Consider the following 229,168-nt stretch of genomic DNA (forward strand, 5'->3'; position numbering starts at 1 on the left):
TGGTGACGTTGATTTCGGTGAGGTTCTCGCCGATGACGTCCAGTCCCACGAACAGCAGGCCTTTTTCGCGCAGGGTCGGGCCAACCTGGGCGGCAATCCAGCGGTCCTTGTCCGATAGAGGGCGGGCTTCGCCACGACCACCGGCCGCCAGGTTGCCACGGGTCTCGCCGGCGGCCGGGATGCGCGCCAGGCAGTAGTCCACCGGCTCGCCGTCAATCATCAGGATGCGCTTGTCGCCGTCCTTGATCGCCGGCAGATAGGCCTGGCCCATGATCTGCTGGGTGCCCAGGGCGGTCAGGGTTTCCAGGATCACCGACAGGTTCGGGTCGCCGGCGCGGTGGCGGAAGATCGAGGTGCCGCCCATGCCGTCCAGCGGCTTGAGGATCACATCACCATGCTTGGCAGCGAACTCGCGCAGCACATCGGCGCGGCGGCTGACCACGGTCGGTGGTGTGCACTGTGGGAACAGGGTGGCGAACAGCTTTTCGTTGCAGTCGCGCAGGCTCTGCGGCTTGTTGACGATCAGCACGCCGGCGCGCTCGGCCTGCTCCAGCAGGTAGGTGGAGTAGACGAATTCCATGTCGAACGGCGGGTCCTTGCGCATCAGGATCACGTCCAGGTCGCTCAGTGGGCTGTCGATTTCGTCTTGCAGCTCGAACCACTTCTCAGGGTTGGCAAACACCTGCAGCGGGCGCATGCGTGCGCGGGCCTCGCCGTCACCCTGGTAAAGATCGCGCTGCTCCATATAGAACAAGGTCCAGCCGCGGGCCTGGGCGGCCAGGAGCATGGCCAGCGAGCTGTCCTTTTTATAGGAAATGCTGGCGATAGGGTCCATGACAATGCCGACGCGAACGCTCATGGGGGATTTCCTCTAGCAAATTAGGGCGCATAAAAGTGGCGTCAGAGTGGCGCTGCGGCTGTTGTGGGTCAAGGAAAAACCACCTGGCCGGTTGCTCGATAGATTGCGCCCGGAGACTGTGCTAAAAAGACTGCCACGGCGCAGCAGCCCTTGAATTCCAAGGCTTGCGGCGCTCATCCTGTGCAACATCAGGCAGTACACACCGAAAACCGATTCGCTGTGGCGATGGCAGAGCAGATATGGAACAGCATTCCAACGCCTTGAGAGTGATGGTGATCGACGATTCGAAGACGATCCGCCGCACCGCCGAGACCTTGTTGAAGAACACGGGGTGCGATGTCATCACGGCCATCGACGGTTTCGATGCCCTGGCCCGGATTGTGGATCATCACCCGCACATTATTTTTGTCGACATCATGATGCCGCGCCTGGATGGCTATCAGACCTGCGCGCTGGTGAAGAACAACCCGGCGTTCAAGTCGATCCCGGTGATCATGCTGTCGTCCAAGGACGGCTTGTTCGACAAGGCCAAGGGGCGCATCGTGGGTGTCGATCAGTTTTTGACCAAGCCTTTCAGCAAGGAAGAACTGCTGGGCGCGATCAAGGCCTACGTGCCAGGGTTCGCCGTAGTAGAACAAGCACACTGACGCCGCCTCACAAGGGCCGGCGTCCACCTATGTAGTGGGGAAAACCATGGCACGTGTTCTGATCGTCGACGATTCGCCGACTGAAATGTACAAACTGACCGGCATGCTGGAAAAGCATGGCCATCAGGTCCTCAAGGCTGAAAACGGTGCGGATGGCGTGGCCCTGGCCCGCCAGGAAAAACCCGACGCCGTCCTGATGGACATCGTGATGCCGGGCCTCAATGGCTTCCAGGCCACCCGCCAGCTGTCCAAGGAGCCGGAAACCAACGGCATCCCGATCATCATCATCACCACCAAGGACCAGGAAACCGACAAGATCTGGGGCGCACGCCAGGGCGCCAAGGACTACCTGACCAAACCGGTGGATGAAGAAACCCTGATCGCCACCCTGAACAAGGTGCTGGCCGGCTGACGGTTCGCCATCATGACCGAGTCGCAAACCGCCTTTGAGCTGCTGCTGGACATCGACCGCCGCTGTCGCCTGTTGGCCGCCGACCTGCCGTCCCAGGAAACCCGTCTGCAACGCTGGAGCGGGATCGGCTTTCGCCTGGGGCAGCACTGGTATGTGGCGCCCATGGGCGAAGTTGCCGAAGTCCTGCATGAACCGCGCTGCACGCTGATGCCCGGGGTCAAGGCCTGGGTCAAGGGTGTGGCTAACCTGCGTGGGCGCTTGTTGCCGGTGATGGACCTGGGCGGGTTCCTCGGCCTCGAGCTGTCCAAGGCACGCAAACAGCGGCGCGTACTGGTGGTGGAATTCAACGATTTGTTTGTCGGGCTGCTGGTGGACGAGGTGGTGGGAATGCAGCATTTCGCACAAGACGCACTGCTGGCGAGTGCCGCCCCCGGCGCGCCGTTTATCCAGGGACGTTTCGAGGGCAGCCCGCAGTGGCAGGTCTTCAGCCCCTTCGCCCTGGCCCAGGCCCCAGGCTTCATGGATGTTGCCGCATGACCACCGTTACCCCGCCAAAACCTCAGGCCGCGTCGCGCAGTCGTTCCCAGATCATTGTGCTGTTCATTGCACTGATCGTGTTCATCATGTTGCTGTTTGCCAACTTTGCGTACCTCAACACCCAGTCCACCTATGACAAGCAGTACATCGGCCACGCCGGTGAGTTGCGCGTGCTGTCCCAGCGCATTGCCAAGAACGCCACCGAAGCCGCCGCCGGCAAGGCTGCTGCGTTCAAGTTGCTGGGCGATGCGCGCAACGACTTCGCCCAGCGCTGGGGCTACCTGAAAAAAGGTGATCCGGAAACCGGCCTGCCGGCTGCGCCCAGTGCGGTACGTGCCGAAATGCGTGCGGTGCAGACCGACTGGGAAGCGCTGCTGAAAAACACCGACGCGATTCTCGCCAGTGAGCAGACCGTGCTGTCCTTGCACCAGGTTGCGGCGACCCTGGCGGAAACCGTTCCGCAGTTGCAGGTGGAGTCGGAAAAGGTCGTCGACATCCTCCTGCAACGCGGTGCCCCGGCCAGCCAGGTCGCCCTGGCCCAGCGCCAGTCGTTGCTGGCCGAGCGGATCCTGGGGGCGGTGAACACCGTACTGGCCGGCGACGAAACCGCCGTGCAGGCCGCCGACGCCTTTGGCCGCGATGCCAACCGTTTCGGCCAGGTGCTCAACGGCATGCTCCAGGGCAACCCCGGCCTGCGCATCACCCAGGTCGAAGACCGCGATGCCCGCGCGCGGCTGGCGGAAATCGCCGAGCTGTTCGAGTTTGTCTCCGGCTCGGTGGATGAAATTCTCGAAACCTCGCCGCAACTGTTCCAGGTGCGCGCTTCGGCGAGCAACATCTTCAACCTGTCACAAACCCTGCTCGATGAAGCCTCGCACCTGGCCACCGGTTTCGAAAACCTGGCCAGTGGCCGCAGTTTCGACACCATCGGCGGCTATGTACTGGGCCTGCTGGCGCTGACCTCGATCATCCTGATCGGCCTGGTGATGGTGCGCGAGACCAACCGCCAACTGCATGAAACCGCCGAGAAGAACGAGCGCAACCAGAACGCGATCATGCGCCTGCTGGATGAAATCGAAGACCTGGCCGACGGCGACCTCACCGTGACGGCCTCGGTGACCGAAGACTTCACCGGCACCATCGCCGACTCCATCAACTATTCCGTCGACCAGCTGCGCGATCTGGTTGCTACCATCAACCTCACCGCCGGGCAAGTCGCCGGTGCGGTGCAGGACACCCAGGCCACTGCCATGCACCTGGCCCAGGCCTCGGAGCACCAGGCCCAGCAGATCGCCGAAGCGTCCACGGCGATCAACCAGATGGCCCAGTCCATCGACCAGGTGTCAGCCAACGCCGCCGAATCGTCGGCGGTGGCGGAGCGCTCGGTGGAAATTGCCAACAAGGGCAACGAGGTGGTGCACAACACCATCCACGGCATGGACAACATTCGCGAACAGATCCAGGACACCGCCAAGCGCATCAAGCGCCTGGGCGAGTCGTCCCAGGAAATTGGCGATATCGTCAGCCTGATCGACGATATTGCCGAGCAGACCAACATCCTCGCCCTCAACGCAGCGATCCAGGCGAGCATGGCCGGGGACGCCGGGCGCGGCTTTGCAGTGGTGGCCGATGAAGTGCAACGCCTGGCCGAGCGTTCGTCGGCGGCGACGCGGCAGATTGAAACCCTGGTGCGGGCGATCCAGGCCGACACCAACGAAGCGGTCATTTCCATGGAGCAGACCACCACCGAAGTGGTGCGCGGCGCACGGTTGGCCCAGGATGCCGGGGTGGCGCTGGAAGAGATCGAAGGCGTGTCGAAAACCCTCGCAGCGTTGATCCAGAGCATCTCCAACGCGGCGCAGCAGCAGACGAGTTCGGCGGGGCAGATCTCCCTGACCATGAACGTGATCCAGCAGATCACCACCCAGACCTCTTCGGGCTCCACGGCCACCGCAGAAAGCATCGGCAACCTGGCGAAAATGGCCAGCCAGCTGCGCCGGTCGGTGTCGGGGTTCACCTTGCCAGCGGCTAAACAGGCTGATGATTGAAATGCAGTACACATGTGGGAGGGGGCTTGCCCCCGATAGCAGTGGGTCAGTCACCCAATCTTTGACTGATGCACCGCCATCGGAGGCAAGCCCCCTCCCACATGTGATCTCTATCTGTCTTGATATCTCGCACCACCAGCAACCCATGAATTCCAAGCGGAGCAGTTATGGTTGATCGGCACGACTACGTGGCCCTCGAATGGGTCAAGGGCGACATTGCCGAAACCCTGAAACAGGCCCGTTCGGCGCTCGATGCGTACGTCGAAACCTCAGACGGCGATGCCATCGGCGAGTGCCTGGCGTGTGTCCATCAAGTGCATGGCGCGCTGCAAATGGTCGAGTTCTATGGCGCAGCCCTGCTGGCCGAGGAAATCGAAGAGCTGGCGCAGGCCCTGCAAGCCGACCGCGTGAGCCAGCGCGACGAAAGCATCCGCCTGCTGCAACAGGCCCTCAACCAATTGCCGCTGTACCTGGACCGTGTGCACAGCGCCCGCCGCGACTTGCCGCTGGTGGTGTTGCCATTGCTCAACGACCTGCGCAGCGCGCGTGGTGAAAGCCTGCTGTCGGAGACCAGCCTGTTCAGCCCGCAACTGCTGACCATCGCGCCGCTGCCTGATGAGGCCCTGGCCCAACGTGCCGTGCCCGACCTGAAAGAACAACTGCGCCAGTGGCACCAACTGCTGCAACAGGCCTTGGCCGGGTTGCTGCGCGAAGACCATGGCCCCAGCAACCTGGAAGACATGGCGCGGGTGTTCGCGCGCCTCGAAGCCTTGTGCCAGGGCGCGCCGTTGTTGCCATTGTGGCAAGTCACCTCGGCGCTGGTCGAAGGCATGCTCACCGGCGTGATCGCCAACAGTCCGGCGCTGCGCAGCCTGCTCAAGGCCAGCGACAGACAGCTCAAGCGCCTGCTGGCCCAGGGCATCGGCGGGATCAATCAGGCAGCGCCGGATGAACTGCTCAAAAGCCTGTTGTTTTACGTCGCCAAGGTCACTCGGCCGACGCCGCGCATGCAAAGCCTCAAGGAACGCTACGGCCTGGATGAGGCCTTGCCCGACAGCGCGGTGGTCGACGCCGAGCGCGCGCGCCTGGCCGGGCCGGACCGCAACGCCATGGGCTCGGTGCTGGGCGCGTTGTGCGAAGAGCTGGTGCGGGTCAAGGAGCGCCTCGACTTGTTCGTACGCAGCGACCGCCAGCACACCAGCGACCTGGATGCGCTGCTCGCACCGCTGCGGCAGATCGCCGACACCCTGGCGGTGCTGGGTTTCGGCCAGCCGCGCAAGGTCATCATCGATCAACTCGCCGTGGTACTGAGCCTGGCCCAAGGCCAGCGCGAGCCTAACGACGCTGTGCTGATGGACGTCGCCGGCGCCTTGCTCTACGTCGAAGCCACACTGGCCGGCATGGTCGGCACCGTCGAGCCGGAAAGCCGCGAAGAAAGCCGCCTGCCCACCACCGATCTGACCCAGATCCACCAATTGGTGATCCGCGAATCCTGCCAGTGCCTCAAGCAAGCCAAGGAACTGGTGATCGACTGCATTGAAGCCGACTGGGATCGCCAGCGCCTGGAGTCCCTACCCGAGCTGCTGAGCCAGGTGCGTGGCGCCCTGGCGATGATCCCTTTGCCCCGTGCGGCGAGCCTGATGCGCGGATGCACGGATTACGTCGACGAACAGTTGATGGGCAGTGATGCGCCACCGTCCGAGATGCAATTGGCGCATTTCGCCGACGTGATCAGCAGCCTGGAGTATTACCTCGAGCGCATGCTCCAGGACCCCGATGCCGCAGGTGAGCGCGTGCTGGAGTTGGCCACTCAAGGCTTGGCGGCGCTGGGTTACCTGCCCGTCGAGAAACCCTGGCGCCAGGCGTTGGTTGCACCCGATGCCACACTGCCGGCCGAGCTTGCGCCGAGCCAATCGCAGTACGACGCCCTGGCCAGTCCGACGTCGCGCCTCAACCCGCCGGCCCTGCAACGCCCCGGCAGCCTGTTGCCGCCGCCCGCCGACGAGGAGCCCATCGACGACGAACTGCGCGAAGTTTTCCTCGAAGAGACCGACGAAGTCCTCGAGGTGCTGCACCGTCATCTGCCCAACAGCGTGGACAAAACCGCCCAGGGCGAAATGCGCCGCGCTTTCCACACCCTCAAGGGCAGCGGCCGCATGGTGCGCGCCCTGGTCTTGGCCGAGCTGGCCTGGGCCGTGGAAAACCTGCTCAACCGTGTGCTGGAGCGCAGCGTGGTGCTCGGCCCCGAGGTGCAGCAGGTGCTGGATGAAGCGGTGGCCCTGTTGCCGGAATTGATTGCTGACTTTGCCATCGACGGCCAGCGCCAACGTGATGAAGTCGACGCCCTGGCCGCCCGCGCGCACGCCTTGGCCAGCGGTACACAAGTAGCGGCCGCCGAACCCCATGACCCGATGTTGCTGGAGATTTTCCGCAACGAAGCCCAGAGCCACCTGGACAGCCTCAACCACTTCCTGCAACAGGCCGCCGAGCATGTGCCGCTGCAAGTCAGCGATGAGCTGCAACGCGCCCTGCACACCCTCAAGGGCAGCGCCTACATGGCCGGCGTGCTGCCTATCGCCGAACTGGCGCGCCCGCTGGACCACCTGACCCGCGAGTACAAGGCCCACCGTCTGCCGCTGGACCTGGATGAAGTGGAGTTGCTGCTGGAAGCCGAAGGTCTGTTCCAGCGTGGGCTGCGCGACCTGGACAGTGATCCCTTGGCGCCGATCAACGGTGCAGAGGGCCTGATCAAGCGCACCCAAAGCCTGTTGGATCAGCAGCTTGAAGCGCTGCTCGACGTGCGCATCAAGCGCGATCCGCAGCTGATCGCCAACTTTCTGGCCCAAGGCATGGACATCCTGCTCGACGCCGAAAGCCTGCTGCGCCGCTGGCAGCAGCACCCCGGCGAGCGCCAGGAGCTGACTGCGCTGCTGGATGAACTGACCACCCTGGGCGAGGGAGCGCATGATGCGGATCTGCACGCCATCGACGAACTCTGCGAAGCCCTGCTCGACCTCTATGGCGCGGTGGAGGAGAGCAGCCTGGCGGTGAGCGAGCGGTTCTTCCACGAGGCCGAGCAGGCCCATGAAGCGCTGATCAGCATGCTTGACCAACTGGCCGCCGGCCAGGAAATCAGCCCGGCGCCGGCCCGTGTCGAGGCCTTGCGCGAGTTGCTCGATGAAGCCCTCGACCCGTCCGCCACCGGCTTGATCAAACGCGATGGCAGCCAAGTGCTGAGCATTGCCGAACTGGGCGCCGCCACCCAGCAGTTGGATCACGAAATCACGATGGACGACGAGATCGTCGAGATCTTTCTTGAAGAAGCCGTGGACATCCTCGACAGCGCCGGCCAGTCGCTCAAGCGCTGGTTGCTGGAACCTGACAACGCCGCGCCGTTGTCGTCGTTGCAGCGCGACCTGCACACCCTCAAGGGCGGTGCACGCATGGCCGAGATCGGCCCGATTGGCGACCTGGCCCATGAGTTGGAATGCCTGTACGAAGGGTTGGTGGACCGTCGCTACAGTTACTCCACCGAGCTCTCCCAGGTGCTGATGGCCAGCCATGAGCATCTGGCCTTGCAGCTTGAAGAGCTCCAGCATCACCAACCCTTGAGTGACAACGCCGAGTTGATCGCCAAGGTGCGGGCGTTGCGCCAAGGCAACGCGCCTGCCGCATCCGCCGCTGCGCCAGCAGCGTCGGGCGCCGACCCGGAATTGCTGGATATCTTCCTCGAAGAGGCGGCCGACATTCTCGACAGTTCCAGTGCAGCGCTGTCGCGCTGGCAGGCCGAGCCCGGCAACCGCCAGGAAGTGGAAACCCTGTTGCGCGACCTGCACACCCTCAAGGGCGGCGCGCGCATGGTCGAGATCACCCCCATTGGCGACCTGGCTCACGAACTGGAATTCCTCTACGAAGGCCTGTCTGCCGGCTTGCTCGCGCCGTCGTCTGAGCTGTTCGCGTTGCTGCAGGGCTGCCACGACCGCCTGGCGCAGATGATCGATGCCGTGGCGGACGGCTTGCCGGTCGGCTCGGTGGACAAGCTCATCGAGCGCATCAAAAGCCTGGTGCACCCAAACCAGGAGCCGGTGACGCCGGTGGCGTTGCCCGCAGGCAAGGCGGAGGCCGTGGTGGACCCGGCTGCCGACATGGTGAAGATCTCCGCCGAGCTGCTGGATGATCTGGTCAACCTGGCCGGTGAAACGTCGATTTTCCGTGGCCGTATCGAGCAGCAGGTCAACGACGCACGCATCGTCCTCACGGAAGTGGAAACCACTCTCTCACGCATGCGCGACCAGCTGCGGCGTCTCGACACCGAAACCCAGGGCCGCCTCCTCAGCCGCCAGCAGGCCGAGGCCGAGCGCCTGGGCTACGAAGAATTCGACCCGCTGGAGATGGACCGCCATTCGCAGTTGCAGCAACTGTCCCGTGCGCTGTCCGAATCGGCCTCCGACCTGCTCGACCTCAAGGACACCCTTGAACGCCGCAACGAGGACGCTCATGGCCTGTTGCAACAACAGGCACGCATCAATACCGAGTTGCAGGAAGGCCTGATGCGCACGCGCATGGTGCCGTTCGAACGCATGCTGCCACGCCTCAAGCGCATCGTTCGGCAGGTGGCGGGCGAGTTGGGCAAGGACGTGGAATTCATCGTCGGCAACGCCGAAGGCGAGATGGACCGCAATGTGCTGGAACGCATGGCGGCGCCCCTGGAACACATGTTGCGCAATGCCGTCGACCACGGCCTGGAGTCCCGCGATGCGCGACTGCTGGCCGGTAAGCCGGAGAAAGGCCGCATCACCCTGGACCTGACCCACGAAGGCGGCGATATCGTCTTCGATATGCGCGACGATGGCGCCGGCGTGCCGCTGGAAGCCGTGCGGCGCAAGGCGATCAAGCGTGGCCTGCTCGGGGCGCATCAAGAGATGAGCGACCGCGACGTGTTGCAGTTCATCCTGCAGCCGGGGTTCTCCACGGCTGAAAAGATCACGCAGATTTCCGGGCGCGGCGTGGGCATGGACGTGGTGCATGAAGAGGTTCGCCAGCTCGGCGGCTCGATGGTCATTGACTCGACCCCGGGCGAGGGTGTGCATTTCCGCATTCGTTTGCCGTTCACTGTATCGGTCAACCGTGCACTCATGGTGCAGTGCGCGGACGATCAATACGCGATCCCGCTCAACACCATCGAGGGCCTGGTGCGGGTGCTGCCCCATGAACTGGCCGGGCATTACCAGCAAGACCCGCCGTATTATGAATACGCCGGCCAGCGTTACGAACTGTTCTACCTGGGCGACCTGCTGCACACCGTCAGCCGCCCCAAACTGCTGGGCCAGTATCAACCGGTGCCGGTACTGCTGGTGCAGTGCAATGAACGGCACGTGGCCATCCATGTGGACGCCATGGCCGGCACGCGGGAGATTGTGGTCAAGGGCCTGGGGCCGCAGTTTGCCGGTGTGCAGGGCTTGTCTGGCGCGACGATCCTGGGCGATGGTCGCGTGGTGCTGATCATTGACCTGCTGGCGCATATCCGTGCGCGGCAACCCGCGCTGCCGGCCCAGCCGGTCGACGCGCCACTGATCCTCAACGACCCGCTGAAAAAGCGCCCGTTGCTGGTGCTGGTGGTGGATGACTCGGTTACCGTGCGCAAGGTCACCAGCCGCCTGCTGGAGCGCAACGGCATGAACGTGCTCACCGCGAAAGACGGCATCGACGCGCTGGCAGTGCTGGAAGAACATACACCGGACCTGATGCTGCTCGACATCGAAATGCCGCGCATGGACGGCTTCGAAGTCGCCACCCAAGTGCGCAACGACCCCCGGCTGATGCGCCTGCCGATCATCATGATCACCTCGCGCACCGGCCAGAAACACCGCGACCGCGCCATGGCCATCGGCGTCAACGACTACCTCGGCAAGCCGTACCAGGAATCGGTGCTGCTCGAAAGCATCGCCTACTGGAGCAAGTCCCATGCTTGACCACCGCACCAGCCAACTCACCGGCCTGCTGCTGCCCCTGGCCGATCGCCACCTGGTGCTGCCCAACGTCGCCATCGCCGAGCTGATCGACTTCCAGCGCGGCGAACCGGCCAGCGACGCGCCGCCGTGGTACTTGCGACAAGTGACCTGGCGCGACCGGCAGATCCCGCTGATCAGCTTCGAAGCGGTGTGCGGTGAAGCCAGTGTGACCGGCGAACGCTCGCGGATCGTGGTGCTGAATGCGCTGGGTGGGCGGCCGACGTTGAAGTTTATTGCGCTGGTGATCCAGGGGATTCCACGGTCGTACAAGCTCGACAGTGAGTTGAGCTACGTGGATGTGCCGCTGTGCCCGCTGGAGCTGGCGGCGGTGCAGGTGGGCGAGCATGTGGCTAAGGTGCCGGATTTGCTTGGGCTGGAGGCACTGCTGGTAGAGTCCGGCCTGGCCTGATCCCTCATTCTCAATCCCAGTGAATATCAAAATGTGGGAGGGGGCTTGCCCCCGATGGCTGACTGTCAGTTGATACTTCTATACCTGACCCACCGCAATCGGGGGCAAGCTCTGTCTTACATTTGATCCTCTGTGTTTGACAGGCCGTCGCGACCCAAACCGCCCAAAAATGTCGGAACTGAATGTTATTTGTGTAAGTAATTTCTTTAACTGGATTGGGCCGGTTTTCTGGCCTGAGTGGGATGCCAGGTTCGGCGCTTCCCTTTGCCAGTAAGGACACGCAAATGGCTGTGCCGTTAATGCCTCCCGGTGTTTCCAATGTTTGAAAATATGGCGATTGCCAAGTGCAAGCGCATCCATCTCAGGCCGGGTTCGGCGTTTGCCTATTCTTGGTTTTATTCGCAGGTCAGAGCTGCAGGGCCGTGGAACTACAAGAAGCAAGGGCGTCAATACGAGGCTTTTGGTAATTTCAATTACGGTGCCACGGGCACGGTGTTAGGCATTCCCGATCATGTGTTACTGCGGGCTGCAGGAGTTGCTCAAACCATCGCCAAAACCACCCTGCCGGATTTTGGCTCATGGTGGGGAGATGATCCTTTTGGTGATGACCCGCGAGATCAATATTGGATAAGGAGAGGTATCGAGTATGCGATTTCACAAGGCTACTGAAGGCCTCATACCGATCCTGCGTAACTGCCTGCTGGTGGGCTGCCTGATTTATATCGCAGGCAGTTGGTTACTATCACCCGGAACACCGGATTTGGACGAAGTGGTGTTGAAGCATTCCTTGGGCAACGGCTCCTCGATCTATGGCGCGCGGGATGGCCAAGGCGGTGCAACGGTGGGCTTTTCATACCGCTACTACGTGCATAGGAACTTGAGTAACGATCGGGAAATACTCACCACATTGGTGTCGGCGCATCCTTTTCTGAAAACCAAGGAACCCAATGTTCAAGTGAGTGAGCATGAGGGCGTGCTTACATTGGATATTCAGGGGCGAGTGTACGAGTACAACAGCTATGCCCTCGAAGGTCTTGGCCCGATCAAGGTGGTGATGGGGCTGTGATGGACTGGGCTTCGGATTTTTCCTGCAAGATTTTGGGCTGTGCATGAACTTGTCGGGCGCGGACAGCGCGCCTAGTCTTCGTCCCGTCATCGCAAAAAACGGTGACACGGACGTGCAAGTCCGGTTACATGTCGGCGCACAAACGCCCATAGCCATTCAACGGGCGTTTTTTATGCCTGCTGTACTCGTTATGGCGGCTGTGCGTGGGAGATCCCTCGGGGTCTGCCGGGGTCCGATATGCCCGGTCTTGCACACCTGCGCACAGCTGCCACCTTAATTCGCGTGCAAGCGGAAGAGGGCAGTCTCCATCACATATCGGAGTTGTAGATCATGATCAAACCCACCCCCAATCCGCCCCTCTTCACCGTAAACCCTCACCAAGACACCGAAACCCTGCTGGTCAACGCCAGCGAAACCCTGTCTTCCCTCAACGCACTCACTTGCAACCTCGCCTTCGACCTGGACACCTCCCAGCGCGCAATCATGCTCGGCATCCAGCAAATGGCGGAGTTGGGGCAATTGCTGGTGGATCGTGCCCTGGAACAGATTTCCCCTTATCCAGCCGCTTAAAACTTGATCGTTCCCAAAAAGGGACCTATCGTTCCCTTTTTGGGACTCTTTGGCCGCTGCCATGCAAACCTTGCCGCTCAGCACCGCGCTCTTCACCGCTACCCAGCAAAAAGTGCTGGGTCTACTTTTCGGCAAGCCCGACCAAAGCTTCTTTACCAATGAAATTGCACGCTGGGCCCAGGTTGGCAAGGGTAGCCTTACGCGTGAACTGGAACGTTTGCAGTTGGCAGGCATCTTGAGTATGACGCGCCAGGGCAACCAGACCCATTACCAAGCAAATCCTCAATGCCCGATCTACTCGGAATTGTTAGCCATCGTGCGCAAGACCCTGAGCCTGGACGAGCCCTTGCGTAATGCACTGGCATCTTTCGCCGAGCAGATAACCTGGGCCTTTGTCTACGGTTCCATCGCCAAGGGCGAAGCACACTCATCCAGTGACATAGATCTCATGTTGATCGGCGAAAGCCTCAACTACAGTGAAGTCATGGAGCAGCTCATGCCGCTGGAAGAGCAGCTGGGCCGCACCATCAACCCGACGCTTTACACCCCTGAAGACTGGATCGGCAAATGGAATGCGGGGAACAGTTTTGTGCAGCGGGTCGTGCAGCAGGACAAGATCAATCTGATTGGGGGCAACCCCCTGGAATCCACGGATGGACAGCAAGGTAAACCTGGAGAATCTGCAACGTAGCGGCGGTTTGAAGGCTGAGCCGCCGGATCGCAAAGAGTGTGATGGGCTGATGCGTTCAGCCAGGGATCGGCTGAGGGATGCCGGCAACCCACAGTTATCATTCGCCAGTCGTTTCGACCTGGCTTACAACGCGGCTCATGCTATCGCCCTCACGGCCTTGCGCTTGCAGGGGTATCGCTCGGACAAACGCTATCTGGTGTTTCAATGCCTGGTTCACACCACAGGTGCCGGCAAGGTGCAGGTGAGGTTGTTGGCGCTGTGTCATGAGCGTCGGAACCTGGCGGAGTACGAAGGGTATATGGATGAGGACGAGCCGCTCTTAGCCCAGTTGATTGACAGCACGACCACGTTGCAGGGAAACGTGGAGGGCCTGTTGGCTGGATATCAGTGGGCATGACTCGATCAAAAATGTAGGAGAGGCGTCCTGGTGAATTGTGACGGGGTGCGGATCACTTGTTCCTTTCCCATCGTAAAGATCCCCACCCCACTGCCGATAGCCAAGGAAGTTTTTCGACAGAAGTATCGACGCAATGTGGCTTTTGGATGGGTTTGCCTGGCTGTACGACCTCAACCGGTTTACCGGCACGCTTCTGATGTGGTTTGGCGTGCTGGTGCTCACGGCAGCGGTGACCATGAACGTGCAGTCCAATCGTGGGAAGCTGTGGGGGTTCATGATTACCACCGCAGGCGCGGTGTTTATCCTGGTGTACCTCGAAAGCCTCAAGCTGGTCGGCGCCGATAAGGCTATCAAAGGCGTGGTGAGCAACTTTGTGGTCATGACCCTGGGCGGTCTTGGCTCGGGCCTGCTGGCGGTGGCGATAACCCAAGGACCCACCCCTGAAGAAGACAAACAGGCTCGAGGGTTTATCCGTGATCGTCTGCTGGACGCGCTTGAATACGCCTTTGTGTACGTCGCGATTTGCGCGTTCACCGTGTTCGCGGTGTGCTTGCCACTCAACCTGCTGGGCTGGCCTCCCGTCGACGAGCACGACTTGCTGAGCCTGCTGATGGTGTGCCTGGGTGCCCTGCTGGGTTACGCGATAACCTCCCGTCCCAATCGCTTGAGAAACTGGGAGCAACTGGGCGGCTGTGCGCTGGTGGCGCTGCTCTTGCTGCTGTCGCCGGTTTACGCCCAGGCGCTGTCGGGCCTGTGGGAGTGGAGTTGGGCGGCTGTGTTGGGGCTGCACGGTTTTGCCGCGTTGGCGTTGTTAAGAACCATATGGTTCCACCGCAGCGAATGGCAAAGCACCTGAACGCTCGTGTTCATTGAGCCATCATTAATCCAGGCGTAACAGTCCAGCGCTCAGCTTGATTGATGGCCCCCTCAATCACTCCTAAGGTAAGCCCCACGACAGCAAACCCGTGGAGCGACCATGACAACAACAATCACCCCCGACTCACGCTGGACGCGGCGGCGCGACGAGAAGCAGCGGCGGCTCGGGCTGGTCAGGCAATACGCAGACGGTGCGGTGCTGCCCAGCGACAGGATCGTCGAGGCGCTTGAGGCGCTGATCCTCCCCGGCGACCGCGTGGTGCTGGAAGGCAACAACCAGAAACAGGCTGATTTCCTCTCGCGCTCCCTGGCCAAGGCCGACCCGGCCAAGCTCCACGATTTGCACATGATCATGCCCAGTGTCGGCCGCTCCGAGCACCTGGACCTGTTTGAAAAAGGCATCGCCCGCAAGCTGGACTTTTCCTTCGCCGGCACCCAATCCCTGCGCATCAGCCAGTTGCTCGAAGACGGCCTGCTGGAAATCGGCGCGATCCACACCTACATCGAACTCTATGCGCGGCTGGTGGTGGACCTGATCCCCAACGTGGTGCTCTCCGCCGGTTTCATGGCCGACCGCGCCGGCAACATCTACACCGGCGCCAGCACCGAAGACACTCCGGCGCTGATCGAGCCAGCTGCGTTCAGCGATGGCATCGTCATCGTGCAAGTCAACCAGTTGGTGGACGACGTTACCGACTTGCCCCGCGTCGACATCCCCGCGAGCTGGGTGGACTTTGTGGTGGTGGCCGACAAGCCGTTCTATATCGAGCCACTGTTTACCCGCGATCCCCGCCACATCAAGCCGGTGCATGTGTTGATGGCGATGATGGCGATCCGTGGCATCTACGAAAAACACAACGTGCAGTCCCTCAACCACGGCATCGGTTTCAACACCGCCGCCATCGAGCTGATCCTGCCGACCTACGGCGAATCCCTCGGCCTCAAGGGCAAGATCTGCCGCAACTGGACCCTCAACCCGCACCCCACGCTGATCCCCGCCATCGAAAGCGGCTGGGTGGAAAGCGTGCATTGCTTTGGCACCGAACTGGGCATGGAAAACTACATCGCCGCCCGCCCGGATGTGTTCTTCACCGGTCGCGACGGCTCGATGCGTTCCAACCGCATGTTCTGCCAGCTCGCCGGCCAATACGCGGTGGACCTGTTTATCGGCGCCACCCTGCAAGTCGACGGCGACGGCCATTCCTCCACCGTGACCCGTGGCCGACTCGCCGGTTTTGGTGGTGCGCCGAACATGGGCCATGACCCACGCGGTCGCCGCCATGGCACACCCGCATGGCTGGACATGCGCCACGACGATGCGCCCGAAGCCTTGCTGGAGCGCGGCAAAAAACTCGTGGTGCAAATGGTCGAGACCTTCCAGGAAGGCGGCAAACCCACCTTCGTCGACACCCTCGACGCCGTGGAAGTCGCACGCAAAAGCGGCATGCCCCTGGCGCCGATCATGATCTACGGTGATGACGTCACCCACCTGCTCACCGAAGAAGGCATCGCGTACCTGTACAAGGCGCGCTCCCTCGAAGAGCGCCAGGCGATGATCGCCGCTGTCGCGGGCGTCACGGCCATCGGCATGCGTCACAACCCCAAGGACACCGCACGCATGCGCCGCGAAGGCCTGATCGCCTTGCCCGAAGACCTGGGGATTCGCCGCACCGACGCCACCCGCGAGTTGTTGGCCGCCAAGAGTGTCGCCGACCTGGTGGACTGGTCTGGCGGCCTGTACAACCCGCCCGCCAAATTCAGGAGCTGGTAAATGCGCGCCCTCAAACTGCATGAACTCAGCCTTGCGGATCGCCTGGCTGACATGGCCGTCGATGCGCTGATCGATGAAGCCGACCTGTCGCCCAAACCCGCCCTGGTGGATAGGCGTGGCAACGGCGCCCATAGCGATTTGCACTTGGGCCTGATGCACGCTTCGGCGTTGTCGCTGTGGCCGATGTTCAAGGAAATGGCCGAGGCCGCGATTGAGATCGGTGAAGTCGGTTTGCCCCTGCGTGAAGCCCTCGGGCGTCTTGGCCGTGACGGTGAGCAGGCAATGCTGACCACCACCAACGGCGTGAACACCCATCGTGGCGCGATCTGGGCACTCGGGTTGCTCACCGCCGCCGCCGCGCTGCAACCACGCGCCGTGACGCTGACTGCCGCCAGACTGGCCCTGCTCCACGACCGTTTCGCCCCACAACCCATGAGCCATGGTGCCCAGGTTGCCCAACGCTACGGCGCACGCGGTGCCCGTGAAGAAGCGCAGCTCGGCTTCCCGTCCGTGGTGCAACGTGGCCTGCCGCAACTGCGTAAAAGCCGCCTGCACCATGCCGGTGAACAGAACGCTCGCCTGGACGCCTTGCTCGCGATCATGACCGAGCTGGCCGACACTTGCGTGCTCTACCGCGCCGGCACCGAAGGCCTTCAGGCCATGCAGCACGGTGCCCAAGCCGTGCTGGACGCTGGCGGCAGCGCAACCCTGGCCGGTCGCCGCCAACTGCATGAGCTGGACCAGCAACTGCTGGCCCTGAATGCCTCCCCCGGCGGCGCCGCCGACCTGTTGGCCGCCTGCCTGTTTATCGACCGCCTCGACGGAGCGTTGTGATGGAAACCTTATCCTTTGAATTCCCCGCCGGGCAGCCGCCAAAAGGCCGTGCGCTGGTGGGTTGCGTCGGCTCGGGCGACCTGGAAGTGCTGCTGGAACCGGGCACGCCGGGCACCCTGACCATCCAGGTGCAGACTTCGGTGAACGGCGCCGAACAACGCTGGCAACATCTGTTCGAGAGGATGTTCCAGGAGCAGACGCCACCGGCCTTGAACATCGATATTCACGACTTCGGTGCCACCCCTGGCGTGGTGCGCCTGCGCCTGGAGCAGGGTTTCGAGGAGGTCGGCCATGACTGACTTGCTCGCCAGACACAGCTTCGTCGAGCTGGGCGCTCGGCAGCGCGCCAAGGCTTTGCTGGACGTTGGCTCTTACCGCGAATTGATCGACCCGTTCCAGCGTGTCATGTCGCCGTGGCTCAGCCGCCAGGGTGTGGTGCCCCAGGCCGATGACGGTGTGGTGATCGCCAAGGGCAGCCTCGGCGGGAAACCGGTGGTGATTGCCGCCATCGAAGGCAACTTCCAGGGCGGCAGCCTTGGCGAAGTGGGCGGTGCGAAAATCGCCGGCGCATTGGAACTGGCGGCCGAAGACAATCGCAAGGGCATCCCGACCCGCGCTGTGTTGTTGCTGGAGACTGGTGGCGTGCGCTTGCAGGAGGCCAACCTGGGCCTGGCGGCGATTGCGGATATCCATGCGGCGATTGTCGACCTGCGTCAGTACCAGCCGGTGATCGGCGTGGTGGCGGGCAGTGTCGGTTGCTTTGGCGGCATGTCCATCGCGGCCGGGTTGTGCAGTTACCTGGTGGTCACTCGAGAAGCACGCCTTGGCTTGAATGGCCCGCAAGTGATCGAACAGGAAGCGGGGCTTGAAGAGTACGACTCCCGCGACCGGCCCTTCATCTGGAGCCTTACCGGCGGCGAGCAACGCTTCAACAGTGGCTTGGCCGACCGTTACGTGGCGGACGATGTGGCCGAGATTCAACAGACTGTGAGTGCGCTGCTGCAACAAGGCCTGCCCGCCCGACAACGCAGCCGCCAATCCGAATATTACCTGGCGCGCCTGGCCGAACTGGACGCTACGCCGCAGATCGACCCGGCGACGGTGCGCGCGCTGTATCAAGGAGAACGCTCATGAGAGGTTTGCAGTGGTTCAACGTATTGAGCGCCGGCGCCACGCCTGTCGAGGGTTTGCCGAACTCCGTGAAAGTGGCCGACGGCCTGCTGGGCGAACAAGCCGTACGCTTTATCGCCGTGGTCACCGACGCCCAAAACCGTTTCCCCCGCGCACGCAATGGCGAAGTCGGTTTGCTGGAAGGTTGGGGGTTGGCGAAGGCTGTCGATGAAGCCATCGCCCGTGGCGACAAGCGCCCAATCATCGCCATTGTCGACGTGCCCAGCCAAGCCTACGGCCGGCGCGAAGAAGCCCTCGGCATCCACCAGGCGCTGGCGGCCGCCGCCGACAGCTACGCTCGCGCACGGCTGGCCGGGCACCCGGTGATCGCGCTGCTGGTGGGCAAGGCCATGTCCGGCGCGTTCCTCGCCCACGGTTACCAGGCCAACCGCCTGATCGCCCTGCGCGACCCCGGCGTGATGGTGCACGCCATGGGCAAGGCTTCGGCGGCGCGGGTGACCCTGCGCAGCGTTGAAGAGCTGGAAGCCCTGGCCGCCAGCGTGCCGCCGATGGCCTATGACATTGACAGCTATGCCAGCCTCGGTCTGTTGTGGGAGACCTTGACGGTCAGCCAGGTCGAACAGCCTACGGCGCAGGATGTTGCGCGGGTCAACGACTGCTTGGTAAGTGCGATCAAGGATGTCGGCAACACCGACTTGAGCAGCCGCCTCGGCGCTGCCAACCGCGCCGCCTCCAGCCACGTGCGCCAACTGCTGCGGGAGCAATGGTGAACGCCCACGACCTGCTCTGGGGCATGACCCCGGCGCATCTGCCCGCTGACGCGCCGGCGTGGGCGAAGGATGCGGTTGGCACGGTAGTCGTGCGTCGCGCCATCGTCGCGCCTGGCTTTGTCGCGGTGGGCGTGCGTGGGGGGTTGCGCGAGCAGCGGTTTGCCGCGTTGATGCCGAAGGCAGCCGTACAGCGGAGGGTCGCGCCGGAAGCGTTGCGCGATGTGGTGTCGACAAGGGATCTACCGGCATTGCAGGCCCTCGATCAACTGCGGCCCGTGCTGGCGCCATTGAGTTGGGGCGTCACGGGCAGCGCAGGTTTTGAGTTGGCAACGGGCATTGAAGCCCTGCATGCCCAGAGCGACCTGGACCTGATTCTGCGCACGCCCGAGCCGCTGGATCGCAACGATGCACGCGACCTGCTGGCCACTTTGGATGAAGTTACGTGTGCCGTGGACCTGCAACTGCAGACACCTTTCGGCGCCGTCGCCTTGCGCGAATGGGCCGGTCCATCGCGGCGGGTGCTGTTGAAAACCGCCAACGGTGCGCATTTGGTCATTGATCCCTGGCAGGCCGTGGCATGAGCAGCCTTCTGGTGTTCCCAGGGCAGGGCGCCCAGCGCCCGGGCATGCTCCAGGCGGTGCCGGCGGACGTGCTGGAGCAGGCCAGCGATGCCTTGGGTGAAGACGTTCGCACCTTGGATTCGGCCGAGGCCCTGGCCAGTACCCGCGCTGTACAACTCTGCCTGCTGATCGCCGGCGTCGCCCATGCCCGCCAGCTGCAACACACCCCGGATTACGTTGCAGGCCTGTCCATCGGTGCTTACCCGGCAGCGGTGATCGCTGGTGCCCTGGACTTCAGCGATGCAATCAAGCTGGTCAGCCTGCGCGGTGAGCTGATGCAAAACGCTTATCCACAGGGCTACGGCATGACCGCGATCATCGGCCCCGAGTTATCCACCGTCGAAAACCTGCTGGCCGAAATCCACAGCCCTGAAACCCCGGTGTATCTGGCCAATATCAATGCCGATAATCAGACCGTCATCGCCGGCAGCGACCAGGCCATGAAATGCGTCGCCGACCGCGTCAAGGGCAACGGCATCGCCAAGCGCCTGGCTGTCAGCGTGCCCTCCCATTGCGCATTGTTGGACCAACCGGCACAGGCCCTGGCCCAAGCCTTCGGTACGCTCAAGACGCCGCGCATCACCTACCTGAGCAGCACCCGCGCACGGCCCATTCACACCCCCGAGCAACTGCGCGACGACCTGGCCTTCAACATGTGCCGCGTCGTCGACTGGCGCGGCACCGTGCAAAGCGCCTACGAGCGCGGCGTGCGCCTGCAAATCGAACTGCCACCGGGCGCCGTGCTCACCGGCCTGTCACGCCGGGTGTTTGAACAAGGTACGGTGATCGCCTTTGAGGGCGCACGCCTGGACACCTTGCAGGCCCTGCTGCAAGAGGAGGAGCGCCGCCACCGATAGAGCACTACCCAAGGCTTTCGAAGCACAACAACAACAATTTCGATCGAGCACTTTGAGGACAACAACAATGATTATCTACGGTGTGGCATTACTGGCGATTTGCACGCTCGCGGGCGTGATCATGGGCGACATGCTCGGCGTGTTGCTGGGTGTCAAATCCAACGTGGGCGGGGTGGGGATCGCGATGATCCTGTTGATCTGCGCCCGCCTGTGGATGCAAAAACGTGGCGGCATGACCAAGGACTGCGAAATGGGCGTGGGATTCTGGGGTGCCATGTACATCCCGGTGGTCGTGGCGATGGCTGCGCAACAGAACGTCGTCACCGCCTTGCACGGCGGCCCGGTAGCGGTGCTGGCGGCGATCGGTTCGGTGGTGGTGTGTGGTTGCACGATTGCCCTGATCAGCCGCACGCACAAGGGCGAACCGTTGCCCGATGAAGAGCCGCTGATTGCTCCAGTGGGAGGTCGCTGATATGTGGGATCTCATCGAAAAAGGCCTGGAACACAACGGCCTGATCACCGCGTTTGCCTTCGTGGGTGTGGTCATGTGGCTCTCCGTGGTGCTGTCCAGGCGCCTGACCTTCGGGCGCATTCATGGCTCGGCGATTGCCATCGTTATCGGCCTGGTATTGGCCTGGGTCGGTGGCACGATTACCGGCGGTCAGAAAGGCCTGGCGGACCTGGCGCTGTTCTCCGGCATCGGCCTGATGGGCGGCGCGATGCTGCGCGACTTTGCCATCGTCGCCACGGCGTTCGAGGTGCAAGCCACCGAGGCGCGCAAGGCCGGGATGATTGGCGTGATCGCGCTGCTGCTGGGGACGATCCTGCCGTTCATCGTAGGCGCGAGCATGGCTTGGGCGTTTGGTTATCGCGATGCGATCAGCATGACCACCATTGGCGCAGGGGCTGTGACCTACATCGTCGGCCCGGTGACCGGCGCAGCGATTGGCGCGACCTCGGATGTGATGGCGCTGTCGATTGCCACCGGCTTGATCAAGGCGATCCTGGTCATGGTCGGTACGCCGGTCGCGGCGCGCTGGATGGGCTTGGACAACCCGCGTTCGGCGATGGTGTTTGGTGGGTTGGCCGGCACCGTCAGCGGTGTGACGGCGGGGCTGGCGGCGACGGATCGGCGGCTGGTGCCGTATGGCGCGCTGACGGCGACGTTCCACACCGGGCTGGGCTGCCTGCTTGGGCCTTCGTTGCTGTATTTCATTGTGCGCGGCCTGGTTGGGTAAGGGGTCTATCAGGGCCTCATCGGGGGCAAGCCCCTCCCACATTTGAACTGCGAACACATTCAAGTGTGGGAGGGGGCTTGCCCCCGATGGCTGTGTGTCAGGCTGACACTTGGCGATTGGCATACATCCGACACTCCGCCAACAACGCCAGCAGGTTCGGGTCCCTTTCCTTGGCCTTCAGGAACACCACCCCGATATGCTGCTGCAACCGATACCTGGGTTGCAGCGGTATGAGCTTCACGCGGTTCTCATACACCGCCGCGATCCGTCCCGGCAGCAGCGCATAACCCACGCCCGAGCTGACCATGCTCAGCAGCGTGAAGATATCATTGACCTGCATCGCCACCTTCGGCTCGAACCCAGCCTGCTTGAACACACGGTTGCCATCCTGGTGCGTGGCGAAGCCTTGGGTGAGGGTGATGAAGGTCGCGTCGCGCACGTCGGCGAGGTCGATTTCTTGCTCGCGGTCGAAGGGTGAGTCGGCCGGGGTGGCGAGGAAGATGTCGTCGGAAAACAGCGCGATCTGTTCGCAGTCGGGGTCGTTGGCGTGCTCATCCAGGGAGATGAGGATCGCGTCTACTTCCATGTTCTTGAGCTTGTAGAGCAGGTCGAAGTTTGAACCCAGGATCAGGTCGATATTGAGCTCGCTGCGGCGGATCTTCAGGCCCATGATCAATTGCGGCACGGTCTTCACCGTCAGCGAATACAGCGAGCCCAGTTTGAAGCGTTCGGCGGAGAACCCGGCGGCTTCGCGGGTCAGGCGTACGCTGTCGACCACGTCGGCCACCAGTTTCTGTGCACGCTCTTCCAATACGTAGGCGCTTTCCAGCGGCGTGAGGTTGCGCCCTTCGTGTTTGAACAGCGGGCAGCGCAGGGCGTTTTCCAGGGAGTGGATGGCGCGGTGTACGCTCACATTGCTGGTTTGCAGCTCGGCGGCGGCGCGGGTCAGGTTGCCGGTGCGCATGAACGCCAGGAAGATTTCCAGTTTCTTGAGGGTGAATTCTTCGTCGATCAGCATGGCCGTGGCTCTTGTTCGAATGCCGTCGATTGTGCCCGCAAAACCGTTCGGCGTCGCCGGAACGTCATAAGCCGCTTGCACTCTTATGCGCAAGGCTGGACGCTTGCCAGCCAGTCCTAACGGTTACAGGAGGCCAGTGACAGATGTACCACGGGGAACGATTCAACGCCTGGAGCCATTTGCTCGGTGCAGTCGCGGCGTGTATTGGCGCCGTGTGGATGTTGGTGGTGGCGAGCCTGGACGGCAGCCCCTGGAAGATCGTCAGCGTGGCGATCTATGGCTTTACCTTGATGGTGCTGTACAGCGCGTCCACCGTGTACCACAGCGTGCAGGGGCGGCGAAAAGAGATCATGCAGAAGGTCGATCACTTTTCGATCTACCTGTTGATCGCCGGCAGCTACACGCCATTTTGCCTGGTGACCCTGCGCGGGCCGTGGGGCTGGACGCTGTTCGGGATTGTGTGGGGGCTGGCGGTGATCGGGATTTTGCAGGAGATCAAGCCGCGCTCGGAGGCGCGCATCCTGTCGATCGTGATCTATGCGGTGATGGGCTGGATCGTGCTGGTGGCGGTCAAGCCGTTGCTGGCAGCATTGGGGATCGCCGGGTTTATCTGGCTGGCCTCGGGCGGGGTGTTGTACACCGTCGGCATTATCTTTTTTGCCTTGGAGGATCGCCTGCGGCATTCCCATGGCATCTGGCATTTGTTTGTGATCGGCGGCAGCCTCCTGCATTTTGTGGCGATCATGCATTACGTCTTATAGCCGCTCCAGAAGCTCCCTGGCACGGTGGCCAAAAATCTCCAGCAGATTGGCCAACATATGCGGCGGCGCCTCGTCGGCGCGGGTCAGGGCGTACAGGGTGATTGGCAGCGGCGGGGTCAGGGGGCGGATGCAGGTAGTGGTTGTCGACGCGCCCAGCGCGGTGAAGGGGTCGATCACCGTCAGACCTGCGCCGGATTCCACCATGGCGCGGGCCAGGGAATAGGTTTGCACCGAGATCGTCACCCTGGGCGGTGGGTCGACGTTTTCCAGGTAGCTGTCGAGCTTCGCCGCCAATGGGTCGGCGCTGGAGAGGCCGATCAGCGGTGCGCCTGCCAGGTCAGCCAACGGCAAGGGCTGGCTCAGTTCGGCTGGCGGCCAATAGCCTTTGGACGCCAATGCCACCAGCACACCGCCCGCCAGCACCTGCGTGGTCAACCCCGGATGGCCGGAAAAGTTGAGCGTCAGCGCCAGGTCAATCTCACGCATCAGCAGCTTCTGCACCAGCTCGCGGCTATGGTCGCTGGACAGCTCGCAGGTCATGTCCGGGTAATCGTTTTTCCACTGCAGAATCGCCGGCGGCAGCAGCGACAGCGCCAGCGCCGGGATCGCGCCGATGCGCACACTCTGGCCCGGTTCTCGGCGCAAGGCCTTGGCCAGGCGCCGCACACCCTGCAGGCTATCGGTGACTTTCTCCACTTCGCTTTCCAGCGCCAGGGCTTCCGGGGTGGGCAGCAACTTGCCGCGTACCCGCAGGAAGAGGGGGAAGCCCAACTGCAATTCGGCGTGTTGCAACACTTTGGTCACCGCCGGTTGCGAGACATGCAGCAATTGCGCGGCGGCGCTGACCGAACCGGTCTGGCGAATGGCCTGGAAGATTTCGATATGACGCAAGCGCATGGCAAGTCCATAACCTTTGTTTATAGGTGACCCATCTTTATTCATTGTCGGTGGCCTGTCACCTGCTCTTAGGCTTGAGGCCTCTTGATTCAACGGTGGGCGGCAAAGATGGTGTGCATCATTGGCGGTGGGGTGATTGGTCTGGCCAGCGCATACGCGTTGGTGCGTGCAGGTCATGAGGTGACGGTGATCGATGCACGCGAGACCCTGGGCAGTGAGACCAGCTTCGCCAACGGCGGGCAATTATCCTATCGCTACGTGGCACCCCTGGCCGATGCTGGCGTGCCGCTGCAAGCCATTGGCTGGTTGCTGCGTGGTGACTCGCCGCTGAAGCTGCGCCCGCGCCTCGACCCCCGGCAATGGCGCTGGATGGCGGCGTTCCTGGGTGCCTGCCGTGGCTCGGTGAATAAGCGCAATGCCGCGCACCTGTTGCGCCTGGCCTGCCTGAGCCAGGACACCTTGCAGCAGTGGCGCGAGCACGACCACCTGGACGGTTTCGACTGGCGGCGCAACGGCAAGCTAGTGACCTTTCGCAATGCCAGCTCCTTTGAGCATGCCCGCGGCAAGGTCACCGATATCCTGCAACAGCAGGTGCTGTCGGCCGCTGATTGCGCTCGCCTGGAGCCGGCGCTGGCGGGCGGTGGATTTGTCGGCGGGATCTATACACCCAATGAAGAGGTCGCCGATTGTCATGCCTTCTGCCAGCGATTGGCGGCGCGGCTGGAGGCATCGGGGCGTTGCACCTTCTTGTTGGGGCGCAAGGTCACCGGGATCCGCCATGCCGAGGGCGCGGTGCAGGCCATCGAGATCGATGATGAAGTGATGCCGGTCGAACACCTGGTGCTGGCGGCGGGGTATCGCAGCGCCGAGTTGGGCGTGTCGCTGCCGCTGTACCCGCTCAAGGGCTACAGCCTCAGCGTGCCGATTGGCGCTCGGCACCAGGCGCCGAACGTGAGCATCACCGACTATGACCGCAAGATGGTCTACGCACGTATCGGCGAACAACTGCGGGTCGCCGCCATGGTCGATATCGTCGGTTTCGACGCCCGCCTCGAACCCAAACGCCTGGCGCTGATGAAACGCCAGGCCGTGCAGACGTTTCCGCTGGCGGGGGATTACGCCCACGCAGTGGAATGGGCCGGCATGCGCCCGGCCACCCCGACCGGTGTGCCGCTGATTGGCGCGGGTGTCTACCGCAACCTGTGGCTGAACCTGGGTCACGGCGCACTCGGCTTCACCCTGGCCTGTGGCAGCGGCCAGTTACTGGCCGAGTTGATCGGCCGGCGAACGCCTTCCATTGATATGCAGGGCCTTACGCCTCGCGCTGCGTAAAGACTCACAAACCGAAAACCAACGGAGAATAACAATGAAAAAGATCCTGTTGACCGGCTGCACCCTGGGGCTTTTGCTGGCCGCGCAGGCCCATGCCAATCAAACGCCGCTGGACGGTACGCTGGGCAAGATTGCCGACGCCAAGACCATCACCTTGGGCTATCGCGATGCGTCGGTACCGTTTTCCTACGTGGGGGATAACAGTGGCAAACCCATGGGCTATTCGGTGGAGTTGGCGAACAAGATCGTCGAGCGCATCCAACAGAAAATCGGGGTGGCCAAGCTCACTGTGAAGTACAACCTGGTGACGTCCCAGACCCGTATCCCGCTGGTGCAGAACGGTACCGTCGACCTGGAGTGTGGCTCCACCGGGGTGACCGCCGAGCGCCAGAAGCAAGTAGCGTTCTCCTACGGGTTTATCTATGTGAAGGGGCAGTTGCTCACGGCAAAAGACAGTGGCATCCAAGGCTTTGCGGACCTTGCAGGCAAGAACGTGGTGACCACGGCCGGCACCACCAACGAGCGTTTCCTCAAGAGCTACAACGCCGAGCACAAGGCCAATATGTTCGTGATCAGCGCCAAGGACCATGGCGAAGCCTTCAAGATGCTTGAGACCGGCCGCGCGGCGGCGTTCTACATGGACGACGCGTTGCTCTACGGCGAACGCGCCAAGGCCAAGGACCCGCACAACTGGGTGGTGGTGGGCGAGGAGCAATCGCGGGAAATCTACAGCTGCATGGTGCGCAAGGACGACCCGCAGTTCCTGGCGGTGGTCAACGAGACGCTCGCAGACCTGTACCGCAGCGGCGAGATCAATGGGATTTACCAGCGCTGGTTCGAACAGCCGATTCCACCCAAGGGCCTGAACCTGGAGTTCCCGATGACCAGCGAGTTGAAGGCGATCATTGCCCAGCCGATCAGCGATCCGGTGGAGTAACCCCTAGAAGTCGCCCCACAACTGCTGGGCGACGGCCAGCGCCACCACCGGCGCCGTCTCGGTACGCAACACCCGCGGGCCGAGGCGGGCGGCGTGGTAGCCGGCGCCTTGGGCGGTATCGACTTCATGGTCGGTCAACCCGCCCTCGGGGCCGATCAGAAAGGCCAGGCTGGCAGGCTTTGCATGGCTGATCATCGGCTCGGCCACCGGGTGCAGCACCAGCTTCAACTGCGCCTCGGTCTGCTTCAACCAGTCTGCCAGCAGCAGCGGCGGGTGGATCGCCGGCACCGTCGAACGCCCGCATTGTTCACAGGCGCTGATCGCCACCTGGCGCCAGTGCAGCAAGCGTTTGTCGGCACGCTCGTCCTTGAGGCGTACTTCGCAACGCTCGCTGAAAATCGGCGTAATCGCGTTGACGCCCAGTTCGGTGGCTTTCTGGATCGCCCAGTCCATACGCTCGCCCCGTGACAGGCCCTGGCCGAGGTGGATATGCAGCGGTGATTCGGCCTGGCCTGCGAAGCACTCTGTCAGTTGCACAGTGACGCGTTTCTTGCCGACTTCCAGCAGCGTGCCCAGGAACTCCTGGCCGGAGCCGTCGAACAATTGCACGGCATCGCCTTCGCCCATGCGCAGCACGCGGCTGATGTAGTGCGCCTGGGCTTCGGGCAGTTCGTGGTCGCCGATGCTCAGCGGGGTGTCGGTGAAAAAGCGGGACAGTCTCATTTCTGTTCTCTGAAAAAGGAGTGCGGGCAATCAGCCCGGATCACGGAAGCCTGGGTGGAAGTCTTTTGGCACCGCCACACTGACTGTGCTGTTGGTGGCGATATCGATGCCTTCGCTGGCGACCTCGGCAAGGAAGTCGATCTGCTCCGGGGTAATCACATAGGGCGGCAGGAAGTACACCACACTGCCCAGCGGCCGCAACAGCGCACCGCGCTCCAGGGCGTGCTCGAATACCTTCAAGCCACGGCGTTCCTGCCACGGGTAGGCGGTCTTGGTGGCTTTGTCCTGGACCATCTCGATGGCCAGCACCATGCCGGTCTGGCGTACTTCCGAGACGTGAGGGTGGTCCACCAGGTGCGCAGTGGCAGTGGCCATGCGCTGGGCCAGGGCCTTGTTGTTCTCGATGACGTTGTCTTCTTCAAAGATATCCAGCGTTGCCAGTGCCGCCGCACACGCCAGCGGGTTGCCGGTGTAGCTGTGGGAGTGCAGGAAGGCGCGCAGGGTGGGGTAGTCGTCGTAGAACGCGCTGTACACGTCTTCGGTGGTGACCACGGCTGCCAGCGGTAGGTAGCCGCCGGTGAGCGCCTTGGACAGGCACAGGAAATCCGGGCGGATACCGGCTTGCTCGCAGGCGAACATGCTGCCGGTACGGCCGAAGCCAACAGCGATTTCGTCGTGGATCAGGTGCACGCCGTAACGGTCGCAGGCTTCGCGCAATAGCTTGAGGTAAACCGGGTGGTACATGCGCATGCCACCGGCGCCCTGGATCAGCGGTTCGATAATCACAGCGGCCACGGTGTCGTGGTGCTCGGCGAGGGTCTGTTCCATCACCCGGGCCATCGTGCGCGAGTGGTCTTCCCAGCTCACGCCTTCGGGGCGCAGGTAACAGTCCGGGCTTGGTACTTTGATGGTGTCGAGCAACAGCGCCTTGTAGGTCTCGGTAAACAGCGGCACGTCGCCCACCGACATCGCGGCGATGGTTTCGCCGTGGTAGCTGTTGGTCAGGGTGACGAAGCGCTTCTTGTTCGGCAGGCCGCGGTTGAGCCAATAGTGGAAGCTCATTTTCAGCGCGACTTCGATGCACGACGAGCCGTTGTCGGCATAGAAGCACCGGGTCAGGCCTTCGGGCGTCATCGCCACCAGACGCTCGGACAGCTCGATCACCGGCTGGTGGCTGAAACCGGCGAGGATCACGTGTTCCAGTTGATCGACCTGGTCCTTGATGCGCTGGTTGATGCGCGGGTTGGCGTGGCCGAACACGTTGACCCACCAGGAGCTGACGGCGTCGAGGTAGCGCTTGCCTTCGAAGTCTTCCAGCCATACGCCTTCACCGCGCTTGATCGGGATCAGCGGCAGTTGCTGGTGGTCTTTCATCTGGGTGCAGGGATGCCACAGCACGGCAAGGTCGCGTTGCATCCACTGGTTGTTCAAGCCCATCGGTGATCTCCTCGAAGCGGTCCTGCGGCCGGCGCAGGTGAAACAATCGCGCAAGCCTATGCAATGGGCGGCTGTGTCACAAGCCATTACCGGTGAATTCGCAGTAAACGCGAGACGGTCTGTCACGTTTCTAAGGAATAGTCCTTAATCCATTGTTAACGTACTGTGCATAACCTCTTGATCGTATTTCTCGATATTTCAAAGCGAAATTTTCGGCTTTAATTCGATAGGTAAATCGCTAGTCTTGGGCACAGTTCTTACGGGATTAAGTACATGCAGCTACGCAATTCACCGGCCCGCTATGGTTGGGTCAGCATGGTTTTGCACTGGGGCGTGGCCCTGGTGGTGTTTGGCTTGTTCGCCCTGGGCCTGTGGATGGTCGGCCTCGACTACTACAGCGCCTGGCGCAAAGAAGCGCCGGACCTGCACAAGAGCATTGGCATCACGCTGTTCGCCATCATGCTGGTGCGTATCGTCTGGCGCCTGGTGAGCCCGCCGCCGCCACCGTTGGCCAGTTACAGCCGCATGACCCGTATCGGCGCGGCCTTTGGTCACGCCTTCCTTTATCTCGGGCTGTTTGCCGTGATGATCGCCGGTTACCTGATTTCCACCGCAGACGGTGTCGGTATCCCGGTGTTTGGTCTGTTTGAGATTCCTGCCGTGGTTTCCGGGCTACCGGACCAGGCAGACACCGCCGGCGTGGTGCACTTGTACCTGGCCTGGGTGTTGGTGGTCTTCGCCGGCTTGCACGGCGTGGCTGCATTGAAACACCACTTTATCGATCGTGATGCGACCCTCACGCGAATGCTGGGGCGCAAAGCCTGATGTTCAACCTCGACTCACAAGGAATAGAAAGCATGTTGAAAAAGACCCTCGCTGCTCTGGCAATCGGTACTGCCCTGCTGTCCGCAGGCCAGGTGATGGCTGCTGACTACAAGATCGACAAAGAAGGCCAGCACGCCTTCATCGACTGGAAAATCAGCCACCTGGGCTACAGCTACATTCACGGTACCTTCAAGGACTGGGACGGCACCTTCAGCTGGGATGCCGCCAAGCCAGAGGCCAGCAAAATCGCGGTCGATGTGAAGACCGCCAGCCTGTGGTCCAACCACGCAGAGCGTGACAAGCACATCGCCAGCAAAGACTTCCTGGACGTTGCCAAGTTTGCCGACGCCAAGTTTGTGTCCACCGCAGTCAAGCCCACTGGCGAAAAAACCGCTGACGTAACCGGCGACCTGACCTTACACGGCGTAACCAAGCCTGTGACCTTCAAGGCCACTTTCAACGGTGAAGGCAAGGATCCATGGGGCGGCGAACGTGCCGGCTTCAACGCCAAGACCACCGTCAACCTGAACGACTTCGGTATCAAAGGCCCAGGCCCGTCCTCGCAGACAGTGGACCTGGACATCTCGCTGGAAGGTGTCAAGCAGAAGTAATTTCTGCCTGCACAAAAAAAGCCCCGCATCGAAAGATGCGGGGCTTTTTTATGGGGCTTGTAAAACTCAGCGATTGCGTGTCAGCAGCGCTGGCTTCTCACCACGAGGACGGCCTGGCAACTGATCCAGTTGCTCCGGTGTCGGGAAGCGATCTACTTTCGACTCCTTGTGGATGATCTTCGGCGCCGGGCCACCGCGCGGGTTCTGCACAGCCGGTTCGGACAAGCGAGGCTGGTCGTCACGGGCCGGGCGGCGATTGTTGTTGCGCGAGTCTTCGCGACGGGCCTGGCCGTCACGGGGTGCGCCATTGCGCGGGCCATTGCGCTTGGCAGGCGGCGTACCGGTGGTACCGCCGCTGCTGTTGCGAGGGCCATTCTGACGGCCGCCCTGTGGCTGGCCGCCACGTGGAGCGCCTGCACCCGCGCCCTGCGCCGGAGCACCAGGGCGACGGCCACGGCCTTGGGCCGGTTTGGCCTGGGGCACGTAGTCAACGCGGTTACCGAAGTTATCCACATCGTCGTCGAGGAACTCGTCCGGAGCACGGTCGGCAGCAGCGCGTGGCGGTTGGCTCGGCTGGCGCTGTTCGCGGGCCGGGGTGCCTTCGCGGGGTTTCTGCTCACGGGCCGGGCGTTCGCCACGGCCGCTGGTGGCGGATTTTTCCTTGCCCTTGTCCTTGCCCTTGTCGCGACGACCACCGCCACCCCCGCCGCCGTTCGGGCCATCGCCCTTCGGACCGCGTGGGTTGCGCGGGTTGCGCACGTCCGGGCGCTCGCGCGCTTCTGGCTTTTCGGCCTCCACGGCGCTGGCATCGAAGCCCATCAGGTCGCCATCGGCGATTTTCTGCTTGGTCATGCGCTCGATGCTTTTCAGCAGTTTTTCTTCGTCCGGCGCGACCAGGGAGATGGCCTCGCCCGAACGACCGGCACGGCCGGTACGGCCGATACGGTGTACGTAGTCTTCATCGACGTTCGGCAGCTCGAAGTTGACCACGTGCGGCAGTTGGTCGATATCCAGGCCGCGAGCGGCGATATCGGTGGCCACCAGGATGCGCACCGAGCCGGCCTTGAAATCAGCCAGGGCCTTGGTGCGCGCGTTCTGGCTCTTGTTGCCGTGGATGGCGACGGCGGTGAGGCCGTGCTTGTCCAGGTACTCGGCCAGGCGGTTGGCGCCGTGCTTGGTGCGGGTGAACACCAGCACCTGTTCCCAGGCGCCTGCGGTGATCAGGTGCGCCAGCAGCGCACGCTTGTGGCTGGCGGCCAGGCGGAAGACGCGTTGCTCGATACGCTCGACCGTGGTGTTCGGCGGCGTGACTTCGATGCGCTCCGGGTTGTGCAGCAGCTTGCCGGCCAGGGCGGTGATGTCCTGGGAGAACGTGGCCGAGAACAGCAGGTTCTGGCGTTTGGCTGGCAGGCGGGCGAGGACCTTTTTCACGTCATGGACAAAGCCCATGTCGAGCATGCGATCGGCTTCGTCCAGCACGAGGATTTCCACGTGGGACAAGTCGACGCTGCCTTGGCCGCACAGGTCGAGCAAACGACCGGGGCAGGCCACCAGCACGTCGACGCCACGGGACATGGCCTGAACCTGTGGGTTCATGCCGACGCCGCCGAAGATGCAGGCGCTGACGAACTTCAGGTCGCGGGCATACAGCTTGAAGCTGTCATGCACCTGGGCGGCGAGTTCGCGGGTTGGGGTCAGGACCAGTACGCGCGGTTGGCGTGGGCCGTGACGCTGGGATTTGTCCGGGTGACCGTTGGGGAACAACCGCTCCAGAATCGGGAGGGCGAAACCGCCGGTTTTACCAGTACCTGTCTGAGCCGCAACCATCAGGTCGCGACCTTGCAACACGGCGGGAATGGCCCGCTGTTGCACCGGAGTAGGCTCGGTATAGCCCGCTGCCTCGATGGCGCGGACTAAAGCCTCGGAGAGACCGAGGGAAGCAAAGGACATGAGTAATCCTGTTTTAGTTAGGGCTTGGCCCAAAGGGATAATCTTGCCGGGCGTGAATGGCGCTTAGGGGAGCGCAACCCCGTCCGGTCCTGCTGCGTCTGGCGGGCACTCCACCGGCTCGCGCGGGCTGAAAGCTGCGCTGTAGCGGGGTTGGGTGCCTTTTTCAAGACCTCAGCGGCCGGGCGTGAGCCTGGCGGAAAGGCCGGAGTATAACAGAGCAATCACTGTGCGCTGCTTTCCTGCTGCTCAACGGTGCGTTCAGAGGCCGTAATGGCCTGGATTCCACCATATTTGGCACTCAAGGCGCTATAGGCCGGCTCTTGCTTGAAGCGTTTGAGCTCGGTGGCAAAGCGCTGTACCAGGAGGTCCATGCCTGCGCCACGGCGTACCGCGAGAAATTGCTGCTGGCGACTGACCACGGCCGGCGCCTGGCTGACCTTGCCTTCCAGGCCCAGCGCCTTGATCACATGCTGGCCCACTCGACGGTCGGTGATCACCAGGTCGATGCGTCCCAGCATCAATTTGCCGAAGTTGGCCTCATGGCTCGGTGCCGGTTCACGATTGAACAGGGGGGAGTCGCTGAACGCCGCGCCGTACAGGTAGCCTGGCGACGTGCCGACGGTCAGGCCGCTCAGGTCTTCGAGGTTGTGCACGGGGTGGGGACGCTCATTGGCGTAGAACAGCGTGAACTCCACTTCGGACAACGGCTCACTGGGGTATAGCAGCAAGGCGTCGCGCTCATGGCTGTGGAAAATATCCAAAGCGCCATCGGCATGGCCTTGGTCCAGCATGGCCAGGCAGCGCTTCCAGGGCAGGAACTGCCATTCCACATCTACGCCCAGGCGCTGGAACACAATCACCGTGGTTTCATAATCCAGCCCCCGCATGCTGCCCTGGTCCTCATACACGTAGGGCGCCCAGGGCTCGGTGACAATGCGCAGTTTCTCGCCATAAGCGGCGAGGCTCAGGCAAGTGAAGAGGGCGGCAGTCAACAACTTCAGAATGACGGGCATGCCCTGAGGTTACGACGCTCCCGCACTAAAGAGAAGCTCTGGCACGCGCATCTGCGGGCGGGGCTATTTGCCCGGTGAGGCCATCAAGTGTTCGTAGATCGCTGCCCGCCGCTCGCCGAGGATCAGGCGTACCACGGGGTTGGCAAACCAGTGCTCCAACTGATGAGTGTCGATCGGGCGCTTCTGGCGTTCTTCCAGGTTCTGCCGGGCCTTGTCCCACCAAACCGGGCCACACGCCTGGTCGAACTCGTTCTCATGCTCGTAGCAGCCGTAGAGAATTTCACGGATGAATTGCTGCTGGTGCTTGGGCAGCACCAGCGTGATCAGCTTGTACAGAAGGCGCTGCAGGCGGGGAGGGCGTGGCAGGTGCGAGGACACCTTGCGAGTGTCGGCCAACGCCAGTGCGCTGGTGGGCGCGGCCGCATGCTTGGCGATCCAGGCCTTGACCTTGGCGCGAAACAGCTGCTTGCGACTCCAGTAGTGGTGGATCAGGTCCGGGCATTCGCGCACGTTGACGGTGCGATAGGCGGCGATCGACAGGCAGAACTCTTCGAGGGTGTACGCGCCTTGGGCATAGGGGAACAGTTCGTCCATCAAGGCGATGGAGCGGTCGAGGATGTGCGCATCCTGTTGCGTCAGGCCCATGACCCCGGAGTTGAGCGTCATCATGTCATCGTCGGCCACGCCCATGTCCAGCAGGCGCTGGCGCAAGGCGGTGTAGAGAATGCTCTCGTGGTTGTCGCCGTACTTGCTGTAGAAGGCATTGCACAGCAGGGTGCCGGGTTGCACGCGCTCGAACAGGTCCATCGGTGAGTGATGGAAGAAGGTATCGGTGTCGATCAGCATGGCCACCGGCGATTCTTCCAGCACTTGGCGCAATACCACATGCTTGGTACGGAAGTGATAGCCGTGGGGTTCGCTCCAGCGTTTGCGGGTAGCTTCGTCCAGCGGGCGTACGCGTACCGGCAAAAGGCGATAGGGCTCGGGGTTGTCGCTGAATACCTGGATATCCACGGCGGCTTCCGGGGTTGCCTGCAGGAAAGCCAGCGCACTGGCGATGCTGAACACCGCTTCCTGGTGGTAGGTCTCGGAGCCGAAGACCAGGTAGACCAGTTGTGGGCGGGACGGCGTGGGCACTGTATTCATGGACTGCTGGGTTCCGTGGGCATGTAAAACGACAAAGGCCCTCGTAGACGAGGGCCTTGGCACTGCCGGGCAACCTTCAGCGTGGCAGCTTGAGGTTGTTCCAGATTGCAAGGCTTGGTTCAGCCTGGTTCAGGGTATAGAAGTGCAACCCTGGCGCGCCACCTTGCAACAATTCTTCACACATTGTGCTGATGACCTGTTCGCCGAACGCCTGGATGCTCTTGACGTCGTCGCCATAGGCTTCCAGTTGTTTGCGCACCCAGCGTGGGATCTCGGCGCCGCAGGCATCGGAGAAACGCGCCAGTTTGCTGTAGTTGGTGATCGGCATGATGCCTGGCACGATCGGGATGTTCACGCCCATGGTTCGTACACGCTCGACGAAGTAGAAGTAGCTGTCGGCGTTGAAGAAATACTGGGTGATTGCGCTGTCGGCGCCGGCGTTGGCCTTGCGCACGAAGTTCTGCAGGTCGTCTTCGAAATTGCGTGCTTGTGGATGCATCTCCGGGTAAGCCGCGACTTCGATATGGAAATGGTCGCCGGTTTCTTCACGGATGAAGCTCACTAGGTCATTGGCGTAGCGCAGCTCGCCGCTGGCCATGCCCATGCCGGACGGCAGGTCACCGCGCAGGGCGACGATGCGCTTGATACCAGCAGCTTTGTACTGGGTCAGCAGGCCGCGCAGGTCGGCCTTGCTGTCGCCCACGCATGACAAATGCGGAGCGGCGGGAACTTTGACCTGGCTTTCCAGCTGCAACACGGTGTTGATCGTGCGGTCACGGGTCGAGCCGCCAGCGCCGTAGGTGCAGGAGAAGAAGTCCGGGTTGTAGCTGGCCAACTGCGTGGCAGTCGCCATCAGTTTTTCATGCCCAGCATCGGTCTTGGTCGGGAAGAACTCGAAGCTGTAGCGACGGTCTTGGGACATGGTAATAACCCTTTGAAACTCAGATACCGGAAGTCATGCACCGATTTAATGTGGGAGGGGGCTAGCCCCCGATGAGGGTGTGTCAGTCGACATATCTGTTAACTGGCATTTCGTTATCGGGGGCACGTCGAATCGTCGCAGCGCCCCTCCCACATTAAAGGCCCGCCCTCACAAGGAGAGCGGGTGGTAAGCAAATCAGTAGCGATAAGCGTGCGGCTTGAACGGACCTTCGACGGTCACGCCGATGTAGTCAGCCTGGGTCTTGGTCAGTTGAGTTACCACGCCGCCGAAGCCGCGGACCATTTCCAGGGCCACTTCTTCGTCGAGTTTCTTCGGCAGTACTTCCACGGTCAGGCGCTCGGCTTTCTGGGCAGGCGACAGGTCGGCGTACTTCTGGCCGAACAGGAAGATCTGGGCCAGTACCTGGTTGGCGAACGAGCCATCCATGATGCGGCTTGGGTGGCCAGTGGCGTTGCCCAAGTTAACCAGGCGGCCTTCAGCCAGCAGGATCAGGTAGTCGTCGTTCTGTGGGTCGAAATCACCCGCGCCGGTACGGTGAACCTTGTGCACCTGAGGCTTCACTTCTTCCCATGCCCAGTTCTTGCGCATGAAAGCGGTGTCGATCTCATTGTCGAAGTGACCGATGTTGCAGACCACGGCACGTTTTTTCAGGGCGGCGAGCATGTTGGCGTCGCAGACATTCACGTTACCGGTGGTGGTGACGATCAGGTCGATCTTGCCCAGCAGGGCCTTGTCGACGCTGGCGGCGGTGCCGTCGTTGACGCCGTCGATGAACGGCGAAACCACTTCAAAACCGTCCATGCAGGCTTGCATGGCGCAGATCGGGTCGACTTCGGAAACCTTGACGATCATGCCTTCCTGACGCAGGGACTGGGACGAACCCTTGCCCACGTCGCCGTAGCCGATCACCAGGGCTTGCTTGCCCGACAGCAGGTGGTCGGTGCCGCGCTTGATGGCATCGTTCAGGCTATGACGGCAGCCGTACTTGTTGTCGTTCTTGCTCTTGGTCACCGAGTCGTTGACGTTGATGGCCGGGATTTTCAGCTCGCCCTTGGCCAGCATGTCCAGCAGGCGGTGCACGCCGGTGGTGGTTTCTTCGGTCACGCCGTGGACGCGGTCGAGGATCTGCGGGTACTTCTTGTGCAGCAGCTCGGTCAGGTCGCCGCCGTCGTCGAGGATCATGTTGGCATCCCAAGGCGCGCCATCTTTGAGGATGGTTTGCTCCAGGCACCACTCGTACTCTTCTTCGGTCTCGCCTTTCCAGGCGAACACCGGGATACCGGCAGCAGCGATTGCGGCAGCGGCCTGGTCTTGAGTCGAGAAGATGTTGCAGGACGACCAGCGCACTTCGGCACCCAGGGCAACCAGGGTTTCGATCAGCACGGCAGTCTGGATAGTCATGTGGATGCAGCCGAGGATCTTCGCGCCCTTGAGCGGCTGCTCAGCGGCGTACTTGCGACGCAGACCCATCAGGGCAGGCATTTCGGATTCGGCGATAAAGGTTTCGCGACGGCCCCAGGCAGCGAGGGACATGTCGGCGACTTTGTAGTCGTTGAAATCTGCAGGCGTGTTGACAGCGCTCATGAAGAGCCTCCATTCGTAGTGTGCGAATGGGCGCCGTTGAGCGTTTAGTATCAGGCCAGGTGGACCAGGCCGGACAACGCCCCATCCGAGCCTGACAGGTTGAACCTGCTGCAGCGCCCCTCGGACAGGTGGCGGGAGAACGGTATCAACCGAAGATAACCGTTTTGAAGCGGGGGCGATTATAGCCGTGTGCGCCAGACTTCCCAAGCCTTTCTGTCGGCCATATGAAGATCGCTCATGGGGTTGATAGGCAATGGCGCGTAGAGCTTGGGGCGGGCGTCTGCCATGATGTTGCCCATCATTGGGCAACACGCTTTGGAGTGAACATGAACTTCCACACCCGCAAATGGGTAAAACCCGAAGACCTCAACCCCAACGGCACCCTGTTCGGCGGCAGCCTGCTGCGCTGGATCGACGAAGAAGCGGCCATCTACGCCATTGTTCAACTGGGCAACCAACGCGTCGTCACCAAGTACATCTCCGAAATCAACTTCGTCAGTGCCTCGCGCCAGGGCGACATCATCGAACTGGGCATCACCGCCACTGCGTTCGGTCGCACCTCCATCACCCTGACCTGTGAAGTGCGCAACAAGATCACCCGCAGTAGCATTCTTACCGTGGAAAAAATGGTTTTCGTCAACCTTGGTGAAGATGGCCTGCCAGCGCCTCATGGCCGCACTGAGATCAGGTATGTGAAGGATCAGTTCAAGGACGACATTCCTCCACTGTAATCGCGGCCCGGGTCGATTTGCTTTACCAAATCATTCCGGATGGACCTGTCCCGGCTCTCGCGTCACTCAGGATGACATCCTGTAGAGAATGGCGCGTATGAATATGAAAGTGTCCAGCTCGCATTTCACTGCTCAGTCTCAGCCGCCGGAGAATGTAGAAAAGAATATAAAGACATCGCTGGTCAAAGACGTGGGCGAGCGCAAAGTGAGCCTTGAGCGATTCAGCGATGGCCGGGTGGAAGTGGTTTCGTCACCGCCGCCGCTTACGCATCTGGTATTGAGTGGGGGTGGGGCCAAGGGCATTGCTTTCCCGGGCATGGCCCAGGCACTTGAAAACCACAAAGCACTGGCGGGCGTCAAAGTGATCTCCGCGTCCTCCGTGGGCGCGATTTCTGCTGTGTTGCTGGCCAGTGGCATGGATGCCAGGACCTTTGAAAACCTGTCGAACAGACTCAACCTGCCTGAATTGCTGAACAGCAAGAATTCTTTTATGGCAAAGCTACAGAATGCCAGTACTGAAATTGGAAAACTGGCAGGGCGCTTGCCAGGTACGGCGGGAAATATCGCGCAGTTATTGTTCACCCTGATACCGCGCCTGCAAACCGAAGCGCAGGCCCTGAAAGACCTGATCGGCAATGAGGCGCGCAAGTCGCTGCTGGCGAAGGTCGCCGGGACCCGGCGGGTAGACCGGCCCGCTGGCGTCATGAAGATTGCAGACCGGCTCAGTGCCGGGAAAGGACCGACGTTTCGCGACATTGAGGTGTTGAGTCGTCACATTGCTGCGGTCAAGCAGCTCAACATCACGGGAACCGGTCTGTTCGATGGCCGACCGCAGTTGGTGGTGTTCAATGCGAGCACCACACCGGACATGGACATTGCCCAGGTGGCTCTTATATCTGGCTCATTACCTGGGTTGTTCAAAAGCCCGATAGAGCGGGGCCATGCCTTTCAGGAGCACGCTGAGCAAACGGCATTTCTGGATGGTGGACTGCTGGTCAACACGCCGTCTTCTGCGGTGATTGATCCGCCTTTTCCAGAAAGCCCTCTGAGCAAGAGCGAGTCACTGGTCGTCAGGTTCGAGTCCGAAAACCCGGAGCCTGCCAAGGCAGGCAGCGTTGTGAGCGGCTTGCTCGATAGGATCATTGGTGTCCCGCATGCGGCTGCCTGGGGGTATCAGGAAGACAAGCTCAAGGCACAAGCGGATCAGACCGTCGTATTACCGCTGAAATCAGAAAAGGGCGACTTCCGTGGCGTGTTCGGTGGCACGGTCAATTTCACCATGACCGACGATCAGAAGAAGCATCTGCAAACGTCGGCGCGTACGGCGGTAAGTGCGCACCTGGAAAAGCGTGCGGCGTTGCGTGAGCGTTACCAATTCCAGTCATTGGACGACGCGGTGTTGGCCATGGACGACAAAATGCTGGCGAGCGTTGAGAGTTATCTGGAGAAGGATCCCGCCGCCAAGGATGTGCTGATGTTTCGCAAGAGCGCACAGCAAGCAATGCAGGAACTGGAGGCCGCCATTACCGAAGCCAATCAGGCCAGTGACAAGCTGACGGTGACTCCCAGGTTGGCGGCTGCGTTGCGTAACCTGGATGCGCTGGCACGTCGTCCCGAGCGTGTCGAGTGGTTGGGACGGCGTCTCAACGCAGCCGGAAGGCCTAATTTTCAGCAGCTTCTGCAAGTGATGAACAGACAGCCTCCTGGCAACGAAGTGGCGATGTCGAAGGTCATGACGAACGCGGTTGTGCAGATGAACAGGCGTGATCTGGCGGTAAAGGCCGAAAATTTCACGCGGGAAGTCATTTACCCGTCGCTCTATCGGCCTGGCCAGCCGCAGGCCAATATCGAATTGCTGCGGCGTGCCGCCCGTGACTTGGCGGATGCCACGACGCCACAGGCGTTCAACAACGTGCGCGACGGCATCGTCAAATACTACAAGGCGCGTAGTAAACCCTGGAGTACCCCGATCCGCTCTACCACTGTAGAAGCCGCCATTGCCTGGCGCATACCAGTTAAATCGTCAGGCCACTGAACAGCCATCGTCGGGCCGTGTCGTAGCTACAGGTACCCCTCGGACTCTGGTAAATCATGGCCACCCAAACAGACGGCAAGACCCCCAACCTGTCGCAGGAAGAGCAGCAGGACGTGGACAAGAACCAGCCGCCTCGCGCGGCGGTGCTGCACGAAATCATCCGCACCCAGGGCGACCAGGAGCTCGAGCGCAGCGTCGCCGCCCTATGGTGGTCGGCGCTGGCTGCCGGCCTGACCATGGGGCTGTCGCTGATGGCCATGGGGCTGCTCAACTCGCGTCTGCCGGAGGGCGAAGCCTTCAAGGTGATCGCCAGCTTCGGTTACTGCGCGGGCTTCCTGGCGGTGATCCTCGCGCGCCAACAGTTGTTCACCGAAAACACCCTGACGGCCGTGCTGCCGGTGATGAGCAAGCCCACCCTGGGCAACGCCGGGCGCCTGCTGCGGTTATGGTCGGTGGTGCTGGTGGGTAACCTGTGCGGCACCTTGCTAGTGGCGTACGTGATGCTGCACCTGCCGATCTTCGATACCAGGACCGACATGGCCTTCCTTGAGATCGGGCGCAAGATCATGGAGAACGACCCCGGCCAGATGTTCGCCAAGGGCATCGTTTCCGGCTGGATGATCGCCACCATGGTATGGATGATCCCGTCCATGGAGAGCGCCAAGATGTGGATCATTATCTTGATCACCTACCTCATGGCATTGGGCGACTTCACTCATATCGTTGTCGGCTCGGCGGAGGTGTCGTACCTGGTGTTTGCCGGCGAGTTGCCGTGGAGTGACTTCTGGCTGGTGTTTGCCGGGCCGACCCTGGCGGGCAATATCATTGGCGGCAGCTTTATCTTTGCGTTGATCAGTCATGCGCAGATTCGCAGCGAAAGCAGCCTGCCGGGCAAAAAAGCTGCGGACCCGAGGCATCCGCAGCGGATCAACAAGGATCAGTGAGTGTCAGGCGCGGCCTGGGGCTCGTCCCGGGTTACGCGCTTGACCAGCTTGCCGATGCTCAAGCCCTGCAACAGGATCGACGACAGCACCACGATGTAGGTGATGCTCAGCAGCAAATCGCGCTCCGGGCCCAGTGGCAAGGCCAATGCCAGCGCCACTGAAACCCCACCGCGCAAACCACCCCAGGTCAGGATGCGGATGGTCCCGCGTGGCACCGTGCGCCAGCGGCGCAGCAACAGAATGGCCGGAGCGACCGTCAGCAGGCGCGACAGCAGGATCGCCACGGCCAGCAGGCTGGCGGCGAACACGTGCAGCCAGTTGAACGGCAACAGCAACAGTTCCATGCCGATCAGTGCAAACAGCAGGGCGTTGAGCATGTCATCGAGCAGCTCCCAGAAGCCGTCGAGGTAGCGACGGGTCATGTCGTTCATTGCCAGCTTGCGCCCCAGGTTGCCGATGATCAGGCCGGCGACCACCATCGCGATCGGTGCCGAGACGTGCAGTTCGGTGGCCATTGCCGAGCCGCCGATGACCAGAGCCAGGGTCAGCATCACTTCGATCTGGTGCTGCTCGATACTCTTGATCATCAGGTAAACGAGGTAGCCGATCAGGCCACCGAACACCACGCCGCCGATGGCCTCATGGGCAAACAGCATGGCGGTAGCGCCCACGGTGGGCGTCTCGCCCAACTGTGCGATCCCCAGCAGTACGGTAAACACCACGACTGCCGTGCCGTCATTGAACAGCGACTCGCCGACGATGGTGGTTTTCAGGGGTTTGGAGGCATTGGCGGTACGCAGTACGCCCAGCACCGCAATCGGGTCGGTGGGGGAAATCAGTGCACCGAACAGCAGGCAGTAGAGGAAGCTCAGATGCCAGCCAAACAAGGCAAAGATGTAATACGCCAGGCTGCCGATCACTACGGTGGCGATCAGCACGCCGAAGGTCGCCAGCAGGCCGATGGGCCAGCGGTAGCTGCGCAGGTCGTTCAGGTTGACGTGCAAGGCGCCGGCGAACAGCAGGAACGAGAGCATCCAGTTCATCAACAAATCGCCGAAGTCGATCTGGCCGATCAGTTGCTGGATGCGTTCCTCAAGACCGGGGTAGCCGAGAAAACTCAAGCCTTGCAGGATCAGTGAAAACACTAGCGCCGTGACCATCACGCCGATGGTGGGTGGCAGGCCGATAAAGCGAAAGTTCACGTAGGTGAGCAGGGTGGTGAGGCAAATGAAGGCGGCGACAAGTTCAAGCATCCGGGGTCCTTGGAAGATGGGGAGAGAGCGTTGATGGGGGATGGACCGCAACAGCGGCACGATGTTGCAGGGGTGGGGACAAATCACCGATAGAACCTTTCCGGACGTGGCGGTTCATAGCGGTGTGTGCGGTTTTACAGGTTTAGTGCTAAAACTCTAATTTCTGTTTAAAACTTAAAACAAAATTAAAAAAGGAATCAGTGATGACGGTGGCCTTCTGGTGTGTGTTGATCGCAATTTTCCTGCCTTATCTGTGTACAGGCGTGGCCAAGTTCAGTGGTGGTAAGTTCGGGCCACGGCAGAACCACGACCCCCGGACGTTCCTGGACACCCTCGAAGGGTTTGCCAAGCGTGCGCATAGTGCGCAGCTCAACAGCTTTGAAGTCACGCCAGCGTTTGCGGCTGCAGTGATCATCGCGCACCTGGCCGGTACGGCCGAATTGGTGACCATCAATGTGCTGGCTGTGCTGTTTATCACCAGCCGCCTGCTGTACATCATCTGTTACCTGGCGGACTGGGCGATGCTGCGTTCGCTGGTGTGGTTTGTGGGGATGGCGTTGATTGCGAGTTTCTTCTTTGTCTCGATCTGACGGTTGAAGCCGATTCCTTGGGTGTGGGCTTGTTGTGGTAAGCGCGCTTGCCACAACAAGCCTGCCCACTGGCAAGCCCGCTCACCCCAATGAACCAAGTTGGACAGACCGCTTTCACGTCCCGCTAGGTGCATCCGGTACATGCGGCAGTGCTGCGCCCTTGGGCCACAGCATCCAGATCTGCCCCTGCTGTTTCATGTTGCCCGCCAATTCTCCCGCTGCGTCGCCGGTGCCCCAGAACAGGTCCGCGCGCACTTCGCCCGTGATCGCACCGCCGGTGTCCTGGGCGGCGACGGGCCTTGTGATAGGTGAACCGTCCGGTTTGGAAGTCGATAGCCACAGCAGGCTGCCCAGTGGAATCACCTTGCGATCCACCGCCACACTGTAGCCTGCGGTCAACGGCACGTTCAGCGAACCGCGCGGGCCTTCGTTACTGTCGGGGCGGGCGCTGAAGAAGACGTAGCTGGGGTTGCTCGCCAGCAGTTCCGGGATGCGCTGCGGGTTGGCCTTGGCCCAGGCGCTGATGGCGCCCATGGTCACATCTTCTTTCTTCAACTGCCCTTGCTCCACCAACCAGCGGCCGATGGGGCGATAGGGGTAGCCATTCTGGTCACCATAACCGACGCGCAGTTGGCGCCCTCCGGCCAGTTGGATCCGGCCTGAGCCCTGGATTTGCAGGAATTGCAGGTCCATCGGGTCAGTCAGCCAGGCAATCGGTTTGGCCGTGGAGCCCTGGCCATTGATGGCGCTGGCGTCGTCGTAGGGCTTGAGTACGCGACCTTCCAGGCGACCGCGCAGGCGTTTGCCCTTGAGTTCGGGGTAGATGCTTTCCAGGTTAACGATGATCAGGTCGTCCGGTACGCCATACACCGGCACATTGGCTTTGGCGGTTTTGGTCAGGCTGCCGGGGTAGACCGGCTCGTAGTAACCGGTGATCAAGCCGTTCGGGGTGTTGTCGGCCGAACGCAGGCCGAACACATCCAGGCGCTCCTTGAGAAACCCGCGCACGGCCACGGCATTGGCGGGCACCGTAGCGGCGGCTGCGCAGGTCGCGCCCCAGATCGGGTCGGCCTTGAGGCGTTGGCAGGCGCTGCGCCAGGATTCGAAACCGGCCAGCAAATCGTTGTCGGATACTGCGGGTAGCGCTTCCCACGGCGCGCTGACATAGGTCGCGACGGCGTGAGGCTTGGAAGTTTCATCTTTGGCTGCTTCTTTACCCGCATCGCAGCCGGCCAGCAGCACGATTATCGGCAGAGCCCACGCCAGGCGGCGGCTCCAGGGTTTCGACATGACATACATACAAACACTTCCTGAAGCGATTGCCCGCGCTGTAACACCTTCGGGCAACCCTTATTATTAATAGGGCTATTGGTCTTTGTGGGTGGGGCGAGGATACTGGCCGCCGTTTCCCGTGACCTCGAAGCCACCATGACTTTTAAACGACTGACTGTTGTACTGCTGGCCTGCCTGGCCCTGTCCGCCTGCGGCGGTGTTGATCCGAATTCGCCGCTGGGCCAGCGCAAGGCAATCTTCAAACAGATGCTCAAGACCGGCGAAGACCTGGGCGGCATGTTGCGCGGGCGCATCCCGTTCGACGGCGCCAAGTTTGCCGAGGGTGCGGTCAAGCTCGACGCCTTGTCCCATGAGCCTTGGAAACATTTCCCAAGCGTGCGCGAAGAAGATAACACCAGCGCCAAGGACGATGTCTGGCAGAAACAGGCGCAATTCCAGCAACTGGCCCGCAACCTTGAAGCGGCCACCGGCGAATTGGTGACCGCCAGCCAGGTGCAGCCCTACAAGGCCAGTAACCTGGGGCCGGCCGTGCAGAAAGTCGAAGATGCCTGCAGCGCCTGCCATAAACAGTTCCGGGACCACTGACCGGTTTTACTGGTCGAGTTCTTCCACCGCGTCCTGCAATTCCTTGCGGGACTCGGCGAGCTTGTCCTTACGCTTGTTGATCTTGTCCGCGTCGCCTTTTTTCATGGCCTTGTCGAGGTCGGCCTGACGGCGGCTGACTTCGTGCTTGGCGTCGAGTACCTTGTTTTCACGCTCCTTCTTCAGGGACGCGTCGGTGCAGTTGGCGGTGACTTCACTCAGGGCTTTTTCCAGGCCGGCTTGTTGCGCGCTGTTGCCGTGGGCCTTGGCTTGTTCGATCTGGGTGCTGATGGCTTGGCGTTTGGCGGCGCAGCCGGTGAGGGGAGCGGCTTGTTCAGCGGCCAGCAACGGTGTGGTCATGAAGCTTGCGACGGTCAGCAAGGCAAAAGGGATTAGAAATTTCATGTGGGGCTCCAAAGTCGCAATCTGATGGCGAGGGGCAGCGGGGTTCAAAACCCGTCTATCCCCGCCATGCGTAATGTTTCAGCCAAGGCCTGTACATGCGGGTCGCGAAAAAAAGCGCTCAATTGCGCTGCGCGGCCCGGGCCGATGCCATCAATGTTCAGCCAGGCCTGGGTGTCTCTGGCGACCAGCGTCTGCCAGTCGCCCTCCAGGTTGTTACGTGCCGCAGGCGGTACACCCAGGGCCTTGAGCCATTGTGCAAAGGGCCGCTGCCGAGCGCTGTGAAGGCTTTCGAGTAGGCGTTCGCGGCTGCGATCACCGAAGCCATCAATGTTAGCAAGCTCTGCCGCGTCCAGGGTTAACCAATCGAGAAAGCCTGCGATTAGACCGGCCTGGATCAATACGTTCCAGGTTTCACGACCTACGTGTGGCAACGCGAGGCCCTGGTTGCCGCTGAGCCAGGTAAGGCGTGCCAGTAATTGTTCCTCGCAATCGGGGTCCAGTTGCCAGCAGCTCAGCGCATGGAATTTGGCAGGGTTGGGCACTGGCAGGTCCACCCTGGTGGTATTGCGCAAAATGACCGCGTCCAACCGAGGAATAACCTGGCCCGCCAGGCTGACCGCGACCTGGTCGCCAGGTCGGATATCCAACGCTTGCCAGCGTACCAATGAGCCGACACTTACCCGGCTGATTTTCCGGTCGTCCAAGCGTACCGGCTCCAGTTCCAGCATAGGGGTGATGCGTCCGGTGCGTCCGACCTTGAACTCAACGTTGCGCACCAGTGCCAACGCCTTGGCCGCTGGGTACTTCCAGGCGACTGCCCAATACGGCGCATTAACCTGCCAGCGTTCGGCGGGTGCGCGCTGCGCCTGGTGCAGCACCACGCCATCGCTGGCGAACGGCAATGGATGGTTGTACCAATAGGTGCGCCAATGCGAGGCATCGGTGATGTTTCGAATGGGATGGCTGTAGCGTTGGCTATCGGTGAAGCCCCAGCGTGCCAGTGTGGCGAGGCGTTCGGTAAATGTCGCCGGCCCTTTCGGCCAAGCCCAGACGAACAGGCCAATGCCTGCGGCGTCGCTGTCGCTCAATTGCTTGCGGTTCATCAACCCGGCTACCTTGCTGCGGGCATTGAGCCCGCCATTTGCCGACTGCACATGGTCGCCGAGGTGCCAATAGAGTTCGCCTTGCAATACGAGATCAATGGGCTCGGGCAACTGCTGGACTATGCCGGGGATTTTGCGCGCTGAGGCAGACCAGTCGTGACCCCTTGCTCCATCGCCGCGGCTGATGACTTGGCTCAGGCGCCCCTTGCGATACACCAGGGTCACCGCCACACCGTCCACCTTCGGTTGAATCCAGACATCCTCGCGGTTGACCAGCCAGGCAGCGACTGCCTGTTCATCCAGCAGTTTCTCCATGCCGGTATGGGCAACGGGATGCGGCCGGGTACCGCGTGCGCTCGCCAGTGGGTTGTCGGGCGTCAAAGGGGTGTCGGGGAAACACTGGCGCCAGTGGGCCAGTCGCTGGCGGGCCTGGTCGTAGAGCTCATCGCTCACAGGGGATTGGCCGAGCCGGTGGTAGCTGTCATCCCACTGGCGGAGTTGTTCGGCCAGGGTGCTGACCTGTGCCCGAGCATCGTCGGGGCAATCTTCGGCCCACAGGCTGAACGATAAAATACTGAGTAAAAGGGCTATCGGTAGGCGCATCATGAGCATCCTTGCTCGAAAAGGGTGCCCAGCCTAATGGAACCCTGCGGCCACAAAAAAGCCCCGACAGCGCGGGGCTTTTTACCGGGTGTTTCTGTTTACTTGAACAGGCCGCCCAGGGCTTTCACCGCGTCAGGTTTATCAGCCTTGGCTTCCTGTGTTTGTTGCTTGGCATCGGCTTTGGCCTGCGCTTCGGAAAGTTTGTCACAGCCTTTGTTGATCTGGTCTTGAGCGGCTTTGAAGGCCTTCACTTTCAAGGTGTCCTTCTGGGCTTCGGCTGCATCGATCCTGGTTTGCAGGTCTGCGGCTTGCTTCTGGCAGTCGCCGGAATTGCCGCCACCGAGCTGCGAGCTCAGGGCACCGCTCAGTGCGCTCAGGTCGGCGGCGTGGACCGGCAGGGCGAACAGGCTGAGCAGAAGGGCGGCAGGGGCGAGCGTGGAGATGCGCATGAAAAACCTCAATGTTCGATTGCCTGCGCGCTTGGAACTCCCGGGCTGGCGCAGGGCAATATCCAAATAAGGTGAGAGGCCCGAGAGGGCGCGGATTCTAGAGGGCCATCATTGGGCCTGCAAGCTTTGGATCCAAAAAGTGTGAGGGGGGTTGCGCAAAGTGCGATGCAATAAAAAGCCCCGCCAGGCGAACCTGGCGGGGCTTTTGTGCACCTTGAGCGTTTACAGGCCGGCGGCGGTACGCAGGTCGTTGGCGCGGTCGGTTTTTTCCCAGGTGAAGGTGGTGAAGGTGTCGTCGCCGACAGTCCTCTGCGCAGGGGTACGGCCGAAGTGGCCGTACGCTGCGGTTTCCTGGTACATCGGGTGCAGCAGGTCGAGCATGGTGGTGATCGCGTAAGGGCGCAGGTCGAAGACCTCACGCACCAGCTTGACGATCTTATCGTCGCTGATCTTGCCGGTGCCGAAGGTATTCAGCGAGATCGACGTAGGCTGGGCCACGCCGATAGCGTAGGAAACCTGGATCTCGCAGCGCTCGGCCAGGCCGGCCGCGACGATATTCTTCGCCACGTAACGACCCGCGTAGGCTGCCGAGCGGTCAACCTTGGACGGGTCTTTACCCGAGAACGCGCCGCCGCCGTGACGGGCCATGCCGCCGTAGCTGTCGACGATGATCTTGCGACCGGTCAGGCCGCAGTCGCCTACCGGGCCACCGATGATGAACTGGCCTGTCGGGTTGATGTGGAACTGGGTGTCCTTGCTCAGCAGTTCGGCCGGCAGCACGTGCTTGACGATCAGCTCCATCACGCCTTCGCGCAGGTCGGCGTAGGACACGTCAGGGTTGTGCTGGGTCGACAGTACAACCGCGTCGATACCCACGACCTTGCCGCCTTCGTAACGGCAGGTCACCTGGGACTTGGCGTCAGGGCGCAGCCACGGCAGCAGGCCGGATTTGCGGGCTTCTGCCTGACGCTGCACAAGCTGGTGCGAGAAGGTGATCGGTGCTGGCATCAACACGTCGGTTTCGTTGCTGGCGTAGCCGAACATCAGGCCCTGGTCGCCGGCGCCCTGGTCTTCCGGCTTGGCGCGGTCTACACCCTGGTTGATGTCCGGGGACTGCTTGCCGATGATGTTCATCACGCCGCAGGTCGCACCGTCGAAGCCGACGTCGGAACTGTTGTAGCCGATGTCGGTGATCACATCACGAACCAGCTGCTCCAGGTCAACCCAGGCGGTGGTGGTCACTTCGCCAGCGATGATCGCTACACCGGTTTTCACCAGGGTCTCGCACGCCACACGGGCGAACTTGTCTTCAGCAATGATGGCGTCCAGCACCGCATCAGAAATCTGGTCGGCGATTTTGTCCGGATGCCCTTCAGACACGGACTCGGAGGTGAAAAGGGAGTATTCGCTCATCTCGATGTTTTCCTGATATTTACCGATGGTGAGTGTCGCCAGCCGGCCGCTGAAAATGGCGGACCTGGATCTGGAAACCATTGCGTAAACCTACATAGAGGCTATCCCCGGGAACGAGTCCCGCAGCGGTGGCCCAACGGGCCAGTTCATCCTGTTCAAAACCCAACCAGAGATCACCGCAGGCCTCCCTGGCCCAATTCTGGTTGTGGCTGCATAAATCCGTAACCAGCAGGCTACCGCCGGGGTGCAGCAGCCCGGCCATTTGCTTGAGGGCCTCGGCGGGGGCGGCGAAATGGTGCAAGACCATATTCAGCACCACGCAGTCGGCCTTGATTGTCGTGCTGCTCAGTGCGTCGGCCAGTTGCAGGCGGACATTGCCCAGCGACTCGCGCTCGCAGAGCTGGCGTGCCAGGTCGAGCATCGCCGGGCTGTTGTCCAGCGCCGTGACCTGGTGAAACCGCCGCGCCAGTTCCGGCAGGAAACCGCCATCGCCCGGTCCGACTTCCAGCGCTGTGGCCTCGTCGCTGAAGCTCAGCTTGTCCAGCAGCGCCAGTACGCTGTCGCGGTATTGAGCCAGGCCAGCGATCAGGTCCTGCTGGGCGCGAAACTTCTCTGCTACCCGCGCGAAAAAGTCCTGGCTGGCGGCGGCGCGCTGCCCGTGGACCTGGCCGATGCGCGATTGCACATCAAACGGCAGGCTCAGGTTGTCCACCTCTTCGAGCAGCGCGGTGTGCAGCTTGCCGCCCAGCAGTTCGGTGTGGGGCAGGGCGCGCCGATAGAAAATCGCATTGCCTTCACGGCGGGTCGCCACCAGCTCGGCCTGGGCCAATACCTTCAGGTGATGGCTCATGCCGGACTGACCGATGGCGAAGATCTGCGCCAGCTCCAGTACGCCAAAGGAGTCGTTGGCCAGTGCGCGCAACACGTTCAGACGCAACGGGTCGCCAGCGGCCTTGCACAAGGCTGCCAGTTCATCGCCGTCGTCGGGGCGCAGTGAGGGCATGGGTATATTCATAAGGCCAGCAGTCTAGTGACGGGTGGGCATCCCCGCAAGGCCAATATCAAAAAGTTTTGATATTGGTCGATAAGTGGCGGTTATAAGCAGTCGCTATAACCTTTAGGCGAAAAGCTTGAAGGGTTCTGCAAGGTATTGACGCCCAAAGCACAGGAAAAACCTCCTCAAGTGACTATCTGTCATTGCCCGCAGGCGGTGGCTGAGGGAAAATGCCGGTCCTTTTTTCCGTTTCTTTTATATTCAAACCTCAGGAGATCAGCGATGCCCAGCCGTCGTGAGCGTGCCAACGCCATTCGTGCCCTCAGCATGGATGCCGTGCAAAAAGCCAACAGCGGCCATCCCGGTGCCCCGATGGGCATGGCGGATATCGCCGAAGTACTTTGGCGTGACTACCTGAAACACAACCCGAGCAACCCGTCGTTCGCCGACCGTGACCGCTTCGTGCTGTCCAACGGCCATGGCTCGATGCTGATCTACTCGCTGCTGCACCTGACCGGCTACGACGTCACCATCGACGACCTCAAGAGCTTCCGCCAGCTGCACAGTCGCACCCCGGGCCACCCGGAATTCGGCTACACCCCAGGCGTCGAGACCACCACCGGTCCCCTGGGCCAAGGCCTGGCCAACGCCGTAGGCTTCGCGCTGGCTGAAAAAGTCCTGGGCGCGCAGTTCAACCGCCCTGGCCACGACATCGTCGACCACCACACCTACGTATTCCTGGGTGATGGCTGCATGATGGAAGGCATTTCCCATGAAGTCGCGTCCCTGGCCGGCACCCTGGGCCTGGGCAAGTTGATTGCCTTCTACGACGACAACGGCATCTCCATCGACGGCGAAGTCGAAGGCTGGTTCACCGACGACACCCCGAAGCGTTTCGAAGCCTATAACTGGCAGGTGATCCGCAATGTCGACGGTCACGATCCGGAAGAGATCAAGACCGCCATCGATACCGCCCGCAAGAGCGCGCAGCCGACCCTGATCTGCTGCAAGACCACCATTGGCTTCGGTTCGCCGAACAAGCAGGGTAAAGAAGACTGCCACGGCGCCCCACTGGGTGACGCGGAAATCGCCCTGACCCGTGAGGCCCTGAAGTGGAACCACGGCCCGTTCGAAATCCCGGCTGACATCTACGCTGAGTGGAACGCCAAGGAAAAAGGCCTGGCCACCGAAGCCGAGTGGGACCAGCGCTTCGCGGCCTACTCCGCCGAGTTCCCTGAGCTGGCCAACGAGCTGGTGCGTCGTCTGGCCGGCGACCTGCCTGCCGACTTCTCGGAAAAAGCCTCGGCCTACATCGCCGAAGTCGCGGCCAAGGGCGAGACCATCGCCAGCCGCAAAGCCAGCCAGAACACCCTGAACGCCTTCGGTCCGTTGCTGCCAGAGATCCTCGGCGGTTCGGCTGACCTGGCCGGTTCCAACCTGACCCTGTGGAAAGGCTGCAAAGGTGTCTCGGCGGAAGACGCCAGCGGCAACTACATGTACTACGGCGTGCGTGAGTTCGGCATGAGCGCCATCATGAACGGCGTGTCGCTGCACGGCGGCCTGGTGCCTTACGGCGCGACCTTCCTGATGTTCATGGAATACGCCCGCAACGCCGTACGCATGGCTGCGCTGATGAAGAAACGCGTGATCCACGTGTACACCCATGACTCCATCGGCCTGGGCGAAGACGGCCCGACGCACCAGCCGGTCGAGCAACTGACCAGCCTGCGTACCACACCGAACCTGGATTGCTGGCGCCCAGCCGACGCGGTGGAATCCGCCGTGGCCTGGAAGCACGCCATCGAGCGCAAGGACGGCCCATCGGCGCTGATCTTCTCGCGTCAGAACTTGCAGCACCAGGTGCGTACCGACGCGCAGATCGCCGACATCAGCCGTGGCGGCTACGTGCTCAAGGACTGCATCGGCGAGCCGGAACTGATCCTGATCTCCACCGGTTCCGAAGTGGGCCTGACCGTGCAGGCGTACGACAAGCTGACCGCCCAGGGCCGCAACGTGCGCGTGGTGTCGATGCCTTGCACCAGCGTGTTCGAAGCCCAGGACGCCGGCTACAAGCAGTCGGTATTGCCGTTGCAGGTCAGCGCGCGTATCGCCATCGAAGCGGCTCACGCCGACTACTGGTACAAGTACGTGGGCCTGGAAGGCCGCGTGATCGGCATGACCACCTACGGTGAGTCGGCGCCGGCGCCAGCGTTGTTCGAAGAGTTCGGCTTCACCCTGGAAAACATCCTGGGCCAGGCTGAAGAGCTGCTGGAAGACTAAGTCAGTCTGCGTTGTCTGTACTGGCGCCATCGCGGGCAAGCCCGCTCCTACATTTGGATCGCGGTCTAATGTGGGAGCGGGCTTGCCCGCGATAGCGATGGTGCTTTCAACACCGAACTCACCTTGATCGAGAACCCCATGCCTCAACCGCGTCCCTACAAAGTTGCACTCAACGGCTACGGCCGCATTGGTCGTTGCGTCTTGCGTGCTCTGTTCGAGCGAGGGGCGGCGGCCGGGTTTGAAATTGTTGCAATCAACGACCTGGCTGACATGGCCAGCATCGAATACCTGACACGCTTTGACTCCACCCACGGCCGCTTCCCCGGCGAAGTGCGGGTCGAGAGCGACTGTCTGCATATTAATGGCACCTGCGTGCAGGTGTTGCGCAGTGCCACCCCCGAAGGCATCGACTGGAAAGCATTGGGCGTCGACCTGGTGCTGGAATGTTCCGGTGTCTACCACACCCGTGCCGACGGCCAGCGTTTTCTCGACGCCGGCGCGCCACGTGTGCTGTTCTCCCAGCCGATGGCCAGCGAGGCGGACGTCGACGCTACCATCGTCTATGGCATCAACCAGGATTGCCTGACCGGCGATGAGCGGCTGGTGTCCAACGCCTCCTGTACCACCAACTGCAGCGTGCCGCTGTTGCGCTTGCTGGATCAGGCGATCGGCCTGGACTATGTGTCGATCACCACGATTCACTCGGCGATGAACGACCAGCCGGTAATCGACGCCTATCACCACGAGGACCTACGCCGTACGCGCTCTGCGTTCCAGTCTGTGATTCCGGTGTCCACCGGCCTGGCCCGTGGGATCGAGCGACTGCTGCCGGAACTTGCCGGGCGAATCCAGGCCAAAGCCGTACGGGTGCCGACGGTGAACGTGTCCTGCCTGGACATCACCATGCAGACCGTCAGTGATACTGACGCGACGGAGGTCAACCGGATCCTGCGCGATGCCGCCACCAGCGGCCCGCTCAAAGGCTTGCTGGCCTACACCGAGTTGCCCCACGCCAGTTGTGATTTCAACCATGACCCGCATTCGGCGATTGTCGATGCCAGCCAGACCCGCGTTTCCGGCCCGAGGCTGGTGAACATCCTGGCCTGGTTCGACAACGAATGGGGTTTTGCCAACCGAATGCTGGATGTTGCGGAACATTATCTGCACATCGCCTCTAAACAACCTCATCAACAGTAATTCAGGAACTGCGACCCATGACCGTGTTGAAGATGACCGACCTCGATCTGCAAGGTAAGCGCGTACTGATCCGCGAAGACCTCAACGTCCCAGTCAAGGACGGTGTAGTCACCAGCGATGCGCGAATCCTGGCTTCGCTGCCGACCATCAAGCTGGCCCTGGAAAAAGGCGCGGCCGTGATGGTCTGCTCCCACCTGGGTCGCCCGACCGAAGGTGAGTTCTCCGCCGAAAACAGCCTCAAGCCTGTGGCCGACTACCTGAGCAAAGCCCTGGGCCGCGACGTGCCGCTGGTGGCTGACTACCTGGGTGGTGTGGACGTGAAGGCCGGCGACATCGTGCTGTTCGAAAACGTGCGCTTCAACAAGGGCGAGAAAAAGAACAGTGATGAACTGGCCCAGCAATATGCGGCACTGTGCGACGTGTTCGTGATGGACGCCTTCGGCACCGCCCACCGCGCCGAAGGTTCCACCCACGGCGTAGCCAAATACGCCAAGGTCGCTGCGGCTGGCCCACTGTTGGCCGCTGAACTGGACGCACTGGGCAAGGCCCTGGGCGCGCCGGCCCAACCTATGGCGGCCATCGTCGCTGGTTCCAAGGTGTCGACCAAGCTGGACGTGCTCAACAGCCTGAGCCAGATCTGCAACCAGCTGATCGTCGGCGGCGGCATTGCCAACACCTTCCTGGCGGCCGCCGGTCACCCGGTAGGCAAGTCCCTCTACGAGCCAGACCTGCTCGACACGGCCCGTGCCATCGCCGCCAAAGTCAGCGTTCCGCTGCCGGTGGACGTGGTAGTGGCCAAGGAATTCGCCGAAAGCGCCGAAGCCACCGTCAAGCTGATCGCTGACGTGGCCGCCGACGACATGATCCTGGATATCGGCCCGCAAACAGCGGCCAACTTCGCTCAATTGCTGAAAGCTTCGCAGACCATCCTGTGGAACGGCCCGGTTGGTGTGTTTGAATTCGACCAGTTCGGCAACGGCACCAAAGTGCTGGCCAACGCCATTGCCGAAAGCTCGGCCTTCTCCATCGCTGGTGGCGGCGACACGTTGGCGGCGATCGATAAATATGGCGTTGCTGAGCAGATCTCCTACATTTCTACCGGTGGCGGTGCGTTCCTCGAATTCGTCGAGGGCAAGGTACTGCCGGCCGTTGAAGTGCTGGAAACCCGAGCCAAAGGCTGAGGCTCGTGATCCGGAAAAGGAGTATTCCCATGATCAAATCGTTGGCATTGGTGATCGCAGCGGGCCTGTTGGCCGGCTGCGGCAGCACGCCGAACGCGAAGTCTGCGGCAGATGAACCTGCCTCCGGGCAGAAAAAGAGCTGCTACCAGGCCGACTGGCAAGCCGAAACCATGCCGGTGATCAACAAGCGCATCGGCAATGAACGGCTGGAGAAATACGACTCCGCGCCCAACGGTCAGGAACAGGGTTGCCCTTGACGGGTCTGATCAACTAACCGACAGCAGCGGCGGCCATGGTCGCCCTGTGAGGATTGGCAATGAAAGGCGTTTTCGCCCTGGCAGCCCTGGCCTTGTTGGCCGGCTGCAGCATGAACATGTTCAACGGCAAGGCCGAAACGGCCGACAAGTGGACCACCTGGACCTGCGACAGCAAGGCCGAGGTCAACTGGCGCTTTGCCAACCCGGCTAAATCCGAGGTGGATGTACGCCTCGGCGGTTCCGACCAGGTCTACCGCCTCAAACAGGACGTTGCCGCCTCGGGCGTACTGTATGCCAACGACCAATTGGCGTTTCACACAAAAGGTGAGGAAGGCCTGGTTTACTGGGTTGCCACCGATGATTTGATTGGGCGCGGCTGCAAAGCGCAGTAAGACCACGATCTCAAGACAAATGAGGTCCAAATGTGGGAGGGGGCTTGCCCCCGATAGCAGTCTGTCAGTGATGAGTCATTTGACTGATCCACCGCGATCGGGGGCAAGCCCCCTCCCACATTAGATTCGGTTCCAAATTGGGTTCTGAGTCAGCAATAACGATTCAGCAAGTCAGGCATGCAAACCCTGACCTGCAATAACTTGAATAGCAGCCGCCGCTACGGCAGGCTTGCACGATTAACGACCCTCGACCGGGAGAGACAACACAATGGCACTTATCAGCATGCGTCAAATGCTGGACCACGCAGCCGAGTTCGGCTACGGCGTCCCAGCCTTTAACGTCAACAACCTTGAGCAGATGCGCGCCATCATGGAAGCCGCTGACAAGACCGACTCCCCCGTGATCGTCCAGGCTTCGGCCGGAGCCCGCAAATACGCCGGCGCGCCGTTCCTGCGTCACCTGATCCTCGCCGCAATCGAAGAATTCCCGCATATCCCGGTGTGCATGCACCAGGACCACGGTACCAGCCCTGACGTGTGCCAGCGCTCCATCCAACTGGGCTTCAGCTCGGTGATGATGGACGGCTCCCTCGGCGAAGACGGCAAGACCCCGACCGACTACGAATACAACGTGCGCGTCACGCAGCAAACCGTAGCCATGGCCCACGCCTGCGGCGTGTCTGTTGAAGGCGAACTGGGCTGCCTGGGTTCCCTGGAAACCGGCATGGCCGGCGAAGAAGACGGCATCGGTGCCGAAGGCGTGCTGGATCACAGCCAAATGCTGACCGATCCGGAAGAAGCCGCCGACTTCGTGAAAAAGACCCAAGTCGACGCCCTGGCCATCGCCATCGGCACCAGCCACGGCGCCTACAAGTTCACCAAGCCACCTACTGGCGACGTGCTGGCCATCGACCGCATCAAGGAAATCCACAAGCGCATCCCCAACACCCACCTGGTGATGCACGGTTCTTCCTCGGTGCCGCAAGAGTGGCTGGCGATCATCAACCAGTACGGCGGTGACATCAAAGAAACCTACGGCGTGCCGGTTGAAGAAATCGTCGAAGGCATCAAGTACGGCGTGCGCAAGGTCAACATCGATACCGACCTGCGTCTGGCGTCCACCGGTGCGATGCGTCGCCTGATGGCCACCAACCCGAGCGAGTTCGACCCACGTAAGTTCTTCGGTGCGACCGTGACCGCGATGCGTGATGTGTGTATCGCTCGCTACGAGGCCTTCGGTACTGCCGGCAATGCTTCGAAGATCAAGCCGATCTCGTTGGAAGCGATGTATCAGCGGTATTTGAAAGGTGAGTTGAACGCTAAGGTGAACTAAGCCAATAGCGCCAAAAAAACCCGCAGAAATGCGGGTTTCTTATAGGTGTAAAGTATTTTCTAAGGGCAGTGAACAGTTTTTCATCGTGGGTAACGCAATAGTTTTTCAGGTATTGGATAAGCCATCTTAGTAATTACTCTAGTTATACAACTGTAAATCTCAGGTTCTGTCCGATCTCCGTATATGTTTGAGATGCATTTTCAAGCTCCCAGTAAACATCATAGACTCCTGGGTTTGGAAGGTAGCAGGGTATTTCCTTCTCAAAATGTTCGCGTTTATTGTTGATGTAAATTTGTAGCAGCGCGGCAGTAAGAGTTATTTGTTCCAGAAACATCGTAGGAAGACCTGCGGACGGCACAGGGTAGCAGTAATAAGTCAGCACATCGCCTATCCTGGTGTTGTTGCTCAAAAAGTGCGACAAGACGAGATACCTGAAGGGCCTGGTGACAACTGGCATGTTTTGGGGCGGCGTCGCAAAAGAACCAGGTGGGGTGGCATTGTATATTTTTGGTTGCGACCCGGCGCCAAACCCCGAGACGGCAGGTTGGTTAATGGTGGCTATCGTTGGCATGTGTTTAACTCCTGAATGGGTACATGAGTCGGACGCACATGATTTTATGAGATGTGCGCTAGGGTGCGCACTGCAAGAAATACTATTTTTTTATGCTGTTTTGCTATAGGGGTAAGACGATCGTCGAAGTTCGTTATATCCAAGTAATCATTCCCCCGCCGTAGCGGGGGATGATTGAAGTAATCTTACTCGTGATCAATATCCAACTTGGCAAACGTCACCCGCGCCCCTTCCTTGCTGTCGCCACTGTTGTCCTGCACATACGCTCCCGCCTTGAAATACAACGGCTTGGCGCCCCACGCCGCGCCGATGCGTTCGTTCCACTCGCCGTCCGCCGCATACACACTGAGCAGCCCAGCCTTGTTGAGGTTGATCACATAGGTGAAGGTTTTTTCCAGCGGCACATTAGATGCCACGGTGATCACCCGGCCTTCATCTTCATCCGGGCGCATGCGCACCTTGGCGACGATGTTGCCGGTCTGGGTCTTCTCCTTGAATTGATACTCCAGCTTGATCAGTGGTTTCTGGCTGTCATAGGCGTGAATCTGCCCGATCACGATTTTGCCGGAGGACGGCACTTGATTGACGGCCAGAGTGGCACGCAGGAAGTTGTCCGCATCCGGATAGGTCCAGTTGCGCAGGCGGCCATCGGCGTAGGTCTCGCGCAATTCACTGCGCGGGTAAATGGCGTTTTCGGTACGGGTGCCGGTGACCGGGGTCCAGAATTGGACGTTGCTGCCTTCGGCCTGGAAATATTGGTCGTTGAAGCCGCTCATCAATCTGGGGGTTTCGATGGTCGCGGGTGGAGAGCCGACAGGGATGCTGAGGTTCCAGGTGGATAGGTCGATCATGGCGTAGGCCTTTTTACAGAGGGGTGTAGGCTATGGCCCTTGGGCCAGACAGGTTCTTTATAGGTGGTGTTAACCGTCTTGTTAAATCATTGCTGGCAACTTATTGGCGCCAAAGGAATGCCAAAAAGCCATGTTTCCCGTGGTTCGTGGCTTGTAGCGATTGACCGTTAGTCGGCTTCCTGAACTTTGGCGCAATGATGGCACTGAGGTTACTTCTGCTTTTTCTGAACCGGGGCTAGAGTGAGGCCTCAGTGTTTGTCCGGGTTTTCTGTCAGAAATGACCGGAGTAGTCCTAAGGAAGAGACGTAGCATGGAATGCGCTCCACACCACGGCGATGGTCATTCGGTTCTTCTTGTGGTCGATGACTACCCAGAGAACCTGCTCAGCATGCGAGCGCTGTTACAGCGTGAAGACTGGCATGTGGTGACCGCCGCGTCCGGTGTGGAAGCCCTCGAGAAGTTGCTCAAGCACGAAGTCGACCTGGTGCTGCTGGATGTGAAGATGCCCGGCATGGACGGCTTCGAGGTGGCGCGCCTGATGCGTGGCAGCCAGCGCACGCGCATGACCCCGATCATTTTCCTCACCGCCAATGCCCAGTCGCCCGCCGCAGTACTCGAAGGCTATGCCAGTGGCGCCATCGATTACCTGTTCAAACCGTTCGACCCGCATATCCTCAAACCCAAGGTCCAGGCGTTGCTGGAGCATCAGCGCAATCGCCGGGCCTTGCAGCGCCTGACTCATGAGCTGGAGTCCGCACGGGCGTTCAATGCCTCGGTGTTGGACAACGCCGCCGAAGGCATTCTGGTGGTGGGCGAGGGCAGTGTGATCGAGTATGCCAACCCGGCCATTTCGCGACTGCTGAACGCTACCATGGCCGAGTTGCGAGGCGAGAGTTTCCTGAGCTTCCTGCAAAAACCCCATGTGCCGGCCTGGCTGGGGTTCGAGATGTACCTCGCTTACCGCCAGGGCCAGACCTGGCGCTTGCACGATGCGATCCTGCGTACCAGCCGCGGCCAGCAGGTGCCGGTGGCGTTGTCGTGTGCGCCGCTGCCGGCCGAACAGAAGGCCATGGTGGTGACCGTGCTGGACATGTCCGAAGTGCGTCACCTGCATCAACAATTGGAGTTCCAGGCAGTCACCGACCCGCTGACCGGGCTGTTGAACCGGCGCGGGTTTTACCAGGCGGCCGAGAACATTTTGCTGCGCAGCGAGCGCAACGAGCAGTCTCTGGTGCTGCTGTACCTGGACCTTGATGGCTTCAAGCGGGTCAATGATTCTCTCGGCCATGACGCCGGCGACCGGGTGCTGCGCTGGGTGTCGGAGCAGTTGCAGGGTTGCCTGCGTTCCTACGACATTCTCGGGCGCATGGGCGGCGATGAGTTCACCGCGCTGCTGGAACTGGAGTTCCCCGAGCAGGCGGCGAAGATTGCGGAAAAACTGATCGAACGGGTGTCTATCTGCCAGCAGGTTGACGGTTTGGATGTGATGCTCGGTGTCAGTATCGGTATCGCCACGTTCCCGGATTGCGGTTCGGACGTTAACGGCCTGTTGCGCGCGGCGGACATCGCCATGTACGAAGCCAAGCGCGCAGGTCGTCAGCAATATCGCTATTACGACCAGGAAATGAACGGCCGCGCCCGTTCGCGCCTGATGCTGGAAGACGGCGTGCGCACGGCGATTCAAAACAAGGAGTTCACCCTGGTGTACCAGCCCCAGGTGGCGTTGGCGGACGGACGTGTGCGCGGCGTGGAAGCGCTACTGCGCTGGCAGCACCCCAGTGTCGGTGATGTGCCGCCCGGTCTGTTTTTGCCGTTGCTGGAAGAAGCCCGGCTGATCAGCCAACTCAGCACCTGGATTTACCAGCAGGTCGGCGGCCAGCTCCAGGCCTGGCACGCCGGCTTGGATGATGAACTGGTGTTGAGCGTGAGCCTGAGCAGCAGTCAGTTCAACATGCCCAACCTGGCGAGCCAACTGCAGCAGGTGCTTGAGCGACATGGGCTGCAGGGGCGGCAACTGGAAGTGGAAATCAGTGAAGACTGCCTGATGAGCAACCTTGAAGAGTCGATCAAGCAGCTCAAGTTGCTGCGCCAGATCGGCGTGCGCACCGCCCTGGATGACTTTGGCTTGGGCAACTGTTCCCTGGCGCATCTGCGCGACCTGGCCTTCGACACCCTCAAGCTCGACCCGCAATTGGTCGCTCGCCTGCCAGGCTCAGCGCGGGATGAGGTGATGGCGCGCAGCATTATCGAGCTGTGCGGGCATTTTGATGTAGTGGTGGTGGCTGAGGGGGTGGAAACCCAGGAGCAGGCCCAATGGCTGAAGGCCAATGGCTGCCCTTTCATTCAGGGGCCGATGGCGGCGCAGCCGTTGGTGGCTGAGGAAGTGGCACACTGGTGCCACGCTCGCCTGCGCTGAATTCGTTACACTGGCGCCTATCCGAATCTGTTGCAGACCCCATGACCGCGCTGAAATACCTCCAGGCCTATCCCGCCGCCCTTCAGGAACAAGTGCGCCAACTGATCGCCAAGGACCAGTTGGGTGCCTACCTGGAGCAACGTTACCCCGAACGCCACGCGGTGCAGAGCGACAAGGCCCTGTACGCCTACGCCCTGGCCTTGAAGCAGGAACATCTGCGCAATGCGCCGGCCATCGACAAGGTGCTGTTCGATAATCGCCTGGACCTGACTCATCGCGCCCTAGGCCTGCACACCACCATCTCGCGGGTACAGGGCGGCAATCTGAAATCGAAGAAAGAGATCCGCATTGCTGCGCTGTTCAAGGAGGCCGCGCCGCAGTTCCTGCGCATGATCGTGGTGCACGAACTGGCACACTTCAAGGAGTCGGACCACAACAAGGCGTTCTACAAACTCTGCGAGTACATGATGCCGGGCTACCATCAGGTGGAATTCGACCTGCGGGTGTACCTCACGTACCGCGACCTGCTGGGCAAACCCTGACCGCACAAGGCAACCGACCATGGATGTGAGCAAGACCAAGAGCAGCTTCTACCGCCGCCTGTACGTGGCCTACCTGATCGACAGCGGCCAGGCCAGCAGCGTCCCGGCCCTGACCGACGCCACCGGCATGCCCCGGCGTACGGCGCAGGACACCATTGCGGCGTTGGCCGACCTGGACATTGTGTGTGAGTTCGAGCAGGAAGACGGTGCCCGCAACCATGCCGGGCACTATCGGATTCGCAGCTGGGGCGCGATTGATCGGCGCTGGATCGAGGCGAACCTCGGCCAGATCAAGCAGGTGCTGGGTTATCCCTAGTCCTTTCGCATGCCGATGTGTGGAATATCATCCTCAAGGTACTCCTCACCTGCCACGACAAAACCATACCGCCCGTAGTACCCCTGCAAATGCGCCTGGGCTGACAGGAATATCGGTGTCTCGGGCCACGTATCGGCAATCTGCTTGAGCGTCTCTTCCATCATCCGATGGCCCAGCCCGGTGCCGCGCGCCACCGGCGCTACGATCACGCGGCCGATCACCACGTCGCCGCCCTGGGATTCCGGGTCCAGCAGGCGCAGGTACGCCACCAGTTGGTCGTCCTGCCACGCCATCAGGTGGTGGGTGTCGCCCGATAAATCCTGCCCATCGAGATCCTGGTACACACATTTCTGCTCGACAACAAACACCTCGTTGCGCAAGCGCAGGATCGCGTAAAGCTGCTCCTTGCCCAGGTCATCGTGGTGTTTGCACACCCATTCAACGGTCATGGCCAGTTCTCTTATCAATGTCTGTTGCGGATAGTAAGCGCAGCGGGCAACGCTGTCTAAATCAACTATTTTTGTGAGTGAAATCAATTTGCCATCATTGAGTGCGTTCGGCGCCGGTTTCTTTGTGTAATCTGAGCTACTGTTAGAACCTCGGGCCGCGCCTGAGCCAAGGCCACCGCCTGCCTGCCAAGGACTTTGAGCATGCCGCGATTCTCTCGTGCCGTTGCTTTGATTGGAGTGTTGCTGCTGGCCCAGCCGGCATTCGCGCAGCGCCTGCGTCTGGTGGCAGATGCCTGGCCGCCTTTTACCGATTCCACCTTGATCAACGGCGGGCTGGCCACCGATATCGTCAGTACCGCCCTGGCCCGTGCGGGTTATGCCAGTGACTTCGAGCAAGTGCCCTGGGCCCGTGCGCTGATGGGGGTGGGCGACGGCCGTTATGACGTGCTGATCAACGCCTGGTACGACGATGCCCGTACGAAACTGGGCCAGTTCTCAGGTGAATACCTGCTCAACCGTGTGCGCTTTATCAAGCGCCGCGACGATCCCATCGAATTCCAGAACCTTGCGCAATTGCACGACTATCCCATCGCCGTGGTGCGTGGCTATGCCTATTCGGCGGCGTTCGATGGGGATGCGCAGTTGCAGAAAGTCCCGGTGCACAACTTCGCCATGGCCGTGCGCATGCTCGCGGCGCAGCGGGTGCGGCTGACGCTGGAGGATGAGTATGTGGCGCGCTATTACCTGTCGCGCGAGTCGGCGCGGGTGCGCAATGCGGTGGAGTTTTTGCCCCAGCCGCTGAGCGAAAACAGCCTGCATATCCTGGTCAGCCTGAAGAACCCGGAGCATGAGCAGATCGTGGCCGGGTTTGATCGGGAGATTGCCAAGATGAAGGCTGACGGTAGCTATGAGCGGTTGATGAAGCAGCACGGTATGTAGCGGGCGCCTCTTGTGGCAAGCCCGCTCGCCACAGGTCAGGCCGCGCTGGTGTCCTTGATCAAATGCGCCGCCAAGGTGCGCAACGGCCCCAGTTGCCGGCAAATCAACGCCAACTGCGTCTGCACCAACCGCTGCCCTTCATCGATCTCATCCGGCATCTGCTCCAGGTCCGCCGCCAGCGCTTCTTCGGCATCGCTCTGGATCGCGATCGGCTGCTTGTTGGCCAACCCCGTGGCGATCTCATCGATGCTCGCCGCCAGGGTCTGGCCGGCGCCATCGATCAGATGCTCACGCACCTCGGCCGGCAATTGGGTTTCACGGTGCGCGCCCAGCCCTGACAAATAACTGAGCAAAGTGTGCGACAACACCAGGAACCGAAAACCCACGTCCGCTTCCTTACGGAAGTGCCCCGGTTCCATCAGCATGTTCGCCAGGGTGGTGGACAGCGCCGCATCGGCGTTGTGCGCGTTGCGTCGGGCCAGGCGGTAGGCCAGGTCGTCGCTCTTGCCTGCGGCGTACTGCTGCATGATCTGGCGCAGGTAGATGCTGTTGCAGGTCAGGGTATTGGCCAGCACTTTGTTCAAGCGGCGACCTTGCCAGTCCGGCAGGAACAGGAACACCGCGAGGCCGGCGATCAGGCTGCCGAGCAAGGTATCGAACAGGCGTGGCAGGAATAGTCCGTAGCCATCGCCGACCTGGTTGAAGCAGAACAACACCATCAAGGTGATGGCGGCGGTGGCCAGGGTGTAGCGGGTGGTGCGGTTGATAAAGAACACCAGGCCGGCAGCAATGGCGAACATCGATTGCACCAGGGGGCTCGGGAACAAGTCGAACAGTGCCCAGGCCACGGTCAGGCCGATGGCCGTGCCGATGATCCGCTGGCCGAGCTTGCGCCGCGTGGCGCCATAGTTCGGCTGGCACACAAACAGCGTGGTGAGGATGATCCAGTAGCCCTGGGACGCGTGGATCGCATGCAGCATGCCGTAGCCGACGGTCAGCGCCAGGGACAGGCGCAACGCGTGGCGGAACAGCAGTGACGTCGGCGTCATCTGCGTGCGCAGGCGCGTCCACATTTCCTTAAGGTTGCGCGGGGCGCGGTCGAGCAGGTTGCTGTCGGTGGCGTCCGCCAGGCTGTCGGGGTTGCTGGCGTCGCCGAGCAGGCGGTCCAGGGTCGACAGGTTGGCCGCCAGGGCGCGCAACGAACGCAGCAGGCCGCGCCAGGCTGGGTTGCTCTGGATGCGCAGGTGCTCCAGGGACGCGTTGAGGTCGCCCAGGGCTTCGGCGAAGCTGTCGTCATAGATGAACGGTTGGCGCATCTGGATCGATTCGGCCAGGGTCTGGCAGGCCTTGCCCTGCTGGCGCAGCAGGCGCTGGCAACGGAAGAGTACGTCGCTGTGGAAGAAGGCCTCGGCCAGGGCGTTGTATGGGTAGTGCGACGAGCTGGCGCGTTCGTGGATGTCCTGGGCCAGGAAGTACAGCTTCAGGTAACGGCTGACTTTCGAACCGGGTCGACCATTGCCCACGCGATGCAGGATGATTTCCTTCGCCGCATTCAGCGCCGCCACCACGCGACCGTTCTGCTGGGCCAGTTCCAGGCGCCGCGCTTCCACGTCCAACTGGCGGATTGGCTCGAACAACGATGACTTGAGCTTGAGGTACCGTCCAAGCTCACGGAACAACCGCGCCAGGCTCTGTTGCACCGGCTGGTTGGAAAACAGCGCCTGCCACAGCACCGACAGCGCGCCATACCAGGCTGCACCGGCCACCAACAGCAGCGGTTCATGCCAGAAATCGCTGACGGCGCCGCCGCGCTGGTCCACGCCGATCATGGTGTATACCGACAGAATCAACGTTGCCGAAGCAATCGCCCCATAGCGCTCGCCCAAGGCGCCGAGCATGGTCAGGCAGAAGGTGGCCAGGGCCAGTGAGACCGCGAAGATCAAGGGATAAGGGAACAGCAACTCTACCGACAGCGCGGCGATGCTGAAACACACCAGCGTCACCGCCAGGGCGTTGAGGCGGCCCTGCCAACTGTCATCGGTCTCGGCCAGGGCGCTGGCGATGATCCCCAGGAACAACGGGATCAGCAGTGCCATTTCATCCTGATACCAGCACAGCGCCATGCTGCCGGTGAGGGCAATGAATACCCGAATGCTGTAGCTGAATTTATCCAGTGCCCACAGGCGCCGCAGGGACTGCTTGAACGAGGTCGATGACATGAAGTCTGGAGTCTTCCGGGACGATGCCGCTAAATTGAGCTATCAAGGACGCCACGGCAAGCGTGGCGATCACATCCAACAGCAAAATTTATTCCATGTGGGAGGGGGCTTGCCCCCGATAGCGGTAGATCAGTCACAGTCGTACTGATTGACACACTGCCATCGGGGGCAAGCCCCTTCCCACATTTGACCGATTACACTCTTCAGGCGTACTGCGCCGCCGCGTAACCCGAAGCCCAGGCCCACTGGAAGTTGAAGCCGCCCAGGTGACCGGTCACATCCAGCACTTCACCGATAAAGTACAGGCCGGGGCTTTTCAGCGATTCCATGGTCTTGGACGACACTTCCCGTGTGTCCACACCACCCAATGTGACTTCCGCCGTGCGATAACCCTCGGTGCCCGCCGGCACCAATTGCCAGTTGCCGAGTTTTTGCGCGATGTCGGCAATTTCGGCATGGGTGTATTGCTTTATCGGCTTGGACACGAACCATGTCTCGGCCAACAGGTTGGCCATCTTCTTGGTGAAGATCTCGCCCAGCAGGGTTTTCAACTCGCTGTTGGGGCGCTCGACTTGTTGCTGTTGCAGCCAGGTGTGAGCGTCGTGGTCGGGCAGCAGGTTGATTTCAACCGTGTCGCCGGATTCCCAGTAAGAAGAAATCTGCAGAATCGCCGGCCCGCTGAGGCCACGGTGGGTAAACAGGATGTTCTCGCGAAAGCTCTGGCCGTTGCAGCTGACCAGGCAATCCACCGACGTCCCCGACAACTCGCCACACAAATCCTTGAGCTGGTCGGTGATGGTGAACGGCACCAGCCCGGCGCGGGTCGGCAGCAGTTCGTGGCCGAACTGTCTGGCTACCTGGTAACCAAAACCGGTCGCGCCCAGGGTCGGGATCGACAGGCCGCCGGTGGCGATTACCAGGGATTCACAGCGCAACTCGCCCAAGGTGGTCTGCAACTGATAGCCGCTGTCCAGCTTGGCAATCTCCTGGACCGACGTGTCCAGGTGCAGGCTCACGCCGACCTGGATGCACTCATCGAGCAGCATGCCGAGGATGTCGCTGGATTTGTTATCGCAGAACAACTGGCCGAGTTTTTTCTCGTGGTACGGCACGCCGTGCTTGGCCACCAGCCCGATGAAGTCCCACTGGGTGTAGCGGGCCAGGGCGGACTTGCAGAAGTGTTCGTTGTGCGACAGGAAGTTGGCCGGCTCGGTGTACAGGTTGGTGAAGTTGCAGCGGCCACCACCGGACATCAGGATCTTCTTGCCGGCCTTGTTCGCATGGTCGACCAACATCACCTTGCGCCCACGCCCGGCGGCGGTCAGCGCGCACATCAAGCCTGCGGCGCCGGCGCCAATGATCACAACTTCGGTCGAGCGCACAGCAATGTCCTCATACAAGTTCTGATTTGGAATACAGTCAAATGTGGGAGGGGGCTTGCCCCCTCCCACATTGGATCTCCATTGAAGCGGAGAGCCCGTTACAGGATGCGCACGCGCAACGAACGGCCTTTGATCTTGCCGTCATTCAAGCGCTGCAAGGCCTGCTTGGCGATCCCGCGTTCCACGGCCACGAAGGCCTGGAAGTCAAAGATCGCGATCTTGCCGACCTGGGCACCCGGGATGCCAGCTTCACCGGTCAACGCGCCGAGGATGTCGCCTGGACGAACCTTGTCTTTACGGCCTGCAGCGATGCACAAGGTGCTCATCTGCGGCAGCAACGGACCACCGCTTTGCGGCTTGAGGTTGTCCAGTTGGTCCCAGTTCAGTGGCGATTTCTGCAACTGCTCGATGGCCTGGGCGCGGTGCGCTTCGGACGGAGCGACCAGGCTGATGGCGATGCCGGTCTCACCGGCGCGACCGGTACGGCCGACGCGGTGGATGTGGATTTCCGAATCGCGGGCCAGTTCGACGTTGATCACCATGTCCAGCGAGTCGATGTCCAGGCCACGGGCTGCAACGTCAGTGGCAACCAGCACCGAGGTGCTGCGGTTGGCGAACATCGCCAGCACCTGGTCGCGGTCGCGCTGTTCCAGGTCGCCATGCAGGCCAACGGCGGAAATGCCCTTGGAGGTCAGGTGATCCACGGTTTCCTGTACTTGCTGCTTGGTGAAGCAGAAGGCCACGCAGGAGGCAGGGCGGAAATGCGCCAGCACCTTGGTCACGGCGTCCATGCGTTCTTCCGGTGAGATCTCGTAGAAACGCTGCTCGATCTGGTCATCGGAGTGGAACGCTTCGGCTTTGACTTGCTGCGGCGCGCGCATGAACTTTGAGGCCAGCTGCTTGATGCTCACCGGGTAGGTGGCGGAGAACAGCAGGGTCTGGCGGCGCGGCGGGGTCTTGCTGATGATGTCTTCGATGGCGTCGTAGAAGCCCATGTCGAGCATGCGGTCGGCTTCATCGAGGATCAGCGTGTTGAGGCCGTCCAGCACCAGCGAACCCTTGCGCAAGTGCTGCTGGATGCGGCCCGGTGTGCCGACGATGACGTGGGCGCCGTGCTCCAGGGAAGCGATCTGCGGGCCGAGGGACACGCCGCCGCACAGGGTCAGCACCTTGATGTTGTCTTCGGCACGGGCCAGGCGGCGGATTTCCTTGGCGACCTGGTCGGCCAGCTCACGGGTCGGGCACATGACCAGGGCCTGGCAGCCGAAGTAGCGCGGGTTGATCGGGTTCAACAGGCCGATGCCGAAGGCGGCGGTCTTGCCGCTGCCGGTCTTGGCCTGGGCAATCAGGTCCAGCCCCTTGAGGATCACCGGCAAGCTTTGCGCCTGGATCTGCGTCATCTCGACATAACCCAGCGAGTCGAGGTTAGCCAGCATGGCGGCGGACAGGGGCAAAGTATTAAAAGCGGTGGCGATGGTAGTCACGGGACTGGCTCTGCAAAACAAAATGTCGCGCAGTGTACCAGTCCCGTGGGAATTTCCCTGCAAGTTCTAGACGAGAAGCCTGTTAATGCTCGATGTCGTGCTCGCGGCTGACTACTCGTTTGCCATCGGTTGGCGACAACTGCAGGAAGATCGCCGCCGCCAGCATCGCCATGATGCCCACTGTCAGAAAGGTCAGTTGGAACGCTCCGAGTACGCTTTCCACCCCATCATTACCTGTTTCGGCGGTGAACCCGCCGAGCAGCGCACCCGCGCAGGCCACGCCGAGGCTGAGGGACAACTGCGCCACCACTGACAGCAAACTGTTGCCGCTGCTGGCCTGGGCGTCGTCGAGGTCGATCAGGGTGACGGTGTTCATCGCGGTAAATTGCAGGGAATTGATCGCCCCGAGTACCGCCAGCATGCACAACAGCAGCGGGTAGGGCGTGTGCTCGCTGACCAGGCCCATGCTCGCCAGCATGATGCCCAGCGCCAGCGTGTTGCCGGTGAGCACGATGCGGTAGCCGAGGCGTTCGATCAGGGGGCGGGCGATGGACTTGGCAAACATCGCCGCCGCCGCCAGGGGCAGCATGCTCATACCGGCTTCGGACGGTGAGTAACCCAGCGCGACCTGCAACAGCAACGGCACCAGAAACGGCAACGCACCGCTGCCCAGCCGCGCAAACAGGTTGCCGAGGATGCCGATAGCAAAGGTGCGGGTCTTGAACAGCACCGGCGAAAACAGTGGGTTGTCGATATGCCCGGCGCGCAGCCAATACGCCGCCAGGCACGCCAGCCCGCCGAACAGCAGCAACATCACCCGCAGGTGCGGCAGGTGCAGTTCGCCCAGGCCTTCCATGGCGATGGTGATCAAAACCATTGCCGCGCCAAACAAGAGGAACCCGACGCCATCAAAGCGCGTGCGTTCGCTGCCGCGCAGATCGGGGATGAGTTTCCACACGGCGTAACAGCCGACCATACCCACCGGCAGGTTGATCAGGAAGATCCAGTGCCAGGTCAGGTATTGCACCATCCAGCCACCCATGGTCGGGCCGAGTAGCGGGCCGAGCAGGCCGGGAATGGTAATGAAGCCCATGATGCGCACCAGTTCGGAGCGGGGGTAAGCACGCAGCACCACCAAGCGGCCGACCGGCAACATCAGCGCGCCGCCCAGGCCCTGGATCACCCGGGCGCCCACCAGCATGGTCAGGCTGCTGGACAAGGCGCACAGCAGCGAACCGATGCTGAACAGCATGATCGCGCCAAAGAAGATTTTCTTGGTGCCGAAGCGGTCGGCGATCCAGCCCGAAGCCGGGATCAGCAAGGCAACGGTGAGCATGTAGGCGATCACCACCCCTTGCATGCGCAGCGGGTTTTCAGCGAGGTCCCGGGCCATGGCCGGCAACGCCGTGTTGAGGATCGTCCCGTCCAGCGACTGCATGAAGAAGGCAATCGCGACCACCCAGGGGAGCCAGCGGGCGGTCTTGGCATCGAGCGGGACGCGATTGGGCATAGAGAACCTTTTTGTTAGCTGGCTATGTGTCGGCGATTATGCGCCAACCGGGGTGCTTTTTCCCACCAGGAAATCCAGCAGTTCACGGTGTACCGCTGCGGCGGCTTCATTGGATTCGAGGTCGAGCAAGTGGCCAGTGTGTTCGGCCACGGCAAAGCTGCTGCGCCCTACGTACTGCTTGAACAATTGCGCTTCGGCGGCGGGGGTGTATTCGTCGAGTGCGCCGTTGAGGAAGTGCACCGGTGTTTCAATCTGCTTGAGTGTCGGCAGGTAGTTGCCGTCGCCCAAGGCCAATACCTGATGGATGTGAAAACGCGCCTGGCGGTATTCGGTGGTGGCCATGCTCGACAAGTGCCGGTGGTTGTTGCGCTTGAGGCGGGGCGACAGGTACTTGCCCACGGTCTCGTTGAGCAAGTGGCCGACCGCGGACTTGTCATCGGCCTCGATCAGCACGCGCACGCGCTCCACATAATCGAGCATGGCCTGGTTGAGGCTGGGCGCCAGGGCCATCACCACCGAGCTTTCGATGGACGGCGGGTTATGGGCCAGGGTCAGCAACGTCGAGATGCCGCCCCAGGAGGCCGACACCAGGTGGTTGACCTGGAAGCGCTCGACCAGGGCGCGCAGCATCTGCACCTCGTCTTCCTTGGTGACCAGGTCCAGTTCGGCGTTGTGTTCCCTGGAATAGCCGGAGAACGGCAGGTCGAACAGCAGCACATTGAAATGCCCGGCCAGGCATTTGCTGGTGCGGGCGAAGGAACGCGTGGTGGACAGCGCGCCGTTGACCATCAGGACGGTCTTTTTTTCCGAATCGTTTCCTAGCTGCTCAACATGAACGTTGTAGTGTTTGAACAGCTTCTCTATGACAAAACTTCCATGGTTCATGTCAACGCTCCAGCTTGCCCTTCCCGGGCAAGGCCATGCTCTCGTGGGTGGGGTGGCGGGGTGCCACTAACCCTTATAACGAGGAATCTGGAGGTGAACAACAGGCCGAATGGCCAAAGTGTGGAGAAGGGAAGCTTCGCTACGGCGCAGGTAAATCCCCTGTAGGAGCCGGCAAGCCGGCGCCTACGAAGGATGGGGTTTACAGGGTGAGGGTCAGGCGTTTGACCAGGGCACCCGGCAACAGGTTGGAAGCGGTGTTGCGCTGGCTGTAGGTGCTGGCCGAGAGCAGCAATTCCCGCTCAGCGGTCAGGGCTTCCAGCTGCGAGCCGAGCAGGTTGTACACGCTGTCATCAAAGCGCATGGTGCTGACCGGTGCCTTGATCTCGCCGTCTTCCACCCAGAACGTGGCGAAGCGTGTCATGCCGGTCAGGCGCGCCGCCGGCAGGTCCGAGTAGTTCAAATACCACAGGTTGCTGATGTACAGCCCGGTGCCCAATTGCTTGAGGATATCGGCCTGGGCCAGGCCGCCGGCGGCCATCTGCAAGGCGCTGGGGGATTCGTCGCTGCTGGCGCCGTTGGTGCTCAGGCCGTATTCGGCGGCGCTGCGCGAGTTGACCAACTGGCCTTCGCCTTTGCCCGCGCTGATCAGTGTCACGTCACTGCGCGGATAGCCTTCGGTGGAAAACGCCTGGCTCAGGGAGCCGCTGATCTGTTCGTCCACGGTCACCAGCGGGCTCAGGGATTGTTCACCGGCATACAGCTTTTGCAGCGAACTGCCTTTGCTGGCAATGGCCTGGGCGGAAAAACCACCCCAGGTGATGAGGCTGATGATCTCTTCCAGCGCCGCCGGGGCGAGGTAGGCGCGGTACTGCCCGGGTGCCAGCTTGTGCAGCGGGCGGCCAAGGAATTCCAGTTGCTCGCGGGCTTGCTGGAAGCGCGCGGCGAACTCGGCGCTGTTCCAGGTGTGCCCGGCATAGCTGGCCTTGACCGCTTCACCATTGGCGTGGAACAGGCTGAAGTCGAAGTTGAAGCTGTTGGCGCGGTGCCAGCCGAACGCGCCGTCCGAGCTGGCAAAGCCACGGCTGATCGGGCCGGCAGCGTAGAAACCGACCAGATCAACACCTTCAGCAGCCTGGCTGATGTCTTCCAACACCCGGGCCAGGTCCGGCAGCGATCGCGTTTGTTCGTTGCTGCTTTGCCAGGCATTGTGGTTGAGCAGCAGGTACGGGTCCTTGGGTAGCAACGGCAAGGTGTCGCGCAGTTGTTGCAGGCCGTCGGCCAGGCGTTGGCGGTCCAGCCCCGCTTCGCCGGACAAGGTGATGCCCAGGTCGGCATGGCGGCCATCGTTGATCAGTTTCAGGGTGAGGCTGGCTTGTTGCACCTGGCCGGCCTGGCGCACCTTGGCGTGGTTGAAGCGTACGAATTCGGAGGCTTCATCCGCATAGCCGAGGTGGAATTGTTCGTTGTCGGTGATGGCCTGCTTGAGCCACTCCACCAGTGCCTTGAAATTGTTCATCAGGCATCTCCCCCAAATACATCGACATCACTGAATACGCAGGCCGGCGACGCATGGCCGACGCGAATCACCTGGTTGGGCTCGCCTTTGCCGCAGTTCGGTGTACCCAGCACCTTGAACGTACTGGCATCGCCGACGGCGCTGAGATTGCGCCAGAAGTTCGCGGAAATGGCCCGGTAGTTGGGGTTTTTCACCACGCCTTTCAACTCGCCATTTTCGATCAGTTGGCCCCATTCGCAGCCGAACTGGAATTTATTGCGCGCATCGTCGATGGACCACGAGCGGTTGGTCGACATCAGGATGCCGTTTTCGATGCCGCCGATCAGTTGCGCGAGGCTCTTGTCGCCTGCTTCGATATTCAAGTTGGCCATGCGATCGATGGGCGCGCGGTTCCAACTGCTGGCCCGGCTGTTGGCCACGCCTGGCATGCCTGCACGGAATTGCGACAGCGCTCCACCGAGGGGCTTGAGCAGCAGCCCCTCACGGATCAGGAATTGCTTGCTGGCTTTGGTGCCTTCGTCATCGTGGCCGTAGCTGGCCAGTTGTTCGGGAATGTCCGGGTCGAAGGTCACGTTCAGCAGCGGGGAGCCGTATTTCAGGTGGCCGAAGTCGCTGGCCTTCACAAAGCTGGTGCCGGCGTAATTGCGCTCGTCGCCGAGGATGCGGTCCAGTTCCAGGGGGTGGCCGATGGATTCGTGGATCTGCAGGATCATCTGGTCGGGCATCAGCAGCAGGTCACGCGGACCGTTGGGCGTGTTCGGCGCGGCCAGCAGTTGCAGGGCCTCATCGGCGATGCGCGGCGCGGCGCCGACCAGGCCGAAGCGGCTGATCACGTCGAACCCGCCTTGCTGGCCGAAGTTGCTGCCGCCGAGGGTGCGGGTCTGGCTGTCATCACCGTCGTAGGCGGTGACGTTGACGCCGGGGAATACAAAGCGCTGGGCCTGGCGCAACTGGGCACCGGCATTGTTCAGGTAGATCTGCTCGACGTGGGTCAGGCCCAGGCTGACTTCCCAGCTCACCAGGCGCTCGTCCTTGGGCACGGAGGCCGACTCGCTGCCGAGCAACTGGTAGCAATCGCTCAGGGACGGGAAGGGCTGTTGAAGCTCGGGCGACAGGTAATCGGCGACGTCACTGGAGACGTGTTGCGCGCGCAGGTCGAGCAAGGCGTGGGGGCTGATCAGGCGGGCTTGTTGTTCGGCACGCTCAAGGGCGGCTTGCAGGCCGGCGAGGGAAATGTCGTTGGTCGCGGCGTAGGCTTCCACACCGTTGAGACGCACGGTGAGCATGGCGCCCTCGTCGTGGCTCAGGTGGGGCGGTTCGGCGACGTTCTTGCGTACGGCCAGGTATTGGCCGGATTCGCGTACGTAGCGCAGCGAGAAGAATTCGGCGCGGGTGCGCAGGGCACTGAAGTGCTGTCTGAGTGTGGCGTGGTGGTCGAACATGGGGCCTTCCTTGTGGGCGGCTCGTCGCGGGCAGGCAGACAGAGTAGCTGATCAAGGAGGGGTTTTGCAGTGACTGGTCGGGCCTCTTCGGGGGCAAGCCCCCTCCCACACTTGATCGGGTTCACACGGTCAAAAATGTGGGAGGGGGCTTGCCCCCGATGGGAATACCGCGGTGTATCCGTTACTGCGCGGTAGGGCCCACTTCACGCAGCGGCTTGCCACGTACCGGCGCGTCGCCTGCCACGTAGTAGTCGGCGGTGCTGCGTGGCAATGGCTTGCGGCCACGGATCTTGTCGGCGATTTTCTCGGCGATCATGATCGTTGGCGCGTTCAGGTTGCCGGTGGTGATGATCGGCATGATCGACGCATCGACTACACGCAGACCCTGCATGCCATGCACGCGGCCTTCGCCATCGACTACTGCCATTTCGTCGGTGCCCATCTTGCACGAGCAGGACGGGTGGAACGCCGTTTCGGCGTGCTCACGGATGAACTTGTCCAATTGCTCATCGGTTTGCACATCGATACCCGGGCTGATTTCGCGGCCACGGTAGGGGTCCAGCGCCGGCTGCTGCATGATTTCACGGGTCAGGCGGATGCCGTCGCGAAATTCCTGCCAGTCCTGCTCGGTGGCCATGTAGTTGAAGAGGATGCTCGGGTAGTCCCGTGGGTTCTTCGACTTCAACTGGATGCGGCCACGGCTCGGCGAGCGCATGGAGCCCATGTGCGCCTGGAAGCCGTGCTCTTTCACACCGTTGCTGCCGTTGTAGTTAATCGCCACCGGCAGGAAGTGGTACTGGATGTTCGGCCATTCGAATTCTTCACGGGTGCGGATGAACCCGCCCGCTTCGAATTGGTTGCTGGCGCCGATGCCGGTACCGTTGAACAGCCACTCGGCACCAATGGCCGGCTGGTTGTACCAGAGCAGCGACGGGTACAGCGACACGGGCTGGGTGCAGGCGTATTGCAGGTACAGCTCAAGGTGGTCCTGCAGGTTTTCACCGACGCCTGGCAGGTCGTGGACCACCGGGATGTCGAGGCTTTCCAGCAGTTTGGCCGGGCCGACACCGGAGCGTTGCAGCAATTGCGGCGAAGCGATTGCGCCGCTGCACACCAGCACTTCCTTACGGGCGCGGGCTTCGACGCGCTCTTCGGCGGCGCCGATCAGGTAACGCACGCCAACCGCACGTTTGCCTTCGAACAACACTTTGTCGGTGAGGGCGTGGGTGACGATGGTCAGTGTGGAACGCTTCTTGGCGGTGTCCAGGTAACCGCGTGCGGTGCTGGCGCGACGGCCTTTAGGCGTGACGGTACGGTCCATCGGGCCGAAGCCTTCCTGCTGGTAGCCGTTCAAGTCTTCGGTACGCGGGTAACCGGCCTGCACGCCGGCTTCGACCATCGCGTGGAACAGTGGGTTGTTGCCAGGCTTGGGCGTGGTCACGCTGACCGGGCCATCGCCGCCGTGCCAGTCGTTGGGGCCGATATCGCGGGTTTCGGCCTTGCGGAAGTACGGCAGGCAGTCGAGGTAGGTCCAGTCTTCCAGGCCCGGCAGCTTCGCCCAGTTGTCGTAGTCCATGGCGTTGCCACGGATGTAGCACATGCCGTTGATCAGCGAGGAACCACCCAGGCCCTTGCCGCGCCCGCATTCCATCCGGCGGCCGTCCATGTGCGGCTCTGGATCGGTTTCGTAGGCCCAGTTGTAGCGGCGGCCTTGCAGTGGGAACGCCAGGGCGGCTGGCATTTGCGTGCGGAAGTCGAAACGGTAGTCGGGACCACCGGCTTCCAGCAGCAGGACGGTGACGCCTTCGTCTTCGGTCAGACGGGTCGCCAGGGTGTTACCGGCGGAGCCGGCACCCACAATGATGTAGTCGTATTCTTGGGACATTGGATGCACCCTCTTTGATGTGTGGTCAGGTCGGGCCTCATCGGGGGCAAGCCCCCTCCCACATTTTTGAATGTATTCGCAAATCAAAGTGTGGGAGGAGGCTTGCCTCCGATGGCGGCCTCAGGCAATACATGGCCCGGGTCTTAGAACACCGAGGCGTAGTCGCCCAGCTCAACCTGTACCGATTTGATGCGGGTGAAGTTGTTCAGCGAGCTGATGCCGTTCTCACGGCCCACACCCGATTGCTTGTAGCCACCGACCGGCATCTTCGCGTCGGATTCGCCCCAGGCGTTGATCCAGCAGATACCCGCTTCCAATTGGTGAATCACGCGGTGAGCGCGGTTCAGGTCTTTGGTCACCAGGCCAGCGGCCAGGCCGAAGTCGGTGTCGTTGGCGCGGCGGATCACTTCTTCTTCGGTCTCGTAGGTGAGGATGCTCATCACTGGGCCGAAGATTTCTTCACGGACGATGGTCATTTCGTCGGTGCAGTCGGTGAACACGGTCGGGGCCACGTAGGCGCCTTTGGCGAAGTCGCCGTCGGTCAGGCGGTCGCCACCGCACAGTACGCGTGCGCCTTCTTCCTTGCCTTTGGCGATGTAGCCCAGCACGCTTTCCATGTGGGCGAAGCTGACCAGCGGGCCGAAGTTGGTGTTGTCGTCCTGCGGGTCGCCGACGCGGATGCGCGCAACACGCTCGACGATCTTGGCTTCGAATGCCGCTTGCAGGTGCTTGGGTACGAACACGCGAGTGCCGTTGGTGCAGACCTGGCCGGAGCTGTAGAAGTTGGCCATCATCGCGATGTCGGCGGCGCGATCCAGGTCGGCGTCTTCGAACACGATCAATGGCGACTTGCCGCCCAGTTCCATGGTCACTTCCTTGAGCGAGGAGCTCGACGCGCTCGCCATGACTTTCTTGCCGGTGTCGGTGCCGCCGGTGAACGAGACTTTCTCGATGCGAGGGTGCTCGGTCAGCCAGGTGCCGACTTCACGGCCGCTGCCGGTCAGCACGTTGAACACGCCCGCCGGAACGCCGGCTTCGGTGTAGATCTCGGCCAGTTTCAGCGTGGTCAGCGAGGTGACTTCGCTTGGCTTGAAGATCATCGCGTTGCCGGCGGCCAGGGCCGGTGCGGATTTCCACAGGGCGATCTGGATCGGGTAGTTCCACGCGCCGATACCGGCAACCACGCCCAGCGGCTCGCGGCGGGTGTAGACGAACGAGGTGTCGCGCAGCGGAATCTGCTCGCCTTCGATGGCCGGCACCAGGCCTGCGTAGTATTCCAGCACGTCGGCGCCAGTGACGATGTCGACGTACTTGGTTTCGGAGAAGGCTTTACCGGTGTCCAGGGTTTCCAGGGCTGCCAGCTCGTCGTTGCGCTCGCGCAGGATGTCGACGGCACGACGCAGGATGCGCGAGCGCTCCATGGCGGTCATCGCGGCCCAGATTTTCTGGCCTTTCTCGGCGCTGACCACGGCACGTTCAACGTCTTCTTTCGTCGCGCGTTGCACTTGGGCGAGAACTTCACCGTTAGCCGGGTTGATGGCTTCGAAGGTGGCATCGCTGCCAGCGTCGCTGTAGCCGCCGTCAATGTAGAGTTTTTGCAGTTCGAAACGGGCCATAAAGTCCTCGCAAGTGCATAAGTGGTTGGCGTTGACTGCCGTACCGTAAGCCGGTGCGGCAGCGTTCAGGGGTTGAGCGTTTATGTGTGCTCTAACTCACCTGCTTGGCCAATTGGAAATCCATGTATTCGTAAGCGATCCGTTGCGCCTGCGCCGTGTCGAAAGCGTCTCCCGACAGGGCGCCGCGCAACCACAAACCGTCGATCAGGGCCGCCAGGCCTCGGGCTGCTTTGCGTGCGTGCGGCAGCGGCAGCACTCGGCGGAACTGGCAGCACAGGTTGGAATACAGACGTTGATCGTTGATCCGCTGCAACCTGTGCAATGACGGGTGGTGCATGCTGGTGGCCCAGAAGGCCAGCCAGGTTTTCATTGCCGGTCCGTTGACCTGGCTGGCGTCGAAGTTGCCCTCGATGATCACCTGAAGGTGCGCCCGTGGGCTGTCGTCCGTCAGCGCCTGCCGGCGCTCATGGACGTTGTCGATCAGCGCGTTCATCAAGTAGCGCATCGTCGCTGCAATAAGGCCGTTCTTGTCCTTGAAGTAGTGACTGATGATGCCGTTCGAGACGCCGGCCAAACGGGCGATCAGCGCAATGCTGGCATCTCCCATTCCGACCTGATCGATGGCCGTCAACGTGGCTTCGATCAACTGCTGGCGGCGTATGGGTTGCATACCGACCTTGGGCATGTAGCACCTCTCCTTAGGCCTGCGGCGGGCGATAAACGTCCGTCGGCTTGATGGCCAGTCTATTTTGTTTTGATTGAACGTTCAATCAACAAAGAATAAGATCTGCGACAAATGGTCGCGTCCTACAGGTATTTCCCACCTGCAGGCGCGACATCCGGCACCTGGTTAAACCCCCGAAACGTCCCTGGGCACTGCGCCCGTGGGGGACAGGGATTTAAGGGGTGTCTTTATAACACCCGTCCGTCGACTGCCGAAAAATCGATGTCCCGGGATAACCGTTGCCTTGTGTTTCTCTCTCGCACTGCCCGGAGCATCTGCGCCATGAGTTCTGCCTCTCTTATAAAAACCCCACCGGAAAAGGTGCGGGTCAACGGTTGGGTGTTCTACACCTCCACCGCGCTGATTCTGTTGTTGACTGCCATTCTGATCATCGCCCCGCAGGAGGCCGGGCGCATGCTCGGTGTTGCCCAGGCGTGGCTTTCGAAAAGCTTCGGCTGGTACTACATGGTGGTCATCGCCGCCTACCTGGTGTTTGTGGTGGGCCTGGCGTTTTCGTCCTACGGCAAGTTGAAACTGGGCAGCAAGGACGACACCCCGGACTTCAGCTACGGCGCCTGGGCCGGCATGTTGTTCTCCTCGGGCATCGGCATCTCGCTGCTGTACTTTGGCGCCTCGGAGCCGCTGGACCATTACTTCAACCCGCCCGAAGGCGCAGCCGCCAGCAATGGCGCCGCACGCCAGGCGCTGCAACTGACCTTCCTGCACTGGGGCCTGCATGGCTGGGCGATCTATGCCCTGGTCGGCCTGGCCGTGGCGTACTTCGCGTATCGCCATAACCAGCCGCTGGCCCTGCGTTCGGCGCTGTACCCGCTGGTGGGCGAGCGTTGGGTGAAAGGCGCGGCCGGCCATGCGGTGGACGGTTTCGGTATGTTCGTGACCCTGCTGGGCCTGGTGACGAACCTGGGGATTGGTTCGATGCAGGTGTCGTCCGGGTTGGAAAACCTGTTCGGCATGCAGCACAGCAACACCAACCTGTTGATCGTGATCATCGTGATGAGCACCGTGGCAACCATTGCTGCCGTGTCGGGCGTGGAGAACGGCATCCGCCGCCTGTCCAACCTCAACATCGTGCTGTTCAGCGGCCTGTTGATCTTTGTGCTGTTGTTCGGCCCGACCCTGCATTTGCTCAACGGCCTGGTGCAGAACACCGGGGACTACCTCAACGGCATCATCCTGAAAACCTTCGACCTCTACGTGTACGAAGGCGACGCCGACAAGACCGAACGCTGGATGGGCCTGTGGACCCTGTTCTACTGGGCGTGGTGGATTTCCTGGGCGCCCTTCGTGGGCATGTTCATCGCGCGGATTTCCCGTGGTCGCACGGTGCGTGAACTGGTGGCCGGCGTGCTGCTGATTCCGCTGGGCTTTACCCTGGCGTGGCTGTCGATCTTCGGTAACTCGGCCCTGGACCTGGTGCTGAACCACGGTGCGGTGGAGTTGGGCAAGACGGCGCTGGAGCAGCCTTCCATGGCCATCTACCAGTTGCTGGAGCATTATCCTGCGTCGAAAATTGTTATCGGCGTGTCGATCTTTGTAGGCTTCGTGCTGTTCCTTACCCCGGCGGATTCGGGCGCGGTGATGATGGCCAACCTGTCGTGCAAAGGTGGCAACGTGGATGAAGATGCGCCGCACTGGCTGCGGATCTTCTGGTCGGCGGTGATCACCCTGGTGACCATCGGCCTGCTGTTTGCCGGCAACTTCGAAGCCATGCAAACCATGGTGGTGCTGGCGGGGCTGCCGTTCTCGGTGGTGCTGATCTTCTTTATGTTCGGCTTGCACAAGGCGATGCGCCAGGACGTGGCCATCGAACAGGAGCAGGCGCAATTGGCCGAGCGTGGTCGCCGTGGTTTCAGCGAGCGTCTGACGGCGCTGGACCTGCAACCGAGCCAAGGCACTGTGCAGCGTTTCATGGACAAGCATGTGACGCCGGCGTTGGAAGAGGCGGCGACGGCGTTGCGTGATCAGGGCTTGGAAGTGCAGACCCTGCTCGGTAAGTCCAAGCGTTGCATCGGTGTGCGCATCGAGATGGAAGAGGGCAACCCGTTTGTCTATGAAGTGAGCCTGGATGCCTACTCGTCGGCGCCGAGCGACCTGCCCGAGGAAGAGCGCACTCGCTACTACCGTGCCGAGGTGTACCTGCACAACGGACCTCAGGAATACGACCTGATGGGCTTCACCCAGGAACAGATCACCCGGGATGTGCTCGATCAGTTTGAAAGCCATCGGCAACTCCTTGGCCGGGTCTATAGCTGATAGTTGAAGATGGGTGGTGTCCTCACTGACACCACCTGTCTACTGTGCAGTGTCAGCCCAGGTTCTTGCCCAGCAGGGCGTGGTACAGCTCACTGTCTCCCAGAATCCCCACCACCTGGTTGTTGTCATGCAACACCAGCTTGTTGCCGGTGTGATAACGAATCTGCAACGCATCGCGCATGCCGATGTTCGAGTCCACCAGTGTCGGCAATCGACCCAAACCTTCCACCGCTTGCCCCGGCGCCCAGTTCTGCAGGTTCATCACCGCGCCGTTCTGGCGGGCGCCCTTGATGGTGTTGCCTTCGGCCAGGTCCAGCCACGAGTCGCCGCCCGGATCGAGGCATACCGAACCGTTCACGCGCTTGCAGTTGTCCAGGGTGCGCATCAGGCTGCGACCGCACAGCACGTTCAGCGGGTTGGTGTGGGCGACGAAGGTACGCACATAGTCGTCCGCCGGGTTCAGCACGATCTCTTCCGGCACGCTGTACTGGATGATCTTGCCGTCTTTCATGATTGCGATACGGCTGCCCAGCTTGAGCGCTTCGTCGAGGTCGTGGCTCACGAACACGATGGTTTTGCTCAGCTTGCGTTGCAGCTCCAGCAACTCGTCCTGCAGGCCTTGCCGGATCAGCGGGTCGAGGGCGGAGAAGGGTTCATCCATCAGCAGGATATCGGCGTCCATCGCCAACGCTCGGGCCAGGCCGACGCGCTGCTGCATGCCGCCGGAGAGTTCGTCCGGCTTCTTGTTGCGCCACTGGGTCAGGCCCACCAGTTCAAGCTTTTCATCCACCAGCTTGCGCCGGTCTTTCTCTGGGCGGCCCTGCATCTCCAGGCCGAAGCTGATGTTTTCGCGCACCGTCAGCCAGGGCATCAGGGCGAACTTCTGGAACACCATGGCGATGCGCTTGGTGCGCATCATTTTCAGCTCGGCGGGCGTGCAGGACGCGATGTCGATCTGGCGACCTTCATGCTCCACGAACAACTGGCCACGGCTCACGGTGTTGAGACCGTTGATGCAGCGCAGCAGGCTCGATTTGCCGGAGCCCGACAGGCCCATCAGCACGCAGATCTCACCTTTCTCGATATCCAGGCTGGCTTTTTCCACGCCGACAATCTGTCCGGTCTTTTTCAGGATCTCGTTACGGCTCATGCCCTGGTCCAGCAGCTTGAGCGCTTCGCGTGGGTCTTTGGAGAAGATCACGTCGACTTTGTCGAATCGGATAATGCTCATGCATCACCCCCTACTTTGGCGTCGGGTTGTTTGCAGATGCGGTCGAGCATGATGGCCAGCAGGACGATCGCCAGGCCCGCTTCAAAGCCCAGGGCGATGTCAGCGGTGTTGAGCGCGTTGACCACCGGCTTGCCGAGGCCGTCGGCGCCCACCAGGGCCGCGATCACCACCATCGACAACGACAGCATGATGCATTGGGTAATGCCGGCGGCAATGCTCGGCATGGCGTGGGGCAGTTCAATGCGCGAGAGCAACTGACGACGCGAGCAGCCAAAGGCCTTGCCGGCGTCCATCAACTCTTGCGGTACATCACGGATACCCAGGTAGGTCAGGCGGATCGGCGCGGCAATCGCGAACACCACCGTGGAAATCAGCCCAGGCACCACACCCAGCCCGAAGAGGGTCAGGGTAGGGATGAGGTAGACGAAGGTCGGTACGGTCTGCATCAGATCGAGCACCGGCCGCATCATGGTGTAGAACAACGGTTTGTGCGCGGCAACAATGCCCAGCGGCACACCGATGACCACGCAGACCAGGGTGGCGAACAGCACCTGCGCCAGGGTCTCCATGGTTTCCTGCCAGTAACCCAGGTTGAGGATCAGCAGGAAGGAGGCGATGACAAAAACAGTCAGTCCCCATTTACGTTGGATAAAGTGAGCCAGCAGCGCAATCAGACCGATCAATGCCAGCGGATTGAACCAGGTCAGCGCAAACGTCACGCCGTGGATCATCGTTTCCAGTGTCGATGCGATTGCGTCGAAATAGTTGGCGCCGTGTTGGGTCAACCATTCGACGAAGGCAGCGATGTACTGGCCTAGTGGGATTTTCTGTTCAGTCAGCATGGTAGTGAATGTCCACATGCGAAGAGGGAAAACATCCCGGGGCAGCGCACCGCCCCGGGGTCAGCGGCATTACTTGGAGAGGTAAGCTTTCACGGCCTCCAGGCCAGGTTTGCCATCAACGGTGGTGACACCGGCGAGCCAGGTGTCGAGTACTTGAGGGTTCTTCTTCAGCCAGGCTTTCGCCGCGGCGTCGGGTTTCATCTTGTCGTCCAGGACATTACCCATCAGGGTGCTTTCCATGTTCAGGGTGAACACCAGGTTCTTCAGCAACTGACCCACGTTGCTGCATTCCTGGGTGTAGCCCTTGCGGGTGTTGGTGTAGATGGTGGCCTGGCCGTAGTTGGGGCCGAAGGAATCATCACCCCCGGTCAGGTACTTCATCTTGAAGCGGGTATTCATCGGGTGCGGTTCCCAGCCGAGGAACACGATGGCCTGGTCGCGCTTGGTGGCGCGTTCGACCTGGGAGAGCATGCCGGCTTCGCTGGACTCGACGACTTTGAAACCGGCGGTTTTCAGGCCGAAGGCGTCTTTGTCGATCAGCGTCTGGATGGTGCGGTTGCCGTCGTTGCCCGGCTCGATGCCGTAGATCTTGCCGCCCAGCTCATCCTTGAATTTGGCGATATCGGCGAAGTCCTTCAGGCCTTTGTTGTACAGCGCTTCCGGGACCGCCAGGGTGTACTTGGCGTTCTCCAGGTTGGCGCGCACGGTTTCCACGGAGCCGGCATCGCGGTACTGCTTGATGTCGTTTTCCATGGTCGGCATCCAGTTGCCGAGGAAGATGTCCATGTTCTTGCCGTCGGCCAGGGACTTGTAGGTCACGGGCACCGAAATCATCGTGGTGCGTGGCTTGTAGCCCAGGCCCTTGAGGACTTCGCTGGTGGCGGCGGTGGTGACGGTGATATCGGTCCAGCCGACATCGGAGAAGTTGACGGTCTGGCATTGTGCCGGTTCTGCAGCGTGCGCCACGACTGGCAGACTCAGCATGGCGGCCAACAACAACGAGGGTGAAGCTTTCATGGGGCTAGACTCCTGTGTTTTTTCTGACGGCGTTCGCCGCGCTTTATAAGTGTTGCGGTTGGAGCGTGCGACAACAGCTCTGGCACGGTGCCTTGCAAACGAGTCGAGACTGATCATGTACCAGTGAAAATCTGACGCCTACAGGGGGCGTCGTATCCAGTACAGGGAGGGTCGTATCCAGTGTCGGTGACGTCGCTTACAGGTTTTTCCCAAGGCAAAACTGCAGTTTTTGCCCATCTGCACCGCTAAAAACGGCCAAAACCGGTGATCGCACAGGCGCGACGCTGGTGAGCATGGGTGCGTCGGTGTGAGACGCCGTGACGGCAAACAAAAGCTTGATGATGCCGCCATCTGGGCGATCTGAGCGTAGCAGCTCGTTGGTGTCCGGCCTGTTCACCTGCGGAGTTCCACGTTAATGGCTATCAGTGTTTTCGACCTGTTCAAGATCGGCATCGGGCCTTCGAGTTCTCATACCGTCGGCCCCATGCGCGCCGCGGCGTTGTTCGTTCAAGGGTTGCGTGAACGTGATCTGTTGGAACAAGTGCGGCGCGTCGACGTTCAGCTGTATGGCTCGCTGTCGGCCACCGGCATCGGCCATGGCAGCGACACCGCGACCATCATGGGCCTGATGGGCGAATGGCCGGACGCCATCGACCCGTCGCAGATCGGCCAACGCATCCACGCCCTGCGCGAGACCGACACCCTGCTGCTCGACGGGCGCTTGCCGGTGCCCTTTGTCTGGGCCAGGGACATGCGCCTGCTCGACGAAAACCTGCCGTTCCATCCCAACGCCATGACCCTGGTGGTGTCGGGTGACAACGGCGAGCTGCACCGCGACACCTACTATTCGGTGGGTGGCGGTTTCGTGGTGGATGAAGCCCAGGCGCAAAGCGGCGTGGCCGATATGGACCGCACCGAATTGCCTTACGACTTTTCCAGCGCGGTGGAGCTGTTGCAGCTGTGCAAGACCCACAACCTGCGCGTGGCCGAGTTGATGATGGCCAACGAGAAGGTCTGGCGCTCTGAAGATGAAATCCGCAGCGGCCTGATGAAACTCTGGCGCGCCATGCAGGATTGCGTGGAACAGGGTCTCAAGCACGAAGGCATCCTGCCCGGCGGCCTCAACGTGCGCCGGCGTGCCGCCAAGTTGCACCGCAGCCTGCAGGAGTTGAACAAGCCCAATGTGATTGGTTCGACCCTGAGTGCCATGGAATGGGTCAACCTGTTCGCCCTGGCGGTGAACGAAGAAAACGCCGCCGGTGGACGCATGGTCACGGCGCCCACCAACGGCGCTGCCGGGATCATCCCGGCGGTGCTGCATTACTTCATGAAATTCAGCGAAGAAGTCACCGAGGCCAATGTGGTCGACTACCTGCTCGGTGCGGCGGCGGTGGGCATTCTGTGCAAGAAGAACGCCTCGATCTCCGGCGCCGAAGTCGGCTGCCAGGGCGAAGTGGGCTCTGCCTGCGCCATGGCCGCCGCCGGGCTGGCCGAGATCCTCGGCGCCACGCCGGAGCAACTGTGCAATGCTGCCGAAATCGGCCTGGAACACAACCTGGGGCTGACCTGCGACCCGGTGGGCGGCTTGGTGCAGGTGCCGTGCATCGAGCGCAACGCAATCGCGGCGGTGAAGGCGATCAACGCGGCGCAAATGGCGCTGCGCGGCGACGGCCAGCACTTTATCTCTCTGGACCGGGTGATCCGCACCATGCGCGATACCGGGGCGGACATGCATGACAAGTACAAAGAGACATCGCGCGGTGGGTTGGCGGTCAGCGCGGTGGAGTGCTGAGACCGCGTTGCCTGCATCGGGGGCAAGCCCCCTCCCACATTTGGATTGGTGAACACAGTCAAAGGTGGGAGGGGGCTCGCCCCCGATAGCAATCATCCAGGCGCCGCTGCGCAAAAAGTGAACACCCCAACCAAAAGCGCCACCTTTTAGCGCGTCGCAAATAGATAAGTAGCTTGCGAACGATTTTCGACCTGACCACTGACCTCCCGCGCTTTGGGTGACAGACTTCTCCCACACCCGCAAAGCGCCTTCCCACAAGTGCTACCGATCTGCTCACACACCTTGCCCGGGCGTGTTCCTACGGCCAATTCCAGCCATAACCGTACGTGCGGCGCGGGCTTATTTAGACGCGTCATGAGGTCGTTTTTAGGAGTTATTGGACGGCCATTCAAATTTAGGCATGGCATTTGCTCTATCAATTCAAAGCCTCTCTCCTCGCCGGATGAAGAGCGCAATAACAAGAGCCTCGCCTGAGGCCATCACCTGCTTTGTGTGAGGAGATACCGCGATGACGTCGTTCAACTCCGGGGCCCAACCCCAGAACCGTGCGCCTCAATCCATCGGCTTTTTGCTGCTGGACAATTTCACGCTGATTTCCCTGGCCTCCGCAGTCGAACCGCTGCGCATGGCCAACCAGCTCTCCGGCCGCGAGCTGTATCGCTGGACGACCTTGAGCGTCGATGGAAACCAGGTGTGGGCCAGCGACGGTCTGCAAATCACTCCCGACGCTTCCATGCACAAAGCGCCCGCCCTGGACACCGTGATCGTGTGCGGGGGTGTGGGTATCCAGCGTACCGTGACCCGTGAACATGTGTCGTGGCTGCAAAGCCAGGCACGCCAATCGCGCCGCTTGGGCGCGGTATGCACTGGCAGTTGGGCCTTGGCTTGCGCCGGTCTGCTCGACGGTTTTGATTGCAGCGTGCATTGGGAATGCCTGGCTTCGATGCAGGAAGCCTTCCCCCGCGTGGCCATGAGCACACGCCTGTTTACCCTCGACCGCAACCGCTTCACCAGCTCGGGCGGCACCGCGCCGCTGGACATGATGCTGCACCTGATCAGCCGCGATCACGGTCGCGAACTGTCGGCCGCCATCTCCGAGATGTTTGTGTACGAACGCATCCGCAACGAGCAAGACCACCAGCGCGTGCCGCTCAAGCACATGCTCGGCACCAACCAGCCGAAGCTTCAGGAAATCGTCGCGCTGATGGAAGCCAACCTGGAAGAACCGATCGACCTGGATGAACTGGCGGTATACGTCGCCGTCTCACGTCGCCAGTTGGAGCGGTTGTTCCAGAAGTACCTGCATTGCTCGCCGTCGCGTTACTACCTCAAGCTGCGCTTGATCCGTGCACGGCAGTTGCTCAAGCAAACGCCGATGTCGATCATCGAAGTGGCGTCGGTGTGCGGGTTTGTGTCCACGCCGCACTTCTCCAAGTGCTACCGCGAATATTTCGGCATTCCGCCACGGGATGAACGCGTCGGCTCCAACACCACCCAACAGGTGGCGATGATGCCAATTCCACAGGCGCTGGTGTTGTCGCCGTTGTCGGGGCCGATGTCGGCGTTGAGTCAGGCGCGCAATGAGTCGACGTTTGCCAGCGTAAGGCTCTAGACCGAGGTTTCTGCATCGGGGGCAAGCCCCCTCCCACATTTGGATGGGTGAACACAGTCAAAGGTGGAAGGGGGCTTGCCCCCGATAGCAATCTATCAGGCGCCAGAGTTCTGCTTGAACTGCACCAGTGCCGGCAACAACTGCTTGTCGATTGCCTGGCGCACGGCCGGCAGAATCGTCGCACTGCCGGTGTACATCTGCTCCACCATGCCCTTGAGCGCCTTGGCCCGTGCCTCGCTTAAGCCGCGTACCGCGCACTCGCAGGCCTGCTCGGCAGTGGCGCCGCTGGACACTTCGAAACCCAGCGAGCGCAGTTGGCCCAGCAGGTCATCCTGGTCAATCAAATCCGCGTGCATCATGACGTTTATCCTGGTGAGGTGAACGGGGTCTGACTGGGATTCTGGTAGCCACCCAAGAGGGCGGCAAGCGCAGATTGTACGAATGCCTCAGATGGCTATGAGCATGTCGTTTTCGGGCCATTTACCGGCGGCGGTAATGGGCACACTGAGTACCAGCAAACAGCTTGAAGGTTTGGTCACCCTCGGGATGTCACGCTCACACAAGGCCCTCTGCCTCGATCCAGTCACGGCTGGATCGGGGTTTTTTTGTGGGGGCGGGCTTGCTCGCGAAGGGCGCGCCAGGGTCTACCGTTGCAACACCAGAATGCGCGAGAGCAACTCATCCCTATCGATATAACACCCTTGAAAATGCCGAGCCCCGGAAGCCGGGTCAAAAGCATGACGCGCATGCAACGTGCGGCGGTTATCGAAGCACCACAGCTCACCGGGGTTCAGGCGCTGCACCACACGAAAGCGATCTTCCCGCGTCATCGCGATAAAGCGCCGATAGGCGCGATACAGCAACGGCATCTGTTCCACACTCGTCTCAAACGGCCCGCGTAGAAAATTGGCCATGCGGATCTCCGCGATATCGCCCAAGGCATCCAGCGCAATGATCGGCGCCAACTGGCGGTAGTCGCTGTGACGGTCCTTGTTGCGAAACTCCACCGGGATGTCGCACAGAGCCAGGAACGCTTCGGGGTCTTCGGTACGCAGGGCGCAGGCGATGGCAAACCCATCGACAAAAATACTTTCGCCACCGTCGGCATCGTTCACCAGGCAATGCAAAAACTGCAGGCCCGGTTGCAGCTCCCGCGTGGGCAAGTCACTGTGCAACGGCAGGTTGAAGGCGGTGTAGGCATTGCTGTCGGCATCGGCCTTGGATTGCACGTTGAACAGCACGCCGAAGTTGCTCTCGCGGATGAATGAAATGCGCTTGGCGACCAGCGCCAGGGCGCCGGGCTCGGTGGGCACGCCGCGGATTTGCGTGAGGCCGCAGTCACGTAGCGCCAGCAGCCACTGCAACAATGCGTGGGGGTCTTGCATGACCGCTGAATAGTCGAACACCGGCAGTTGGAAGCGGCTGTCCCACAGCTGAGGTTTGGGCTTCGCCGCCCAGCGTTCGGCGCGGGACTCATCGTCGTAGGCATGCGCCCGCAGCCAGCCGGGGTCGTACTGGCTGCGGTGGCCGCCGCTCCATTGCACGCTCAACAAGCCTTGATCGATGCGTGCGTCGACAGCGCTGAGGTGCTCGTCCACATCGACAATCTCCAGCACCTGCTCGCGGGTCACGCTGTACACGCATTCCGCGCAGGGGCAGTTGTCCCGCAGCCACTGATGATGAAACGGGCTGACCCGCCCATCGGCCCATTGCACACGAATCTGATCATTTAGCACCCGCACCTGCGCAAGGTCGCAGATCTTCGGGTAGGTACGGAAATCGGCAACAGCGGCGGCGGTTTGCATGGGGTCTCCTTATGGTTTTTTGGGTGGCAGTCCAATCACTCGGCCGAGCAGGGCGGGGCGAGGCAGGTCAGCCTGCTGGGCGCTGATGGCAGTGAGTCTTTCCAACGTGGCATCGGTGAACGGCGCGGCATGCGGACCGGCCAGGTCAACATGCAACAGCATCTGTTCGTTGCCCGCAAGTTCCTTCTCATCCCCCACCAAGTGCAGGCTGTGATAGAGGTGCAGGCGCTTGGCGTCATGGGCGATCAGTTGGGTATGCACCTCCACGTCGGCGCCGAGTTTCACTTCGTGCAGGTAGTTCAGGTGCAGCTCCAGGGTGAACAGCGAATGGCCGCTGGCTTCGCGGTTTTCACTGTTCAGCCCGAGGATGTCCATCAGCGCGTCGGTGGCGTAGCTGAAGATCAGCAGGTAGAACGCGTCGCGCAGATGGCCGTTGTAGTCCACCCAGTCGGGGTGGACCTGGGTGGTGTAAGTGGTGAGTGCGGGCATGTCAGGGGTTCCGTTATTCAGCGAAGGTCATGCCGTGCCTGGCCTTGGTGGTTTTCACCGCTTCCAGCACCGCCAGCAGGCAATCATCACGATAGCGCTCCAGCGCTGAAATGCTGTGCTTGCCCAACTGGTCGCTGGTGCCGTCGACCACGTCGTCGATCAGCTTGTCGGTCAGTTCCGGCGCCGGCAGGTAGGTCCACGGCAATTGCAGTGCCGGGCCGAACTGCGCCATGAAGTGCCGCATGCCGGCATCGCCGCCCGCCAGGGTGTAGGTGAGGAACGTGCCCATGAACGACCAGCGCAGGCCGGCGCCAAAACGGATTGCGTCATCGATCTCGCCGGTGGTCGCCACGCCATCATTGACCAGGTGCAGTGCTTCACGCCACAACGCTTCGAGCAGGCGATCGGCGATGAACCCCGGGACTTCCTTGCGCACATGCAGCGGGCGCATGCCGAGGGATTCATACACCTTGATCGCGGCCTGGATGGCTTCTGGCGCGGTGTTCTTGCCGCCAACCACCTCCACCAGCGGCAACAGGTAAACCGGGTTGAACGGGTGGCCGACCACACAGCGTTCCGGGTGGGTCGAACCTTCGTAGAACTCACTCGGCAACAGGCCCGAGGTGCTTGAACCGATCAACGCATTCGGCTTGGCTGCCGCACTGATCTTGCTGTGCAGGTCCAGCTTCAGCTCCAGGCGTTCCGGGGCGCTTTCCTGGATGAAGTCGGCGTCTTTCACGCATTCTTCAATGGTGGCGACAAAGCGCAGGCGCTCTTGCGACGCACCCGGCGCCAGCCCTTGTTTCTCCAGGGCGCCCCAGGCGTTGGCGACGCGCTTGCGCAGCGCAGCTTCGGCACCGGGTGCCGGGTCCCAGGCGACCACATCCAGGCCATGGGCCAGGGCGCGGGACACCCAGCCGCTGCCGATGACACCGCTGCCGAGGGCGGCGAAGGTTTTGATTTCGGTGATAAAGCTCATGGCAAATTCCTATGGATTTCGGTGGTCCAGTGTGGGAGGGGGCTTGCCCCCGATAGCGGTGTGTCAGTCGATACATTCGGTACTGATGCACCGTAATCGGGGGCAAGCCCCCTCCCACATTTTTTGATTAGCGGCGTTTGGTGAGGCCCATTTTTATGCGTCCTTCGGCGGGGGTCATGACCCGTGCGCCGAGGCGGCTGAGGATTTCACTGGCCCGTTCCACCAACTGACCGTTGGTCGCAAGCACACCCTTGTCCAGCCACAGGTTGTCTTCCAGACCGACCCGCACGTTGCCGCCCAGCAGCACTGCTTGCGCCGCCATCGGCATTTGCATGCGGCCAATCCCAAAGCCGGCCCACACGGCGTCGGCGGGCAGGTTGTCGACCATGGCTTTCATGGTGGTGGTGTCGGCCGGGGCGCCCCACGGGATGCCCAGGCACAGTTGGAACAGCGGGTTGTCGAGCAGGCCTTCCTTGATCATCTGTTTGGCGAACCACAGGTGACCGGTGTCGAAGATCTCCAGCTCGGCCTTTACGCCCAGCTCCTGGATGCGTTTGGCACCCGCCCGCAGTTGGGCCGGGGTGGACACGTAAATGGTGTCGCCATCGCCGAAGTTCAGGGTGCCGCAGTCCAGGGTGCAGATTTCCGGCAGCAGTTCTTCGACGTGGGCCAAGCGGGTCAGCGGGCCGACCAGGTCGGTGTTGGGGCCGAATTCCATCGGGTTCTCGCCGCCACCGATCTCCAGGTCGCCGCCCATGCCGGCAGTGAGGTTGACGATGATGTCGATGTCGGCCTCGCGGATACGCTCCATTACTTCGCGATACAAGGCGACGTCACGGCTGAACTTGCCGGTGTGCGGGTCGCGCACGTGGCAGTGCACAACGGTCGCGCCCGCTTTGGCGGCTTCCACGGCGGCGGCGGCGATTTGTTTGGGGGTGACCGGCACGTGTGGGCTTTTGCTGGTCGTGTCGCCAGCACCGGTGAGTGCGCAGGTGATGATGACGTCGTGGTTCATGAGGCAGGTTCCTTACAAGCGGGCGTAGGGGTGCCGTGCGCAGCCGGGAGTGGCTGCGACACGGTGATTCGAATCAGGTTATTTGCTGGTCAATTGCAGGTTGGCCGCCGCCGGTTTGCCGTCGAAGGTGGTCACACCTTCCAGCCAGCGGGCCTGGTCTTGCGGGTGATCCTTGAGCCATTGCCTGGCGGACTCGATAGGGTCCTTGTGATCCAGCAGCGGCTGCATCATCCGGCTCTCGTCGGCGGCGGTGAAGGTCAGGTTGGTCAGCAGTTTGTGCACGTTGGGGCATTGTTCGGCGTAGTTCGGTGCGGTGACGCTCCACACGGTGGCCATGCCTTCGTTCGGCCCCAGGGCGTCGTCGCTGCCGGTGAGGTAGGTCATGGCGACGTTGACGTTCATCGGGTGCGGCGCCCAGCCGAAGAACACTACGGCTTCCTTGCGGCGCACGGCGCGGTCGACGGCGGCGAGCATGCCGGCTTCACTGGACTCGACCAGCTGGAATTTGCCGAGGCCGAACTGGTTCTTGGCGATCATCGCCTTGATCTGGGTGTTGGCGCCCGAGCCTGGCTCGATGCCGTAGATCTTGCCGCCCAGTTCTTTCTCGAACCTGGCGATGTCGGCAAAGGTTTTCAGGCCTTTGTCTGCCAGGTAGGTAGGCACGGCGAGGGTGGCACGGGCGTCTTCCAGGCTGGGCTTGTCGAGCACCTTGACTTGCTTGGCGTCGACGAACGGCGTGATGGTCTGGGTCATCAGCGGGTTCCAGTAGCCCAGGAACAGGTCCAGGCGCTGGTCGCGGATACCGGCGAAGATGATTTGCTGGGAGGCGCTGGTCTGTTTGGTCTTGTAGCCGAGGCCGTCGAGCAACACTTGGGTCATGGCGCTGGTGGCGATTACGTCGGTCCAGTTCACCACGCCCATGCGCACGTTCTGGCAGGATGCCGCGTCGGCAGCCAGTACGTTCGTGCTCAAGATGGCGCTGGCGCTGAGTGCGAGCACGCAGCGGCTGATCAGTCGGTTCATGGTGGATCCCTCGGCAGGTCGTTATTGTGGGGTCCGGCGTCTTTGTGCGCCGTGGGATCAAATTACGCAGCTTGAGGGCCGACAAAACGCACGGCGGCGACCAGCTCTTGCACTGCAGCGACCTGTGCTCTTGAATGGCTCGTTGAACTGGCGTATCACAGTGAGCACGCTGCCCGTCCTACGAGAGCGCACCATGTCCCAGGATTTCTACTTTCTGCTGATGCCGGGCTTCTCGGCCATCGGCTTTATCTCTGCGCTGGAACCGTTGCGGGTGGCCAACCGCTTTCGTGGCGAGCTTTACCGCTGGCATGTATTGAGTGCCGATGGCGGCGCGGTATTGGCGAGCAATGGCATGTCGGTCAACGCTGACGCCGCGCTGGAACCGTTGAAAAAGGGCGCGACGTTATTGGTGGTGGCGGGCTTCGAGCCGCTGCAGTTCGCCACGCCTGCGCTGGAGCACTGGCTACGGCGCCTTGACCATGATGGCGTGACCCTCGGCGCCATCGACACCGGCGCTTGTGTGCTCGCCGAAGCCGGGCTGCTCGACGGCCACCGCCTCACCCTGCACTGGGAAGCCATCGACGCGTTCAAGGAATCCTATCCGCACCTGATGGTCACCCAGGAACTGTTCGAAATCGACCGCCGTCGCATCACCTGCGCTGGCGGCACCGCTTCCATCGACCTGATGCTCGACTTGATTGCCCAGGCCCACGGCCCCGAACTGGCGATCCAGGTCTCCGAACAATTCGTGCTCGGCCGCATCCGCCCACGCAAAGACCACCAGCGCATGCAGATCGCCACGCGCTACGGCATCAACAACAAGAAACTGGTGCAGGTGATCGGCGAAATGGAGCAACACACCGAGCCGCCGCTGAGCACCTTGGCCCTGGCCGAGGCGATCAAAGTCACCCGGCGCCAGTTGGAGCGGCTGTTCCGCCTGCACTTGAACGACACCCCGAGCAATTTCTACTTAGGCCTGCGCCTGGAAAAAGCCCGACAGCTCTTACGCCAAAGCGGTATGAGCGTGTTGGAGGTAGGTATTGCGTGCGGGTTCGAGTCGCCGTCGTACTTCACCCGCAGTTATCGCGCGCGGTTTGCGAAGTGTCCGAGGGAGGATCGGCGACGGGAGGTGGTGTAATGGCCAATTATAGTAAATTATACTCGCGACTATAATTTATAGTCCTTTCCATAATTGAGTATAAAACCATGTCCAAGCACAGCGGCTTTGTATTCCGCCGCCCCACCCTGGCCAGCAGTATTGCTGACGGCCTGGTGGGCGCCGGCATTCAGGATTTCACCTCTGGCCTGTTTCTCGCGGCGCCGCGTCGTACGGGCAAAAGTACTTTTTTGCGTGAGGATCTGATCCCGGAGTGCCAGCTTCGGGGTTGGCTTACCGTGTATGTCGATCTGTGGGCCGACAAAGAGAAAGATCCCGCGGAGTTGATTGCCAGTGCTATTGCTGCCGCGCTGGTGCCCTATGAAAAGGGCATTCGCAAGCTGGCCAAGCACATTGGAATCGAGAAACTGAGCTTTCTGCGTACCCTGTCCTGGGACTTCAGCAAGCCTCAATTGCCGGTTGGCGCGACGTTGACCCAGGCCTTGGAGTTGCTCCACCGCGCAGCGGAAAAACCTGTCGTCCTGGTGATTGACGAGGCTCAGCACGCTTTGACCAGCGATTCAGGCATCAATGCGATGTTCGCGCTCAAGGCTGCCCGGGATCAGCTCAACCAAGGCCGTGACGAGGACGGCAGCGGTTTGCATCTGGTATTCACCGGCTCCAATCGCGACAAGCTGGCTCACTTGGTACTGGGTAAAAGCCAGCCGTTCTTCGGCTCCAGCATCACGCCGTTCCCGCTGCTGGGTAAAGAGTTCACCCAGGCCTACACCGCGCACCTCAACGCGCACCTGGCCAAGACCAACCAATTCAACGCCGCCGATATTGATGAAGCCTTTGAGCTGGTAGGCCGGCGCCCCGAGATGTTGCGCACGATCATCGGTGAAGTGGCGCTGGAGTTGGGCGAAGCCAGCAACCTCGGCCAGTTGCTGCACAGTCGTGCCGAACTGCTGCGTGCCGGTGTGTGGACCGAATTCGAAAGCGCCTGGAACAACCTCACCATCCCCCAGCGCGCCGTACTGCAAGTGATGGTGGAGCGCTCGCAAAACAACGAACCCTTCGCGCCGTTCACCGACAGCACCGTAACGGCGGTCAGCAAGGCGCTGGAGGACATGGGCAGCGACGTGGTGCCGGGCACCCAGACGATTCAGGCCTGTATCGATGCCCTGCGCGACAAGGAACTGGTGTGGAAGTCGAGCCGGGGAGGGTATGCCCTGGAGGACAAAACCTTCGGCGACTGGCTGCGCAACAAGCGCTGACATGTGGGAGGGGGCTTGCCCCCGATGACAGGCTGTCAGTTGATACAACTTCGGCTGACCCACCGCTATCGGGGGCAAGCCCCCTCCCACAGTAGATTAATGATGTGGCCTATTTCTTCAGCAGCGCCGAACACGCTGCTTTGTACGCTTCATGCTGGTATTTGTTCAGCGTCGCCGGCAGTTCGAAGTTGTGCTTCTTGTTCTGCGCATTAAGGGTCTGCGGCGACAGCAAGGTCACCTCAACCCCGTCCAGCAGCTGGAACACCCCTTCAATCTTGAACGTGGTCGGGCCACCGGCGAACTCGCCTTTCTTGCTGCGCTTCTTGATCGCGATACGCTCGATGGCGTTTTCCTGCACAAATGCCTTTACCTGTGCGGCGAAGGCTTTGACGTTGGCGGCCTCGTCGTCGTCTTCCAGGGCAATTTTCTTGGTCGCCAGGGCGACGTGGGTCAGCGTCTGGTTGTCCAGTGAGGCGACGGCGATGATGGCTTCGCTGCCTTTGATTTCGATGCCGCAAGTCTTCATGAATAGCCTTGGTTCAGAGTAAAAGTGGCGGAGATTGTCGCTTATTCCTGCCCAATCGACTCCAAAAACTCCGACCGCTCATCACTCATCCGCGCCAGGCAGTCGTTCTGTGCGATCGCGTAGGCCTTGGTGCCGGTCACCGCCGGAAAGGTGTCCACCGCGCAATCAGCGTCACGCAATTTTTCCCACTTTTGCTGGGCATCCTTCAGACGAGCGGTAATGTCCGCCAGCTTGGTCTTGTCGCTGCCGTAGGTCGACGCCATGCGTTCGAGCAGGCCCTGGTAGTTATCCTTGAGCAGCTGTTCAGCAGTGGTTTTGTTATAGGTGGCGCATTCCAGGGTTTGCTTGTCGTTTTCGATGCCGTCGCACGGCGTGCTGTCGGTGTCTTCAGCCGCGTGAACGCCGGTTGCGATGAGTGCCAAAGCCAGGAAAATCGATTTCATTGCGCCGTCTCATATCAGTTGATGCCCGAATTCTGGCTCAAGCGTAAGACAAAGAACAGCCGCGAGTCAGACCTCTCTTGGTAGCCTTTGTCGCGGATTGACGCTTTCGGCAATTCCCCTGTCGTTTTTGCACCCGGCTCTGTCGGCCCCTGGGCATATGCTGGCCCCAAAGCGCCGGCAGACGATTCGGCGCATGAATCGCCAATAAGGGGACGCCTGATGAGCCCAGCCGAATTGCACGCCGACAGCATCGTTATCGACGGGCTGATTATTGCCAAGTGGAACCGCGACCTGTTCGAGGACATGCGCAAAGGGGGGCTCACCGCCGCCAACTGCACGGTGTCGGTGTGGGAAGGGTTCCAGGCCACCATCAACAATATCGTGGCCAGCCAGACTTTGATCCGTGAGAACAGCGACCTGGTGATCCCGGTGAAAACCACTGCGGACATCCGCAAAGCCAAGGAACAGGGCAAGACCGGCATCATCTTCGGCTTCCAGAACGCCCATGCCTTCGAAGACCAACTCGGCTACGTCGAGATCTTCAAGCAGCTCGGCGTCGGTGTGGTGCAGATGTGCTACAACACCCAGAACCTGGTCGGCACCGGTTGCTACGAGCGCGACGGCGGCCTGTCGGGCTTCGGTCGCGAGATCGTCGCCGAGATGAACCGTGTCGGCATCATGTGCGACCTGTCCCACGTGGGCTCCAAGACGTCCGAAGAAGTCATCCTCGAATCGAAAAAGCCGGTGTGCTATTCCCACTGCCTGCCGTCGGGCCTTAAAGAACACCCGCGCAACAAGTCCGATGAAGAGCTGAAGTTCATCGCCGATCACGGGGGGTTTGTCGGTGTGACCATGTTCGCGCCGTTCCTGGCCAAGGGCATCGATTCGACCATCGACGACTACGCCGAAGCCATCGAATACACCATGAACATCGTCGGTGAAGACGCCATCGGCATTGGCACCGACTTCACCCAGGGCCATGGCCAGGATTTCTTCGAAATGCTGACCCATGACAAGGGCTACGCCCGCCGCCTGACCAACTTCGGCAAGATCATCAACCCGCTGGGCATCCGCACCGTGGGCGAGTTCCCCAACCTCACCGAGACCCTGCTCAAGCGCGGCCACCCTGAGCGCGTGGTGCGCAAGATCATGGGCGAGAACTGGGTCAACGTCCTCAAGGACGTCTGGGGCGAATAAGCCACCGCTAACGCATCTTCTCCCCGGCCATCCGCGCCGGGGCACTACACAAGAATTTTCTGGAGTTAAGTTTCCATGGCCAAGATCGCCCCGCAATTGCCTATCGAAGTCGACAGCGAAACCGGTGTCTGGACCTCCGACGCCCTGCCGATGCTGTACGTGCCACGCCATTTCTTCGTCAACAACCACATGGGCATCGAAGAAGTGCTGGGCGCCGAGGCCTATGCCGAGATCCTCTACAAGGCCGGCTACAAATCCGCCTGGCACTGGTGCGAGAAAGAAGCCGAATGCCACGGCCTGGAAGGCGTCGCGGTGTTCGAGCACTACATGAAGCGTCTGTCGCAACGTGGCTGGGGCCTGTTCAAGATCCAGGACATCGACCTCGACAAAGGCACCGCCAGCGTCAAGCTCGAACACTCGGCGTTTGTCTACGTGTACGGCAAGGTCGGGCGCAAGGTCGACTACATGTTCACCGGCTGGTTTGCCGGTGCCATGGACCAGATTCTTGAGGCCCGAGGCAGCAAGATCCGCACTGTGGCCGAACAAGTCTACGGAGGCTCCGAAGAGGGCCACGATGACGGCCTGTTCACCGTCAAGCCGTTGTAAGCCGAGGACCGTGCCATGGCTTTCGAAGCAATGTTCCAGCCGATCCAGATCGGCAAGCTGACCATCCGCAACCGCGTGCTCAGTACCGCCCACGCCGAGGTGTATGCCACCGATGGCGGGATGACCACTGACCGCTATGTGAAGTATTACGAAGAGAAAGCCAAGGGCGGTATCGGCCTGGCAATCTGCGGCGGTTCCTCGGTGGTGGCCATCGACAGCCCGCAGGAATGGTGGAGCTCGGTGAACCTGTCCACCGACCGCATCATCCCGCACTTCCAGAACCTGGCCGACGCCATGCACAAGCATGGCGCCAAGATCATGATCCAGATTACCCACATGGGCCGCCGCTCGCGTTGGGACGGCTTCAACTGGCCGACGCTCATGTCGCCGTCTGGCGTGCGTGAGCCGGTGCACCGCGCCACCTGCAAGACTATCGAACCGGAAGAAATCTGGCGTGTGATCGGCAACTACGCCCAGGCCGCACGCCGCGCCAAGGCCGGTGGCCTGGACGGGGTGGAATTGTCCGCCGTGCACCAGCACATGATCGATCAGTTCTGGAGCCCGCGGGTCAACAAGCGGACCGACGAGTGGGGCGGCACGTTTGAAGGGCGCATGAAGTTCGGCCTGGAAGTGCTGAAGGCCGTGCGTGCCGAGGTGGGTGACGACTTCTGCGTGGGCATGCGCCTGTGCGGTGACGAGTTCCACCCGGATGGTTTGTCCCACGAGGACATGAAGCAGATCGCCAAGTATTACGACGACACCGGCATGCTCGATTTCATCGGCGTGGTGGGTTCGGGTTGCGATACCCACAACACCCTGGCCAACGTTATCCCCAATATGAGTTATCCACCGGAGCCGTTTTTGCACCTGGCCGCAGGTATCAAGGAGGTGGTCAAGGTCCCGGTGCTGCACGCGCAGAACATCAAGGATCCGAACCAGGCCACGCGCATCCTGGAAGGCGGTTATGTGGACATGGTCGGCATGACCCGCGCGCACATTGCCGACCCGCACCTGATCGCCAAGATCAAGATGGGCCAGATCGACCAGATCAAGCAATGCGTCGGCGCCAACTATTGCATCGACCGCCAGTACCAGGGCCTGGATGTGTTGTGCATCCAGAACGCCGCGACGTCCCGTGAATACATGGGCGTGCCGCATATCATCGAGAAGTCCACCGGGCCGAAACGCAAAGTGGTGGTGGTGGGTGCCGGCCCGGCCGGGATGGAAGCTGCACGCGTGGCCGCCGAACGTGGCCATGATGTGACGCTGCTGGAGAAGAAAGAATTTATCGGTGGGCAGATCACCACCGCTTCGAAAGCGCCGCAGCGTGACCAGATTGCGGGTATCACCCGCTGGTTCCAACTGGAGCTGGCACGCTTGAAAGTCGACCTGCGTCTTGGCGTGGCGGCGGATGCCGACACCATCCTGGACCTGCGTCCGGACGTGGTGGTGCTGGCGGTGGGTGGGCATCCGAATGTGGAGCAGAACGAGCACTGGGGCGCCGCCGAAGGTTTGGTGGTGAGCAGTTGGGATGTGCTCGACGGCAAGGTAGCACCGGGCAAGAACGTGCTGGTGTACGACACCATCTGCGAATTCACCGGCATGTCGGTGGCGGATTTCCTCGCGGACAAAGGCAGCCAGGTCGAGATCGTCACCGACGACATCAAGCCGGGCGTGGCCATCGGCGGTACGTCGTTCCCGACCTACTACCGCAGCATGTACCCCAAGGAAGTGATCATGACCGGCGACATGATGCTGGAAAAGGTCTACCGCGAGGGCGACAAGCTGGTGGCGGTGCTGGAGAACGAATACACCGGCGCCAAAGAGGAGCGGGTGGTCGACCAGGTGGTGGTAGAGAACGGCGTGCGGCCGGACGAAGCCATCTATTACGCGCTCAAGGAAGGCTCGCGCAACAAGGGCCAGATCGACGTCGAAGCCTTGTTCGCGATCAAGCCGCAGCCGTGCCTGAGCGAGACGGGTGATGGGTACTTGCTGTTCCGCATCGGTGACTGTGTGGCGCAGCGTAATACCCACGCTGCGATCTATGACGCTCTGCGCCTGTGCAAGGATTTCTGAGCCAGCCTTGAACCAATGTGTACTCGGTCCAAATGTGGGAGGGGGCTTGCCCCCGATGGCGGAGTGTCAGTTGATACAGCTGTAGCTGACCCACTGCTATCGGGGGCAAGCCCCCTCCCACATTCAGCGCCAGTTTCACAGTAGACCTGTGCGGTCTGTGGGAGCTTCACCATGTTGAACACCTTGCTGCCTATTCTCTTGTTTACCGCCCTGGGCCTCGCCGTCCTCGGCGCCCTGCGCCGGGTGAACATGTGGCGCCGTGGCCGCGCGTCCAAAGTCGACCTGCTGGGCGGCCTGCTGGCCATGCCCAAGCGCTACATGGTCGACCTGCACCACGTGGTCGCCCGCGATAAATACATCGCCAATACCCACGTCGCCACCGCGCTGGGCTTTGTGCTGTCGGCCTTGCTGGCGATCCTGGTCCACGGTTTCGGCCTGCAAAGCCGTATCCTCGGTTACGCCTTACTGTTGGCCTCGGTGCTGATGTTTGTTGGCGCCACCTTCGTCTATCTGCGTCGGCGCAACCCGCCGTCGCGCCTGTCGAAAGGCCCGTGGATGCGCCTGCCGAAAAGCCTGATGGCGTTCTCGGTGAGCTTCTTTCTGGTGACGCTGCCGGTGGCTGGGATTCTGCCGGCGGACTTCGGCGGCTGGCTGCTCGCCGCATTGCTCAGCGTCGGTGTGTTGTGGGGCGTGTCCGAGATGTTCTTCGGCATGACCTGGGGCGGCCCGATGAAACACGCCTTCGCCGGTGCCCTGCACCTGGCCTGGCACCGCCGCGCCGAGCGTTTTGGCGGTGGCCGTTCCACCGGTTTGAAACCGCTGGACCTCAGTGACAAGACTGCGCCCCTGGGTGTGGAGAAACCCAAGGATTTCACCTGGAACCAACTGCTCGGTTTCGACGCCTGCGTGCAGTGCGGCAAGTGTGAAGCCGCGTGCCCGGCGTTCGCCGCCGGCCAGCCGCTGAACCCGAAAAAGCTGATCCAGGACATGGTCGTCGGCCTGGCCGGCGGCACCGATGCCAAGTTCGCCGGCAGCCCGTATCCGGGCAAAGCGGTGGGCGAGCACAGCGGCAACCCGCACCAGCCGATCGTCAACGGCCTGGTCGACGCCGAGACCCTGTGGTCGTGCACCACCTGCCGTGCCTGCGTGGAAGAGTGCCCGATGATGATCGAGCACGTGGACGCCATCGTCGACATGCGTCGCCACCTCACGTTGGAAAAAGGCGCCACGCCGAACAAGGGTGCCGAAGTCCTGGAAAACCTGATCGCCACCGACAACCCCGGTGGTTTCGCACCGGGCGGTCGCCTGAACTGGGCGGCGGACCTGAACCTGCCGCTGCTCAGCGAAAAAGGCAGTGCCGAGGTGCTGTTCTGGGTCGGCGACGGTGCCTTCGACATGCGTAACCAACGGACTTTGCGTGCCTTCGTCAAAGTGCTGAAAGCGGCCAAGGTCGACTTCGCCGTGCTCGGCCTGGAAGAACGCGACAGCGGTGATGTCGCCCGGCGCCTGGGTGATGAAGCGACCTTCCAGCTGCTGGCTTCGCGCAATATCCAGACCCTGGCCAAGTACAGCTTCAAGCGGATCGTCACCTGCGACCCCCACAGTTTCCATGTGCTGAAAAATGAATACGGCGCTTTCAACGGCAATTACCGGGTACAGCACCACAGCACCTTCATGGCCGAGTTGATCGGTGAGGGAGCGCTGAACCTGGGCCAGCACAAAGGCAACAGCGTGACCTATCACGACCCTTGTTACCTCGGCCGCTACAACGGCGAGTACGAGGCGCCACGCCAAGTGCTGCGTGCATTGGGGATTGAGGTCAAGGAAATGCAACGCTCGGGGTTCCGTTCACGCTGCTGCGGTGGCGGCGGCGGTGCGCCAATCACTGACATCCCCGGTAAGCAACGTATCCCGGACATGCGCATGGAAGACATCCGCGAAACTGGTGCCGAGCTGGTGGCGGTGGGTTGTCCACAGTGCACGGCGATGCTTGAGGGCGTTGTAGAACCAAGACCCTTGATCAAGGACATTGCCGAGCTGGTGGCCGACGCGCTGCTTGAAGACGCCGCGCCTGCCAAAGCCCCATTGAAGCGTGAACCTGCGGAGGTGCACTGATGAGCGACATTATCCGCCGCGACCCACGCGCCGAGTGGATCGCCCGCAACCGCCTGCACCCGCTGCATGCGGCGATGCAACCGGTGCAGCACAGTTGGATGGGGCCCAATGGCGTCATCCGCAAGAACGTGCACGGCGTCGGTTTTATCGGCCCCAATGGCATCAAGCGTATCGACCGCAGCGGCGCGCAGCAGGGCGGCTCGGCCAAGCGTACGGCGGCGGTAGAAGTGCAATTGCCGCTGCATCAGATTGCCGCCCCCGCGTTCTACATCAACGTGGTACCGGACATGGTTGGCGGCCGCTTGAGCAGCCACGATCGCGACCTGCTTGGCCTGGCGCGACAACTGGCCGGCAGCGACGGCGCGGTGCTGGCGGTGGTGTTTGGTGAGCACAAGGAAAGTGCGTTTGCCACGGCGGGTGTCGACCGTTTGCTGGTGCTGGAGGGCCACGCATTCGACGGTTATTCACCGGAGCAACGCGTCCAGGGCCTGCGGGCTGTGGATAACCAGTTCAACCCGCGACACTGGCTGCTGCCGGACAGCCGCAGCGGCGGTGGCGAGTTGGGTCGACGCTTTGCCGCCAGCCTCAAGGAGCGCCCGGCCACGCGGGTGTGGCAGATCAAGGGCGACGAGTGCATCGGCCGCGCCGGTGCCGGCCAGGAAGACTTGGCCCGGCCACTGCCGCGCCTGGTCCTGGCGGCTGCCGAATGTGCCGATCCGGTCAGCGAAACCCGTCACGAAGTGCTGCCAGTGGAGTTATCCACAGCCCTGGCGCGCAGCCTGCCACGCATCGAAGACCTCGGCGCGGTGGCGGTGGACCCGGCGGCGATTCCCATGGCCGAAGCGGAATTCATTTTCTCCGGCGGCAACGGCGTGAAGGACTGGGCGCTGTTCCACCAGACCGCCGCCGCCCTGGGCGCCACCGAAGGCGCCTCGCGGGTGGCGGTGGACGATGGCTTCATGGCGCGTGATCGCCAGGTCGGTGCCAGCGGCACCTGGGTCACGGCGCGGGTCTACGTGGCCGTGGGTATTTCCGGTGCGATCCAGCACCTGCAAGGCATCGGCGCCTGCGACAAAGTGGTGGCGATCAACCTCGACCCGGGCTGCGACATGATCAAGCGGGCCGACCTGTCGGTGATCGGCGAAAGCGCCGCAATACTGCAAGCCTTGATCGCGGCGGTCGAAGCCTACCGCAATGGCGCCAAGCGCGATGCAGCATGAGGATACGACCATGACGACGAATGTAATCAGCCTGGTGTCCATCGGCGCCCACCCGACTTCCGGGCGCCCGCGCCGTGCCGAGCAGGATGCGCGAGCCGTGGAGCTGGGCCTGCAAATGGCTGGGGATAAGTTGCAGGTGCTGCACGCCGGCAACATCGCCGAACCGACCCTGCGCAGCTACCTGGGCATGGGCCTGCCGCAATTGCATGTGCTGGAGCAACCGGCGGGTAGCGATGCGTTGCCGGTGCTCAGCGAGTACCTGCGCGATGCGGGTGCCCAAGTGGTGCTCGCCGGCAGCCAGGCCGAAACCGGTGAAGGCTCGGGCATGCTGCCGTTCCTGCTGGCCGAGCAACTGGGTTGGCCGCTGATCGTGGGGCTGGCGCAGGTGGAGTCCATCGACGGCGGTGTGGCCCATGTGCTGCAAGCCTTGCCCCGTGGTCAGCGGCGGCGCTTGAAGGTGCGCCTGCCGTTCCTGGCGACGGTGGATAACGCTGCGCCCAAGCCACGGCAAAGCGCCTACGGCCCGGCGCAACGCGGTGAGTTGGCGCCCCATGAAGTCCAGATTGAAGAGGATGAGCTGTTCCATGCGGCGGTGTTGCAGCCGGCCAAGCCACGGCCCAAGCGTCTCAAGGTGATCAAGGCCAAGAGCGGCGCTGACCGGATGAAAGCCGCCACGGCCAAGGCCAGTGGTGGCGGTGGGCAAGTGCTCAAGGGTGTGAGCCCGGAAGAGGGCGCCCAGGCGATCCTCAAGCTATTGGTTGAGGAAGGTGTGGTTCGCTGAACGTGAACAGGGACTGTGTTTACCCACAATCCCTGTTGACCTGTCTGTGGATAACCTGTTCGCGGTTGTCCACACCCCTTATGAATCAAGCCCTAGAGTCCCATGTACGAAAAATAACCAAGCTAACTGAAGGTTTTTGATGGGGTTTTTCGCTGCGTCGGTGTATTTCGCTGAACCGACTTGCCCCCATAGTCTGTTGGTGCTTCTGTGGATAACGTGTTCGCTCTCGGCTGAGGACCTTATTAATAAAGGCCTGCATGGAGTTGATCAAAATCTGATCGATGTAAGCGGTTTCTCAGCTGAGACGCCTGAAAGCCTAGATTCGTGAAGCTTTGAGGTGGTTTTCCACAGCGTGATCGGAGTTGCCCCCAAAGTCTGTTGGTGCATCTGTGGATAAGGTGTTCGTGTACTGCTACAAGCCACGTAAATCATGGCTTTCAGTAGGTTGTTCAAAAAACGAACAAAGCCGGGCCAGACTCACTGGTTTGAATAAGTCACGGATTTTATTCACTTAATTTCAGGCTGGTGCGGCGCTTGTCCACAATTGCTGTGGGTGGCTCTGTGGATAAGTTGTTGGGCAAAGTCTGGAGGGCAGGGGAAACAAGGGGAAGCAGGGGGTTGAATGTTTTTTGCACAATTCAGCCCCCCGGACCAACGTGTCATTCGTGAGCGGCAACACCCTTGAGGTAGGGCGCCGGAGCGGCCCCAAGGTTGTGCAGCATGCGCTCGCTATACCAGTCCACGAAGTTCACCACGCCGAACTCATAGGTCTTGGAGTACGGGCCAGGCTGGTAAGCGGTGGAGTTGATCCCGCGCTGGTTCTCTTCGGCCAGGCGACGATCCTGGTCGTTGGTGGCGTCCCACACTTCGCGCATGCGTGCCACATCGTAGTCAACACCTTCCACGGCGTCTTTGTGCACCAGCCACTTGGTGGTGACCATGGTTTCCTGGGCGCTGATCGGCCACACAGTGAACACGATGATGTGGTCGCCCATGCAGTGGTTCCAGGAGTGGGGCAGGTGCAGGATGCGCATCGAGCCCAGGTCCGGGTTCTTGATGCGGCCCATGAGTTTGGCGCAGCCCTGCTTGCCGTCCATGGTCATCGACACGGTGCCTTTGAGCAGCGGCATGCGCACGATACGGTTACGCAAGCCGAAGCTGGCGTGGGCGTAAGGGATCTTCTCGGCATCCCAGGCGGCGGCGGAGGCGGCTACATGGTCCTTGAACGCCTGGTCGGCGCGCGGATCGGTGACGTCGTCCCATTCCAGCAGGGTTTTCAGCAGTTCCGGGTGCGACGCGTTGCAGTGGTAGCACTCGCGGTTGTTTTCCAGCACCAGCTTCCAGTTGGCTTTTTCCATCAAGGTGGTTTGCACCGCCACCTTGGTGTTCTCCATGTCGTAGGGTTCCATGTAGTGGTTCAGCGTCGACAGGAAGTCGTCGATGGCCGGCGGGTTCTCCGCCAGGCTGATGAAGATGTAGCCGCCGGCGGTCTTCACGTTCACTGGCTTGAGGCCGTACTGCTTCATGTCAAAGTCGGCGCCCATCTCGGTGCCGGCGAACAGCAGGCGGCCGTCCAGCTCGTAGGTCCACTGGTGGTAGTGGCACACGAGTTTGGCGACCTTGCCCTTGTCGCTGGTGCACAAGCGCGAGCCACGGTGGCGGCACACGTTGTGGAACGCGTGCACCACGCCTTCGGCGCCACGGATCACGATGATCGGGTTCTTGCCCACTTGCAGGGTCAGGTAATTGCCCTTGGTGGGGATCTCGCAGGTCATGCCTGCGATCAACCACTCTTTCTGGAAGATCTCCTGCATGTCGATATCAAACAGCCGCTCATCAGAGTAGAACGGCTGTGGCAGCGAGAAAGTGCGCTCGCGCTCTTGCAGCATCTGCGCGGTGGCCTTGCGTGCGGGTTCCAGCGGATCGCCCAAGCTTAAGGTTGCGGTGACGTCCATCGTGTGTGTCCTCATGGCCATTCTGTGTGGCCGGCGAATAGTGGCTACGGTTGTACTACGCAAGGCATAAAGAAAGCGTCGTTGTTGGGAGCGAGTGTGGGGCCGCGCAACGTCAGAACCTTATCCATGGGCGACATGGCCCAATCTGTTCCCGACGCGCAACCCTAGGTCGTTGGGGGCTGGTCGCGATAAGTATGTGAATGTCGCAGATAGGTAAATGGGCGGTTCCGGCGTTACGCAGAATCGCCACCATAAGGCCGACGTCGGCGGTGGAGAACAACATGTCCAATAATTTCCTGAATCCGGTAACCACCCAGACCTGGGCCAATGGTCGGCACATTGTCCGGTGCGTCAAAGTCATCCAGGAAACCTGGGACGTACGCACCTTCTGCTTCATGGCTGATCAGCCGATCCTGTTCTTCTTCAAGCCAGGGCAATTCGTCACCCTGGAACTGGAGATCGAAGGCCAGCCGATCATGCGTTCCTACACCATTTCCAGCTCGCCGTCGGTGCCGTACAGCTTCTCGGTGACCATCAAGCGCGTGCCGGGCGGCAAGGTTTCCAACTGGCTGCACGACACGTTGCACGAGGGCCAGGAACTGGCGGTGCACGGGCCGGTAGGCCTGTTCAATGCCATCGACTATCCGAGCCCGAAGGTGCTGTACCTCAGCGGCGGCGTCGGCATCACGCCGGTGATGTCCATGGCCCGTTGGTTCTACGACACCAACGCCAACGTCGACATGACGTTTATCCACAGCGCCCGCTCGCCGAAAGACATCATCTACCACCGCGAGCTGGAGCACATGGCGTCGCGGATCGACAACTTCAGCCTGCACCTGATTTGCGAGAAGCATGGGCTGGGCGAGCCATGGGCCGGTTATCGCGGTTACCTGAACCACAAGATGCTCGAACTGATGGTGCCGGACTTCCTCGAGCGCGAAGTGTTCTGTTGCGGGCCTACACCGTATATGAATGCGGTGAAGCGCCTGCTGGAAGTGGCGGGTTTCGACATGACGCGGTATCACGAGGAGTCCTTTGGCGCCACGCCGCCGGAGGCCCGTGCGGATGCGGTAGAACAAGCCGAACAGGCCGCCGACGCGCCGGAAATCGACTTGGCGGATCTGCATCAGGTGGAGTTCATTGCGTCGGGCAAAAGTATTCGCGTGGCCCCTGGCGAAACTGTCCACGCCGCTGCTGCGAAGCTTGGATTGCTGATCCCGAAAGCCTGCGGCATGGGCATCTGTGGTACGTGCAAGGTGATGAAGCTGGGTGGCGAGGTCGAGATGGACCACAACGGCGGGATTACCGAGGAAGATGAAGCCGAGGGTTACATCCTGTCGTGCTGCAGCGTGCCGAAGGGTGATGTGCGTATCGAGTTCTGACTAACGAAGCCGCTCTAAATGTGGGAGGGGTGTAGAACCCCCTCCCACAGTCAGTGCTTAACGCACAAACAGGTTGATGAGATACGCACCCGATGCTGTCATTTCGAACTCTTTACCCGTGACGGTAAAGTGCCTTGAAGGCTCGATGATAGCGTCACCAACGTTCGCCAGTTTCCTCAGGTCGTCCAGGCCGACGAGGGTGGCGTTGGTGTCGGATTGAAGCTGAGAAGCAGTCGTGTAGCATTGAATTTCCATGATGTTGCCCTCTGTGGGATATCCATTTCCAGCCGACTATTCGGCAGGCAGTCAGCCCCGAAACAACGCGTCCATTGGTTCGGGGTGACGAGATCTTATCCAGGGCAGGGGCTAGATAGATACTGTCAGAAATACGTACAAACAGTCTCTGAAAACGGGCTGGAAGGCCCGTAGTCTCAGGCCCCCATCACTTTCCGAATATCCGCCGCCAATTCTCTTACACGCTCTTCCTCGGTATCCCACGCACACATAAAACGCGCGCCGCCTTTGCCGATGAAGGTATAGAAACGCCAGCCCTTGGCCGTCAGCGCTGCGATGGCCGGCTCCGAGAGTTGCAGGAACACGCCGTTGGCCTGCACCGGGAACATCAACTCCACACCGGGAATATCCGCCACCAGGCTGCTCAGCAGCTGCGCGCAGTGGTTGGCATGGCGTGCGTGTTTGAGCCAGGCGTCGTTTTCCAACAGACCTACCCACGGGGCCGAAAGAAAGCGCATTTTCGACGCCAGCTGCCCGGCCTGTTTGCAGCGGTAGTCGAAGTCTTCGGCCAGCTTGTGGTTGAAGAACAGGATCGCTTCGCCCACGGCCATGCCGTTCTTGGTGCCGCCAAAGCACAGCACGTCCACACCGGCTTTCCAGGTCAGGTCGGCGGGCGAGCAGCCGAGGAACGCGCAGGCGTTGGAGAAGCGTGCGCCGTCCATGTGCAGGTTCAGGCCCAGCTCTTTGCAGGTGGCGCTGATGGCGCGGATTTCTTCCGGGGTGTACACGCTGCCGACTTCCGTGGCTTGGGTCAGGGTGACCACGCGTGGCTTGGGGTAGTGGATGTCCTGGCGCTTGAGGGCGATCTCGCGGATCGACTCCGGGGTCAACTTGCCGTTTTCGGTGCGGGCGGTGAGCAGCTTGGAGCCGTTGGAGAAAAACTCCGGCGCGCCGCATTCGTCGGTTTCGACGTGGGCGGTTTCCGAGCAAATCACGCTATGGTAGCTCTGGCACAGCGAAGACAGCGCGAGCGAGTTGGCGGCGGTACCGTTGAAGGCGAAGAACACTTCGCAGTCGGTTTCGAACAAGTTGCGGAAACCGTCGGCGGCGCGGTGGGTCCATTCATCATCGCCATAGGCGCGTTGATGACCCTGGTTGGCTTGTTCCATCGCGGCCCAGGCTTCCGGGCAGATGCCGGAATAGTTGTCACTGGCGAATTGTTGGCTCTTGTCGGTCATGGCCCATTCCTGTGGTCGATGTTGGTGCGCACTGTAACGAAGATTGTCGCGGGTGCGCACGCACTGTAAATGCAAAGTCACTGGGGAATTATGCACGGTACTGGAACGATGCCTGTCGGACGTGTCCGCGATGGCGCCCTGGATCTGCTCAAGTGGCTGGCGCTGTTGAGTATGGTGCTGGACCACCTGCGCTATGTCGGTTTAAGCCTGGATGGCCTGTATGTGCCGGGGCGCCTGGCGTTTCCGTGGTTTTGCCTGGCAATTGCGGCCAACCTGCATCGGGTCGCAGGCACGCCGGTGACGCGCCAGTGGCGTTACCTGGGATGGCTACTGCTGTTCAGTGTGATCAGCGAAGTGCCGTACCGGATGTTTATCGACGATGCCGATACATTGAATGTGTTGCCAACCCTGGCGCTGGGTTTGCTGGTTGCCAGAGGATGGCAGCAGAAGACGTTTTTTGATCGAGGATTGGCGTTGATTGCCATCATGATTGCGACCGTTTTTTCCGCGCACTTGATGTTCGGCTTTTTCGGCGTATTACTGCCGTTGGCGATGTTGCTGGTCTTCCGTCGCCCCTGGTATTTCAGCGTCTTGCCGGGCGCGATCTGCGTAGCAGCCAATCAATGGCAGGCCCTGCTCAACAGCGGTACGTTTTTGGCGCTGTCGGGACTGACGGTGTGCATGATCGCGCCACTGCTCGGCTTGGTCCTGCTGCGACATGCCAAAAACGCCGCGCCACCCGCCATGCGGCGCTGGGCGTATAGCCTTTACCCTGCGCATTTTATAGTGTTGCTTGCCGTTCGACAGCTGATTGCTTGACCGCGCAAGGGCCGTATTGGCTATGGCTTTTCAAGCCACGGAGGAGGGAACGGATGGGCACGATACAGTTCACGCATTCTTTTTACATCGCTCTCGAACCAGTCCCGTATCCATCGTTGGTACTGCAGGGAAATAACCTCTTGATTCGTTGGGTTGGCACATCCTTCGACGACAGCCTGGGCGGCCATCATTCCTGACATTAGTGCTTTAAGAACCCCATGAGAGGCGCCCGGATCTATCACCGCGCTGGCGTCTCCCACGATGAAGTAGCCACTGCCTGCCGATTGATCGCAGATTCTCCAAGTAACATCGGCACCCTGCATTTTCCCCACGCGGGTCAGGTGTTCGAAGGAGGATGGAACAGCAGATGCCTTGCAGATCTGATCGTGCTCAAAATAGAGACGTGTCCAGTGATACAGCTTTCGTCCTACCTGTGCGGTCCAATACCACCCCAGCCGATCGGCGAAAATACCCAGTGCACTTTCGTCGATGGTTCCGCTCGTATAGCCATACAGGGCCGTAAGTGGCGGTGAGTAGCAACGTGATCCCAGCCCGAGCTGACGTGTGAGCCAGCCATGAGCGCCGCTGGCATCCACAAGCTGGCGGCAAGACAGAGTCCCGGTAAGGGTTTGTACGCCCATGACGCGACCGTTTTCCAGGAGTACCTTTTTTGCATGGCAAGGCTGCAGGGCATGGACCCCCAGCGCGATTGCCTTCGCCAATAAAAAACCATCCAATATGGACCTGGGTATTTGAAACCCTGACCAAGCGCCATCGGCATCATTTCCGAAGGGAGTAAAGTTTCGTTCCTTATCCCAGGTTACCCAGTTTCCAAAAGGCCTGATGAATTTGCCCGCCTGCACTTGGTTCATCACGCCTAGCTGCTTAAGAAGAGGCTCAATGCCAGGATGCAGTGTTTCGCCAGGACGTTCGCGAGGAAATGAAAGGCGCTCAACAATGGCCACCCTCAGGCCATGTTGAGCGCAAGCAATAGCCGCCGCGCATCCTGCCGGGCCGGCGCCTATTATGACGACATCGTAGTCATTCATCGTGTCGGACTTTAGCTGTGGTTAAACGGGTTGCCATGGACGCGTGCCTGATTGGTGAAAGATCACATGTGGCCAGACGAGATAATTTGAAGTTTCTATGACTTTGATTAGGGTTTTATTGAAATGTGGAGAGGCGCTTGGTTCATAGCGATAGAGTTCGAATCGATATGCTGTGGTATCAAGGGTGACGTTTGAATTTAGAGGGGAATCGAGCTCTCTTAAATCGTCGGAAGTTATAGTTTTGAACGAGCGTATAAACCATTTTTCATGCAGGGAGCCGAGTGCAAGTTTGACGCGTCGGAATGCATCAATACGTCTTTGGTATTCCAATGTATCAATCTTGCCGGTCAGGGCGAGTGAGAACTTACCTTCCAGAGCGCTTTCCGTATAATCACCATAGCGATAACTGTGATAAGCAATTTGTGTCACGTTGTTGGTAATAATACTGTGTGGTGCGGGGATGCCGTCCCAAGAAAAACCGGAAGTTATGCCAATTTCCTGATCGAGCATCGGTTTAATCGTCGGGCCCGCTCCGGCGTCGGGTTCAAAGGATTGAGCGGCGTCAGGAGCGACTGCCGGCCAAAATGAACTGAGCGCGGCACACAGTTTTGCGTCCTCTGGAAAAGGGCTGCCTAGCCTGTAGGCTGCGAGGTGCGGCACGGCGCCCGAGCTACTCTCGTATTCGACAGCACCAACATCCCAGCCAGGAGCAAATACTCCCGCTGCGGCATCTGGAAGGCATGAGGCACGTTTTGCCGACGCTGTATCAGGTTTTGCCGCAGTCGACTGCCCAACAGTTGACCCATGGTGACCCACAATCGCAGTTACGCTGACATCAGTGCTGGAAAAGAGGGTGGGAAAAGACTGGATATTGGCCGCATAGCGAGAGTCGGACAGGCATTCAGGGGGCGTTTGAAACACGGTTTTTTGAATGTCCGGACTCAGGGTCTCCAGCCACTCGCTCAGATGCCGCTGATTACACAGAGGGTAGAAGTCGGGAGCGCACAGCAAAGAGTAGGCGGGTATGCGAGTTGGAAAAGCGGTGTCCAGCGCTGGGCACTGAGCTTGAATCCAGCCGTCTGCGGTAAAGTCCAGGTAATGCAGGGCTCGGAAGTCGCCTTTTTCCAGCTCACTGAGGATGCCTGGCTGTTGGTTGAAGTTAACAAGGTTGCCGGCGTCGTCAACTTTATGGCGAATGTGCACATATTCCGGAGCGTTTTCGGGCCCGATCAGGGTGGATGCTAACAGCCTTGGCGATTTTGGTACGTTGAAGGTCAACGGTTTACCTTTGTATTGCGCCGCCTCAACCAGAAATCTGCGTGGCGAGGCTGCCATGAGCCCCGCGCCGAATTCCTGTTCGCAAATCCAGTTGCCGAGCCCTTCGGTTATGACAAAAGGTGGTTGACTGATGTCTGGTTCTTCCCAGCCCGACCCGGCGCCCAACATTAAGTGTAGGCGGCGTATTTTCTCGTTTTTGTGCATCGCTGTCAGTTGGACGTCAAGGCTCAGACCTGCAATGCACTCGGTGCCGTTGAACAGTTTGTGCAGGGGTACCCAAAAATCGTGGGTTTCGTCCTCTTCGCGCACGCGCATAGGGCCGAAAGTTGTGGCGTCTCCCTTGCGTTGGATGGCGATGTAGGCGGCGTATCGAGCAGGCAAGACACGAATGGCGTGGTTGTCATCTGCAACAAAAGGTAGGAACCCCCTACTTTGCGCATCGTACAAAGGTTCAGCGGTGCCAACGCGTGATATGCCGGTTCGTGAAAAACACATATCGGCCTGTTCTTTGTGAACTGTATCAGGTGCCGGTCGGTACTCATTAGCAAAGACGACCACAGCCATGGGCGCACCATTGGCGCGTTCTTTTAATTGCTGGAGGCTGGGTGGTTGGCTGCCGTAAACATAGTTCATGACCGTTTCCAACTCGGCAGCCGTAGGGTAAATCTGAAGTGGATTACCTTTCGCATCCACTGTTACGTTAGCGTTGGCCAGTGCGTGAAACAGCAAACTGAGTGCGGGGTTGCCGGGTTCAATGCCGCGTACTCCGCTTAACGCGAAGTCTTCAAAGCCGGCGAGTGTTCGATCCACCTTTAAGATGTTACGAAGTTCGTCTTGCAAGGACGGTGCAAGGATGTTAAGGCCGTGATGAAGCAGTAAGTTATGCCAGCCACCAGGGGCCAATCGGGTGCAAATATCTTTGACTTGATCAATTAAAGCCATGTTTGTTCTCCTGCGGTTTAAAAGTCAGTTTCAAGATAGCGTTGCCGGATTGTTGCGCGAGTTGAGGTATTGCTCGGGGAGCAATTAAGTTCTCATGTAGGGTGAAATGCAAAAGATGTTTTGTAAGTGGTTATTTGGTTGGGTATTTTCAAAGTTTATTTTAATGTTTGCCTATTAGTGGTTTTTGTAAGAAGCCTCTTTCAGTAGGTTTTTTGTATATAAAAACTTTCTGCCGGGCAGGTGTCTGCCTCTTCGTGTACGTTGAAAACGAGGTCGACCAGCAACCCATGTCGTAAACGCACCTTTGCATGGCGTGCGCAGGCATTTGACCTGTCTGCGCCAGCCCTACCATCGCATCAAAGGGCCCTGCACGGGCCTCAACAATACGAAAGGCTGGGAGAGACGCGATGTTCAGCAAACAAGACCAGATCCAGGGATATGACGACGCACTGCTGGCGGCCATGAATGCCGAGGAGCAGCGCCAGGAAGATCATATCGAGTTGATCGCGTCAGAGAACTACACCAGCAAACGCGTGATGCAAGCCCAAGGCAGCGGCCTCACCAACAAATACGCCGAAGGCTACCCAGGCAAGCGCTACTACGGTGGCTGCGAGCATGTGGACAAAGTTGAAGCCCTGGCCATCGAGCGCGCCAAGCAGCTGTTCGGCGCCGATTACGCCAACGTGCAGCCACACTCCGGTTCGTCCGCCAACAGCGCCGTGTACCTGGCCCTGCTGAACGCCGGCGACACCATCCTGGGCATGAGCCTGGCCCACGGCGGTCACCTGACCCACGGCGCCAAGGTGTCGTCCTCGGGCAAGCTGTACAACGCGGTGCAATACGGGATCAACACCGACACCGGCCTGATCGATTACGACGAAGTCGAGCGCCTGGCGGTGGAGCACAAGCCGAAAATGGTCGTGGCCGGTTTCTCCGCCTACTCCAAGACCCTGGATTTCCCACGCTTCCGTCAGATCGCGGACAAAGTGGGGGCGCTGCTGTTCGTCGACATGGCCCACGTCGCCGGCCTGGTTGCCGCCGGCCTGTACCCGAACCCGCTGCCCTACGCCGACGTGGTCACCACCACCACCCACAAGACCCTGCGCGGTCCTCGTGGCGGCCTGATCCTGGCCAGGTCCAACGAAGAGATCGAAAAGAAACTCAACGCCGCCGTATTCCCCGGCGCCCAGGGCGGCCCGCTGATGCACGTCATCGCCGGCAAGGCCGTGTGCTTCAAGGAGGCGCTGGAGCCAGGCTTCAAGGCTTACCAGCAGCAAGTGATCGACAACGCTCAGGCCATGGCCAGCGTGTTTATCAAACGCGGCTACGATGTAGTGTCCGGCGGCACCGATAACCACCTGTTCCTGGTCAGCCTGATCCGTCAGGGCCTCACCGGCAAAGAGGCGGACGCCGCCCTCGGTCGCGCTCACATCACCGTCAACAAGAACGCCGTGCCGAATGACCCGCAGTCGCCGTTCGTGACCTCGGGCCTGCGCATCGGCACCCCGGCGGTGACCACGCGTGGTTTCAAAGTGCCGCAGTGCATCGAACTGGCCGGCTGGATCTGCGACATCCTCGACAACCTCGGCGACGCCGACGTCGAGGCCAACGTGGCCAAGCACGTGTCTGCCCTGTGCGCTGATTTCCCGGTTTATCGCTGAGCGCGGTTTTGGAGTAATGACTATGCAACGCTACTCGGGCTTCGGCCTCTTCAAGCACTCCCTCAGCCACCACGAAAACTGGCAGAAGATGTGGCGCACGCCGACCCCCAAGAAAGTCTACGACGTGGTCATCGTCGGCGGCGGCGGGCATGGTCTGGCAACCGCCTACTACCTGGCCAAAGAACACGGCATCACCAACGTGGCCGTGGTCGAGAAAGGCTGGTTGGGCGGCGGTAACACCGCGCGCAACACCACCATCGTGCGTTCCAACTACCTGTGGGACGAGTCGGCGCACCTGTACGAACACGCGATGAAGCTGTGGGAAGGCCTGTCCCAGGACCTCAATTACAACGTGATGTTCTCCCAGCGTGGCGTGTACAACCTGTGCCACACCTTGCAGGACATCCGTGATTCCGAGCGCCGTGTGAGCGCCAACCGCCTCAATGGGGTGGACGGCGAATTGCTCAATGCCAGGCAAGTGGCCGACGAGATCCCGTACCTCGACTGCTCGAAAAACACCCGCTACCCGGTGCTCGGCGCCACCGTGCAACGGCGCGGCGGCGTGGCCCGTCACGATGCCGTGGCCTGGGGCTTTGCCCGTGCCGCCGACGCATTGGGTGTGGACCTGATCCAGCAGACCGAAGTGATCGGCTTTCGCAAGGAAAACGGCGTGTGCATCGGCGTGGAAACCAACAAGGGCTTCATCGGCGCCAAGCGCGTCGGTGTAGTCACTGCCGGTAATTCCGGGCACATGGCTTCGCTCGCCGGGTTCCGCCTGCCGATCGAATCCCACCCGCTGCAAGCGCTGGTGTCGGAGCCGATCAAGCCGATTATCGACAGCGTGATCATGTCCAACGCCGTACACGGCTACATCAGCCAGTCCGACAAGGGCGACCTGGTGATCGGCGCCGGTATCGACGGCTACAACGGCTACGGCCAGCGCGGCTCGTACCCGGTGATCGAACACACCATCCAGGCCATCGTCGAGATGTTCCCGGTGCTGTCCCGCGTGCGCATGAACCGTCAGTGGGGCGGTATCGTCGACACCACGCCGGATGCGTGCCCGATCATCTCCAAGACTCCGGTGCCGAACATGTTCTTCAACTGCGGTTGGGGCACCGGTGGCTTCAAGGCCACGCCGGGCTCAGGCAACGTGTTTGCCGCCAGCCTGGCCAAGGGTGAAATGCACCCATTGGCGGCACCTTTTTCCATCGACCGTTTCCACAACGGTGCGTTGATCGACGAACACGGCGCTGCGGCCGTCGCCCACTAACAGGAGAAATTCCCTATGTTGCATATCTTCTGTCCTCACTGTGGCGAACTGCGCTCCGAAGAGGAATTCCACGCATCCGGCCAGGCGCATATCCCGCGCCCGCTGGACCCGAATACCTGCACCGATGAAGAGTGGGGCGACTATATGTTCTTCCGCGACAACCCGCGCGGCCTGCACCACGAACTGTGGATCCACGCTGCCGGTTGCCGCCAGTACTTCAACGCGACCCGCGACACCCTGACCTACGAAATTCTTGAAACCTACAAGATCGGTGAGAAGCCACAATTCACCGCCAAGGCCTCTGGAGAGAAGGTATGAGCCAGACCAATCGCCTGTCCAACGGTGGCCGGATCGACCGTAATAAAGTCCTGACGTTTACTTTCAACGGCCAGACCTACAAAGGCTTTGAAGGCGACACATTGGCCGCAGCCCTGCTGGCCAACGGCGTCGACATCATCGGCCGCAGCTTCAAGTACTCGCGCCCTCGCGGCATCTTTGCCGCCGGCGCCGAAGAGCCGAACGCGGTGCTGCAGATCGGTGCCACCGAAGCCACCCAGATTCCCAACGTGCGCGCCACGCAACAGGCGCTGTACCAAGGCCTGGTCGCCACCAGCACCAACGGCTGGCCGAACGTCAACAATGACGTGATGGGCATCCTCGGCAAGGTCGGCGGCAAGCTGATGCCGCCGGGTTTCTACTACAAAACCTTCATGTACCCGCAATCGTTCTGGATGACCTACGAGAAGTACATTCGTAAGGCCGCCGGCCTCGGCCGCTCGCCGACCGAGAATGACCCGGACACCTACGACAACTTCAACCGTCACTGTGACGTGCTGGTCGTCGGCGCCGGCCCTGCGGGCCTGGCTGCCGCACTGGCCGCCGCCCGCAGCGGTGCCCGCGTGATCCTCGCCGACGAGCAGGAAGAGTTCGGTGGTTCGCTGCTGGATTCACGTGAAAGCCTCGACGGCAAGCCGGCTGCGGAATGGGTTGCCAGCGTCATCGCTGAACTCAAGGCCCTGCCGGACGTGGTGCTGTTGCCCCGCGCCACCGTCAACGGCTACCACGACCATAACTTCCTGACCATTCACGAGCGCCTCACCGATCACCTCGGTGACCGTGCGCCGATTGGCGTGGTGCGTCAGCGTATCCACCGTGTGCGTGCCAAGCGCGTGGTGCTGGCGACCGGCGCGTGCGAGCGTCCGCTGGTGTACGGCAACAACGACGTGCCGGGCAACATGCTGGCCGGTGCGGTCTCCACCTACGTGCGTCGCTACGGCGTGGCACCGGGCAAGAAGCTGGTGCTGTCGACCAACAACGACCACGCCTACCGCGTTGCCCTGGACTGGCTCGATGCCGGCCTGCAAGTGGTGGCCGTGGCCGATGTTCGCCACAACCCACGCGGTGCGCTGGTGGAAGAAGCCCGCGCCAAAGGCATTCGTATCCTCACCGGCAGCGCCGTGATCGAAGCCCGTGGCAGCAAGCACGTGACCGCCGCCCGCGTGGCCGCGATCGATGTGAAAGCGCATAAAGTCACCAGCCCAGGCGAATGGCTGGAGTGCGACCTGGTAGCCAGCTCCGGCGGCTACAGCCCGGTAGTTCACCTGGCTTCGCACCTGGGCGGCAAGCCGACCTGGCGTGAAGATATCCTCGGTTTTGTACCCGGCGAAGCGCCGCAGAAACGCGTGTGTGTCGGTGGGATCAACGGGGTCTACGGCCTTGGCGACTCCCTGGCGGATGGTTTTGAAGGCGGCGTGCGCGCGGCCAGCGAAGCCGGTTTCGCGCCGGTGGAAGGCACCTTGCCCAAAGCGCTGAGCCGCCTGGAAGAGCCGACTTTGGCGGTTTACCAAGTACCGCACGACAAGCCGACTGCACGGGCGCCGAAGCAATTCGTCGACCTGCAGAACGACGTGACCGCCGCCGCCATCGAACTCGCCACTCGCGAAGGTTTCGAGTCGGTCGAGCACGTCAAGCGCTACACCGCGCTGGGCTTCGGCACCGACCAGGGCAAACTGGGCAACGTCAACGGCCTGGCCATTGCCGCCCGCTCGCTGAACGTGACCATCCCGCAGATGGGCACCACCATGTTCCGTCCCAACTACACGCCGGTGACTTTCGGCGCCGTAGCGGGCCGTCACTGTGGGCACATCTTCGAACCGGTGCGCTACACCGCGTTGCACGCCTGGCACGTGAAGAACGGTGCCGAGTTTGAAGACGTCGGCCAGTGGAAGCGCCCTTGGTACTTCCCGCGCAACGGTGAAGACCTGCACGCCGCCGTCAAACGCGAATGCCTGGCCGTGCGTGACAGCGTCGGCCTGCTGGATGCGTCCACCCTCGGCAAGATCGACATCCAGGGCCCCGACGCGCGGGAGTTCCTCAACCGCATCTACACCAACGCCTGGACCAAGCTCGACGTGGGCAAGGCGCGCTATGGCCTGATGTGCAAGGAAGATGGCATGGTCTTCGACGACGGCGTGACTGCCTGCCTCGCCGACAACCACTTCCTGATGACCACCACCACCGGCGGCGCTGCCCGTGTGCTGCAATGGCTGGAAATCTACCAACAGACCGAGTGGCCAGACCTCAAGGTGTATTTCACCTCGGTCACCGACCACTGGGCGACCATGACCCTGTCCGGCCCCAACAGCCGCAAGCTGCTGGCGGAAGTCACCGACATCGACCTGGACAAGGACGGGTTCCCGTTCATGACCTGGAAAGAAGGCCTGGTCGGCGGCGTACCGGCGCGGGTGTTCCGCATTTCGTTTACCGGTGAGCTGTCGTACGAAGTCAACGTGCAGGCCGACTACGCCATGGGTGTGTTGGAAAAAATCGTCGACGCCGGCAAAAAGTACAACCTGACCCCGTACGGCACCGAGACCATGCACGTATTGCGGGCCGAGAAGGGCTTCATCATTGTCGGCCAGGACACTGACGGCTCGATGACCCCGGATGACCTGAACATGGGGTGGTGCGTGGGCCGTACCAAGCCGTTCTCGTGGATCGGCTGGCGTGGCATGAACCGTGAAGACTGTGTGCGTGAAGAACGCAAGCAACTGGTGGGCTTGAAGCCGGTCGATCCGAAGGTGTGGCTGCCGGAAGGCGCGCAGCTGGTGTTTGATCCGAAGCAATCGATCCCGATGAAGATGGTCGGTCACGTCACCTCCAGCTACGCCCACAACTCCCTTGGCTATTCGTTTGCGCTGGGTGTGGTCAAGGGCGGCTTGAAGCGTATCGGCGAGCGGGTGTTCTCACCGCAGGCCGATGGCAGCGTGATCGAGGCGGAGATTGTTTCTTCGGTGTTCTTCGACCCCAAAGGCGATCGCCAGAACATCTGACAGGCCAAGCCCCTCCCCCAAGTTGAAATGCATTCCCCTGTGGGAGGGGGCTTACCCCGATGAGGTCAGCAGCCTCACAACAGAATTCAGAACAGGTGCTTTATGACAGCAGCCAATGTTTACCAACAACGCCCCACCTCCGGCGCCAAGGCCGAGTCGTCGCTGCACCACGCCGACCTCGCCAGCCTGGTCGGCAAGGGCCGCAAGAACGCCGGCGTGACCGTGCGTGAAAAGAAACTCCTGGGCCATCTGACGATTCGTGGCGACGGCCATGACGCAGCCTTCGCCGCCGGCGTGCACAAAGCCATCGGCATCGAGTTGCCCGGCGCGCTGCAAGTGATCGTCAAGGGCGAAACCAGCCTGCAATGGCTCGGCCCGGATGAGTGGTTGCTGATCGTGCCGAGCGGTGAAGAATTCGCCGCCGAGCAAAACCTGCGCGCCGCCCTGGGCGACCTGCATATCCAGGTCGTCAATGTCAGCGGCGGTCAGCAGATCCTCGAACTCAGCGGCCCGAACGTGCGCGATGTGCTGATGAAGTCCACCAGCTACGACGTGCACCCCAGCAACTTCCCGGTGGGCAAGGCAGTGGGCACGGTGTTCGCCAAGTCGCAACTGGTGATCCGCCACACGGCTGAAGACACCTGGGAGCTGGTGATCCGTCGCAGCTTCTCGGATTACTGGTGGTTGTGGTTGCAGGATGCATCGGCCGAGTTCGGCCTGAGCGTCCAAGCCTGAGGAATGAGCCATGAGCCGCGCACCCGATACATGGATTTTGACCGCCGACTGCCCCAGCGTGCTCGGCACGGTGGACGCGGTCACCCGCTACCTGTTCGAGCAGGGTTGCTACGTCACCGAGCACCACTCGTTCGATGACCGGCTTTCGGGCCGGTTCTTTATCCGCGTGGAATTCCGCCAGCCCGACGGTTTTGACGAACGGGCGTTCCGCGATGGCCTGGCCACCCGCGGTGAAGCCTTCGGCATGATCTTCGAGCTGACGGCGCCGAACTACCGGCCAAAAGTGGTGATCATGGTCTCCAAGGCCGATCACTGCCTCAACGACCTGCTGTATCGCCAGCGCATCGGCCAACTGTCGATGGACGTGGTCGCGGTGGTGTCCAACCACCCCGATCTGAAACCCTTGGCCGACTGGCACCAGATTCCCTACTACCATTTCCCCCTCGACCCCAACGACAAACCGTCCCAGGAGCGTCAGGTGTGGCAGGTGGTGGAAGACACTGGCGCCGAATTGGTGATCCTTGCGCGCTACATGCAAGTGCTGTCGCCGGAGCTGTGCCGCAAGCTCGATGGCAAGGCCATCAACATTCACCACTCGTTGCTGCCGGGGTTCAAGGGCGCCAAGCCGTATCACCAGGCGTATAACAAGGGCGTGAAGCTGGTAGGCGCCACGGCGCATTACATCAACAACGACCTGGACGAAGGCCCGATCATCGCCCAGGGCGTGGAGGTGGTGGACCACAGCCACTATCCCGAGGACTTGATTGCCAAGGGGCGGGATATCGAAGGGCTGACGTTGGCCCGGGCGGTGGGGTATCACATTGAGCGGCGGGTGTTTTTGAACGCCAATCGGACGGTGGTGCTCTGACTGACGCCATCGGGGGCAAGCCCCCTCCCACCTTTGGAATGCGGTCGAATGTGGGAGCGGGCTTGCCCCCGATGAGGCCCTTACTAACAACGCAAGAACAGCATCTGTACCCGAGCACTTAAACGCGCTGCCCACCCAACGGGCAACGCAGTTCCATAAAAACAACAGCGAGGTGAAAGCATGTCTGGTAATCGTGGTGTCGTGTATCTCGGCAACGGCAAGGTCGAAGTACAGAAAATCGACTATCCCAAAATGCAGGACCCCCGTGGCAGGAAGATCGAGCATGGCGTCATCCTGCGCGTGGTCTCCACCAACATCTGCGGCTCCGACCAACACATGGTGCGCGGCCGCACCACTGCCCAGACCGGCCTGGTGCTCGGTCATGAAATTACCGGTGAAGTGATCGAGAAGGGCAGCGACGTCGAGAACCTGAAGATCGGCGATCTGGTCTCGGTGCCTTTCAACGTGGCGTGCGGGCGTTGCCGCTCGTGCAAAGAGCAACACACCGGTGTGTGCCTGACCGTCAACCCGGCCCGTGCCGGTGGCGCCTATGGCTATGTTGACATGGGCGACTGGACCGGCGGCCAGGCCGAATATGTGCTGGTGCCTTACGCCGACTTCAACCTGCTCAAATTGCCGGATCGCGACAAGGCCATGGAGAAGATCCGCGACCTGACCTGCCTCTCCGACATTCTGCCCACCGGCTACCACGGTGCAGTCACCGCCGGCGTTGGCCCAGGCAGTACCGTGTACATCGCCGGTGCCGGTCCTGTGGGCCTGGCGGCTGCCGCCTCCGCCCGCCTGCTGGGCGCCGCAGTGGTGATCATCGGCGACGTCAACCCGGTCCGCCTGGCTCACGCCAAGGCTCAGGGCTTCGAGATTGCCGACCTGTCCAAGGACACCCCGTTGCACGAACAGATCGCCGCACTGCTGGGCGAGCCGGAAGTGGACTGCGCCGTCGATGCCGTGGGCTTTGAAGCCCGTGGTCATGGTCATGAAGGGGTCAAGGCCGAAGCGCCGGCCACCGTACTCAACTCGCTGATGGGCGTGGTGCGCGTGGCGGGCAAGATCGGTATCCCTGGCCTGTACGTCACCGAAGATCCGGGTGCCGTGGACGCCGCCGCAAAAATGGGCAGCCTGAGCATTCGCTTTGGTCTGGGCTGGGCTAAATCCCACAGCTTCCACACCGGGCAGACGCCGGTGATGAAGTACAACCGCCAGCTGATGCAGGCGATCATGTGGGACCGTATCAACATTGCTGAAATCGTCGGTGTGCAGGTGATCAGCCTGGATGACGCACCGCGCGGCTATGGCGAGTTCGATGCGGGCGTGCCGAAGAAGTTTGTGATTGATCCGCATAAGTTGTTCAGTGCGGCATAAAGAGCAGGGCAAATAATAAGGGCGACCCCAGGGTCGCCCTTATTATTTATTGTGAGTTGAGCCGCAGGTAGGGAGTGGCTGTTACACCCTCTTCAACGACAGTCTTTCCGCCATAGTCACAACGTAGCCTTCCCTCTGTCTGGGTGATGGTCTCTGCCTTGAGTGCGTACCTGGGGGCTAGATAATCGTCATCTGTTCCGGCTGTCTGGCCCTTCCATGTCCTGCCCCTGGTGTGGGCCGAGTATTCATATCCTTCGCCGTAGGGCGGTGGCAGGTCAGGGTCCGTGTAGGGTTTGGAGTGGATGTCGCTGACGGCTGGGCATTGGCCGATGTCGATGGCCTGGCCCGACGAAGCCTGGTGTGGCCTGCGAAAATCGAGAAGGTTGAGTGCGGTAGCGGCAGCAAAAATATTGGGTATCAATCCGATCATCTCGTCACAGTTCCTTTGTTTGTGGCTGAACCTTCGCGTCGAAAATCGTGAGAAGGCTGCCTTGGGTGGGCCGTGCCGGGCCTACAGTTCCGCAAGCACGTCGGCGGCTGGCTGAGGATTTGTGAACGTGAACGGTCGGAATGATTCGGATGACGTTTTTACTGATGCGTAAATGAACACTTGGAAATTGCCAGGGCTTCGCAATACGTGCCTTTCCACTCGCCAATAGGAGGGATAAGGTTCCAGGCAGACACAGGTTTGAGCGTGACCGAAAAGCTCGCGTCGTTATTCATGGGGCCCTTATAGGTGCAGGTGACGGTTTTGTTATTTGCATCGTACCGGGCATCGTGAAAGGTCGAATCATTCAAGTACGAAGCGGCAGCCAACGGGTTTTCACCTATCCAGGCCCGTCCATCAGGTTGTGACGCCTCATAGCGGTAACCGCCATTGATCATCTCCGTTTGTTTGATGGCTTGGATCGAGGGACAGGTGGAGGTCGCTGCACCGACAGTGTGCACCAGGGCCATCGTGGCCAACATACCTGCAAGCAGTGAGCTTCTCATTACCCGCCTCCTGTGGGTTGCGGGAAGGGCGACCGCAAAGTCGCCCATATTAATTATTGCGGTGCTGTGAGTCTTAGATTAGGAGCTGCAGTTTCACCATTTTTTATCAGCGTTTTGCCTCCGTAGTCACAGCGCAGCTTTCCATTCACTACATTGAACGTCTCTGCTTTGAGTTCATATTCAGGTGCCAGGTAATCATCTTTAGTGTTACCTGTTTGGCCCGTCCACTCCTTACCACCGCTCTTGGCGGTGTATTTGAAACCGTCGACGCTATTACCTTGGATGGTTTCTTGGAATGCTTCAGATTTAATGGTGTTAGTTGCCGGGCAGTCCTCGATATCAGCTGCATGAGCGCCCCCCGGCCAATACACAAGCAGCCAGCATCCCTACGGCGAATTGATAATTCATATCTGATCCTTAATTGAATTGTGAGGTGAAGTCTGAATGCTAAGACGGTTTGCTAGCGTGGGGTACTGTTAGAAATGACAGTAATTTATAATTATTCGGTATGAAAAATTCGTTTTATATGGGAGTCGGTATATTTGAAGCTGCCAGAAATTGCATACGCAGGTACAGAAAGGGCGACAGGGCATCGCCCTTTTTGCGGCAATTTTTTAAGCCTGCAATCGCCGGCTGATGACATCGAGCAAATCGCAGCCGTCGCACAGCGGAATGGCGCATAGCAGGTCGAAGTCCTGGGGGACGAGGGTGTCGGTGTGCAGGGATGGGGTGGCGCTGTCGTGGCCGGTGAGCGGCATGTATCGGTTCATGTTTTGAACCCATTCAAGTAGAGGTGGGCTACACATATATTCGTCGCCAAACGAATTGGGTGGCAGCTGTACGCAGGTTGGCGAACCGGGAATGGAACCGCAGACCCGAAGGTCTCCCGCGCACAGCCACCATGAAAGCGGCTATTGCGGACGCAAAAGGGCCTGCAAAAAAGCAGAAGCTTTTGCACCATTCACCGGGTCGCCAAACCCGTGTCGCCATGTGGACGACGGCCGAACTATAAAGCGCGATCCCTTGCCACGAGCAAGTCACCCAGGCACTGAATGTCAATGTGGGAGGGGGCTCCGATGGCGGTGGCTCAGTCAGTAAAGTTGTGACTGAACTACAGCTATCGGGAGCAAGCCCCCTCCCACATGGGTTTGTGGTGTTTGTGGAATCAGCGAGTGGCCAGTGCGCCCTGGTAGACGGTCGGCCCCGTCGGCTGTTTGCTGATGGAACCACCCTTGGTCTCCGAACTCACCATCAACTCCACCGGCTTGCGGATGCTTTTCTGCTGGCGCGGGTTGAGTCCGATAATGCCTTTGCCATCTTCCGGCAACAGCCCCAGGGAAACCGGCGTGCTGCCTTCTGGAATGGCCCATAGTTCCAGGCTGCGGTCCGGCTCCGGGGCCGCCGTGGCGATCGGTTCAACTTCGAGGTAATCCTTGTGCGCAATGATTTGAGCGGCCGGCTGCTGGGCCGTGGTCACCAGGGTGGCGGCGGACTTGACGTTATCCTGGGTGTAGAGCGCGCCACCGAGGCCGGCGACGATGGCCATGCAGGCGCCGATAAACACACGTGGGCGGCTCCAGAATGGGGACGTTGGCTCAATCACTTGGGGGCGTGTGGCGCTCATATGGCTATTCCTGGCTGTGTTGAAGTCATTTCATGGACTCTGGTATTCCCCTTGGGTTCCTCGGCCCGCCCGGAACAATGCGTCGGATACCCAGTCAAACGCCTGCTTTCACCCCTACACCCAGAGGTTGTTTCGATGAAGATTTCACGCGGTTTCGCCCTTTCCTGCCTGATGACCCTGGCAGCCGGCCCGGTGCTTGCCGCAGGGTTCAGCCTTGGCGACGCGGCCAATGCCATTTCCGGCATGCAGGGTGGTAACAACAAGGCAGCGGCAGCAGCGCCGTCGTCCGAGACGGCCGGGTTGCTGAGCGCCCTGACCTCGCAACTGAACATCACCCCCGAGCAAGCGGTCGGCGGTACGGGCGCAATGCTGGGCCTGGCCAAGAACAAATTGAGCGGCAACGACTATTCGCAACTGGGTAATAGTGTGCCTGGCCTCGACCAACTGTCGGGGAATAATGCGTTGGGCAGCCTCGGGGCCTTGAGCGGGATGCTCGGCCAGGCTGGCGGTAGCAAGACCAGCGGCCTGGATGGCCTGCTGGGTAACGTGAAGAACACCAACGACCTGAACACCGCGTTCAGCGCCCTGGGCATGGACAGTGGCATGGTCGGCCAGTTTGCCCCGGTGATCCTGCAATACCTGGGTGGTCAGGGTGCCAGCAGCTCGGTGCTGGGCAAGCTGGCCAAGGCCTGGGGTACAGGCGGTTAATCGCCCTTTCTCCAAGGAGTGTATTTCCTGTAATTATTTCTGCGTCATTATTCATGATGAGTTGGATTATCGGCGCAATGAGTTGTAGTAAAGCGGTAGGAACGGTAGGAAGTCTGAGTGCCACGCAGTTGTACCCTTCGCAGCATCACTTCGGTGCTGTTTGAAGGGCAAATCGACTGAATTAATGGTGAACTAATGACATCTGTTAATCCGCAGCAAACAACGCTTCAGAATCAATATAACCAGATTGGCGCCAACTTGCAGAGCACCAAGCCTGTGCTGACTGCCCCCAATTTTTTGCGTGATATGGGGTTGAACGCGAACTTACTGCACAACTTGCGAAATGACTTGGACGCGGTGATTAATGGGTCGGTCCCTGACCGGGCACTCACTAATTTGGTGGCTGGGTTTCAACAACTCCTGACTTCTTTTAGTGGCGGGGCCAAAGAGTGGCCTGCAGACAAAGTGATCCCTGAAGGCGGTAAATTCTTTGTGAAGGGCAGTGACGGCCTGCTAAAAGAAATCACCCCGCCCAAAGAGTGGCCTGCAGACAAAGGGTTCCCCGAAGGCAGTAAATTCTTTGTGAAGGGCAGTGGCGGCCTGCCAAAAGAAATCACCCCGGCCAAAGAGTGGCCTGCAGACAAAGTGATCCCTGAAGGCGGTAAATTCTTTGTGAAGGGCAGTGACGGCCTGCTAAAAGAAATCACCCCGCCCAAAGAGCGGCCTGCAGACAAGGCGTTGCTGGAAGCTAGGGCTGCTGTAGACGACATCTCGCAGGCAGCGGAAAACTTGCGCTCGGGTTTGAAGCCTCTTCTTAGCAATTCGTTTTTTGCTAACAGCCCTGAGCAATGACGAGATACTTTTTGCAATAGCATAAACTCGCAGGCTTGAACTTTAGTTTTGAAACAGTAGGGTTTAACAGCCCTACTGTCTTTGACACTTTCATTTGAGAAGGTTTTGAATGCGCTGATCCTTCTCGCCCCAGAGCTGGTTGACCCAGTCCTGGACGGTCTGGCGAAATGCCGGATCATTCTCGTAATCTCCTTGCCACAGCGCCGGGTCCAGCTCACGGGTGCGGATATCGATGATCACCTTCGGTACCGATCCGCAAATCAAATCCCAGAACCCTGGAATCCTGTCTTGCGGGTAGACCACCGTCACATCGAGCACAGCATCCAGTTGTTCACCCATCGCCGCCAGCACGAATGCCACACCGCCTGCCTTGGGCTTGAGCAAGCGGGTGAAAGGTGAGCCCTGCTGTTTGCGCTTGGCCTCGCTGAACCGCGTACCTTCCAGATAATTGACCACCGTCACCGGCTGGCGCTTGAACAGCTCACAGGCCTCTTTGGTGATCTTCAGATCCTGCCCCGCCAGTTCCGGATGCTTGGCCAGGAATGCCTTGGTGTAGCGCTTCATGAACGGGTAATCCAGCGCCCACCAGGCCAGGCCCAGGAAGGGCACCCAGATCAGCTCTTTTTTCAGGAAGAATTTGAAGAACGGCGTACGCCGGTTGAGGGCCTGGATCAAGGCCGGGATGTCAACCCAGGATTGGTGGTTGCTGATCACCAGGTAACTGGTGTCACCCCGCAGATCGTCGCCGCCGCGAATGTCCCACTGGGTCGGGATGCACAGCGAGAAAATCAGCTTGTCGATCTCGGCCCAGGTCTCGGCGATCCACATCACCGCCCATGACATGTAGTCACGCAAGCGCCCCGGGGCTACCAGCTTGAGCAGGGCAAACACCATCAACGGGCCGAACAGCACGAGGGTGTTGAGCAAGAGCAGCAGGGTGACGAAACAGCCGGTGAGCAGGCGGCGCATAAGTAACTCTTGGAATCTTGTGGGCGGGACATCATAAGCAAGGTGAGTCTAGAGGCCAAATCGCAAATCACCGTACGAATGTTTCACAATGTGCCGGGTATGGTGGGGTTAGCTAACTAACCGGCGCTTTTGCGGTCTAGAATCCGCCTACTTCTTTCCGAGGACATCACTTCGTGAAACTGTTTCTTGCCTCCCTCGCCCTGGTTGCCCTGCCGGTCATGGCCGCCGAGCCGACCCTCTACGGTCGCTACGAATACATCCAGTTGCCGGAGATCGGCGAAACCTTCAAGGCCAAGATGGACACTGGCGCGCTGACCGCCTCGCTGTCGGCCCGCGACATCCAGACCTTCACCCGTGACGGTGACGATTGGGTGCGTTTCCGCCTCGGCGGCAAGGACGCGTCCGATAAGGTCTACGAACACAAAGTCTCGCGCATCAGCAAGATCAAGAGCCGCGCCGACGAAGACGAGGACAAGGACGAAGCCACCGTGGCCAAGCGCCCGGTGATCGACCTGGAAATGTGCCTGGGCGACGTCAAGCGCACCGTTGAGGTCAACCTCACCGACCGCAGCAGCTTCAACTATCCGCTGCTGATCGGCGCCAAGGCTCTGCGCGAGTTCGGCGCTGCGGTCAACCCGGCGCGTCGCTACACTGCTGACAAACCGGACTGCTGACCGACCACCATGCCCCACATCCTGATTGTCGAAGACGAAGCGGCGATAGCCGACACGCTGATATTCGCCCTGCAAGGCGAGGGCTTCACCACCACCTGGCTGACACTTGGCCAGGCGGCGTTGGAGCATCAACGCCAGACCCCGGCCGACCTGATCATCCTCGACATCGGCCTGCCGGACATCACCGGGTTTGAAACCTGCAAGCAACTGCGCCGGTTCAGCGAAGTGCCGGTGATGTTCCTCAGCGCGCGGGATGGCGAGATCGATCGGGTGGTGGGGCTGGAAATCGGCGCCGACGATTATGTGGTCAAGCCCTTCAGTCCTCGGGAAGTGACGGCGCGGGTCAGGGCGATCCTCAAGCGCATTGGCCCAGGAGCTGCGCCGGTGGTGTTCCAGGTAGACCTGGAGCGCATGCAGATCATGTATCGCGGCCAGCCATTGAGCCTCACGCGTCACGAATTCCGCCTGCTGCAAAGCCTGCTGGAACAGCCTGAACGTGTATTCAGCCGCGAGCAGCTGTTGGACGCGGTCGGCGTGGCGGCGGATGCCGGTTACGAACGCAACATCGACAGCCATATCAAAAGCCTGCGCAGCAAGTTACGCAGCGTGGCTGCGGACGCCGAGCCGATCCAGACCCACCGCGGCCTCGGCTACAGCTACAGCCCGGGCAACAGCTGATGCGCCTGGGGCTGCGGATCTTCCTGGTATACGCGCTGTTTATCGGCCTGACCGGCTACTTCGTGCTCAGCACCGTGATGAAGGAAATCCGCCCTGGCGTGCGCCAGTCCACCGAAGAAACCTTGGTGGACACCGCCAACCTGCTGGCCGAAATCCTGCGCGACGACGTGAAGAACGGCACCCTCGGCCAAAGCCACTGGCCCGAACTGCTCAAGGCCTACGGCAATCGCCAGCCGGGCGCGACCATCTGGGGATTGCCGAAGAACCAGGTCAACCACCGCATCTACGTGACCGACGCCAAGGGCACCGTGCTGCTCGACTCCACGGGTGAAGCAGTGGGGCAGGACTATTCCAAGTGGAACGACGTGTACCTGACCCTGCGTGGCGAGTACGGTGCGCGTTCCACTCGCAGCGAGCTGGATGACCCCACTTCCTCGGTGATGCACGTGGGTGCACCGATCCGTGACAACGGGCAGATCATTGGCGTGGTCACCGTGGCCAAGCCGAACAGCTCGTTGCAGCCCTACGTCGACCGCACCGAGCGGCGCCTGCTGTGGTACGGCGCGGGCCTGGTGATTCTCGGCCTGTTGCTCGGCGCGCTGCTATCGTGGTGGCTGAGCGTTGCGCTGCGTCGTTTGACGGCCTACGCCGAGGCGGTCAGCGAGGGCCGGCGCGCCGAGCTGCCGCATTACCGTGGCGGTGAACTCAAGCAGTTGTCCACCGCTGTCGAGCACATGCGCACGCAACTGGAAGGCAAGGCTTACGTCGAACACTACGTGCACACCCTGACCCACGAATTGAAGAGCCCGCTGGCCGCGATACGCGGCGCGGCAGAGCTGTTGCAGGGCGACATGACCCGTGAGCAACAGCAGCGTTTCGTCGGCAATATCGACAGTGAAAGCGCGCGCCTGCAGCAGTTGATCGAACGCCTGCTGAACCTGGCGCAGGTCGAGCAACGCCAGGGCCTGGAAGAGCAGGTGAGCATCCCGCTGGCAGCCATGGTCGATGATGTGCTCAAGGCGCAATGTGCGCGGATCGAAGGCGCCGGGTTGCACGTCGATCAGGCGATTGCGGCGGATGTGAAGGTGTACGGCGAACCCTTTCTGCTGCGCCAGGCCCTGGGCAACTTGCTGGATAACGCCCTGGATTTCACACCGCCTGGCGGCACCTTGAAATTCAGCGCGCAGACCCGGCACAACGACGTACAGGTGAGCCTGTTCAACCAGGCTGCGCCGATTCCCGACTACGCCCTGCCGCGCCTGAGCGAACGGTTCTACTCGCTGCCACGCCCGGCCAGTGGCCGCAAAAGCACCGGCCTGGGCCTCAACTTTGTCGAGGAAGTGATGAAGCTGCACGGCGGCGCGTTGCAGATCGGCAACGTGCAAGGCGGCGTGCAAGTGGTGCTGCATCTCCACACAGTCTCCACATTGCCCACATAAATCTCCCACACAGGCTGCCCAGACTCTCCTCCATCCAAACAGGGAGAGACCCATGAACCGCAGCCTGCTTTTCAAACTTGGCGCGATTGCGCTGCTGATCCTGCTGTTGCTGATTCCGTTGCTGATGATCAACGGCATCATCAGCGACCGCCAGCAACTGCGCGATGGCGTCCTGATGGACATCGCCCGCAGCTCCAGCTACGCCCAGCGCCTCACCGGCCCGGTGATGGTGGTGCCGTATCGCAAGACCGTCCGCGAGTGGAAGCTCAACGAAAAACTCAACAAACGCTACGAAGTCATCCGTGAAGAGCGCGGCCGGCTGTATTTCCTGCCGGACCGTTTTGAACTCGACGGCAAGGTGCAGACCGAACTGCGCGCACGGGGCATCTACCAGGCGCGGCTGTTCCACGCCGACAACCGTATCAGCGGACGTTTCGAATTGCCCGCGCAGTTGGGTATCACCGAAGACTTCGCCGATTACCGCTTTGAACCGGCGTTTCTGGCGGTGGGCATCAGCGATATTCGCGGCATCGAAAATGCGTTGAAGCTGGAGCTGGGCAGCCAGCAGCTGGAGTTCGAACCGGGCTCCCAGGTGGACTGGCTGGGTGAAGGCGTGCACGTGACGCTGCCGGAGCAGGACAGCAAAAAGCCCAGTGTCGTGGACTTTGCCTTCGACCTGCGCCTGCAAGGCACCGAGCAATTGCAAGTGGTGCCGGTGGGCAAGACCAGCCAGGTATCACTCACCTCCAACTGGCCGCACCCCAGCTTTATCGGCAACTTCCTGCCGGCGCAACGTGAGGTCACCGATAAGGGGTTTACCGCCAACTGGCAGACCTCATTCTTCTCCACCAACCTCGAACAGGCTCTGCAAACCTGCCTGGACGGGCAGGGCTGCAATGACTTCAACAACCGCAGCTTCGGCGTGAACTTCATCGATCCGGTGGACCAGTACCTCAAGAGCGACCGTGCGATCAAATATGCGCTGCTGTTCATCGCCCTGACCTTTGCTGGCTTCTTCCTGTTCGAAGTGCTCAAGAGCCTGGCGGTGCACCCGGTGCAGTACGCGTTGGTGGGCTTTGCGCTGGCGTTCTTCTACCTGCTGTTGTTGTCGTTGTCCGAGCACATAGGCTTTGCCCTGGCCTACCTGACCTCGGCCAGTGCCTGTGTGCTGTTGATCGGCTTCTATGTGTGCCATGTGCTGCGCAGCGTGGCGCACGGGCTGGGCTTCTCGGCGGGGTTGGCGGCGTTGTATGGCTTGCTGTACGGGTTATTGAGTGCCGAGGACTACGCGTTGCTGATGGGTTCGTTGCTGCTGTTCGGCCTGCTGGGCACGGTGATGGTGTTGACGCGCAAGTTGGACTGGTATGGCGTGGGCAAGCGCAAGGCGGCCGAGCCGTTGATGTTTGACCTGGAGGCGGTGCAATGATCGGGTTACGCGAGGATCAGCAAGTGGGGGCGCAATTAGCCGCAAGGATCGCTACATTCCTCAATACCACCGCCGTTCAATGTGGGAGTGGGCTTGCCCGCGATAGCGGTGGTTCAGAAACAGCTGTGCTGAATGACATACCGCGATCGCGGGCAAGCCTGCTCCCACATGGGGTCGGTGTGAATATCAGGTCGGCGGCTGGGTCTGCAGCATCGAAGGCCGCTGGCTGACCTCGGCGTACCAGGCGGCAAGCTGCGGGTTGTCCAGGCGCCATTGCATATCCGGGTGGCGGAAGTCGAGGTAACCCAGGGCACAAGCCACGCTGATGGCGGCGATATCGAAATGGCTGGCCAGTTCGGCAATCGCGTCGGCTTCCAGCTCGGCGAGGGTGCGACGGATCTTGTTGCGCTGTTCGTCGAGCCACTGGTCCCAGTGTTTTTCCGCCGGGCGCAGGGCGGTTTCGTAGCGCACCAGCACGGCGGCATCCATGATGCCATCGGCCATCGAGGCCAGGGTCAGGCGGCGCCAGCGGGCCGAGCCGTCGCGGGGGATCAGCGGGGTGCCGGCGTGCTGGTGGTCGACGTAATCGAGGATCACCCGGCTGTCGTGCAGTACTGAACCGTCGGCCAGGCGCAGGGCCGGGATCTTGCCCACGGGGTTGCCTTCTACCACCTGCGCATCCGGGTTGACCGGGGTCGGCATGCAGCCGTACAGGGCGACGCGATCCTGCTGGCCGGTTTCAGCCAGCAGCACGCGAACCTTACGAACGAACGGTGACGCGGGGTTGTGGAACAAGGTCATGCTGGGAGCGGACATGGGCATTCCTCTGAATGGGCTGCGCTAATCTATCTCACCGTTTGATCAAGGCCCAAGTACCAATTGCAGCGGGGATGCCCAGCCCGAGCCAACTGAGCGAGTCCCACAGCCCATCCCCGAGCAGCGCCGCAAACAACCCGGCGGCGCTGAGCAGGCCGATCCCCAGAGGGATCCCGAAGACCTTCCAGAAACTCGACTGACGTGGCTTCATGTTCGGCGCCTTACGATCCACAGGTAGATCCCGCTCACCAGCACGATGATGGTCAGCCCATCCAACACCGCCCACAGGATCTTCATCGGCATGCCGCCGTAATCGCCAAAGTGCAGCGGCTGGGACATGCCCATGGCGTCCATGTACCACGGCCGTTCGGCGACGGCGGTGACAGCCAGGGTGCTGGCGTCGATCAGTACCGGCGTGAGCAAATGCGAGGTGAGGTGGGTGCTGCCTTTCATGAACACCGCGTAATGGTGTTCGCTGGAAAAGCGTGTGCCGGGGAAGGCGATGAAGTCCGGCTCCATGCCGGGGGCGGCCTTGGCGGCAATCGCCAGCAGTTCGGTGGCCGGTGCGCGTTGGGTCAGGGGCGGGGCGTTTTTGTAGGGTTCGATCATGGCGCTGAGGCTGTCCTGGCGCCAGGCGGCGATGATCAGGTCGGCGCAGGCGCTGATCACGCCAGTCACGCCCACCACCAGCGCCCAGGTCAGGGTGACCACGCCGATCAGGTTGTGCAGGTCGAGCCAGCGCAGGCGGGTGGACTTGTCCTGGCGTACGGTGGCGAACTTCAGGCGGCGCATGAACGGCAGGTACAGCACCGTGCCGGAGATGATCGCCAGCACAAACAGAACCCCCATGAACGCCAGCAGCAACTTGCCCGGCAGGCCAGCGAACATATCCACATGCAAGCGCAGCAGGAACATCGTGAACCCGCCGTTGGCCGCCGGGGTTTCCATGGCTTGGCCGGTGCGCGCGTCGAGCAGGAAGGTGTGCGACGAGTTGGGTTCGGTGCCGGCGGTGGCGGCCATGATCGCGATCACGCCGTTCTTGTCGTCTTCGTCCCAGGCCAGGTACTGCATGGCGTCGCCGGGGCGATGGGCCTGCGCGGCGCTGACCAGTTGCTCCAGGTTGAGCTGCGGCGTGTCGGCGGGCATCTGCGCCAGCTCGGGCTCGTTGCCCAGCAGGTGGTCGATCTCGTGGTGAAACACCAGCGGCAGGCCGGTGAGCGCGAGCAGCAGCAGGAATACCGTGCAGATCAGGCTGGTCCAGGTGTGGATGAAGGACCAGCGGCGGATGGTTTTGCTTTTCATGTTTTCAACCTTCAGACACACCAAAGCCGCCCATTGGGGCGGCCCGGTGGTTAACTCAGCCGATTACCACTGGTAGGTGGCACTGGCGACGACGCTGCGTTGGTCGCCGAAGTAGCAGTAGGAACCGTCACAGGTGGAGATGTAGTCCTTGTTGAACAGGTTAGTGGCATTGAATTTGACCGAGGCGCCTTTGAGGCTGTTGTCCAGGCGACCCAAGTCGTAATGCACCGCACCGTCGAAAACGGTGTAGGCGTTGGCTTTGCCGAGCCAGGTGTTGCCCTGGTCGCCGTAGGTGTTGCCGGTGTAGCGCGCGCCGAAGCCGATACCGAAGCCGTCCAGTACACCGGTGTGCCAGGTGTAGTCGGTCCAGAGCGACGCTTGCTGATTTGGCATCAGTTGCAGGCGGTTACCTTTGAAGTCGCCTTTTTGGACTTCGGATTTGGCCAGTGTGTAGGCGGCGATCACCTTGAGGTTTTCGGTCACGTCAGACACGGCTTCCAACTCCAGGCCTTTGACTTTCACTTCGCCGGTCTGGTCGGTGACCGCCTGGCCGCCTGCACCTGTGCTGGTGACCAGCACGTTTTTCTGGGTCAGGTCATACACCGCCGCACTCAACAGGGTGTTGGAACCGGGTGGCTGGTACTTGATCCCGAGTTCCCACTGCTTGCCTTCGGTTGGCTTGTACGATTTGAGTGGGTCTACGCTGGCGTTGCTCGCTGGCTGGAAAGATTCAGCGTAGGACAAGTACGGCACAAAGCCCGAGTCGAACACATAGCTCAACGCTGCGTTGCCACTGAAGTTCTTGCTGCGGTCGGTGTTGGTGACGTCGTTCTTATTGAAGTAGGTCGTGCCCTGATGGACCCAGTCTTCACGACCGCCCAGGGTCAGGCGCCAATTGTCCAAGGCCATCTGGTCTTGTACGTAGAGGCCGGTCTGGATGGTTTTCTGGTTGTAATCGTAATACGCATCGGAGCGTGGAGGACGTACGACCGGCGTGGTGTTTACAGGATTGAAGATGTTGACGGTGCCTGCTCCGCCGTAGATCGACAGGTATGACGTATCGGTACGCTGGTGATCCAGGCCCAGCAGCAGGGTATGCGTGACATCGCCGGTGGCGAAGTCTGCCTGGAAGTTGTTGTCGACTGCGAACTGGCCGATGTTCTCGTCGACGTTGGTCGAGGTGCGGCCAATGTTACCGGCAGCGTCAACCGGGTAATAGGCATAAGCGCCCACGGTCAGTTGCTGGAACGACAGCTCCGACTTGGTGTAGCGCAGGTTCTGTTTGAACTGCCAGGTGTCGTTGAAGCGGTGCTCGAACGCATAGCCCAACGCGTAATAGGTGCGGTCGTAAAACTCGTAGTCCGGGTCGCCCAGGTTCTTGTGGTGGGACACATCGCCCAATGGCGATTTGATCTTGGTGCCCACGATAGGCAGGAACTGACTGGTGGCCCCCGTATCGTCACGAGTGAACTGCGACAGGAAGGTCAGCTTGGTGTCCGGGTCGATGTTCCAGGTCAGGCTGGGCGCAATGTTGTAGCGCTTGTTATCGATGTGGTCGACCTGGGTGCCGGCATCCCGCACCACGCCGCTGAGGCCATAGAGGAACTGGCCTTCGTCATCGATCTTGCCGGTGCTGGCGAAGTTGATCTGGCGGTAGTTGTCGCTGCCGTATTGCACCTGTACGGCATTGCTCGATTCAGCACTGGGGCGGCGGCTGACCATGTCCAGCAAACCGCCCGGCGGGGTCTGGCCGTAGATCGACGAGGCCGGGCCGCGCAGCAGGGCGAGGCGGTCGAGGTTCCAGGTTTCGGCTTTCGGGTTGGCGTACACACCGCGTGGCAGCGGCAGGCCGTCGAGGAACTGGGTTGGTTCGAAGCCGCGCACGCGCATCCAGTCGTAGCGGGTGTCGCTGCCGTAGCTGGCGGACACGATGCCGGGCATGTATTTGACCGCATCGTCCAGGTTCTGCACGTTGCGGTCCTGCATCTGCTGGCGCGTGGCAACCGAGATCGAACGCGGCGCCTCGACCAACGCGGTGTCGGTCTTGGTGCCGGCGGCAGTGCGCTTGGCCAGGTAGCCGTCGACCGGGCCCCAGGCGCTTTCATAGCTGTCCTGGCCGGTGATATTGGTGGTCGGCAACGCTACGACGCCTTCCGGAATTGCCACCAGGGTGTAGGTTCCCGCACTGCTTTGTTCCAACTGCAGTCCCGTCCCTCGCAACGCCTCACGCAGCGCGCCGGGTGCGTCGAACTGGCCCTGGACCGGCGCCGAGGTCTTGCCCGATGCCAGTGCCGGGCTGAGGGTCAGTGCCAGGCCGCCCTGGCTGGCAATCTGGTTCAGGGTGCTGGCCAGTGGCGCCGCCGGCAGGTTGTAGGCGCGCACGCTGGACGCCTGTTCGGCGGCGATCAGCGACGTGCTGGCCAGCGGGGCGCCGAGGGCAATGGCCACGGCTAACAGGCTGGGGCGCAACAAGGTGTCTAGCGTGCGGGACATAGGGCGGCTCCTGAATGGAAGTAATTCGCAATTGCCTATGTGCCGAACGAGAATCAGAAAGTGATAGGGCGGGGGGAAATATTTTTTATTTGGCGGCAGGTGCCTTGCCAGTCACCGTCACCCACCACGGCGTGTGCTGCTCGATCTGCACCGGCAGGGTCGGCAGCAGAGCATTAAGCGCCAGCGTGGTGTCGCGCAATGGGAAGCTGCCAGTGATGCGCAGGTCGGCCACGTTTTTATCCACACCCAGGTAACCGGTGCGGTAGCGGCTCAATTCCTCGATCACATCGCCCAGGCGGGCGTTGTCCACCACCAGCATGCCGCGGGTCCAGGCGTCGGTGGCGGGGGTAACGGCCAGCAGTGGGCCGAGGCCGTCGCTGCGCATCAGCACTTGCTGGCCGGCCTTGAAGATTTGCTCCTGATGCAGCGCCTCGGGCTGGGCGGCCACCGCCGATTGCAGCACGCTCAAGCGCGTGGCGTCGTCTTCACGCTTGACGATGAACCGCGTGCCCAACGCCCGCAGGCTGCCGTCGCGGGTTTGCACATAGAACGGGCGGGCATCGTTATGGCCGGTCTCGACCAGGATCTCGCCTTCCTGCAATACGATCAGGCGACGTTTTTCATCAAAACGCACGTCGATGGCGCTGTGGGTATTGAGGTTGATCAGCGTACCGTCCGCCAGCTTCAGCGTGCGCTGTTCACCCGTGGCGGTGCGTTGGTCGGCCAGCCAATAGTGGATCGGCACATAGCGCTCGCCGGCAAACAACGCCAGCCCGATCACCAGTGCAATGCTCGCCAGCCCACTGCCCAGCTTGCGCACGCGTTGGCGAATGCCTTCGCGCGATTGCAACAACGCCACCCGCGCCGGGCCCGAGGCCATGCTGAAACGCTGGTCGAGCATGCCCAGTTGGCGCCAGGCGCGGGCGTGCTCTTCATCGCTGGCCAGCCATTTATCGAACTCTTCGCGCTCAATGGCGCTGCCGTCGCCTGAATCAAGGGACAGCTGCCAGGCAATCGCCGCATCCAGCACGCGGGCCGACACGGGTTTGGAACTGATCACCGTCACAGCGGCTCGCCATACAGCGCGATGTAGCACTGGCGAATGCCCTGGGCCAGGTACTGGCGCACCCGGGGTACCGATACGCCCAGGCGCTGGGCGATTTCCGCGTGGCCCAGGCCGTCGAGGCGGTTATAGAGGAAGGCGGCGCGGGCCTTGCTCGACAGCTTGCCGAGCAGACGGTCGATGGCCTTGAGGTCTTCGAGGATCAGTTGCTGTTCTTCCGGCGAGGGATGTTCGCTTTCCGGGATCAGCATCAGTTCGGTGAGATACGCCTGCTCCAGGGCGGCGCGGCGGAAGTAGTCGAACAACAGGCCCTTGGCGATCGCCACCAGAAAGGCCCGTGGCTCGCGGGGTTCGCGCAGCTCATCACGGCCGAGCAGACGTATGAAGGTGTCCTGGCTCAAATCCTCGGCACGGCTCGGGCAGGCGACGTTGCGTCGAAGCCAGGCCAACAGCCAGCCACGATGGTCGCGATACAACGCACCAACAAGCTCACTGCGTGGGTTCTGGATCGACGACAAGGCATCACCTGATAAACGCGATGTTTAAACTAACGAGAATTATTCGCGATTGTGTCAGAGCCGTGGGGTGGGCGCAATTGGCGTCTGTCGGTTTGTACCGGGGCAAGCCTGCTCACCACAAGGATCGGCGGCCTTAGAAAGAGGGCGCGTGTTTACGCCGTTTCCATTGGCTCAAACGCTCTAGCAGTGCTTGTGGCGTGTCGATGTGCTGCGCCCGTGCGCGGCTGAACAGGATCAGCATCAGCTCCGCCGTGGCCAGGGCGTCGGCGCTGGCGTGATGGCGCTCGCCCACGTGCAGATTGAAATGGTTGATCCAGTCGTCCAGCCCGGCCTCGCGGATATGCGCGTCGGGGCACAGCAAAGGGGCGATGTCGGCCACGTCCAGGAACGGGTGGGCCAGGCGGTAACCCAGGCTGTCCTTGAGCGCCCGGCACAGCATGTGTTGATCGAATGGCGCATGGAAGGCCAGCAAAGGGCTGTCGCCGACGAACTCCATGAAATCCAGCAGTGCCTCGGCCGGGTCGCTGCCGGCGGCAATGGCACTGGGGCCGAGGCCGTGGATCAGTACGCTGGGGCTGAGTCTGGTCTCGGCGCGTTGCAGGGTGCGTTCGAACATCTGGGAGAAGTCCACCGCACCGTCCTCGATCACCACCGCGCCGATGGACAGCACCTGGTCGCGATTGAGGTTCAGGCCACTGGTTTCCAGGTCCACCACCACCCAGCGCTGGCTGCGCAAAGGTTCGTTGCCTAGAGGCGAAGGCTTGCACAGTCGCTCCAGACGCTGTTGTTGCGTGCTGTCGAGCCCCGGTTTTTTCGTACGCAGCCAGTTGAACAAGCTCACAGCTGATACCGCAACGTCAGGCTGCTTTGCAGGCGTTGGGCCTGGCGCAGAGATTCCCGCAGGATGCGCCGGTCCAGATGGTTGAGGCTGTCGGGGTCGACGCGGTTGGAATACGGCTGGTTCTCGCGGGTCTGCAACTGGTGCTGCTGCATGCGGGTTTGCTGGATAAAGTGGTAGGCCTCTTCGTAGGCGGCGCCGTCCAGGGGCTCGATCACTTCCTTGACCACCAGTTGGCGCAGGCGCTCCAGGGTGTTGTTGGCGTGGATGCCATTGGCCAGGGCCAGCAGGCGCGCGCCGTCCACAAATGGCGTAAGGCCCTGCACCTTGAGGTCGAGGGTGGCTTTCTCCCCCCCTTTACGGGTCAGCACAAACTCGCGGAAGCGTCCTACAGGTGGGCGCTGGCGCAACGCGTTCTCGGCCAGCATGCGTTGGAACAACCGGTTGTCCGCGACCTGATCCAGAATGCCCTGGCGCAGTTGCTCGCAGCCACGCTCGTCGCCCCACACCACCCGCAGATCGAAATAGATACTGGAACCCAGCAGATTCTCCGGCGTGGCCTCGCGGATAAACGCTGCGAAACGGCGCGCCCACTCAGCCCGCGACAGGCACAACTCCGGGTTGCCGGCCATGATATTGCCCTTGCACAAGCTGAACCCGCAGAGCGCCAGGCTCTGGTTGATCTGCTGCGCCAGCGGCAGCAGCCGGCCACGCATCTCGGCCGCTTCGGCGGCGTCCTTGGCATCGAACAGGATGCCGTTGTCCTGGTCGGTATACAGCGTCTGCTCGCGCCGGCCTTCGCTGCCAAAGCACAGCCAGCTGAATGGCACGCCGGGGTCGCCTTTCTCGGCCAGGGTCAATTCGATCACCCGGCACACGGTGTGGTCGTTGAGCAGCGTAATGATGTGGGTGATCTGGGTGGACGACGCACCATGTGCCAGCATGCGCTCCACCAATTGGCCGATTTCGCCGCGAATCGCCACCAGGTTGTCTACCCGCGGTGCGTTGCGGATGGTGCGCGCCAGGTGCACCAGGTCTACCCGTTGCAGGGAAAACAGGTCGCGTTCGGACACCACGCCGCACAGGCGCTGCTCCTTGACCAGGCACACATGGGCGATATGCCGCTCGGTCATGGCGATGGCCGCGTCGAAGGCGCTGTGGTCCGGGGTCAGGAAAAACGGTGCCTGGGTCATATGGCCTTCAATGGCCCGGCTGAAATCGCTGGTGCCATCGGCCACCACCTGGCGCAGGTCGCGCAGGGTGAAAATCCCCAGGGGCGCTTTGTGTTCATCGACGATCACGATACTGCCCACCTGCTGCTCATGCATCAGCGTAACGGCCTCGCGCAGCGGTGTGGTGGGGCTGCACGTTACTGGGTGGCGCATGGCCAATTCACCCAGGCGAGTGTTCAGGGAGTATTGAGTGCCGAGGGTTTCCACCGCCTTTTGCTGCACTTGCTGGTTGACCTGGTCCAACAGGCTGCTGACGCCGCGCAGGGCAAAGTCGCGAAACGGGCTGGACAGCGCGAACAGCTTGATAAACGCCGGTTTGTTCAGTTGCAGGCAGAAGGTGTCTTCGGCGGCCTTGTGCTCGGTGCGGGTGGCCCGTTCGCCGAGCAGGGCTGCCAGGGGGAAGCATTCGCCCGTGGTGATTTCAAAAGTGGTTTCGGCGCTGTCCGGCCGCTCGCCCACGACGCGACCCTGCTTGACGATATAAAAATGCTCTACCGGGCCGCCCGACGGTTTGAGGATGCTGTCGCCGGGGCTGTAGAAGCGTAACTGGCACTGTTCCACCAAAAACGCCAGGTGCGCGTTTTCCATCTGGTTGAACGGCGGGAAACGTTGCAGGAATTGCAGGGTGCCGTGGATATTTTGCAGTACAGCAGTTTTCCCCGCCTGGGCGTAGGCATCAGCTTTACTCATAACAGTGACCGCAGTTTTTTTGTCGTTATCGTCCCTCATGGTCGACTCCTGCGCAGCGGGTGCCCATTGGACGTAAGTCTAGGTCGCTGAAAACACCATAGAACTAGGGAAAAACCTTACATGACTATCGTCCAAACCCCGTAGAACACCCACTAGTCAAACTTTCCGACGAAGTGCACATTGATCGCCCTTCCGCAGATGTCTGACGAGTGTGCTGGGAGCTAGATGAGAATTGCTGAGAACCGTATGTCCGACCACGATATTTTGAGCGATGCCGAGCGTGAGGCGCTGAGCGCCGTGATGCTGGAGCCTGATTTACCGCCACAACGCGTGTTGATTGTTGACGATGACAAGGACGCGCGTGAACTGCTGGCGGAAATCCTGGGGCTGGACGGTATTCGCTGCATGACAGCCGACAGTGGTGAGGCGGCGTGGGATTTGTTGAAGTCCAGCAGCTCTATCGGTTTGTTGATCACTGACCTGCGCATGGCGCCCAGCAATGGCCTGGAACTGATCCGACAAGTGCGTGAATCCACCCGGGCGGCGTTGCCGATCATCATCATGTCGGGGGACGCCGAAGCGCCGGACGTGATCGATGCGATGCACTTGAGCGTAGTGGACTTTTTGCTCAAGCCGATTGATAGCGTGAAATTGGCAAAGATGGTGAAGCGGGAGTTGGGGATGGCGTCCTGATTCTGCGGTGTCTATAACGGCCTCATCGGGGGCAAGCCCCCTCCCACATGTTCTATTAGTTGTGGGAGGGGGCTTGCCCCCGATAGCGCCAGTTCAGCCACCACAACCCTAAAGAAAAAGCCCCGATCTCTCGATCAGGGCTTTTTGATTTACAGGCCGTTTTTAGCCTTGAACTCCCGACGCCGACGGTGCAACACCGGCTCGGTGTACCCGTTCGGCTGCTTGGTCCCTTCAATCACCAACTCCACCGCTGCCTGGAACGCGATGTTGCTGTCGAAATCCGGCGCCAGCGGACGATACAACTTGTCCCCGGCATTCTGACGGTCCACCACCGGCGCCATGCGCTTGAGGCTTTCCATCACCTGGGCTTCGTCGACGATGCCGTGGCGCAGCCAGTTGGCGATGTGCTGGCTGGAGATACGCAGGGTGGCGCGGTCTTCCATCAGGCCCACATCGTTGATGTCCGGCACTTTCGAGCAGCCGACGCCCTGGTCGATCCAGCGGACGACATAACCCAGGATGCCCTGGGCGTTGTTGTCCAGCTCGTTGCGGATCTCTTCGTCAGACCAATCGGTGTTGCTGGCCAGGGGAATGGTCAGGATGTCGTCCACCGACGCGCGCTCGCGCTTGGCCAGCTCGGCCTGGCGGGCGAACACGTCGACCTTGTGGTAGTGCAACACGTGCAGCGCCGCCGCCGTAGGCGATGGCACCCACGCGGTATTGGCGCCGGCCAGTGGGTGGGCGATTTTCTGTTCGAGCATCGCCGCCATCAGGTCGGGCATCGCCCACATGCCTTTACCGATCTGCGCACGGCCTTGCAGCCCGGTGCTCAAACCAATATCGACGTTCCAGTTTTCGTAGGCGCCGATCCATTTTTCCGCCTTCATCGCCGCCTTGCGCACCATCGCGCCGGCTTCCATGGAGGTGTGGATCTCGTCGCCGGTACGGTCGAGGAAGCCGGTGTTGATAAACACCACGCGCTCGCTGGCGGCCTTGATGCAGGCCTTGAGGTTGACCGTGGTGCGGCGTTCCTCGTCCATGATCCCGACTTTCAGCGTATTGCGCGGCAGCTTCAGCACGTCTTCGATACGGCCGAACAGCTCGTTGGTGAACGCGGCTTCTTCCGGGCCGTGCATCTTTGGTTTCACGATGTACACGGAACCGGTGCGGCTGTTCTTGCGGCTGCTGTTGCCGTTGAGGCTGTGGATCGCGGCCAGGCTGGTGATCAGCCCGTCGAGAATGCCTTCCGGCACTTCGTTGCCGTCTTTGTCGAGGATCGCGTCGATGGTCATCAGATGACCCACGTTGCGTACGAACAGCAGCGAACGGCCATGCAGCGTCACGTCCTGGCCATTTACGCCGGTGTACACGCGGTCGGCGTTCATGGTCCGGGTGAAGGTCTTGCCGCCCTTGGACACTTCTTCGGCCAGGTCGCCCTTCATCAGGCCGAGCCAGTTGCGGTAGATCACCACTTTATCGTCGGCATCCACAGCGGCGACGGAGTCTTCGCAGTCCATGATGGTGGTCAGCGCGGCTTCCACCAGCACGTCTTTGACGCCGGCGGCGTCGGTCTGGCCGACCGGGGTGTTGGCGTCGATCTGGATTTCGAAGTGCAGGCCGTTGTGTTTCAACAGGATCGCAATCGGCTGGGCGCTGTCACCCTGGAAGCCGATCAGTTGTGCGTCGTCGCGCAGGCCGCTGTTGCTGCCGCCCTTGAGGCTGACGATCAGCGTGCCATCGACGATCTTGTAGCCGGTCGAATCCACATGGCTGCCGGCGCTGAGCGGTGCGGCTTCATCGAGGAAGGCGCGGGCGAAGGCGATCACCTTGTCGCCACGGACTTTGTTGTAGCCCTGGCCCTTCTCGGCGCCGTCGGCTTCGCTGATGGCGTCGGTGCCGTACAGGGCGTCATACAACGAGCCCCAACGCGCATTCGAGGCGTTGAGGGCAAAGCGCGCGTTCATCACGGGCACCACCAGCTGCGGGCCGGCCATGCGGGCGATCTCGTCATCGACGTTTTGGGTCGTGGCCTGGAAATCCGCGGCTTCTGGCAGCAGGTATCCAATGTCTTGCAGGAAGGCTTTGTAAGCCACCGGGTCGTGCGCTTTACCTGCGTGAGTCTGGTGCCAGGTATCGATCCGCGCTTGGAAATCGTCGCGTTTGGCGAGTAGGGCTTTGTTCTTCGGTGCCAGGTCGTGGATGACCTTGTCGGCACCGGCCCAGAACTGGTCGGCAGTGATGCCGGTACCGGGAATGGCTTCGTTGTTCACGAAGTCGAACAGGACTTTGGCGACCTGCAGGCCACCGACTTGAACGTGTTCAGTCATTGCTTGCCTCACTCTGCGGAGCTTATGCGCTTTTTCAGATTTTCATTATGTAGTGCACGGTTGGGCATACTACATGATGACTTGCGGTTGTGAAAATTAGACTAAATACGTCGTTTAGCGACCCACTTTGGTCGTACGGTCACAGCGGAGAACCGGATGTTCTCAAAAAACTATTGGATTGTTCCAGATAAATATAAAAATGGTACACGATTTGTTTTCGAGGGCTTCCGAGTCCACCTTGTAGATTGAATTCAGAGGGCTTCGCCATGGACCATCTTGTACTCACAATTATCGCCGCCGACAAACCCGGCCTGGTTGAACGCATCGCGCAGAATATTGCCACCCACGGTGGCAACTGGCTGGAAAGCCGCATGGCGCACATGGCCGGGCAATTTGCCGGGATGCTGCGGGTCAGCGTTCCAACAGAGAACCGTCAGGCGCTGGTCGGCGCGCTGGAGGACTTATCCACACATGGCATTCGCGTGCTGGTGGGCGAAGGCAGCAGCGGGCAGGCCTCGGCCTCCAAGTCGATCATGATGACGCTGGTGGGCAATGACCGTGCGGGTATTGTGCGCGAGATTACGGCGCTGCTGAGCAAGCAGGGCGTGAACCTGGAGAGTCTGAGCACGGACGTGCGCCCGGCGCCCATGAGCGGTGATCCGTTGTTTACTGCTGAAGCGCTGCTGCAGGTGCCGGCAGCGTTGTCCCTGGATACCTTGCAGTTGTCCCTGGAAACCCTGGCGGACGATCTGATGGTGGAACTGCATCACGAGGAATAATCGGCCCACAGGGTTATGCATGGAAATCTTGCATGGGCCTGTGGATAACCTGTAGAGACCCGGCGCCAGGCCACGCCGTGCGGGGTTCTTCGCTACTTGAACAAAAAACGAGCAGTTTCAAGGGCTTGTGCACAAATGGCGGGGATCAGGTTGTGGATAACCTTGGGGTGGATGTCTGCAAGCCACGTAGATTATGGCTTGCAGAGGTTTGTACGTTATTTGATCAGCGTTTGCGTGCGCTGAGCCAGATGTCCATGCTGTACACCACCAGGCCCGCCCAGATGAACGCGAAGGCGGTCAAAGTGCTTGGTGCCAGATGCTCGCCGAACAGCAGCACGGCTTCCAGCAATACCAGGGTCGGCGCGACGTACTGCAAAAAGCCCAGGGCGGTATAGGGCAAATGCCGTGCGGCGGCGTTGAAACACACCAGCGGGATCAGTGTCACCGGGCCGGCGGCTACCAGCCACCAGGCTTCGGAGGTGCCCCAGAATTCCATCTGCGCACTGTGGGCGGTCGGGTTGAACAGCAGCCATGCAACCGCAATCGGCACCAGCATCCAGGTTTCCACCACCAGCCCCGGCAGGGCTTTCACCGGTGCCTGCTTGCGAATCAGCCCGTAGAAACCAAAGGTCAACGCCAGTACCAGCGATACCCACGGCAGGCTGCCCACTTGCCACACCTGCTGCGCCACACCCACCGCAGCCAGCCCAACGGCGACCCACTGCAAACGGCGCAGGCGTTCACCCAGGATCAACATGCCCAGTACCACATTCACCAACGGGTTGATGTAGTAACCCAGGCTCGCCTCCAGCATGCGCCCGGTGTTGACCGACCACACGTAGGTCAGCCAGTTACCCGCGATCAACGAACCACTGAGTGCCAGGATCGCCAGGCGCTTGGGGTTGTCGCGCAGTTCGCGGAACCAGCCGGGATGTTTCCACACCATCAACAGCAAACCGCCGAACAGCGCCGACCACAACACGCGGTGCACGATGATTTCGGCGGCGGGCACGCTGGCGATGGCTTTGAAGTAGAGCGGGAACAGACCCCAGATGACATAGGCGCTCAGGCCCAGGATATAACCCTTGCGGGGGTTGGCGGCTTGCATTGCAGAATCCTTGCTTAGGCAGCTAACAAAGGCGTGATTGTAAGTACATTTGGCGGGCAATGTGATCTGCTTTGCTTTGGGTGGGAGGGGGCTTGCCCCCGATTGCTGTGTGTCAGTCACAGATGCATCAACTGGCAGACTGCAATCGGGGGCAAGCCCCCTCCCACATTTAACTCGACAGGTCAGAAGAGTTTCAGGGGTTCTTCGTTGAGGGCCGCCAATTGCTCGCGCAAGGCCAACACCTGATCGCCCCAGTAACGCTCACTGCCAAACCACGGAAAGCTATGGGGGAACGCCGGATCATCCCAGCGGCGTGCCAGCCAGGCGCTGTAATGCATCAGGCGCAAGGCGCGCAGGGGTTCGATCAGCGCCAGTTCACGCGGGTCGAAGTCGTGGAACTCCTGATAGCCGTCCATCAATTCCGACAGTTGCCCCAGACATTCCTGGCGATCGCCGGCGAGCATCATCCACAGGTCCTGCACCGCCGGGCCCATGCGGCAGTCATCCAGGTCGACGATGTGGAACATCTCGTCGCGGCACATCATGTTGCCGGGGTGGCAATCGCCGTGCATGCGGATGTTCTTGTGCGGCGTGGCCTTGTACACCTCTTCCACACGCTTGAGCAGGTCGCGGGCCACGGACTCGTAGGCCGGCAACAGGCTCTTGGGGATGAAATTGCCTTCGAGCAGGGTGGTGAGGGAGTCGTGCCCGAAATTCTTCACGCCCAGGGCTTCACGGTGTTCGAACGGGCGGGTAGAGCCCACCGCATGCAAACGGCCGAGCAGTTGCCCGAGGCGATAGAGTTGGTCGAGGTTGCCTGGTTCCGGCGCGCGGCCGCCACGGCGCGGGAACAGGGTGAAGCGGAATCCGGCATGTTCGAACAGGCTTTCGCCGTTGTGGATCAGTGGCGCGACCACCGGCACTTCGCATTCGGCCAGTTCGAAGGTGAAGCGGTGTTCTTCGAGGATCGCCGCGTTGGTCCAGCGCTGCGGGCGGTAGAACTTGGCGATCAGCGGCTCGGCGTCTTCGATGCCCACTTGGTAGACGCGGTTTTCGTAGCTGTTGAGTGCCAGGACGCGAGCGTCGCTGAGGAAACCGATGCTTTCGACGGCGTCGAGGACCAGGTCGGGGGTGAGTGTTTCAAACGGGTGGGCCATGCGAACTCCTGCGCGCAGCAGGGCGCCGCGTCCGGCCGGGTATGGTAACGCACCGGGGCTGAGATAGGTGGTGGCTGTGCCATTGCTATCGGGGGCAAGCCCCCTCCCACATTGACTGCATTCACATATTTTGACTTGTGAACACAGTCAGTGTGGGAGGGGACTTGCCCCCGATGAGGCTTTGTCAGGCGCCGACGATACCGCCGTCATCCCGCCGAATTGCCATCACTGACGAGCGCGGCTTGCCATTCGGCAGATGCTCCGGCCAGGTCGAACCGCCGGTTTCGCCTGGGTGCTGAATCCCCACAAACAACGTCTTCTGATCCGGCGAGAAGCTGATGCCCGTCACTTCACACGCTACCGGGCCGACCATGAAACGGCGGATTTCCCCGGTGGAGGGGTCGGCGCAGAGCATCTGGTTGTTGCCCATGCCCGCGAAGTCACCCGCGTTGCTGTAGTCGCCATCGGTGAGAATCCACAGGCGTCCAGCCTTGTCGAAACCCAGGCCGTCCGGGCTGTTGAACATGTTCTGCGGGTTGATATTCGACGAGCCACCCTTTGGCGTGCCAGCGTGCACGCCCGGGTTGCCGGCCACCACAAACAAGTCCCAGCTGAATTCAGTGGAACCGTGGTTATCCGCGTCGGCCTTCCAGCGCAGGATCTGGCCGTAGACGTTTTTCTCACGCGGGTTGGGGCCGCCCACCGGCTGGCCGTCTTCACCGCGCTTGGCGTTGTTGGTGAGGGTGCAATAGACCTGGCTATCGGTGGGGCTGACCACGATCCATTCCGGGCGGTCCATGCGCGTGGCCTTCACCACGCTGGCGGCCAGGCGCGCGTGGATCAGCACTTCGGCCTGGCTGGCGAAACCGGTGCTGGCGTCGATGCCGTTCTTGCCGTGGGTGAGTTCGACCCATTGGCCCTTGCCCTTGGGGTGATCGGCGTTGCCGTCGCCCGCGTCGAAGATCGCCACGTACAAGGTGCCGTGGTCGAGCAGGTCTTTGTTGGCCTTGGGGTTGTGGTGGTTGATCGGGTCGCGGCTGACGAACTTGTAGATGAACTCGCCGCGTTCGTCGTCGCCCATGTACACCACGGCGCGGCCGTCACGGGTTTCGGCCAGGGCGGCGTTTTCGTGCTTGAAGCGGCCCAGGGCCGTGCGCTTGACCGGCGTGGACTTGGGATCGAACGGGTCGATTTCCACCACCCAACCGTGGCGGTTGAGTTCGTTGGGGTTCTTGGCGATGTCGAAGCGCGGGTCGTGCGGGTGCCAGTTGATGTCTTTGCTGGCGGCCACCACGCCGTAGCGTTTCTGCCCGGCGTCGAAGGTTTGTTGCGGGTTGCTGCTGCCAAAGCAGTCGGTAAAGTTCTCTTCGCACGTCAGGTAAGTACCCCACGGCGTCTTGCCGTTGGCGCAGTTCTGGAAGGTGCCGAGGGCTTTCTTGCCGGTTTTGTCGGCGCTGGTTTTCAGCCAGGCGTGGCCAGCGGCGGGGCCGCTGAGGTTGATCGGCGAGTTGCCGTGGATGCGCCGGTTGTAGCGCGAGTCCTGCACGAACTGCCAGGTGTCGCCCTTGCGCCGCACTTCGATCACCGACACGCCTTCGCTGGCCTGGGCCTTGCGCACGTCTTCGGCCGATTGCGGCGCGCCGCCGTGGGCGAAGAGGTAGCGGTAATTGGTGTATTCGTTGTTGATCGCCATCAGCGCACGGTTGTCGTCGCCCGGGAAGGCGAACAGGCTCATGCCGTCGTTGTTGTCCCCGAACTGCTGCTCCTGGGCCTTGGCCGTGCCGTTGCCGGACGGGTCGAAGGCGGGTGCGTTCTTGCTCAGCGGTTGGCCCCAACTGATCAGCACCGAGGCGCTGTAGCCTGGCGGCAAGGTGATGGTGTCACTGGTGGCGGCGGCGATGCTGGTAAAGCCCAGCAGTGGGCTGGCGCTGGCGGCGTTGACGGCCAGGGCGCTGCGGCTCAGCAGGTTGCCACCGAGGAACATTGCGGCACCGCACAGGGCGCCAGCGCCGATAAAGCGGCGGCGGGTGAGGCCGACCATCTGTTCAAGGTCGGTGGCTTGGTTTTCTTCTAATAGGCTCATCTCAGGCTCCCTGCGGTTTTTGCAGACACCATAAGGAGCGGGCGTGACGAAATGGTTGCAGTTTGAAGACGGGCTGCGACTACACCAGAGTACCGAGCAGCACATTGCTCGGCGCGAACTGCACGGTGATGGTTTTACCTACGACGGCGCCCACCTCCTTGAGTGCGTCAGGCCGCGCCAGGGCGCATAAAACCTGGCCATTGGGCAGGGCGATGCGCACTTCGCCTGGGCCGTCGTCGGCGTCGAGAATGGCGTCGACGGTGCCGCTCATGCAATTGTGTCCAGGTGTTGCAGATTGCTTGGATGGGAGCAGTTCCAGCCATCCGGCCTTGATCAATGCGACCACTTCCACACCGGTTTCCAGCTCCAGGCGCTGCGTGCTGTCGTGGGTGATCTGCGCGTCCAGGCTCAGGCCGCCGGCCAGTTGCAGGCGGATCAGATCGTTACGGCCCTGCTGCTCGATGGCGATGACCTGGCCATGCAATTGGTTGCGCGCGCTGGTGCGCAGCATCAAGCGGCCGAGCAGGTTGAAGTCGCTGGCGGCTTCATCGGAGCCCAGCACCTCGGCTTGCAGCACTTGCAGACGCTGGTACAGACGCAACACGCGCTCACCTTCGGTCGTCAGCTTGGCACCGCCGCCGCCTTTGCCGCCCACGCTGCGTTCTACCAACGGCTTTTGTGCCAGGTTGTTCAACTCGTCGATGGCATCCCACGCCGCCTTGTAACTCAAGCCTGCGCTTTTGGCCGCGCGGGTGATGGAACCCTGCTCGGCGATATGCGCCAGCAAGGCAATGCGCTGGGGGCGGCGAATGATGTGTTGGCTGAGGGAGGCTGGCAGAGACATGGGGATACGCTTGGCTGGGATGAGCCGAACGTTGCGGGCAAGGTGCGCCGGAGTCAAGTCAACTGCCCGGTTTGGGCGTGCGGGCCAGGCAATACACATCGACCTGCTTCGCACCGGCGTTCATCAATAACCGCGCCAGGCTGTGGGCCGTGGCGCCGGTCGTCAGCACGTCGTCGACCAGGGCGAAATGCCGGCCCTGCACCTGGGCGTCGGGCGCCAGGGCGAAGGCGCCGAGCAGGTTGCGTTGACGGGTCTTGGCGTCAAGGGCTTGTTGGGCCACGGTTTCATGGGGGCGTAACAACAGCTGTTCATCGTGGGGGATGTTCAAGTCGCTGCCGAGCCAGCGCGCTAGCATCAACGCCTGGTTGTAGCCGCGTTCGCGCAGGCGCTTGCGCGCCATGGGCACCGGTAGCAGGCACTCGGGGCGTACGAGTTCGGTATTGTCAAAGCGATGTTGCAGGTGCTGCGCCAGGAGCCACGCCAGCATCTGCCCGAGGGGCCAGCGTGCCTGATGCTTGAAGCGGCTGATCAGGCTGTCGATGGGAAAGCTGTAGGACCAGGGGGCGATGACCTGTTTAAACGCGGGGGGATTTCTTTGGCATTGCCCGCAGATCAAACCCTCCATCGGCAAGGGCAGGGCACACACATCGCAGTGCTCCATGAGCCAGGGCAGCTCGGTTTCGCAGACGTTGCACACACAATGGGCGGAAGGTGTCGCTTCATCACAGATTAAACAGGTTTGTATGTTATTTAACCAGATGTAAACCTGGTGTTTGTATCTTGGTTGACAGTGCATGAATCTTCCTTAAATATGCCGAGCATCCGTGTCGTGCCTGTGGGTATTGCCCTTCCCGCAGCGCTTGCCAAAGCATAATCAAGGAATCGCCCATGAGCGCCAGCACCACCGCCACCTTGCGTCACGATTGGTCCCTCGCCGAAGTCAAGGCGCTGTTCGTGCAGCCGTTCAATGACCTGCTGTTCCAGGCGCAGACCGTGCACCGCGCGCATTTCGACGCCAACCGTGTGCAAGTGTCGACGCTGCTCTCGATCAAGACCGGCGCCTGCCCGGAAGATTGCAAATATTGTCCGCAATCGGGCCACTACAACACTGGCCTGGAAAAAGAGAAGCTGATGGAGGTGCAGAAGGTCCTCGAAGAGGCGGCCCGCGCCAAAGCCATCGGCTCGACCCGCTTCTGCATGGGCGCCGCCTGGAAACACCCGTCGGCCAAAGACATGCCCTACGTGTTGCAAATGGTCAAAGGCGTGAAGGCCATGGGCCTGGAAACCTGCATGACCCTCGGCCGCCTTGACCAGGACCAGACCGAAGCCCTGGCCCAGGCCGGCCTGGACTACTACAACCACAACCTCGACACCTCGCCGGAGTTCTACGGCAGCATCATCACCACCCGCACCTACAGCGAGCGTCTGCAAACCCTGGCCTATGTGCGTGATTCGGGGATGAAGATCTGCTCCGGCGGCATCCTCGGCATGGGCGAGTCCCTCGACGACCGCGCCAATTTGCTGATCCAGCTGGCCAACCTGCCGGAGCATCCGGAGTCGGTGCCGATCAACATGCTGGTGAAGGTGGCGGGGACACCGCTGGAAAACGCCGAAGATATCGACCCGTTCGACTTCATCCGCATGCTCGCCGTGGCGCGCATCCTGATGCCGAAGTCCCACGTGCGCCTGTCGGCCGGCCGTGAGGCGATGAACGAGCAGATGCAGGCGTTGGCGTTCTTTGCCGGTGCCAACTCCATCTTCTACGGCGACAAGTTGCTGACCACCGCCAACCCGCAGGCTGACAAGGACATGCAACTGTTCGCGCGCCTGGGCATCCTGCCGGAAGCCCGTGAAGAACATGCCGATGAAGTGCATCAGGCGGCAATCGAGCAGGCGTTGGTGGAGCAGAAGAGCAGCGAGCAGTTCTACAACGCTGTCGTTTGATTTAAACGCCATACAGCTGTGGGAAACGGCTTGTGTGGGAGGGGGCTTGCCCCCGATAGCGATGGGTCAGTCGACACCTGCATCAACTGACCGATTGCAATCGGGGGCAAGCCCCCTCCCACATTAGATCCCCGCCACATTTTTACCGTTAAACCGAGGCCAGCATGTCTTTCGATCTCGCCGCGCGCCTCGCTGCCCGTCGTGCCGAACACCTTTACCGCCAACGCCCGCTACTCGACAGCCCCCAAGGCCCGGAAGTGGTGGTGGACGGCCAGCCGCTGCTGGCGTTCTGCAATAACGATTACCTGGGCCTGGCCAATCACCCGCAAGTGATCGAGGCCTGGCGCGTCGGTGCCTCCCGTTGGGGTGTGGGCGGCGGCGCTTCGCACCTGGTGGTCGGGCATGCCACGCCGCACCATGAACTGGAAGAAGCCCTGGCCGACCTCACCGGTCGCCCGCGTGCGCTGCTGTTTACCACCGGTTACATGGCCAACCTCGGCGCGGTCACGGCGTTGGTGGGGCAGGGCGATACGGTGCTGGAAGACCGTCTCAACCATGCGTCGCTGCTGGACGCGGGCTTGCTCTCGGGGGCGCGTTTCAAGCGTTACCTGCATAACGATGCGCAGAGCCTGGCCAAGCGCCTGGAGAAAGCTACCGGCAATACCCTGGTGGTCACCGATGGTGTGTTCAGCATGGACGGCGACCTGGCCGACCTGCCCGCGCTGGCCCGCGAAACCAAGGCCAAAGGCGCCTGGTTGATGGTGGATGACGCCCATGGTTTTGGCCCCCTGGGCGCCAACGGCGGCGGCATCGTCGAGCATTTCGGCCTGAGCCAGGAGGACGTGCCGGTGCTGGTCGGCACCCTCGGCAAGGCGTTCGGCACGGCCGGGGCGTTTGTGGCCGGCAGTGAAGAGCTGATCGAAAGCCTGATCCAGTTCGCCCGCCCGTACATCTACACCACCAGCCAACCGCCCGCCCTGGCCTGCGCCACCTTGAAAAGCCTGGAACTGTTGCGCACTGAGCATTGGCGGCGCGAGCACCTCAACCGCCTGATCAGCCAGTTCCGCCAGGGCGCCGAGCAGCTTGGGCTGGACCTGATGGACAGCTTCACGCCGATCCAACCCATCCTGATCGGCGACAGCGCCAAGGCCATGCGGCTGTCGCAGATGCTGCGCGAGCGCGGCCTGATGGTCACAGCTATTCGCCCACCGACCGTGCCCGCCGGCAGTGCGCGTCTGCGCGTGACATTGACGGCGGCCCACAGCGCGGCGCAGGTGCAGCTATTGTTAAACGCATTGGAAGCGTGTTTCCGCTTGTCAGGCAGTTCGGGGCCCAACCATGCGTGATCGACTGATATTGCTGCCCGGCTGGGGCCTCGGTGTATCGCCGCTGGAGCCGTTGGCCGCCGCCTTGCAAGGTTTGGACGAGCACCTGCAGGTGCAGATCGAACCGTTGCCCGCACTGGATTCCAGCGACCTGAATGAGTGGCTCGACGAACTCGACGCCACGCTGCCAGACAACGCCTGGCTGGGCGGCTGGTCCCTGGGCGGCATGCTGGCTTCGGAACTGGCGGCGCGGCGTGGCGAACGTTGCTGCGGCCTGCTGACTCTGGCGAGTAACCCGTGTTTCGTCGCCCACGCTGGCTGGCCAAGCGCGATGCCCGCCGAGACCTTCGACGCGTTCCTCGCGGGCTGCCATGCCGACTCCCAGGTCACCCTCAAGCGCTTCGGCCTGTTGTGCGCCAAGGGCGCCGAAGACCCGCGCGGACTGTCGCGGCTGCTGGTCAGTGGCGCGCCGAACACGCCGTCCAGTGTGTTGATGCCCGGCCTTGAGCTACTCGCCCAGTTGGATACCCGTGAAGCCTTATTGGCCTATCGCGGCCCGCAGTTGCACCTGTTCGCCGGCCTGGACGGGTTGGTACCCGCCGAAGCCGCCAGCGACCTGCTGGCCCTGCTGCCGGATGTTGAAATCGGCCTGATTGAACAGGCCGGCCACGCTTTTCTTCTGGAAGACCCTCACGGTGTAGCGGGGGCCATCCAGGCTTTTTTGAATGAGTGCGTCGATGACTGATTTATCCCACGCCCCGCTGCCGGGCGCGTTGCCGGACAAGCGCCAGGTGGCGGCGTCCTTTTCCCGTGCCGCCGCCAGTTACGACAGTGTTGCCGAATTGCAGCGGGCGGTGGGCAGCCAATTGCTGGCGCGCCTGCCGGGCAATACCGCGCCGCAACGCTGGTTGGACATGGGCTGCGGCACCGGTTATTTCAGTCGCGTGCTGGGTGAACAGTGGCCCGCCAGCGAAGGCATCGCGCTGGATATCGCCGAAGGCATGCTCAACCACGCACGCCCCCTGGGTGGCGCCGAGCACTTCATCGCCGGCGACGCTGAACGCTTGCCGCTCAAAGCTGAGAGCGTGCAGCTGCTGTTTTCCTCCCTCGCGGTGCAGTGGTGTGCGAATTTCGAGGCGGTGCTCAGCGAAGCCTATCGGGTGTTGCAACCGGGCGGAGTGCTGGCCTTCGCCAGTCTCTGCGTGGGCACCCTGGAAGAACTGCGCGAAAGCTGGCGTGCGGCGGATGGCCTGGTGCACGTCAATCGTTTCCGCACCTTCGAGGCGTATCAACACTTGTGTGCGGCCAGCGGCCTGCGGGTGGTGAGCGTGGAGCGCCGTCCTCATGTGTTGCATTACCCGGATGTACGCAGCCTGACCCACGAATTGAAGGCCCTGGGCGCGCATAACCTCAACCCCGGTCGCCCCGGTGGGTTGACGGGGCGCGCGCGGATTGTTGCACTGGTGCACGCGTATGAGCGGTTCCGCCAGGCCCAAGGCCTGCCGGCGACTTACCAAGTGGTGTATGCCGTACTGGAGAAACCTCTATGAGCGCCGCCTACTTCATCACCGGCACCGACACCGATGTCGGCAAGACCACCATCGCCGCCGGCCTGTTGCACGCGGCGCGGCAAGCCGGTAGAAGCACCGCGGCTGGCAAGCCGGTGGCCTCCGGTTGCCAGGTCACGCCCAAGGGCTTGCGCAACGCCGATGCACTGGCGTTGCTGGCCGAATGCTCGTTGCCGTTGAGTTATGCCGAGGTCAACCCGGTGGCCTTCGAACCGGCCATCGCTCCCCACCTGGCGGCGCGGGAGGCGGGTTTCTCGCTCACCGTGCAATCGTTGTTGAAGCCCATGCAGCAGATCCTGGCACGGCAAGCGGATTTCACCCTGATCGAAGGCGCCGGCGGCTGGCGGGTGCCATTGGCTGATCAGGCGAACCTGTCGGACCTGGCCATGGCGCTGAAGTTGCCGGTGATCCTGGTGGTGGGCGTGCGCCTGGGTTGCATCAGCCATGCCTTGCTGACCGCCGAAGCCATCGCCCGGGATGGCCTGCAGTTGGCCGGGTGGGTGGCCAATATCATCGAGCCCAAGACCTCCCGTCTGGAAGAAAACCTCGCCACCCTGGCCGAGCGCCTGCCTGCGCCATGCCTGGGGCGTGTGCCGAAACTCAAGCACGCCGGGGCTGAAGCGGTTGCCGAGTACTTACAGTTGGACCTGCTTGACTGATTTTGGCTATCGATAAGGCATTATGCCATTAGTGTTTTTGACGAGCCCTTTGACGGGATATCTGCTTCAATTCAATTTCACGATTCTCTAAAGGCAGGCTTACGCCATGGAAATCTCTGGAAGCAGCGCGTTTTATTCGGGTCTGAGCAGTATTCAGTCCGGACAGAACCGTGTCGATCAGGCCGCCGGCAGAATTGCCAGCGCCGCGACTACCCAGCCATCGGATGCGCAAAGCGACCGTCTGCAAGCCAACGACCGCGCCCAGCCGTCCAACTCCGCCAGCAATATGGTTGAAATGGCCCAGGGCAAATTCCAAGTGGAGCTCGGCGCCAAAGTCGCCAAGGCTTCGGATGAAATGCTCGGCACCTTGATCGACACCTACGCCTGATCTGCTGGCGCTAAAAAATGTGGGAGGGGGCTTGCCCCCGATAGTGATGGATCAGCCAATGCGTGTATGGCTGACATGGCGCTATCGGGGGCAAGCCCCCTCCCACATTTTTACTGTGCCGTCCTTCTGAACTTCTACACTCCCGCAGTCATGTGGCGTCTTGCCGCAAGCGTTGCCGTGCGCGCCATTGATTCGCGTCATGACAAACGGCATCCGGACGACGCTTGACATCCCCAAGTGGTAAACGTATGTTTCAAACACCTGTTTGACCGCCCCAACACTTCCACGCGGTTGTTCATTCCAGATACATCAGCAGAGGTTTATCGCTATGCCTGACTACAAGGCCCCCTTGCGTGATATTCGCTTCGTTCGTGACGAACTGCTTGGCTATGAAGCGCACTATCAGAGCCTGCCGGCTTGCCAGGACGCTACCCCGGACATGGTTGACGCCATCCTTGAAGAAGGCGCCAAGTTCTGTGAGCAAGTGCTGGCACCGCTGAACCGCGTGGGCGACATCGAAGGCTGCACCTGGAGTGAGTCGGGCGTCAAAACCCCTACCGGTTTCAAAGAAGCCTACAAACAATTCGTCGAAGGCGGCTGGCCAAGCCTGGCCCACGACGTGGCGCACGGCGGCCAAGGCCTGCCGGAATCCCTGGGCCTGGCCGTGAGCGAAATGGTCGGCACCGCCAACTGGTCGTGGGGCATGTACCCGGGCCTGTCCCACGGTGCGATGAACACCATCTCCGAGCACGGCACCCCCGAGCAGCAAGAGGCCTACCTGACCAAACTGGTGTCGGGCGAATGGACCGGCACCATGTGCCTGACCGAGCCACACTGCGGCACCGACCTGGGCATGCTGCGCACCAAGGCCGAACCTCAGGCTGATGGTTCCTATAAGGTCTCCGGCACCAAGATCTTCATCTCGGCCGGTGAACACGACATGGCCGACAACATCGTCCATATCGTACTGGCCCGCCTGCCGGACGCACCGGCCGGCACCAAAGGCATCTCGCTGTTTATCGTGCCGAAGTTCCTGCCCAACGCCGATGGCTCGATTGGCGCGCGCAACGCCGTGAGCTGTGGTTCCCTGGAACACAAGATGGGCATCCACGGCAACGCCACCTGCGTGATGAACTTCGACGCGGCCACCGGTTTCCTGATCGGCCCGGCGAACAAAGGCCTGAACTGCATGTTCACCTTCATGAACACCGCTCGCCTGGGTACCGCGCTGCAAGGCCTGTCCCATGCCGAGATCGGTTTCCAGGGCGGCTTGAAATATGCCCGCGACCGTCTGCAAATGCGCTCCCTGACCGGCCCGAAAGCACCGGACAAAGCCGCCGACCCGATCATCGTGCACCCTGACGTGCGCCGCATGCTGCTGACCATGAAGGCCTTCGCCGAAGGCAACCGTGCGATGGTGTACTTCACTGCCAAGCAAGTGGACATCGTCAAATACGGCACCGACGACGAAGCCAAGAAACAGGCGGACGGCCTGCTGGCCTTCATGACCCCGATCGCCAAGGCCTTCATGACCGAAGTCGGCTTTGAATCGGCCAACCACGGTGTGCAGATCTACGGCGGCCACGGTTTCATCGCCGAGTGGGGCATGGAGCAGAACGTTCGCGACAGCCGCATTTCGATGCTGTACGAAGGCACCACCGGCATCCAGGCCCTCGACCTGCTGGGCCGTAAAGTGCTGATGACCCAAGGCGAAGCGCTCAAGGGCTTCACCAAGATCGTGCACAAGTTCTGCCAGGCCAACGAAGGCAACGAAGCGGTCAAAGAATTCGTTGCACCGCTGGCTGCGCTGAACAAAGAGTGGGGCGAGTTGACCATGAAGGTCGGCATGGCCGCGATGAAAGACCGTGAAGAAGTGGGTGCCGCCTCGGTGGACTACCTGATGTACTCCGGTTACGCCTGCCTGGCTTACTTCTGGGCCGACATGGCGCGCCTGGCGGCCGAGAAACTGGCTGCCGGCACCACCGAAGAAGCGTTCTACACCGCCAAGCTGCAGACCGCGCGCTTCTACTTCCAGCGCATCCTGCCGCGTACCCGTACGCACGTGGCCACCATGCTGTCGGGCGCCAACAACCTCATGGACATGAAAGAAGAAGACTTCGGCCTGGCTTACTAAGCCTTACCGGGGTTCACTTGCAGAGCCGCCGCTCCCTTGCGGGAGCGGCGGTTTTTTTGTACCCGATAAAAAACCACAGCGCAGCACTCAGGGATTACTGTCGGCTGCCGTTACAGTGATGGCAATGTGATACATGTTCGACGGGTTGTGTTTAACTGTCTGCATAAAGGCACAGTGCCATCATTTTTTGCGGGTCGGAGTTTTACCCTTGTCACGCGTGTCCGCTGTACGTTTCAGTCACTTTCTCCCTTCGTTGCTGCTCTTGCTGGCCGGGCTCTCGGCTGCGTACGTCAAGGACCTCAACGTCTTCTTCACCTCGCTGTTCAATGTATTGCCGACCCTGGTGCTGTTGCTCGGTGGTTCGTACTGCGCGGTGTACCGCCGCCAGCGTGAACTGTTCCTGATGATCACGGTGTACATCGTCTACTTCCTGCTCGATACCCAGACCGACTTCTACCGCGACAATGGCCGCGTGCGCGAAGACGCCGCGGTGGTGTTTCACCTGTGCTGCCTGCTGCTGCCGTTGTTGTTCAGCATCTACGCTCTGTGGCAGGAGAAGACCCACCTGTTTCGTGACTTCGTTGCCCGTGGCGCGGTGTTGCTGGCGGTCGGCAGCGTAGCGCTGGCGCTGGAGCAGAGTTATCCCCAGGCGGTGCTGAACTGGCTGGCGGAGATCCGCTGGCCGGCGCTGCATGGCACTTGGATGAGCCTGATCCAGTTGTCTTACCCGATGTTCCTGATCGGCTTCCTGACCCTGGCAGCGCAATACTGGTACCAGCCGCGCCCGCTGCATGCGGCGCAACTGGTGGGGTTGCTCGGCCTGTTCTGGATGTTGCCGCAGACGTTCATCCTGCCCTTCACCCTGAATATCATGTGCAGCCAGGTGATGCTGATGATCGCCGCCGGTGTGGCCCACGAGGCTTATCAAATGGCCTTCCGCGATGAGCTGATCGGCCTGCCGGGGCGTCGTGCGCTGAACGAGCGCATGCAGCGGCTGGGGCGCAACTATGTGCTGGCGATGAGCGACGTCGACCACTTCAAGCGCTTCAACGATACCCATGGTCATGACGTGGGCGACCAGGTATTGCGGCTGGTGGCGAGCAAGCTGTCAAAGGTCAACGGCGGCGGGCGCGCGTACCGCTACGGCGGTGAAGAATTCGCCGTGGTGTTCGCCGGCAAGACCCTGGATGAATGCATGCCGCACCTGGAGGCGATCCGCGAGATCATCGCCGACTACGACATCAAGCTGCGTCATTCGGACCGCCCCCAGGACGATCAGCAGGGTCGCCAGCGCCGTTCAGGCAGCGGTGCCTCCAGTGTCTCAGTGACCATCAGCATCGGCGTGGCCGAACGCCAGGCCGAGCAGCGCACGCCCGAGGAAGTGCTCAAGTCCGCCGACCAGGCGCTGTACGCCGCCAAGGGCGCGGGGCGCAACTGCGTGGTGGCGTCCGGGCAGACCCGGCGTGGCGCGGTGCGCATGGAGAGCGCTGCCGGTTGAGTGATGGCGGTGTATTCAGCGGTTCTACAGTGATTGTTCCGGGCGTTGGCCGGCAGTAGGTTGAAACCATCTGCTGACGGAGACATTGCCATGCCTGAGTACAAAGCTCCCCTTCGCGACATGCGCTTTCTGATCGACAACGTATTTGATTTCCACGGCCACTACGCCGCATTGGGCGCCACCGATGCCAGCCCGGACATGGTCGCTGCGATCCTCGAGGAAGGCGCAAAATTCTGCGAGAACGTGCTCGCGCCGCTCAACCGCAGTGGCGACGAAGAAGGCTGCCATTTCGACAATGGCGTGGTCACCACGCCCAAGGGCTTCAAGGAAGCCTTCGCCCAGTACGTTGAGGGCGGCTGGCACGGCGTGGCAGCGGACCCGGCCTACGGTGGCCAGGGCTTGCCGCAGTCGCTCGGCCTGGTGCTGAGCGAGATGATCGGCTCCAGCAACACCTCCTGGGGCATGTACCCGGGGCTGACCCACGGCGCGATGTCGGCGATCCACGCCCACGGCACCGCCGAGCAGAAAGACACGTTCCTGACCAAACTCACTGCGGGCGAATGGACCGGCACCATGTGCCTCACCGAAGCCCACTGCGGCACCGACCTGGGCCTGATCAAGACCCGTGCCGTGCCCCAGGCGGACGGCAGCTATGCGGTCACCGGCAGCAAGATCTTCATCTCGGCCGGCGAGCACGACATGAGCGCCAATATCATTCACCTGGTGCTGGCCAAGCTGCCGGATGCGCCGGCGGGCACCAAGGGCATCTCGCTGTTCATCGTGCCCAAGTTCCATGCCGACACAGGCGAGCGCAATGCGGTGCACTGCGGTTCCATCGAACACAAGATGGGTATCAAGGCGTCCGCAACCTGTGTGTTGAACTTCGATGGGGCCAAGGGTTTCCTGATCGGTGAGCGGAACAAGGGCCTCAACTGTATGTTCACCATGATGAACCATGCGCGCCTGGGCACCGGCATGCAGGGCCTGTGCAACGGCGAAGCGAGCTTCCAGGGCGCGATCAAGTACGCCAACGACCGTCTGCAAATGCGCTCGCTGACTGGCGCCAAGGCCCCGGACAAAGCCGCCGACCCGATCATCGTGCACCCTGATGTGCGCCGCATGCTGCTGACCATGAAGGCCTTCAACGAAGGCAACCGTGCGCTGACCTACTTCACCGCACAATTGCTCGACACCGCGCACCTGAGCAAGGACGCGGCGCAGCGTCAGGAGGCCGAAGATCTGCTGGCGTTCCTCACGCCCATCTGCAAAGCCTTTATGACCGACACTGGCCTTGAGGTGACCAACCACGGCATGCAGATCTTCGGTGGCCACGGTTACATCCGCGAATGGGGCATGGAACAACTGGCCCGCGATGTGCGGATTGCGCCGATCTATGAAGGCACCAACGGCATCCAGGCCCTCGACCTGCTGGGGCGCAAGGTGCTGGGCAGCCAGGGCAAGTTGCTGCGTGGGTTTACCAAAATCGTGCATAAGTTCTGTGCCGCGAATGCCGAGCACCCTCAGCTCAAGGGCTATGTGGCGCAACTCAATCAGTTGAACGGGGAGTGGGGTGAGCTGACCACGAAGGTCGGCATGGCCGCGATGAAGAACCCCGATGAAGTGGGCGCGGCGGCGGTGGATTACTTGATGTACAGCGGTTACGTGGTGCTCGCGTACCTGTGGCTGCGCATGGCGATCGCTGCCCTTGAACAGCCAGATGGCGATTTTGCCAAGGCCAAGTTGGCCACGTGCGAGTTCTACTTCAAGCGTCTACTGCCGCGTACGGCTACCCATCGCGCGGCCGTGGAAGCGGGCAGCGAATGCCTGATGAGTCTGCCTGCGGAGGCGTTTGCGTGGTAATGACTTAAAAATACCAATCAGTCACAAGTGGACCCTATGTGTCTGAAAAGTTGTTCGGGTACACTCTGAGCCTGTAAAACCGACTCTTACCGAATTACTTTTCACGTTCTCACGAGGTTTGCCATGGCTGATTACAAAGCGCCGCTGCGTGATATGCGCTTCGTCCTCAACGAAGTCTTTGAGGTCGCCACCACTTGGGCCCAGTTGCCGGCATTGGCAGACACCGTTGACGCCGAAACCGTAGAGGCCATCCTCGAAGAAGCCGGCAAGGTCACCGCCAAATCCATCGCCCCGCTCAGCCGTGGTGGCGATGAACAAGGTTGCCGTTGGGATAACACAGCGGTATTTACGCCGGACGGTTTTCCGCAAGCCTACAAAACCTACGCTGAAGGCGGTTGGGTGGGTGTAGGCGGCGACCCTGCGTTCGGCGGCATGGGCATGCCCAAGGCCGTGTCGGCCCAGGTCGAAGAGATGATCAACTCGTCGAGCCTGGCGTTCGGCCTGTACCCGATGCTGACCTCCGGCGCCTGCGTGTCGATCAACACCCACGCCAGCGAAGCGCTCAAGGCTGCTTATCTGCCGAAGATGTATTCCGGTGAGTGGGCCGGTTCCATGTGCCTGACCGAGGCCCACGCCGGGACCGACCTGGGGATGATCCGCACCAAGGCTGAGCCGCAGGCGGACGGCTCCTACACAGTCAGCGGCACCAAGATCTTCATCACCGGCGGTGAACACGACCTCACCGATAACATCATCCACCTGGTACTGGCCAAGCTGCCGGACGCGCCGGCGGGGCCCAAGGGGATTTCGCTGTTCCTGGTGCCGAAGTTCATGGTGAACACCGACGGCAGCCTGGGCGCACGCAATGCCGTGAGCTGTGGTTCCATCGAGCACAAGATGGGGATCCAGGCGTCGGCGACCTGCGTGATGAATTTCGACGAGGCCGTGGGTTACCTGGTGGGCGAGCCGAACCGTGGTCTGGCGGCGATGTTCACCATGATGAACTACGAGCGCCTGGGTGTCGGTATCCAGGGCCTGGCGTCCGGCGAGCGTTCCTATCAGAACGCCATCGAGTACGCCCGCGACCGCCTGCAAAGCCGTGCACCGACCGGCGCGCAGGCCAAAGACAAAATGGCCGACCCGATCATCGTGCACCCGGACGTACGGCGCATGCTGCTCACCATGAAGGCCGCCAACGAAGGTGGCCGTGCGTTCTCCACCTACGTGGCGACGCAACTGGACATCGCCAAGTTCAGCGACGACGCCGCTGCCCGCGAGCGTGCGGATAACCTGGTGGCACTGCTGACGCCGGTGGCCAAGGCGTTCCTGAGCGACCTGGGCCTGGAAACCACTGTGCTGGGCCAACAGGTATTTGGCGGCCACGGTTACATTCGTGAGTGGGGCCAGGAGCAACTGGTGCGCGATGTGCGCATCACCCAGATTTACGAAGGCACCAACGGCATCCAGGCCCTGGACCTGATGGGGCGCAAGATCGTCGGCAGTGGCGGGGCGTTCTACACCCTGTTTGCCGATGAGATCCGCGCGTTCATTGCCTCGGCGGGTGCCGAGCTGGCCGAATTCACCAAGCCGTTGGGCGCGGCGGTGGACAACCTGGATGAGCTGACCGCCTGGGTGCTGGACCGCGCCAAGGCCAACCCCAATGAAATCGGCGCGGCGTCGGTGGAGTACCTGCATGCCTTTGGCTACATGGCGTATGCCTATATGTGGGCTCGCATGGCCAAGGCCGCGTTGGGCAAGGAGTCGCAAGAAGACTTCTACGCCAGCAAACTGGGGACTGCGCGTTTCTACTTTGCGCGCCTGTTGCCACGCATCCACTCGCTGAGTGCGTCGGTAAAAGCCGGTAGCGAATCACTGTTTTTGCTGGATGAAGCCTTGTTCTAAGGGCTTGGAGGACGTGTAAGCATTCTCTTACATGACGTGCTGCTATTCGTCCTCTATCGCCATATTGGATCCACGGATAATCTACTTCACATGGACGTCGCGCAGGAAGCGCAAAGCAACAACACGGACACGTAGGATTCTGCCAGGACGGCGGAGTGAAATGGATGTCAGGGAAACAGTCTGCAAAGCCCCGCTTCGGCGGGGTTTTCTTTTGCCCGCGAAAAAGTCAGGCAGGCGCCTGCGGGGCATTCATCACGTCTTCCAGCAAGGTGCGCAGCAACGCCACCGTCGCCTGCTGGCGCTGCACATCGCGGCACACCAGACCGACTTTCAGCGGCACCCTGGGCTCACTCAAGGGCTTCCAAAGCAGCGCCTGGCTGTTGTGTTCATCCTGGGAGCGCCCCGGCAGCACCGTCGCCAGTTTTGTGTGAGGCAGGCTGTCGAGGATCCCCACCATGGTGTTGAGTTCCGCCTGGACCTGCGGGCGTCGCCCGAGGTTGGACAGTTGGCCCTGCCAGATCTGCCGCACCTGAAACTCTTCCCCCAACAGCAACATCGGCAACTCCGCGGCCTGCTTCAGTGAGACTTTCTTGAATTCCCGCAAGGGATGGTCTTCGGGGATGACCACCTTCAACTCATCTTCGTACAACAACACGCCGTGCAACCCCGGCTGGCGTGGCGGCAGGTAACTGATGCCGATATCCAGCGAGCCGTTGAGTAGCCGCCGCTCAATTTCGAGCCCGGTCAATTCGTAGATCTGCACCACCAAATGCGGCTGGGCCTTGCGCACGCGCTCGAGCATCTGCGGGACCAGGCTGGTGTGCACGGTTTGCAACACGCCGATGGCAAGCGTGCGCATCGCCTGGCCCTTGAAGTTGCGCAGGGCCTCAACTGCCTGTTGCATGCCATCGATCAGCGGCAAGGCGTGGTTGTACAGCGTATGCGCCGCCAGTGTCGGTAGCAGGCGCTTGCTGCTGCGTTCGAACAGACTCACATCCAGGTTCTGCTCCAACTGGCGAATCTGCTGGGACAGCGCCGGTTGGGAGATCGACAGACGCTCCGCAGCACGGCCTACATGGCCCTCCTCATACACCGCGACGAAATAACGCAGTTGCTTGAAATCCATAAGGTTTACTTATCGAAAAAGCTGGAAAATCGAAATGGCCGCTGGCCCCCGAGACGCCTAGTCTAGCGCTTATTCGCAGGGCTTACAGGGCCAGATCGGGCAATGAACAGCGTTTATATTGATGGCGTTTACATAGGCAAGGCAAAAAACCTCAAGGCAATGTTGGCACCTCGCACCGACCAAGGCCCAGTTGCTATTGGGGGCGAGCCATGAATCTATTCCGTCGCCCCGCGCCGAGCCTGGACGATTTAGTTCTGGAGACGCCCAGCGATAATCCTCCCAACGAATCCCTGATGCCCTCCGTCGCACGGCCGCCGCAAGTGTTCGTGCGCGGCCAGGGTTCCTGGCTCTGGGACAGTGACGACCGGGCCTACCTGGATTTCAGCCAGGGCAACGCAGCCAACAGCCTCGGCCACAGCCCACAGGTGTTGATCAAGGCGCTGGCCGACCAGACTCAGGCGCTGATCAACCCAGGCAACGGCTTGCATAACCGCGCTCAACTCAACCTTGCCGAGCGCCTGTGCCATCGCACCGGCAGTGACCAGGCCTACCTGCTCAACAGCGGCGCGGAAGCCGTTGAAGCCGCGATCAAGTTGGCGCGCAAATGGGGCCAACTGCATCGTGGTGGCGCTTACCGCATCATCAGCGCGAGCGGTGGTTGCCATGGTCGCAGTTTTGCGGCGATGTCGGCGTCGGCGGGCGAGAGTACCAATCGCTTCGAACCGCAACTGCCGGGCTTCAGCCATGTGCCCTTCAACGACCTGCCGGCCCTGCATGCCGCGGTCGACGCGCAGACCGTCGCCATCCTGCTGGAGCCGATCCAGGGCGCGGCCGGAGTGATCCCCGCGACGGAGCACTATCTCAAAGGGGTCGAGCGGCTGTGCCGTGAACTGGGGATCCTGCTGATACTCGACGAGGTGCAAACCGGCATAGGCCGCTGCGGCACCTTGCTCGCCGAACAGCAATACGGCGTACGTGCGGACATCATCACCCTGGGCAAAGGCCTGGGCGGCGGTGTGCCCCTTGCGGCGCTGCTGGCGCGTGGTAAAGCCTGCTGTTTTGAAGTGGGCGAGCTGGAAGGCACCCATCACGGCAATGCGCTGATGGCATCGGCCGGGCTGGCGGTATTCGATACGGTGCTGGAGCACGGCTTTCTGGAACAGGTGCGTGAGTCCGGCCTTTACCTCGGCGAAGGCCTTGCCCGCCTGGCCTATCGCTACGACCACGGCCCGCTGCGCGGCCACGGCCTGATGTGGGGCCTGGCGCTGTCGGATGATTCTGCGGATGCGGTGGTAAAAGCGGCCCTGCACGAAGGCCTGATCCTAAACGCCCCACAGCCCGGCTGCCTGCGCTTCACCCCGGCTCTCACGGTGAGCAAAAGCAACATCGACGAAATGCTCCTGCGCCTGGCCCGTGCCTTCTCCCGCGTGCGCACCGCACAACTGCAATGCCGCAAGGGCATCGCTGTTTAACCCCTATTCCTGAACCGTCTCGCGGTCTACGCGACGCCTCCGGCCTGATTCTTTTGGCTGGGGGCGTTTTTTTGCCTGGATGGCCCAACGCCAGATCCCACTGAACCCTCACGAACGCCCAAGGTCGATTAGCTACACGGCTCACACGAGCCGATTTTCTGGAGCTGATCCCATGGATTTCATTCGTATCATCATCGCCATTCTGTTGCCGCCACTGGGTGTGTTCCTGCAAGTGGGTTTCGGCGGCGCGTTCTGGCTGAATATCCTGCTGACCCTGTGCGGCTACATCCCGGGCATCGTGCACGCGGTGTACATCATCGCCAAGCGCTGAGGCCGTCAGCCTTTGGCGATGAGCCGTGAGTTGCGCTCATTGCGAAAGGCCAGTTGCTCGATGGTCTGGGTGGCGTGCTCGGCCTCTTCCCGCGCTTGCAGGATGATGCCGTGCTGCTCGGACTTGCTGCAGACCGGGTCGGCATTGCTCGCGTCCCCCGTCAGCATGAAGGCCTGGCAACGGCAGCCGCCGAAGTCCTTTTCTTTTTCATCGCACGAACGGCACGGCTCGGGCATCCAGTCGTAGCCACGAAAGCGGTTGAAGCCGAACGAGTCGTACCAGATGTGCTGCATGCTGTGGTCGCGCACATTGGGAAATTGCACCGGCATTTGTCGGGCACCGTGACACGGCAGGGCGGTACCGTCGGGTGTCACGGTCAGGAAGATACTGCCCCAGCCGTTCATGCAGGCCTTCGGGCGCTCTTCGTAGTAGTCCGGTGTGACGAAGATCAGCTTGCACGGGTGACCTTCCGCTTCCAGCCGGTCGCGATATTCGTTGGTGATGCGTTCGGCGCGCACCAGCTGCTCCCGGGTCGGCAACAACCCCACCCGATTAAGCTGTGCCCAGCCGTAGAACTGGCAGGTGGCGAGCTCCACGAAGTCGGCCTCCAGCGCAATGCACAGTTCGATGATGCGGTCGATCTTGTCGATATTGTGCCGATGGGTGACGAAGTTCAGCACCATCGGGTAGCCGTGGGCCTTCACGGCCCTGGCCATTTCCAGCTTCTGTGCGAAGGCTTTTTTCGAGCCGGCCAGCAGGTTGTTCACCTGTTCGTCGCTGGCCTGGAAGCTGATCTGGATATGGTCCAGGCCGGCTTTCTTGAAGTCGCTGATCTTCTGCTCGGTAAGGCCGATGCCCGAGGTGATCAGGTTGGTGTAGAACCCCAGTTTGCGCGCTTCAGCGATCAGCTCGGCCAGGTCCTGGCGCACCAGCGGTTCACCGCCGGAAAACCCCAGCTGCGCGGCCCCCATCTCGCGGGCTTCGCGAAACACCTTGAACCACTGCTCGGTCGTCAGCTCCTTGCCCTGCTCGGCAAAGTCCAACGGGTTGGAGCAGTACGGGCACTGCAACGGGCAGCGGTAGGTCAGCTCGGCCAGCAACCACAGCGGCAGGCCGATGGCCGGCTTTTCAGGCAAGGGTGATCCAGTGCTCAGCACGGGCGACCTCCATGAATTGCTCGATGTCTTCACCGAGCTCAGGCACACCAGGAAATTGTTTCTCCAGCTCGGCGATGATGGTCGCCACGTCGCGTTCGCCGTCGATCAAGCCACCGATCAATGCGGCGCTGTCGTTGAGCTTGATCATGCCTTCGGGGTAGAGCAACACGTGGCCTTTTTGCGCCGGCTCGTACTGGTAACGGTAGCCTGGGCGCCAGGTCGGTTTCTTGCTGCGGTCAAAGCTCATAGGGTGATCCCTTTATGCCACACCCGCTGCTCGGTCACGCTGTGATATGGCGGGCGCTTGAGTTCATAGGCCATGCTCATGGCATCGAGCATGCTCCACAGGATGTCGAGTTTGAACTGGAGAATCTCCAGCATGCGCTCCTGGCCTTCACGAGTGGTGTAGTGCTGCAGGGTAATTGCCAACCCGTGTTCCACATCGCGGCGGGCCTGGCCCAGGCGGGTGCGGAAATATTCATAGCCGGCCGGGTCGATCCAGGGGTAATGCTGCGGCCAGCTATCGAGGCGCGACTGGTGGATCTGCGGCGCGAACAGCTCGGTCAGCGAGCTGCTCGCGGCTTCCTGCCAACTGGCGCGACGGGCGAAGTTGACGTAAGCGTCTACCGCGAATCGTACGCCAGGCAGTACCAACTCCTGCGAGCGTAGTTGGTCGGGGTCGAGGCCCACCGCCTGGCCCAGGCGCAGCCAGGCTTCGATGCCGCCGTCCTCACCGGGGGCGCCATCGTGGTCGAGCAGGCGCTGGATCCACTCGCGACGGATCTCACGGTCCGGGCAGTTGGCCAGGATCGCGGCGTCTTTGAGCGGGATATTCACCTGATAATAGAAACGGTTGGCGACCCAGCCCTGGATCTGCTCGCGGGTGGCGCTGCCTTCGTACATCGCCACGTGATACGGGTGATGGATATGGTAGAAGGCGCCCTTGGCCCGCAGGGCGGCTTCGAACTCGGCGGTGGTCAATGGCGTGTCAGTCATCTCGTCAGCTCCTACAATTCAATGCTCATGCCGTCGTAAGCCACTTCGACATTGCGCCGCACCAGCTCCGCTCGCTCGGGGGAGTCTTCATCGAGGATCGGGTTGGTGTTGTTGATGTGGATAAGCACCTTGCGCTGCTCGGGCAACTGTTCCAGCACTTCAAGCATGCCGCCGGGGCCGTTTTGCGCCAGGTGGCCCATTTCGCGGCCGGTGCGGGTGCCAACGCCACGGCGCTGCATTTCATCGTCATCCCACATGGTGCCGTCCACCAGAAGACAGTCGCTGCCGGCCATGATCTCCAGCAATGGCGCGTCGACCTTGCCCAGGCCCGGGGCGTAGAACAGCTTGCCGCCGGTGCGCAGGTCTTCGACGATCAGGCCGATGTTGTCGCCGGGGTGCGGGTCGAAGCGGTGTGGCGAGTAGGGTGGGGCTGCGCTGCGCAGGGGCAGCGGGGTGAAGCGCAGATTGGGGCAGGCCGGGATGGTGAAGCTGGCGTCCAGCTCGATGCGGTTCCAGGCCAGGCCGCCATTCCAGTGGGTGAGCATGCTGAACAGCGGGAAACCGGTGCTGAGGTCTTCATGGACCATGTCGGTGCACCACACCTGGTGCGGGCAGCCTTCGCGCAGGCTCAGCAGGCCGGTGGTGTGGTCGATCTGGCTGTCCATCAGGATGATCGCGCTGATGCCGGTATCGCGCAGGGCGCGGCCGGGTTGCATCGGTGCAAAGCCCTGGAGTTGCGCGCGGATATCCGGCGAGGCATTGCACAGCACCCAATTCACGCCATCGTCGGAGATCGCGATGGACGACTGGGTACGCGCCTGGGCCCGCAGGCTGCCATCACGAAAACCCGCGCAGTTCACGCAGTTGCAGTTCCACTGCGGGAAACCACCGCCGGCGGCGGAACCTAGAATCTGGACAAACATGGCAGCTCCATCAAGCTCAAAACAAAAACGCCCCGGGCGAACCGAGGCGTTGTAGTACCCAGCGGATTAACGGCTGGCGAAGTACATGGTGACTTCGAAACCGATGCGCAGATCAGTGTAAGCAGGTTTGGACCAGGTCATATTCTTACTCCTACGAAGGGATGGGACGTTTACTACCAAGTAATACATATAGTCCACCTCCAGTCGGAGATGTTCAGATGTGTGCGTGGGAATATTACTCAATTCTTTTCAAGTTAGCGCTGTCTTGAGGGAGAAAGCCTTTTGCAGGGGCGGCAATGATCACCCTGCCGCTTGCCACGCAGTCGAGATGCGCGGGCCGTTGGCGATGCAGCGCCAGCCGCCTGCGGCGTCGTTTAATTGTTGCGCGGCATGCTGCAATGCTTCGCGGGTACAGGTTTGGATCCGGGCTTGAAGTTGAACCAGGTAGTCCGACGGATGGCCCGCCAGATGGGCATGCCACAGCAGTTCGGCGGCTTGGGCGTTGGGCAGCGTCCGTACGCAGAACTGCTCGGCCAACGCCAGGTTGCCCAGGTCGTCGCTGCGGTCGATCAGCGCCGGCAGTTGCTTGAGGAAGGTGTTCAGGTGATCGGCGATGCCCGACAGGGACAGGCCAGGGGATTGCACACCGAACAGCAGGCCGGTCTGGCCGTTTATCTGTCGGATGCCGCTGAACACGGCGTAGCCGATTTGCAGCTCTACCCGCAGGCGTTGGTAGAACGGCGCCTGGAGCAGATGGCCGAGTAGTCGCCATGCGGCTTCGTCCGCCAAGGATTGGCTTGGCGTTGGACAAAACAGCAGCAACGCGGCTTCGTTTGAGTCGGTTTCCACCTCATGCCAGATACGTTGGCCGCTCAGGGATGGCGCGACGTGATTGAGGCTCGCGAGTTGCCCCGGCAGGCGGGCCGCAGCAGTTTTGATCAAGGCTTCATGGGGGGTAGAGAAACCCAGCCCCAGGCCGTGCCAACGTGCGGAGTCCCACGAGGCTGGTTCGGACGTGGTCGAGGTGCAGCAAGCGGGCAGCGTCTTGAGCAATTCGCGGATGGCGATCATGGGCGGCGCGGCGGCTTGTGCCTCTTGCGGCTCGCCCAGGCGTTGCGCCAGCACTTCCAGAACTGCTGGGATCGGCTCCTGTAGCCCGACCATTTTCACCCGCCAGTGACTGCCCAGGTTTTCGAACGACACGTCGACACCCGCCTGGCGTGCATTGTCGCGCAACGATTGCAAAGCGTTTTCCGGGTGTGGCGGAGCTGATTGCCATTGCAGATACAATGCTCCTTCGTTGCTGTCGTCCGCCAATGCCTGGCTGAAGGTCAACGCCGATGCATCCCGACGCCCTCTGGAGCGATCCTGGGCAAACGTGCGCAAGCCTCGGTGGGCGCTGGTCTGGCCGCGGATCAGGCCGGCGCGTTCTTCCTTGACCGGCGGACGCAGGAAGGGGTTGTTCGGCGGCAACTGCCAAGTGAGTGTGGAGGGCGGCAGGTGCAGCGAATCCAGCATGGCCTTGAGGGCGGCGACATCCAGTTCCGACAGGCCTTGGTTGTCGTTTCGGGCCAAGGCCAGAGCGCCTTGGGTCTGTTGTTGGCGAACGGCCAGCAGTGCGAATTCTTCGCGCAACGCCGTCCAGTCGCTATGTGCGAAAAAGGCCAGCCAGTCGTACAGCAACGCCTCGACGTGTGTCGCCGATTCAGCGGGACCACTGAGTGTAAAGTCGATAGCCAGCACCGCTTGCCCAGCGAAGTGATACAGCACCGACGCCTGCAGTGCGCTCGCCAGTTGCTGCGCTTTCAGCTCCGCCAGCAAGCCACCGGGTGCCGAAGCGTTAAGCCAGGTGCAGAGGAATGCCAGTGCTTCCCGGGGTGCATTGCACGTGATGACCTGATGCAGGTGATCATTGGCGATGTGCCGATAGCGCTGGGCTTGCCCCGGCATCAAGGCCGGGGGGGTGGATTGCACACGCAGAGGTCCTGAGATCAGGTGCTCACTGAACCGCTGTGCCAAGCCTTCCAGTGCCTCCAGCGATTGTGGGCCGGCCAGGCTCAAGGTCATCTGCCCACTCTGATAGAACTGCGTATGAAATTCCCGTAAGGCTTGCTGAAATGTCTCATGCTCTACTGGCAGGCTGTCGCGGTTGCCCGCATGGAAACCCCGCAGAGGATGATCCGACGCCAGGCCTTCCAGTAGTGCCACTTGCTGTTGTGCCGTTGCATCCTGGGACCAGGCGATAAACTCCGCGTGCAGCACCTCGCGCTCACGCAGTTGGTCCTCCAGCGCCAGGCGCGGATGGGTCAGCATGTCGGCCAAGCGCTCCAGGCCCCCGGCAAACGTGGCCGCCGGCAGTTCAAAGAAAAAGTCCGTAGTGCGCTCACGGGTGCTGGCATTGACCTGGCCTCCATGGCGTTGCACGTAGGCCATCAACCCTTCGCTTGTGGGAAAACGCTCGGTCCCGAGGAACAGCAAATGCTCCAGGAAATGCGCCAGTCCCGGCCATGCCAGTGGCACGTCGTGGCTGCCGGCCGCCACCCTCAGCACGGCCGCGCAACGCTTTAACCGTGGGGCGTGATGCAAGGAAACCCGCAAGCCATTGGCCAGGGTCAGGTGAAGGTAATGAGGGTGGGCCGGCGCAGGCATGGGCACTTCCGAAACAGAGAATGTGCCTATGCTAGCAAACCGGCTGGATCAGGGCTTGTGCAGCGCGCCGTACAACTCGGGGCGGCGATCTTGCAGGTAGTGATTGGCACTGCGGGCGTCGAGGAGCGATTGGCGCTCCAACTCCCCGACGATCAGTGCTTCGTCCAGGCCGGCCTGGGCAATACGCTGGCCATTCGGCGCGGCAATGCTGCTCTGCCCGCAGTACTGGATCTCGCCTTCATGCCCGCAGTAATTGGCGTAGGCCACATAACACTGGTTTTCAAAGGCCCGCGCCCGCACGGTGACATCGGCGACAAAATCGAACGGCACCATGTTGGCAGTGGGCACCAGGATCAGCTCAGCGCCAGCCAGGGCCAGGCGCCGGGTGTTTTCCGGGAACTCCAGGTCATAGCAGATCAGGAAACCGAGCTTCCAGCCGTTGAGTTCTACCAGTGGGAAATCATCCTCACCGGCGCTGAACATCGAATGGTCCAGATCACCAAACAGATGGGTCTTGCGGTAGTTGCACAGGCGCTGGCCGTGGGCGTCGATCAACTGCACGGCGTTGTAGATCTGTCCATCTGCGGCCCGCTCAGGGTAGCCGTACAGAATCGCCAGCCCGGCGCTTTTGGCCAGTTCGGCAATGGCCTGCGCCGACGGCCCGTCCTGTGTCTCGGCCAAGGCGCCAACGGCCTCGGCACCGATGTTGTAGCCGCTCAGGAACATCTCCGGCAGCACCAGTACATCGGCATCGGATGCCTCATGCGCCAGTTGGTGCAGGCGCTTGAGGTTGCCGGCCACATCCAGCGGCAGCGGCGGGCATTGGTACAGGGCGACGCGCATGTTCAACTCCTTAATCCGCCAGGGCAATCGGCCCGATTTCATCGAACACATCACCCGGCCCCGGGTTCTCGGGGTGAGTGCTGCCGCCGAAGTGGGTCATGATGCCCCACACCGCGTTCAGTGAGGTTTGCACCGCGCCCTCCACCCAGGCCGGCGTCCAGGACACATCATCACCAGCGATAAAAATCCCACGTTGTTCGGCGGGCATGTCCTTCTGCATGAAGTGTGCATACATGCGCTGGTTATAGCGATAGTGCCCCGGCAACGCGCCCTTGAAGGCCCCGAGGAAGTGCGGGTCGGCTTCCCAGGACACGGTGATTGGATCGCCGATAATGCGTGCCTTGATATCGACTTTCGGGTAGATCTTTTTCAGCGCGTCGAGGGCAAGTTTCACCCGCTTGTCGATGGGCTGCGGCAGCATTTTCAGGGCGTCGCTCATCCACGAGTACGACAGGCAGATCACCCCCGGCTTGTCGTCGCCGTTATCGAACAGGTAGGTGCCACGGGTCAGGCGGTCGGTGAGGGTCATGCTCATCAGGTCACGGCCGGTTTCCGGGTCTTTGTCCTTCCAGAACGGGCGGTCGACCATCACAAAGGTTTTCGATGATTGCATGTAGCGTGTGCGGTCCAGGGCCATCCACATTTTTTGCGAGAACAGGCTTTCGTCGCATTCGATCTGGGTGGTCAGCAGCCAGCTCTGGCAGGTGGTCAGCACGGCGGCGTACTCGCGGGTGTCGCCATAGTTGTCGGTGACGGCAAAACGGCCATCGGCGGCATGGGCGATACGTTTGACGCCCGCGCGTGGCGCGCCGCGATGCAGTGAACTCAGGCTGGTGCCGGCCGGCCAATGGGCGCAGCGCTCCGGTACATGGCGCCAGATGCCCATCGGCACCTGGGCTACGCCGCCGACCACCAGGTGTTGGTGGTCGTCGCAGTTGGTCATCACCACGCGGAAGATTTCCAGCATCGAATTGGGGAAGTCAGAGTCCCAGCCGCCGGTGCCGAAACCCACCTGGCCGAAGACTTCACGGTGCAGGAACGACAACTTGGCGAACGCCTTGGAGGTGGCGACGAAGTCGTAGAAGGTGCGGTCGTCCCACAGCGGCACCAGCTTGTTCCACAGCTCCTTGAGGCGCGGCACGTCGCGGTCGCGGATGGCCTGCTGGATATCACCGAACTGCGAACCGGCTTCCAGCGCATCGGCCCAGGCGTCCGCGACTTCCTGGAACAGTACCGGCAAGTCGGAGAGCTTTTGCGCGTAGTGGGTCTGGCCTTCAAGGTCGATGACCGTGCTGCCGGAGGCCGGGGTCAGCGGGTTGGGGAAAGGTTTGGTTTCCAGGCCGAGCTTGTCCACATAGTGGTAGAACGCCGTCGACGACACCGGAAAGCGCATGCCGCCCAACTCGGCGATGATACCTTCGGCGCCTTCAAAGGCCTGGGAGCGCAGGCGGCCGCCCATTTTCGAGGCTTCGTACACCACCGGCTTGAGGCCCAGCTTCATCAGTTCGTAGGCGGCCACCAGACCCGCGATGCCGGCGCCGACGATCGCCACTTCGGCGCCGTGGTGGGCGGCGGGGATGCTGCCCAGGCCTGCCGGGTGTTCGATCCAGTCATCAAAGGCAAACGGGAAGTCCGGGCCAAAGATGGTGATGGGCTTTTTACCGTCTGCAGGGTGGCGATTGTTTTTGTTGAAGGTGTTCATGGCTGACCTGGCTGATGACCCGACGGGGCACGACCCGCTGAGTATAGGAAAAGATGGCAGCCAGTTTAGGGAGCGCGGCGTTCGTTAATAAGACGCAAAGTGTCGTCGGATTGAACTTTTTTTAGTCAGAATGACGAAACTGTTGGTCAGATTGGTTGACCGCGATCCAGTTTGTTACTGAGGATGATCGACGTGGTGGTTTTCTCCACGCCGTCGACGCTGCCGATCTGGTCCAGCAGTTGGTCCAACTGCTCCGGCGAATCCGTGCGCAGCCAAGCCACGTAATCAAACTCTCCACTCACCGCGCACAACTGCTGCACCTGGGCCATGGCACTCAACCGGCGCAACACTTCTTTGCCCGAGCGTGCCTGTACGGTGATGCCCACATAAGCCTGCAAACCACCATCGACCACCCGCTGCCCGAGGCGCACGCCATAACCGGTGATCACCTGGGTTTTCTCCAGGCGTGCCAGGCGTGACTTCACTGTGGTGCGCGCGATGCCCAACTGCCGGGCGAGCATGGCCACGCTTTCGCGGGCGTTGATCTGCAGGGCGGCGATCAGTTGGCGGTCGATTTCATCTAGGGCAGGCAAGGCGAGGGCTCCGGTACGGGGGCAATGGGTTGGCATCTTACAGGTTGGCGCTGGCGAGCAGGCAGCGGGTAAACAGTTGCGGCACGGGCAGCTGGCGTTGACTGTAGCGGCTCAGCAGGATGATTTCGCGGTAAAAGGTCCGGCTGCCCAATGGGATGACTCGCACGTTGGGCGAGCGTTCCAGCCACAACCCGGCCTGAGGAATCAGCGATACGCCCAGGCCGCATTCGACCATCTTGACGATGGCCTCCAGCTCATCCAGCTCCAATGCTACCTGCACGTCAAGTTTATGTTCCTTCAGGAATCGGCTGACCAGGCGACCGCCAAATGAAGTGCGGTCATAGCGCACATGGGGCTGCGTCGCCAGCAACTGCAACGGGTTATCACCCGCCAACGTGTGAGGCACGATCAGCGCGAACGGCTCCTTGCGCAGCACCTGCACGTGCAGTTCCTTGGGCAGGTCGAAGGGCGGGCGGATGATGATCGCCGAGTCCAGCTCACCGGCGTCCACCCGGCTCAACAACTCCAGGGACACGCCCGGTATCAACTTGCACTCCACCGTCGGTGCCGCCTGACGCAAACGCACCAGCGCCTGGGGTAGCAGGCCGGTCTGCGCGGTGGTGATGGCACCCACTTTCAGTTCGCCCCGGTACTCGTTGGCATGCACGGGTACGGCCATGCGGTTGAAGGTTTCCAGTATCTCCCTGGCCAACGGCAAGGCACGCAAACCGGCTGCATTCAACGTGGCCTGGCGCCCGGTACGATCGAACAACTGCACGCCAAGCGCCTGCTCCAATTGACGAATCTGCGCACTGACCGCCGACTGCGTCAGCCCGATATGCATGCCCGCCGCCGCAAACGTGCCGTGACGGGTTACCGCAATAAAGGTCTTCAATTCGCGCAGCATGGGCGTCTCGATTGATCGAAATAATTTGAGCTCGGCGCAAAAACTATCGTCTTTTCATCGTCAGGAGCAAGGCTAAACTCGTGGGACTTAATGCCCACAGAGGTTTGACCTGATGACACTCGCACCTTTTCACCTGGCAATTCCGGTATACGACCTCGCCGCTGCGCGGCATTTCTACGGTGAAGTCTTTGGCCTTGAAGAGGGGCGTTCCAGCGAACACTGGGTAGATTTCAACTTCTTCGGGCATCAGTTGGTCATTCACGAACACCCGAAAACCGCCTCCCAGGAGTTAGCCCACACCAACGCAGTCGACGGCCACAACGTACCCGTGCCGCATTTTGGCGTGGTGCTGGGCTGGGAAGATTGGCACGCCTTGGCGCAGCGGCTGCAGGCCAGGGAAACTCGGTTTGTGCTGGAACCACATATTCGGTTCAAGGGGCAGGTGGGGGAGCAGGCGACGTTGTTTCTGTTTGATCCGTGTGGGAACGCGCTGGAGTTCAAGGCGTTCAAGGATATTGGGCAGTTGTTTGCGAAGTGAGGCGGCCAGACACACGAAAGCCGCGCAATGCGCGGCTTTCTTGTTTGGTGGGCCCAGTAGGACTTGAACCTACGACCAATGGATTATGAGTCCACTGCTCTAACCAACTGAGCTATAGGCCCTGTAACAGGTCGCGGATTATAACGATGGTTTCCCCGCTGTGCCATCCGAAAAATCCTCAATGCTTATACGAAGAAACGTAGCAGCAAAAAGCTCCGGCGGTAGCGGCAGGCTGACGATGTAGCCTTGCATCTGTTCGCAGCCTTCCGCAGCGAGGAAGGCCTGCTGTGCGGGGTTCTCCACGCCTTCGGCGATGATGGTGAATTGCATGCTGTGGCCCAGGGCGATGATGGCGCGCACAATGGCGGCGTCGTGGGGGTCGTCGGGCAGGCCGCGGACGAAGGATTGGTCGATCTTCAGGTAATCCAGGGGCAGGCGCTTGAGGTAGCTGAGGGAGGAGTAGCCGGTACCGAAGTCATCGATTGCCAGTTGTACGCCGAGGTCTTTGAGTTGGTGCAGCACCTCCAGCGCTTCTTCGGCCTGGCTCATGATGAAGTTTTCGGTGATCTCCAGTTGCAGGCAGCCCGGGTCGAGTCGGTAGTCGCGCAATAGCTGTTCGATGCGCGCCAGCAAGCCGGGGTGACGCAGTTGGGCGCCGGCCAGGTTCACCGACAGTGGGCCGAACTCGTCGAAGGTGCCTTGCCAGGTGTGCAGTTGTCGGCAGGCCTGTTCCAGCACCCAATCACCGATCTGCAGGATCATGCCGTTCTCTTCGGCGAGGGCGATGAAGTGTTCGGGCGGTACGTCGCCAAACGTGGGGTGATGCCAGCGGATCAATGCTTCGGCACCGATCAGTTCCTGGGTGATCAGGCTCCGTTTCGGCTGGTAGTACAGGGTCAGTTCGTTGCGCTCGATGGCGCGGCGCAGTTCATGTTCCAGCGCCACGCGCTCGTTGGCCTGGGCGGTGAGGTCGCGGGTGTAGCTTTCGACCCGGTTGCGCCCCTTGGCCTTGGAGCGATACATCGCGGCGTCGGCATTCTTGACCAGGGTGGCGACGTCGGTGCCGTCCTGCGGGTATAGGCTGGTGCCGATGCTGGCGCTGATAAAGAACTCGTGCTCGCCGGCCTGGAACGGCGGTGTAAAGCAGGCCAACAGCTTATTCGCCAGGTATTCGGCGTCACTCGCGTGTTGCAGGCCTGGGAGCAGGATGATGAATTCGTCGCCGCCCAAGCGTGCCACGGTGTCGATGTCGCGCAGTTGCTCCTTGAGGCGGACGGCGATGTCTTTGAGCAGCAGGTCGCCGATCGGGTGGCCGAGGCTGTCGTTGATGTGTTTGAAGCGGTCCAGGTCAAGAAACAGCACGGCGCCCTGTTTGCCGGTTTCCTGGTGACCGTTGAGGGCGGCCTGCAGTCGGCTTTCGAACAGCGTGCGGTTGGGCAGGCCGGTCAATGGGTCGTGATGCGCCTGGTAGTCGAGACGGGCCTGGGCCAGTTTGAGGCTGGAGATGTCGGCGAACACCGCGACGAAGTGCGTGATCAACTGGTCGCGGTTGCGCACGGCACTGATGGTCAGCCAACTGGGGTACAACTCGCCGTTCTTGCGACGGTTGGAAATCTCGCCTTGCCAATGCCCCTGGGCGGTCAATTGATGCCACATCGCCGCATAAAACGCGCTGTCATGCAGCCCGGAAGCGAGTAAGCGCGGGGTATTGCCGAGGGCTTCGGCCTCGCTGTAGCCGGTGATTTCACTGAAGGCACGGTTGACGGCGCTGATGTTCTGCCGGGTGTCGGTGATCAACACCCCTTCGGCTGTGCTCTCGAACACGGTGGCAGCTTGTTGCAGTTTTTCCTGCATCAGTTGGCGTTCGGTGATGTCTCGGGCGATGGTCAGCATGCAGTCGTCATCGCCAATCGGCAGTGGGCGGCTGGATAGCTCGCACAGGCGAATCTGACCATCGCTGCGGCGTATGTGGCAGATGAAGTCGCGCACAAAGCCATCGCGCTGCATCAGTTCGAGCATGTGTTTGCGTTCGTTGAGGTCGACCCAGATGCCCAGGTCCAAGGTGGACTGATCGACGGAGGCGGCGCTGTTGAAACCTGTGATCCGGCTGAAACCATCGTTCACTTCTATCAGCAGGCCATCGCGCTGGCGGCTCAACAGCAAGCCGTCGGGGGAGGCGTGGAAGGCCTTGGCGAATTTCTCCTCGGAGGTTTGCAGCTGTTGCTGGGTTTCCTTGAGTTGGGTGATGTCGCGCACCACCACCACGATGGCCTCTGTAGTGTCGAGTTGAAACGGCTCGGCGGAAATCAGCCCGGTGAAGGCTTGGCCATTGCTGCGCAGAAAGGGCATTTCCAGGTTGCGGATGCTGGTGGTCTGCAACCGCTGCAGCAGATCGGGGCCTGCGCCCTGGATGCCCCAGATGTTCAGCTCGGTAGCGGTTTTACCCACGACCTGTTCGGCTGTCAGCCCGACCTGGTCCTCGAACGCTTTGTTCACCTCCAGCAGGCAGCCGTCGGACAGCCGTGCAATCACCAGGATGTCCGGGCATTGCTGGAACACCGAGGCGAACTTCTGCTCAGACAGTTGCAGGGCCTCTTCGGTGCGCTTTGCCTCACTGATGTCGATCATCAAGCCGCGCAGCACGGGCTCATGGCCGTGCTCGATCAGGCTGACGATGTCACGCACCCACAAGCAACGGTTGTCGGCGGTGATGACCCGGTAATCAACGCTGTGGTCACGGTTGGCGCGGGTTTCGCGTTGGCAGTAGGATTCGGTGCGAATCAGGTCGGCGGGGTGAATGATGTTGCGCCAGAAGCCCGGAATCAGCCAGTGGGCCCGTGGGTAACCCAACAGTTCCTCAGCGTGGGGTGATACATAGCTGTAGGTGAAGTCGGTGACGCTGGCTTCCCAGGCAATCGCGGACAAGCTCTCCACCAGGCCGCGATAGTGGTACTCGCTGCTGCGCAGTTCCTGTTCGAGGGCTACGCGGCGGGAGATTTCCGAACTGAGCCGGCGATTGATCCGGATTACCACGGCCAGTACGGTGCTCAGCAGCAACACGGCGGGCAGGCCGTAAGTCAGCAAGTCGGTCCAGAAGGTGCGATGGTCGGTAAAGCTGCCGACCCAATGTTGCTGGATCGCGTCGGTTTCCTGCGGGCTAAGGTCGGCCAGTACCTTGTCGAGGATGCCCACCAGCATTTTGTTGTCGCGTGGTACGCCCATCGCCAACTGATAGCGGTAAGGCGTTTCGCCGCTGACGTACAAACCGTCGAGCTTGAGTTGGCGCAGGCTCCAGACGCTTGAGGCGAGGTCGCCGACGACCGCATCCACTTCGTCCGTGGCCAAGGCTTGCAGCGTCGAACTCACATTCGGCATGGCCACCAGGTTGAGGTCGGGATGGTGCGTGCGTAGCAGTTCATGGGGCGCGTAGTTTTCCACCACGGCAATCTTCAGCCCGTAGAGATCCTTCAGATTGCGCGGTTTGGCCCCGCCTTCGTGGGCCAGGATGACGATGGGGAAGTCGAGGTACGGGCGAGTGAACGCCATGTAGCCTTGGCGTTCGGGTGTGGACATGATGCCGGGCAGCAGGTCGAGCTGGTTGTTGCGGGCCAGCTCCAGTACCGCGCTCCAGTTCACCGGTTCGATCAGCTTGACCCGTATGCCCAGGCGATCCTGGATCAGGCGCACGTAATCCGCCGCCAAACCTTGGTAGCGACCTTCTTCGTCACGGTACTCAAAGGGTGGCCATGACGCGTCCACCCCCAGGCGCAGCTCCTGATGGTCCGCCAACCAGCCACGCTCATCATCAGTGAGAGTCAACGCGCCAGCCGTTGCGGTCCAGGTCAGCAGCGACAGCAGTAACACAGTCGGCAATCTGGGCATAACGGTCTCGTTATGGCACGGGGAATGTTTCGAGTGTAGACGGGCATTGCGGGGGAGGGGCGTTGCGAGGGATTTTATCTATACAAAACAAAACCCCCGGCCTGGGCCGGGGGTTCTGGTGTCACTCGTCGAGGAAGGAGCGCAGATGCTCGCTTCGCGTCGGGTGGCGCAACTTGCGCAGCGCCTTGGCTTCGATCTGACGGATCCGCTCGCGGGTCACGTCAAACTGCTTACCGACTTCCTCAAGGGTGTGGTCGGTATTCATGTCGATGCCGAAACGCATGCGCAGTACCTTGGCTTCACGGGCAGTGAGGCCGGACAGTACGTCGCGAGTCGCTTCTTTAAGACTCTCAACGGTGGCGACATCGATTGGCGACTGCATGGTCGAGTCTTCGATGAAGTCACCCAAGTGGGAGTCTTCGTCATCACCGATCGGGGTTTCCATGGAGATCGGCTCTTTAGCGATCTTCAATACCTTGCGGATTTTATCCTCAGGCATTTCCATGCGTTCGCCCAGCTCTTCCGGGGTCGGTTCGCGACCCATTTCCTGCAACATTTGCCGGGAAATACGGTTGAGCTTGTTGATCGTCTCGATCATGTGCACCGGAATACGGATGGTGCGGGCCTGGTCGGCAATCGAGCGAGTGATTGCCTGACGGATCCACCAGGTGGCATAAGTCGAGAACTTGTAGCCGCGACGGTATTCGAACTTGTCCACAGCCTTCATCAAGCCGATGTTGCCTTCCTGGATCAGGTCGAGGAATTGCAGGCCACGGTTGGTGTACTTCTTGGCGATGGAGATCACCAGACGCAGGTTGGCTTCAACCATCTCTTTCTTCGCGCGGCGGGCCTTGGCCTCGCCGATCGACATGCGCCGGTTGATGTCCTTGATCTCGGCGATCGTCAGACCGGTTTCGGTCTCAAGCGCAGTCAGCTTCTGCTGGCAACGGATGATGTCCGGCTGCAGGCGACCAATGGCTTCAGCGTATTTCGCCTTGCCTTTGGCCAGTGCGTCGGTCCAGCTTTCGTCTACTTCGTTGCCCGGGAACTGGCGCAGGAAGTCGGCACGCGGCATGCGGGCATCACGCACACACAGTTGCATGATTGCGCGCTCTTGGGCACGCAGACGCTCCAGGGCACTGCGAACACGCTCAACCAGGCCTTCGAATTGCTTCGGCACCAGCTTGATCGGCATGAACAGCTCTGCCAGGGCCACCAGCTCGGCAATTGCCTGCTTGTTGGCGCGACCGTGCTTTTTCAGGGCCTTGCGGGTGATTTCCATTTGATCGGAAACCGCACCGAAACGCTGGGCAGCGATGATCGGGTCCGGACCGCTTTCGACTTCGTCTTCATCGTCGCCGCTGGCTTCAGCGTCGTCGTCTTCGGAGTCGTCGTCCGCTTTCGCAGCCTTGGCATCGACAGGCGGCGGTACTTCGGCGGCAGGCGGCGCAATGCCGTCATCCGGGTCGATATAGCCGCTCAGGACGTCGGACAGGCGACCACCTTCGGTGGTGACGCGGGTGTACTCGGAGAGAATGTGGTCAACCGTGCCTGGGAAGTGCGCGATTGCGCCCATCACTTCACGGATACCCTCTTCGATACGCTTGGCGATTTCGATTTCGCCTTCGCGTGTCAGCAGCTCGACGGTACCCATTTCACGCATATACATGCGCACAGGGTCGGTGGTACGACCGATATCGGTCTCCACAGCAGCCAGCGCGGCAGCCGCTTCTTCTGCGGCAGCCTCGTCGGTATCGGCGTCCGCCAGCATAAGGGAATCCTTATCTGGCGCAGCTTCGAATACGTTGATCCCCATGTCGTTAATCATGCGGATGATGTCTTCCACCTGCTCTGGATCTGAAATATCCTCAGGCAGGTGGTCGTTGACCTCCGCGTAAGTCAGGTAACCCTGCTCACGACCGAGAACGATCAACTCTTTGATACGTGACTGCTGTTGCGCTTTTCCGGACATAACACCCTATCCACTGAAGGTCTTGGCGGGCAAAAAACAAGCCGAGGATTATACCCGAGCTATGACCTCACACGCCAGCTGAGGTCGGGTTTGATGCGGAAACATTCTGTTTTAAGAGGTCGCGCATCTGTTTTGCTATCTGAATTTGCTCTTCAGCCGACAATCCCGGCTGCCTTGCTCTCTTGATGAGTTCATCGAGGGTCTGCGTGTGCTGACCCGCAGATAACCTAGTAATGGTGTCTAAAAACTGTTGTTCAAGGTTGTCACCGTCAATTAGCCACTCCTTTTCCGCGAGCGCTTTGAGCAAGCGGCCTTGTTCGGTGCCATGCCAGCGAGCCATCAATTGAATTGAGTTTAGCTTAGGATTTTTCTGTACCGCCTCGATCAGGGCGATCAGTACCTGGGCGTAGGTGTTGCTCTCGTTGGCAAAGTGATCGGCGCTCTCGACCTTCTCCGCCAGATGCGGGTGGTGGATGAGCGTGCGCAGGGCAATCAACGTCGGCGCTTCCACGGCAACCGGGGTGCGCGGGGCGTAGGCCTCATCGCCGTCACCGCGCTTGCCGTTCTTGCTCCAGGGTTTCTTGTCCCATTTCTTGCCGCCGGCACCGGGTTTCTTCGGCGTCCATTCCTGTTGGGGCGCGTAGGCCTCCTGGGGTTGGTGGAAGTCGGAGTAGTCCGGCATGGCGTCGTAATCCATGCCTGGGTCGTAGGCCGGTGGCGCTGCGTCATGCGGTGCGTTATGCACCAGCTGGCTGACGGCTTCGCCACTGAGCCCGGTGATTTCCAGCAGACGCATGCGCATCAGGGACTTCAGGTTGGCGCCTGGGACCTTATCGATCAACGGTGCCGCGAGGGTAGCCATGTGGGCCTTGCCTTCGAGGGAACGTGGGTCTGCTTCTTCGGTCAGTTGCTGGAAGAAGTAGTCGGCCAACGGCTGCGCATGTTGATTGATGCGCGCGCGAAATGCGTCGGTGCCTTCGGAGCGCACCAGGGTGTCCGGGTCTTCGCCTTCGGGCAGGAACAGGAAGCGCGCACGGCGTCCATCCTGCAGGCTCGACAGCGTGGCTTCGAGCGCGCGCCATGCGGCATTGCGGCCAGCCTGGTCGCCGTCGAAGCAGAACAGCACGCTGGGCACCACGCGAAACAGGCGTTTCATGTGTTCTTCGCTGGTGGCGGTGCCCAGGGTGGCGACCGCGTTGCGCAAGCCTTGTTGGGCGAGCGCAATTACGTCCATATAGCCTTCAACCACGATGATCTCGTCGAGGTTGCGGTTGTTCTTGCGCGCCTCGAACAGGCCGTAGAGTTCCTGGCCTTTGTGGAACACCGGGGTTTCCGGGGAGTTCAGGTACTTGGGCTTGTCGTCTCCCAGCACCCGGCCACCAAAGGCGATGATGCGGCCCCGGCTGTCGCGGATCGGGAACATCACGCGGTCGCGGAAGCGGTCATAGCGTTTGCCAGTCTCGGCGTTCTCCACCAGCAGGCCGGCGTCGATCATGGCCTTTTGCTGGAGGGTGTCACTGCTCAGGTGCTTGTACAGGTTGTCCCAGCCGGGCGGGGCGAACCCCAGGCCGAAGTCGCGGGCGATTTCGCCGGTGAGGCCGCGTCCCTTGAGGTAGTCGACGGCGGCCTTGCGCTGCGGATGGCTTTTAAGCGCCTGACGGTAGAAGTCGGCAGCGGCGGTCAGCAGCGGGTACAGCGGCGAATCGGTGGGTTGCCGCGGTTTGTGCGGGCGGCCGCTTTCTTCGCGAGGGATTTCCATGCCGGCGGCTTTTGCCAGTTCCTCGACGGCCTGGGGGAAGTCCAGGTTGTCGTGGTCCATGATGAAGCCGAGGGCATTGCCGCCCGCGCCGCAGCCAAAGCAGTAGTAGAACTGCTTGTCCGGGCTGACGCTGAACGACGGAGTCTTTTCCTTATGGAACGGGCAGCAAGCGGTGTAGTTCTTGCCGGCCTTCTTCATTTGCACGCGCGAGCTGACCACATCGACGATGTCGGTGCGGTTCAGAAGGTCGTCAATAAAGCTCTGGGGAATCAGCCCGGCCATGGCGTTCTCGTCATCACTGCGTGTAAATGAGGGCCCGTGAGGTGTTCAAGCGCGCGTATCGAGTGCTCGAGCATCCAGCGACTGCATGGGGTGTACGGAAGTGTATCTGCCGAATATTCACTGACGTTAGTTTCTGATCAGTCTTCGGTGTGGAAATGTTGCCCCGGCGCCCGGTCTTGGCCGGTGACGGGCCTCGGAAACGCCTCGTTGGGCGCAGTCGACACGGTTGGTCGGCTGTTTACAGAATGAGTGTGCTCGTCAGTAGCCTTGATAGGCTCGTCAGAAGAGACGTGCACCGCTGGCAAAAGAGCCAGTCCTGACGTGTGAAGCAGTTGTCTCGGTCGCATGTGCGGCGTCAACGGTGAAGCATCAAGCGATATCCGCAAATGCCATTAGCCCGGCTGAGGGCCGGGCTTGGCAGAAGCTTGCTACGAACGTCTGTGTATTAGTACAGACGAACGGCGCGGCGCTGTTCGCGCTGAACTTTCTTGGCGTGACGCTTAACAGCGGCTGCTGCTTTACGCTTACGCTCAGAAGTTGGCTTCTCGTAAAATTCGCGGCTACGAACTTCAGCCAGTACACCGGCTTTTTCGCAGGAGCGCTTGAAACGACGCAGAGCTACGTCGAAGGGTTCGTTCTCTTTAACTTTGACGGCTGGCATCCAGAGCTACCTTCTTTCATTACCGGGATCAACGTTCTCGTCGCAAAAAATTCGCGGCTGAGGTCGTCGGTTTTTAAGGGTTGCGGATGTTAACCCCTCATTGCCCGGAATGCAAAGCCTCTGATCGAAAACCGCTAGTCGGGAGGGGGAGTGGCGACTATTATGCGCGCCTTCGAATTCAGCCTCTACAAGGCGCAAACCCATGCTAGTACTGGGACTTGAAACCTCCTGCGACGAAACCGGTGTCGCACTTTACGACAGTGAACGCGGGCTCCTGGCCGATGCGCTGTTCAGCCAGATCGACCTGCACCGTGCCTATGGCGGCGTGGTGCCGGAGCTGGCCAGCCGTGATCACGTCAAGCGCATGCTGCCCCTGATCCGCCAGGTGCTGGACGAGGCCGGCTGCGTGCCGACCGAGATCGACGCTATCGCCTACACGGCCGGCCCCGGATTGGTCGGGGCCCTGCTGGTTGGGGCCTCTTGCGCTCAGGCGCTGGCGTTTGCCTGGGGCATTCCGGCGCTCGGCGTGCACCATATGGAAGGCCATTTGTTGGCTCCGATGCTGGAGAAAACCCCGCCACAGTTCCCGTTCGTCGCTTTGTTGGTTTCGGGCGGCCATACGCAGTTGGTTCAGGTGGATGGCATCGGCCAATACACCCTTCTGGGTGAATCCCTGGATGACGCCGCCGGTGAAGCGTTCGACAAGACCGCGAAGATGATGGGCCTCAATTATCCGGGTGGCCCGGAAATCGCACGCCTCGCTGAAAAAGGCGTGGCCGGCCGCTACACCTTCCCGCGTCCGATGTGTGATCGCCCAGGCCTGATGTTCAGCTTCAGCGGCTTGAAAACCTCCGCGCTGAACACCTGGCAGCAGAGCGTCAGCGCCGGGGACGACAGTGAGCAAGCCCGTTGCGACATCGCGCTGGCGTTCCAGCAGGCCGTGGTGGAGACTTTGACCATCAAGTGCAAGCGCGCCCTGAAACAGGCGGGCATGAAGCGCCTGGTGATCGCCGGCGGCGTCAGTGCCAACAAGGCTTTGCGCACTTCGCTGGAAAAAATGCTCAGCGATATGAAGGGCGATGTGTTCTACGCACGTCCGGAGTTCTGCACCGACAACGGCGCGATGATCGCCTACGCCGGTTGCCAGCGCCTGCAGGCCGGGCAGCATGAAAGCTTGGCGATCAGCGTGCAGGCGCGCTGGCCGATGGAGCAGTTGTCGCCGCTGTAACACCGCAACCCGAATTGACGGTATTTAAAAATGCCGTTCGCGCCCGGCAAACAGGTCGCGTAAATTGCCACGGTGGCGCCAGACGATCAGCAGTGTCAGCACGCTCATCGGCAGCAGCGCCGCCGGTTCTTGCCAGGCCAGTAGCGGCAGGGTGAGCGGGGTGGCGATCAGTGCGGCGAGTGAGCTGGTGCGGGTCAGGTAGAACGTCAACAGCCAGGCGAGTACAGCCAGTAACGCTGCGGGTGGGTAGATCCCCAGCAACATGCCGGCCGCCGTGGCGACGCCTTTGCCGCCACGAAAGCGGAAGTACAGGGGAAACAGATGGCCCAGGACCGCGCAGACGCCGATCCAGGCCTGTTGTTGCAGGGGCAGGCCGGCTAGGCTGGCGATCAGCACGGGCAACAAGCCCTTGCACAGGTCGCCCAGTAGCGTCAGTACGGCGAGTTTCTTGCCGGCCAGGCGCAACATATTGGTGGCGCCGGCATTGCCTGAGCCACTCATTCGCGGATCGGGGGTTCCCGTCAGGCGGCTGAGCAAAATGGCGAAGGACAGCGAGCCGAGCAGGTAGGCGAAGATCGCCAGTGACCAAAACATGCTAACTATTCCGGGCGAGGACGCCCTGATTCTAACGGGGCATCGCGCCCTTGTCGTGCTGCGGAGAAGAGTGCTTGGACAGAGTGTTTATCGAAGGCCTGGAAGTCGATACCGTCATCGGGGCCTACGACTGGGAGCGCGGAATCCGCCAATGCCTGCGCCTGGACCTGAGCTTTGCCTGGGACAACCGCCCGGCCGCGGCCGGTGACGACCTGACCCTTGCGCTGGATTACGCCAGCGTGTCCGCGCGCATCCAGGCCTTTGCCGAGCAATCCCAGTACCAACTGGTGGAAACCTTTGCCGAACGCCTCGCGCAAGTGTTGATGAATGAATTCCAGATTCCCTGGCTGCACCTCAAGCTGACCAAGCCTGGTGCCGTGCCGGCTGCCAAAGGCGTGGGCGTGGAGATCGAGCGCGGATGTCGCTAACTCAGGTTTACCTTGGCCTAGGCAGCAATATCGAGCGCGAGTCTCACCTGTGCGCCGGCTTGGATGCGCTGGCGAGTTTCTTGACCGATATGCGTTGCTCTGCGGTGTTCGAAAGCCAGCCGGTGGGCATCAAGAGTGGGCCGTTCTTCAATCTGGTGGTGTCGGCGTATACCGATCTGCCGTTGATGGAACTGGACCGCCGGTTGAAATTCATCGAGGCCGACAACGGTCGTTATGCGCCGGACCGCAAAGGGCTGCCGTTGGATATCGACGTGTTGTTGTATGGCGATCTGGTGGGCAATTTCGATGGTTTGGTTTTGCCGCGTGCGGAAATCCTGAAAAACGCCTTTGTGTTGTGGCCGCTATCGCTGATGGCGCCGGAACGCGTGCATCCTGAGGTGGGCAAGACGCTGGCCGATTTGTGGCGCGATACGCAGATCGACCAAGTGCTGGCGCCTGTCGCGTTTGAATGGCAGGGCCGACAACTGACGCCGGGCGCTCTCCTGTAGGAGCCGGGCTTGCTCGCGAAAAACCGGAGAGCGCTGCGTTATCGTTGACGTTCTTCGCGAGCAAGCTCACTCCTAAATGAGGGCGTGTTGTTCCTTGTAGGTTTTTAGTGCCTTGAGCCGTTCGCGCTTGAGCGCCTCACCCAGCTCCGGGCCTTTGAAGCCTTTCTCCAGCAAGGGGGCCACCGCAACCTCGCGAGCTGCTTTTGCCGCTCCGCGCAAATAATCCGCCTGTGGATAACTTCTTTGCTCCAGGCCCTTGCGGCCTCGGGCGTCCATCTCGCAGGCGACCACGAACTCTTCAAAGCGCTGTGGCCGCCGGTACACGTCGAAGCTTTGCAGCAACTCCAGCAATGTCGAGGCCTTCAGCTCCAGAGCGCGATGGCCGTGGGTGTGATATTGGCCCACCAGCAGTGCTAATTCCTGGCAATCCCTCGGCACCTTGAAGCGTTCGTTGACCGCCTTGATCAGCTTCAAGCCCCGGTGTTCGTGGGCGATGTGCTGCGGCAACTTATCCACAGGCGTCGTACCCTTGCCCAGGTCGTGGAGCAGGCAGGCCCAGCGCACAGTCAGTGGCTGTTGATGCAAGGCGGCTTGTTCTAGCACGCTGAGGGTGTGCACGCCGGTGTCGATTTCCGGGTGATGGGCTTCGGGTTGTGGCACGCCGAACAGTGCATCGACTTCGGGCATCAAGGTTTTCAGGGCCTGGCAGTCACGCAGCACCTGAATAAACACCTGAGGTTGATCTTCCATCAGCGCCCGGGAGATTTCTTTCCAGCTGCGCTCCGGCGTCAGGGCTTCCAGTTCGCCGGATTCGCTGAGTTGGCGCATCAGCTCCAGTGTTTCCGGCGCGACGGTGAACCCCAGGGGCGCATAACGTGCAGCAAATCGTGCCACTCGCAGTACGCGCAGGGGGTCTTCGGCGAACGCCGGGGAAACGTGGCGCAGAATGCGCTCTTGAAGATCGCGTTGGCCGTGATAAGGGTCGATCAAGTTACCGTCATCGTCTTGCGCCATGGCGTTGATGGTCAGGTCGCGACGGATCAGGTCTTCTTCCAGCGTCACTTCGGGGCTCGCGTGAAACACAAAGCCGCCGTAACCCCGGCCACTCTTGCGTTCGGTGCGGGCGAGGGCGTACTCGTCGCCGTTCGTTGGATCGAGGAACACTGGGAAGTCTGCGCCCACCGGCTTATAGCCCTTGGCGAGCATCTCTTCGGCAGTCGCGCCCACCACGACGCGGTCAATATCGGTGACCGGGATGCCCAAGAGGCGATCCCGTACCGCACCGCCGACTTTATAGGTTTTCATGAAAAAGCCTCCGTTAGCGGCACAGGATACCGCCTGTGCCTGACCAATGGAGGCTTTGCTGTTTCAGAGATGAACGACAGCCAGGTCCAGGCGACCGTAGTCGTTGTCGTTGTGATCGCTGCGCGGTGGCACATGGTGGGTCTTCATCACCTGATCGCCTTGCAGGGTTTCCAGGTGAATATCGAAGCCCCACAGCCGATGCAGATGCTTGAGTACTTCCTCGGTGGATTCCCCCAAAGGTTTGCGATCGTGCTGCTGGTGCCGCAGGGTCAGCGAGCGGTCGCCGCGCACGTCGATACTGTAGATCTGCACGTTGGGCTCGCGGTTGCCCAGGTTGTACTGCGCCGCCAGGGTTTCACGGATGGTGCGATAGCCAGGCTCATCGTGGATGGCCGGCACCACCAGGTCATCCTTGAGGTCGTCGTCGAGGATGCTGAACAGCTTGAGGTCGCGGATCACCTGAGGTGACAGGTACTGCAGGATAAAACTCTCGTCCTTGAAGCTGCTCATGGCGAACTTGATGGTGGAGAGCCAGTCGCTGCCGGCGATTTCCGGGAACCAGCGGCGGTCTTCTTCGGTGGGGTGCTCGCACATGCGGCGGATATCGCGGTACATCGCAAAGCCCAGCGCATAAGGGTTGATGCCATTGTAGTAAGGGCTGTCGAAGCCGGGTTGGAAGACCACGCTGGTGTGGGAGGTGAGGAATTCCATCATGAAGCCGTCGGTGACCAGGCCTTCGTCGTACAGGTCATTCATCAGTGTGTAGTGCCAGAACGTGGCCCAGCCTTCGTTCATCACCTGGGTCTGGCGCTGTGGATAAAAATACTGCGCGATCTTGCGCACAATACGCACGATTTCCCGCTGCCAGGGCTCCAGCAACGGCGCGTGTTTTTCCAGGAAGTACAGGATGTTTTCCTGAGGTTCGGCGGGGAAGCGTACATTATCCTTGTCGCTGTTTTTTCCTGTCTTTTTGGGAATGGTGCGCCACAGGTCATTGATCTGCTTCTGCAGGTGTTCTTCGCGCTCCTTCTGGCGCAGGCGTTCTTCCTCGGCGGAAATCGGGTAGGGGCGCTTGTAGCGGTCGACACCGTAGTTCATCAGCGCGTGGCAGGAGTCGAGCAGGTCCTCTACCGCATCGATGCCGTGGCGCTCCTCGCACTGCATGATGTACTGCTTGGCAAACACCAGGTAATCGATGATCGAACTGGCGTCGGTCCAGGTGCGGAACAGGTAGTTGCCCTTGAAGAAGCTGTTATGCCCGTAGCAGGCGTGGGCCACCACCAGTGCCTGCATGCAGATGGTGTTTTCTTCCATCAGGTAGGCGATGCACGGGTCGGAGTTGATCACGATCTCGTAGGCCAGGCCCATCTGGCCGCGGGTGTAGGACTTTTCGGTGCTGAGGAAGTGCTTGCCGTAGGACCAATGGTGATAGCCCAGCGGCATGCCCACCGAGGCGTAGGCATCCATCATCTGTTCGGCGGTAATCACTTCGATCTGGTTGGGGTAGGTGTCCAGGGCATACCCCGCGGCGATACGGCTGATTTCCCGGTCATATGCCTGGATCAGTTCGAAGGTCCACTCTGACCCCGTGGAGATGGGTTGGCGTTTTTGCTCTTTTTTGGCGGTCATGTCACTAACCTGCGCTGGAAGAGTTCACGGAAGACCGGGTAGATATCGCCGGCCGAGACCAGTTGCTGCTGGGCGAACGTGTCGGCGAAGGCTTCGCCGATGCGCTCGTATTCGAACCACAGCGCCTGATGCTCACGGGGGGTAATTTCGACATACGTGTAGTACTGCACGAACGGCATGATCTGGTTGATCAGGATGTCGCGGCAGATGGGCGAATCGTCGTTCCAGTTGTCACCGTCCGAGGCTTGCGCGGCGTAGATGTTCCACTCATTGGCCGGGTAGCGCTCGGCCATGATCTCCTGCATCAGCTTCAAGGCGCTGGAGACGATGGTGCCGCCGGTTTCCCGTGAGTAAAAGAACTCCTCTTCGTCGACTTCCCGGGCGCTGGTGTGATGGCGGATAAATACCACGTCGATCTTGTCGTAGTTCCGCTTGAGGAACAGATACAGCAGGATGAAGAAGCGCTTGGCGATGTCCTTGGTGGCCTGGGTCATGGAGCCGGACACGTCCATCAGGCAGAACATCACGGCCTTGGAGCTGGGGTTGGGTTGCTTGACCAGCAGGTTGTATTTCAAGTCAAAGGTATCGAGGAACGGCACGCGGTGAATGCGCGCGCTGAGTTTCTCGATTTCTGCTTCTATTTGCTGGATATCGCCGAAGTTGTCCGGTTCTTCACGCTTCAAGCGCGCCAACTCTTCCTTGGCCTCCTTCAGTTTGGCGCGGCTGCTGCCCGACAGTGCGATACGCCGGGCATGGGCCGAGCGCAGGGTGCGGATGATGTTGATGCGCGAGGGGTTGCCCTCGTTGCTGATACCCGCGCGTACGGTCTTGAAGGTGTCGGTACCGGTCAGGTTGCGCTTGACCAGGTTGGGCAGTTCCAGGTCCTCGAACATGAATTCGAGGAATTCTTCCTGGGTGATCTGGAACACGAACTCGTCCATGCCTTCGCCGGAGTTGCCCGCCTTGCCCGGACCTTTGCCGCCGCCACCCCCTTGGGGACGCTGGATATGCTCGCCGGTGGTGAACTCCTTGTTGCCGGGGTGCACGACGGTCTGTTTACCGCCCCGGCCGTGGTGCAGCACCGGTTCGTCAATGTCCCGTCCGGGAATGCTGATTTGTTCGCCATGCTCCATGTCCGTGATGGAGCGGCGACTGACGGCCTCTTCGACGGCCTTTTTGATGTGGTCACGGTAACGCCGCAGGAAACGCTGGCGGTTTACCGTGCTCTTGTTCTTGCCATTGAGGCGTCGGTCGATCACATAGCTCATGGGGAGCCCTCCGGGCAGCTTCACGTTACAAGCTTCAAGCGGCGAGCTGGAAGCTTAGAGACAAGCGGTCGGCTGCCAGGCCAGAAGCCCGGCAGCGCACGCCTGTCGCTGCCTTACTGCGATTTGCGCACCCGCAGGTACCACTCGGACAGCAGCCGTACCTGTTTGTCGGTGTAGCCGCGCTCGACCATTCGTGTGACGAAGTCGTTGTGTTTTTGCTGATCCTCCTTGCTGGCCTTGGCGTTGAAGCTGATGACCGGCAGCAAGTCCTCGGTGTTGGAGAACATTTTCTTCTCGATGACCACCCGCAGCTTCTCGTAGCTGAGCCAGGTCGGGTTCTTGCCATTGTTGTTGGCGCGGGCGCGCAGCACGAAGTTGACGATTTCGTTGCGGAAATCCTTCGGATTGCTGATGCCGGCGGGTTTTTCGATCTTTTCCAGTTCCTCGTTGAGGGCGACGCGGTTGAGGATCTCGCCGGTTTCCGGGTCGCGGTATTCCTGGTCCTGGATCCAGAAGTCGGCGTACAGCACGTAGCGGTCGAAGATGTTCTGGCCGTACTCGCTGTAGGACTCCAGGTACGCAGTCTGGATTTCCTTGCCGATGAACTCGATGTAGCGCGGCGCCAGGTATTCCTTGAGGAAGCGCAGGTAGCGTTCGCGGGTTTCCGCCTGGAATTGCTCCTGTTCGATCTGCTGTTCCAGCACATAGAGCAAGTGCACCGGGTTGGCGGCAATTTCGTGAGGGTCGAAGTTGAAGACCTTGGACAGGATCTTGAACGCAAAGCGCGTCGACAGGCCGTTCATGCCCTCATCCACACCGGCCGTGTCGCGATACTCCTGTATCGACTTGGCCTTGGGGTCGGTGTCCTTGAGGTTTTCGCCGTCGTACACGCGCATCTTCGAGTAAATATTCGAGTTTTCCGGCTCCTTGAGGCGTGACAGCACGGTGAACTGGGCAAGCATCTTCAAGGTGTCGGGTGCGCAATGCGCCTTGGACAGGGAACTGTTGAACAGCAGTTTGTCGTAGATCTTGATTTCATCGCTGACCCGCAGGCAGTAAGGCACCTTGACGATATAGATCCGGTCGATGAAGGCTTCGTTGTTCTTGTTGTTGCGGAAGGTGTGCCACTCCGATTCGTTGGAGTGGGCCAGCAGGATCCCGGTAAACGGAATCGCCCCGAGGCCTTCGGTACTGTTGTAGTTGCCTTCCTGGGTGGCGGTAAGCAGTGGGTGCAGCACCTTGATCGGTGCCTTGAACATCTCCACGAACTCCATCAGGCCCTGGTTGGCCCGGCACAGTGCGCCAGAATAGCTGTAGGCATCGGCGTCGTTCTGCGGGAATTCCTCGAGTTTGCGGATATCGACCTTACCCACGAGGGCCGAGATGTCCTGGTTGTTCTCATCGCCCGGTTCGGTCTTGGCCACGCCGATCTGATTGAGGATGGACGGGTAGAGCTTGACCACGCGGAACTGGCTGATGTCACCGCCGAACTCGGCCAGGCGCTTGGTGGCCCAGGGCGACATGATGGTGTTGAGGTAGCGGCGCGGGATGCCGAAGTCTTCTTCGAGGATCGCGCCATCTTCCGTGGCGTTGAACAGGCCCAGGGGCGACTCGAAGACCGGCGAGCCCTTGATGGCGTAGAAGGGCACCTTCTCGATCAGTTGTTTGAGCTTCTCGGCCAGGGACGACTTGCCGCCGCCGACGGGGCCGAGCAGGTAGAGGATCTGTTTCTTCTCTTCCAGGCCTTGGGCGGCATGGCGGAAGTAGGAGACGATCTGGTCGATGCATTCTTCCATCCCATGGAAGTCTTCAAAGGCCGGGTAGCGACGGATCACCTTGTTGGAGAATATTCGCGACAGCCGCGAATTGTTCGAGGTGTCTATCAGTTGCGGCTCGCCTATCGCCAGCAGCAAACGTTCGGCGGCAGACGCATAGGTGCTGCGATCCTGTTTGCACAGCTCGAGATACTCTTGCAGCGTGAGTTCTTCCTGCTGTGTGGATTCGAAGCGGTTTTTGAAGTGGCTAAAAATACTCATGACGTCGTCACCTCGCTCGATACGTGGAGCCGACGCCGGATCAATCAGTCGATGCTGGCAGACATTGGCAGACGCCAATGGCTGTTTTCCCCCCAGAACACCCTGAAACGCTACCGATGACCCGCACGCCGGTGTACCGGCTCTCCCCTGATTCGGATGGCCTGCGCTTAAGGATAGTTCGGAATCGGAGAGGTCAAGGCGCGATGCGCAATTAGTTTGGCTGCGCCGTTCGTCAGAAACGGCGCAAGCCCAAGCGTCACGCGGGGTAGCGGGGTGTGAAAAAAATTATTGCGAATCGCCCGAGGAAATTTCCGCAGGATAGGTCGTACGCCACAGCTCAAAGCCGCCGTCCAGGCTGTAGACGTCGGAGAAGCCCTGGCTGATCAGGTAGGCCGCCGCGCTCTGGCTGGAGTTGCCGTGGTAGCAGGCCACGATTACCGGTGCGTCAAGGTCTGCGGCGCGGATGAAGTCGGCGATGTTGACGTTGTCCAGATGCCTGGCACCGGTGATGTGCGCGGCGTTGTAGGTCGGCTGGTCGCGGATATCGACCACCACGGCACCTTGCTCGCGCAGGGCCTGGGCTTGTTCGGGAGGGATACGTTTGAATTCGCTCATGGATGGCTCCTAGGGCCTGGCGGTGGCCGGCAATGTAACGGGCGGGGGGGATTCGCACTGGCAGCTATAACGCTCGCCGGTGTCGACGCTCATCAGCGTCATGGCGCCGCCCCACACGCAACCGGTGTCGAGGGCGAATACGCCAGGCTCATCGCACTTGCCTTCAAGTGCAGCCCAGTGACCGAAAATGATCCTGGTGTCACGGGTCTTGCGTTCTTTGTGGGCGAACCAAGGCTTATAGCCGGGAAGCCCGGTGTCGGCGCCTTCCTTGCTCTTGAGATCCAGCTTGCCCTCGGCGGTGCAGAAGCGCATGCGCGTGAAGTAGTTGGTGATGACCCGCAGGCGTGCGACGCCGGTCAGGTCGTTGTCCCACTTCACCGGCTCGTTGCCATACATCCCGTCGAGGTAGGCGGTGTACAGATTGTCATCGGCCAGGGCGCTCTCGACTTCAGCGGCGCACTTGAGTGCTTTCTTCAATGACCATTGGGGCGGGATGCCTGCATGGACCAGGGCCACGTTACGGCCTTCGTCGTAATGCATGATTTTCTGGCGGCGCAACCAGTCGAGCAACGCGGCGCGATCGGGCGCTTCGAGGATTTCCCGCAAGGTATCGCCCTTTTTCAGGCGCTCGATGTTGTTGCCGGCCGCCAGCAGGTGCAGGTCGTGGTTGCCCAATACGCACACCAGGGAATTGCGCAGGCTATATAAGTAGCGCAGCGTCTCCAGGGACTGCGGGCCGCGATTGACCAGGTCACCGACCAACCACAGGCGGTCACTTGCCGGATCGAAGGCTACGCGCTCAAGCAGGCACTTGAGCGGCTTCAGGCAACCTTGCAGGTCGCCGACCGCATACGTCGTCATCAGTGCAGGGCTCCCGGCACGGCAAGACGGAACGGCGCGATGATGGCGTCGAACAGTTGGCCGTCGGTGGCCTTCATTTGATACGAGCCTTGCATGGTGCCGACCTTGGAGGTCATCACCGTGCCGCTGCTGTAGGTGTGGCTGGCGCCGCTGTCGATCAGCGGCTGCTGGCCGACCACGCCTGCGCCGCGCACTTCTTCGACCTGGCCGTCACCGTCGGTGATCACCCAGTGGCGTGACAGCAACTTGGCCGGTACCAGCCCGTTGTTCTTGACCGTGATGGTGTAGGCAAAGGCGAAGCGGTTCTGTTCAGGTTGCGATTGGTCCGCCAGGAAGCGGGTGACGACGCTGACGTCGATCTGGTAGCGAGGATCGGACATGCAAGAGGCCTTAAAAGCAGAGGACAGCAGATGCGGGTCAGTCTAGGCCAAGAGGTGGGCACTAGGCCAGACATGCTGTCTGGCCTATCCCCGGGATGCTCTATTGCGCTGCGGGCGCAGGCTGGATGGCCAACTGGTCGGCCAGGCGTACGAACGCGGCCAGGTCCAGTTGCTCGGGACGCAGGCTGCCATCGACACCGGCAGCTTCGATCTCGGCATTGCTCAGCAAGGCCTTGAGCGTGTTGCGCAGGGTCTTGCGGCGCTGGTTGAACGCTTCGCGTACGACGCGTTCCAGCAGGCGATGGTCCTTGGCCGGGTGCGGCAGTACCGCGTGGGGCACCAGGCGCACAATCGCCGAATCGACCTTCGGCGGCGGGTTGAAGGCACCCGGACCGACGTTGAACAGGTGTTCGACGCGGCAGTGGTACTGAACCATGATCGACAGGCGGCCCCAATCACCACCGCCAGGGCCTGCCGCGAGGCGTTCGACCACTTCCTTTTGCAGCATGAAGTGCATGTCGCGGATGATCCCGGCGTTGTTCAGCAGGTGGAAAATCAGCGGCGTAGAGATGTTATACGGCAGGTTACCCACCACGCGCAGGCTGTTGGGTGCGGCGTTGAGAGTGTTGAAGTCGAACTTCAGCGCATCGCCCTGATGCAGGTTGAAGTTGGGCTTGCCGGCGAACTGCTGGTTGAGAATCGGGATCAGGTCCTTGTCCAACTCCACCACATCCAGTTGGCCGCCGCTGGCCAGCAGGCCTTGGGTCAGAGCGCCCTGGCCCGGGCCGATTTCCAGCAGACGGTCTTCGGGCTTGGCATGGATGGAGCGCAGGATGCGATCGATCACGCCAGCGTCGTGCAGGAAGTTTTGCCCGAAGCGCTTGCGCGCCCGGTGTTGGTAATGCTCAGTCATATACGGGTCTCGGCCATCTGATAGGCGGTTTCCAGGGCCACGTGCAGGCTACCGGTATCGATCCTGCCGCTGCCCGCCAGGTCCAGGGCGGTGCCATGGTCGACGGAGGTGCGGATGATCGGCAGGCCCAATGTCACGTTGACGGCGGCGCCGAAGCCTTTGTATTTAAGCACCGGCAGTCCCTGGTCGTGGTACATCGCCAGCACTGCATCGCAGTGCTCCAGATATTTGGGGGTAAACAGAGTGTCCGCAGGCAGCGGGCCGTGCAGGTCCATGCCTTCTTGGCGCAGACGCTCCAGGGTGGGTTCGATGGTGTCGATTTCTTCGTGGCCCAAGTGGCCGCCTTCACCGGCGTGGGGGTTAAGCCCACAGACCAGGATGCGCGGTTGGGCGATGCCGAATTTCTGTTGCAGGTCGGCGTGCAGGATGCGTGTCACCCGCTCCAGTCGCTCGACGGTGATGGCATCGGCAATGTCGCGCAGTGGCAGGTGCGTGGTCACCAGGGCGACCCGCAGGCCGCGCGTGGCCAGCATCATCACCACTTGCTCAGTGTGGGTCAGTTCGGCAAGGAATTCGGTGTGGCCGGAAAAGGCGATGCCGGATTCGTTGATCACGCCCTTGTGCACGGGGGCGGTGATCATGCCGGCGAAGTCGCCATCGATGCAGCCTTGCCCGGCGCGGGTCAGGGTTTCGAGCACGAACGCTGCGTTGGCCTTGTCCAGTTGCCCGGCGACGACTTTGGCCTGCAGTGGGGTGTCCCACACATACAGGCTGCCGGCGGGGGCGGGCAGGTCCGGCCAGTTGCCCGGCGCCACGTCCAGCAAAGTGACTGCCACACCCAGCTGCGCGGCCCGCTCAAGGAGCAGGTCACGGCTGGTAATGGCGATCAGGGGGTGTGGCTGGGGTTGCGAGGCGAGCAGCAGGCACAGGTCAGGACCAATGCCGGCCGGCTCGCCGGGTGTCACCGCGAAACGCTGGGGTTTCACTGCACTGCCTGGTCGGTGCCTGTCTGGGCGCCTGGTAGCTTGATTTCAACGTAGGCTTCGTCACGGATCTGACGCAGCCAGGTTTGCAGTTCTTCATCGTATTTGCGGTTACGCAGTACGTTCAGCGCTTGTTGCTCGCGGGCCTGGCTGGTGTTGTCGGTGGCGCGACGGCCAAGGACTTCCAGCACATGCCAGCCATATTGGGTCTTGAACGGCTTGGACAACACGCCCTGCGGCGTATCGGCCATCACCTGCTGGAACTCCGGCACCAGGGCTTTCGGGTCGATCCAGTTCAGGTCGCCGCCGTTGAGGGCAGAACCCGGGTCTTCCGAGAAACTCTTGGCCAGGGTGGCGAAGTCTTCACCGCTTTCGATGCGGTCGTAGATCTTCTGGGCCAGTTCCTTGGTTTGCGCTTCGGTGCGGATTTCGCTTGGTTTGACCAGGATATGACGAACATGCACTTCGTCTTTAAGCGAGGTCTCGCCACCGCGACGCTCCAGCAACTTCAGGATGATGAAACCACCTGGGGTGCGGGCTGGTTTGGTGATATCACCCACGGCCATGGCGCTCAGTTCACGGTCGAACGGAGGTGGCAACTGAGCGGCTTTACGCCAGCCCATGTCGCCGCCCTCGAGGGCGTTGTCGCTACCGGATTGGGCAATGGCCATCTGGGCGAAATCAGCACCGGCCTTGAGGCGATCATAGATAGCCTGGGTCTTGGCGGCGGCGGCATTGAGCTGCTCGGAGTTGGCGCTGTCCGGTGTCGGGATCAGGATATTGGCCAGGTGCAGTTCTTCGGAGAGTTGCATCTTGCCGAGGTCCGATGCCAGGAAGTTCTTCACTTCCTGTTCGGATACCTGGACCCGCTCGGCAACACGGCGCTGACGCACACGGCTGATGATCATTTCACGGCGGATCTGGTCACGGGCGTCGTCATACGAAAGGCCATCGTGGGCCAGGGCCGCGCGGAATTGATCGATGCTCATGTTGTTGCGCTGGGCAATGGTGCCGACTGCCTGGTTCAGTTCTTCGTCTGAAATACGGATGCCGGAACGATCGCCGATCTGCAGTTGCAGGTTCTCGACGATCAGGCGTTCCAGTACCTGCTGGTCCAGGACACTGGTCGGCGGCACGCCACCGCCACGCTTGGCGATGGTTTGCTGGACTTCCTTGACGCGCTGGTCCAGTTGGCTCTGCATGATCACGTCGTTATCGACGATGGCCACGACCTTATCCAGTTCTTGAACCGCAGCGTGCACCGATGCGGCACCCAGGAACAGCGCGCCCAGCACTAGCGGGCGCAGACAATCAGAAAGCTTGGTCTTCACGTTCACGATAACCTTCAATGCCTTTGTCGAGGAAGCTCTCTACCTTGGCGCCGGTCAGGCCGCCGAGTCCTTTGAGGACGATCTGGAAGAAGAGCCCGTGGTCACCCTTTTCGTTAAGCGGGGCGATCTGGCTGTATTCGTCGTTGGAAACCCAGTAACGGTTGATGACGCGCAGTTTCCAGCAGCAGTTGTCGTACTCGAAACCACCGAAGGCTTCCAGGGTACGGTTGCGGGCGTAGTCGTACTGCCAGCGAGTGATCAGGTTCCATTGTGGAATGATCGGCCACATCATCGAGAAGTCGTGTTGCTGGATCTTGTAGTAATCCTTCACGAAGTTCGGATCACCTGGCTGCCCGTAGTCACCACCAAACTGCCATTTGCCGGTCAGCTGGTTGTAGACGACCTGGTCATTGCGATAGCGATAACCGACGTTGATGATCTTGTTCGGGTTGTCTTCCGGCTGGTAGTGCAGCATCGCGCTACCGGAACGAGGGCTGTGTTCCTCGGTGTCCCAGTTGTAGTCGGCAGTGGCGCGCCAGTCACGGTTGAAGCGGAACTCGTAGTCCAGGGCAACCGGCGAAACGTCGGACTGTGCGTCGGCACGGTCCGCCGCCAGGATACCTGGAAGTTGAACTTCACGGTCCTTGAAGTACACGGCCTGGCCGACGGATACGCGCTGACGCTCGAAGCCGTTCTCTTCGATCCAGCGGCTGGTCAAGCCCAGGGACAGCTTGTTTTCGTCGCCGATGCGGTCGGTGCCGCTGAAGCGGTTATCGCGGAACAGCGACGCGTAGCTGAACGAGTACTCGCTGGTGTCGAAGACCGGGATATCAGCCTGGTCCTTGTTCGGTACGTACAGGTAGAACGCACGCGGCTCAAGGGTCTGGCGATACTCTTTGCCGAACCAGTTGGTGTTGCGGTCGAAATACAGGCCGCTGTCGACGCTAGCAATCGGAACCGCACGGTCCTGGGAGCTTTTGAACGTACCACCGGCGTACTGGGTACCGTTCCTGGCTGCTGCGGCCTGGTCGGCAATGATCTGGTTCTTGCCGATGTTGTCTAGGTCCAAGTCATACTTGGTGTACACGTACTTGAGCTTCGGCGTGATGAAGCCGTAGGTCCAGTTCATCGGGTATTCGACGGCTGGGGCTACGTTCAGGCGCGTGCCGTTGGCACGGGTCAGGCCGCGGACGTAGGTGTCCAGGCGGGCTTCTGAGTCACCGTTCTCATTGATAAAGTTGCCGTTCTCCAGATCGCGATCGAAACGCACGGCTTCGGTCTCGTAGCTGAAGTTAAGGCCACCTGGATGGTACGGCAGCGTGCCGTTGAAGGTGATCTGCGGCAGGCGGTCATACGGAGTGACCTGGGAAATCGTTGCCAACTGGTAGGCCTGCAGGTTCAAGCGAGCCTGGAAGCTGTCGCCGCGATAAGTCACCGAACCCTGCTGGTTGATGTAGTCGCGGCTCTCGACGCCTTCCTGATAGGACTTGAGGTCCTGGAAGTAGTAAGGATCGCTGATCTTGGTGTAGTCGACCTGGGTCAGTACACGCGAGTCCAGCCCGCCCTTGTGTTGCCAGTTGAGCATGTAGCGGGTTTTTTCGTAATCGGTCTGCTTTTTCCGCTCGTCGCTGTCGTCGTTCAGGTACGCGCCGCCGAACTGGCCTTCGCTGGACTTGGTGAGGTAGCGGAATTCGCCTTCCATCAACAAGCCACGCTTGGTCATGTACTGCGGGTACAACGTGGCGTCGTAGTTCGGCGCCAGGTTGAAGTAGTACGGCGTGACCAAGGTAAAGCCGGTTTCGCTGCCGGTGCTGAAGCTCGGTGGCAGGAAGCCGGACTGACGACGGTCGTCGATCGGGAAATAGATGTAGGGGGTGTACAGGATCGGAATGTTCTTGACCCGCAACGTCGCGTTGGTGGCCGTACCGAAACCGGTGGCCGGGTTCAACGTGATGTTGTTGCCCTTGAGCTGCCAGGCGTTGCTGTCTGGCTCGCAGGTGGTGTACGTACCGTCCTTGAGACGGATGATCGCGTTCTCGGCACGCTTGGCGTACAGCGCGTTACCGCGGATACGCGATTTGTGCATCACATATTCGGCGTTGTCGATCTGGGCGGCGCCAGTGTCCAGTTGGACTTCGGCGTGATCGCCCACGATCAATGCGCCGTTGTCGCGTAAACGAACGTTGCCGTTCAGCTCGCCACGGTTCTCGGCCTGGTACAGGCTGGCTTCCTCGGATTCCAGTTGCATGCTGCCCTGGCGCATGACGACGTCACCGGCCAGGGTTGCCACCTGTTGTTCCTGCTCGTAACGAGAGGCCTTGGCACCGATGAAGGTGGGCGCATCGCTCTTGTTCGTCTTGTCGTTCATGCCAGGACGCGTCGGCTCGATGTACGCACCGCCGCAGTAAGGGCCGGTTTCGGCCAACTGTGCTGCGGTCAGCTTGTCGCGGGGCACCCAGTCCAGGTGGCTGTAGTCGGCGCTGCGCGAACGCAGGCCACGGCCCTTGGCTTCGGTGACCAGAGCGGTCTTGGGCTCGGCCTCGGCGTTGCCGCCAGCATCGGCCTGCGCCGTGCTGTTGGCGGAGCTGACGGCTGCACCGTCATGCACCGGGCGTGGTGGTAGTGGGGTTGCGGCGGTTTTTGGCGCGCAATCCCAGGCACCCGAAGCAGAGACTGAGCAGTCATACTGTTCCGCGGCGACCACGAATGAGGTGGCGAAGGGTTGCAGGGCCAGCAGACTGCCGGTTACCAGCAACGGAAATTTTCTACGAAACGCGGGGGATTTCAATGCCATCTTATTAGTCCGGGCTTCCTGCGTGCCATCTGCCCGCGGTTTGGGCCGCACGCCTCTCGATGGTCTGAAAAAGATGCGTGATAATAAAGCATGCCCCGCTTGACGGCTAGCGCCGTCGGAGACCCTTGTAATGCCCGAGCAAGATCTACGTTTACAACAGCTGGAAGCCTGGCTGGAAGAGCAGTTGCCGATCCTTTTCAACACTCAAGGCTGGGGCGCCGTCCCCCCGGCCATATTGACCGCGGCCAGCAGCGACGCGAGTTTCAGGCGCTACTTCCGTTGGGAAGGGGGGGGGCGGACCTTTGTCGTAATGGACGCTCCACCCCCCCAGGAAAACTGCAAACCTTTCGTCGATATCGCTCATTTGCTGGCGAAGTCGGGCATAAATGTTCCAAAAATTTATGCAGAAGATTTGCCCCGAGGCTTTCTTTTGCTCAATGACCTGGGCAGAAAAACCTACCTGGACGTGATTGACGACAAAAACGCCGATCACTTGTTTGCCGATGCCATCGACGCCTTGCTGGCTTTCCAGCAGTTGCCGATGGACGCGCCGCTGCCCAGCTATGACGTCGCCTTGCTGCGCCGCGAGCTGGAATTGTTTCCCGAGTGGTACGTCCGCCGGCACCTGGGTATCGAGTTGGATACACAGCAACAAGCGCTTTGGCAGCGCGTCAGTGACCACCTGATCGACAGCGCCCTCGCGCAGCCGAACGTGCTGGTGCACCGCGACTATATGCCGCGCAACCTGATGATCAGCGAGCCGAACCCGGGCGTGCTGGATTTCCAGGATGCGGTCTACGGGCCGGTCACCTATGACATCACGTGCCTGTTCAAGGACGCGTTCCTCAGTTGGCCCAAGGCCCGCGTGCGGGACTGGCAGCGCGGCTATTGGGAGCGTGCCGCGAAACTGGGCATCCCGGTGCAGGCGGACTTCGAAGACTTCCTGCGTGCCAGCGACCTGATGGGCGTGCAGCGCCACCTCAAGGTCATCGGCATCTTCGCGCGGATCTGCCATCGCGACGGCAAGCCACGTTACCTGGCCGATGTGCCGCGCTTCTTTGCGTATATAGAAGCGGTGCTCGCCGACCGCCCTGAGCTGAGCGAACTGGGTGAATTGCTCGCCAGCTTGCGCCAGCCCACCGAGGCAAGCGTATGAAGGCGATGATCCTGGCGGCCGGCAAAGGTGAGCGGATGCGGCCACTCACCTTGCATACGCCCAAGCCGCTGGTGCAGGCCGGTGGCAAGCGCCTGATCGAGTATCACCTGGAGGCTCTGGCCAAGGCGGGCTTCACCGATATCGTGATCAATCACGCCTGGCTCGGCCAACAGATCGAGAGTTACCTGGGGGATGGTGCACAGTTTGGCGTGCGCATCCGTTACTCAGCCGAAGGCGAACCGCTGGAAACCGGCGGCGGGATTTTCCAGGCGCTGCCGTTGCTGGGCGACGAACCGTTCCTGGTGGTCAACGGCGACATCTGGACCGATTACGACTTCACCCGGCTCAAGCAACCGCTCAAGGGCCTGGCCCATCTGGTGATGGTCGATAACCCGGCGCATCACCCTTCGGGTGGCGATTTCTACCTGGATCAGGGTTTGCTTCATGATGCGGCGGCCGGTGCCGATAACCTGACCTTCAGTGGCATTTCCGTGCTCGACCCCAGGCTGTTCGCGGGGTGCAGCGCGGGTGCCTTCAAGCTGGCGCCGCTGTTGCGGGCAGCCATGGCCAAAGGTCTGGTAACGGGGGAACACATGGCGGGACGCTGGATTGATGTCGGCACGCTGGAGCGCCTGGCGCAGGTCGAAACCCTGCTGGCAGCGGGGCAGTAGCATGCTGTGGCCAGGGACGCTGATCGGCGCGGGGGCTGGCTTTGCCATTGCCAGTATTCCGGGGGCCATGTTGGGCGCACTGTTGGGGCAGGCGCTGGACCGCCGCCTGCAACTGCGCAGTTGGGCCCAATTGCGCGAGCGCCTGGGCGGGCGCCCGGCGTTGCGCAATGACGAGTTGTTGTTTGTGTTGCTGGGGCGCCTGGCCAAGAGCAATGGGCGTGTGGTGGATGGGCATATCCAGCAGGCGCGTCAGGAGATGCGTTCGCTGGACATGACCGAGTCGGCCCAGCGCCGTGCGATAGCGGCGTTCAATCGCGGCAAGTCCGGCGCTGACCGGATGCGCAGCTACCTGCGTGTGCTCAAGGCCCAGCCCCACGCCGCCGAAGGTGTGTTGCGCGCGTGCTGGCGTATGGCGTGGGCCGATGGCAAGGCGGATGACGCCGAACGCGACCTGATCGACCTGTGGGGCAAATGGCTGGGCTGGACGCCACAACAGCTCCAGGCATTGGCCGCTGACTTCAAGCCTGAGCACAGGCCATTGGTCAGTCGCGGCATCACTTATCAGGAGGCGTTGCGCTTGCTGGGGGTGACGGCCACCACCGAGCCATCGGCAATCAAGCGTGCTTATCGCCGCCTGCTCAGTCGCCATCACCCGGACAAGATTGCCGGCACGGGTGCCAGCGCCGCGCAGGTGCGTGAGGCGACCGAGCGTACCCGTGAATTGCACAACGCCTATACGTTGATTCGCGAGCGCCGGGATTTCCGCTAGGTTTCAGTCGACGCTGGCCTGCGGGCTCAACCAGCCGCGAACCCTGCGATACAACTGCTCCTGCCCGGCATCACTGTTGCCGGGCAAGGCTTTCAACGACACCTGCTTATAGCCATCATTCTTCAAACGCTTGGCCGCCTGGGCACGGGCCAGTGCGTTTTTGCGTGATTGAGCGCTGTCTTGATAGAACACATCGGCGGTCGGCAACTTCAGGCCGGGGGCCAGTTGTTGCACATCCGGGTGACGACCGGTGGGCGTCTGCGCCGCGACCATGACGAACTTCTGCACCTGGGACGGCTGCTTCTCGCTCAAATAACGTGCGGCCCACCAGGCGCCGGTGCCATGGCCGAGCAGCACCACGCTGCGTGCGCTCTGGGTCTGGGCGAAGGCCACTGCGGCGTCGATGCGCGCGAAAATGCGCGAAGCGTCGGTCTTGTCCTGTTCATCGGCGCCAGGCACCACGGCCGGGTCGGTGCCTTCGGCTTCGGCGCTGGCGGCTTGTTCGATAGGTTTGTCGGCGGTGCTCGCTTCCTTGCTGCTGGTGTCGACGGTAGCCTTGGGCGCTTCCATCACACGTGGTGGCAGCGTGTCCACGCTCACATCCGGCAGCGACAGGCTGAGGGAGCCCCAATTGGCATCCGGCAATTTGTGCCGCAACGGGCTGATTGCTTGCGGCCAGTCAGCACTTTCGCCGGCGCCCGGTACGATAATCACCACACCTTCGGGCTCGGCGCTGTTGGCCGGTTTCCACAGGGCCAGGAATGAATCGCTGCCGGCCTGCAATTGTTGCTGTTCCTGTTGCGGGATTTTGCGCTCCAGTGCACTGGCTTCCTCCTGGCTACGCTCGGGTAAAGGCTGGCGCTCGACCGGTTTTTCGGCGGCCGGTGCGGGGGCGTCAGCGGCCTGCACGGAAAAGGCACTGGTAATAAGTAGCGACAGGCACAATGCTGGCAGTGCCGAACGGTGAACAAAGGGCATCGTAAATTCCCGGCCAGAAGTGATTCCGGCAGCCTAATGGGTTGGTCAGTATTTGTCAGTGATGTGAGACGTCAATCATGGTTTTTCGCTGTCTGCTGGTTATCGGCTGTTGCTGCCTTGCCTTGATCGCAAATGCCGCCCCTGCGCCCGCCACTCCCCAGGCGCAGCTCAATGTGCAGCAACGCGAGTGGCTGGCCCAGCACCCGGAACTGCGGGTGGGCCTGGTATTGCAGGCGCCGTATGCGCAATACGACCGGCGTTTGCAGCGATTGTCCGGGGCGAACGTCGAGTTGATGCAGTGGTTGGCCAAGGCACTGAACATCGAGCTGACCTGGCGCAACTTCCCCAACCAGGAGCAACTGGAAGCCGCTGTGCGCGAGGGCGAAGTGGACATCGCCCCCGGCCTGCAACAAACCCCGGCCGGTTTACGCCTGTGGTTGTTCACCGACCCTTACATGCGTGTGCCGCAGCACATTGTCGGCATCCGCGAGGGCGGCGGCGCTGTGGAGTTGGAGAAACTCGATGAGCAATCCCGCGTTGCCGTGCGCATGCCCAGCGCCGTGGCGGACTACCTGCGCAGCACCTATCCCGGCCTCAACCTGCAAGGCGTGCCGATGGAGCGCCAGGCCCTGCAGCTACTGGTGAGCCAGCAGGCACGCTATGCGGTGGTGGACGAGGCGCAATTGAGTCGCTTGTCCGGCGAGGCGGAGTTCGCCGGGTTGGCGGTAGTGGGGGATATCGGCCTGCCACAGTTGTTGCGGGTGGCCACGCGCCGGGAGTGGCCGGAGCTGGCCGGCATCATGGAAAGCGCCTTGCGCGCCATCCCCGCCCGCGACCTGGACCAATTGCATAGCCGCTGGCTGCAACCCAAGTACCCACGCCTGACGGAAACCCCAGGCCTGTGGCAAAACCTCAGCCTGTTGCTGGGCCTGTTTTTGCTCGCCAGCCTGGTTGTCGTGTTCTGGCAGCGCCGCCAGCAACGGGTGCTCGAGCATGGGTTATTGGCCGCCCGCGAAGAAAGCGCCGCCCGCGCCGCCGGGGCCGAAGCCTTGCGCCTGACGCAGTTTTCCATCGATCAGAGCACCGTGGGCATCTTGTGGGTCAACTGGGACAGCCATGTGCGCTACGCCAACCGTGCCGCCGAAACTATGCTCGGCTATAGCCCCGGTGCACTGATCGAGCGGCCATTGGCTGACCTGGATCCAAGCCTGGATATGGACCGCTGGCTCAACCTGTGGAAACGCGCGCGGGCCAGCGAAGACGGCCCGCAGAACTTTGCCACCGATTGCCGACGTGCCGATGGCAGCATCCTGCCGACCAATGTGTCCTTGAGTTTTCTGCGGTTTGCCGAGGCCGAGTACCTGGTGGTCTACCTCAACGACGTCACCGAATTGCGCCGGACGTTGGCCGCGTTGCTGCAAAGTGAAGCGCAGCTGCGCGAACTCTCTGCCCACCTGGAAACCGTGCGCGAGGAAGAAAAGGCCCGTATCGCCCGTGAAGTGCACGACGAGCTCGGGCAGATGCTTACGGTGCTCAAGCTCGAAACCTCGATGTGCGAGCTGGCCTATGCGCAACTCGACCCCGGTTTGCACGAGCGCTTGAACAGCATGAAGCGCCTGATCGCCCAGTTATTCCAATTGGTACGCGATGTGGCGACCGCGCTGCGCCCGCCGATTCTGGATGCCGGCATTGCCTCAGCCATCGAATGGCAGGCGCGGCGTTTTGAGGCGCGCACGCACATCCCTTGCCTGGTCCAGGTGCCGGATAACCTGCCGACCTTGAGCGATGCCAAGGCCATCGGCCTGTTCCGCATCCTGCAGGAGGCGCTGACCAATGTGATGCGCCATGCCCAGGCGCATACTGTCGAACTGACCCTGGCAGTGGAAGGCACGCATCTGCGGCTGACCATCAGTGATGACGGCGTCGGTTTCGTCCAGGCCCAGGGCCGTCCGGTATCATTCGGTCTGGTAGGCATGCGCGAGCGAGTGCTGATCATGGGCGGGCAATTGAGTCTGGACAGCGAGTTGGGGGAGGGCACCACCCTGAGCGTCACGGTGCCGTTGGATGCATAACACCAAGAGGAAGCGCCTGTGATCCGTGTACTGGTAGCCGAAGACCACACCATTGTTCGTGAAGGCATCAAGCAGTTGATCGGCCTGGCCAAGGACCTGCTGGTGGTGGGTGAGGCCGGCAATGGCGAGCAGTTGCTGGAGACCTTGCGTCACGTGCCGTGCGAGGTGGTGTTGCTGGACATCTCGATGCCCGGCGTCAACGGCCTGGAAGCGATTGCGCGCATCCGTGCGCTGAACAATCCGCCGGCCATCCTGGTGTTGTCGATGCACGACGAAGCGCAAATGGCCGCCCGCGCCTTGAAGGTTGGCGCCGCCGGGTATGCCACCAAGGACAGTGACCCGGCGCTGTTGCTCACGGCGATCCGCAAGGTGGCGGCCGGCGGGCGCTACATCGACCCGGACCTGGCCGACCGCATGGTCTTCGAAGTCGGCCTCACCGATACCCGACCGCTGCATTCGTTGCTTTCCGAGCGCGAATTCTCGGTGTTCGAACGCCTGGCCCAGGGTGCCAACGTCAACGACATCGCCCAGCAGCTGGCGCTGAGCAGCAAGACCATCAGCACGCACAAGGCGCGGTTGATGCAAAAGCTCAATATCACCTCACTGGCTGAACTGGTGAAGTACGCCATGGAGCACAAGCTCCTCTAGCGACGTATCTAATAACGACACTCCCAAAACACCGTCAAACCCATTCTTGCCGCTTGCAGCTCGCCCCTTGCGGCTGTGCTGTCCCGTACGCGCCATCCCTGTAGGGCAATCCCTACCCCCAACCTTCCACCCGACCGATGCAATTCTCTCCTGGCCCCCGATTTCCGGGGGCTGGCGCCTGGACTACGCTTGTTCCACAGCAGTCCAAAACAAAAAGGTGCGGGTATGAGCGAGGTGGATTCAAATGATGTGCTGGTCAGCTTTCGTGGCGTGCAGAAGAGCTACGACGGCGAGAACCTGATCGTCAAAGACCTCAACCTGGAGATTCGCAAGGGCGAGTTCCTCACCCTGCTCGGGCCTTCCGGTTCGGGCAAGACCACCAGCCTGATGATGCTCGCCGGCTTCGAGACGCCGACCGCCGGCGAAATCCAGCTGGCCGGGCGGTCCATCAACAACGTGCCACCGCACAAGCGCGACATCGGCATGGTGTTCCAGAACTACGCCTTGTTCCCGCACATGACCGTCGCCGAGAACCTGGCGTTCCCGCTGTCGGTGCGGGGCTTGAGCAAGACCGATATCAGCGAGCGGGTCAAACGCGTGTTGAGCATGGTCCAGCTCGATGCCTTCGCCCAACGTTACCCGGCACAACTCTCCGGCGGCCAGCAGCAGCGCGTGGCGCTGGCCCGGGCGCTGGTGTTCGAACCGCAATTGGTGCTGATGGACGAACCCCTCGGCGCCCTCGACAAGCAACTGCGCGAACACATGCAGATGGAGATCAAGCACCTGCACCAGCGCCTCGGCGTGACTGTGGTGTACGTGACCCATGACCAGGGCGAAGCGCTGACCATGTCTGACCGCGTGGCGGTATTCCATCAAGGCGAGATCCAGCAGATCGCCGCGCCGCGCACCTTGTACGAAGAACCGAAGAACACCTTTGTCGCCAACTTCATCGGTGAGAACAACCGCCTCAATGGTCGCCTGCACAGCCACACCGGCGAGCGCTGCGTGGTGGAGCTGGCACGGGGCGAGAAGGTCGAGGCACTGGCGGTGAATGTCGGCCAGGTCGGTGGCCCGGTGACCCTGTCGGTGCGCCCGGAGCGCGTCAGCCTCAATGGTTCCAGCGAGAGCTGCGTCAACCGTTTCTCGGGGCGGGTGGCGGAATTCATCTACCTGGGCGACCACGTGCGCGTGCGCCTGGAAGTCTGCGGCAAGACCGATTTTTTTGTGAAACAACCGATTGCCGAGCTGGACCCAGCCCTGGCGGTCGGCGACGTGGTACCGATTGGCTGGCAAGTCGAGCACGTTCGCGCACTCGACCCACTTCTAGAGGCGAATTGATCGCCCCCTGGCTTCACCAACCCTGCACGTGGAGAGAACAACAATGTTGAGATCCCTTAAGTATTCGGCGCTGGCCATTGGCTTGATCGGCGCAACCCAGGCCATGGCAGGCCCGGACCTGACGGTCGTGTCCTTCGGTGGCGCGAACAAGGCGGCCCAGGTCAAGGCGTTCTACGCACCTTGGGAAAGCGCGGGCAATGGCAAGATCGTCGCCGGCGAGTACAACGGTGAAATGGCCAAGGTGAAAGCCATGGTCGACACCAAGAGCGTGTCCTGGGACCTGGTGGAAGTGGAATCGCCGGAACTCTCCCGTGGCTGTGACGAAGACATGTTCGAGCCGCTGGACCCGAAACTGTTCGGCAACACCGCCGACTATGTGAAGGGCGCCATCCAGCCATGTGGCGTGGGTTTCTTCGTGTGGTCGACCGTGCTCGCCTACAACGCCGACAAACTCACCTCCGCCCCCACCAGTTGGGCAGATTTCTGGGACACCAAGAAATTCCCGGGCAAGCGCGGCCTGCGTAAAGGCGCCAAGTACACCCTGGAGTTCGCCTTGATGGCCGACGGTGTGGCGCCGAAAGACGTGTACAAAGTGCTGGCCGGCAAAGATGGCCAGGACCGTGCATTCAAGAAACTCGATGAACTCAAGCCGTCGATCCAGTGGTGGGAAGCCGGCGCACAGCCGCCGCAGTACCTCGCTTCCGGTGACGTCGTGATGAGTTCGGCCTACAACGGCCGCATCGCCGCCGTACAGAAAGAAAGCAACCTCAAAGTGGTGTGGAACGGCGGCATCTACGACTTCGACGCCTGGGCCATCCCTAAAGGCCTGGCCAAGGACCGTGCCGAAGTGGCGAAGAAATTCATCGCTTTCTCAGTACAGCCTCAGCAGCAGAAGACCTACTCGGAAAACATCGCCTACGGCCCGGCCAACACCCAAGCCGTGCCGTTGCTGGCCAAGGACATCCTCAAGGACATGCCGACCACCCCGGAAAACATCGCCAACCAGGTGCAGATCGATGTGAGCTTCTGGGCGGATAACGGCGAGCAGCTGGAGCAGCGCTTCAATTCCTGGGCGGCCAAGTAACCCAACACTGTTGTTGTGTGTTTGCTGATTGTGGCGAGCGGGCTTGCCCCGCGTTGGGCTGCGTAGCGGCCCTAAAACCAGGCGCCGCGCTCGATCAGGCAGAGCGCGGTGGGTTTAATGGGGCTGCTGCGCAGCCCAACGCGGGGCAAGCCCGCTCGCCACAGGGTCTGTTGTACATCGCACGAAACTGTCGTCATTTTCAGTCTTACCGGAGTCAGCCATGGCCATCGCCGTTCCCTCGAACGAGGTCAACAGCCCCACCCTCAAGCAGCGCCTGGCGCGTGCCGAGCGGCTAAATCGCTGGAAGGCCCAGGCCTTGATTGCGCCGCTGGTGCTGTTCTTGTTGCTGGTGTTCCTGGTGCCGATCGTTGCTTTGCTGTTCAAGAGCGTCGGCAATCCGGAAGTGGTGGGCGGCTTGCCGCGTACCGTGGTCGCGGTGACGGCCTGGGACGGCCGTGGCTTGCCGGGTGAACCGGTGTACCAGGCCCTCAGCGAGGACCTGGGCGAAGCGCGCAAAAACCAGACCCTGGGCGATCTGTCCAAACGCTTGAACATGGAACTGGCCGGCTACCGTAGCCTGCTGACCAAAACCGCGCGGGCGCTGCCGTTCAGTGAAGCGCCCGGCTCTTATAAAGAAGCGTTGGAAAACCTCGACGAACGCTGGGGCGACCCGGCGTACTGGCAGGCGATCCGGCGCAACACCAGCAGCCTGACACCGTTCTACCTCCTGGCGGCCGTCGATCATCGCATCGACGACCTCGGCGAAATCGCGCCGGCCACACCTGACCAGGCAATCTACCTGGACATCTTCGCCCGTACCTTCTGGATGGGCCTGGTAATCACTGCCATCTGCTTGCTGCTGGCCTATCCCCTGGCCTATCTGCTGGCCAACCTGCCGGCACGCAAGAGTAACTTGCTGATGATTCTGGTGTTGCTGCCGTTCTGGACCTCGATCCTGGTGCGGGTGGCGGCGTGGATCGTGTTGCTGCAGTCCGGCGGCCTGATCAACAGCGCCTTGATGGGCATGGGCTTGATCGATAAACCCTTGGAACTGGTGTTCAACCGCACCGGGGTCTACATCTCGATGGTGCACATCCTGCTGCCATTCATGATCCTGCCGATCTACAGCGTGATGAAGGGCATCTCGCCCACCTACATGCGTGCGGCGATTTCCCTGGGTTGCCACCCGTTCACCAGCTTCTGGCGCGTGTACTTCCCGCAGACCTATGCCGGCGTCGGCGCCGGTTGCCTGCTGGTGTTCATCCTGGCGATTGGTTACTACATCACCCCGGCGCTGCTGGGCAGCCCGAACGATCAGATGGTCAGCTACTTCGTGGCGTTCTACACCAACACCAGTATCAACTGGGGCATGGCGACGGCACTGGGTGGCTTGCTGCTGCTGGCCACCGTGGTGCTGTACCTGATCTACAACCGGCTGGTGGGCGCCAGTCGCCTGCGCCTGAGCTGAGGAGACCTTGCGATGCTGAGCCCTTACATGTCGCCCGTTGAACGGGTCTGGTTCTACAGCTTGCGGATCCTCTGCGGCTTGATCCTGTTGTTCTTGATCCTGCCGGTGCTGGTGATCATTCCGCTGTCGTTCAACAGCGGCAGTTTCCTGGTGTACCCGTTGCAAGGCTTCTCGCTGCACTGGTACCAGGACTTCTTTGCCTCGGCCGAGTGGATGCGTGCACTCAAGAACAGCATCATCGTCGCCCCGGCGGCCACGGTGCTGGCCATGGTGTTCGGCACCCTGGCGGCCATCGGCCTGACCCGTGGCAACTTCCCCGGCAAGGCGCTGGTGATGGCACTGGTGATTTCACCGATGGTGGTGCCGGTGGTGATTATCGGTGTGGCCAGTTACCTGTTCTTTGCACCGCTGGGACTGGGTAACAGCTTCTTCTCGTTGATCGTGGTGCATGCGGTGCTGGGCGTGCCGTTTGTGATCATCACGGTGTCGGCCACGTTGCAGGGGTTCAACCACAACCTGGTGCGGGCGGCGGCGAGCCTCGGGGCTTCGCCGTTGACGGCTTTTCGCCGAGTGACCTTGCCGTTGATTGCGCCGGGGGTGATTTCCGGGGCGCTGTTTGCTTTCGCCACGTCGTTCGATGAAGTGGTGGTGACGCTGTTCCTCGCCGGCCCTGAGCAAGCGACGCTGCCGCGTCAGATGTTCAGCGGCATCCGCGAGAACCTCAGCCCGACGATTGCGGCGGCGGCAACCTTGTTGATTGCCTTCTCGGTATTGCTGTTGCTGACCCTGGAATGGCTGCGCGGGCGTAGCGAGAAACTGCGCACCGCGGCAGTCTAACGGCCTGCTGGAGATTCAAGTGTGGGAGGGGGCAAGCCCTCTCCCACATGGTTTTGTGTTGTGTTGGAAATCACCATTCAGCCTCTGAATGCTAGGCAACCCAAGTTTCCGAGCTACTCTTGTGCCAGCCCATCACTTAATAAGAGGCCGCGCACATGAGTACTTCCTCATTCAAGATCGCCCACAAACTGCTGACCGGCGCTGGCGCCATCGAACAACTGGCCTTTGAACTCACCCGCCTGGATGTGGACAACCCGCTGATCGTCACCGACGCCGCGCTGGTCAAGTCCGGCACCGTGGCGCTGGCCCTCGAACACTTGGGCGAGCGCACCTACGAGATTTTCGACCGCGTACTGCCCGACCCGGAAATCGCCATCGTCGAGGACTGCATGCGCGTTTACCGCGAGGGCGGGCATGACGGCCTGATCGGGCTGGGCGGCGGCAGCGCCATCGATATCGCCAAAAGCGTAGCCGCCTATGCCGGTTACCACGGTGCGCTGTCGGACCTCTTTGGCGTCGACCAGGTGCCGCGCAAGGGCCCGCCGTTGATCGCCATCCCGACCACGGCCGGCACCGGTTCGGAGGTGACCAATGTGGCGATCCTCTCCGACAAGGCCGCACAGCTGAAAAAAGGCATCGTCAGCGACTACCTTCTGCCGGATGTGGCCTTGATCAGCCCGCAAATGACCCTCACCTGCCCGCGCAGCGTTACCGCCGCCAGTGGTGTGGATGCGCTGGTGCATGCCATCGAGTCCTACTTGTCGCTGAATGCCTCGCCGATCACTGATGCGCTGGCCATCGGCGCGATCAAGTTGATTGCCAAGGCGCTGCCCAAGGCCTACGCCAACCCGGCCAACCTGCAGGCTCGTGACGACATGGCCACCGCCAGCCTGATGGCCGGCATGGCGTTCGGTAACGCCGGGGTCGGCGCGGTGCATGCGTTGGCGTACCCGTTGGGTGGGCGTTTCAACATTGCCCATGGGGTGAGCAACGCGCTGTTGCTGCCCTATGTGATGCACTGGAACAAATTGGCCTGTGTGGAGCGCATGCAGGAGATTGCACAGGCCATGGGCGTGAATGTCACCGGCTTGAGCGTCAACGATGCGGCCGATCAGGCAGTGGACGCGATGACGCGACTGTGTGCCGCCGTCGAGATTCCGGCAGGCCTGCGCAGTTTCGGCGTGCCCGAGGACGCGATCCCGGCGATGGCGGTTGAGGCGGCAGGCATTGAGCGGCTGATGCGTAACAATCCGCGCAAGCTCAGCGCCGCCGATATCGAGAAAATCTACCGGGCGGCTTACTAGCCGTTGAGCCAGGTCACGGTGCGCGCGGCAAAGCATGAGGTATACAATGCGCGCCATCGTGATTTAGCTCAAAAAAGGTGCGTCATGCAGCCCTTCGTTATTGCTCCATCGATTCTCTCCGCCGATTTCGCCCGCCTGGGTGAGGAAGTGGACAAGGTGTTGGCCGCCGGTGCCGATTTCGTGCACTTCGACGTCATGGACAACCACTACGTGCCCAACCTGACCATCGGCCCGATGGTGTGTGCGGCGCTGCGCAAGTACGGCATCACCGCGCCGATCGATGCGCACCTGATGGTCAGCCCGGTGGATCGCATCATCGGCGACTTCGTGGAAGCCGGCGCGACCTACATCACCTTCCACCCGGAAGCCTCGCTGCACGTCGACCGCACCCTGCAACTGATCCGCGAAGGCGGCTGCAAGGCGGGCCTGGTGTTCAACCCGGCCACGCCGTTGAGTGTGCTTGAGTACGTGATGGACAAGGTCGACATGGTCCTGCTGATGAGCGTTAACCCAGGCTTCGGCGGCCAGAAGTTCATCCCGGGCACCCTGAACAAGCTGCGTGAAGCTCGCGCGCTGATCGATGCTTCCGGTCGCGACATCCGCCTGGAGATCGACGGCGGGGTCAACGTCAACAACATCCGCGAAATCGCCGCAGCGGGCGCCGACACCTTCGTGGCCGGCTCGGCGATCTTCAACGCGCCGGACTATCAGGAAGTCATCGACAAGATGCGTGCCGAACTGGCGCTGGCACGTCCATGAGCGGCTTTGAGCAGCTGTTCCCCGGCAAACTGCCACGGCTGGTGATGTTCGATCTGGACGGTACCTTGATCGACTCGGTACCCGACCTGGCAGCGGCGGTGGACGAGATGCTGCTCAAGCTGGGGCGCAAGCCGGCCGGGATCGAGTCGGTGCGTGAGTGGGTCGGCAACGGTGCGCAGATGCTGGTGCGCCGCGCCCTGGCTAATAATATCGATGCCGAAGGCGTGGATGACGTCGAGGCTGAACACGCCCTGGAGCTGTTCAACGCCGCCTATGAAGACGGCCATGAACTGACCGTGGTCTACCCCGGCGTACGTGACACCCTCAAATGGCTGAGCAAGCAGGGCGTGGAAATGGCCCTGATCACCAACAAGCCGGAACGCTTCGTCGCGCCGCTGCTGGACCAGATGAAAATCGGTCGGTATTTCCGATGGATCATCGGTGGCGACACCCTGCCGCAGAAAAAGCCCGACCCGGCGGCGCTGTTTTTCGTGATGAAAATGGCCAATATCCCGGCCTCGCAATCGTTGTTTGTCGGCGATTCACGCAGTGATGTGCAGGCGGCGAAGGCCGCGGGCGTGCAGTGCGTGGCCCTCAGCTACGGCTATAACCATGGTCGGCCGATCGCCGAAGAGTCGCCGGCGATGGTGATTGATGACCTGCGCCTGTTAATCCCCGGTTGCTTGGGAGCGGGCGCTGAGATAACGTTGCCCGACACCGATCCGTCCCCTTCTGGAAATTCCATCGTGGTGGTCACTCGCAAACTCTGGATGAAAGTCATCAAGGCCCTGGCCCGCTGGCGTTGGCGCGCCTGACTGTTCCTGGCCGCGCCCTGCGGCACGTTTGCATACCTGACTGTTAGACCCTCAAGCCACGAGGCATATCATGACCCGCGAAGAATTCCTGCGTTTGGCCGCTGCCGGCTACAACCGCATTCCCCTGGCCTGCGAAACCCTGGCCGACTTCGACACGCCGCTGTCGATCTACCTGAAACTGGCCGATGAGCCTAACTCCTACCTGCTCGAGTCCGTACAGGGCGGCGAGAAGTGGGGGCGTTACTCGATCATCGGCCTGCCGTGCCGCACGGTGCTGCGGGTACATGACCATCATGTGAGCATTACCCATGATGGCGTCGAGATCGAACACCATGATGTCGAAGACCCGTTGGCGTTCGTCGAAGCCTTCAAGGCGCGCTACAACGTGCCGACCATTGCCGGCCTGCCGCGCTTCAACGGCGGCCTGGTGGGTTACTTCGGTTATGACTGCGTGCGTTATGTGGAAAAACGTTTGGGCCAATGCCCGAACCCGGACCCGTTGGGCGTGCCGGACATTCTGCTGATGGTCTCCGATGCGGTCGTGGTGTTCGACAACCTCGCCGGCAAGATGCACGCGATCGTGCTGGCCGACCCGTCCCGGGCCGATGCGTTCGAGCAAGGCCGGGCCAGCCTCGAAGCCCTGCTGGAAAAACTGCGCCAGCCGATCACCCCGCGTCGCGGCCTGGACCTCAGCCGTCCGCCGGCGGCCGACCCGATCTTTCGTTCAAGCTTTACCCAGGATGACTACGAGCGGGCCGTCGATACCATCAAGGAATACATCCTCGCCGGCGACTGCATGCAGGTGGTGCCGTCGCAGCGTATGTCCATCGACTTCAAGGCCGCGCCGATCGATCTGTACCGGGCGCTGCGTTGCTTCAACCCGACGCCGTACATGTACTTCTTCAACTTTGGTGACTTCCACGTGGTGGGCAGTTCGCCGGAAGTGCTGGTGCGCGTCGAAGACAACCTGATCACCGTGCGCCCGATCGCCGGCACGCGCCCACGGGGTGCAACCGAAGAAGCTGACCTGGCGCTGGAAGAAGACCTGCTGAGCGACGACAAGGAAATCGCCGAGCACTTGATGCTCATCGACCTGGGTCGTAATGACACCGGGCGTGTCTCGGAAATCGGTTCGGTGAAGCTCACCGAGAAGATGGTGATCGAGCGTTATTCCAACGTGATGCATATCGTGTCCAACGTTACCGGCGAGCTGAAGGCTGGCCTGACGGCGATGGATGCGTTGCGCGCGATTCTGCCGGCGGGCACCTTGTCGGGTGCGCCGAAGATCCGCGCGATGGAAATCATCGACGAGCTGGAGCCGGTCAAGCGTGGGGTCTACGGCGGTGCCGTGGGTTATTTCGCCTGGAACGGCAACATGGACACGGCCATTGCGATCCGCACCGCCGTGATCAAGGACGGGGAGCTGCACGTGCAGGCCGGTGGCGGGATTGTCGCCGACTCGGTGCCGGCCCTCGAATGGGAAGAAACCCTGAACAAGCGCCGCGCGATGTTCCGCGCCGTTGCGCTGGCTGAACAGACCCCCAATTCCTGAGGTTCCCCCATGTTGCTGATGATTGATAACTACGATTCCTTTACCTACAACGTTGTGCAGTACCTGGGCGAGTTGGGTGCCGAGGTCAAGGTAGTGCGCAATGACGAACTGACCGTCGCCGAGATCGCCGCCCTGAACCCGGAGCGCATCGTGGTTTCGCCAGGCCCGTGCACGCCGACCGAGGCGGGTATTTCCCTGGAGGCGATCCAGTATTTCGCCGGCAAGCTGCCGATCCTGGGCGTATGCCTGGGCCACCAGTCCATCGGCCAGGCCTTTGGCGGTGACGTGGTGCGTGCACGCCAGGTGATGCACGGCAAGACCAGTCCGGTATTCCATCATGATCAGGGCGTGTTCCATGGGCTTAACTTGCCGGTGACCGTGACCCGCTACCATTCGTTGGTGGTCAAGCGCGAAACCCTTCCGGATTGCCTGGAACTGACCGCCTGGACCCAACTGGAGGACGGCTCGGTCGACGAGATCATGGGCCTGCGCCACAAGACACTGAATATCGAAGGGGTGCAATTCCACCCCGAATCGATCCTGACCGAGCAGGGCTACGAGCTGTTCGCCAATTTTCTCAAGCAGAGCGGCGGCACGCGCTAAGGACTTTCCATGGATATCAAGACTGCCCTGAGCCGTATCGTCGGCCACCTGGACCTGAGCACCGCTGAAATGAGCGATGTGATGCGCGAGATCATGACCGGTCAATGCACCGACGCGCAGATCGGCGCGTTCATGATGGCCATGCGCATGAAAAGCGAAAGCATCGACGAAATCGTCGGCGCCGTGTCGGTTATGCGCGAGCTGGCGGACAAGGTCGAGCTCAAGACCCTTGATGGTGTGGTCGACGTGGTCGGCACCGGCGGTGACGGTGCGAACATCTTCAACGTGTCGACGGCTTCTTCGTTTGTGGTGGCGGCGGCGGGTTGTACTGTGGCCAAGCACGGTAACCGCGCGGTCTCCGGCAAGAGTGGCAGCGCCGACTTGCTGGAAGCGGCGGGGATCTACCTGAACCTGACCCCGATCCAAGTGGCGCGCTGTATCGACAACGTCGGTATTGGGTTCATGTTTGCCCAATCCCACCACGGTGCGATGAAGCATGCTGCCGGCCCGCGCAAGGATCTCGGCCTTCGTACCCTGTTCAACATGCTCGGCCCGCTTACGAATCCGGCCGGTGTGAAACACCAGGTCGTGGGTGTGTTCAGCCAGGCGCTGTGCCGGCCATTGGCCGAAGTACTGCAACGCCTGGGCAGCAAGCATGTGCTGGTGGTGCATTCCAAGGACGGCCTGGACGAATTCAGCCTGGCGGCACCGACCTTCGTGGCGGAGCTGAAAAATGACCAGGTCACTGAGTATTGGGTCGAGCCGGAAGACCTGGGCATGAAGAGCCAGAGCCTGCACGGCCTGGCGGTGGAAAGCCCGGCGGCCTCCCTGGAACTGATTCGTGATGCCTTGGGCCGTCGCAAGACCGAGAACGGTCAGAAAGCCGCCGAGATGATTGTTTTGAATGCTGGCGCGGCACTTTATGCAGCCGACCACGCCTATAGTCTTAAGGAGGGTGTTGCCTTGGCCCACGATGCGCTGCACACCGGTCTGGCTCGTGAGAAGCTCGAAGAGCTGGGAGCATTCACCGCAGTATTCAAGATGGAGAATGAAGGATGAGTGTGCCGACCGTTTTGGAAAAAATCCTGGCCCGCAAGGCTGAAGAAGTTGCCGAGCGGCGCGCCCGCGTGAGCCTGGCCGAGCTGGAAGCCCAGGCAAAGATCGCCGATGCACCGCGCGGTTTCGCCAATGCACTGATCGCCCAGGCCAAGCAGAAGCAACCGGCCGTGATCGCCGAGGTCAAGAAAGCCTCGCCGAGCAAAGGCGTGATCCGCGAACACTTTGTGCCATCGGAAATCGCCGTCAGCTATGAGAAGGGAGGGGCGACTTGCCTGTCCGTGCTGACCGATATCGACTACTTCCAGGGTTCCGACCTGTTCCTGCAGCAGGCCCGCGCCGCGTGCAAGTTGCCGGTGATCCGCAAGGACTTCATGGTCGACCCGTATCAGATCGTCGAAGCCCGTGCCCTGGGCGCCGACTGCGTGCTGCTGATCGTTTCCGCGCTGGATGACGTGAAGATGGCCGAGTTGGCTGCCGTCGCCAAAAGCGTCGGCCTCGACGTGCTGGTGGAAGTGCATGACGGCGATGAGCTGGAACGCGCCTTGAAAACCCTCGACACACCGCTGGTGGGGGTCAATAACCGTAACCTGCACACCTTCGAAGTCAGCCTGGAAAACACCCTCGACCTGCTGCCGCGGATTCCGCGTGACCGTCTGGTGATCACCGAGAGTGGCATCGTCAACCGTGCCGATGTGGAGTTGATGGAGATCAGTGGCGTGTACTCGTTCCTGGTGGGCGAGACCTTCATGCGTGCCGAGAACCCGGGGGCTGAATTGCAGCGCCTGTTCTTCCCGGAGCGGGGCATGGCGGTCAGCGGTTCGACGCTGGATTGATGATGACGCAGCCGGTGGCGATGACCGTCGAAGCAGGACTTGCCGCCGAGCAAGACCTGCTGGCGGCTGTTTGCGCAGGTGAGCGGGAGTATGGGTTGTTGTTCTGGCAACCCAGCGATCAGGCTTTGGTCATGCCGCGTCGGTTGAGCCGCTTGCCGGCCTTTGAAACCGCCAGCCAGGTTTCAGCCGATGCGGGTTGGCCGGTGCTGCTGCGTGAAACCGGCGGTGAGCCGGTGCCGCAGTCGAGTGCCACAGTCAACATCGCCCTGGTCTACGCCCCGCCGCGCAGTGAGGGCGACCAGAATCGTATCGAAACCGGTTACCTGCGTTTATGTCAGCCGATCTGCGACTTGCTGATCGAGTTGGGCGGCGATGCGTCTGTCGGCGAGATCGACGGCGCATTTTGCGACGGTCGCTACAACGTCAATCTCAATGGCCGGAAAATGGTTGGCACTGCCCAGCGCTGGCGTCAAAGCGGGGGGCGCCCGGTGGGCCTGGTGCACGGTGCACTGTTGCTGGAAAACGATCGCGAAGACCTGATCGCGGCGGTCAACCGCTTCAATGAAGCCTGCGGTCTTGAACAGCGGGTGCGTGCCGACAGCCATATCGCCCTGCACGAAGCCTTCCCGGCGCCCGATGCGATCAGCCGGCTGGACACCTTGTACCGCCAGATGTTGGCCAGCTTCCTGCCGGTTTAACGGGTACCGAACACCACCATCGTCTTGCCTTTGACGTGCACCAGGTTGCGTTCTTCCAGGTCTTTGAGTACGCGTCCGACCATCTCCCGTGAACAGCCGACAATGCGCCCGATTTCCTGGCGCGTGACCTTGATCTGCATGCCATCGGGGTGGGTCATGGCGTCCGGTTGCTTGCACAGGTCAAGCAGGCAGCGCGCTACACGGCCAGTGACGTCGAAGAATGCCAGGTCGCCGACTTTGCGCGTGGTGTCCCGCAGGCGTTGCGCAATCTGGCCGCTGAGGACATAAAGGATGTCGGGATCTTGCTGGGCCAGTTCGCGGAATTTGGCGTAGCTGATCTCGGCCACTTCGCACTCGACCTTGGCACGCACCCAGGCGCTGCGTTCCTGTTCCTTGCCGGCTTGTTCGAACAACCCCAACTCCCCAAAAAAATCCCCGGTGTTCAGGTAGGCGATGATCATTTCGCGGCCGTCTTCATCCTCGATCAGGATGGTGACCGAGCCTTTGATAATGAAGAACAGGGTTTCGGAGCGTTCGCCGGCGCAGATGATGTTGTGCTTGGCCGGGTAGCGGCGGCGCTGGCAATGCATCAACAGTTTGTCGAGATTCTTGATTTTGGGTATGGGAGTAAGGGCAACCATGGTTGTATCCCGAAAAGACTGCGCTAAATAGTTGGAGTTGTTGTATTCATCGGGTATCGGCATTGATACGCGCTGTATAAAGGGTGGCATTACGCCATCGATTTGGCGTCAGCTTAACAGACACATTCTGACTCGATTAGCCAATTTTCCGCGCAAAGCCTGCTTTTGATCGCTTTTGTTGCAAACGCTGACGCAGGCGGGCCCTGTGCTAAGCTGGCGACCCTTTTTTAGCAGTGGAGTCTGGGCGATGAAGGCACGCATCCAATGGGCGGGCGAAGCCATGTTCCTCGGTGAGTCGGGCAGTGGCCATGTGGTGGTCATGGATGGCCCGCCGGAAGCCGGTGGCCGTAACCTGGGCGTACGCCCGATGGAAATGCTCCTGCTGGGCGTAGGCGGTTGCAGCAATTTCGACGTGGTCAGCATCCTGAAGAAATCCCGCCAGGCCGTGGAAAGCTGCGAAGCCTTCCTGGAGGCCGAGCGTGCCACCGAAGACCCCAAGGTATTCACCAAAATCCACATGCATTTCGTGGTAAAGGGCAGGGCGCTGAAAGAGGCGCAGGTGAAGCGCGCTATCGAACTGTCGGCGGAGAAGTATTGCTCGGCGTCGATCATGCTGGGCGCGGCCGGGGTGGCCATTACCCATGATTACGAGATAATTGAGTTGGGTTGATCGCTCAATCGGCGGGCAAAAAGAAAGGGCGCTGTGATAGCGCCCTTCTTTTGGCTCAGATTCGGTACGTGCTTTTAGTCATGACCTTGGCCAATAGGCTCATGCCAAACCGCACTGGCGCCGGGAAGCGAAAACCACCGGCATCCAGCGCGCTTTCTGCGTGATGTTCTTCATCAATGCGCATCTGCTCAAGAATGGCACGGGACTTTTCGTCTTCGGCCGGCAGTTGTTCCAGATGTTCGTCCAGGTGTTTGCACACCTGATGTTCAGTCGCTGCGACAAAACCCAGGCTGATCTTGTCGCTGATCAGGCCGGCCGCGGCGCCGATCCCAAACGATAAACCGTAGAACAGCGGGTTCAACACGCTCGGGTGACTGCCCAGCTGGCGGATGCGTTGCTCGCACCAGGCCAGGTGATCGATTTCTTCCTCGGCGGCATGCTCCATGGCTGCGCGCACCTGCGGCAGCTTGGCGGTCAGCGCCTGGCCCTGGTACAGCGCCTGGGCGCAGACTTCGCCGGTATGGTTGATGCGCATCAAGCCGGCGACGTGACGGGTCTCGGTCTCGCTCATCTGCGCGTCGGGCTGCACGATGGCGGGCGAGGGGCGATACGGCTGGCCGCTGAAGGGCAGCAGCGTACGCATGGCCATGTCGGCTTGCAGCAACAGACGGTCAATCGGCGAGTAGTGACGTTGGGTAGTCATGCTGACCTCCGGGAAGAATCTCGGCGGCCAGTTTACCGCAAGAGAGGGGCAAGCGTTTGCGTTGCGTCAAGGGCATGGAGTCGCAGCCTGGGCGGCGACCTTTGCTGAAAGGCTGATCAGCCCGGCGGCCAGTTCATCTGGCGCTGGCCCAGCACGTGCATATGGATGTGATAAACGGTCTGCCCGCCTTTCGGGTTGCAGTTCATCACCACCCGGAAACCTTCTTCACACCCTTGTTCTACAGCCAGGCGCTGGGCGGTGAACAGGATATGACCGGCCAGGGCTTTATCTTCTTCAGTCAGGTCATTGAGCGTGGGGATGTGTTTCTTGGGAATGACCAGGAAATGCACGGGCGCCGCCGGATAGATGTCCTTGAACGCCAGGACTTGATCATCTTCGTAGATGATATCCGCGGGTATTTCTCTGTTGATGATCTTGGTGAACAGAGTATCCACAGCTGTTTCTCCATTATGAATGTGCAAGGTGAGTGTACTCAGCCAGTCAACGTGGGCAATAGGCCTTGTTGACAGCGCCGGCGATCTTGCGGGTCAGCCAGCGTGGGCTGAAACGCGGGCTGAAGGCGATCCAGCGGTTGTGACGGCCGGGGATGATGATGGCTTTGTTCTTTTCCAGTGCGCGTACGGTGTAGAGCGCCACTTCTTCGGCGCTCATCAGCTGTTGGCTGCGGTCGAGCCTGGCGGTGTCCATCTGCGCGGTGCCGAAGAACGCGGTGCGTGTCGGGCCGGGGCAGAGCACCGAGACCTTGATGCCGCAGGTTTTCAGTTCTTCGCGCAAGCCTTCGGAGAAATGCAGCACATAGGCCTTGCTGGCGTAATAAGTGCTCATCCACGGGCCGGGCTGGAATGCCGCGATGGACGCCACATTGAGAATCTGTCCGCCGCCGTGCAGCGCCATGGCATTGCCGAGTGCGTGGCACATTCGGGTCAGGGCCAGGATGTTGACCTCCATCAGGTCCTGTTCGGTCATCCAGTCCTGGGCCAGGAACGGCCCGCTGGTGCCGATGCCGGCGCAGTTCACCAGCAGGTCGATCTGCCGCTCGCCTTCTTCAAGCTCCAGCAGGAACCCGGACAAGCGCAGTGGCTCGCCAAGGTCGCAGGCCCGGAACAGCACTTCGACGCCAAAGCGTTGGGTCAATTCGATTGCAATGCTTTCCAACTGATCACGCTGGCGGGCCACCAGAATCAAGCTGCGGCCGCGACGGGCGAGTGCTTCGGCCAGGGCCAGGCCGATGCCGCTGGAGGCGCCGGTGATCAGAGCGTAACGGGTCATGCCTTTCTCCATCGCAACGCCGCCGCGCCTGTGACAGAGGCATCACAGGCCGGGGGCGTTTCTTTACTGTTCTGGAGAGTCTACAGGTTCGCCCGCTTCGTCAGCACTCTGCGCTTCGTCTTCTTCGACGGTTGCCGCCTGGTCGGCGTCTTCGTCGGAGGTGATGGAGCTGCTTTCGTAGCTGCTGTCCACGTTGGCTTCGAGCTGGTCCAGGTAACCGTTCATGCCCAAGGTCACCACGATGGCAAGCATGACTGGAATAAACGCCAACCACAGCGTGGCCAGGACTTTTACCGCGGTGGAGTTACGTGGCGGTGGCGCACCATACTGGTTGGCGCCTGCATTGCCCGGCAGTACCAGCAACAGGATCGGGAAGACACTGTTCACCAATGGCACCAGGTTGAGTAGGTACAACCAGCCCGACCAACCCAGGTCATGCAGGCGTTGCACGCCGATTTGTACACTGACCCATACCAGCGCCACAAACAGCGCGAGACCCAGCAGTACTCCGATGATGGTGCCCGCAATCGGTGAGGCGGTAGCCACGGCAAAGCTGACGGTGCTGATGATGCCACCCGCAACCAGCATCGCCAGGGTCAACACCAGGGTCCATGCCAGGTAGCGCAGGCGGCCGATCCGCCCATGGATAGTGAAGACTTTGAGGGTGGCGTACTCGGGCAAGTCATCACCCACCGCCGCGCGGGGAGGCGCATAAGGCGAGGCATCCGGACGCGCGAAACCAGAAGGGCCGGAATCCGTCTCGTGAGTTTCAGCCAGGCTGAAGGCCACAGGCTGTTCGGGCTCAATGCGCGCGTCGACACCGGCGTTTTTCAGCGCGGTGAGGTAGGTTTCCGCATCCGGGCGAGACAGGTCGCGCTTGAGCGCAACCGGGCGGCCGGTAAAGAGCTTTTCGATGGCTTCGACTTCGCTCTTGAACAGCTCGGCCAGGTTCAGTTTGGCCGTGGTGCTTTCGACACCCGGGAGCAAGGCTCCATCAAACACAATCTTGAAACGGTTGTCGCTCATGCGGGCTTCCTTGTCACTTGTTCAGGGAGGTAGTGCAGGCCCGTCTAATCAGCAGGCCTGGCAGTTGGGTCAACGTGGCCAGCGCAGTTGTGCCGCCTGTTCGCGTGCCTTGCGGTATTCGGCATCCAGGCGCGCAACGAGTTCATCGACGCTGGGCAAATCATCAATCTCACCGACGCCTTGGCCAGCAGACCATACAGTCTTCCAGGCTTTGGCCTCGTCGCTCAACGGCTTGAGCTTGGAGCCGAAGTTGACCTCGCCTTTGCCTTGCAGGGCGGCGAGGTCGAAACCGGCGTTTTCCAGGCTCTGGCGCATAAAGCTGGCGGGCACGCCGGAGACAGCGGGAGTGTGCACGATGTCGGCGGCGCGCGATGTGAGCAGCATCTCTTTATACGCATCCGGTGCCTGGCTTTCAGTAGTGCCGATAAAGCGCGTGCCGAAATAGGCCAGGTCTGCACCGAGCAGTTGGGCGGCGAGAATCTCGTGCCCGTGGTTGAGGCAGCCGGCCAGCAGCAGGGTTTTGTCGAAGAACTGGCGGATCTCGGCAATCAGCGAGAATGGGCTCCAGGTGCCGGCATGGCCACCGGCGCCGGCGGCTACGGCGATCAGGCCGTCCACACCGGCCTCGGCAGCCTTCTCGGCATGGCGGCGGGTGGTGACGTCGTGGAACACCAGGCCACCGTAGCTGTGTACCGCGTCCACCAGCTCTTTGACGGCCCCCAGGCTGGTAATGACGATGGGCACTTTATGTTCAACGCAAATCGCCAGGTCTGCCTCCAAGCGGGGGTTGCTGTTGTGCACGATCAGGTTGACGGCATAGGGTGCGGGGTTGTCCAGCAGCGCCAAGCCCGCTTCGATTTCCTCCAGCCAGGCCTTGAACCCGCTGCTTTCGCGTTGGTTGAGCGCCGGGAAGCTCCCGACCACTCCGTTGCGGCAGCATGCCAGGACCAGTTGTGGGTTGGAAATCAGGAACATCGGCGCCGCCACGACGGGCAGGCGCAAACGTTGTTCAAGCAGAGCGGGCAGCGACATTGGAGGTACCCCGAGTAATTGAAGTTAGAACGGTTTGACCACGACCAAAATTACGATAGCCAGCAATATCAGAACGGGCACTTCATTGAACCAGCGATAAAAGACATGGCTGCGGGTATTTTCGCCACGGGCGAAGCGTTTTACCTGCGCGCCGCACATATGGTGGTAGCCAATGAGCAGTACGACGAGGGTCAGCTTGGCGTGAATCCACCCGCCTGAATGAAAGATGCTGGGGTTCAGGTAGATCAGCCAGCCGCCGAAAATCAGCGTGGCGATCATCGCCGGCCCCATGATGCCGCGGTACAACTTGCGTTCCATGACGCTGAAACGCTCTTTGCTGACGGTGTCCTCGCTTTGGGCGTGGTAGACGAACAGGCGTGGCAGGTAGAACAGCCCGGCAAACCAGCAGACGATACTGACGATGTGGAAGGCTTTGACCCATAGATAGAGCATTTCTAGTTATTCCCAGGTTCACGGTAACTGAGGATAGTAGTGGCTCATGCGCCCATACGTCACGTTGGCGGTTGTCGCAGGACGATACGACCCCTATTATCGACGGCTTTCCAGTGGGTTCGTTGAGGGCAGGTTTATGGTCAAGGTCGGTATCGTCGGCGGCACGGGTTACACCGGTGTCGAATTGCTGCGTCTGTTGGCTCAGCATCCGCAAGCTGAGGTGGTGGTCATCACCTCCCGATCCGAGGCCGGTCTTGCCGTGGCCGATATGTACCCGAATCTGCGAGGCCACTACGACGGCCTGGCGTTCAGTGTTCCGGACATCAAGACCCTGGGCGCGTGTGACGTGGTGTTCTTTGCAACCCCGCACGGTGTTGCCCATGCATTGGCCGGCGAGCTGCTGGCCGCAGGCACCAAGGTGATCGATCTGTCGGCGGACTTCCGTCTGCAGGACGCTGATGAGTGGGCCAAATGGTATGGCCAGCCGCACGGCGCGCCGGAGCTATTGGAAGAGGCGGTGTATGGCCTGCCGGAAGTCAATCGTGAACAGATCAAGCAAGCGCGTCTGATTGCTGTACCGGGTTGTTATCCGACGGCTACACAGTTGGGCTTCCTGCCATTGCTGGAAGCAGGGCTGGCGGACGCTTCGCGCTTGATCGCGGACTGCAAGTCGGGCGTCAGCGGTGCCGGGCGTGGTGCTGCGGTCGGTTCGTTGTACTCCGAAACGTCGGAAAGCATGAAGGCCTATGCGGTAAAAGGGCATCGTCACTTGCCGGAAATTCGCCAGGGGCTGCGTCGTGCGGCTGGGAAGGACGTAGGCCTGACCTTCGTCCCACACTTGACCCCAATGATCCGCGGCATTCACTCCACGTTGTACGCCACTGTGGCCGATCGCTCGGTCGACCTGCAGGCACTGTTCGAAAAGCGGTATGCCAACGAACCGTTCGTCGATGTGATGCCGGCCGGCAGCCACCCGGAAACCCGTAGCGTGCGCGGCGCCAACGTGTGCCGGATTGCCGTACACCGCCCGCAGGATGGCGACCTGGTCGTGGTGTTGTCGGTGATCGATAATCTGGTCAAGGGCGCGTCCGGCCAGGCGGTGCAGAATATGAACATCCTGTTTGGCCTGGATGAGAAGTTGGGCCTGTCCCACGCGGGCATGTTGCCTTAAGGCTGTTTGGTCGTTAAGCAAAAGGCCCGTTGATCGGGCCTTTTGTGTTTTTAATGGCGACAGCGCAGATTGATATACCGTAACAATAGTTGACCGCTTTTCTAGGAGAAGCGGATAATGCCCGCCATTACGCATATGGCGGCGCTACGCCGGGAGATTATCAGCATGAGCGTTGAGTCCTTCACCCCCACGGCTTTGCAATTCACCCACGGTGCTGCGCACAAGGTGAAGAGCCTGGTCGATGAAGAGGGTAATGATCGCTTGAAGCTGCGCGTATTCGTTACGGGCGGCGGTTGTTCAGGGTTTCAGTACGGTTTTACCTTCGATGAAGATGTGGCCGATGATGACACCATCGTTGAGCGCGAGGGCGTGAGCCTGGTCGTGGACCCGATGAGCTTCCAATACCTGGCCGGTGCCGAGGTGGATTACCAGGAAGGCCTGGAGGGTTCGCGTTTCGTGATCAAGAACCCTAACGCTACCACCACCTGTGGTTGCGGGTCTTCGTTCTCGATCTGATCGGCAATGAATGCAAAAACGCCGCTTGGCTGTGATAGGCCAAGCGGCGTTTTGCTGTGCGCAGATTTTAGGTCGGGTAGATGGCGCCCAGTACCCGAAGTCCTCGTGCCCCGGTGACGCTTGGGCGGTTGGCGGCGATGCCTTCGAGACAGCAATGGGCCAGCCATGCGAAGGCCATGGCCTCGACCCAGTCGGGGTCTACTCCGTAAGTGGCGGTGCTGCTGACTTGAGTCGATGGTAGCAGGGCGGCCAGGCGCTTCATCAGCGTGGTGTTGTGGGCACCGCCGCCACACACCAGCAGTGTTTCGGTCTGGGGCTGGGCGGCCTGCAGGGATTCGATGATGGTCAGGGCGGTCAGCTCAAGTAGCGTGGCCTGAACATCCTGAGGCTCGAATGTTGGTAAGCGACCCAGGTGTTGGTGCAGCCATTCCAGATTGAACACTTCGCGGCCGGTGCTCTTGGGGCCCGTGGTCACGAAGAAAGGGTCGCTGAGCAGGGCGTTGAGTAGAGCTGGCTCGACCTTGCCGCTGGCCGCCCACTGGCCATCACGATCAAAGTGTTCACCGCGTTGCTGGTGAATCCATGCATCCAGCAGGACATTGCCTGGGCCGCAGTCGAAGCCGGCTACAGGTTTGCCGGTCTCAATCAGGCTGAGGTTGCTGAAACCTCCCACATTCAATACGGCACGGTTACCGCTGTGCTCGCCAAATAGCGCTTCATGGAACGCAGGGACCAGCGGGGCGCCCTGACCGCCGGCGGCGACGTCGCGGCTACGGAAATCGCTGACCACGGTGATGCCTGTAAGCTCGGTGAGCAAGGCCGGGTTGCCGATCTGTACGGTAAAGCCCCGTGCGGGTTCATGGCGGATGGTCTGGCCATGGCTGCCAATTGCGCGAATGTCCTGGGGCTTGAGGTTTTGTTGGTCGAGTAAAGCGTGAATACCTTGAGCGGCAAGCTTCACCCAGTTCTGCTGGGCGATGGCTGAGCGAGCGATCTCATCTGCCCCGCTGGCGCAAAGAGCAAGCAGCTCAGTGCGCAGGGTGTCGGGCATGGGAATGTAGTGTGTAGCGATCAGCTTGATCGCCGGGGACTGCTCGATCAAGGCGATGTCCAGGCCATCAAGGCTGGTCCCGGACATCACACCAATATAGAGCGCCATACTTAACGCTTCGCCGAAGCCAGCAGGGTGGAGCGTTCTTGGTCCATGCGCGCCATCAACGGCTGGCTCTGTTGCATGAAACGGGCACGCTCGGCCTTGGCGATCGGGTCGGCCATGGGCAGCTTCTGGCCCAGTGGGTCGACGTGAACGCCATTGACCTGGAACTCATAATGCAAGTGTGGGCCGGTGGACAGGCCGGTAGTACCGATATAGCCGATCACCTGGCCTTGTTTCACTGTGCCGCCGGTTTGCACGCCCTTGGCAAAGCCTTGCATGTGGCCATACAGGGTGCGGTAGGTATTGCCGTGCTGGATGATCACGGTATTGCCATAGCCGCCACGACGTCCTGCCAGCAGGACTTTACCGTCGCCGGCTGCCTTGATCGGCGTGCCACGCGGGGCGGCGTAGTCGACGCCTTTATGGGCGCGGATTTTGTTCAGAATTGGATGCTTGCGACCCATGGAGAAACGCGAGCTAATACGAGCGAAGTCCACTGGGGTGCGGATGAAGGCCTTGCGCATGCTATTGCCATCGGCAGTGTAGTAGCTGCTGTTACCTTGTTTGTTGGTGTAGCGCACGGCGGTGTAGGTCTTGCCGCGGTTGGTGAAGCGTGCGGAGAGAATGTTGCCGGTGCCCACGACTTTGCCGTTGGCGACTTTCTGCTCGTAGATCACGTCGAATTCGTCGCCCTGGCGAATGTCCTGGGCGAAGTCGATGTCGTAGCCGAACACGCTGGCCATGTCCATGGTCATGCTGTGGGACAGGCCTGCCCGGGCCGCCGACTGTGACAGGGAGCTGTTGATCACCCCGTGTACATAGGCCGAGCGCATGACCGGCTTGGTAGTGATCCGATTGAAGGCAAAGCCTTTGGCGCCCTTTGTCAGGGTAATGCTTTCGAGGTCGCTGACATTGCTGTGCAGGTTGTTCAGTTGGCCATCGGGGGCGAACTCGAATTCGAGCTTCTGGCCGTGCTTGAGCTGGGTGAACTGCTTGGCTTGTTTGTCGCTCGCCAGCACTTCATTAACGGTAGCGGCGGGGAGGCCGACCTTCTCGAATAGAGTCGACAGGGTGTCGCCCTTGGCCACGATCACTTCGCGGTGCTGAGGGTTTTTGGCCGTGTCGGCAGCAGGCGCAGCTGTACTCTGGGCTGCTTGTTGGGTGTCTTCGGGGTTGTTTTCTATCTGGGCGAACGGTGATTCGGTGGTCGTATTTGTGGCTTGTTGCGCGTCGGAAGCGTCTTGATCTTGTGTCAGTTGTTCAACTGGACTTTCCAGGTCAAGGCTCAGGGATGTTCGTTTGGCTTCTACGTCACTGGAAGGGAATACCAGGAGTGCCAGGCTGAGAAGGGCGGCGATACCACTTGCGGCGAGCAGGTGGGTCTTCGGGTAAAGCGGCGGCGCTTTAGACGGTTCAGTGGTCATAGGTAATTTTGACTTTGAAGATGAAATGGAAAAGATGAATGACATGATGAAGATGAAATAACTGTATAAAATATAACCAAATCATCTGTGGCGCAAGCTCGCGAACGCTGGGCTTGCTGAACGGTGTCCGTTCGCAGGGCAAAACTTGTAATTAGTCCCTGATCTTGTATGGTTGGTTCCCTTTTGAATCTGAGCCTTGCGGGTCTGTTATGAAGTCGGTTGAAGAGCAGCTAGCGCTGATAAAACGTGGTGCGGAAGAACTGTTGGTCGAAGCTGAGCTGATCGAAAAGCTCAAGCGTGGTCAGCCCCTGCGTATTAAGGCTGGCTTTGATCCGACTGCGCCGGATCTGCACCTGGGGCATACGGTGCTTATTAATAAGCTGCGCCAGTTCCAGGAGTTGGGGCACCAGGTCATCTTCCTTATAGGTGACTTCACCGGAATGATCGGTGATCCGAGCGGCAAGAGCGCCACACGTCCGCCGCTGACCCGTGAGCAGGTGCTCGATAATGCCGAGACCTACAAGACTCAGGTATTCAAGATACTCGATCCAGCCAAGACCGAAGTGGCGTTCAACTCTACTTGGATGGATCAGATGGGGCCGGCGGACTTCATTCGCTTGACCTCTCAGTACACTGTCGCGCGCATGCTTGAGCGTGATGATTTCGACAAGCGCTACTCCACCAATCAGCCGATCGCCATTCACGAGTTCCTCTACCCGTTGGTTCAGGGCTATGACTCGGTAGCGTTGCGTGCGGACGTTGAGCTGGGCGGCACTGATCAGAAGTTCAACCTGTTGATGGGGCGTGAGCTCCAGCGTGCGTATGGGCAGGAAGCCCAGTGCATCCTGACCATGCCGTTGTTGGAAGGGTTGGATGGCGTCAAGAAGATGTCCAAGTCCCTGGGGAACTATGTCGGTATCCAGGAG

The 229,168-nt window shown here is 61.1% G+C and carries 209 protein-coding genes, 1 tRNA gene and 1 riboswitch (2 of these 211 only partly in view); of the genes, 106 read left to right on the plus strand and 104 right to left on the minus strand.

Annotated elements, in window-relative coordinates; translation table 11 throughout:
• Window positions 1–859: the 5' portion of a glutathione synthase gene (gene gshB / locus BM026_RS02555; protein WP_028618297.1), read on the minus strand. 95 nt of this gene lie to the left of the window's left edge; the window shows 859 of its 954 coding nt (coding positions 1–859); it begins with the start codon at window positions 857–859; its stop codon lies off the left edge, out of view.
• A gap of 239 nt (window positions 860–1,098) precedes the next feature.
• Between gshB and pilG the strand changes: the two genes are divergently transcribed.
• The 21 genes from pilG (at window position 1,099) to madM (ending at window position 21,744) form a co-directional block, all read left to right on the plus strand.
• A complete protein-coding gene (gene pilG / locus BM026_RS02560; RefSeq protein WP_071490365.1) occupies window positions 1,099–1,506 on the plus strand; it encodes a twitching motility response regulator PilG in 408 nt (135 codons plus the stop codon).
• A 46-nt stretch (window positions 1,507–1,552) separates the two neighbouring features.
• Entirely contained in the window at window positions 1,553–1,918 is a 366-nt protein-coding gene (gene pilH / locus BM026_RS02565; protein WP_014720320.1) for a twitching motility response regulator PilH, read from the plus strand.
• Between the two features lie 12 nt (window positions 1,919–1,930).
• On the plus strand, window positions 1,931–2,455 hold the full coding sequence (locus BM026_RS02570; RefSeq protein WP_093120641.1) for a chemotaxis protein CheW: 525 nt from the start codon (window positions 1,931–1,933) through the stop codon (window positions 2,453–2,455).
• Window positions 2,452–4,503, plus strand: a complete 2,052-nt coding sequence (locus BM026_RS02575; RefSeq protein ID WP_071490363.1) for a methyl-accepting chemotaxis protein — start codon at window positions 2,452–2,454, stop codon at window positions 4,501–4,503. The genes BM026_RS02570 and BM026_RS02575 overlap by 4 nt, the downstream gene beginning before the upstream one ends.
• Before the next feature lie 167 nt (window positions 4,504–4,670).
• Window positions 4,671–10,475, plus strand: a complete 5,805-nt coding sequence (locus BM026_RS02580; RefSeq protein WP_093527244.1) for an Hpt domain-containing protein — start codon at window positions 4,671–4,673, stop codon at window positions 10,473–10,475.
• A complete protein-coding gene (locus tag BM026_RS02585) occupies window positions 10,468–10,923 on the plus strand; it encodes a chemotaxis protein CheW (protein WP_058426570.1) in 456 nt (151 codons plus the stop codon). The genes BM026_RS02580 and BM026_RS02585 overlap by 8 nt, the downstream gene beginning before the upstream one ends.
• 318 nt (window positions 10,924–11,241) lie before the next feature.
• The gene (locus BM026_RS02590) at window positions 11,242–11,592 is read left to right on the plus strand and encodes a polymorphic toxin type 44 domain-containing protein (protein WP_256575485.1); all 351 of its coding nucleotides are present in this window, start codon (window positions 11,242–11,244) and stop codon (window positions 11,590–11,592) included.
• The gene (locus BM026_RS02595) at window positions 11,570–11,989 is read left to right on the plus strand and encodes a hypothetical protein (protein ID WP_058426571.1); all 420 of its coding nucleotides are present in this window, start codon (window positions 11,570–11,572) and stop codon (window positions 11,987–11,989) included. The genes BM026_RS02590 and BM026_RS02595 overlap by 23 nt, the downstream gene beginning before the upstream one ends.
• A 330-nt stretch (window positions 11,990–12,319) precedes the next feature.
• Entirely contained in the window at window positions 12,320–12,559 is a 240-nt protein-coding gene (locus tag BM026_RS02600; protein ID WP_092241997.1) for a DUF6124 family protein, read from the plus strand.
• A gap of 61 nt (window positions 12,560–12,620) precedes the next feature.
• Window positions 12,621–13,250 (plus strand): nucleotidyltransferase domain-containing protein, encoded by a 630-nt coding sequence (locus tag BM026_RS02605; protein WP_092242000.1) that lies wholly within the window; start codon window positions 12,621–12,623, stop codon window positions 13,248–13,250.
• Window positions 13,213–13,647: a hypothetical protein gene (locus tag BM026_RS02610; RefSeq protein ID WP_092242400.1), complete on the plus strand. Its 435-nt coding sequence runs from the start codon at window positions 13,213–13,215 to the stop codon at window positions 13,645–13,647. Before BM026_RS02605 ends, BM026_RS02610 begins: the two co-directional genes overlap by 38 nt.
• A 133-nt stretch (window positions 13,648–13,780) precedes the next feature.
• Window positions 13,781–14,503: a hypothetical protein gene (locus BM026_RS02615; RefSeq protein WP_093120649.1), complete on the plus strand. Its 723-nt coding sequence runs from the start codon at window positions 13,781–13,783 to the stop codon at window positions 14,501–14,503.
• A gap of 120 nt (window positions 14,504–14,623) precedes the next feature.
• Window positions 14,624–16,294, plus strand: a complete 1,671-nt coding sequence (gene mdcA, locus BM026_RS02620; protein ID WP_093120652.1) for a malonate decarboxylase subunit alpha — start codon at window positions 14,624–14,626, stop codon at window positions 16,292–16,294.
• Window positions 16,295–17,128: a triphosphoribosyl-dephospho-CoA synthase gene (locus BM026_RS02625; RefSeq protein ID WP_092242009.1), complete on the plus strand. Its 834-nt coding sequence runs from the start codon at window positions 16,295–16,297 to the stop codon at window positions 17,126–17,128. It abuts the gene before it with no gap.
• Window positions 17,128–17,427: a malonate decarboxylase subunit delta gene (locus BM026_RS02630; protein ID WP_071490357.1), complete on the plus strand. Its 300-nt coding sequence runs from the start codon at window positions 17,128–17,130 to the stop codon at window positions 17,425–17,427. Before BM026_RS02625 ends, BM026_RS02630 begins: the two co-directional genes overlap by 1 nt.
• Window positions 17,420–18,262 (plus strand): biotin-independent malonate decarboxylase subunit beta, encoded by an 843-nt coding sequence (locus tag BM026_RS02635; protein ID WP_093120655.1) that lies wholly within the window; start codon window positions 17,420–17,422, stop codon window positions 18,260–18,262. Before BM026_RS02630 ends, BM026_RS02635 begins: the two co-directional genes overlap by 8 nt.
• On the plus strand, window positions 18,259–19,029 hold the full coding sequence (mdcE, locus tag BM026_RS02640) for a biotin-independent malonate decarboxylase subunit gamma (RefSeq protein WP_093527246.1): 771 nt from the start codon (window positions 18,259–18,261) through the stop codon (window positions 19,027–19,029). The genes BM026_RS02635 and mdcE overlap by 4 nt, the downstream gene beginning before the upstream one ends.
• Window positions 19,023–19,610: a malonate decarboxylase holo-ACP synthase gene (locus BM026_RS02645; protein ID WP_093527248.1), complete on the plus strand. Its 588-nt coding sequence runs from the start codon at window positions 19,023–19,025 to the stop codon at window positions 19,608–19,610. Before mdcE ends, BM026_RS02645 begins: the two co-directional genes overlap by 7 nt.
• Window positions 19,607–20,506: a malonate decarboxylase subunit epsilon gene (gene mdcH, locus BM026_RS02650; RefSeq protein WP_093527250.1), complete on the plus strand. Its 900-nt coding sequence runs from the start codon at window positions 19,607–19,609 to the stop codon at window positions 20,504–20,506. Before BM026_RS02645 ends, mdcH begins: the two co-directional genes overlap by 4 nt.
• Window positions 20,507–20,573: 67 nt before the next feature.
• A complete protein-coding gene (gene madL, locus BM026_RS02655; RefSeq protein ID WP_015886323.1) occupies window positions 20,574–20,978 on the plus strand; it encodes a malonate transporter subunit MadL in 405 nt (134 codons plus the stop codon).
• Window position 20,979: 1 nt separating this feature from the next.
• Window positions 20,980–21,744, plus strand: coding sequence for a malonate transporter subunit MadM (gene madM, locus BM026_RS02660; protein WP_071490352.1), 765 nt, complete (start codon window positions 20,980–20,982; stop codon window positions 21,742–21,744).
• A gap of 97 nt (window positions 21,745–21,841) precedes the next feature.
• Here madM and BM026_RS02665 read toward each other — a convergent pair whose 3' ends face one another.
• Window positions 21,842–22,762, minus strand: coding sequence for a LysR family transcriptional regulator (locus BM026_RS02665; RefSeq protein ID WP_092242030.1), 921 nt, complete (start codon window positions 22,760–22,762; stop codon window positions 21,842–21,844).
• Between the two features lie 143 nt (window positions 22,763–22,905).
• Here BM026_RS02665 and BM026_RS02670 point away from each other — a divergent pair, with 143 nt between their 5' ends.
• Window positions 22,906–23,523, plus strand: coding sequence for a PAQR family membrane homeostasis protein TrhA (locus BM026_RS02670; protein ID WP_093527252.1), 618 nt, complete (start codon window positions 22,906–22,908; stop codon window positions 23,521–23,523).
• Here BM026_RS02670 and BM026_RS02675 read toward each other — a convergent pair.
• A complete protein-coding gene (locus BM026_RS02675) occupies window positions 23,518–24,420 on the minus strand; it encodes a LysR family transcriptional regulator (RefSeq protein ID WP_092242033.1) in 903 nt (300 codons plus the stop codon). The two genes, BM026_RS02670 and BM026_RS02675, sit on opposite strands and share 6 nt — an antisense overlap.
• An 87-nt stretch (window positions 24,421–24,507) precedes the next feature.
• Here BM026_RS02675 and BM026_RS02680 point away from each other — a divergent pair, with 87 nt between their 5' ends.
• Window positions 24,508–25,752: a D-amino acid dehydrogenase gene (locus BM026_RS02680; protein ID WP_331459181.1), complete on the plus strand. Its 1,245-nt coding sequence runs from the start codon at window positions 24,508–24,510 to the stop codon at window positions 25,750–25,752.
• A 34-nt stretch (window positions 25,753–25,786) separates the two neighbouring features.
• Window positions 25,787–26,689, plus strand: coding sequence for a transporter substrate-binding domain-containing protein (locus BM026_RS02685; RefSeq protein ID WP_093527254.1), 903 nt, complete (start codon window positions 25,787–25,789; stop codon window positions 26,687–26,689).
• Window positions 26,690–26,692: 3 nt separating this feature from the next.
• On the opposite strand, the gene BM026_RS02690 is transcribed toward BM026_RS02685, so the two are convergent.
• A complete protein-coding gene (locus tag BM026_RS02690) occupies window positions 26,693–27,412 on the minus strand; it encodes a 16S rRNA (uracil(1498)-N(3))-methyltransferase (RefSeq protein WP_093514128.1) in 720 nt (239 codons plus the stop codon).
• A gap of 30 nt (window positions 27,413–27,442) precedes the next feature.
• A complete protein-coding gene (locus tag BM026_RS02695; protein ID WP_093120675.1) occupies window positions 27,443–28,849 on the minus strand; it encodes an adenosylmethionine--8-amino-7-oxononanoate transaminase in 1,407 nt (468 codons plus the stop codon).
• Between the two features lie 273 nt (window positions 28,850–29,122).
• Between BM026_RS02695 and BM026_RS02700 the strand changes: the two genes are divergently transcribed.
• The gene (locus BM026_RS02700; RefSeq protein ID WP_092242044.1) at window positions 29,123–29,674 is read left to right on the plus strand and encodes a cytochrome b; all 552 of its coding nucleotides are present in this window, start codon (window positions 29,123–29,125) and stop codon (window positions 29,672–29,674) included.
• Window positions 29,675–29,706: 32 nt separating this feature from the next.
• Entirely contained in the window at window positions 29,707–30,285 is a 579-nt protein-coding gene (locus tag BM026_RS02705; protein WP_093514129.1) for a YceI family protein, read from the plus strand.
• A gap of 66 nt (window positions 30,286–30,351) precedes the next feature.
• On the opposite strand, the gene BM026_RS02710 is transcribed toward BM026_RS02705, so the two are convergent.
• From BM026_RS02710 to ahcY, 5 genes are all read right to left on the minus strand, one after another.
• Complete coding sequence (locus BM026_RS02710) at window positions 30,352–32,235, minus strand: RNA helicase RhlE2 (RefSeq protein ID WP_071490343.1); 1,884 nt, start codon at window positions 32,233–32,235, stop codon at window positions 30,352–30,354.
• A gap of 221 nt (window positions 32,236–32,456) precedes the next feature.
• Window positions 32,457–33,248: a substrate-binding periplasmic protein gene (locus tag BM026_RS02715; protein ID WP_093527256.1), complete on the minus strand. Its 792-nt coding sequence runs from the start codon at window positions 33,246–33,248 to the stop codon at window positions 32,457–32,459.
• Between the two features lie 63 nt (window positions 33,249–33,311).
• Entirely contained in the window at window positions 33,312–34,394 is a 1,083-nt protein-coding gene (locus tag BM026_RS02720) for a hypothetical protein (RefSeq protein ID WP_092242051.1), read from the minus strand.
• 76 nt (window positions 34,395–34,470) lie between these two features.
• Entirely contained in the window at window positions 34,471–35,316 is an 846-nt protein-coding gene (gene metF, locus BM026_RS02725; RefSeq protein ID WP_092242053.1) for a methylenetetrahydrofolate reductase [NAD(P)H], read from the minus strand.
• A 195-nt stretch (window positions 35,317–35,511) separates the two neighbouring features.
• Complete coding sequence (gene ahcY / locus BM026_RS02730; RefSeq protein WP_092242059.1) at window positions 35,512–36,921, minus strand: adenosylhomocysteinase; 1,410 nt, start codon at window positions 36,919–36,921, stop codon at window positions 35,512–35,514.
• Window positions 36,922–36,942: 21 nt separating this feature from the next.
• A riboswitch (S-adenosyl-L-homocysteine riboswitch) is annotated at window positions 36,943–37,049 on the minus strand.
• 198 nt (window positions 37,050–37,247) lie between these two features.
• Here ahcY and BM026_RS02735 point away from each other — a divergent pair.
• The 3 genes from BM026_RS02735 to BM026_RS02745 all read left to right on the plus strand — a co-directional run bounded on the left by BM026_RS02735 (window position 37,248) and on the right by BM026_RS02745 (window position 40,631).
• On the plus strand, window positions 37,248–37,652 hold the full coding sequence (locus BM026_RS02735) for an acyl-CoA thioesterase (protein WP_092242066.1): 405 nt from the start codon (window positions 37,248–37,250) through the stop codon (window positions 37,650–37,652).
• Window positions 37,653–37,755: 103 nt separating this feature from the next.
• Window positions 37,756–39,687, plus strand: coding sequence for a patatin-like phospholipase family protein (locus BM026_RS02740; RefSeq protein ID WP_093120915.1), 1,932 nt, complete (start codon window positions 37,756–37,758; stop codon window positions 39,685–39,687).
• 56 nt (window positions 39,688–39,743) lie between these two features.
• Complete coding sequence (locus tag BM026_RS02745) at window positions 39,744–40,631, plus strand: formate/nitrite transporter family protein (RefSeq protein WP_092242068.1); 888 nt, start codon at window positions 39,744–39,746, stop codon at window positions 40,629–40,631.
• Here the strand turns inward: BM026_RS02745 and BM026_RS02750 are convergent.
• Window positions 40,625–41,884 (minus strand): cation:proton antiporter, encoded by a 1,260-nt coding sequence (locus BM026_RS02750; protein ID WP_093527258.1) that lies wholly within the window; start codon window positions 41,882–41,884, stop codon window positions 40,625–40,627. The genes BM026_RS02745 and BM026_RS02750 overlap by 7 nt on opposite strands.
• Before the next feature lie 203 nt (window positions 41,885–42,087).
• Here BM026_RS02750 and BM026_RS02755 point away from each other — a divergent pair, with 203 nt between their 5' ends.
• Window positions 42,088–42,474, plus strand: coding sequence for an MAPEG family protein (locus tag BM026_RS02755; RefSeq protein ID WP_093527260.1), 387 nt, complete (start codon window positions 42,088–42,090; stop codon window positions 42,472–42,474).
• A gap of 114 nt (window positions 42,475–42,588) precedes the next feature.
• Here the strand turns inward: BM026_RS02755 and BM026_RS02760 are convergent, their stop codons facing one another.
• The gene (locus BM026_RS02760) at window positions 42,589–43,773 is read right to left on the minus strand and encodes a murein transglycosylase A (protein ID WP_093527262.1); all 1,185 of its coding nucleotides are present in this window, start codon (window positions 43,771–43,773) and stop codon (window positions 42,589–42,591) included.
• A gap of 129 nt (window positions 43,774–43,902) precedes the next feature.
• Here BM026_RS02760 and BM026_RS02765 point away from each other — a divergent pair, with 129 nt between their 5' ends.
• Window positions 43,903–44,352 carry a c-type cytochrome gene (locus BM026_RS02765; protein WP_071490334.1) on the plus strand — a complete coding sequence of 150 codons (450 nt, stop codon included), beginning with the start codon at window positions 43,903–43,905 and terminating at the stop codon, window positions 44,350–44,352.
• Window positions 44,353–44,358: 6 nt separating this feature from the next.
• Here BM026_RS02765 and BM026_RS02770 read toward each other — a convergent pair whose 3' ends face one another.
• The 5 genes from BM026_RS02770 to BM026_RS02790 all read right to left on the minus strand — a co-directional run bounded on the left by BM026_RS02770 (window position 44,359) and on the right by BM026_RS02790 (window position 49,337).
• Window positions 44,359–44,754: a DUF1090 domain-containing protein gene (locus BM026_RS02770; protein ID WP_092242082.1), complete on the minus strand. Its 396-nt coding sequence runs from the start codon at window positions 44,752–44,754 to the stop codon at window positions 44,359–44,361.
• 44 nt (window positions 44,755–44,798) lie between these two features.
• Window positions 44,799–46,463, minus strand: coding sequence for an NAD-dependent DNA ligase LigB (gene ligB, locus BM026_RS02775; protein ID WP_093527264.1), 1,665 nt, complete (start codon window positions 46,461–46,463; stop codon window positions 44,799–44,801).
• A 95-nt stretch (window positions 46,464–46,558) separates the two neighbouring features.
• Window positions 46,559–46,909, minus strand: coding sequence for a DUF1090 family protein (locus BM026_RS02780; RefSeq protein WP_092242088.1), 351 nt, complete (start codon window positions 46,907–46,909; stop codon window positions 46,559–46,561).
• A gap of 222 nt (window positions 46,910–47,131) precedes the next feature.
• Entirely contained in the window at window positions 47,132–48,322 is a 1,191-nt protein-coding gene (metK, locus tag BM026_RS02785) for a methionine adenosyltransferase (RefSeq protein ID WP_093527266.1), read from the minus strand.
• A 19-nt stretch (window positions 48,323–48,341) separates the two neighbouring features.
• Window positions 48,342–49,337, minus strand: a complete 996-nt coding sequence (locus BM026_RS02790) for an ArsR/SmtB family transcription factor (RefSeq protein WP_093527268.1) — start codon at window positions 49,335–49,337, stop codon at window positions 48,342–48,344.
• 261 nt (window positions 49,338–49,598) lie between these two features.
• Between BM026_RS02790 and tkt the strand changes: the two genes are divergently transcribed.
• From tkt to fba, 6 genes are all read left to right on the plus strand, one after another.
• On the plus strand, window positions 49,599–51,596 hold the full coding sequence (gene tkt / locus BM026_RS02795; protein ID WP_092242094.1) for a transketolase: 1,998 nt from the start codon (window positions 49,599–49,601) through the stop codon (window positions 51,594–51,596).
• Window positions 51,597–51,734: 138 nt separating this feature from the next.
• The gene (gene epd, locus BM026_RS02800) at window positions 51,735–52,793 is read left to right on the plus strand and encodes an erythrose-4-phosphate dehydrogenase (protein ID WP_093527270.1); all 1,059 of its coding nucleotides are present in this window, start codon (window positions 51,735–51,737) and stop codon (window positions 52,791–52,793) included.
• Between the two features lie 17 nt (window positions 52,794–52,810).
• On the plus strand, window positions 52,811–53,974 hold the full coding sequence (locus tag BM026_RS02805) for a phosphoglycerate kinase (RefSeq protein ID WP_092242097.1): 1,164 nt from the start codon (window positions 52,811–52,813) through the stop codon (window positions 53,972–53,974).
• A gap of 29 nt (window positions 53,975–54,003) precedes the next feature.
• On the plus strand, window positions 54,004–54,231 hold the full coding sequence (locus BM026_RS02810) for a hypothetical protein (protein ID WP_092242101.1): 228 nt from the start codon (window positions 54,004–54,006) through the stop codon (window positions 54,229–54,231).
• 59 nt (window positions 54,232–54,290) lie between these two features.
• Window positions 54,291–54,623 (plus strand): MliC family protein, encoded by a 333-nt coding sequence (locus tag BM026_RS02815; RefSeq protein WP_093527272.1) that lies wholly within the window; start codon window positions 54,291–54,293, stop codon window positions 54,621–54,623.
• A 268-nt stretch (window positions 54,624–54,891) separates the two neighbouring features.
• On the plus strand, window positions 54,892–55,956 hold the full coding sequence (gene fba, locus BM026_RS02820) for a class II fructose-bisphosphate aldolase (protein WP_003177554.1): 1,065 nt from the start codon (window positions 54,892–54,894) through the stop codon (window positions 55,954–55,956).
• A gap of 142 nt (window positions 55,957–56,098) precedes the next feature.
• Here fba and BM026_RS02825 read toward each other — a convergent pair whose 3' ends face one another.
• On the minus strand, window positions 56,099–56,527 hold the full coding sequence (locus tag BM026_RS02825; RefSeq protein ID WP_092242102.1) for a hypothetical protein: 429 nt from the start codon (window positions 56,525–56,527) through the stop codon (window positions 56,099–56,101).
• 185 nt (window positions 56,528–56,712) lie between these two features.
• Entirely contained in the window at window positions 56,713–57,378 is a 666-nt protein-coding gene (locus BM026_RS02830; RefSeq protein ID WP_071490323.1) for a polysaccharide lyase family 7 protein, read from the minus strand.
• A 310-nt stretch (window positions 57,379–57,688) separates the two neighbouring features.
• Here BM026_RS02830 and BM026_RS02835 point away from each other — a divergent pair, with 310 nt between their 5' ends.
• From BM026_RS02835 to BM026_RS02845, 3 genes are read left to right on the plus strand one after another with little or no spacing between them, the layout of a single operon-like run.
• Window positions 57,689–59,794 (plus strand): putative bifunctional diguanylate cyclase/phosphodiesterase, encoded by a 2,106-nt coding sequence (locus BM026_RS02835; RefSeq protein ID WP_092242103.1) that lies wholly within the window; start codon window positions 57,689–57,691, stop codon window positions 59,792–59,794.
• 41 nt (window positions 59,795–59,835) lie between these two features.
• The gene (locus tag BM026_RS02840) at window positions 59,836–60,336 is read left to right on the plus strand and encodes a M48 metallopeptidase family protein (RefSeq protein ID WP_058426613.1); all 501 of its coding nucleotides are present in this window, start codon (window positions 59,836–59,838) and stop codon (window positions 60,334–60,336) included.
• A gap of 19 nt (window positions 60,337–60,355) precedes the next feature.
• Window positions 60,356–60,652: a winged helix-turn-helix domain-containing protein gene (locus BM026_RS02845; RefSeq protein WP_033898013.1), complete on the plus strand. Its 297-nt coding sequence runs from the start codon at window positions 60,356–60,358 to the stop codon at window positions 60,650–60,652.
• Here BM026_RS02845 and BM026_RS02850 read toward each other — a convergent pair.
• On the minus strand, window positions 60,649–61,101 hold the full coding sequence (locus tag BM026_RS02850; RefSeq protein ID WP_092242104.1) for a GNAT family N-acetyltransferase: 453 nt from the start codon (window positions 61,099–61,101) through the stop codon (window positions 60,649–60,651). The two genes, BM026_RS02845 and BM026_RS02850, sit on opposite strands and share 4 nt — an antisense overlap.
• A gap of 201 nt (window positions 61,102–61,302) precedes the next feature.
• Between BM026_RS02850 and BM026_RS02855 the strand changes: the two genes are divergently transcribed.
• Window positions 61,303–62,040: a substrate-binding periplasmic protein gene (locus BM026_RS02855; protein WP_071490320.1), complete on the plus strand. Its 738-nt coding sequence runs from the start codon at window positions 61,303–61,305 to the stop codon at window positions 62,038–62,040.
• Window positions 62,041–62,075: 35 nt separating this feature from the next.
• On the opposite strand, the gene yccS is transcribed toward BM026_RS02855, so the two are convergent.
• The 10 genes from yccS to betI form a co-directional block, all read right to left on the minus strand.
• Window positions 62,076–64,259 carry a YccS family putative transporter gene (gene yccS / locus BM026_RS02860; RefSeq protein WP_093120715.1) on the minus strand — a complete coding sequence of 728 codons (2,184 nt, stop codon included), beginning with the start codon at window positions 64,257–64,259 and terminating at the stop codon, window positions 62,076–62,078.
• 203 nt (window positions 64,260–64,462) lie between these two features.
• Complete coding sequence (locus tag BM026_RS02865) at window positions 64,463–65,641, minus strand: BaiN/RdsA family NAD(P)/FAD-dependent oxidoreductase (protein WP_093527274.1); 1,179 nt, start codon at window positions 65,639–65,641, stop codon at window positions 64,463–64,465.
• A gap of 98 nt (window positions 65,642–65,739) precedes the next feature.
• Complete coding sequence (gene dbpA / locus BM026_RS02870; protein ID WP_231501119.1) at window positions 65,740–67,077, minus strand: ATP-dependent RNA helicase DbpA; 1,338 nt, start codon at window positions 67,075–67,077, stop codon at window positions 65,740–65,742.
• A gap of 130 nt (window positions 67,078–67,207) precedes the next feature.
• Window positions 67,208–68,635 carry a multidrug transporter subunit MdtD gene (gene mdtD / locus BM026_RS02875; RefSeq protein ID WP_093514136.1) on the minus strand — a complete coding sequence of 476 codons (1,428 nt, stop codon included), beginning with the start codon at window positions 68,633–68,635 and terminating at the stop codon, window positions 67,208–67,210.
• Between the two features lie 36 nt (window positions 68,636–68,671).
• Entirely contained in the window at window positions 68,672–69,520 is an 849-nt protein-coding gene (locus tag BM026_RS02880; RefSeq protein WP_093527276.1) for an alpha/beta fold hydrolase, read from the minus strand.
• 199 nt (window positions 69,521–69,719) lie between these two features.
• Window positions 69,720–71,036 carry a TldD/PmbA family protein gene (locus BM026_RS02885; RefSeq protein ID WP_093527278.1) on the minus strand — a complete coding sequence of 439 codons (1,317 nt, stop codon included), beginning with the start codon at window positions 71,034–71,036 and terminating at the stop codon, window positions 69,720–69,722.
• Window positions 71,036–72,478 carry a TldD/PmbA family protein gene (locus tag BM026_RS02890; RefSeq protein WP_093527280.1) on the minus strand — a complete coding sequence of 481 codons (1,443 nt, stop codon included), beginning with the start codon at window positions 72,476–72,478 and terminating at the stop codon, window positions 71,036–71,038. Before BM026_RS02890 ends, BM026_RS02885 begins: the two co-directional genes overlap by 1 nt.
• A gap of 181 nt (window positions 72,479–72,659) precedes the next feature.
• Window positions 72,660–74,363 (minus strand): choline dehydrogenase, encoded by a 1,704-nt coding sequence (betA, locus tag BM026_RS02895; protein WP_071490313.1) that lies wholly within the window; start codon window positions 74,361–74,363, stop codon window positions 72,660–72,662.
• A 143-nt stretch (window positions 74,364–74,506) separates the two neighbouring features.
• Window positions 74,507–75,979, minus strand: coding sequence for a betaine-aldehyde dehydrogenase (betB, locus tag BM026_RS02900; RefSeq protein WP_092242109.1), 1,473 nt, complete (start codon window positions 75,977–75,979; stop codon window positions 74,507–74,509).
• 91 nt (window positions 75,980–76,070) lie between these two features.
• Window positions 76,071–76,664: a transcriptional regulator BetI gene (gene betI / locus BM026_RS02905; RefSeq protein ID WP_017735982.1), complete on the minus strand. Its 594-nt coding sequence runs from the start codon at window positions 76,662–76,664 to the stop codon at window positions 76,071–76,073.
• A 378-nt stretch (window positions 76,665–77,042) separates the two neighbouring features.
• Here betI and BM026_RS02910 point away from each other — a divergent pair, with 378 nt between their 5' ends.
• Window positions 77,043–78,977: a BCCT family transporter gene (locus BM026_RS02910; RefSeq protein WP_232000993.1), complete on the plus strand. Its 1,935-nt coding sequence runs from the start codon at window positions 77,043–77,045 to the stop codon at window positions 78,975–78,977.
• Between the two features lie 52 nt (window positions 78,978–79,029).
• Here BM026_RS02910 and choV read toward each other — a convergent pair whose 3' ends face one another.
• The 3 genes from choV to BM026_RS02925 form a co-directional block, all read right to left on the minus strand.
• Window positions 79,030–80,208 carry a choline ABC transporter ATP-binding protein gene (gene choV / locus BM026_RS02915; protein ID WP_058426626.1) on the minus strand — a complete coding sequence of 393 codons (1,179 nt, stop codon included), beginning with the start codon at window positions 80,206–80,208 and terminating at the stop codon, window positions 79,030–79,032.
• Window positions 80,205–81,050, minus strand: a complete 846-nt coding sequence (gene choW / locus BM026_RS02920) for a choline ABC transporter permease subunit (RefSeq protein ID WP_016972877.1) — start codon at window positions 81,048–81,050, stop codon at window positions 80,205–80,207. Before choW ends, choV begins: the two co-directional genes overlap by 4 nt.
• 69 nt (window positions 81,051–81,119) lie before the next feature.
• Window positions 81,120–82,067 carry a choline ABC transporter substrate-binding protein gene (locus BM026_RS02925; protein ID WP_093527282.1) on the minus strand — a complete coding sequence of 316 codons (948 nt, stop codon included), beginning with the start codon at window positions 82,065–82,067 and terminating at the stop codon, window positions 81,120–81,122.
• Between the two features lie 415 nt (window positions 82,068–82,482).
• Here BM026_RS02925 and BM026_RS02930 point away from each other — a divergent pair, with 415 nt between their 5' ends.
• Window positions 82,483–83,859: an L-serine ammonia-lyase gene (locus tag BM026_RS02930; protein WP_093527284.1), complete on the plus strand. Its 1,377-nt coding sequence runs from the start codon at window positions 82,483–82,485 to the stop codon at window positions 83,857–83,859.
• A gap of 508 nt (window positions 83,860–84,367) precedes the next feature.
• The gene (locus tag BM026_RS02935) at window positions 84,368–85,471 is read left to right on the plus strand and encodes a choline metabolism transcriptional regulator GbdR (protein ID WP_005792167.1); all 1,104 of its coding nucleotides are present in this window, start codon (window positions 84,368–84,370) and stop codon (window positions 85,469–85,471) included.
• Between the two features lie 95 nt (window positions 85,472–85,566).
• On the opposite strand, the gene BM026_RS02940 is transcribed toward BM026_RS02935, so the two are convergent.
• The 6 genes from BM026_RS02940 to BM026_RS02965 all read right to left on the minus strand — a co-directional run bounded on the left by BM026_RS02940 (window position 85,567) and on the right by BM026_RS02965 (window position 90,782).
• Window positions 85,567–85,830 (minus strand): hypothetical protein, encoded by a 264-nt coding sequence (locus tag BM026_RS02940; protein ID WP_010207120.1) that lies wholly within the window; start codon window positions 85,828–85,830, stop codon window positions 85,567–85,569.
• A gap of 285 nt (window positions 85,831–86,115) precedes the next feature.
• Complete coding sequence (locus BM026_RS02945; protein WP_093514140.1) at window positions 86,116–87,276, minus strand: gamma-butyrobetaine dioxygenase; 1,161 nt, start codon at window positions 87,274–87,276, stop codon at window positions 86,116–86,118.
• A gap of 9 nt (window positions 87,277–87,285) precedes the next feature.
• Window positions 87,286–87,765: a thioesterase family protein gene (locus tag BM026_RS02950; protein ID WP_093527286.1), complete on the minus strand. Its 480-nt coding sequence runs from the start codon at window positions 87,763–87,765 to the stop codon at window positions 87,286–87,288.
• Window positions 87,766–87,778: 13 nt separating this feature from the next.
• Window positions 87,779–88,744, minus strand: coding sequence for an L-carnitine dehydrogenase (locus tag BM026_RS02955; RefSeq protein ID WP_071490306.1), 966 nt, complete (start codon window positions 88,742–88,744; stop codon window positions 87,779–87,781).
• A 127-nt stretch (window positions 88,745–88,871) separates the two neighbouring features.
• Window positions 88,872–89,759: a 3-dehydrocarnitine:acetyl-CoA trimethylamine transferase CdhC gene (locus tag BM026_RS02960; protein WP_092242127.1), complete on the minus strand. Its 888-nt coding sequence runs from the start codon at window positions 89,757–89,759 to the stop codon at window positions 88,872–88,874.
• A 78-nt stretch (window positions 89,760–89,837) separates the two neighbouring features.
• Window positions 89,838–90,782, minus strand: a complete 945-nt coding sequence (locus tag BM026_RS02965; RefSeq protein WP_092242128.1) for a choline ABC transporter substrate-binding protein — start codon at window positions 90,780–90,782, stop codon at window positions 89,838–89,840.
• 193 nt (window positions 90,783–90,975) lie between these two features.
• Between BM026_RS02965 and BM026_RS02970 the strand changes: the two genes are divergently transcribed.
• Entirely contained in the window at window positions 90,976–91,920 is a 945-nt protein-coding gene (locus tag BM026_RS02970) for a GlxA family transcriptional regulator (RefSeq protein ID WP_093514142.1), read from the plus strand.
• 68 nt (window positions 91,921–91,988) lie between these two features.
• Window positions 91,989–93,155, plus strand: a complete 1,167-nt coding sequence (locus BM026_RS02975; RefSeq protein ID WP_071490302.1) for an AAA family ATPase — start codon at window positions 91,989–91,991, stop codon at window positions 93,153–93,155.
• Between the two features lie 109 nt (window positions 93,156–93,264).
• Here BM026_RS02975 and BM026_RS02980 read toward each other — a convergent pair whose 3' ends face one another.
• Both BM026_RS02980 and BM026_RS02985 read right to left on the minus strand, forming a co-directional pair.
• Window positions 93,265–93,681, minus strand: coding sequence for a DUF3010 family protein (locus tag BM026_RS02980; RefSeq protein ID WP_093527288.1), 417 nt, complete (start codon window positions 93,679–93,681; stop codon window positions 93,265–93,267).
• A gap of 41 nt (window positions 93,682–93,722) precedes the next feature.
• Complete coding sequence (locus BM026_RS02985) at window positions 93,723–94,124, minus strand: lysozyme inhibitor LprI family protein (protein ID WP_071494402.1); 402 nt, start codon at window positions 94,122–94,124, stop codon at window positions 93,723–93,725.
• Window positions 94,125–94,343: 219 nt separating this feature from the next.
• Here BM026_RS02985 and BM026_RS02990 point away from each other — a divergent pair, with 219 nt between their 5' ends.
• From BM026_RS02990 to BM026_RS03015, 6 genes are all read left to right on the plus strand, one after another.
• A complete protein-coding gene (locus tag BM026_RS02990) occupies window positions 94,344–95,321 on the plus strand; it encodes a dipeptidase (protein ID WP_093527290.1) in 978 nt (325 codons plus the stop codon).
• A 75-nt stretch (window positions 95,322–95,396) separates the two neighbouring features.
• Complete coding sequence (locus BM026_RS02995; protein ID WP_008083165.1) at window positions 95,397–95,927, plus strand: DUF5943 domain-containing protein; 531 nt, start codon at window positions 95,397–95,399, stop codon at window positions 95,925–95,927.
• Window positions 95,928–95,942: 15 nt separating this feature from the next.
• Window positions 95,943–98,003, plus strand: coding sequence for a dimethylglycine demethylation protein DgcA (dgcA, locus tag BM026_RS03000; protein ID WP_071490299.1), 2,061 nt, complete (start codon window positions 95,943–95,945; stop codon window positions 98,001–98,003).
• 171 nt (window positions 98,004–98,174) lie between these two features.
• Window positions 98,175–100,118 (plus strand): dimethylglycine demethylation protein DgcB, encoded by a 1,944-nt coding sequence (gene dgcB / locus BM026_RS03005; protein WP_071490298.1) that lies wholly within the window; start codon window positions 98,175–98,177, stop codon window positions 100,116–100,118.
• Window positions 100,118–101,338: an electron transfer flavoprotein subunit alpha gene (locus tag BM026_RS03010; RefSeq protein WP_092242147.1), complete on the plus strand. Its 1,221-nt coding sequence runs from the start codon at window positions 100,118–100,120 to the stop codon at window positions 101,336–101,338. The genes dgcB and BM026_RS03010 overlap by 1 nt, the downstream gene beginning before the upstream one ends.
• 10 nt (window positions 101,339–101,348) lie before the next feature.
• On the plus strand, window positions 101,349–102,119 hold the full coding sequence (locus BM026_RS03015) for an electron transfer flavoprotein subunit beta (RefSeq protein WP_092242150.1): 771 nt from the start codon (window positions 101,349–101,351) through the stop codon (window positions 102,117–102,119).
• A gap of 659 nt (window positions 102,120–102,778) precedes the next feature.
• Here the strand turns inward: BM026_RS03015 and gbcA are convergent.
• On the minus strand, window positions 102,779–104,074 hold the full coding sequence (gbcA, locus tag BM026_RS03020) for a glycine-betaine demethylase subunit GbcA (protein ID WP_071490295.1): 1,296 nt from the start codon (window positions 104,072–104,074) through the stop codon (window positions 102,779–102,781).
• A 281-nt stretch (window positions 104,075–104,355) separates the two neighbouring features.
• Between gbcA and gbcB the strand changes: the two genes are divergently transcribed.
• Window positions 104,356–105,456, plus strand: coding sequence for a glycine-betaine demethylase subunit GbcB (gene gbcB, locus BM026_RS03030; protein WP_092242153.1), 1,101 nt, complete (start codon window positions 104,356–104,358; stop codon window positions 105,454–105,456).
• A gap of 57 nt (window positions 105,457–105,513) precedes the next feature.
• Here gbcB and BM026_RS03035 read toward each other — a convergent pair whose 3' ends face one another.
• Window positions 105,514–105,711, minus strand: coding sequence for a hypothetical protein (locus BM026_RS03035; protein WP_092242156.1), 198 nt, complete (start codon window positions 105,709–105,711; stop codon window positions 105,514–105,516).
• Window positions 105,712–105,887: 176 nt separating this feature from the next.
• A complete protein-coding gene (locus tag BM026_RS03040; RefSeq protein WP_092242160.1) occupies window positions 105,888–106,928 on the minus strand; it encodes a threonine aldolase family protein in 1,041 nt (346 codons plus the stop codon).
• 90 nt (window positions 106,929–107,018) lie between these two features.
• Between BM026_RS03040 and BM026_RS03045 the strand changes: the two genes are divergently transcribed.
• On the plus strand, window positions 107,019–107,747 hold the full coding sequence (locus BM026_RS03045) for a TraX family protein (RefSeq protein ID WP_093514147.1): 729 nt from the start codon (window positions 107,019–107,021) through the stop codon (window positions 107,745–107,747).
• A 20-nt stretch (window positions 107,748–107,767) separates the two neighbouring features.
• Here the strand turns inward: BM026_RS03045 and BM026_RS03050 are convergent, their stop codons facing one another.
• A complete protein-coding gene (locus BM026_RS03050) occupies window positions 107,768–108,796 on the minus strand; it encodes an NAD(P)/FAD-dependent oxidoreductase (protein WP_093514148.1) in 1,029 nt (342 codons plus the stop codon).
• Window positions 108,797–108,817: 21 nt separating this feature from the next.
• Complete coding sequence (locus BM026_RS03055; RefSeq protein ID WP_093527292.1) at window positions 108,818–111,016, minus strand: hypothetical protein; 2,199 nt, start codon at window positions 111,014–111,016, stop codon at window positions 108,818–108,820.
• Between the two features lie 407 nt (window positions 111,017–111,423).
• Here BM026_RS03055 and glyA point away from each other — a divergent pair, with 407 nt between their 5' ends.
• The 7 genes from glyA (at window position 111,424) to fdhA (ending at window position 120,265) form a co-directional block, all read left to right on the plus strand.
• The gene (gene glyA, locus BM026_RS03060; protein WP_071490289.1) at window positions 111,424–112,677 is read left to right on the plus strand and encodes a serine hydroxymethyltransferase; all 1,254 of its coding nucleotides are present in this window, start codon (window positions 111,424–111,426) and stop codon (window positions 112,675–112,677) included.
• A gap of 22 nt (window positions 112,678–112,699) precedes the next feature.
• Entirely contained in the window at window positions 112,700–113,950 is a 1,251-nt protein-coding gene (locus tag BM026_RS03065; RefSeq protein ID WP_044271809.1) for a sarcosine oxidase subunit beta, read from the plus strand.
• 15 nt (window positions 113,951–113,965) lie between these two features.
• A complete protein-coding gene (locus BM026_RS03070) occupies window positions 113,966–114,268 on the plus strand; it encodes a sarcosine oxidase subunit delta (protein WP_093527294.1) in 303 nt (100 codons plus the stop codon).
• Entirely contained in the window at window positions 114,265–117,282 is a 3,018-nt protein-coding gene (locus BM026_RS03075; RefSeq protein ID WP_092242172.1) for a sarcosine oxidase subunit alpha, read from the plus strand. Before BM026_RS03070 ends, BM026_RS03075 begins: the two co-directional genes overlap by 4 nt.
• A 102-nt stretch (window positions 117,283–117,384) precedes the next feature.
• Window positions 117,385–118,017: a sarcosine oxidase subunit gamma gene (locus BM026_RS03080; RefSeq protein WP_093527297.1), complete on the plus strand. Its 633-nt coding sequence runs from the start codon at window positions 117,385–117,387 to the stop codon at window positions 118,015–118,017.
• Between the two features lie 10 nt (window positions 118,018–118,027).
• Window positions 118,028–118,885 carry a formyltetrahydrofolate deformylase gene (gene purU / locus BM026_RS03085; protein WP_093527299.1) on the plus strand — a complete coding sequence of 286 codons (858 nt, stop codon included), beginning with the start codon at window positions 118,028–118,030 and terminating at the stop codon, window positions 118,883–118,885.
• Between the two features lie 180 nt (window positions 118,886–119,065).
• On the plus strand, window positions 119,066–120,265 hold the full coding sequence (gene fdhA, locus BM026_RS03090) for a formaldehyde dehydrogenase, glutathione-independent (RefSeq protein ID WP_016972852.1): 1,200 nt from the start codon (window positions 119,066–119,068) through the stop codon (window positions 120,263–120,265).
• Window positions 120,266–120,311: 46 nt separating this feature from the next.
• Here fdhA and BM026_RS03095 read toward each other — a convergent pair whose 3' ends face one another.
• The 5 genes from BM026_RS03095 to BM026_RS03110 form a co-directional block, all read right to left on the minus strand.
• Window positions 120,312–120,695: a hypothetical protein gene (locus BM026_RS03095; protein ID WP_078050475.1), complete on the minus strand. Its 384-nt coding sequence runs from the start codon at window positions 120,693–120,695 to the stop codon at window positions 120,312–120,314.
• 158 nt (window positions 120,696–120,853) lie between these two features.
• On the minus strand, window positions 120,854–121,258 hold the full coding sequence (locus tag BM026_RS03100; RefSeq protein WP_092242177.1) for a DUF3757 domain-containing protein: 405 nt from the start codon (window positions 121,256–121,258) through the stop codon (window positions 120,854–120,856).
• Window positions 121,259–121,311: 53 nt separating this feature from the next.
• Window positions 121,312–121,629, minus strand: coding sequence for a hypothetical protein (locus tag BM026_RS03105; protein WP_256575486.1), 318 nt, complete (start codon window positions 121,627–121,629; stop codon window positions 121,312–121,314).
• Window positions 121,630–121,872: 243 nt separating this feature from the next.
• Window positions 121,873–122,028: a hypothetical protein gene (locus tag BM026_RS29125; RefSeq protein ID WP_170856043.1), complete on the minus strand. Its 156-nt coding sequence runs from the start codon at window positions 122,026–122,028 to the stop codon at window positions 121,873–121,875.
• Window positions 122,029–122,423: 395 nt separating this feature from the next.
• Window positions 122,424–122,882: an anti-sigma factor gene (locus BM026_RS03110; RefSeq protein WP_092242184.1), complete on the minus strand. Its 459-nt coding sequence runs from the start codon at window positions 122,880–122,882 to the stop codon at window positions 122,424–122,426.
• A gap of 135 nt (window positions 122,883–123,017) precedes the next feature.
• On the opposite strand from BM026_RS03110, the gene BM026_RS03115 reads away from it, so the two are divergent.
• Both BM026_RS03115 and BM026_RS03120 read left to right on the plus strand, forming a co-directional pair.
• Entirely contained in the window at window positions 123,018–123,590 is a 573-nt protein-coding gene (locus tag BM026_RS03115) for a DUF2780 domain-containing protein (RefSeq protein ID WP_092242187.1), read from the plus strand.
• 195 nt (window positions 123,591–123,785) lie between these two features.
• Entirely contained in the window at window positions 123,786–124,442 is a 657-nt protein-coding gene (locus tag BM026_RS03120) for a hypothetical protein (RefSeq protein WP_092242190.1), read from the plus strand.
• 90 nt (window positions 124,443–124,532) lie between these two features.
• Here the strand turns inward: BM026_RS03120 and BM026_RS03125 are convergent, their stop codons facing one another.
• On the minus strand, window positions 124,533–125,411 hold the full coding sequence (locus BM026_RS03125) for an acyltransferase (protein ID WP_092242195.1): 879 nt from the start codon (window positions 125,409–125,411) through the stop codon (window positions 124,533–124,535).
• Window positions 125,412–125,584: 173 nt separating this feature from the next.
• Between BM026_RS03125 and BM026_RS03130 the strand changes: the two genes are divergently transcribed.
• From BM026_RS03130 to creD, 4 genes are read left to right on the plus strand one after another with little or no spacing between them, the layout of a single operon-like run.
• Window positions 125,585–126,085, plus strand: coding sequence for a retropepsin-like aspartic peptidase RloA2 (locus BM026_RS03130; protein ID WP_071494368.1), 501 nt, complete (start codon window positions 125,585–125,587; stop codon window positions 126,083–126,085).
• 9 nt (window positions 126,086–126,094) lie between these two features.
• Entirely contained in the window at window positions 126,095–126,763 is a 669-nt protein-coding gene (gene creB / locus BM026_RS03135) for a two-component system response regulator CreB (RefSeq protein WP_092242198.1), read from the plus strand.
• Window positions 126,763–128,202, plus strand: a complete 1,440-nt coding sequence (gene creC, locus BM026_RS03140) for a two-component system sensor histidine kinase CreC (protein ID WP_092242201.1) — start codon at window positions 126,763–126,765, stop codon at window positions 128,200–128,202. Before creB ends, creC begins: the two co-directional genes overlap by 1 nt.
• A gap of 52 nt (window positions 128,203–128,254) precedes the next feature.
• Complete coding sequence (gene creD, locus BM026_RS03145; protein WP_092242204.1) at window positions 128,255–129,628, plus strand: cell envelope integrity protein CreD; 1,374 nt, start codon at window positions 128,255–128,257, stop codon at window positions 129,626–129,628.
• 186 nt (window positions 129,629–129,814) lie between these two features.
• Here creD and BM026_RS03150 read toward each other — a convergent pair whose 3' ends face one another.
• The 8 genes from BM026_RS03150 to BM026_RS03185 form a co-directional block, all read right to left on the minus strand.
• Entirely contained in the window at window positions 129,815–130,444 is a 630-nt protein-coding gene (locus tag BM026_RS03150; protein WP_093527303.1) for a glutathione S-transferase family protein, read from the minus strand.
• 34 nt (window positions 130,445–130,478) lie between these two features.
• On the minus strand, window positions 130,479–130,655 hold the full coding sequence (locus tag BM026_RS03155) for a hypothetical protein (RefSeq protein WP_092242210.1): 177 nt from the start codon (window positions 130,653–130,655) through the stop codon (window positions 130,479–130,481).
• Entirely contained in the window at window positions 130,652–131,746 is a 1,095-nt protein-coding gene (locus BM026_RS03160) for a PepSY-associated TM helix domain-containing protein (protein ID WP_093527305.1), read from the minus strand. The genes BM026_RS03155 and BM026_RS03160 overlap by 4 nt, the downstream gene beginning before the upstream one ends.
• 63 nt (window positions 131,747–131,809) lie before the next feature.
• Window positions 131,810–134,239 (minus strand): TonB-dependent siderophore receptor, encoded by a 2,430-nt coding sequence (locus BM026_RS03165; RefSeq protein WP_093527307.1) that lies wholly within the window; start codon window positions 134,237–134,239, stop codon window positions 131,810–131,812.
• 85 nt (window positions 134,240–134,324) lie between these two features.
• The gene (locus tag BM026_RS03170; protein WP_071490276.1) at window positions 134,325–135,305 is read right to left on the minus strand and encodes a FecR domain-containing protein; all 981 of its coding nucleotides are present in this window, start codon (window positions 135,303–135,305) and stop codon (window positions 134,325–134,327) included.
• Window positions 135,302–135,820 carry an RNA polymerase sigma factor gene (locus tag BM026_RS03175; protein ID WP_092242219.1) on the minus strand — a complete coding sequence of 173 codons (519 nt, stop codon included), beginning with the start codon at window positions 135,818–135,820 and terminating at the stop codon, window positions 135,302–135,304. The genes BM026_RS03170 and BM026_RS03175 overlap by 4 nt, the downstream gene beginning before the upstream one ends.
• Before the next feature lie 133 nt (window positions 135,821–135,953).
• Window positions 135,954–136,661 (minus strand): 3'-5' exonuclease, encoded by a 708-nt coding sequence (locus BM026_RS03180; protein WP_092242222.1) that lies wholly within the window; start codon window positions 136,659–136,661, stop codon window positions 135,954–135,956.
• Window positions 136,658–138,580 carry a putative nucleotidyltransferase substrate binding domain-containing protein gene (locus BM026_RS03185; RefSeq protein WP_170856044.1) on the minus strand — a complete coding sequence of 641 codons (1,923 nt, stop codon included), beginning with the start codon at window positions 138,578–138,580 and terminating at the stop codon, window positions 136,658–136,660. Before BM026_RS03185 ends, BM026_RS03180 begins: the two co-directional genes overlap by 4 nt.
• Window positions 138,581–138,826: 246 nt before the next feature.
• On the opposite strand from BM026_RS03185, the gene BM026_RS03190 reads away from it, so the two are divergent.
• Window positions 138,827–139,273 (plus strand): response regulator, encoded by a 447-nt coding sequence (locus BM026_RS03190; protein ID WP_058426679.1) that lies wholly within the window; start codon window positions 138,827–138,829, stop codon window positions 139,271–139,273.
• 149 nt (window positions 139,274–139,422) lie between these two features.
• Here the strand turns inward: BM026_RS03190 and BM026_RS03195 are convergent, their stop codons facing one another.
• A complete protein-coding gene (locus BM026_RS03195) occupies window positions 139,423–141,600 on the minus strand; it encodes a malate synthase G (protein WP_093120794.1) in 2,178 nt (725 codons plus the stop codon).
• A 266-nt stretch (window positions 141,601–141,866) separates the two neighbouring features.
• Between BM026_RS03195 and BM026_RS03200 the strand changes: the two genes are divergently transcribed.
• Window positions 141,867–142,379 carry a glycine cleavage system transcriptional repressor gene (locus BM026_RS03200; protein ID WP_093527309.1) on the plus strand — a complete coding sequence of 171 codons (513 nt, stop codon included), beginning with the start codon at window positions 141,867–141,869 and terminating at the stop codon, window positions 142,377–142,379.
• 223 nt (window positions 142,380–142,602) lie between these two features.
• Here the strand turns inward: BM026_RS03200 and rarD are convergent, their stop codons facing one another.
• The 5 genes from rarD to BM026_RS03225 all read right to left on the minus strand — a co-directional run bounded on the left by rarD (window position 142,603) and on the right by BM026_RS03225 (window position 148,367).
• Window positions 142,603–143,487, minus strand: coding sequence for an EamA family transporter RarD (gene rarD / locus BM026_RS03205; RefSeq protein ID WP_092242230.1), 885 nt, complete (start codon window positions 143,485–143,487; stop codon window positions 142,603–142,605).
• Between the two features lie 182 nt (window positions 143,488–143,669).
• Window positions 143,670–144,644, minus strand: a complete 975-nt coding sequence (locus BM026_RS03210) for a serine/threonine protein kinase (RefSeq protein WP_092242232.1) — start codon at window positions 144,642–144,644, stop codon at window positions 143,670–143,672.
• Between the two features lie 184 nt (window positions 144,645–144,828).
• The gene (locus BM026_RS03215) at window positions 144,829–146,727 is read right to left on the minus strand and encodes a PhoX family protein (protein WP_093527311.1); all 1,899 of its coding nucleotides are present in this window, start codon (window positions 146,725–146,727) and stop codon (window positions 144,829–144,831) included.
• A 79-nt stretch (window positions 146,728–146,806) separates the two neighbouring features.
• The gene (locus tag BM026_RS03220; protein ID WP_093527313.1) at window positions 146,807–147,571 is read right to left on the minus strand and encodes a TOBE domain-containing protein; all 765 of its coding nucleotides are present in this window, start codon (window positions 147,569–147,571) and stop codon (window positions 146,807–146,809) included.
• A gap of 58 nt (window positions 147,572–147,629) precedes the next feature.
• Window positions 147,630–148,367, minus strand: a complete 738-nt coding sequence (locus tag BM026_RS03225; protein WP_093527315.1) for a ComF family protein — start codon at window positions 148,365–148,367, stop codon at window positions 147,630–147,632.
• A 92-nt stretch (window positions 148,368–148,459) separates the two neighbouring features.
• Between BM026_RS03225 and bioB the strand changes: the two genes are divergently transcribed.
• The 10 genes from bioB to BM026_RS03275 all read left to right on the plus strand — a co-directional run bounded on the left by bioB (window position 148,460) and on the right by BM026_RS03275 (window position 160,849).
• Window positions 148,460–149,515 (plus strand): biotin synthase BioB, encoded by a 1,056-nt coding sequence (bioB, locus tag BM026_RS03230; protein WP_058426686.1) that lies wholly within the window; start codon window positions 148,460–148,462, stop codon window positions 149,513–149,515.
• A gap of 164 nt (window positions 149,516–149,679) precedes the next feature.
• Window positions 149,680–150,861, plus strand: a complete 1,182-nt coding sequence (bioF, locus tag BM026_RS03235; protein ID WP_093527317.1) for an 8-amino-7-oxononanoate synthase — start codon at window positions 149,680–149,682, stop codon at window positions 150,859–150,861.
• Window positions 150,854–151,585: an alpha/beta fold hydrolase gene (locus BM026_RS03240; RefSeq protein ID WP_093527319.1), complete on the plus strand. Its 732-nt coding sequence runs from the start codon at window positions 150,854–150,856 to the stop codon at window positions 151,583–151,585. Before bioF ends, BM026_RS03240 begins: the two co-directional genes overlap by 8 nt.
• Window positions 151,578–152,390 carry a malonyl-ACP O-methyltransferase BioC gene (gene bioC, locus BM026_RS03245; RefSeq protein ID WP_093514162.1) on the plus strand — a complete coding sequence of 271 codons (813 nt, stop codon included), beginning with the start codon at window positions 151,578–151,580 and terminating at the stop codon, window positions 152,388–152,390. The genes BM026_RS03240 and bioC overlap by 8 nt, the downstream gene beginning before the upstream one ends.
• Window positions 152,387–153,067: a dethiobiotin synthase gene (gene bioD / locus BM026_RS03250; RefSeq protein ID WP_092242245.1), complete on the plus strand. Its 681-nt coding sequence runs from the start codon at window positions 152,387–152,389 to the stop codon at window positions 153,065–153,067. The genes bioC and bioD overlap by 4 nt, the downstream gene beginning before the upstream one ends.
• Before the next feature lie 106 nt (window positions 153,068–153,173).
• Window positions 153,174–153,455 (plus strand): hypothetical protein, encoded by a 282-nt coding sequence (locus BM026_RS03255; RefSeq protein WP_058426691.1) that lies wholly within the window; start codon window positions 153,174–153,176, stop codon window positions 153,453–153,455.
• A 328-nt stretch (window positions 153,456–153,783) separates the two neighbouring features.
• On the plus strand, window positions 153,784–155,589 hold the full coding sequence (locus tag BM026_RS03260; RefSeq protein ID WP_071490261.1) for a phenylacyl-CoA dehydrogenase: 1,806 nt from the start codon (window positions 153,784–153,786) through the stop codon (window positions 155,587–155,589).
• 208 nt (window positions 155,590–155,797) lie between these two features.
• Window positions 155,798–157,087, plus strand: coding sequence for a GGDEF domain-containing protein (locus BM026_RS03265; RefSeq protein ID WP_093527321.1), 1,290 nt, complete (start codon window positions 155,798–155,800; stop codon window positions 157,085–157,087).
• Between the two features lie 90 nt (window positions 157,088–157,177).
• Window positions 157,178–158,947, plus strand: coding sequence for an acyl-CoA dehydrogenase C-terminal domain-containing protein (locus BM026_RS03270; protein WP_093527323.1), 1,770 nt, complete (start codon window positions 157,178–157,180; stop codon window positions 158,945–158,947).
• Between the two features lie 123 nt (window positions 158,948–159,070).
• The gene (locus tag BM026_RS03275) at window positions 159,071–160,849 is read left to right on the plus strand and encodes an acyl-CoA dehydrogenase C-terminal domain-containing protein (RefSeq protein ID WP_092242250.1); all 1,779 of its coding nucleotides are present in this window, start codon (window positions 159,071–159,073) and stop codon (window positions 160,847–160,849) included.
• Window positions 160,850–161,075: 226 nt separating this feature from the next.
• On the opposite strand, the gene BM026_RS03280 is transcribed toward BM026_RS03275, so the two are convergent.
• On the minus strand, window positions 161,076–161,975 hold the full coding sequence (locus tag BM026_RS03280; RefSeq protein WP_071490257.1) for a LysR family transcriptional regulator: 900 nt from the start codon (window positions 161,973–161,975) through the stop codon (window positions 161,076–161,078).
• Between the two features lie 209 nt (window positions 161,976–162,184).
• On the opposite strand from BM026_RS03280, the gene BM026_RS03285 reads away from it, so the two are divergent.
• Both BM026_RS03285 and BM026_RS03290 read left to right on the plus strand, forming a co-directional pair.
• Window positions 162,185–163,447 (plus strand): aspartate aminotransferase family protein, encoded by a 1,263-nt coding sequence (locus BM026_RS03285; RefSeq protein ID WP_092242256.1) that lies wholly within the window; start codon window positions 162,185–162,187, stop codon window positions 163,445–163,447.
• Window positions 163,448–163,619: 172 nt separating this feature from the next.
• Window positions 163,620–163,778: a YqaE/Pmp3 family membrane protein gene (locus BM026_RS03290; protein ID WP_003228885.1), complete on the plus strand. Its 159-nt coding sequence runs from the start codon at window positions 163,620–163,622 to the stop codon at window positions 163,776–163,778.
• A 5-nt stretch (window positions 163,779–163,783) separates the two neighbouring features.
• Here BM026_RS03290 and pqqE read toward each other — a convergent pair whose 3' ends face one another.
• The 10 genes from pqqE to BM026_RS03340 form a co-directional block, all read right to left on the minus strand.
• Complete coding sequence (pqqE, locus tag BM026_RS03295) at window positions 163,784–164,914, minus strand: pyrroloquinoline quinone biosynthesis protein PqqE (RefSeq protein ID WP_093514165.1); 1,131 nt, start codon at window positions 164,912–164,914, stop codon at window positions 163,784–163,786.
• Window positions 164,907–165,182 (minus strand): pyrroloquinoline quinone biosynthesis peptide chaperone PqqD, encoded by a 276-nt coding sequence (gene pqqD, locus BM026_RS03300; protein WP_093527325.1) that lies wholly within the window; start codon window positions 165,180–165,182, stop codon window positions 164,907–164,909. Before pqqD ends, pqqE begins: the two co-directional genes overlap by 8 nt.
• Window positions 165,179–165,931 carry a pyrroloquinoline-quinone synthase PqqC gene (gene pqqC, locus BM026_RS03305; protein WP_093527326.1) on the minus strand — a complete coding sequence of 251 codons (753 nt, stop codon included), beginning with the start codon at window positions 165,929–165,931 and terminating at the stop codon, window positions 165,179–165,181. Before pqqC ends, pqqD begins: the two co-directional genes overlap by 4 nt.
• Before the next feature lie 11 nt (window positions 165,932–165,942).
• The gene (gene pqqB, locus BM026_RS03310; protein WP_058424746.1) at window positions 165,943–166,854 is read right to left on the minus strand and encodes a pyrroloquinoline quinone biosynthesis protein PqqB; all 912 of its coding nucleotides are present in this window, start codon (window positions 166,852–166,854) and stop codon (window positions 165,943–165,945) included.
• 66 nt (window positions 166,855–166,920) lie between these two features.
• A complete protein-coding gene (gene pqqA / locus BM026_RS03315) occupies window positions 166,921–166,995 on the minus strand; it encodes a pyrroloquinoline quinone precursor peptide PqqA (RefSeq protein ID WP_003194766.1) in 75 nt (24 codons plus the stop codon).
• A gap of 159 nt (window positions 166,996–167,154) precedes the next feature.
• A complete protein-coding gene (pqqF, locus tag BM026_RS03320; protein ID WP_093527328.1) occupies window positions 167,155–169,503 on the minus strand; it encodes a pyrroloquinoline quinone biosynthesis protein PqqF in 2,349 nt (782 codons plus the stop codon).
• Between the two features lie 48 nt (window positions 169,504–169,551).
• On the minus strand, window positions 169,552–170,346 hold the full coding sequence (locus BM026_RS03325) for a carbon-nitrogen hydrolase family protein (protein ID WP_093120830.1): 795 nt from the start codon (window positions 170,344–170,346) through the stop codon (window positions 169,552–169,554).
• 10 nt (window positions 170,347–170,356) lie between these two features.
• Complete coding sequence (locus BM026_RS03330) at window positions 170,357–172,048, minus strand: flavin monoamine oxidase family protein (RefSeq protein ID WP_092242276.1); 1,692 nt, start codon at window positions 172,046–172,048, stop codon at window positions 170,357–170,359.
• A 146-nt stretch (window positions 172,049–172,194) separates the two neighbouring features.
• Window positions 172,195–172,641, minus strand: a complete 447-nt coding sequence (locus BM026_RS03335) for an Lrp/AsnC family transcriptional regulator (protein ID WP_093527330.1) — start codon at window positions 172,639–172,641, stop codon at window positions 172,195–172,197.
• Between the two features lie 37 nt (window positions 172,642–172,678).
• Entirely contained in the window at window positions 172,679–173,548 is an 870-nt protein-coding gene (locus BM026_RS03340) for a LysR family transcriptional regulator (RefSeq protein WP_093514169.1), read from the minus strand.
• Between the two features lie 112 nt (window positions 173,549–173,660).
• Here BM026_RS03340 and BM026_RS03345 point away from each other — a divergent pair, with 112 nt between their 5' ends.
• Window positions 173,661–174,086, plus strand: coding sequence for a VOC family protein (locus tag BM026_RS03345; protein WP_093120837.1), 426 nt, complete (start codon window positions 173,661–173,663; stop codon window positions 174,084–174,086).
• A 45-nt stretch (window positions 174,087–174,131) separates the two neighbouring features.
• Here BM026_RS03345 and BM026_RS03350 read toward each other — a convergent pair.
• From BM026_RS03350 to rpsU, 5 genes are all read right to left on the minus strand, one after another.
• Window positions 174,132–174,208: transfer RNA gene (locus BM026_RS03350), tRNA-Ile, on the minus strand.
• Window positions 174,209–174,224: 16 nt separating this feature from the next.
• A complete protein-coding gene (locus BM026_RS03355) occupies window positions 174,225–177,968 on the minus strand; it encodes an EAL domain-containing protein (protein WP_093514170.1) in 3,744 nt (1,247 codons plus the stop codon).
• A gap of 121 nt (window positions 177,969–178,089) precedes the next feature.
• The gene (rpoD, locus tag BM026_RS03360; RefSeq protein ID WP_071490246.1) at window positions 178,090–179,940 is read right to left on the minus strand and encodes an RNA polymerase sigma factor RpoD; all 1,851 of its coding nucleotides are present in this window, start codon (window positions 179,938–179,940) and stop codon (window positions 178,090–178,092) included.
• 67 nt (window positions 179,941–180,007) lie between these two features.
• Window positions 180,008–181,981 (minus strand): DNA primase, encoded by a 1,974-nt coding sequence (dnaG, locus tag BM026_RS03365; protein WP_071490245.1) that lies wholly within the window; start codon window positions 181,979–181,981, stop codon window positions 180,008–180,010.
• A 445-nt stretch (window positions 181,982–182,426) separates the two neighbouring features.
• A complete protein-coding gene (gene rpsU / locus BM026_RS03370) occupies window positions 182,427–182,642 on the minus strand; it encodes a 30S ribosomal protein S21 (protein ID WP_002551877.1) in 216 nt (71 codons plus the stop codon).
• 202 nt (window positions 182,643–182,844) lie between these two features.
• Between rpsU and tsaD the strand changes: the two genes are divergently transcribed.
• Complete coding sequence (gene tsaD, locus BM026_RS03375) at window positions 182,845–183,870, plus strand: tRNA (adenosine(37)-N6)-threonylcarbamoyltransferase complex transferase subunit TsaD (protein ID WP_092242291.1); 1,026 nt, start codon at window positions 182,845–182,847, stop codon at window positions 183,868–183,870.
• 24 nt (window positions 183,871–183,894) lie between these two features.
• Here the strand turns inward: tsaD and plsY are convergent, their stop codons facing one another.
• Complete coding sequence (gene plsY, locus BM026_RS03380; protein ID WP_092242293.1) at window positions 183,895–184,464, minus strand: glycerol-3-phosphate 1-O-acyltransferase PlsY; 570 nt, start codon at window positions 184,462–184,464, stop codon at window positions 183,895–183,897.
• A 74-nt stretch (window positions 184,465–184,538) separates the two neighbouring features.
• Here plsY and folB point away from each other — a divergent pair, with 74 nt between their 5' ends.
• The gene (folB, locus tag BM026_RS03385; RefSeq protein ID WP_071490243.1) at window positions 184,539–184,892 is read left to right on the plus strand and encodes a dihydroneopterin aldolase; all 354 of its coding nucleotides are present in this window, start codon (window positions 184,539–184,541) and stop codon (window positions 184,890–184,892) included.
• On the plus strand, window positions 184,883–185,401 hold the full coding sequence (gene folK / locus BM026_RS03390) for a 2-amino-4-hydroxy-6-hydroxymethyldihydropteridine diphosphokinase (protein WP_071490242.1): 519 nt from the start codon (window positions 184,883–184,885) through the stop codon (window positions 185,399–185,401). Before folB ends, folK begins: the two co-directional genes overlap by 10 nt.
• A gap of 72 nt (window positions 185,402–185,473) precedes the next feature.
• Here folK and BM026_RS03395 read toward each other — a convergent pair whose 3' ends face one another.
• The 11 genes from BM026_RS03395 to BM026_RS03445 all read right to left on the minus strand — a co-directional run bounded on the left by BM026_RS03395 (window position 185,474) and on the right by BM026_RS03445 (window position 199,516).
• Complete coding sequence (locus BM026_RS03395) at window positions 185,474–186,706, minus strand: multifunctional CCA addition/repair protein (protein WP_093527332.1); 1,233 nt, start codon at window positions 186,704–186,706, stop codon at window positions 185,474–185,476.
• 63 nt (window positions 186,707–186,769) lie between these two features.
• Window positions 186,770–188,335, minus strand: coding sequence for a SpoVR family protein (locus tag BM026_RS03400; protein ID WP_092242300.1), 1,566 nt, complete (start codon window positions 188,333–188,335; stop codon window positions 186,770–186,772).
• On the minus strand, window positions 188,332–189,603 hold the full coding sequence (locus BM026_RS03405; RefSeq protein ID WP_017138057.1) for a YeaH/YhbH family protein: 1,272 nt from the start codon (window positions 189,601–189,603) through the stop codon (window positions 188,332–188,334). The genes BM026_RS03400 and BM026_RS03405 overlap by 4 nt, the downstream gene beginning before the upstream one ends.
• 113 nt (window positions 189,604–189,716) lie before the next feature.
• Window positions 189,717–191,639 (minus strand): PrkA family serine protein kinase, encoded by a 1,923-nt coding sequence (locus BM026_RS03410; RefSeq protein ID WP_071490239.1) that lies wholly within the window; start codon window positions 191,637–191,639, stop codon window positions 189,717–189,719.
• 285 nt (window positions 191,640–191,924) lie between these two features.
• Window positions 191,925–192,254, minus strand: coding sequence for a thiosulfate sulfurtransferase GlpE (gene glpE / locus BM026_RS03415; RefSeq protein ID WP_092242303.1), 330 nt, complete (start codon window positions 192,252–192,254; stop codon window positions 191,925–191,927).
• A 9-nt stretch (window positions 192,255–192,263) separates the two neighbouring features.
• Window positions 192,264–193,115 (minus strand): symmetrical bis(5'-nucleosyl)-tetraphosphatase, encoded by an 852-nt coding sequence (locus BM026_RS03420; protein WP_093527334.1) that lies wholly within the window; start codon window positions 193,113–193,115, stop codon window positions 192,264–192,266.
• Window positions 193,115–193,495 carry a Co2+/Mg2+ efflux protein ApaG gene (gene apaG, locus BM026_RS03425; RefSeq protein ID WP_010206973.1) on the minus strand — a complete coding sequence of 127 codons (381 nt, stop codon included), beginning with the start codon at window positions 193,493–193,495 and terminating at the stop codon, window positions 193,115–193,117. Before apaG ends, BM026_RS03420 begins: the two co-directional genes overlap by 1 nt.
• Before the next feature lie 100 nt (window positions 193,496–193,595).
• Window positions 193,596–194,408, minus strand: a complete 813-nt coding sequence (rsmA, locus tag BM026_RS03430; protein WP_071490236.1) for a 16S rRNA (adenine(1518)-N(6)/adenine(1519)-N(6))-dimethyltransferase RsmA — start codon at window positions 194,406–194,408, stop codon at window positions 193,596–193,598.
• The gene (pdxA, locus tag BM026_RS03435) at window positions 194,405–195,394 is read right to left on the minus strand and encodes a 4-hydroxythreonine-4-phosphate dehydrogenase PdxA (protein ID WP_093527336.1); all 990 of its coding nucleotides are present in this window, start codon (window positions 195,392–195,394) and stop codon (window positions 194,405–194,407) included. The genes rsmA and pdxA overlap by 4 nt, the downstream gene beginning before the upstream one ends.
• On the minus strand, window positions 195,391–196,728 hold the full coding sequence (locus BM026_RS03440; RefSeq protein WP_092242312.1) for a peptidylprolyl isomerase: 1,338 nt from the start codon (window positions 196,726–196,728) through the stop codon (window positions 195,391–195,393). The genes pdxA and BM026_RS03440 overlap by 4 nt, the downstream gene beginning before the upstream one ends.
• The gene (locus tag BM026_RS03445; protein WP_093514174.1) at window positions 196,703–199,516 is read right to left on the minus strand and encodes an LPS-assembly protein LptD; all 2,814 of its coding nucleotides are present in this window, start codon (window positions 199,514–199,516) and stop codon (window positions 196,703–196,705) included. Before BM026_RS03445 ends, BM026_RS03440 begins: the two co-directional genes overlap by 26 nt.
• A gap of 130 nt (window positions 199,517–199,646) precedes the next feature.
• Here BM026_RS03445 and BM026_RS03450 point away from each other — a divergent pair, with 130 nt between their 5' ends.
• The 3 genes from BM026_RS03450 to BM026_RS03460 are packed head-to-tail and all read left to right on the plus strand — an operon-like array spanning window position 199,647 to window position 202,112.
• Window positions 199,647–200,672 carry an aminoglycoside phosphotransferase family protein gene (locus BM026_RS03450; protein WP_093120861.1) on the plus strand — a complete coding sequence of 342 codons (1,026 nt, stop codon included), beginning with the start codon at window positions 199,647–199,649 and terminating at the stop codon, window positions 200,670–200,672.
• Window positions 200,669–201,343: an N-acetylmuramate alpha-1-phosphate uridylyltransferase MurU gene (gene murU / locus BM026_RS03455; RefSeq protein WP_071490231.1), complete on the plus strand. Its 675-nt coding sequence runs from the start codon at window positions 200,669–200,671 to the stop codon at window positions 201,341–201,343. Before BM026_RS03450 ends, murU begins: the two co-directional genes overlap by 4 nt.
• 1 nt (window position 201,344) lies before the next feature.
• Window positions 201,345–202,112: a TerB family tellurite resistance protein gene (locus BM026_RS03460; RefSeq protein ID WP_093120864.1), complete on the plus strand. Its 768-nt coding sequence runs from the start codon at window positions 201,345–201,347 to the stop codon at window positions 202,110–202,112.
• A gap of 3 nt (window positions 202,113–202,115) precedes the next feature.
• On the opposite strand, the gene BM026_RS03465 is transcribed toward BM026_RS03460, so the two are convergent.
• Complete coding sequence (locus BM026_RS03465) at window positions 202,116–203,090, minus strand: alpha/beta hydrolase family protein (RefSeq protein ID WP_093120867.1); 975 nt, start codon at window positions 203,088–203,090, stop codon at window positions 202,116–202,118.
• A 77-nt stretch (window positions 203,091–203,167) separates the two neighbouring features.
• Between BM026_RS03465 and BM026_RS03470 the strand changes: the two genes are divergently transcribed.
• The 14 genes from BM026_RS03470 to BM026_RS03535 all read left to right on the plus strand — a co-directional run bounded on the left by BM026_RS03470 (window position 203,168) and on the right by BM026_RS03535 (window position 218,160).
• Complete coding sequence (locus BM026_RS03470) at window positions 203,168–205,162, plus strand: PAS domain-containing sensor histidine kinase (protein WP_093527338.1); 1,995 nt, start codon at window positions 203,168–203,170, stop codon at window positions 205,160–205,162.
• Window positions 205,163–205,180: 18 nt separating this feature from the next.
• Entirely contained in the window at window positions 205,181–205,810 is a 630-nt protein-coding gene (locus tag BM026_RS03475) for a response regulator (RefSeq protein WP_071490227.1), read from the plus strand.
• A gap of 225 nt (window positions 205,811–206,035) precedes the next feature.
• A complete protein-coding gene (locus BM026_RS03480; protein ID WP_058424775.1) occupies window positions 206,036–207,148 on the plus strand; it encodes an ABC transporter ATP-binding protein in 1,113 nt (370 codons plus the stop codon).
• A 43-nt stretch (window positions 207,149–207,191) separates the two neighbouring features.
• The gene (locus tag BM026_RS03485; RefSeq protein WP_093527340.1) at window positions 207,192–208,232 is read left to right on the plus strand and encodes an ABC transporter substrate-binding protein; all 1,041 of its coding nucleotides are present in this window, start codon (window positions 207,192–207,194) and stop codon (window positions 208,230–208,232) included.
• 220 nt (window positions 208,233–208,452) lie between these two features.
• Window positions 208,453–209,700, plus strand: coding sequence for an ABC transporter permease (locus BM026_RS03490; protein WP_071490225.1), 1,248 nt, complete (start codon window positions 208,453–208,455; stop codon window positions 209,698–209,700).
• A 12-nt stretch (window positions 209,701–209,712) separates the two neighbouring features.
• Window positions 209,713–210,537: an ABC transporter permease gene (locus BM026_RS03495; protein WP_015886162.1), complete on the plus strand. Its 825-nt coding sequence runs from the start codon at window positions 209,713–209,715 to the stop codon at window positions 210,535–210,537.
• A 155-nt stretch (window positions 210,538–210,692) separates the two neighbouring features.
• Window positions 210,693–211,841, plus strand: a complete 1,149-nt coding sequence (locus tag BM026_RS03500) for an iron-containing alcohol dehydrogenase (protein WP_093514177.1) — start codon at window positions 210,693–210,695, stop codon at window positions 211,839–211,841.
• An 84-nt stretch (window positions 211,842–211,925) separates the two neighbouring features.
• Window positions 211,926–212,600 (plus strand): ribulose-phosphate 3-epimerase, encoded by a 675-nt coding sequence (gene rpe / locus BM026_RS03505; RefSeq protein ID WP_071490223.1) that lies wholly within the window; start codon window positions 211,926–211,928, stop codon window positions 212,598–212,600.
• Window positions 212,597–213,415, plus strand: coding sequence for a phosphoglycolate phosphatase (locus BM026_RS03510; RefSeq protein WP_093120876.1), 819 nt, complete (start codon window positions 212,597–212,599; stop codon window positions 213,413–213,415). The genes rpe and BM026_RS03510 overlap by 4 nt, the downstream gene beginning before the upstream one ends.
• Window positions 213,416–213,485: 70 nt before the next feature.
• A complete protein-coding gene (gene trpE / locus BM026_RS03515; protein ID WP_093527342.1) occupies window positions 213,486–214,967 on the plus strand; it encodes an anthranilate synthase component I in 1,482 nt (493 codons plus the stop codon).
• Window positions 214,968–214,976: 9 nt separating this feature from the next.
• Window positions 214,977–215,570: an aminodeoxychorismate/anthranilate synthase component II gene (locus BM026_RS03520; RefSeq protein WP_071490220.1), complete on the plus strand. Its 594-nt coding sequence runs from the start codon at window positions 214,977–214,979 to the stop codon at window positions 215,568–215,570.
• Window positions 215,571–215,579: 9 nt separating this feature from the next.
• Window positions 215,580–216,629, plus strand: a complete 1,050-nt coding sequence (trpD, locus tag BM026_RS03525; RefSeq protein WP_071490219.1) for an anthranilate phosphoribosyltransferase — start codon at window positions 215,580–215,582, stop codon at window positions 216,627–216,629.
• Complete coding sequence (trpC, locus tag BM026_RS03530) at window positions 216,626–217,462, plus strand: indole-3-glycerol phosphate synthase TrpC (protein ID WP_071490218.1); 837 nt, start codon at window positions 216,626–216,628, stop codon at window positions 217,460–217,462. The genes trpD and trpC overlap by 4 nt, the downstream gene beginning before the upstream one ends.
• Window positions 217,462–218,160 carry a lipoate--protein ligase family protein gene (locus BM026_RS03535; RefSeq protein WP_170856046.1) on the plus strand — a complete coding sequence of 233 codons (699 nt, stop codon included), beginning with the start codon at window positions 217,462–217,464 and terminating at the stop codon, window positions 218,158–218,160. Before trpC ends, BM026_RS03535 begins: the two co-directional genes overlap by 1 nt.
• Here BM026_RS03535 and crp read toward each other — a convergent pair.
• Window positions 218,157–218,801 carry a cAMP-activated global transcriptional regulator CRP gene (crp, locus tag BM026_RS03540; protein ID WP_071490216.1) on the minus strand — a complete coding sequence of 215 codons (645 nt, stop codon included), beginning with the start codon at window positions 218,799–218,801 and terminating at the stop codon, window positions 218,157–218,159. The two genes, BM026_RS03535 and crp, sit on opposite strands and share 4 nt — an antisense overlap.
• Before the next feature lie 247 nt (window positions 218,802–219,048).
• Between crp and BM026_RS03545 the strand changes: the two genes are divergently transcribed.
• Window positions 219,049–219,471, plus strand: coding sequence for an OsmC family protein (locus BM026_RS03545; protein WP_005792019.1), 423 nt, complete (start codon window positions 219,049–219,051; stop codon window positions 219,469–219,471).
• Window positions 219,472–219,526: 55 nt separating this feature from the next.
• Here the strand turns inward: BM026_RS03545 and coq7 are convergent, their stop codons facing one another.
• The 6 genes from coq7 to hemJ all read right to left on the minus strand — a co-directional run bounded on the left by coq7 (window position 219,527) and on the right by hemJ (window position 223,975).
• Entirely contained in the window at window positions 219,527–220,174 is a 648-nt protein-coding gene (gene coq7 / locus BM026_RS03550; RefSeq protein ID WP_093527344.1) for a 2-polyprenyl-3-methyl-6-methoxy-1,4-benzoquinone monooxygenase, read from the minus strand.
• Window positions 220,175–220,290: 116 nt separating this feature from the next.
• Window positions 220,291–220,629: a histidine triad nucleotide-binding protein gene (locus BM026_RS03555; protein WP_071490214.1), complete on the minus strand. Its 339-nt coding sequence runs from the start codon at window positions 220,627–220,629 to the stop codon at window positions 220,291–220,293.
• Between the two features lie 46 nt (window positions 220,630–220,675).
• Window positions 220,676–221,464: an SDR family NAD(P)-dependent oxidoreductase gene (locus BM026_RS03560; RefSeq protein WP_093527346.1), complete on the minus strand. Its 789-nt coding sequence runs from the start codon at window positions 221,462–221,464 to the stop codon at window positions 220,676–220,678.
• Window positions 221,465–221,527: 63 nt separating this feature from the next.
• Window positions 221,528–222,490, minus strand: coding sequence for a DUF805 domain-containing protein (locus tag BM026_RS03565; protein WP_092242347.1), 963 nt, complete (start codon window positions 222,488–222,490; stop codon window positions 221,528–221,530).
• Window positions 222,491–222,559: 69 nt separating this feature from the next.
• Window positions 222,560–223,522, minus strand: a complete 963-nt coding sequence (locus BM026_RS03570; protein ID WP_093527348.1) for an NAD(P)H-dependent flavin oxidoreductase — start codon at window positions 223,520–223,522, stop codon at window positions 222,560–222,562.
• Window positions 223,523–223,546: 24 nt separating this feature from the next.
• Window positions 223,547–223,975: a protoporphyrinogen oxidase HemJ gene (hemJ, locus tag BM026_RS03575; RefSeq protein ID WP_058424790.1), complete on the minus strand. Its 429-nt coding sequence runs from the start codon at window positions 223,973–223,975 to the stop codon at window positions 223,547–223,549.
• Between the two features lie 136 nt (window positions 223,976–224,111).
• Here hemJ and argC point away from each other — a divergent pair, with 136 nt between their 5' ends.
• Both argC and erpA read left to right on the plus strand, forming a co-directional pair.
• Window positions 224,112–225,146: an N-acetyl-gamma-glutamyl-phosphate reductase gene (gene argC / locus BM026_RS03580; RefSeq protein ID WP_042571476.1), complete on the plus strand. Its 1,035-nt coding sequence runs from the start codon at window positions 224,112–224,114 to the stop codon at window positions 225,144–225,146.
• Window positions 225,147–225,311: 165 nt separating this feature from the next.
• Entirely contained in the window at window positions 225,312–225,662 is a 351-nt protein-coding gene (erpA, locus tag BM026_RS03585; RefSeq protein ID WP_003176443.1) for an iron-sulfur cluster insertion protein ErpA, read from the plus strand.
• A gap of 67 nt (window positions 225,663–225,729) precedes the next feature.
• On the opposite strand, the gene BM026_RS03590 is transcribed toward erpA, so the two are convergent.
• Together BM026_RS03590 and BM026_RS03595 are read right to left on the minus strand one after the other, a co-directional pair.
• Window positions 225,730–226,821 (minus strand): anhydro-N-acetylmuramic acid kinase, encoded by a 1,092-nt coding sequence (locus BM026_RS03590; protein WP_092242359.1) that lies wholly within the window; start codon window positions 226,819–226,821, stop codon window positions 225,730–225,732.
• Window positions 226,822–226,823: 2 nt separating this feature from the next.
• The gene (locus BM026_RS03595) at window positions 226,824–228,242 is read right to left on the minus strand and encodes a peptidoglycan DD-metalloendopeptidase family protein (RefSeq protein WP_093527350.1); all 1,419 of its coding nucleotides are present in this window, start codon (window positions 228,240–228,242) and stop codon (window positions 226,824–226,826) included.
• Window positions 228,243–228,451: 209 nt separating this feature from the next.
• Here BM026_RS03595 and tyrS point away from each other — a divergent pair, with 209 nt between their 5' ends.
• Window positions 228,452–229,168: the 5' portion of a tyrosine--tRNA ligase gene (gene tyrS, locus BM026_RS03600; RefSeq protein ID WP_093527352.1), read on the plus strand. Its footprint extends 483 nt past the window's final position; 717 of the gene's 1,200 nt are visible here — the first part of the coding sequence; the start codon lies at window positions 228,452–228,454; the stop codon falls past the right edge of the window.

It is taken from the genome of Pseudomonas sp. NFPP24, from assembly GCF_900112095.1.
Lineage (GTDB): Bacteria > Pseudomonadota > Gammaproteobacteria > Pseudomonadales > Pseudomonadaceae > Aquipseudomonas > Aquipseudomonas extremorientalis.

Coding starts and splice junctions, on each gene's coding strand:
- tsaD (WP_092242291.1), top strand. CDS start 182,845: ATGCTAGTACTGGGACTTGAAACCTCCTGCGACGAAACCGGTGTCGCA.
- BM026_RS03200 (WP_093527309.1), top strand. CDS start 141,867: ATGGACCATCTTGTACTCACAATTATCGCCGCCGACAAACCCGGCCTG.
- BM026_RS03470 (WP_093527338.1), top strand. CDS start 203,168: ATGGTTTTTCGCTGTCTGCTGGTTATCGGCTGTTGCTGCCTTGCCTTG.
- BM026_RS02845 (WP_033898013.1), top strand. CDS start 60,356: ATGGATGTGAGCAAGACCAAGAGCAGCTTCTACCGCCGCCTGTACGTG.
- BM026_RS02770 (WP_092242082.1), bottom strand. CDS start 44,754: ATGAAATTTCTAATCCCTTTTGCCTTGCTGACCGTCGCAAGCTTCATG.
- BM026_RS03450 (WP_093120861.1), top strand. CDS start 199,647: ATGCCCGAGCAAGATCTACGTTTACAACAGCTGGAAGCCTGGCTGGAA.
- BM026_RS02690 (WP_093514128.1), bottom strand. CDS start 27,412: ATGAGACTGTCCCGCTTTTTCACCGACACCCCGCTGAGCATCGGCGAC.
- bioC (WP_093514162.1), top strand. CDS start 151,578: ATGACTGATTTATCCCACGCCCCGCTGCCGGGCGCGTTGCCGGACAAG.
- betA (WP_071490313.1), bottom strand. CDS start 74,363: ATGTCCCAAGAATACGACTACATCATTGTGGGTGCCGGCTCCGCCGGT.
- pqqB (WP_058424746.1), bottom strand. CDS start 166,854: ATGTTTGTCCAGATTCTAGGTTCCGCCGCCGGCGGTGGTTTCCCGCAG.
- BM026_RS02790 (WP_093527268.1), bottom strand. CDS start 49,337: ATGAATATACCCATGCCCTCACTGCGCCCCGACGACGGCGATGAACTG.
- BM026_RS03015 (WP_092242150.1), top strand. CDS start 101,349: ATGACGACGAATGTAATCAGCCTGGTGTCCATCGGCGCCCACCCGACT.
- creB (WP_092242198.1), top strand. CDS start 126,095: ATGCCCCACATCCTGATTGTCGAAGACGAAGCGGCGATAGCCGACACG.
- BM026_RS02635 (WP_093120655.1), top strand. CDS start 17,420: ATGACTGACTTGCTCGCCAGACACAGCTTCGTCGAGCTGGGCGCTCGG.
- BM026_RS03010 (WP_092242147.1), top strand. CDS start 100,118: ATGAGCGACATTATCCGCCGCGACCCACGCGCCGAGTGGATCGCCCGC.
- BM026_RS02625 (WP_092242009.1), top strand. CDS start 16,295: ATGCGCGCCCTCAAACTGCATGAACTCAGCCTTGCGGATCGCCTGGCT.
- BM026_RS02570 (WP_093120641.1), top strand. CDS start 1,931: ATGACCGAGTCGCAAACCGCCTTTGAGCTGCTGCTGGACATCGACCGC.
- BM026_RS03340 (WP_093514169.1), bottom strand. CDS start 173,548: ATGCTGCGCGAATTGAAGACCTTTATTGCGGTAACCCGTCACGGCACG.
- BM026_RS02890 (WP_093527280.1), bottom strand. CDS start 72,478: ATGTTCGACCACCACGCCACACTCAGACAGCACTTCAGTGCCCTGCGC.
- apaG (WP_010206973.1), bottom strand. CDS start 193,495: ATGTCCGATCCTCGCTACCAGATCGACGTCAGCGTCGTCACCCGCTTC.
- BM026_RS02705 (WP_093514129.1), top strand. CDS start 29,707: ATGTTGAAAAAGACCCTCGCTGCTCTGGCAATCGGTACTGCCCTGCTG.
- BM026_RS03405 (WP_017138057.1), bottom strand. CDS start 189,603: ATGAGCTATGTGATCGACCGACGCCTCAATGGCAAGAACAAGAGCACG.
- BM026_RS02850 (WP_092242104.1), bottom strand. CDS start 61,101: ATGACCGTTGAATGGGTGTGCAAACACCACGATGACCTGGGCAAGGAG.
- BM026_RS03485 (WP_093527340.1), top strand. CDS start 207,192: ATGTTGAGATCCCTTAAGTATTCGGCGCTGGCCATTGGCTTGATCGGC.
- erpA (WP_003176443.1), top strand. CDS start 225,312: ATGAGCGTTGAGTCCTTCACCCCCACGGCTTTGCAATTCACCCACGGT.
- BM026_RS03560 (WP_093527346.1), bottom strand. CDS start 221,464: ATGACCCGTTACGCTCTGATCACCGGCGCCTCCAGCGGCATCGGCCTG.
- BM026_RS02600 (WP_092241997.1), top strand. CDS start 12,320: ATGATCAAACCCACCCCCAATCCGCCCCTCTTCACCGTAAACCCTCAC.
- choW (WP_016972877.1), bottom strand. CDS start 81,050: ATGCTGACTGAACAGAAAATCCCACTAGGCCAGTACATCGCTGCCTTC.
- BM026_RS02695 (WP_093120675.1), bottom strand. CDS start 28,849: ATGGGCTTGAACAACCAGTGGATGCAACGCGACCTTGCCGTGCTGTGG.
- BM026_RS02595 (WP_058426571.1), top strand. CDS start 11,570: ATGCGATTTCACAAGGCTACTGAAGGCCTCATACCGATCCTGCGTAAC.
- BM026_RS02715 (WP_093527256.1), bottom strand. CDS start 33,248: ATGCCCGTCATTCTGAAGTTGTTGACTGCCGCCCTCTTCACTTGCCTG.
- murU (WP_071490231.1), top strand. CDS start 200,669: ATGAAGGCGATGATCCTGGCGGCCGGCAAAGGTGAGCGGATGCGGCCA.
- BM026_RS02940 (WP_010207120.1), bottom strand. CDS start 85,830: ATGATGCACGCGGATTTGATTGACCAGGATGACCTGCTGGGCCAACTG.
- BM026_RS02965 (WP_092242128.1), bottom strand. CDS start 90,782: ATGAACCGACTGATCAGCCGCTGCGTGCTCGCACTCAGCGCCAGCGCC.
- glyA (WP_071490289.1), top strand. CDS start 111,424: ATGTTCAGCAAACAAGACCAGATCCAGGGATATGACGACGCACTGCTG.
- BM026_RS03040 (WP_092242160.1), bottom strand. CDS start 106,928: ATGACCGACAAGAGCCAACAATTCGCCAGTGACAACTATTCCGGCATC.
- BM026_RS03590 (WP_092242359.1), bottom strand. CDS start 226,821: ATGGCGCTCTATATTGGTGTGATGTCCGGGACCAGCCTTGATGGCCTG.
- BM026_RS03215 (WP_093527311.1), bottom strand. CDS start 146,727: ATGAGCCTATTAGAAGAAAACCAAGCCACCGACCTTGAACAGATGGTC.
- BM026_RS03190 (WP_058426679.1), top strand. CDS start 138,827: ATGTCCGACCACGATATTTTGAGCGATGCCGAGCGTGAGGCGCTGAGC.
- madM (WP_071490352.1), top strand. CDS start 20,980: ATGTGGGATCTCATCGAAAAAGGCCTGGAACACAACGGCCTGATCACC.
- BM026_RS02950 (WP_093527286.1), bottom strand. CDS start 87,765: ATGCCCGCACTCACCACTTACACCACCCAGGTCCACCCCGACTGGGTG.
- rpe (WP_071490223.1), top strand. CDS start 211,926: ATGCAGCCCTTCGTTATTGCTCCATCGATTCTCTCCGCCGATTTCGCC.
- BM026_RS03490 (WP_071490225.1), top strand. CDS start 208,453: ATGGCCATCGCCGTTCCCTCGAACGAGGTCAACAGCCCCACCCTCAAG.
- ahcY (WP_092242059.1), bottom strand. CDS start 36,921: ATGAGCGCTGTCAACACGCCTGCAGATTTCAACGACTACAAAGTCGCC.
- glpE (WP_092242303.1), bottom strand. CDS start 192,254: ATGAGCGAATTCAAACGTATCCCTCCCGAACAAGCCCAGGCCCTGCGC.
- BM026_RS02700 (WP_092242044.1), top strand. CDS start 29,123: ATGCAGCTACGCAATTCACCGGCCCGCTATGGTTGGGTCAGCATGGTT.
- creC (WP_092242201.1), top strand. CDS start 126,763: ATGCGCCTGGGGCTGCGGATCTTCCTGGTATACGCGCTGTTTATCGGC.
- BM026_RS03260 (WP_071490261.1), top strand. CDS start 153,784: ATGCCTGACTACAAGGCCCCCTTGCGTGATATTCGCTTCGTTCGTGAC.
- pilG (WP_071490365.1), top strand. CDS start 1,099: ATGGAACAGCATTCCAACGCCTTGAGAGTGATGGTGATCGACGATTCG.
- BM026_RS03185 (WP_170856044.1), bottom strand. CDS start 138,580: ATGAGTAAAGCTGATGCCTACGCCCAGGCGGGGAAAACTGCTGTACTG.
- BM026_RS03195 (WP_093120794.1), bottom strand. CDS start 141,600: ATGACTGAACACGTTCAAGTCGGTGGCCTGCAGGTCGCCAAAGTCCTG.
- BM026_RS02780 (WP_092242088.1), bottom strand. CDS start 46,909: ATGCGCATCTCCACGCTCGCCCCTGCCGCCCTTCTGCTCAGCCTGTTC.
- ligB (WP_093527264.1), bottom strand. CDS start 46,463: ATGATGCGCCTACCGATAGCCCTTTTACTCAGTATTTTATCGTTCAGC.
- BM026_RS03460 (WP_093120864.1), top strand. CDS start 201,345: ATGCTGTGGCCAGGGACGCTGATCGGCGCGGGGGCTGGCTTTGCCATT.
- rpsU (WP_002551877.1), bottom strand. CDS start 182,642: ATGCCAGCCGTCAAAGTTAAAGAGAACGAACCCTTCGACGTAGCTCTG.
- BM026_RS03410 (WP_071490239.1), bottom strand. CDS start 191,639: ATGAGTATTTTTAGCCACTTCAAAAACCGCTTCGAATCCACACAGCAG.
- BM026_RS02585 (WP_058426570.1), top strand. CDS start 10,468: ATGCTTGACCACCGCACCAGCCAACTCACCGGCCTGCTGCTGCCCCTG.
- bioD (WP_092242245.1), top strand. CDS start 152,387: ATGAGCGCCGCCTACTTCATCACCGGCACCGACACCGATGTCGGCAAG.
- BM026_RS02955 (WP_071490306.1), bottom strand. CDS start 88,744: ATGAGCTTTATCACCGAAATCAAAACCTTCGCCGCCCTCGGCAGCGGT.
- BM026_RS03125 (WP_092242195.1), bottom strand. CDS start 125,411: ATGCGCCGCCTGCTCACCGGCTGTTTCGTCACCCTGCTGCTCTTGCTC.
- BM026_RS03395 (WP_093527332.1), bottom strand. CDS start 186,706: ATGAAAACCTATAAAGTCGGCGGTGCGGTACGGGATCGCCTCTTGGGC.
- BM026_RS03595 (WP_093527350.1), bottom strand. CDS start 228,242: ATGACCACTGAACCGTCTAAAGCGCCGCCGCTTTACCCGAAGACCCAC.
- BM026_RS03095 (WP_078050475.1), bottom strand. CDS start 120,695: ATGATCGGATTGATACCCAATATTTTTGCTGCCGCTACCGCACTCAAC.
- BM026_RS02755 (WP_093527260.1), top strand. CDS start 42,088: ATGACGGTGGCCTTCTGGTGTGTGTTGATCGCAATTTTCCTGCCTTAT.
- BM026_RS29125 (WP_170856043.1), bottom strand. CDS start 122,028: ATGAACCGATACATGCCGCTCACCGGCCACGACAGCGCCACCCCATCC.
- BM026_RS03520 (WP_071490220.1), top strand. CDS start 214,977: ATGTTGCTGATGATTGATAACTACGATTCCTTTACCTACAACGTTGTG.
- BM026_RS03480 (WP_058424775.1), top strand. CDS start 206,036: ATGAGCGAGGTGGATTCAAATGATGTGCTGGTCAGCTTTCGTGGCGTG.
- crp (WP_071490216.1), bottom strand. CDS start 218,801: ATGGTTGCCCTTACTCCCATACCCAAAATCAAGAATCTCGACAAACTG.
- BM026_RS03400 (WP_092242300.1), bottom strand. CDS start 188,335: ATGACCGCCAAAAAAGAGCAAAAACGCCAACCCATCTCCACGGGGTCA.
- BM026_RS03330 (WP_092242276.1), bottom strand. CDS start 172,048: ATGAACACCTTCAACAAAAACAATCGCCACCCTGCAGACGGTAAAAAG.
- BM026_RS02835 (WP_092242103.1), top strand. CDS start 57,689: ATGGAATGCGCTCCACACCACGGCGATGGTCATTCGGTTCTTCTTGTG.
- BM026_RS03075 (WP_092242172.1), top strand. CDS start 114,265: ATGAGCCAGACCAATCGCCTGTCCAACGGTGGCCGGATCGACCGTAAT.
- BM026_RS03035 (WP_092242156.1), bottom strand. CDS start 105,711: ATGGAAATTCAATGCTACACGACTGCTTCTCAGCTTCAATCCGACACC.
- BM026_RS03080 (WP_093527297.1), top strand. CDS start 117,385: ATGACAGCAGCCAATGTTTACCAACAACGCCCCACCTCCGGCGCCAAG.
- BM026_RS02960 (WP_092242127.1), bottom strand. CDS start 89,759: ATGAACCACGACGTCATCATCACCTGCGCACTCACCGGTGCTGGCGAC.
- dgcA (WP_071490299.1), top strand. CDS start 95,943: ATGGCTTTCGAAGCAATGTTCCAGCCGATCCAGATCGGCAAGCTGACC.
- madL (WP_015886323.1), top strand. CDS start 20,574: ATGATTATCTACGGTGTGGCATTACTGGCGATTTGCACGCTCGCGGGC.
- BM026_RS02750 (WP_093527258.1), bottom strand. CDS start 41,884: ATGCTTGAACTTGTCGCCGCCTTCATTTGCCTCACCACCCTGCTCACC.
- BM026_RS02675 (WP_092242033.1), bottom strand. CDS start 24,420: ATGCGCTTGCGTCATATCGAAATCTTCCAGGCCATTCGCCAGACCGGT.
- BM026_RS03100 (WP_092242177.1), bottom strand. CDS start 121,258: ATGAGAAGCTCACTGCTTGCAGGTATGTTGGCCACGATGGCCCTGGTG.
- BM026_RS03045 (WP_093514147.1), top strand. CDS start 107,019: ATGCACGGTACTGGAACGATGCCTGTCGGACGTGTCCGCGATGGCGCC.
- fba (WP_003177554.1), top strand. CDS start 54,892: ATGGCACTTATCAGCATGCGTCAAATGCTGGACCACGCAGCCGAGTTC.
- BM026_RS03240 (WP_093527319.1), top strand. CDS start 150,854: ATGCGTGATCGACTGATATTGCTGCCCGGCTGGGGCCTCGGTGTATCG.
- BM026_RS02880 (WP_093527276.1), bottom strand. CDS start 69,520: ATGAACCATGGAAGTTTTGTCATAGAGAAGCTGTTCAAACACTACAAC.
- BM026_RS03150 (WP_093527303.1), bottom strand. CDS start 130,444: ATGTCCGCTCCCAGCATGACCTTGTTCCACAACCCCGCGTCACCGTTC.
- pilH (WP_014720320.1), top strand. CDS start 1,553: ATGGCACGTGTTCTGATCGTCGACGATTCGCCGACTGAAATGTACAAA.
- BM026_RS03055 (WP_093527292.1), bottom strand. CDS start 111,016: ATGGCTTTAATTGATCAAGTCAAAGATATTTGCACCCGATTGGCCCCT.
- bioF (WP_093527317.1), top strand. CDS start 149,680: ATGTCTTTCGATCTCGCCGCGCGCCTCGCTGCCCGTCGTGCCGAACAC.
- BM026_RS02610 (WP_092242400.1), top strand. CDS start 13,213: ATGGACAGCAAGGTAAACCTGGAGAATCTGCAACGTAGCGGCGGTTTG.
- BM026_RS02810 (WP_092242101.1), top strand. CDS start 54,004: ATGATCAAATCGTTGGCATTGGTGATCGCAGCGGGCCTGTTGGCCGGC.
- tkt (WP_092242094.1), top strand. CDS start 49,599: ATGCCCAGCCGTCGTGAGCGTGCCAACGCCATTCGTGCCCTCAGCATG.
- BM026_RS03355 (WP_093514170.1), bottom strand. CDS start 177,968: ATGCCCAGATTGCCGACTGTGTTACTGCTGTCGCTGCTGACCTGGACC.
- BM026_RS03495 (WP_015886162.1), top strand. CDS start 209,713: ATGCTGAGCCCTTACATGTCGCCCGTTGAACGGGTCTGGTTCTACAGC.
- BM026_RS03210 (WP_092242232.1), bottom strand. CDS start 144,644: ATGGCCCACCCGTTTGAAACACTCACCCCCGACCTGGTCCTCGACGCC.
- BM026_RS03545 (WP_005792019.1), top strand. CDS start 219,049: ATGAAGGCACGCATCCAATGGGCGGGCGAAGCCATGTTCCTCGGTGAG.
- purU (WP_093527299.1), top strand. CDS start 118,028: ATGAGCCGCGCACCCGATACATGGATTTTGACCGCCGACTGCCCCAGC.
- BM026_RS02645 (WP_093527248.1), top strand. CDS start 19,023: ATGGTGAACGCCCACGACCTGCTCTGGGGCATGACCCCGGCGCATCTG.
- BM026_RS03280 (WP_071490257.1), bottom strand. CDS start 161,975: ATGGATTTCAAGCAACTGCGTTATTTCGTCGCGGTGTATGAGGAGGGC.
- epd (WP_093527270.1), top strand. CDS start 51,735: ATGCCTCAACCGCGTCCCTACAAAGTTGCACTCAACGGCTACGGCCGC.
- trpC (WP_071490218.1), top strand. CDS start 216,626: ATGAGTGTGCCGACCGTTTTGGAAAAAATCCTGGCCCGCAAGGCTGAA.
- BM026_RS02830 (WP_071490323.1), bottom strand. CDS start 57,378: ATGATCGACCTATCCACCTGGAACCTCAGCATCCCTGTCGGCTCTCCA.
- BM026_RS03065 (WP_044271809.1), top strand. CDS start 112,700: ATGCAACGCTACTCGGGCTTCGGCCTCTTCAAGCACTCCCTCAGCCAC.
- coq7 (WP_093527344.1), bottom strand. CDS start 220,174: ATGACTACCCAACGTCACTACTCGCCGATTGACCGTCTGTTGCTGCAA.
- BM026_RS03325 (WP_093120830.1), bottom strand. CDS start 170,346: ATGCGCGTCGCCCTGTACCAATGCCCGCCGCTGCCGCTGGATGTGGCC.
- BM026_RS02670 (WP_093527252.1), top strand. CDS start 22,906: ATGTACCACGGGGAACGATTCAACGCCTGGAGCCATTTGCTCGGTGCA.
- BM026_RS02855 (WP_071490320.1), top strand. CDS start 61,303: ATGCCGCGATTCTCTCGTGCCGTTGCTTTGATTGGAGTGTTGCTGCTG.
- BM026_RS03115 (WP_092242187.1), top strand. CDS start 123,018: ATGAAGATTTCACGCGGTTTCGCCCTTTCCTGCCTGATGACCCTGGCA.
- BM026_RS02945 (WP_093514140.1), bottom strand. CDS start 87,276: ATGCAAACCGCCGCCGCTGTTGCCGATTTCCGTACCTACCCGAAGATC.
- BM026_RS03255 (WP_058426691.1), top strand. CDS start 153,174: ATGGAAATCTCTGGAAGCAGCGCGTTTTATTCGGGTCTGAGCAGTATT.
- BM026_RS03155 (WP_092242210.1), bottom strand. CDS start 130,655: ATGAAGCCACGTCAGTCGAGTTTCTGGAAGGTCTTCGGGATCCCTCTG.
- BM026_RS03285 (WP_092242256.1), top strand. CDS start 162,185: ATGAATCTATTCCGTCGCCCCGCGCCGAGCCTGGACGATTTAGTTCTG.
- BM026_RS02765 (WP_071490334.1), top strand. CDS start 43,903: ATGACTTTTAAACGACTGACTGTTGTACTGCTGGCCTGCCTGGCCCTG.
- BM026_RS02995 (WP_008083165.1), top strand. CDS start 95,397: ATGGCCAAGATCGCCCCGCAATTGCCTATCGAAGTCGACAGCGAAACC.
- BM026_RS03465 (WP_093120867.1), bottom strand. CDS start 203,090: ATGCCCTTTGTTCACCGTTCGGCACTGCCAGCATTGTGCCTGTCGCTA.
- BM026_RS03120 (WP_092242190.1), top strand. CDS start 123,786: ATGACATCTGTTAATCCGCAGCAAACAACGCTTCAGAATCAATATAAC.
- trpE (WP_093527342.1), top strand. CDS start 213,486: ATGACCCGCGAAGAATTCCTGCGTTTGGCCGCTGCCGGCTACAACCGC.
- pqqC (WP_093527326.1), bottom strand. CDS start 165,931: ATGACTGACACGCCATTGACCACCGCCGAGTTCGAAGCCGCCCTGCGG.
- pqqD (WP_093527325.1), bottom strand. CDS start 165,182: ATGAGCTTTGACCGCAGCAAGAAACCGACCTGGCGCCCAGGCTACCGT.
- mdtD (WP_093514136.1), bottom strand. CDS start 68,635: ATGCCCAATCGCGTCCCGCTCGATGCCAAGACCGCCCGCTGGCTCCCC.
- BM026_RS02760 (WP_093527262.1), bottom strand. CDS start 43,773: ATGTATGTCATGTCGAAACCCTGGAGCCGCCGCCTGGCGTGGGCTCTG.
- BM026_RS03165 (WP_093527307.1), bottom strand. CDS start 134,239: ATGTCCCGCACGCTAGACACCTTGTTGCGCCCCAGCCTGTTAGCCGTG.
- dnaG (WP_071490245.1), bottom strand. CDS start 181,981: ATGGCCGGGCTGATTCCCCAGAGCTTTATTGACGACCTTCTGAACCGC.
- bioB (WP_058426686.1), top strand. CDS start 148,460: ATGAGCGCCAGCACCACCGCCACCTTGCGTCACGATTGGTCCCTCGCC.
- BM026_RS02990 (WP_093527290.1), top strand. CDS start 94,344: ATGAGCCCAGCCGAATTGCACGCCGACAGCATCGTTATCGACGGGCTG.
- yccS (WP_093120715.1), bottom strand. CDS start 64,259: ATGTCATCGACCTCGTTCAAGCAGTCCCTGCGGCGCCTGTGGGCACTG.
- betI (WP_017735982.1), bottom strand. CDS start 76,664: ATGCCCAAGGTCGGTATGCAACCCATACGCCGCCAGCAGTTGATCGAA.
- BM026_RS02720 (WP_092242051.1), bottom strand. CDS start 34,394: ATGAATACAGTGCCCACGCCGTCCCGCCCACAACTGGTCTACCTGGTC.
- BM026_RS03345 (WP_093120837.1), top strand. CDS start 173,661: ATGACACTCGCACCTTTTCACCTGGCAATTCCGGTATACGACCTCGCC.
- BM026_RS02590 (WP_256575485.1), top strand. CDS start 11,242: ATGTTTGAAAATATGGCGATTGCCAAGTGCAAGCGCATCCATCTCAGG.
- plsY (WP_092242293.1), bottom strand. CDS start 184,464: ATGTTTTGGTCACTGGCGATCTTCGCCTACCTGCTCGGCTCGCTGTCC.
- BM026_RS02815 (WP_093527272.1), top strand. CDS start 54,291: ATGAAAGGCGTTTTCGCCCTGGCAGCCCTGGCCTTGTTGGCCGGCTGC.
- BM026_RS03445 (WP_093514174.1), bottom strand. CDS start 199,516: ATGGCATTGAAATCCCCCGCGTTTCGTAGAAAATTTCCGTTGCTGGTA.
- BM026_RS03110 (WP_092242184.1), bottom strand. CDS start 122,882: ATGAGCGCCACACGCCCCCAAGTGATTGAGCCAACGTCCCCATTCTGG.
- BM026_RS02665 (WP_092242030.1), bottom strand. CDS start 22,762: ATGCTGATCGACGAAGAATTCACCCTCAAGAAACTGGAAATCTTCCTG.
- BM026_RS02975 (WP_071490302.1), top strand. CDS start 91,989: ATGTCCAAGCACAGCGGCTTTGTATTCCGCCGCCCCACCCTGGCCAGC.
- BM026_RS02970 (WP_093514142.1), top strand. CDS start 90,976: ATGTCCCAGGATTTCTACTTTCTGCTGATGCCGGGCTTCTCGGCCATC.
- dgcB (WP_071490298.1), top strand. CDS start 98,175: ATGTTGAACACCTTGCTGCCTATTCTCTTGTTTACCGCCCTGGGCCTC.
- BM026_RS02630 (WP_071490357.1), top strand. CDS start 17,128: ATGGAAACCTTATCCTTTGAATTCCCCGCCGGGCAGCCGCCAAAAGGC.
- rsmA (WP_071490236.1), bottom strand. CDS start 194,408: ATGACTGAGCATTACCAACACCGGGCGCGCAAGCGCTTCGGGCAAAAC.
- BM026_RS03160 (WP_093527305.1), bottom strand. CDS start 131,746: ATGAAAAGCAAAACCATCCGCCGCTGGTCCTTCATCCACACCTGGACC.
- BM026_RS02615 (WP_093120649.1), top strand. CDS start 13,781: ATGTGGCTTTTGGATGGGTTTGCCTGGCTGTACGACCTCAACCGGTTT.
- BM026_RS03225 (WP_093527315.1), bottom strand. CDS start 148,367: ATGCACTGTCAACCAAGATACAAACACCAGGTTTACATCTGGTTAAAT.
- BM026_RS03510 (WP_093120876.1), top strand. CDS start 212,597: ATGAGCGGCTTTGAGCAGCTGTTCCCCGGCAAACTGCCACGGCTGGTG.
- gbcB (WP_092242153.1), top strand. CDS start 104,356: ATGTCCAATAATTTCCTGAATCCGGTAACCACCCAGACCTGGGCCAAT.
- metK (WP_093527266.1), bottom strand. CDS start 48,322: ATGAGCGAATACTCCCTTTTCACCTCCGAGTCCGTGTCTGAAGGGCAT.
- BM026_RS02825 (WP_092242102.1), bottom strand. CDS start 56,527: ATGCCAACGATAGCCACCATTAACCAACCTGCCGTCTCGGGGTTTGGC.
- BM026_RS03220 (WP_093527313.1), bottom strand. CDS start 147,571: ATGTCTCTGCCAGCCTCCCTCAGCCAACACATCATTCGCCGCCCCCAG.
- betB (WP_092242109.1), bottom strand. CDS start 75,979: ATGGCCCGTTTCGAACTGCAAAAACTCTACATTGACGGCGGCTACAGC.
- mdcH (WP_093527250.1), top strand. CDS start 19,607: ATGAGCAGCCTTCTGGTGTTCCCAGGGCAGGGCGCCCAGCGCCCGGGC.
- BM026_RS02740 (WP_093120915.1), top strand. CDS start 37,756: ATGAAAGTGTCCAGCTCGCATTTCACTGCTCAGTCTCAGCCGCCGGAG.
- rarD (WP_092242230.1), bottom strand. CDS start 143,487: ATGCAAGCCGCCAACCCCCGCAAGGGTTATATCCTGGGCCTGAGCGCC.
- metF (WP_092242053.1), bottom strand. CDS start 35,316: ATGTCCCAAGACCGTCGCTACAGCTTCGAGTTCTTCCCGACCAAGACC.
- BM026_RS02710 (WP_071490343.1), bottom strand. CDS start 32,235: ATGTCCTTTGCTTCCCTCGGTCTCTCCGAGGCTTTAGTCCGCGCCATC.
- mdcA (WP_093120652.1), top strand. CDS start 14,624: ATGACAACAACAATCACCCCCGACTCACGCTGGACGCGGCGGCGCGAC.
- BM026_RS03570 (WP_093527348.1), bottom strand. CDS start 223,522: ATGTCGCTGCCCGCTCTGCTTGAACAACGTTTGCGCCTGCCCGTCGTG.
- BM026_RS03535 (WP_170856046.1), top strand. CDS start 217,462: ATGATGACGCAGCCGGTGGCGATGACCGTCGAAGCAGGACTTGCCGCC.
- rpoD (WP_071490246.1), bottom strand. CDS start 179,940: ATGTCCGGAAAAGCGCAACAGCAGTCACGTATCAAAGAGTTGATCGTT.
- BM026_RS02985 (WP_071494402.1), bottom strand. CDS start 94,124: ATGAAATCGATTTTCCTGGCTTTGGCACTCATCGCAACCGGCGTTCAC.
- BM026_RS02575 (WP_071490363.1), top strand. CDS start 2,452: ATGACCACCGTTACCCCGCCAAAACCTCAGGCCGCGTCGCGCAGTCGT.
- mdcE (WP_093527246.1), top strand. CDS start 18,259: ATGAGAGGTTTGCAGTGGTTCAACGTATTGAGCGCCGGCGCCACGCCT.
- BM026_RS03275 (WP_092242250.1), top strand. CDS start 159,071: ATGGCTGATTACAAAGCGCCGCTGCGTGATATGCGCTTCGTCCTCAAC.
- BM026_RS03420 (WP_093527334.1), bottom strand. CDS start 193,115: ATGACGACGTATGCGGTCGGCGACCTGCAAGGTTGCCTGAAGCCGCTC.
- trpD (WP_071490219.1), top strand. CDS start 215,580: ATGGATATCAAGACTGCCCTGAGCCGTATCGTCGGCCACCTGGACCTG.
- BM026_RS03050 (WP_093514148.1), bottom strand. CDS start 108,796: ATGAATGACTACGATGTCGTCATAATAGGCGCCGGCCCGGCAGGATGC.
- BM026_RS03565 (WP_092242347.1), bottom strand. CDS start 222,490: ATGAGCGACAACCGTTTCAAGATTGTGTTTGATGGAGCCTTGCTCCCG.
- BM026_RS02935 (WP_005792167.1), top strand. CDS start 84,368: ATGACGTCGTTCAACTCCGGGGCCCAACCCCAGAACCGTGCGCCTCAA.
- BM026_RS02925 (WP_093527282.1), bottom strand. CDS start 82,067: ATGAAAGCTTCACCCTCGTTGTTGTTGGCCGCCATGCTGAGTCTGCCA.
- dbpA (WP_231501119.1), bottom strand. CDS start 67,077: ATGCTGGCTAACCTCGACTCGCTGGGTTATGTCGAGATGACGCAGATC.
- BM026_RS02605 (WP_092242000.1), top strand. CDS start 12,621: ATGCAAACCTTGCCGCTCAGCACCGCGCTCTTCACCGCTACCCAGCAA.
- BM026_RS02885 (WP_093527278.1), bottom strand. CDS start 71,036: ATGAACAATTTCAAGGCACTGGTGGAGTGGCTCAAGCAGGCCATCACC.
- BM026_RS03270 (WP_093527323.1), top strand. CDS start 157,178: ATGCCTGAGTACAAAGCTCCCCTTCGCGACATGCGCTTTCTGATCGAC.
- pqqF (WP_093527328.1), bottom strand. CDS start 169,503: ATGCCTGCGCCGGCCCACCCTCATTACCTTCACCTGACCCTGGCCAAT.
- BM026_RS02580 (WP_093527244.1), top strand. CDS start 4,671: ATGGTTGATCGGCACGACTACGTGGCCCTCGAATGGGTCAAGGGCGAC.
- BM026_RS03500 (WP_093514177.1), top strand. CDS start 210,693: ATGAGTACTTCCTCATTCAAGATCGCCCACAAACTGCTGACCGGCGCT.
- BM026_RS02980 (WP_093527288.1), bottom strand. CDS start 93,681: ATGAAGACTTGCGGCATCGAAATCAAAGGCAGCGAAGCCATCATCGCC.
- argC (WP_042571476.1), top strand. CDS start 224,112: ATGGTCAAGGTCGGTATCGTCGGCGGCACGGGTTACACCGGTGTCGAA.
- BM026_RS02840 (WP_058426613.1), top strand. CDS start 59,836: ATGACCGCGCTGAAATACCTCCAGGCCTATCCCGCCGCCCTTCAGGAA.
- BM026_RS02735 (WP_092242066.1), top strand. CDS start 37,248: ATGAACTTCCACACCCGCAAATGGGTAAAACCCGAAGACCTCAACCCC.
- BM026_RS02805 (WP_092242097.1), top strand. CDS start 52,811: ATGACCGTGTTGAAGATGACCGACCTCGATCTGCAAGGTAAGCGCGTA.
- hemJ (WP_058424790.1), bottom strand. CDS start 223,975: ATGCTCTATCTATGGGTCAAAGCCTTCCACATCGTCAGTATCGTCTGC.
- folK (WP_071490242.1), top strand. CDS start 184,883: ATGTCGCTAACTCAGGTTTACCTTGGCCTAGGCAGCAATATCGAGCGC.
- choV (WP_058426626.1), bottom strand. CDS start 80,208: ATGAGCATTATCCGATTCGACAAAGTCGACGTGATCTTCTCCAAAGAC.
- gbcA (WP_071490295.1), bottom strand. CDS start 104,074: ATGGACGTCACCGCAACCTTAAGCTTGGGCGATCCGCTGGAACCCGCA.
- BM026_RS02685 (WP_093527254.1), top strand. CDS start 25,787: ATGAAAAAGATCCTGTTGACCGGCTGCACCCTGGGGCTTTTGCTGGCC.
- BM026_RS03290 (WP_003228885.1), top strand. CDS start 163,620: ATGGATTTCATTCGTATCATCATCGCCATTCTGTTGCCGCCACTGGGT.
- BM026_RS03070 (WP_093527294.1), top strand. CDS start 113,966: ATGTTGCATATCTTCTGTCCTCACTGTGGCGAACTGCGCTCCGAAGAG.
- fdhA (WP_016972852.1), top strand. CDS start 119,066: ATGTCTGGTAATCGTGGTGTCGTGTATCTCGGCAACGGCAAGGTCGAA.
- BM026_RS02745 (WP_092242068.1), top strand. CDS start 39,744: ATGGCCACCCAAACAGACGGCAAGACCCCCAACCTGTCGCAGGAAGAG.
- creD (WP_092242204.1), top strand. CDS start 128,255: ATGAACCGCAGCCTGCTTTTCAAACTTGGCGCGATTGCGCTGCTGATC.
- BM026_RS02930 (WP_093527284.1), top strand. CDS start 82,483: ATGGCTATCAGTGTTTTCGACCTGTTCAAGATCGGCATCGGGCCTTCG.